The organism is Clostridium thermarum, from assembly GCF_006351925.1.
In the GTDB taxonomy this organism is placed as follows: Bacteria; Bacillota; Clostridia; order Clostridiales; family Clostridiaceae; genus Clostridium_AU; species Clostridium_AU thermarum.
In genome coordinates this window covers 1,200,001-1,430,686 of record NZ_CP040924.1, presented here as the reverse complement: position 1 = coordinate 1,430,686, position 230,686 = coordinate 1,200,001, and the positions used below count along the sequence as shown (strand labels likewise).

Annotated in this window: 220 protein-coding genes, 1 other RNA gene, 5 pseudogenes and 1 riboswitch (2 of these 227 running past the window's edge); of the genes and pseudogenes, 34 read left to right on the top strand and 192 right to left on the bottom strand. The window is 36.7% G+C overall.

Features of this window, described 5'->3' with window-relative positions; genetic code table 11:
- From FHY60_RS06315 to FHY60_RS06105, 43 genes are all read right to left on the bottom strand, one after another.
- A protein-coding gene (locus tag FHY60_RS06315; RefSeq protein ID WP_139904168.1) for a PI-PLC domain-containing protein crosses the window boundary here: on the bottom strand, positions 1-264 show its start. It extends 945 nt beyond the left edge of the window; the window shows 264 of its 1,209 coding nt (coding positions 1-264); it begins with the start codon at positions 262-264; the stop codon falls past the left edge of the window.
- Between the two features lie 55 nt (positions 265-319).
- On the bottom strand, positions 320-1,651 hold the full coding sequence (locus FHY60_RS06310; protein WP_139904167.1) for a Gfo/Idh/MocA family oxidoreductase: 1,332 nt from the start codon (positions 1,649-1,651) through the stop codon (positions 320-322).
- Positions 1,652-1,662: 11 nt separating this feature from the next.
- Positions 1,663-4,197 carry a hypothetical protein gene (locus FHY60_RS06305; protein ID WP_139904166.1) on the bottom strand — a complete coding sequence of 845 codons (2,535 nt, stop codon included), beginning with the start codon at positions 4,195-4,197 and terminating at the stop codon, positions 1,663-1,665.
- A gap of 76 nt (positions 4,198-4,273) precedes the next feature.
- Complete coding sequence (locus FHY60_RS06300) at positions 4,274-6,571, bottom strand: glycosyltransferase family 2 protein (protein ID WP_163215883.1); 2,298 nt, start codon at positions 6,569-6,571, stop codon at positions 4,274-4,276.
- Positions 6,572-6,738: 167 nt separating this feature from the next.
- Positions 6,739-7,665: a flagellin Hag gene (gene hag, locus FHY60_RS06295; RefSeq protein WP_139904164.1), complete on the bottom strand. Its 927-nt coding sequence runs from the start codon at positions 7,663-7,665 to the stop codon at positions 6,739-6,741.
- Positions 7,666-7,814: 149 nt separating this feature from the next.
- Positions 7,815-8,159, bottom strand: a complete 345-nt coding sequence (gene fliT / locus FHY60_RS06290) for a flagellar protein FliT (RefSeq protein WP_139904163.1) — start codon at positions 8,157-8,159, stop codon at positions 7,815-7,817.
- A gap of 49 nt (positions 8,160-8,208) precedes the next feature.
- Complete coding sequence (gene fliD, locus FHY60_RS06285) at positions 8,209-10,722, bottom strand: flagellar filament capping protein FliD (protein ID WP_139904162.1); 2,514 nt, start codon at positions 10,720-10,722, stop codon at positions 8,209-8,211.
- A 26-nt stretch (positions 10,723-10,748) separates the two neighbouring features.
- Positions 10,749-11,135, bottom strand: coding sequence for a flagellar export chaperone FliS (gene fliS / locus FHY60_RS06280; RefSeq protein ID WP_139904161.1), 387 nt, complete (start codon positions 11,133-11,135; stop codon positions 10,749-10,751).
- 5 nt (positions 11,136-11,140) lie between these two features.
- The gene (locus tag FHY60_RS06275; RefSeq protein ID WP_139904160.1) at positions 11,141-11,446 is read right to left on the bottom strand and encodes a hypothetical protein; all 306 of its coding nucleotides are present in this window, start codon (positions 11,444-11,446) and stop codon (positions 11,141-11,143) included.
- 37 nt (positions 11,447-11,483) lie between these two features.
- Entirely contained in the window at positions 11,484-11,837 is a 354-nt protein-coding gene (locus tag FHY60_RS06270; RefSeq protein WP_139904159.1) for a flagellar protein FlaG, read from the bottom strand.
- Positions 11,838-11,859: 22 nt separating this feature from the next.
- Positions 11,860-12,075: a carbon storage regulator CsrA gene (csrA, locus tag FHY60_RS06265; RefSeq protein ID WP_139904158.1), complete on the bottom strand. Its 216-nt coding sequence runs from the start codon at positions 12,073-12,075 to the stop codon at positions 11,860-11,862.
- A 4-nt stretch (positions 12,076-12,079) separates the two neighbouring features.
- Positions 12,080-12,505, bottom strand: coding sequence for a flagellar assembly protein FliW (fliW, locus tag FHY60_RS06260; protein WP_139904157.1), 426 nt, complete (start codon positions 12,503-12,505; stop codon positions 12,080-12,082).
- Positions 12,506-12,541: 36 nt separating this feature from the next.
- Positions 12,542-13,546, bottom strand: a complete 1,005-nt coding sequence (gene flgL, locus FHY60_RS06255) for a flagellar hook-associated protein FlgL (protein ID WP_139904156.1) — start codon at positions 13,544-13,546, stop codon at positions 12,542-12,544.
- A gap of 22 nt (positions 13,547-13,568) precedes the next feature.
- On the bottom strand, positions 13,569-15,365 hold the full coding sequence (flgK, locus tag FHY60_RS06250) for a flagellar hook-associated protein FlgK (RefSeq protein WP_139904155.1): 1,797 nt from the start codon (positions 15,363-15,365) through the stop codon (positions 13,569-13,571).
- Positions 15,366-15,376: 11 nt separating this feature from the next.
- Complete coding sequence (locus FHY60_RS06245) at positions 15,377-15,793, bottom strand: flagellar protein FlgN (RefSeq protein WP_243122242.1); 417 nt, start codon at positions 15,791-15,793, stop codon at positions 15,377-15,379.
- Positions 15,790-16,065 (bottom strand): flagellar biosynthesis anti-sigma factor FlgM, encoded by a 276-nt coding sequence (gene flgM / locus FHY60_RS06240; protein ID WP_163215882.1) that lies wholly within the window; start codon positions 16,063-16,065, stop codon positions 15,790-15,792. Before flgM ends, FHY60_RS06245 begins: the two co-directional genes overlap by 4 nt.
- A 189-nt stretch (positions 16,066-16,254) precedes the next feature.
- Complete coding sequence (gene fliY / locus FHY60_RS06235; protein WP_139904153.1) at positions 16,255-17,439, bottom strand: flagellar motor switch phosphatase FliY; 1,185 nt, start codon at positions 17,437-17,439, stop codon at positions 16,255-16,257.
- Entirely contained in the window at positions 17,432-18,427 is a 996-nt protein-coding gene (gene fliM / locus FHY60_RS06230; RefSeq protein WP_139904152.1) for a flagellar motor switch protein FliM, read from the bottom strand. Before fliM ends, fliY begins: the two co-directional genes overlap by 8 nt.
- A 20-nt stretch (positions 18,428-18,447) precedes the next feature.
- Positions 18,448-18,849, bottom strand: a complete 402-nt coding sequence (locus FHY60_RS06225; protein WP_139904151.1) for a chemotaxis protein CheW — start codon at positions 18,847-18,849, stop codon at positions 18,448-18,450.
- Positions 18,850-18,895: 46 nt separating this feature from the next.
- Positions 18,896-19,255, bottom strand: a complete 360-nt coding sequence (locus FHY60_RS06220) for a response regulator (RefSeq protein ID WP_139904150.1) — start codon at positions 19,253-19,255, stop codon at positions 18,896-18,898.
- Positions 19,256-19,297: 42 nt separating this feature from the next.
- The gene (locus FHY60_RS06215) at positions 19,298-19,900 is read right to left on the bottom strand and encodes a chemotaxis protein CheC (RefSeq protein WP_139904149.1); all 603 of its coding nucleotides are present in this window, start codon (positions 19,898-19,900) and stop codon (positions 19,298-19,300) included.
- A gap of 26 nt (positions 19,901-19,926) precedes the next feature.
- Positions 19,927-21,978, bottom strand: coding sequence for a chemotaxis protein CheA (locus FHY60_RS06210; RefSeq protein ID WP_139904148.1), 2,052 nt, complete (start codon positions 21,976-21,978; stop codon positions 19,927-19,929).
- Positions 21,979-21,995: 17 nt separating this feature from the next.
- Positions 21,996-22,763 carry a CheR family methyltransferase gene (locus tag FHY60_RS06205; RefSeq protein ID WP_139904147.1) on the bottom strand — a complete coding sequence of 256 codons (768 nt, stop codon included), beginning with the start codon at positions 22,761-22,763 and terminating at the stop codon, positions 21,996-21,998.
- A gap of 11 nt (positions 22,764-22,774) precedes the next feature.
- Positions 22,775-23,836, bottom strand: coding sequence for a protein-glutamate methylesterase/protein-glutamine glutaminase (locus FHY60_RS06200; RefSeq protein WP_139904146.1), 1,062 nt, complete (start codon positions 23,834-23,836; stop codon positions 22,775-22,777).
- 7 nt (positions 23,837-23,843) lie between these two features.
- Positions 23,844-24,332: a chemotaxis protein CheD gene (locus FHY60_RS06195; protein ID WP_139904145.1), complete on the bottom strand. Its 489-nt coding sequence runs from the start codon at positions 24,330-24,332 to the stop codon at positions 23,844-23,846.
- Between the two features lie 10 nt (positions 24,333-24,342).
- Positions 24,343-24,789 (bottom strand): chemotaxis protein CheW, encoded by a 447-nt coding sequence (locus tag FHY60_RS06190; RefSeq protein WP_139904144.1) that lies wholly within the window; start codon positions 24,787-24,789, stop codon positions 24,343-24,345.
- A gap of 11 nt (positions 24,790-24,800) precedes the next feature.
- The gene (locus FHY60_RS06185; RefSeq protein ID WP_139904143.1) at positions 24,801-26,726 is read right to left on the bottom strand and encodes a flagellar assembly protein A; all 1,926 of its coding nucleotides are present in this window, start codon (positions 26,724-26,726) and stop codon (positions 24,801-24,803) included.
- 188 nt (positions 26,727-26,914) lie between these two features.
- Entirely contained in the window at positions 26,915-27,742 is an 828-nt protein-coding gene (locus tag FHY60_RS06180) for an aminotransferase class IV (RefSeq protein WP_139904142.1), read from the bottom strand.
- 11 nt (positions 27,743-27,753) lie between these two features.
- The gene (locus FHY60_RS06175; protein ID WP_139904141.1) at positions 27,754-28,395 is read right to left on the bottom strand and encodes an HAD-IB family hydrolase; all 642 of its coding nucleotides are present in this window, start codon (positions 28,393-28,395) and stop codon (positions 27,754-27,756) included.
- A 43-nt stretch (positions 28,396-28,438) separates the two neighbouring features.
- Complete coding sequence (locus tag FHY60_RS06170; protein ID WP_139904140.1) at positions 28,439-28,786, bottom strand: DUF1292 domain-containing protein; 348 nt, start codon at positions 28,784-28,786, stop codon at positions 28,439-28,441.
- A gap of 216 nt (positions 28,787-29,002) precedes the next feature.
- Positions 29,003-32,518: a pyruvate:ferredoxin (flavodoxin) oxidoreductase gene (gene nifJ / locus FHY60_RS06165; RefSeq protein ID WP_139904139.1), complete on the bottom strand. Its 3,516-nt coding sequence runs from the start codon at positions 32,516-32,518 to the stop codon at positions 29,003-29,005.
- Between the two features lie 157 nt (positions 32,519-32,675).
- Positions 32,676-34,202 carry an MBL fold metallo-hydrolase RNA specificity domain-containing protein gene (locus tag FHY60_RS06160; RefSeq protein WP_139904138.1) on the bottom strand — a complete coding sequence of 509 codons (1,527 nt, stop codon included), beginning with the start codon at positions 34,200-34,202 and terminating at the stop codon, positions 32,676-32,678.
- Positions 34,203-34,217: 15 nt separating this feature from the next.
- Positions 34,218-35,300, bottom strand: a complete 1,083-nt coding sequence (locus FHY60_RS06155; RefSeq protein WP_139904137.1) for an undecaprenyldiphospho-muramoylpentapeptide beta-N-acetylglucosaminyltransferase — start codon at positions 35,298-35,300, stop codon at positions 34,218-34,220.
- Positions 35,301-35,367: 67 nt separating this feature from the next.
- On the bottom strand, positions 35,368-37,362 hold the full coding sequence (locus FHY60_RS06150) for an ATP-binding protein (protein ID WP_139904136.1): 1,995 nt from the start codon (positions 37,360-37,362) through the stop codon (positions 35,368-35,370).
- Between the two features lie 68 nt (positions 37,363-37,430).
- Positions 37,431-39,200 carry a single-stranded-DNA-specific exonuclease RecJ gene (gene recJ / locus FHY60_RS06145; protein ID WP_139904135.1) on the bottom strand — a complete coding sequence of 590 codons (1,770 nt, stop codon included), beginning with the start codon at positions 39,198-39,200 and terminating at the stop codon, positions 37,431-37,433.
- A gap of 14 nt (positions 39,201-39,214) precedes the next feature.
- On the bottom strand, positions 39,215-40,423 hold the full coding sequence (locus FHY60_RS06140) for a M16 family metallopeptidase (RefSeq protein WP_139904134.1): 1,209 nt from the start codon (positions 40,421-40,423) through the stop codon (positions 39,215-39,217).
- A 108-nt stretch (positions 40,424-40,531) separates the two neighbouring features.
- A complete protein-coding gene (locus FHY60_RS06135; RefSeq protein ID WP_139904133.1) occupies positions 40,532-41,098 on the bottom strand; it encodes a DJ-1 family glyoxalase III in 567 nt (188 codons plus the stop codon).
- Between the two features lie 152 nt (positions 41,099-41,250).
- Positions 41,251-44,163 carry a DNA topoisomerase IV subunit A gene (locus tag FHY60_RS06130; protein ID WP_139904132.1) on the bottom strand — a complete coding sequence of 971 codons (2,913 nt, stop codon included), beginning with the start codon at positions 44,161-44,163 and terminating at the stop codon, positions 41,251-41,253.
- 18 nt (positions 44,164-44,181) lie between these two features.
- Complete coding sequence (locus FHY60_RS06125) at positions 44,182-46,137, bottom strand: DNA gyrase/topoisomerase IV subunit B (protein WP_139904131.1); 1,956 nt, start codon at positions 46,135-46,137, stop codon at positions 44,182-44,184.
- A gap of 286 nt (positions 46,138-46,423) precedes the next feature.
- Positions 46,424-46,804 (bottom strand): hypothetical protein, encoded by a 381-nt coding sequence (locus FHY60_RS06120; protein ID WP_139904130.1) that lies wholly within the window; start codon positions 46,802-46,804, stop codon positions 46,424-46,426.
- A gap of 119 nt (positions 46,805-46,923) precedes the next feature.
- Complete coding sequence (locus FHY60_RS06115; RefSeq protein ID WP_139904129.1) at positions 46,924-47,262, bottom strand: arsenate reductase family protein; 339 nt, start codon at positions 47,260-47,262, stop codon at positions 46,924-46,926.
- Positions 47,263-47,280: 18 nt separating this feature from the next.
- Entirely contained in the window at positions 47,281-48,381 is a 1,101-nt protein-coding gene (locus FHY60_RS06110; RefSeq protein ID WP_243122241.1) for an FAD:protein FMN transferase, read from the bottom strand.
- A gap of 132 nt (positions 48,382-48,513) precedes the next feature.
- Complete coding sequence (locus FHY60_RS06105) at positions 48,514-49,635, bottom strand: hypothetical protein (protein WP_139904128.1); 1,122 nt, start codon at positions 49,633-49,635, stop codon at positions 48,514-48,516.
- An 857-nt stretch (positions 49,636-50,492) separates the two neighbouring features.
- Between FHY60_RS06105 and FHY60_RS06100 the strand changes: the two genes are divergently transcribed.
- Entirely contained in the window at positions 50,493-50,825 is a 333-nt protein-coding gene (locus FHY60_RS06100; protein ID WP_139904127.1) for a single-stranded DNA-binding protein, read from the top strand.
- A gap of 123 nt (positions 50,826-50,948) precedes the next feature.
- On the opposite strand, the gene FHY60_RS06095 is transcribed toward FHY60_RS06100, so the two are convergent.
- The 13 genes and pseudogenes from FHY60_RS06095 to FHY60_RS06035 form a co-directional block, all read right to left on the bottom strand.
- Entirely contained in the window at positions 50,949-52,217 is a 1,269-nt protein-coding gene (locus FHY60_RS06095) for an SLC13 family permease (RefSeq protein ID WP_139904126.1), read from the bottom strand.
- Positions 52,218-52,376: 159 nt separating this feature from the next.
- On the bottom strand, positions 52,377-52,646 hold the full coding sequence (locus FHY60_RS06090) for a hypothetical protein (protein WP_139904125.1): 270 nt from the start codon (positions 52,644-52,646) through the stop codon (positions 52,377-52,379).
- 322 nt (positions 52,647-52,968) lie between these two features.
- Positions 52,969-54,006: a LacI family DNA-binding transcriptional regulator gene (locus tag FHY60_RS06085; RefSeq protein ID WP_139904124.1), complete on the bottom strand. Its 1,038-nt coding sequence runs from the start codon at positions 54,004-54,006 to the stop codon at positions 52,969-52,971.
- A 197-nt stretch (positions 54,007-54,203) separates the two neighbouring features.
- The gene (locus tag FHY60_RS06080; protein ID WP_139904123.1) at positions 54,204-54,389 is read right to left on the bottom strand and encodes a hypothetical protein; all 186 of its coding nucleotides are present in this window, start codon (positions 54,387-54,389) and stop codon (positions 54,204-54,206) included.
- A gap of 209 nt (positions 54,390-54,598) precedes the next feature.
- Complete coding sequence (locus FHY60_RS06075; protein ID WP_139904122.1) at positions 54,599-55,432, bottom strand: carbohydrate ABC transporter permease; 834 nt, start codon at positions 55,430-55,432, stop codon at positions 54,599-54,601.
- Positions 55,432-56,274, bottom strand: a complete 843-nt coding sequence (locus tag FHY60_RS06070; protein ID WP_139904121.1) for a carbohydrate ABC transporter permease — start codon at positions 56,272-56,274, stop codon at positions 55,432-55,434. Before FHY60_RS06070 ends, FHY60_RS06075 begins: the two co-directional genes overlap by 1 nt.
- 93 nt (positions 56,275-56,367) lie before the next feature.
- Positions 56,368-57,765: an ABC transporter substrate-binding protein gene (locus FHY60_RS06065; protein WP_139904120.1), complete on the bottom strand. Its 1,398-nt coding sequence runs from the start codon at positions 57,763-57,765 to the stop codon at positions 56,368-56,370.
- 267 nt (positions 57,766-58,032) lie between these two features.
- The gene (locus tag FHY60_RS06060) at positions 58,033-58,248 is read right to left on the bottom strand and encodes a transposase (protein ID WP_243122271.1); all 216 of its coding nucleotides are present in this window, start codon (positions 58,246-58,248) and stop codon (positions 58,033-58,035) included.
- Positions 58,249-58,447: 199 nt separating this feature from the next.
- Positions 58,448-58,831 carry a Ger(x)C family spore germination C-terminal domain-containing protein gene (locus FHY60_RS06055; RefSeq protein WP_139904118.1) on the bottom strand — a complete coding sequence of 128 codons (384 nt, stop codon included), beginning with the start codon at positions 58,829-58,831 and terminating at the stop codon, positions 58,448-58,450.
- A gap of 35 nt (positions 58,832-58,866) precedes the next feature.
- Positions 58,867-60,011, bottom strand: a pseudogene (locus tag FHY60_RS06050) (IS3 family transposase).
- Positions 60,012-60,217: 206 nt separating this feature from the next.
- Positions 60,218-61,261: a GW dipeptide domain-containing protein gene (locus FHY60_RS06045; protein WP_139904117.1), complete on the bottom strand. Its 1,044-nt coding sequence runs from the start codon at positions 61,259-61,261 to the stop codon at positions 60,218-60,220.
- Between the two features lie 68 nt (positions 61,262-61,329).
- Positions 61,330-62,439, bottom strand: a complete 1,110-nt coding sequence (locus tag FHY60_RS06040; protein WP_139904116.1) for a M56 family metallopeptidase — start codon at positions 62,437-62,439, stop codon at positions 61,330-61,332.
- On the bottom strand, positions 62,436-62,795 hold the full coding sequence (locus FHY60_RS06035; protein WP_139904115.1) for a BlaI/MecI/CopY family transcriptional regulator: 360 nt from the start codon (positions 62,793-62,795) through the stop codon (positions 62,436-62,438). The genes FHY60_RS06040 and FHY60_RS06035 overlap by 4 nt, the downstream gene beginning before the upstream one ends.
- A 747-nt stretch (positions 62,796-63,542) precedes the next feature.
- On the opposite strand from FHY60_RS06035, the gene FHY60_RS06030 reads away from it, so the two are divergent.
- Together FHY60_RS06030 and FHY60_RS06025 are read left to right on the top strand one after the other, a co-directional pair.
- Positions 63,543-63,875 carry a PadR family transcriptional regulator gene (locus FHY60_RS06030; protein WP_139906303.1) on the top strand — a complete coding sequence of 111 codons (333 nt, stop codon included), beginning with the start codon at positions 63,543-63,545 and terminating at the stop codon, positions 63,873-63,875.
- Positions 63,868-64,434, top strand: coding sequence for a DUF2812 domain-containing protein (locus tag FHY60_RS06025; protein ID WP_139904114.1), 567 nt, complete (start codon positions 63,868-63,870; stop codon positions 64,432-64,434). Before FHY60_RS06030 ends, FHY60_RS06025 begins: the two co-directional genes overlap by 8 nt.
- A 267-nt stretch (positions 64,435-64,701) precedes the next feature.
- Here the strand turns inward: FHY60_RS06025 and FHY60_RS06020 are convergent, their stop codons facing one another.
- From FHY60_RS06020 to FHY60_RS06000, 6 genes are all read right to left on the bottom strand, one after another.
- Positions 64,702-65,895 carry an IS701 family transposase gene (locus FHY60_RS06020; RefSeq protein ID WP_139904113.1) on the bottom strand — a complete coding sequence of 398 codons (1,194 nt, stop codon included), beginning with the start codon at positions 65,893-65,895 and terminating at the stop codon, positions 64,702-64,704.
- Between the two features lie 363 nt (positions 65,896-66,258).
- Positions 66,259-66,513, bottom strand: coding sequence for a DUF4176 domain-containing protein (locus FHY60_RS06015; RefSeq protein ID WP_139904112.1), 255 nt, complete (start codon positions 66,511-66,513; stop codon positions 66,259-66,261).
- Between the two features lie 23 nt (positions 66,514-66,536).
- Complete coding sequence (locus FHY60_RS06010) at positions 66,537-67,118, bottom strand: hypothetical protein (protein WP_139904111.1); 582 nt, start codon at positions 67,116-67,118, stop codon at positions 66,537-66,539.
- Positions 67,119-67,132: 14 nt separating this feature from the next.
- Entirely contained in the window at positions 67,133-67,897 is a 765-nt protein-coding gene (locus FHY60_RS06005; RefSeq protein WP_139904110.1) for a hypothetical protein, read from the bottom strand.
- Positions 67,898-68,234: 337 nt separating this feature from the next.
- On the bottom strand, positions 68,235-68,357 hold the full coding sequence (locus tag FHY60_RS18465; protein WP_279230456.1) for a hypothetical protein: 123 nt from the start codon (positions 68,355-68,357) through the stop codon (positions 68,235-68,237).
- A 125-nt stretch (positions 68,358-68,482) separates the two neighbouring features.
- Positions 68,483-68,881, bottom strand: a complete 399-nt coding sequence (locus FHY60_RS06000) for a DNA recombinase (RefSeq protein WP_139904109.1) — start codon at positions 68,879-68,881, stop codon at positions 68,483-68,485.
- 125 nt (positions 68,882-69,006) lie between these two features.
- Between FHY60_RS06000 and FHY60_RS18265 the strand changes: the two genes are divergently transcribed.
- Both FHY60_RS18265 and FHY60_RS05990 read left to right on the top strand, forming a co-directional pair.
- Positions 69,007-69,696: a hypothetical protein gene (locus tag FHY60_RS18265; protein WP_243122240.1), complete on the top strand. Its 690-nt coding sequence runs from the start codon at positions 69,007-69,009 to the stop codon at positions 69,694-69,696.
- Positions 69,697-69,795: 99 nt separating this feature from the next.
- Complete coding sequence (locus tag FHY60_RS05990) at positions 69,796-70,917, top strand: transposase (RefSeq protein ID WP_139904108.1); 1,122 nt, start codon at positions 69,796-69,798, stop codon at positions 70,915-70,917.
- 155 nt (positions 70,918-71,072) lie between these two features.
- On the opposite strand, the pseudogene FHY60_RS18260 reads toward FHY60_RS05990, so the two are convergent.
- Together FHY60_RS18260 and rlmD are read right to left on the bottom strand one after the other, a co-directional pair.
- A pseudogene (locus tag FHY60_RS18260) lies at positions 71,073-71,237 on the bottom strand (recombinase family protein); the annotation flags it as partial.
- A gap of 230 nt (positions 71,238-71,467) precedes the next feature.
- Positions 71,468-72,823 carry a 23S rRNA (uracil(1939)-C(5))-methyltransferase RlmD gene (rlmD, locus tag FHY60_RS05980; protein WP_139904107.1) on the bottom strand — a complete coding sequence of 452 codons (1,356 nt, stop codon included), beginning with the start codon at positions 72,821-72,823 and terminating at the stop codon, positions 71,468-71,470.
- A gap of 138 nt (positions 72,824-72,961) precedes the next feature.
- On the opposite strand from rlmD, the gene FHY60_RS05975 reads away from it, so the two are divergent.
- Positions 72,962-73,726 (top strand): sulfite exporter TauE/SafE family protein, encoded by a 765-nt coding sequence (locus FHY60_RS05975; protein ID WP_180375481.1) that lies wholly within the window; start codon positions 72,962-72,964, stop codon positions 73,724-73,726.
- Between the two features lie 14 nt (positions 73,727-73,740).
- Here the strand turns inward: FHY60_RS05975 and FHY60_RS05970 are convergent, their stop codons facing one another.
- Both FHY60_RS05970 and FHY60_RS05965 read right to left on the bottom strand, forming a co-directional pair.
- Positions 73,741-74,433 (bottom strand): MgtC/SapB family protein, encoded by a 693-nt coding sequence (locus tag FHY60_RS05970; RefSeq protein WP_139904106.1) that lies wholly within the window; start codon positions 74,431-74,433, stop codon positions 73,741-73,743.
- 186 nt (positions 74,434-74,619) lie between these two features.
- Positions 74,620-74,865, bottom strand: a complete 246-nt coding sequence (locus FHY60_RS05965; protein WP_139904105.1) for a hypothetical protein — start codon at positions 74,863-74,865, stop codon at positions 74,620-74,622.
- Between the two features lie 339 nt (positions 74,866-75,204).
- Between FHY60_RS05965 and FHY60_RS05960 the strand changes: the two genes are divergently transcribed.
- Together FHY60_RS05960 and glgP are read left to right on the top strand one after the other, a co-directional pair.
- A complete protein-coding gene (locus FHY60_RS05960) occupies positions 75,205-77,499 on the top strand; it encodes a glycoside hydrolase family 65 protein (protein WP_139904104.1) in 2,295 nt (764 codons plus the stop codon).
- A gap of 35 nt (positions 77,500-77,534) precedes the next feature.
- The gene (glgP, locus tag FHY60_RS05955) at positions 77,535-79,181 is read left to right on the top strand and encodes an alpha-glucan family phosphorylase (protein WP_139904103.1); all 1,647 of its coding nucleotides are present in this window, start codon (positions 77,535-77,537) and stop codon (positions 79,179-79,181) included.
- A 61-nt stretch (positions 79,182-79,242) separates the two neighbouring features.
- Here glgP and FHY60_RS05950 read toward each other — a convergent pair whose 3' ends face one another.
- Complete coding sequence (locus FHY60_RS05950; RefSeq protein ID WP_139904102.1) at positions 79,243-80,259, bottom strand: LacI family DNA-binding transcriptional regulator; 1,017 nt, start codon at positions 80,257-80,259, stop codon at positions 79,243-79,245.
- A 188-nt stretch (positions 80,260-80,447) separates the two neighbouring features.
- Here FHY60_RS05950 and pgmB point away from each other — a divergent pair, with 188 nt between their 5' ends.
- Positions 80,448-81,092: a beta-phosphoglucomutase gene (pgmB, locus tag FHY60_RS05945; RefSeq protein WP_139904101.1), complete on the top strand. Its 645-nt coding sequence runs from the start codon at positions 80,448-80,450 to the stop codon at positions 81,090-81,092.
- 34 nt (positions 81,093-81,126) lie between these two features.
- Here the strand turns inward: pgmB and FHY60_RS05940 are convergent, their stop codons facing one another.
- The 3 genes from FHY60_RS05940 to buk all read right to left on the bottom strand — a co-directional run bounded on the left by FHY60_RS05940 (position 81,127) and on the right by buk (position 83,194).
- On the bottom strand, positions 81,127-81,474 hold the full coding sequence (locus FHY60_RS05940) for a DUF4870 domain-containing protein (protein WP_139904100.1): 348 nt from the start codon (positions 81,472-81,474) through the stop codon (positions 81,127-81,129).
- 73 nt (positions 81,475-81,547) lie between these two features.
- Positions 81,548-81,922 carry a RidA family protein gene (locus tag FHY60_RS05935; protein WP_180375480.1) on the bottom strand — a complete coding sequence of 125 codons (375 nt, stop codon included), beginning with the start codon at positions 81,920-81,922 and terminating at the stop codon, positions 81,548-81,550.
- 201 nt (positions 81,923-82,123) lie between these two features.
- Entirely contained in the window at positions 82,124-83,194 is a 1,071-nt protein-coding gene (buk, locus tag FHY60_RS05930; RefSeq protein WP_139904098.1) for a butyrate kinase, read from the bottom strand.
- Between the two features lie 539 nt (positions 83,195-83,733).
- Here buk and FHY60_RS05925 point away from each other — a divergent pair.
- From FHY60_RS05925 to FHY60_RS05915, 3 genes are all read left to right on the top strand, one after another.
- Positions 83,734-84,453, top strand: a complete 720-nt coding sequence (locus FHY60_RS05925; RefSeq protein ID WP_139904097.1) for a GntR family transcriptional regulator — start codon at positions 83,734-83,736, stop codon at positions 84,451-84,453.
- Positions 84,450-85,220, top strand: a complete 771-nt coding sequence (gene nagB / locus FHY60_RS05920) for a glucosamine-6-phosphate deaminase (protein ID WP_139904096.1) — start codon at positions 84,450-84,452, stop codon at positions 85,218-85,220. The genes FHY60_RS05925 and nagB overlap by 4 nt, the downstream gene beginning before the upstream one ends.
- 70 nt (positions 85,221-85,290) lie before the next feature.
- Positions 85,291-85,869, top strand: a complete 579-nt coding sequence (locus tag FHY60_RS05915; RefSeq protein WP_139904095.1) for a cupin domain-containing protein — start codon at positions 85,291-85,293, stop codon at positions 85,867-85,869.
- 243 nt (positions 85,870-86,112) lie between these two features.
- Here FHY60_RS05915 and FHY60_RS05910 read toward each other — a convergent pair whose 3' ends face one another.
- From FHY60_RS05910 to FHY60_RS05835, 16 genes are all read right to left on the bottom strand, one after another.
- Positions 86,113-86,760 carry a bifunctional 2-keto-4-hydroxyglutarate aldolase/2-keto-3-deoxy-6-phosphogluconate aldolase gene (locus FHY60_RS05910; protein ID WP_139904094.1) on the bottom strand — a complete coding sequence of 216 codons (648 nt, stop codon included), beginning with the start codon at positions 86,758-86,760 and terminating at the stop codon, positions 86,113-86,115.
- An 80-nt stretch (positions 86,761-86,840) separates the two neighbouring features.
- Positions 86,841-88,559 (bottom strand): dihydroxy-acid dehydratase, encoded by a 1,719-nt coding sequence (gene ilvD, locus FHY60_RS05905; RefSeq protein WP_139904093.1) that lies wholly within the window; start codon positions 88,557-88,559, stop codon positions 86,841-86,843.
- Between the two features lie 49 nt (positions 88,560-88,608).
- Positions 88,609-91,134 carry a beta-mannosidase gene (locus tag FHY60_RS05900; protein WP_139904092.1) on the bottom strand — a complete coding sequence of 842 codons (2,526 nt, stop codon included), beginning with the start codon at positions 91,132-91,134 and terminating at the stop codon, positions 88,609-88,611.
- Between the two features lie 36 nt (positions 91,135-91,170).
- Complete coding sequence (locus tag FHY60_RS05895) at positions 91,171-92,043, bottom strand: carbohydrate ABC transporter permease (protein ID WP_139904091.1); 873 nt, start codon at positions 92,041-92,043, stop codon at positions 91,171-91,173.
- A 16-nt stretch (positions 92,044-92,059) separates the two neighbouring features.
- Positions 92,060-92,941, bottom strand: a complete 882-nt coding sequence (locus FHY60_RS05890) for a carbohydrate ABC transporter permease (RefSeq protein ID WP_139904090.1) — start codon at positions 92,939-92,941, stop codon at positions 92,060-92,062.
- A gap of 69 nt (positions 92,942-93,010) precedes the next feature.
- Positions 93,011-94,327, bottom strand: coding sequence for an ABC transporter substrate-binding protein (locus tag FHY60_RS05885; RefSeq protein ID WP_139904089.1), 1,317 nt, complete (start codon positions 94,325-94,327; stop codon positions 93,011-93,013).
- A gap of 176 nt (positions 94,328-94,503) precedes the next feature.
- Positions 94,504-95,562: a response regulator transcription factor gene (locus FHY60_RS05880; protein ID WP_139904088.1), complete on the bottom strand. Its 1,059-nt coding sequence runs from the start codon at positions 95,560-95,562 to the stop codon at positions 94,504-94,506.
- Complete coding sequence (locus FHY60_RS05875; protein ID WP_139904087.1) at positions 95,540-97,315, bottom strand: sensor histidine kinase; 1,776 nt, start codon at positions 97,313-97,315, stop codon at positions 95,540-95,542. The genes FHY60_RS05880 and FHY60_RS05875 overlap by 23 nt, the downstream gene beginning before the upstream one ends.
- Positions 97,316-97,425: 110 nt before the next feature.
- Positions 97,426-99,801 (bottom strand): GH36-type glycosyl hydrolase domain-containing protein, encoded by a 2,376-nt coding sequence (locus tag FHY60_RS05870; protein WP_139904086.1) that lies wholly within the window; start codon positions 99,799-99,801, stop codon positions 97,426-97,428.
- A gap of 451 nt (positions 99,802-100,252) precedes the next feature.
- Positions 100,253-100,592, bottom strand: an RNA gene (gene rnpB, locus FHY60_RS05865) — RNase P RNA component class A.
- Between the two features lie 75 nt (positions 100,593-100,667).
- Positions 100,668-101,480, bottom strand: a complete 813-nt coding sequence (locus FHY60_RS05860; RefSeq protein ID WP_139904085.1) for a Nif3-like dinuclear metal center hexameric protein — start codon at positions 101,478-101,480, stop codon at positions 100,668-100,670.
- Entirely contained in the window at positions 101,471-102,160 is a 690-nt protein-coding gene (locus tag FHY60_RS05855) for a tRNA (adenine(22)-N(1))-methyltransferase (RefSeq protein ID WP_139904084.1), read from the bottom strand. The genes FHY60_RS05860 and FHY60_RS05855 overlap by 10 nt, the downstream gene beginning before the upstream one ends.
- A gap of 17 nt (positions 102,161-102,177) precedes the next feature.
- On the bottom strand, positions 102,178-103,065 hold the full coding sequence (locus FHY60_RS05850; RefSeq protein WP_139904083.1) for a PH domain-containing protein: 888 nt from the start codon (positions 103,063-103,065) through the stop codon (positions 102,178-102,180).
- A gap of 118 nt (positions 103,066-103,183) precedes the next feature.
- A complete protein-coding gene (rpoD, locus tag FHY60_RS05845) occupies positions 103,184-104,248 on the bottom strand; it encodes an RNA polymerase sigma factor RpoD (protein ID WP_139904082.1) in 1,065 nt (354 codons plus the stop codon).
- Between the two features lie 22 nt (positions 104,249-104,270).
- Positions 104,271-106,043 (bottom strand): DNA primase, encoded by a 1,773-nt coding sequence (gene dnaG / locus FHY60_RS05840; protein ID WP_139904081.1) that lies wholly within the window; start codon positions 106,041-106,043, stop codon positions 104,271-104,273.
- Positions 106,044-106,255: 212 nt separating this feature from the next.
- Positions 106,256-107,284 (bottom strand): deoxyguanosinetriphosphate triphosphohydrolase, encoded by a 1,029-nt coding sequence (locus FHY60_RS05835; RefSeq protein ID WP_139904080.1) that lies wholly within the window; start codon positions 107,282-107,284, stop codon positions 106,256-106,258.
- Positions 107,285-107,429: 145 nt separating this feature from the next.
- On the opposite strand from FHY60_RS05835, the gene FHY60_RS05830 reads away from it, so the two are divergent.
- Entirely contained in the window at positions 107,430-108,494 is a 1,065-nt protein-coding gene (locus tag FHY60_RS05830; protein WP_139904079.1) for a CotS family spore coat protein, read from the top strand.
- Between the two features lie 103 nt (positions 108,495-108,597).
- Here FHY60_RS05830 and ppdK read toward each other — a convergent pair whose 3' ends face one another.
- The 13 genes from ppdK to rpsU all read right to left on the bottom strand — a co-directional run bounded on the left by ppdK (position 108,598) and on the right by rpsU (position 120,495).
- The gene (ppdK, locus tag FHY60_RS05825) at positions 108,598-111,234 is read right to left on the bottom strand and encodes a pyruvate, phosphate dikinase (protein WP_139904078.1); all 2,637 of its coding nucleotides are present in this window, start codon (positions 111,232-111,234) and stop codon (positions 108,598-108,600) included.
- Positions 111,235-111,309: 75 nt separating this feature from the next.
- A complete protein-coding gene (ccpN, locus tag FHY60_RS05820; protein ID WP_423243587.1) occupies positions 111,310-111,942 on the bottom strand; it encodes a transcriptional regulator CcpN in 633 nt (210 codons plus the stop codon).
- A 234-nt stretch (positions 111,943-112,176) separates the two neighbouring features.
- Positions 112,177-112,827, bottom strand: coding sequence for a DUF4342 domain-containing protein (locus FHY60_RS05815; RefSeq protein WP_139904076.1), 651 nt, complete (start codon positions 112,825-112,827; stop codon positions 112,177-112,179).
- Position 112,828: 1 nt separating this feature from the next.
- The gene (gene recO, locus FHY60_RS05810; RefSeq protein WP_139904075.1) at positions 112,829-113,575 is read right to left on the bottom strand and encodes a DNA repair protein RecO; all 747 of its coding nucleotides are present in this window, start codon (positions 113,573-113,575) and stop codon (positions 112,829-112,831) included.
- Positions 113,576-113,611: 36 nt separating this feature from the next.
- Positions 113,612-114,502, bottom strand: coding sequence for a GTPase Era (gene era / locus FHY60_RS05805; RefSeq protein ID WP_139904074.1), 891 nt, complete (start codon positions 114,500-114,502; stop codon positions 113,612-113,614).
- An 8-nt stretch (positions 114,503-114,510) separates the two neighbouring features.
- Positions 114,511-114,915, bottom strand: a complete 405-nt coding sequence (locus tag FHY60_RS05800) for a cytidine deaminase (RefSeq protein WP_139904073.1) — start codon at positions 114,913-114,915, stop codon at positions 114,511-114,513.
- Positions 114,916-114,976: 61 nt separating this feature from the next.
- Entirely contained in the window at positions 114,977-115,675 is a 699-nt protein-coding gene (locus FHY60_RS05795; protein ID WP_139904072.1) for a diacylglycerol kinase, read from the bottom strand.
- Positions 115,676-115,693: 18 nt separating this feature from the next.
- Positions 115,694-116,197 (bottom strand): rRNA maturation RNase YbeY, encoded by a 504-nt coding sequence (ybeY, locus tag FHY60_RS05790; protein WP_139904071.1) that lies wholly within the window; start codon positions 116,195-116,197, stop codon positions 115,694-115,696.
- Positions 116,184-118,271: an HD family phosphohydrolase gene (locus tag FHY60_RS05785; RefSeq protein WP_139904070.1), complete on the bottom strand. Its 2,088-nt coding sequence runs from the start codon at positions 118,269-118,271 to the stop codon at positions 116,184-116,186. Before FHY60_RS05785 ends, ybeY begins: the two co-directional genes overlap by 14 nt.
- Positions 118,272-118,299: 28 nt before the next feature.
- On the bottom strand, positions 118,300-119,436 hold the full coding sequence (yqfD, locus tag FHY60_RS05780) for a sporulation protein YqfD (RefSeq protein ID WP_139904069.1): 1,137 nt from the start codon (positions 119,434-119,436) through the stop codon (positions 118,300-118,302).
- Positions 119,436-119,720 (bottom strand): sporulation protein YqfC, encoded by a 285-nt coding sequence (yqfC, locus tag FHY60_RS05775; RefSeq protein ID WP_139904068.1) that lies wholly within the window; start codon positions 119,718-119,720, stop codon positions 119,436-119,438. Before yqfC ends, yqfD begins: the two co-directional genes overlap by 1 nt.
- Before the next feature lie 124 nt (positions 119,721-119,844).
- The gene (locus FHY60_RS05770) at positions 119,845-120,294 is read right to left on the bottom strand and encodes a GatB/YqeY domain-containing protein (protein WP_139904067.1); all 450 of its coding nucleotides are present in this window, start codon (positions 120,292-120,294) and stop codon (positions 119,845-119,847) included.
- Between the two features lie 24 nt (positions 120,295-120,318).
- The gene (gene rpsU / locus FHY60_RS05765) at positions 120,319-120,495 is read right to left on the bottom strand and encodes a 30S ribosomal protein S21 (RefSeq protein WP_074364434.1); all 177 of its coding nucleotides are present in this window, start codon (positions 120,493-120,495) and stop codon (positions 120,319-120,321) included.
- 310 nt (positions 120,496-120,805) lie between these two features.
- On the opposite strand from rpsU, the gene FHY60_RS05760 reads away from it, so the two are divergent.
- Complete coding sequence (locus FHY60_RS05760; RefSeq protein ID WP_139904066.1) at positions 120,806-122,101, top strand: IS30 family transposase; 1,296 nt, start codon at positions 120,806-120,808, stop codon at positions 122,099-122,101.
- Positions 122,102-122,383: 282 nt separating this feature from the next.
- Here FHY60_RS05760 and FHY60_RS05755 read toward each other — a convergent pair whose 3' ends face one another.
- From FHY60_RS05755 to gpr, 13 genes are all read right to left on the bottom strand, one after another.
- The gene (locus FHY60_RS05755; protein ID WP_139904065.1) at positions 122,384-122,728 is read right to left on the bottom strand and encodes a histidine triad nucleotide-binding protein; all 345 of its coding nucleotides are present in this window, start codon (positions 122,726-122,728) and stop codon (positions 122,384-122,386) included.
- Between the two features lie 24 nt (positions 122,729-122,752).
- Positions 122,753-124,063, bottom strand: a complete 1,311-nt coding sequence (gene mtaB / locus FHY60_RS05750; protein ID WP_139904064.1) for a tRNA (N(6)-L-threonylcarbamoyladenosine(37)-C(2))-methylthiotransferase MtaB — start codon at positions 124,061-124,063, stop codon at positions 122,753-122,755.
- Positions 124,064-124,221: 158 nt separating this feature from the next.
- A complete protein-coding gene (locus tag FHY60_RS05745; RefSeq protein WP_139904063.1) occupies positions 124,222-124,971 on the bottom strand; it encodes a 16S rRNA (uracil(1498)-N(3))-methyltransferase in 750 nt (249 codons plus the stop codon).
- Positions 124,972-124,984: 13 nt separating this feature from the next.
- Positions 124,985-125,926 (bottom strand): 50S ribosomal protein L11 methyltransferase, encoded by a 942-nt coding sequence (gene prmA, locus FHY60_RS05740; RefSeq protein WP_139904062.1) that lies wholly within the window; start codon positions 125,924-125,926, stop codon positions 124,985-124,987.
- Positions 125,927-126,125: 199 nt separating this feature from the next.
- Positions 126,126-127,274 carry a molecular chaperone DnaJ gene (gene dnaJ / locus FHY60_RS05735; protein WP_139904061.1) on the bottom strand — a complete coding sequence of 383 codons (1,149 nt, stop codon included), beginning with the start codon at positions 127,272-127,274 and terminating at the stop codon, positions 126,126-126,128.
- Positions 127,275-127,376: 102 nt separating this feature from the next.
- The gene (gene dnaK, locus FHY60_RS05730; protein ID WP_139904060.1) at positions 127,377-129,227 is read right to left on the bottom strand and encodes a molecular chaperone DnaK; all 1,851 of its coding nucleotides are present in this window, start codon (positions 129,225-129,227) and stop codon (positions 127,377-127,379) included.
- 65 nt (positions 129,228-129,292) lie between these two features.
- Positions 129,293-129,952: a nucleotide exchange factor GrpE gene (grpE, locus tag FHY60_RS05725; RefSeq protein ID WP_139904059.1), complete on the bottom strand. Its 660-nt coding sequence runs from the start codon at positions 129,950-129,952 to the stop codon at positions 129,293-129,295.
- A gap of 42 nt (positions 129,953-129,994) precedes the next feature.
- The gene (gene hrcA, locus FHY60_RS05720) at positions 129,995-131,026 is read right to left on the bottom strand and encodes a heat-inducible transcriptional repressor HrcA (RefSeq protein ID WP_139904058.1); all 1,032 of its coding nucleotides are present in this window, start codon (positions 131,024-131,026) and stop codon (positions 129,995-129,997) included.
- A gap of 193 nt (positions 131,027-131,219) precedes the next feature.
- Complete coding sequence (gene hemW / locus FHY60_RS05715) at positions 131,220-132,350, bottom strand: radical SAM family heme chaperone HemW (protein WP_139904057.1); 1,131 nt, start codon at positions 132,348-132,350, stop codon at positions 131,220-131,222.
- An 11-nt stretch (positions 132,351-132,361) separates the two neighbouring features.
- Positions 132,362-134,167 carry a translation elongation factor 4 gene (gene lepA, locus FHY60_RS05710; protein WP_139904056.1) on the bottom strand — a complete coding sequence of 602 codons (1,806 nt, stop codon included), beginning with the start codon at positions 134,165-134,167 and terminating at the stop codon, positions 132,362-132,364.
- Between the two features lie 196 nt (positions 134,168-134,363).
- Positions 134,364-134,687 (bottom strand): hypothetical protein, encoded by a 324-nt coding sequence (locus FHY60_RS05705; protein WP_139904055.1) that lies wholly within the window; start codon positions 134,685-134,687, stop codon positions 134,364-134,366.
- A gap of 63 nt (positions 134,688-134,750) precedes the next feature.
- Entirely contained in the window at positions 134,751-135,866 is a 1,116-nt protein-coding gene (locus tag FHY60_RS05700) for a stage II sporulation protein P (RefSeq protein WP_139904054.1), read from the bottom strand.
- 78 nt (positions 135,867-135,944) lie between these two features.
- Positions 135,945-136,919 carry a GPR endopeptidase gene (gene gpr, locus FHY60_RS05695; RefSeq protein ID WP_139904053.1) on the bottom strand — a complete coding sequence of 325 codons (975 nt, stop codon included), beginning with the start codon at positions 136,917-136,919 and terminating at the stop codon, positions 135,945-135,947.
- Between the two features lie 323 nt (positions 136,920-137,242).
- Here gpr and rpsT point away from each other — a divergent pair, with 323 nt between their 5' ends.
- The gene (gene rpsT, locus FHY60_RS05690; protein WP_139904052.1) at positions 137,243-137,509 is read left to right on the top strand and encodes a 30S ribosomal protein S20; all 267 of its coding nucleotides are present in this window, start codon (positions 137,243-137,245) and stop codon (positions 137,507-137,509) included.
- 30 nt (positions 137,510-137,539) lie between these two features.
- On the opposite strand, the gene holA is transcribed toward rpsT, so the two are convergent.
- The 7 genes from holA to FHY60_RS05655 form a co-directional block, all read right to left on the bottom strand.
- Positions 137,540-138,559, bottom strand: coding sequence for a DNA polymerase III subunit delta (gene holA, locus FHY60_RS05685; protein WP_139904051.1), 1,020 nt, complete (start codon positions 138,557-138,559; stop codon positions 137,540-137,542).
- 12 nt (positions 138,560-138,571) lie between these two features.
- Positions 138,572-140,203, bottom strand: a complete 1,632-nt coding sequence (locus tag FHY60_RS05680) for a ComEC/Rec2 family competence protein (protein ID WP_180375479.1) — start codon at positions 140,201-140,203, stop codon at positions 138,572-138,574.
- 109 nt (positions 140,204-140,312) lie between these two features.
- On the bottom strand, positions 140,313-140,606 hold the full coding sequence (locus tag FHY60_RS05675; RefSeq protein WP_139904049.1) for a hypothetical protein: 294 nt from the start codon (positions 140,604-140,606) through the stop codon (positions 140,313-140,315).
- A 55-nt stretch (positions 140,607-140,661) separates the two neighbouring features.
- A complete protein-coding gene (locus FHY60_RS05670) occupies positions 140,662-143,118 on the bottom strand; it encodes a P-type ATPase actuator domain-containing protein (protein WP_163216052.1) in 2,457 nt (818 codons plus the stop codon).
- Between the two features lie 151 nt (positions 143,119-143,269).
- Entirely contained in the window at positions 143,270-143,824 is a 555-nt protein-coding gene (locus tag FHY60_RS05665; RefSeq protein WP_139904047.1) for a DUF3267 domain-containing protein, read from the bottom strand.
- Between the two features lie 64 nt (positions 143,825-143,888).
- Positions 143,889-144,191, bottom strand: coding sequence for a hypothetical protein (locus tag FHY60_RS05660; protein ID WP_139904046.1), 303 nt, complete (start codon positions 144,189-144,191; stop codon positions 143,889-143,891).
- Between the two features lie 205 nt (positions 144,192-144,396).
- Positions 144,397-144,999 carry a helix-hairpin-helix domain-containing protein gene (locus FHY60_RS05655; RefSeq protein WP_139904045.1) on the bottom strand — a complete coding sequence of 201 codons (603 nt, stop codon included), beginning with the start codon at positions 144,997-144,999 and terminating at the stop codon, positions 144,397-144,399.
- A 186-nt stretch (positions 145,000-145,185) separates the two neighbouring features.
- Here FHY60_RS05655 and FHY60_RS05650 point away from each other — a divergent pair, with 186 nt between their 5' ends.
- Positions 145,186-146,472, top strand: a complete 1,287-nt coding sequence (locus FHY60_RS05650; protein ID WP_139904044.1) for a D-alanyl-D-alanine carboxypeptidase family protein — start codon at positions 145,186-145,188, stop codon at positions 146,470-146,472.
- Here FHY60_RS05650 and FHY60_RS05645 read toward each other — a convergent pair.
- The 14 genes from FHY60_RS05645 to FHY60_RS05580 all read right to left on the bottom strand — a co-directional run bounded on the left by FHY60_RS05645 (position 146,469) and on the right by FHY60_RS05580 (position 158,795).
- Complete coding sequence (locus FHY60_RS05645; protein ID WP_139906300.1) at positions 146,469-147,380, bottom strand: RluA family pseudouridine synthase; 912 nt, start codon at positions 147,378-147,380, stop codon at positions 146,469-146,471. The two genes, FHY60_RS05650 and FHY60_RS05645, sit on opposite strands and share 4 nt — an antisense overlap.
- Before the next feature lie 134 nt (positions 147,381-147,514).
- Entirely contained in the window at positions 147,515-148,390 is an 876-nt protein-coding gene (locus FHY60_RS05640) for an LCP family protein (RefSeq protein WP_243122239.1), read from the bottom strand.
- A 28-nt stretch (positions 148,391-148,418) separates the two neighbouring features.
- Entirely contained in the window at positions 148,419-149,018 is a 600-nt protein-coding gene (yqeK, locus tag FHY60_RS05635; RefSeq protein WP_139904042.1) for a bis(5'-nucleosyl)-tetraphosphatase (symmetrical) YqeK, read from the bottom strand.
- Between the two features lie 36 nt (positions 149,019-149,054).
- Positions 149,055-149,663, bottom strand: coding sequence for a nicotinate-nucleotide adenylyltransferase (gene nadD, locus FHY60_RS05630; RefSeq protein WP_139904041.1), 609 nt, complete (start codon positions 149,661-149,663; stop codon positions 149,055-149,057).
- Between the two features lie 443 nt (positions 149,664-150,106).
- Entirely contained in the window at positions 150,107-150,400 is a 294-nt protein-coding gene (gene yhbY, locus FHY60_RS05625; protein WP_139904040.1) for a ribosome assembly RNA-binding protein YhbY, read from the bottom strand.
- A 21-nt stretch (positions 150,401-150,421) separates the two neighbouring features.
- Complete coding sequence (obgE, locus tag FHY60_RS05620; protein ID WP_139906298.1) at positions 150,422-151,693, bottom strand: GTPase ObgE; 1,272 nt, start codon at positions 151,691-151,693, stop codon at positions 150,422-150,424.
- Positions 151,694-151,774: 81 nt separating this feature from the next.
- Positions 151,775-152,077: a 50S ribosomal protein L27 gene (gene rpmA / locus FHY60_RS05615; protein WP_139904039.1), complete on the bottom strand. Its 303-nt coding sequence runs from the start codon at positions 152,075-152,077 to the stop codon at positions 151,775-151,777.
- Between the two features lies 1 nt (position 152,078).
- Complete coding sequence (locus tag FHY60_RS05610; RefSeq protein WP_139904038.1) at positions 152,079-152,420, bottom strand: ribosomal-processing cysteine protease Prp; 342 nt, start codon at positions 152,418-152,420, stop codon at positions 152,079-152,081.
- A 2-nt stretch (positions 152,421-152,422) separates the two neighbouring features.
- Positions 152,423-152,737: a 50S ribosomal protein L21 gene (gene rplU, locus FHY60_RS05605; protein WP_139904037.1), complete on the bottom strand. Its 315-nt coding sequence runs from the start codon at positions 152,735-152,737 to the stop codon at positions 152,423-152,425.
- Positions 152,738-152,871: 134 nt separating this feature from the next.
- Positions 152,872-154,308, bottom strand: a complete 1,437-nt coding sequence (locus FHY60_RS05600) for an Rne/Rng family ribonuclease (protein ID WP_139904036.1) — start codon at positions 154,306-154,308, stop codon at positions 152,872-152,874.
- 153 nt (positions 154,309-154,461) lie between these two features.
- A complete protein-coding gene (locus FHY60_RS05595; RefSeq protein ID WP_180375478.1) occupies positions 154,462-155,187 on the bottom strand; it encodes a TIGR03936 family radical SAM-associated protein in 726 nt (241 codons plus the stop codon).
- Complete coding sequence (locus tag FHY60_RS05590) at positions 155,156-157,018, bottom strand: TIGR03960 family B12-binding radical SAM protein (RefSeq protein WP_139904035.1); 1,863 nt, start codon at positions 157,016-157,018, stop codon at positions 155,156-155,158. Before FHY60_RS05590 ends, FHY60_RS05595 begins: the two co-directional genes overlap by 32 nt.
- Positions 157,019-157,128: 110 nt before the next feature.
- Positions 157,129-157,989, bottom strand: coding sequence for a M50 family metallopeptidase (locus FHY60_RS05585; RefSeq protein WP_139904034.1), 861 nt, complete (start codon positions 157,987-157,989; stop codon positions 157,129-157,131).
- Positions 157,990-158,006: 17 nt separating this feature from the next.
- Positions 158,007-158,795 (bottom strand): M23 family metallopeptidase, encoded by a 789-nt coding sequence (locus FHY60_RS05580; RefSeq protein WP_139904033.1) that lies wholly within the window; start codon positions 158,793-158,795, stop codon positions 158,007-158,009.
- Between the two features lie 776 nt (positions 158,796-159,571).
- Between FHY60_RS05580 and FHY60_RS18255 the strand changes: the two genes are divergently transcribed.
- A complete protein-coding gene (locus tag FHY60_RS18255; protein WP_243122238.1) occupies positions 159,572-160,270 on the top strand; it encodes a DUF6431 domain-containing protein in 699 nt (232 codons plus the stop codon).
- On the opposite strand, the gene FHY60_RS05570 is transcribed toward FHY60_RS18255, so the two are convergent.
- The 6 genes from FHY60_RS05570 to FHY60_RS05540 form a co-directional block, all read right to left on the bottom strand.
- Positions 160,267-162,042: a diguanylate cyclase gene (locus FHY60_RS05570; RefSeq protein ID WP_243122237.1), complete on the bottom strand. Its 1,776-nt coding sequence runs from the start codon at positions 162,040-162,042 to the stop codon at positions 160,267-160,269. The genes FHY60_RS18255 and FHY60_RS05570 overlap by 4 nt on opposite strands.
- Positions 162,043-162,106: 64 nt before the next feature.
- A complete protein-coding gene (locus tag FHY60_RS05565; RefSeq protein ID WP_243122236.1) occupies positions 162,107-162,343 on the bottom strand; it encodes a hypothetical protein in 237 nt (78 codons plus the stop codon).
- Positions 162,344-162,382: 39 nt separating this feature from the next.
- Entirely contained in the window at positions 162,383-162,697 is a 315-nt protein-coding gene (locus FHY60_RS05560; protein WP_139904032.1) for a type II toxin-antitoxin system RelE/ParE family toxin, read from the bottom strand.
- Between the two features lies 1 nt (position 162,698).
- Positions 162,699-162,956 carry a type II toxin-antitoxin system prevent-host-death family antitoxin gene (locus FHY60_RS05555; protein ID WP_139904031.1) on the bottom strand — a complete coding sequence of 86 codons (258 nt, stop codon included), beginning with the start codon at positions 162,954-162,956 and terminating at the stop codon, positions 162,699-162,701.
- A 457-nt stretch (positions 162,957-163,413) separates the two neighbouring features.
- On the bottom strand, positions 163,414-165,162 hold the full coding sequence (locus FHY60_RS05545) for an ABC transporter ATP-binding protein (RefSeq protein WP_139904030.1): 1,749 nt from the start codon (positions 165,160-165,162) through the stop codon (positions 163,414-163,416).
- The gene (locus FHY60_RS05540) at positions 165,149-166,894 is read right to left on the bottom strand and encodes an ABC transporter ATP-binding protein (protein ID WP_139904029.1); all 1,746 of its coding nucleotides are present in this window, start codon (positions 166,892-166,894) and stop codon (positions 165,149-165,151) included. The genes FHY60_RS05545 and FHY60_RS05540 overlap by 14 nt, the downstream gene beginning before the upstream one ends.
- 208 nt (positions 166,895-167,102) lie before the next feature.
- Between FHY60_RS05540 and FHY60_RS05535 the strand changes: the two genes are divergently transcribed.
- Positions 167,103-167,546, top strand: coding sequence for a helix-turn-helix domain-containing protein (locus FHY60_RS05535; protein ID WP_139904028.1), 444 nt, complete (start codon positions 167,103-167,105; stop codon positions 167,544-167,546).
- 333 nt (positions 167,547-167,879) lie between these two features.
- A pseudogene (locus FHY60_RS18785) lies at positions 167,880-168,490 on the top strand (hypothetical protein); the annotation flags it as partial.
- Positions 168,491-168,842: 352 nt separating this feature from the next.
- Here the strand turns inward: FHY60_RS18785 and FHY60_RS18685 are convergent.
- The 6 genes and pseudogenes from FHY60_RS18685 to FHY60_RS05505 all read right to left on the bottom strand — a co-directional run.
- Positions 168,843-169,022: a magnesium transporter gene (locus tag FHY60_RS18685; protein WP_207671445.1), complete on the bottom strand. Its 180-nt coding sequence runs from the start codon at positions 169,020-169,022 to the stop codon at positions 168,843-168,845.
- Positions 168,946-169,461 carry a magnesium transporter gene (locus tag FHY60_RS18125; protein WP_207671444.1) on the bottom strand — a complete coding sequence of 172 codons (516 nt, stop codon included), beginning with the start codon at positions 169,459-169,461 and terminating at the stop codon, positions 168,946-168,948. Before FHY60_RS18125 ends, FHY60_RS18685 begins: the two co-directional genes overlap by 77 nt.
- Positions 169,442-169,765: a magnesium transporter MgtE N-terminal domain-containing protein gene (locus FHY60_RS18120; RefSeq protein WP_207671443.1), complete on the bottom strand. Its 324-nt coding sequence runs from the start codon at positions 169,763-169,765 to the stop codon at positions 169,442-169,444. Before FHY60_RS18120 ends, FHY60_RS18125 begins: the two co-directional genes overlap by 20 nt.
- Positions 169,766-169,831: 66 nt before the next feature.
- Positions 169,832-172,018, bottom strand: a complete 2,187-nt coding sequence (gene mgtA / locus FHY60_RS05515; RefSeq protein ID WP_279230454.1) for a magnesium-translocating P-type ATPase — start codon at positions 172,016-172,018, stop codon at positions 169,832-169,834.
- Between the two features lie 404 nt (positions 172,019-172,422).
- Positions 172,423-172,584, bottom strand: a riboswitch (M-box (ykoK) riboswitch).
- A gap of 52 nt (positions 172,585-172,636) precedes the next feature.
- Positions 172,637-173,512 (bottom strand): cation diffusion facilitator family transporter, encoded by an 876-nt coding sequence (locus FHY60_RS05510; RefSeq protein ID WP_139904027.1) that lies wholly within the window; start codon positions 173,510-173,512, stop codon positions 172,637-172,639.
- A gap of 433 nt (positions 173,513-173,945) precedes the next feature.
- A pseudogene (locus FHY60_RS05505) lies at positions 173,946-174,170 on the bottom strand (transposase domain-containing protein); the annotation flags it as partial.
- A 76-nt stretch (positions 174,171-174,246) separates the two neighbouring features.
- Here FHY60_RS05505 and FHY60_RS18460 point away from each other — a divergent pair.
- Positions 174,247-174,420, top strand: coding sequence for a transposase domain-containing protein (locus FHY60_RS18460; protein ID WP_423243586.1), 174 nt, complete (start codon positions 174,247-174,249; stop codon positions 174,418-174,420).
- Positions 174,421-174,450: 30 nt separating this feature from the next.
- Here FHY60_RS18460 and FHY60_RS05495 read toward each other — a convergent pair whose 3' ends face one another.
- Positions 174,451-175,218, bottom strand: a complete 768-nt coding sequence (locus FHY60_RS05495; protein ID WP_423243585.1) for an IS91 family transposase — start codon at positions 175,216-175,218, stop codon at positions 174,451-174,453.
- A 54-nt stretch (positions 175,219-175,272) separates the two neighbouring features.
- On the opposite strand from FHY60_RS05495, the gene FHY60_RS05490 reads away from it, so the two are divergent.
- The 7 genes and pseudogenes from FHY60_RS05490 to FHY60_RS05460 form a co-directional block, all read left to right on the top strand.
- Positions 175,273-175,707 carry a transposase gene (locus tag FHY60_RS05490; protein WP_180375384.1) on the top strand — a complete coding sequence of 145 codons (435 nt, stop codon included), beginning with the start codon at positions 175,273-175,275 and terminating at the stop codon, positions 175,705-175,707.
- A gap of 33 nt (positions 175,708-175,740) precedes the next feature.
- A complete protein-coding gene (tnpA, locus tag FHY60_RS05485; protein ID WP_139902291.1) occupies positions 175,741-176,049 on the top strand; it encodes an IS66 family insertion sequence element accessory protein TnpA in 309 nt (102 codons plus the stop codon).
- Positions 176,043-176,399 (top strand): IS66 family insertion sequence element accessory protein TnpB, encoded by a 357-nt coding sequence (tnpB, locus tag FHY60_RS05480; protein ID WP_139902289.1) that lies wholly within the window; start codon positions 176,043-176,045, stop codon positions 176,397-176,399. Before tnpA (FHY60_RS05485) ends, tnpB (FHY60_RS05480) begins: the two co-directional genes overlap by 7 nt.
- Before the next feature lie 140 nt (positions 176,400-176,539).
- Entirely contained in the window at positions 176,540-178,174 is a 1,635-nt protein-coding gene (gene tnpC, locus FHY60_RS05475) for an IS66 family transposase (protein ID WP_139904024.1), read from the top strand.
- Positions 178,175-178,250: 76 nt separating this feature from the next.
- Positions 178,251-178,667, top strand: coding sequence for a hypothetical protein (locus FHY60_RS05470; protein ID WP_139904023.1), 417 nt, complete (start codon positions 178,251-178,253; stop codon positions 178,665-178,667).
- On the top strand, positions 178,657-179,397 hold the full coding sequence (locus FHY60_RS05465; RefSeq protein WP_139903940.1) for an ATP-binding protein: 741 nt from the start codon (positions 178,657-178,659) through the stop codon (positions 179,395-179,397). The genes FHY60_RS05470 and FHY60_RS05465 overlap by 11 nt, the downstream gene beginning before the upstream one ends.
- 118 nt (positions 179,398-179,515) lie before the next feature.
- Positions 179,516-180,112, top strand: a pseudogene (locus tag FHY60_RS05460) (transposase); the annotation flags it as partial.
- Between the two features lie 87 nt (positions 180,113-180,199).
- On the opposite strand, the gene tnpC (FHY60_RS05455) reads toward FHY60_RS05460, so the two are convergent.
- The 27 genes from tnpC (FHY60_RS05455) to FHY60_RS05330 form a co-directional block, all read right to left on the bottom strand.
- On the bottom strand, positions 180,200-181,813 hold the full coding sequence (tnpC, locus tag FHY60_RS05455; RefSeq protein ID WP_139903755.1) for an IS66 family transposase: 1,614 nt from the start codon (positions 181,811-181,813) through the stop codon (positions 180,200-180,202).
- 91 nt (positions 181,814-181,904) lie between these two features.
- Positions 181,905-182,255, bottom strand: coding sequence for an IS66 family insertion sequence element accessory protein TnpB (tnpB, locus tag FHY60_RS05450; protein ID WP_139903753.1), 351 nt, complete (start codon positions 182,253-182,255; stop codon positions 181,905-181,907).
- Complete coding sequence (tnpA, locus tag FHY60_RS05445; protein ID WP_139903751.1) at positions 182,249-182,584, bottom strand: IS66 family insertion sequence element accessory protein TnpA; 336 nt, start codon at positions 182,582-182,584, stop codon at positions 182,249-182,251. Before tnpA (FHY60_RS05445) ends, tnpB (FHY60_RS05450) begins: the two co-directional genes overlap by 7 nt.
- A gap of 559 nt (positions 182,585-183,143) precedes the next feature.
- On the bottom strand, positions 183,144-186,800 hold the full coding sequence (locus FHY60_RS05440; RefSeq protein WP_139904021.1) for an NACHT domain-containing protein: 3,657 nt from the start codon (positions 186,798-186,800) through the stop codon (positions 183,144-183,146).
- A gap of 22 nt (positions 186,801-186,822) precedes the next feature.
- The gene (locus FHY60_RS05435; RefSeq protein ID WP_139904020.1) at positions 186,823-187,056 is read right to left on the bottom strand and encodes a single-stranded DNA-binding protein; all 234 of its coding nucleotides are present in this window, start codon (positions 187,054-187,056) and stop codon (positions 186,823-186,825) included.
- Positions 187,057-187,199: 143 nt separating this feature from the next.
- Positions 187,200-188,768, bottom strand: coding sequence for a recombinase family protein (locus FHY60_RS05430; RefSeq protein WP_139904019.1), 1,569 nt, complete (start codon positions 188,766-188,768; stop codon positions 187,200-187,202).
- On the bottom strand, positions 188,755-189,186 hold the full coding sequence (locus FHY60_RS05425) for a recombinase family protein (protein WP_139904018.1): 432 nt from the start codon (positions 189,184-189,186) through the stop codon (positions 188,755-188,757). Before FHY60_RS05425 ends, FHY60_RS05430 begins: the two co-directional genes overlap by 14 nt.
- Before the next feature lie 4 nt (positions 189,187-189,190).
- Positions 189,191-190,747: a recombinase family protein gene (locus FHY60_RS05420; RefSeq protein ID WP_139904017.1), complete on the bottom strand. Its 1,557-nt coding sequence runs from the start codon at positions 190,745-190,747 to the stop codon at positions 189,191-189,193.
- A 61-nt stretch (positions 190,748-190,808) separates the two neighbouring features.
- Entirely contained in the window at positions 190,809-191,045 is a 237-nt protein-coding gene (locus FHY60_RS05415) for an SHOCT domain-containing protein (protein ID WP_139904016.1), read from the bottom strand.
- A gap of 123 nt (positions 191,046-191,168) precedes the next feature.
- Complete coding sequence (locus tag FHY60_RS05410; protein WP_139904015.1) at positions 191,169-191,873, bottom strand: N-acetylmuramoyl-L-alanine amidase; 705 nt, start codon at positions 191,871-191,873, stop codon at positions 191,169-191,171.
- Positions 191,870-192,274: a phage holin family protein gene (locus tag FHY60_RS05405; protein ID WP_139904014.1), complete on the bottom strand. Its 405-nt coding sequence runs from the start codon at positions 192,272-192,274 to the stop codon at positions 191,870-191,872. Before FHY60_RS05405 ends, FHY60_RS05410 begins: the two co-directional genes overlap by 4 nt.
- Positions 192,275-192,290: 16 nt before the next feature.
- Positions 192,291-193,970: a hypothetical protein gene (locus FHY60_RS05400; RefSeq protein WP_139904013.1), complete on the bottom strand. Its 1,680-nt coding sequence runs from the start codon at positions 193,968-193,970 to the stop codon at positions 192,291-192,293.
- 14 nt (positions 193,971-193,984) lie between these two features.
- Positions 193,985-195,154: a hypothetical protein gene (locus FHY60_RS05395; RefSeq protein ID WP_139904012.1), complete on the bottom strand. Its 1,170-nt coding sequence runs from the start codon at positions 195,152-195,154 to the stop codon at positions 193,985-193,987.
- An 11-nt stretch (positions 195,155-195,165) separates the two neighbouring features.
- A complete protein-coding gene (locus FHY60_RS05390; protein ID WP_139904011.1) occupies positions 195,166-197,070 on the bottom strand; it encodes a phage tail spike protein in 1,905 nt (634 codons plus the stop codon).
- Entirely contained in the window at positions 197,070-197,777 is a 708-nt protein-coding gene (locus FHY60_RS05385; RefSeq protein WP_139904010.1) for a distal tail protein Dit, read from the bottom strand. The genes FHY60_RS05390 and FHY60_RS05385 overlap by 1 nt, the downstream gene beginning before the upstream one ends.
- Positions 197,777-200,344 carry a phage tail tape measure protein gene (locus FHY60_RS05380; protein WP_243122268.1) on the bottom strand — a complete coding sequence of 856 codons (2,568 nt, stop codon included), beginning with the start codon at positions 200,342-200,344 and terminating at the stop codon, positions 197,777-197,779. The genes FHY60_RS05385 and FHY60_RS05380 overlap by 1 nt, the downstream gene beginning before the upstream one ends.
- Positions 200,345-200,359: 15 nt before the next feature.
- Positions 200,360-200,482 carry a hypothetical protein gene (locus tag FHY60_RS18455; protein WP_279230453.1) on the bottom strand — a complete coding sequence of 41 codons (123 nt, stop codon included), beginning with the start codon at positions 200,480-200,482 and terminating at the stop codon, positions 200,360-200,362.
- 68 nt (positions 200,483-200,550) lie between these two features.
- Positions 200,551-200,874 (bottom strand): tail assembly chaperone, encoded by a 324-nt coding sequence (locus FHY60_RS05375; RefSeq protein WP_139904008.1) that lies wholly within the window; start codon positions 200,872-200,874, stop codon positions 200,551-200,553.
- A gap of 17 nt (positions 200,875-200,891) precedes the next feature.
- Positions 200,892-201,464: a major tail protein gene (locus tag FHY60_RS05370; protein ID WP_139904007.1), complete on the bottom strand. Its 573-nt coding sequence runs from the start codon at positions 201,462-201,464 to the stop codon at positions 200,892-200,894.
- The gene (locus tag FHY60_RS05365; protein ID WP_139904006.1) at positions 201,465-201,800 is read right to left on the bottom strand and encodes a hypothetical protein; all 336 of its coding nucleotides are present in this window, start codon (positions 201,798-201,800) and stop codon (positions 201,465-201,467) included. It abuts the gene before it with no gap.
- The gene (locus tag FHY60_RS05360) at positions 201,793-202,191 is read right to left on the bottom strand and encodes an HK97-gp10 family putative phage morphogenesis protein (RefSeq protein ID WP_139904005.1); all 399 of its coding nucleotides are present in this window, start codon (positions 202,189-202,191) and stop codon (positions 201,793-201,795) included. The genes FHY60_RS05365 and FHY60_RS05360 overlap by 8 nt, the downstream gene beginning before the upstream one ends.
- Positions 202,184-202,510, bottom strand: coding sequence for a phage head closure protein (locus tag FHY60_RS05355; RefSeq protein ID WP_139904004.1), 327 nt, complete (start codon positions 202,508-202,510; stop codon positions 202,184-202,186). Before FHY60_RS05355 ends, FHY60_RS05360 begins: the two co-directional genes overlap by 8 nt.
- Positions 202,510-202,797 (bottom strand): head-tail connector protein, encoded by a 288-nt coding sequence (locus tag FHY60_RS05350; RefSeq protein WP_243122234.1) that lies wholly within the window; start codon positions 202,795-202,797, stop codon positions 202,510-202,512. Before FHY60_RS05350 ends, FHY60_RS05355 begins: the two co-directional genes overlap by 1 nt.
- A gap of 5 nt (positions 202,798-202,802) precedes the next feature.
- Positions 202,803-203,030 carry a head fiber protein gene (locus FHY60_RS05345; protein ID WP_341472548.1) on the bottom strand — a complete coding sequence of 76 codons (228 nt, stop codon included), beginning with the start codon at positions 203,028-203,030 and terminating at the stop codon, positions 202,803-202,805.
- Between the two features lie 10 nt (positions 203,031-203,040).
- Positions 203,041-204,231, bottom strand: a complete 1,191-nt coding sequence (locus FHY60_RS05340) for a phage major capsid protein (protein WP_139904002.1) — start codon at positions 204,229-204,231, stop codon at positions 203,041-203,043.
- A 13-nt stretch (positions 204,232-204,244) separates the two neighbouring features.
- The gene (locus tag FHY60_RS05335) at positions 204,245-204,931 is read right to left on the bottom strand and encodes a head maturation protease, ClpP-related (protein ID WP_139904001.1); all 687 of its coding nucleotides are present in this window, start codon (positions 204,929-204,931) and stop codon (positions 204,245-204,247) included.
- A gap of 2 nt (positions 204,932-204,933) precedes the next feature.
- The gene (locus tag FHY60_RS05330; protein ID WP_479723577.1) at positions 204,934-206,163 is read right to left on the bottom strand and encodes a phage portal protein; all 1,230 of its coding nucleotides are present in this window, start codon (positions 206,161-206,163) and stop codon (positions 204,934-204,936) included.
- Positions 206,164-206,285: 122 nt separating this feature from the next.
- On the opposite strand from FHY60_RS05330, the gene FHY60_RS05325 reads away from it, so the two are divergent.
- A complete protein-coding gene (locus tag FHY60_RS05325) occupies positions 206,286-207,227 on the top strand; it encodes a DUF4868 domain-containing protein (protein ID WP_139904000.1) in 942 nt (313 codons plus the stop codon).
- On the opposite strand, the gene FHY60_RS05320 is transcribed toward FHY60_RS05325, so the two are convergent.
- From FHY60_RS05320 to FHY60_RS05230, 19 genes are all read right to left on the bottom strand, one after another.
- The gene (locus tag FHY60_RS05320; protein WP_243122233.1) at positions 207,205-207,753 is read right to left on the bottom strand and encodes a hypothetical protein; all 549 of its coding nucleotides are present in this window, start codon (positions 207,751-207,753) and stop codon (positions 207,205-207,207) included. The genes FHY60_RS05325 and FHY60_RS05320 overlap by 23 nt on opposite strands.
- Before the next feature lie 60 nt (positions 207,754-207,813).
- Entirely contained in the window at positions 207,814-209,361 is a 1,548-nt protein-coding gene (locus FHY60_RS05315) for a terminase large subunit (protein ID WP_139903998.1), read from the bottom strand.
- Positions 209,362-209,832: a phage terminase small subunit P27 family gene (locus tag FHY60_RS05310; RefSeq protein ID WP_139903997.1), complete on the bottom strand. Its 471-nt coding sequence runs from the start codon at positions 209,830-209,832 to the stop codon at positions 209,362-209,364.
- Between the two features lie 63 nt (positions 209,833-209,895).
- Positions 209,896-210,102, bottom strand: a complete 207-nt coding sequence (locus tag FHY60_RS05305; protein WP_139903996.1) for a gamma-glutamylcyclotransferase — start codon at positions 210,100-210,102, stop codon at positions 209,896-209,898.
- The gene (locus FHY60_RS05300) at positions 210,103-210,975 is read right to left on the bottom strand and encodes a virulence-related protein (protein ID WP_139903995.1); all 873 of its coding nucleotides are present in this window, start codon (positions 210,973-210,975) and stop codon (positions 210,103-210,105) included. It abuts the gene before it with no gap.
- 107 nt (positions 210,976-211,082) lie between these two features.
- Complete coding sequence (locus tag FHY60_RS05295; RefSeq protein WP_139903994.1) at positions 211,083-212,330, bottom strand: site-specific DNA-methyltransferase; 1,248 nt, start codon at positions 212,328-212,330, stop codon at positions 211,083-211,085.
- Positions 212,331-212,564: 234 nt separating this feature from the next.
- Positions 212,565-212,918 carry an HNH endonuclease gene (locus FHY60_RS05290; RefSeq protein WP_139903993.1) on the bottom strand — a complete coding sequence of 118 codons (354 nt, stop codon included), beginning with the start codon at positions 212,916-212,918 and terminating at the stop codon, positions 212,565-212,567.
- 94 nt (positions 212,919-213,012) lie between these two features.
- Positions 213,013-213,450, bottom strand: coding sequence for a DUF1492 domain-containing protein (locus FHY60_RS05285; RefSeq protein WP_279230452.1), 438 nt, complete (start codon positions 213,448-213,450; stop codon positions 213,013-213,015).
- Between the two features lie 4 nt (positions 213,451-213,454).
- Complete coding sequence (locus FHY60_RS05280; RefSeq protein WP_139903992.1) at positions 213,455-214,804, bottom strand: DEAD/DEAH box helicase; 1,350 nt, start codon at positions 214,802-214,804, stop codon at positions 213,455-213,457.
- Positions 214,785-215,066 carry a VRR-NUC domain-containing protein gene (locus FHY60_RS05275; protein ID WP_139903991.1) on the bottom strand — a complete coding sequence of 94 codons (282 nt, stop codon included), beginning with the start codon at positions 215,064-215,066 and terminating at the stop codon, positions 214,785-214,787. Before FHY60_RS05275 ends, FHY60_RS05280 begins: the two co-directional genes overlap by 20 nt.
- A 218-nt stretch (positions 215,067-215,284) precedes the next feature.
- On the bottom strand, positions 215,285-217,651 hold the full coding sequence (locus tag FHY60_RS05270) for a virulence-associated E family protein (protein WP_139903990.1): 2,367 nt from the start codon (positions 217,649-217,651) through the stop codon (positions 215,285-215,287).
- Entirely contained in the window at positions 217,648-218,082 is a 435-nt protein-coding gene (locus FHY60_RS05265; protein WP_139903989.1) for a DUF7768 domain-containing protein, read from the bottom strand. Before FHY60_RS05265 ends, FHY60_RS05270 begins: the two co-directional genes overlap by 4 nt.
- Positions 218,082-218,834: a phage antirepressor KilAC domain-containing protein gene (locus tag FHY60_RS05260; RefSeq protein WP_139903988.1), complete on the bottom strand. Its 753-nt coding sequence runs from the start codon at positions 218,832-218,834 to the stop codon at positions 218,082-218,084. The genes FHY60_RS05265 and FHY60_RS05260 overlap by 1 nt, the downstream gene beginning before the upstream one ends.
- Before the next feature lie 94 nt (positions 218,835-218,928).
- On the bottom strand, positions 218,929-220,869 hold the full coding sequence (locus FHY60_RS05255) for a DNA polymerase (protein WP_139903987.1): 1,941 nt from the start codon (positions 220,867-220,869) through the stop codon (positions 218,929-218,931).
- An 80-nt stretch (positions 220,870-220,949) separates the two neighbouring features.
- Entirely contained in the window at positions 220,950-221,498 is a 549-nt protein-coding gene (locus tag FHY60_RS05250; RefSeq protein WP_139903986.1) for a DUF2815 family protein, read from the bottom strand.
- Positions 221,491-222,639, bottom strand: coding sequence for a DUF2800 domain-containing protein (locus tag FHY60_RS05245; protein ID WP_139903985.1), 1,149 nt, complete (start codon positions 222,637-222,639; stop codon positions 221,491-221,493). The genes FHY60_RS05250 and FHY60_RS05245 overlap by 8 nt, the downstream gene beginning before the upstream one ends.
- Positions 222,632-222,955, bottom strand: a complete 324-nt coding sequence (locus FHY60_RS05240; protein WP_139903984.1) for an rRNA biogenesis protein rrp5 — start codon at positions 222,953-222,955, stop codon at positions 222,632-222,634. The genes FHY60_RS05245 and FHY60_RS05240 overlap by 8 nt, the downstream gene beginning before the upstream one ends.
- Positions 222,930-223,148: a hypothetical protein gene (locus FHY60_RS05235; RefSeq protein ID WP_139903983.1), complete on the bottom strand. Its 219-nt coding sequence runs from the start codon at positions 223,146-223,148 to the stop codon at positions 222,930-222,932. Before FHY60_RS05235 ends, FHY60_RS05240 begins: the two co-directional genes overlap by 26 nt.
- A gap of 45 nt (positions 223,149-223,193) precedes the next feature.
- Positions 223,194-223,883: a sigma-70 RNA polymerase sigma factor region 4 domain-containing protein gene (locus FHY60_RS05230; protein WP_243122232.1), complete on the bottom strand. Its 690-nt coding sequence runs from the start codon at positions 223,881-223,883 to the stop codon at positions 223,194-223,196.
- 320 nt (positions 223,884-224,203) lie between these two features.
- Here FHY60_RS05230 and FHY60_RS05225 point away from each other — a divergent pair, with 320 nt between their 5' ends.
- The 6 genes in view from FHY60_RS05225 to FHY60_RS05200 are tightly spaced (at most 23 nt apart) and all read left to right on the top strand, a layout consistent with a single transcriptional unit that may run on beyond the window.
- Positions 224,204-224,422, top strand: a complete 219-nt coding sequence (locus FHY60_RS05225) for a helix-turn-helix domain-containing protein (protein ID WP_085333717.1) — start codon at positions 224,204-224,206, stop codon at positions 224,420-224,422.
- A gap of 23 nt (positions 224,423-224,445) precedes the next feature.
- Positions 224,446-225,684, top strand: a complete 1,239-nt coding sequence (locus FHY60_RS05220) for an ABC-three component system protein (RefSeq protein WP_139903982.1) — start codon at positions 224,446-224,448, stop codon at positions 225,682-225,684.
- Complete coding sequence (locus tag FHY60_RS05215) at positions 225,668-225,907, top strand: ABC-three component system middle component 7 (RefSeq protein WP_085333719.1); 240 nt, start codon at positions 225,668-225,670, stop codon at positions 225,905-225,907. The genes FHY60_RS05220 and FHY60_RS05215 overlap by 17 nt, the downstream gene beginning before the upstream one ends.
- Positions 225,885-227,525, top strand: coding sequence for a DUF2326 domain-containing protein (locus tag FHY60_RS05210; protein ID WP_139903981.1), 1,641 nt, complete (start codon positions 225,885-225,887; stop codon positions 227,523-227,525). Before FHY60_RS05215 ends, FHY60_RS05210 begins: the two co-directional genes overlap by 23 nt.
- 19 nt (positions 227,526-227,544) lie before the next feature.
- Positions 227,545-229,854: a site-specific DNA-methyltransferase gene (locus FHY60_RS05205; protein ID WP_180375476.1), complete on the top strand. Its 2,310-nt coding sequence runs from the start codon at positions 227,545-227,547 to the stop codon at positions 229,852-229,854.
- On the top strand, positions 229,855-230,686 hold the 5' portion of the coding sequence (locus FHY60_RS05200; protein WP_139903980.1) for a DEAD/DEAH box helicase. Its footprint extends 1,676 nt past the window's final position; the window shows 832 of its 2,508 coding nt (coding positions 1-832); its start codon is at positions 229,855-229,857; the stop codon falls past the right edge of the window. It abuts the gene before it with no gap.

Genomic DNA, 230,686 nt, shown 5'->3' with positions numbered 1-230,686 from the left:
TTTATCTTTATAATAGTCATTAATATCTAAAATCTGTTTTCTCATCAAAGGTGCATAATACACAGACCCCAATAAAATAGCATCATATGAATTGTTAAACTGTATATGTTTTGGTGAAAAAATGTCTTTACCATTCACTTTTTCACCCCAAAGGGCAGCATTATTATCAATGTAGCCAACAATTTCTAATTCATCCATATTTAAATATTTATCTATTTTATCTTGTATTCTTTCACTAGCACCAAAAACTAATATCTTTTTCATTTAAGCACTCCTTTATCCATAATGTTGAATAAAACAGTTCCAGATTTTTGCCATTTTACTTGCGTTGCCCTAAAAAACTTTCCATAACTTCCGCCATTGCAATTGAATCGTTTCGTGTCAGTTTGAAATCACTTTTCCTATTGCCGTTTATCATAGAAAGAAAATCGCTAATCTCATATCTCAAGCCGTCACCAAGAAATCTTTCTGAGTACTTTTCCACTTCCTTTGGATTTTCATGTCGAACCTCAAAATAAGTTGTTTTCCACCATGGTGCCTCAACTATGATATAACCTTTTGTTCCGGATATAATGAGTTGACCTTCCGATTTAACTCCAATGCCGCAGCTAGCAGTACCAAGCCCGTTTGGATATTTGAAATGTGCCTTTGTAAAAATATCAAGACCATTTTCTGCTTTTATTAAATCAAATCTTACATCTTCTGGTTCTGTGCCAAATATCTTGAAAATAGGAAGCATTACATAACTTCCAAGTTCAGTAAAGCTTCCCCCATATTTTAGGTCCGTAAGTTCACGGCTGCTAGGACTTTCAAGCTTGGTAAAGCAGGCTTCAACGTTGCGTATACTGCCTATCATACCACTGCATGCAATTCCCAGTAACTTATTAAAACCGGGACAATATGCTGTTTTTATTCCTTCAAAAAGTATCAAATTATGCTCTTCTGCATAGGCGAAAAGTTCTTCTGCCTGTGCCTTTTTCAAAACCATGGGCTTTTCACAAAGAACATGCTTCCCATGTTTAAGCGCCATTTTTATATAATCATAATGAGTTTCGTGGGGAGAAGCAATGTAAACAGAGTCAACTGCGTCAAAAAAATCTTCTAGTTTAGTATAGTAATTAATCTGCCACTTTTCAGCAAATCTTATAGCACTTTCTATATTAGGATTATATATGCCCTGTGCATTTATACCGCTTACAAGCTTTACTTCCGGTATAAACCTTTCTGCTATACGCCCAGTTCCGATAATCCCAATTCTCTGGATGTGCTTATTTTGAGTTCGAAGCATTGTACTCGAAATATCCTTAGTTCTTTCAAGATACACAACTTTACAATAATCCTTGAGATAATCAAACTGACCTATCCAGTCTGAACCCACAGTAAAAATATCAATATTATATTTTTTAATATCTCGAAATTTCTGTCCTGGTGAAGCTTCAATAATAATTTCATCTGCAAAACCAGATTTACGTACATTTTCAATTCTAGTCATCAATGAATCAACTACATTGAGCTTTCCTCTAGTCTGATCATATTCCTCGGTGGTAACTCCAACTATGAGATAATCACCAAGTTCTTTGGCTCTTTGAAGCAGTCTGTAATGACCTTCATGAAACAAATCGAATGTTCCATAAGTTATTACTTTTATCATACAGTTACCTCCTATTTTTCATCTAAATGTTCTTTTATGAATTCATGAACCTTTTCACCGCATGTTCCGTCATTATTAGCAGCAATTTCTCCATAAGCCCTGATCTGATTTTCTCTATTAAACTCATTGCCTGTTATATTTCCCTCAAGAAAATCAGATAGAGAATTAAAGGCACTTTCTTCGCAGCAATACTGCAACCATTCAGAGTTTCTTTCAAATCCAGGTTCATTCGCCTTTAACTCATCTATGTTAAATTCTATATTTATTTCTTTATAAGTGTTTTTTTCCAAATCAATATTATAAAGCTTTCTGTCATAAAATGAAAAAATGTTATAACATTTTTTTTCTTCATCTGTAGTATTTACAAACCAGCTTTTACACCAAGAAAAATAGTATCCATTCTTTATATACTCCGGAGTGTCAAAGGGAGGTCTCCATTCCATGGTCTCACCGGTTACTCTGTTAAGCTTTATATACATGTTTGACCAGTACGGAGCTAAATAGACATAATCTCCGTAAAAGGCAGGACGGCTGAATGGCCGTTCCATACATTCAAAGCCAAAATTATTATGTCTGCATTTCAAACTTTCAGGAAAATCCGAATATTCACGAACTTCACCAGTTTCAGGATTCCAACTGGTTACGACAGATCCTGAGAAAGGCATAAACCACAAATTAGTTCCATCAGAATTTAATGACATACAGCCACAGGTATTACTTGCACCTGTGGTCAGAATCTGTTCCTTTCCGCTTTTAGCTTCAATTGCTAGCACTCTATTATCTACAGGAGAGCCTATAAACAAATATCCCTTATGAACACAATATCCACCTATAACCCTTTCTCCGTTTCGCATTCCAATAAAAACGTCAAGATTAGTACTTAAATACCTAATTTCTCCATTTTCAGTATTATATCTTACTATAGCAGGATAAAAAAATGGTATTAAAAAAATGTATTTCTCACATCTTACAGCCCCTGCAAATGAACCAGGACCTTCAACATACTTTTTTAACCTTATACGTTTATTAATTTTGTTCCTATAAAGGACTATTATATCCTGTGCATTTCTTGGACAGATATATGTTTTACTCTCGAAATTCAATGCATATGAATAATAATCGCCGTAAGCATAATCAGACAAATCGCAGGAATACTGATATTTATAATTATTATCCGGTGAATAATAGAGCTTATTTCCCCGTGTAATCAACCATTGATCATTTTGGTATATACTAAATCCTCTGACAATTTCACCACGCCAGTCCTCTTCAGAAGGTTGAGTATTAATATTATTGTTTAAGACAAATATAGGCTTACCAACTATACCGAACAGTGATATAATAGATGTTCCAGAATCCCCTATGTAAGCATCAGAGAGAGCAATGGTATTAGTAACATCTGGTGTATCATCATAAATGCCGATATTATTTTCAATAAAATATCTTTTCAGTTTATCATAAATCGGTTTATATTGCGGTCTCATAGAATCCAGTGTTGATTCCAGTAAGGGGTGTGGCCTCCATAATAGACACACATTTTCATGTGCCGCAAACGTCTCAAACACATATTTCATTTTTTTCAAAAATACTTCCGTATTGCCTAACATACCACTAATACTTGTATTGTAAAAATAAACCTTTTTTCCTTCCAATTTAGGTTTCCACGTAACAGGAGGCTCAGGAGGATTATTACATATTCTTATAACCCTATCAAACTTGGGAGAACCCATAGGCAGCAATTTTTCCTTTGGCAGGGACTGATCAAAAAAACCCCTATATTTTTCTGCTTGCATTATAATATAATCAGCATAATAATAGGCCGAACAAAATCTTTGTCCCTCACTCATACCGCCGGAAGTAGAATAATAAGGAACATAAACCAACTTATCTGTATGCTTTTTCAGTTCATATGAATAGTAATTTGGATCAACGGATGTTACAAAGTTTTCTCCATCATATGGATTATGAATATATACAATATCTGGCTTGCGTACACTTAAATCGTAACTTTTATAATTTGTTACTGGGACATCTGCCGGAAAATCTCCACCCTCATAATGATACTTTGAAAAGCTTTGGTCAGGCCCTTTGTCATAATATGGTATCGGTACAACATAACAGTCACACCCAGGATCTTCTTTAGCAGCCCTCCAAATACTTTCTAAACTATCCCACATTGATGCTTTGTAGGGCATAAAAACAATTTCAATCCTTACTTCTTCCTCTTTTTTCAGCTCATTTCTCATTATAGTGAGTTGTTTTCTTATATTTTTTGAAATATTTGAAAGAGACTCATGTTTTTCTATGCTTACAGCAAAGCTTTCTAACATTTCTTTAAGGCTATCACATATTTCTTTGTATATAAGAAATCGATTTTGCGATAATTCTATCTCAAGTGTAGTATCTATTGAACAAATAGCGTCATAACAATCCTGTAAAATAGCAATTGCAGACTCAGGCTTATTTTTTTTTGTTTGGACATAGGATATTCCCTCAAATATACTAGAAATAAGCTCTAATAGTTGCTTCTGTAGAAATCTTCTCATGTTAAACACTCCAATATTTTGAATTATTTCTTCATGTAAATAAAAGATAAACCTATCTACAAACCACTATCTAATATCACATTTGAAGATTTTTATTCTCCTGTTCTCCTATAACTTTAAGTCGTTCTTTTATTATACTTACCATATCTTTCCTTCCAAAAGAAAGTGCTTTAGTATAATACTGAAAGGCCTTTTCCTGCCTACCTGTTATCTCATATAAATAAGCTAAATTATAATGCAAATCAAAATTATCATTCTGTATGGATATACCATTTAATAGAATCTTTTCAGCTTCCTCAAATTTACCTTCTATAATAGATATAACACCTTTAATAGAGAAAATATCTATGTCATTTCTGACAATATTTTCATATTGTGCAAGAAGTTCTCTAGCCTGCTGAAGCATATTTTGATTAATTAATACATCTATGTTTTTCTTAATTTTCACTTTATATTCTTCAAATTCATTTAATTTATTATTTTTATTACTATTACTTATTTCAACTTTAGCATCATTGAGAAGTAACTCCACCCCTTTTTTAATAGGGTGTTCGTTTAAAGCCTTTCTAAGATATTTTACATAAGCTTTTAAGTCTGTTTCTTTTATTCTATAAGCCTTTTCTAAATACAAAAAGAACCTATGCTCTCCTCTATTTACATCATATAGACCTTCTTCTTTTAACACTTCAGGGTTATAAATTTGTCGTGTATAAGTTATTCCTTTCTCTATATATTTTAAGAAAACATCTTTATATGTTTCATCATCAAGTTTTTCTGCTATTAGTACATTTCCTGCTAGTGCTATCCAAATTCTGAGTTTTTTGATTACCGCTGTACTTTCATATTTAAGTAAATATCTTATAATATGTTCATAAATATTTTTATAATTAGACATGATATACTTCATAAATCTATTTATGCTATCTCCTATAGGCACTAACATATCAATATCTAACTCATGAATAATAATATACGCAACTATATCCCCGTAATAAGCTGGAAGACTACTAAAGTCCATCATCATTATCCTGTTCAGTGTAACTTTATCAAATTTTTCGTTCTTTGCTACATGTAACCTTACTATATTAAGCAGATAATAATCATCCTCTAGCTTAATATTAGAAATATAGAATTGGATTACATCCTTAGCAAAAGCTACCTTTTTCTCAAAACTATACTTATTACTTTCTAATACCTCAAAAAATCCTTTCAGTAAGTTTTTACTGCCTTCTATTTCCATTAAGTATATTCCTAATAAATTCTGCCATTTTTCTTCTGCAACAACCCTTGCAACAATTTTTGATTTTAATTCTGAAGGTTTCATTTTATTCAGATAGCTTACTGCTGTATCAAAATCCCCTCTGTTTATATAAATTACACATACATTATATAATGCAGATTCTACACAATTATCTCCCAAAGTATAGAAGGTAAATGCAGGATCCCTTGATATCTGTGTATTTAGAAAATGTTCCTTACAATTTAAATACTCTATAAAGTAGATTAAAGCTTTTTCTTCCTCCCCTAAAGACACATTTGCTAATGCCAAATAATACCACAAATCTATATAATCTTTGTTTATCTCTAATCCTTCTTTACAAAATTTGATTATCTCAATGTACTTCTTATTTGCATATGCTATTTTTGCATAAATGCCGAAAATATATATATATTTAACTTTTTCTTTATAAGAAAGCTTTTTTACTAATTCATAGGCTTTTCGCATTTCTGTTAACCCAACTTCATAATTAACAATAGCACAAGATACTGCCAATTGAAACTGATAGTAGATATTATTAGGATTTTTCTCCAATTCCTTTTTTAGTATTGGTGTGGTTCTTTCAAATTTCCTTTGCCTAAATTCCATACTATCCCACAGGTAGCCGTAGTGTCCAAAAATGATACCACTTTTTAAATATGGAGGTCTGTTTACTGGCTGTTCATGAATTTTCCCCTCATATCTAAAACCACTACTATTTCGAAACCCTCTGTTTAATATACATATATTAAAATCATCTTCTTCAATTTCATTATTAGTAGCCATATAATTCTTCATGGTTATAGTAATAGTATTATATTTAGCTAAGTCGCTCTGAAATAACTTTATCATTTCCTCCGGATTCTCTATCTCTTCATCAGCATCCATTATCCAAATCCATTCTCCACTTGCATAGGAAATAGATATATTCCGCATTTCAGCAAAGTCGTTTGTCCATGGGTGTTCGTAAACTTTATCAGTATATTCTCTAGCTATATCAACTGAATTATCATCAGATCCAGTATCAACTATAATCAATTCAGCTAGTCCTGAATTAATAATTGGCTTTAAGCTTTTCAAGCAGCGATGTAGATTTTTTTCTTCATTTTTTACCATCATGCAAATACTTACTTTTTTATTGTAGCTCATCAATCTTTTCCTCCTATTATCTATGTAAATTTTATGCTATACAAATTCTGAACATTTATACACCATAAAAACTACATACAAAAATGACCAGAGGAGTATTCCCCCTGGTCCTCTTGAAATATTGCTAAATTTAATTATCTTAATAATTGAAGAACTCCCTGTGGTTGCTGATTTGCCTGAGCTAGCATAGCTTGAGCAGCCTGAGAAAGAATGTTATTCTTTGAGAAGTTCATCATTTCCTTAGCCATATCAACGTCTCTGATTCTTGATTCAGCAGCAGTCATGTTTTCAGAAGCTGTGCTTAAGTTGTTGATTGTGTGCTCAAGTCTGTTCTGGTAAGCACCAAGTTTTGAACGCTCAGCAGATACCTTATTAATAGCAGTCTGAATAACAGAAATTGCATTGCCAGCACTAGATGCAGAACTTACATCTAAAGCTTTTGCATTAACAGTATTGTTAGTACCATCAGTAACAGTGTTTGTGCTAGTGAATCCAGTTGTTCCGCTTGTACTTGCAATACCTAGAGCCTCAGAACTCATATCTACAAACTCAAGAGTCATAGTCTGATTTTCATTAGCTCCAACTTGCATAGTGAAAGAAGATTTTGCCGGATTTGTACCTGAAGCACTAGTTGTAGAACCAGCAGTAGCATTTAATAGCTTTTGATTGTTAAATTCAGTTGTATTTGCAATTCTGTTGATTTCAGATGTTAACTGATTGATTTCCTTTTGGATTTCCTCTCTATCTGTGGATTCATTTGTATCATTACCAGCTTGTACAGCTAACTCTCTCATTCTCTGAAGAATGGAGTGAGTTTCATTTAATGCACCTTCAGCAGTCTGGATCATGGATATGGCATCCTGTGAGTTTCTTGAAGCCTGATTAAGACCTCTGATTTGTCCTCTCATTTTTTCGGATATTGCTAAACCTGCAGCATCATCTCCAGCTCTGTTTATTCTAAGACCTGAAGAAAGCTTTTCCATAGCCTTTCCGGAACTAACGTTGTTTGCGCTCATATTTCTGTGAGCATTCATAGCATTTAAATTATGATTGATTATCATTTTTATTCCTCCTTGATTTTTGTGGACTTCCTTGTCCCATTCTTTTTATTGTAAATAAATTTGAACTGGCCAGTTCATTTTATTTTTTAATGGTTATACTATATTATTCGGATGCACATTAGCATACTTTATAGTTAAATTAAAAAATTTTATATTTTTTTATTGAAAAATATCGAATCATTGTTTAAGTTTTTATTATAGCTCTTTGAGGCAGTCTTCATTTCCTGGAATTTCTCCATATCTCTTTTGCTCAGATCCAGCTTTGCCTTGGTCATCATAGTAAGTTTTTGTTCAAGGGCCGGCAATTTATACTGGCTGCACATAAGGTTAAACTCTTTTTTATCATATTTAATTGTATTGATCTGCTCTATTAATTCCTGCCTTTTTCCAAGTAATCCTTCTAAACTGTCTATCTGATCCTTTTCTATGGCCTCTAGCAGTTCAATGGTATATTGTCTATAACTATTAAGGGCAGCTTTTAATTCCAGATTCATACTTTCTCCAACCCCTTTATAAATTTATTAGAACATTACTGATGTACTACTAACTCATACCTAACTGCTGCATAAGCCAATTTGATTGTGAATTCAAGGAATTCATGGCGGATTCAAGTTTAGAAAATTGAAGGTAATATCTATTCTCCATGTCTGCTAACTTTTCAGTTAAAGCAGATATTCTTTCATCATGTCTTTTTAACTCGCTATACAGGGTATTGTTAAACTCACTGAAATCTCCCACCAAACCTGCCTTTTCAAGTAAAGTACCCTTTCTTCCACTACTATCACGGACTGTTCTCACATTATCCTGTAAGATGTCGTTGATCCTTTGAAATATTCCTATTTCCTTATATCGCTTATCATAATTTGTGTGATCTGCAGTATAGCTAGTATCAGAGCTTTTAAACAACAGGTCCCTTACCTTGTCAGGATTATTAAGGAGGGCATTTCTTAGTTTGTCCTCGTCCTTGATAACAATTTTACCCCCTGAAGTGATATCTGGGGAAGTAGATAATCCAATTTCACTCAAGGAAATACCAGCCCCCTCCACCTTATCGAAGAAAGCTTTCCTTAGGTTTGAAAGCATATTTGACAGTGCGGAATCATTTCTTATAAGTCCGGTCTTCGCCTTTTCTTCCCAGAGCTTAATTGTATCTTCACTCATTTCTTTCTTCTGTTCTTCCGTAAGAGGCATATAATAACCGTCATATTTTCCTGACTTCGGTCTGGATTCGCTTATCTTTTTACTGATTGTCTCAATTAATTCATTATACTTATCTATGAAATCCTTAATTGTTTTAACTGCATCACCTGTATTCGCAGTTGTAGTAAAAGTAATAGGACTTGTGGTCTCCTTGTTTAAAACATAGCTAACGTTGTCAATGGTAAAGGAATTTGTAGAGTAGTACAGTGTGTTGGACTCTCCTCCAGGATTGGTTATAGTAACCTTTGCATCCTGACCTTTAACATTTGAAAGATCAGCAGTTCCAAACAGAGTTTTTAAAAATTCTCCACCCTTATTTCCTTCAGTGATTTCGTTATCTACTGCACTTATAACCTGATCTTCACCGGTATTTTTAGAAGAAATTGTGAATTTTCTTGTAAGCTCACTGTAGGTTATATCCACACCTGCTTTTGAAGATATGTCATTGATAATTTCTTTTATACTTTTACTCTTTGCACCTACGTAATCACCTTGTGTCTCATCAGTACTAAAATCATAATAAAAATCTTTGCCATTTACAGTGAACCTAACCTTGCCGCTTACTAGAGCAGACATTTTATCGCTTGTGGTCATATTCACAGTGAAATTTGTAGACATCCCCAAAGTTGCATTGGCATTTCCACTCAAACTAATTTGCAAGTCTGATTTAGAAACAAAGGTCAACTTTCCACTGCTATCTACTGTAGCTTTGAATAAGTAATTATTGTCATCAGTATACATCTTTGAATCATCTGTTTTTCCAGGCACACTGACATTTTTAAGTTTTTCATTTATATCAGCTGCAATCCCTTCATAGGGATTAGAATCATTTGAATAATCCTTTGCTGTGAGGGTTATAGTATATCGTGTCCCACTTATATTTAGGGTTAAAGTATCATTTACTCCTTGAATAATTCTTCTATCATAAGATAATGTATCTCCTGATACTGTAGGATTAGATACAGCTGTACTGCCTGCACCTACACCGGCACTACTTAAATCTACTTTACTGTCAATATGATAATTTCTATTGTCACTGCCTCCACCTGTGTATTCCACCCTTAAGCCATCTGATGATACTTGTGCCTTGAAGCCATCGGGAATGGAATTGCCATCACCATCTTTTGCACTGGCCAACTTGGCATTAATAGCAGAGGATAATTCATCTAAAGTATAATTTCCTTCATTCAGCGTAATATTAAACGATTTCCCTTCTGAAGTAGTAACTGTCAGCTCTTTATTATCACTCTTTATTTCCACCAACTGTTTCATAACAATACTCTTACCGTCTGATGACATTACAGCCTTAACACTTTTACCCATGTCTGCTGAAGCTAGTTTAGTGTTAATAGCACTTGTAAGTTCACCTAAGTTAGAGTAGGTTTTATTATCAAGGGTGATTTCTTTTCCATTTACAGTTAGCTTGTTATTTGAATCATTAATAACTACCGGGAAGTTTAAGCTTCCGCTGACTTGTTTTACATTTATACTATTACTTGATGTTACGCTGGCTTTCTTTGCTAATTTTTCCACTTCTATCTTGTAATCACCAATGGCAGCGTTAGCTCCCGGTATCATTGTTACAGAGTTAGTGGTATCTAGGGTACTGGCTTTGACAGTAGACAGGTTTCTATCTGAAAGCATATAAGTATCCTTTTTCAGCACATCAAAGTAAGTATTTTTAAAATTATTTATAGAACCTATCAACCCTCTGTATATTTCCTGCTTCCATTCAGTTATCTGTCTATTCTGCTTAGCTGTGTCCACTCTTGTCTGATAAGGCTGCAGCATTTGCTTAATTAAGGTATCTGTATCAAGTCCTGTAGCCAAGCCTGTGATTCTAAGGGAACTAGCCATAATGTTTCACCTCCACACTTCACATTTTACTTAAGGTTTTTCGAGGCTTTATAAGCCTCTTCCCAGGTATTCTTAACCTCTTCTATAAGAGGAAGAACTTCATCCATTATAGTTACGTCCTTCTTGATGTTTGCATCTGTAAGCCTTCTTACAATGAAATCATATATATTCATCATAGCCTTAGCCCATTCTCCGCCTTGTTCAACGTTTAAAGTCGCTATTAATTCATAAAATATATTCTGAGCCTTTACAAGATTTTCATGGGACTTTTTAATATCCTTGTCCAATATTGCTTGTCTACCTATTTTGGCAAACTTCACTGCGCCTTCTACCAGCATTAAAAGCAGCTGTTCCTTAGAAGCGTAAGTAACACTATTATTTTTATAAGTTGCATATGGATTATTTAAAGCCATAATTATTACCTCCTGCTATCTATAAATAGCCCTCTGTATTCTGCAGCATTTTTTAGATTCTCTTCTTTTTCCGCTACCACATCAATTTGTTCTATTTTCACCGCTTCTACACTAATCTTTTTCCCTTTGGTATATTTTTCTAAGTTAAACTTCTCCCGGGGCTTTCTTTTGTTATTCCTCTGCTCACGTCTCTCTTCATAAGATCTTTTATCTATACTGATACCCTTCTTTGTATGAACCTTGCCTTCCGCAGTTGCATCATTAATCTTCTTTCTTAGGTCGGTATCAATTTTATTGAGCCTGAACTCCATACATACCCCTCCTTATGATATAGCTTGTCTAATATTTTTAAGCTCGTTTATCAACAAGGATTCCTACCATTTCAATCATTTTTGCTACCATGTCCAAAATCTTCTTTGGAGGAATTTCTTTTACAATCTCCTTGGTCTCACAGTCTCTTATAGTGATCATTACATCTTTCAGTTTCTCATGCATCTCATATTCTGCATAGGTTCCGTTATCACTTAAAAAGGTATTGAGTTTTTCTACGGCCTTTTTAAGGTCATCTTCATTGAGTTCTGGCTTGCCGTTATAATTTGTCTCACTTACCCCTGTATTCTTGATACCTTCTCTATATTGTACTTCATAACCGAGGTTTCCAGCTTGTATTGGTCCTCCCTGACCTAGTCTGATAACTTCCATATTCTATACACCTCTTATAAAATTATTTTTTAATATTCTTAAGCATATCCAAATTAAACTTAACAGCATTCTTGTTTTCTTCCTGCACTTCCTTGTACAGTTCTTTTCTTAAAATAGTAACACTTTTAGGTGCATCAATGGCTAACTTTACTGAGCCATCATCCAGCTTAACTACTGTAATTTCTATATCACTGCCTATTAAAATCGATTCTCCTTTTTTTCTGGTTATAACTAACATACCATCACTCCTGAACTAAAGGATGTTTTATCATATACTTATCATTATCCAGTATTATTTGTTCCCCTAATCTTTCATTAATATTTACAATAATAGGAGCTTTTAAATTGACAGTGATATTTTCCAGCCTGGTGCTCAGGGTTACCGTGGATAGTACCAGCACATCCTGCTCGGACCTGATTTTTAACCCTTCCAATAGGTCGTCATTAAGCTTGAACTCATAGTCCTTCATCACTGAGAAAGGTGAAATTGTCACCAGCCCGATACCTTCATCTTCAATAGACTGCAGTATACTAAAAACATCATTTTCTTCTACGGGAAAGAGGATAAACTTTTTTAGATTTTCAAAACCTGGTAATCCATTTTTGAAGTTGATAACATCCTTTTCCGAATATTCTTTTACACCGTGATATTTAGTATTTAATTTCATGTTGATCCTCCTATATCTGCCATCCCCAATGAAAAATTATCGTATATAATCCATCAGAGTTGGCTGCAGTACCTTAGCACTTGTCTGCAAGGATGCAATGTATACCGTCTGCATGGTTGCATATTCCATGGTCTTTTCAGTTATATCTATGTCTTCCGTGTTTGATAGAATTTCCGTCAAGTTAAAATTTTCTTCTTCATTTCTTTCCTTTGCACTTTCCATTCTGTTTTGCTTTGCACCGACGGTAGATCGGATTTTTAGCAGATTGTTTACTGCATCTGTTATGGCCTTCAGGTCACTTCCGGTTATGGCCTCTGCAGCAGCCTGTTTATCACTTTCTGAAGGCTCACCGTCATCATCTAATTTTCCATCTAGGTGATTAACTATATTCCTCAATATTTCTTTTAAGTTATATTCTGTTCCATCTTCACTTTTAAAGGACATAATTTCTGCTGCTGTAACATTGTAATCAATGCTGACTCCTTGGGAAACCTCTACAGATAATTTAGCAGCAATCATATTCTTCTGATTTTCTTTATCGATACCATTATCCAACAAGTTGAAGTCCAAGGTAGTGTTGTCAGTATCACATGTCTTACTTGTGGTCATGGGTTTTGTTGTTCCCCTGGAACCTCCAAAGATGTATTTACCGTCAAAGCTGGTATTCATTATCTGAGCAAGCTCTTCTATTCTCTCGTTGATTTCGTCCTTTATGGCTTTTCTTTCTTCACTGCCATAGGCCGCATTTCCTGCAGATACCAATAGTTCTCTTACTCTTTGCAGCACATTTCCCGCCTGACCTAAAGCTGTGTCTGTAGTATCCAGCCAATTTATTGTATCACTTATATTTTCATTATACTGCTTATTTGCATTTATACCTGTGTGCAGCTGCATTGCTCTTGCCACCTTAAAGGGGTCATCGGAAGGCCTTCTGATTTCCTTTCCCGAGGTCATCTGCTGCTGCAAAGTCCTCAAATTTTCAAGATTATTACTCATATCATTTAGAAAGCTTGTTGCTAGCATCTTGTTAGTGACTCTCAAATCTTATCACCTCTTCTTAACATTATCTCTTTAAGCCATTTACCACTACATCTAACAGCTCATCTACTGTGGATATTATCTTTGCATTTGCCTGGTAAGCATGTTGAAATTGAATTAGATTGGCCATTTCTTCATCCAGCGACACACCCGAAATACTCAGCCTGCTCTCATTAAAGCTGTTGAGCAGTGCTGCCTGATTCTTTACAATTCTCTTTGCTTCCTGGGCTTGGATTCCCAGCTTATTTATTGTATCTTTAAAAAAGTTATCTATAGTCATTCCACTGGTATCGCTTGGTATAGACATGTTTGAACTATCACCGAATCCCCCATTTAGGTCAATCAGCTGTTGTCTGCTGGTAATAGTATCTCCCATATCCTGTATTCTTATAAGCACATCCCTTAGCCTAGCTATAGCCTGTGCTCTTGCACCATCAGTTTCACCATCTATGTCATTATCAGCAGGATTATTAAACTGATAATCATTGGTCCTTGTCTTAATAAGCATTACATCTTCAAGTATTCTCTTATTGACAGAAATATTTCCTGCGGTTATTTCCTTCTCTGCTTCAGCTATTTTACTTGCATCAGTAGTATTCCTTGCCACATCATTGTTCACAAAGAAAGGTATGCTGTCATCAGCTGCATTACTTTTTCCACTGTGTACGGCGTTTACGGCAAAAGCAAGGGCCTTAGCCATGGAATTCAACTGGTCAATATAGACATCTATGTCCTGAGTTATGGTCATGTAACCATTTAACTCTCCTGAAGAGGGCTTAAACAAATTTAATTGGCTTACATCAACTACAGAATTATCTGCAATTGGATTTCCATCTTTTCCTATGATATTTCCATTTTTAGCTGCCCACATTACCCTTGTTTGCTCAATTTCTTTTACATCTGCTTCTGATAATCCTTCGACGGTTATGGTTTTGTACTGATTGGTTATATCCCCCATAGGGAAATAGCTTATGGTGTACTGTCCAGGCACAGGCTTTCCATCAGCATCCACAACTTGCTTTATATCCCTTATACTGGATAATCTATTAACTTGATCGTTAGGCTTAGCTCTTACCAAGGCTGGCTGCTCAACACCATTGATATCTGCAGGATATACATTTATACCTTCAAAATCATCTTTTACAATTTTTATATCAATTTTCTGACTTAATTGATCTAAAAGTAAGTCTCTTTTATCCATTAAGTCATTAGGCATATTGCCAGCAACCTTAACACCTATTATCTGCTGATTTAACTCATTTATTTGGGAAACCAGACTGTTTATATCTAATACATTGCTATTGGTCAGTTCATTTGCATTACTCTTTAGCTTAACCAATTGATTATAAGTGTGATTTAATTCCTCTGCCAGGGCCGCTGATTGTTGGGCCACTACCGTTCTGGCATTGGAACTATGAGCTTGCTTTGACAGCTGCTGCCATGAATCAAAGAACTTACCTAAAAGGGTTGAAAGCCCGGTTTCCGAAGGTTCATTGAAAATACTCTCTACTTCATTAAGAAATTTCTGTCTTGCTTCATATTTTCCGTAGGTACTTGTCTCTACACGAACCTGATAATCCAAGAAAGTGTCTCTAACCCTCTGAATGGCTGATATTTGAGCTCCGGTTCCCAGCTGCCCCGGTTCTGCAACACTATTGAGACTTGACATGCCAAAGGGTCTGGTAGTTTCAACCAGTACTCTCTGTCTTGAATAACCTTCCGTATTTGCATTAGCTATATTATGAGATGTAACTTCAATGGCCTTTTGCTGCACATTCATTCCTCTCTTAGCTACATTAAATGTTGAAAATAATCCTGACATCTCTTACACCTCTATCTTTTCATTTTCCCATAGGCATTATAGGTTTTTGCTTTTCTATCCGGGGATAATATATTTAACATTCTTGTACTGAATCCTAGTCCCTGCTTTATCAACATATCGTTTGTTTCTTTCTGAACCTCAATATCAGCCAGCAGCCTTTTTATAGTCCTGTAGTTCTTATCTAAAGTCTCATCCTTCAAATTTAAAACAACTAAACTCATAGACTGACCGGCAGTCAGCTTTCTTCGTTCTACTTCCAGCTCAGCAACTTCCTTATTTATGTGTTGTATCTTTGAAACTATTGCTTCAAGGCCAAAAATATCATTTTTCAGCAGTAATTCATGTTGTTCTTCCAGCACCTTAAGGAGTTTATTGAGGGCTTCTGTTTCTTTTACAACCATACTGTTTAGTTTTTCAGCCATCATCATACATCTCTCCCCTGAATGAAATCGATTATCTTTTGAGCTACTACACGGGCATCCGGCTTATAAGTTCCTTTTGAGATTTCATTTCTTATCTCTTCAATACGTTTATCTGAGCACTGAAGGTTATTATCCAAAGAGAGGCTGCTTAGGCTTTTACCAACGTTGGATATCTCAATTCTATCTGAGTTTAGCTTTTTCGTTTCAACTACCTCTGATTTTTTATTTACACTGTATATACTTATAACCTTGATGGGTGCAACTCCATTAATCTTCATTATCATAACCTCCGTAACTGTTCCTTTATTCCTATTATCGACCATTATTAAAGAAAGTTTAGTGCTGAAGCAAATAAAAATTCCCGTGTATATACACTTCAGCAACTTCTTCTAACATACTGATAGATATTTCGAAATAAAAAATAAAAGGAAGCATTCACTGCATTTTAAAAGCAGTAAATGCTCCTATTACTTGCCAAGACTTTGTATTCTTTCACTATTACTTACAATGCTGGTAATTCTAACTCCAAAATTTTCATCAACCACTACTACTTCGCCATAAGCAACTCTCTTACCGTTGACTAGAATCTCCACAGGTTCTTCAGCCAATTTGTCAAGTTCTATCAAGGAACCGGTTCCTAAAGCTAGTATATCCCTGATACTTTTCTTGGTTCTACCCAATACCACAGATATCTCCAGTGGTACATCTAATATAAGGTCTATATTCTTAGGCTGACTTTGTATAGGCTGCTGCTGAAGAGGTTGAAACTGTGCCTTCTGTACTTCCACAGGCGGCGCTTTTTCAATCGGCTTTTCCTGAAAACCATAGCTGTTATAGTCCGGATTATTATACTCCTGATACATAAAGCTGTTATTTGGCTGCATGGGCATACTCTGCTGCATTGGTGCGGTATGCTGAACGGGCATGCTTTGATGTGCACTTTGGCTTGGTGCTGGTGCAGATGCAGCAGGCTGAGATGTTTCCTCTCCCATCATTATTGAAACTATCTTTTTAGCAGTCTCAACCGGTAATACCTGCATAATCCTGCTATCTACCAAATCTCCGATAGTCAGCCTAAATGAAACCTTTACTATATGTTCATTAGGGTCTATATCTTCTACCATCATATTGCCATCTTCGAACCATATATTAGCAACTGGAGGTGAGATATTTACTTCTCTTGCAAACATGGTTGCCATAGAAGTGGCAGCGGACCCAATCATCTGATTCATGGCCTCAGAAACTGCACTTTCTTCTATCTCCGATAATTGAGTTGTGGATACTTTCCCGTCACCGCCCATCATCAAATTAGCTATAACAGCAGCATCGGTTATTTTTAAAATCAGCACATTCTTGCCGGAAATGCCGCTGACATATTTGACTTCCAGTGCAATATTAGGAACCTCAAATTCAGTTTTCATCTTTTCCAAGGTTGTAACAGTAACCACTGGCGTGGTTATATTAACCTGTTGGTTGATAATCTGTGACAGTGCCGTAGAAGCTGATCCCATGGAAATGTTGCCCACTTCGCCTAATAAATCTTTCTCCAAATCTGTTAGAATTTCCTCTTTCTCTTCCTCTGCAGCAGAAAATGCTCCTCCACCATTCAATAGTGAATCTATTTCTTCTTGTGAAAGAAATCCATTACTCATAATTTTCCACATCCTTATCAATAATATCTAATATCTCTACTCCCAAAGACTTATTCACTATACCCGGTCGTGCGTAATATACTTCTTCGTCCTCAGCGAAAACCTTAATTGCATCGGTAATCTTAATTTCTAAAGGAATGACGTCTCCCACATTTAATCTTAAGAAATCATCAATGGTAATATGTGCTTTTCCAAGCACCGCCGTCAATTTTACATCCACGATATTCAGTCTCTGCTCAAGCTTTTGCTGAGATTCCTTACGGAGAGAATCATCTGCTTGTTGGAACCAATACTGCACTACCAGTTTATCAAGTACCTTTTCTATACAAAGGTAAGGAATACATATGTTGATAAAAGACGTATTCTTACCTATTTCCACAGAGAAACTGATCAAAGCAACCGGCTCATTAGGTGCCAAGGTCTGATTCAAAGCCGGATTTGTCTCTAAGCCTTCAATTTCGGGTTCTACTTTGATGATGTCCTCCCAGGCAAGCCTTAAGTTTGATATTAGACCTTTATTAACTTGTTTTATTATGTTTTTATCTATGTCTGTAAATTCTCTAAGCTTATACTTCCTATCCCCATTGCCTCCAAGCAGTATATCAATAACCTGGTATACAAATTGTGGATTTGTTTCAAACAATATAGATCCGCTTAAGGGTGGCATTTTAAATATTGTCAATACCGTAGGGTTTGGTATTGAGTGTATGAATTCCTCATAAGTTATCTGCTCTATGGTTTCAATTTTTATTTTAGCATTGGTTCTAATCTGAGCCGTTAGATAATTTGAAATTATTCTGGCAAAGTTATCGTGTATTAATTCCAAAGTTCTTAAATGCTCCTTAGAAAACTTTTGGGGACTTCTAAAGTCGTATAACTTCACCTTCTGCTTTTCTTCTTCTTTAGAAAGCTCATCCGGATGCAATTCTCCAGAGGATAAGGCAGATAAGAGAGCATCTATTTCACTTTGTGATAATACTTCTGCCATATATTTCCCTCATTTCCTTGCTAATTTAGCTTTAATTCATCAATATCTATTAATGTAACGATTCTATCGCCTAAATTTACAATACTCTTTACATATTCTTTATTCTTATTATCTTTAATCTTTTCTAATTTATTATCAGTAATATCCATTACTTCACTGACGGAGTCTACCGCAATTCCTACTAATTCATCCTTAAGACTTAGAATAATTATATTTTTTTTCTCAAATCCTTTTTTTTCTATATCCAATAGCAGTTCCAAATCCAATAGTGATATAACATTACCTCTTAAATTTATTAACCCCTTGATATACTTTGGAGCACCGGGTACCTTAGTAATTTGCATCATGTCATTTATACCTTGAACCTTAGAGGTTTCTACGGCGAATTGTTCATCATTAAGTCTAAAAACAATTATTTGCATATTTATCACCCCCGTACATAAATATTACCCTAATGCAGAGCCTTAATTATCCAATTACTTTTCTTATGGCTTCAAGAACTCTATCCTGCTGGAAAGGCTTAACGATAAAGTCTCTTGCCCCAGCTCGGATAGCATCCATAACCATTGTCTGCTGTCCCATGGCGCTGCACATTATAACTTTTGCGCCAGGATCAAATGCTTTTATTTGTCTTACAGCTTCTATTCCATCCATATCCGGCATGGTTATATCCATGGTAACCACATCAGGTCTTTCCTTTTTATACATTTCTACAGCCTTAACACCATTATTAGCTTCACCGATAACTTCGAAACCATTCTTTTCCAATATATCCTTTATCATCATTCTCATAAATGCAGCATCATCTACGATTAATACTCTAGCCATTTTTTATCCTCCTCTAAATTACGTTTAAAGTAATTTTTATAATTAATTTATACCTAATGAATTTAATATTTTTTCCAATGAGCCCGGCTTTGGAACATAGTAGAAGTGTCCACCAATCTTAGTTTCATCCTGATTTTGAAAAATAGTTTCAATATCCAGCACATGATCGTCAAACTGTTCGGACTCCATGAAAGTTGTTGACAAAATGGCTCCAGCCATGTCATATGCCACAGCCGGTACCGACGGCATAATTAACAAGCCAGTGAACTTAGCTATTGCGTTCATATAAGATCCTGAAATTATATTTCCAACTTCGCACAGAACTGAATAGCCTAGTTCGGTAAACTCTTCTTCCCTCTTTCCCGTCAATAATTCTATCATGTTATTTGCAGTGTCATAATCGAACACAAATAAAATATTTCCCGGGGTATCTCCTAATACCCTCACTATTACAGCTACAACAAGTTCTTCACCGTCGTTTCTGTTGAAGATATCATTAAATGGAACAATATTTACTGAAGGTACAGTCATATCAACTTTCTTGTTGATCAATTGTGATAATGCAGTAGCCGCATTCCCCGCTCCGATATTTCCTACCTCAGCTAAGGCATCTAGCTGCAAGGCATTAAATTCAATATTGCTCATGCTCTACCCTCCTTGGTTTAAGTAACCTATATTAAGGCTGCTGCATCAAGTATTAGTGTAACCAAACCATCACCCAGTATAGTGGCGCCGATGTATTCTTTTAAGCCCTGCAGGGTTTTACCCAGAGGCTTAATAACAATTTCCTGCTGGCCAAGCAATGAATCAACCAATAAACCTGCAGTCTTATCACCAATCTGTGCAATAACAATAAATTTATTTTTGCTTTCATCACTATGGATTCCAAGCTTTTGATTTACTCTTACAAAAGGAATTACATTTCCCCTGTATAGTATTACTTCTCTATTATTAGACTTCTTAACCATTGACTCATCAAAATCGATAACTCTATCTATATAACCTAAGGATATAGCCATAGTCTCGGAGCCAACCTTCACAAGAAGGGCCTGAATAATCTGTAAAGTTAGTGGCAGCTTTATCACAAAAGCTGATCCTTTACCCATTTCACTTATAACATCTACGGTACCACCAAGAGAGTTAATCTTTGTCTTAACAACATCCATCCCAACTCCTCTTCCTGAGATGTCTGTTACTGTCTCGCTTGTACTAAAACCCTGAGCAAAGATTAAATTTCTAATATCATTTTCTGACATCCCCTCAGTGTTTATACCTGACTTTTCTGCTTTTCTTCTGACTTTTTCTATGTCTATGCCGTTTCCGTCATCCTCCACTCTTATTACAGCCTTGGTGCCTTCCTGATAAGCCACTAATTTAATTGTTCCAACAGGATTTTTACCCCTTTTGATTCTCTCCTCTTTAGTCTCTATACCGTGGTCTGCGGCATTTCTTATAAGATGAATCAGCGGTTCTCCGATTTCGTCAATAACTGTTCTATCTAACTCTGTATCGGCACCCTTTATAATAAAATCAATTTCCTTACCTAATTCAACGGACAGGTCTCTGATAAGTCTTGGGAATCTGTTAAATACTATTTCCAGAGGAAGCATTCTGATCTTCATTACTAAGTCCTGTAAATCAGATGTAGTTCTGGCAACCTGTTCTAAGGTTTCATTCAATTCTGTGAGCTTGTGATTTTGACTGATCTGCTCAAGCCTCGTTCTGTGTATAACCAGCTCAGAAACCATATTCATAAACCTATCCAATCTCTCAAGGTCTACTCTTACAGATTGATGGGCTTTCTTATGGGTTACTGCGCCTTCTTTTTCAACACTTGCAGCCTTCTTTTCAGGTGTAGCTGCCTTAGGTTCAGCCTTTTGAACAGGCTCCTGTACCTTCATCTCTTGAGCTACTCTCGTCTCATTTTGTGGCTGTTGAGCAGCAGCCTTCACTTTAGAAGCTTCCAAAGGCATAACTATAACCTTATCCACCTCTGAAATTCCCATCAGGGATTCATATATACTGTTTTGATCCTTTGAAGTAACATATATTAACTTTATCTCAAAGTCAAAGTTCTCATTTTCTAGTTCTTCTGTCCCGGGTACAGACTTTATGATCTCACCGTGTTCTTCAAGGCTCTTAAACACTAAAAATGCTCTGGCAGACTTCAACAGAGTATTTTCACTGAGAATAACGTTTATTTCAAATACATTGTAGCCTCTGTAGTTGGCCTCTTTGACTATGTTAATATCATACTCGTTTAACTGCACTCTGCTAACTTCATGCTGTAGCTCATTAGTCTGTTCAAGCTCTGCCTCTTTGCTCGGCACCTCATCTTCTATTCTATTAGCGGCAATTGCCTGCAAGTCTCTTATTATCGAAGAAATATCTATATCATCGCTGTTTCCTTCTTGTATGTTGTTTACCATGTTCTCAAGAGTATCAAGACAGTCAAAAAGCACAGTTACTACCTTTTGATTTACGCTTAATTCCCCCTCCCTGAATTTTGACAAGACATCTTCCATTTTATGTGTCAACTCTGCCATATGGCTGAACCCCATGGTGGCAGCCATACCCTTTATTGTATGAGCCACTCTGAAAATTTCATTTACTTTATTGACATCATCAGGGTTCTGTTCAAGCTCAAGCAGCGACTCGTTCAATGTCTGTAGGTTATCCATAGATTCCTCCAAAAACATTGACATATACTGTTGTGTATCCATGTAACTTCCTCCTAACTTTATAGCTTTTTATAGATAAAGGTTGAAGCCTTTTCGAAACCAAACTCTCTGTAGTTGTATATACTCTCGGTGGCCCCTACAAAAAGCATGCCACCCTTCTTTAGAGACTTGTAAAACTTCTCATATATCATATTTTTTACATCCTGGTTAAAGTAAATTACTACATTTCTGCACACAATCAAATCAAAATTCTCTTCATACTTGTCAAGAATAAGATCGTGTTTTACAAAGTTTACAAGCCCTTTTATATTGCTGTTGATGAAGTATTTATCTCCTTCAACAGTAAAATACTTTTTTAAATATTCCGGTTTTACATTCTTTATATCACTTATTGTATACTGACCAATTTTGGCTCTCCCCAAAATTGTAGCATCTATATCTGTTGCTAATATGCTGTGTTTTCCCAAGGGCGCAACCTCATTCAATATGATACCCAGAGAGTATGGTTCAGCTCCAGTAGAGCACGCGGCACTCCATACTTTTAAATTTTTATTTATAGGTAATAAATCTGAGGAGATTTTCCTTTGGAGCTCTTCGAACATTTCCGGATTTCTAAAAAATTCAGTTACATTAATTGTGATAAAGTCTAAAAACCTCTGTCTTTGTGCTGGGTCCCTCTTAAGTAAAGCAACATATTCTTCCAGGTTTGCTACGCCAAGTCTTGACATTAGACTGGATATTCTCCTGTGTAATTGGTTAGACTTATATGCTGACAAATTTATCCCAAATTCTTTTAATGCCCATTGTTCAAATTTTACAAAGTCCATTATTACCTCCGCTATCCCATAACTAATGTCACAATTTCTGCCGGTATTTCTCCAAGGGGAAGAACTTCATCCACCATACCTGTCTCATAGGCTGCCTTAGGCATGCCATATATTGTACACGTACTTTCATCTTCCGATATAGTTATTCCACCTTTTTTCTTTATCTCTACAGTACCGGCAGCTCCATCTCTTCCCATACCTGTAAGAACTATGCTTACTAAGTTAGATCCATAAACTTCAGCTGCAGTCATAAATAATTTGTCCACTGCAGGCCTAACCCCCCATATTGCCGGTTCTTTGTTAAGCTCTATCCTCTTATCCCTTGTTAGCTCCATGTGAAATCCGCCAGGGGCCACATATACAGTATTCTTTTCTATATACTGACCATTTCCTGCTTCAACTACAGTAAGATCGCTATTGGCGTTTAATCTATCTGCAAAAGCCTTTGTAAACCCTGCCGGCATATGCTGTACCACGAATATTGGTACTCCTATATTTGCAGGTAAGGCAGTTATCACTGTATACAAAGCTTTGGGTCCGCCGGTAGAAGCTCCTATAACTACAGCTTCCGGCCTAATCCTTACTGTTTTTTTATCTATCCTTCTTTTATTTTTTTCAAGGCCATTAGGTGACCCAGCATATTTATTACCTTCAAAAGAAAGTCTCTTGCCCTTATCAAATGCAAGTTTAATTCTCTCTATAAGATTACCCTTTACCTTATCAATGTCTAAGCTTATTTGTCCTGAGGGCTTAGATATAAAATCAAAAGCCCCAGCTTCTAAACACTCCATGGTAGAAGATGTATCTCTAGAAGACACACTACTGAGTACAATTACCGGTATATCTATGTTTCTTCGCTTTAATTCCTGTAATGCCTGTATGCCTCCCATGATAGGCATTTCTACATCTAAAGTTATAACGTCGGGCTGAACTTTTTGAACCTTACTAAGTAAATCTTCACCGTTTCTTGCAGTGTCAACAACTTTCATATCTGCCTGCGAATTTATCATATCCGATATAATTTTTCTCATCAAAGCTGAGTCGTCTACTACTAATACCTTAATCAAATTCATCCCCCCATCATATCTCTGCTGCCGGTAGTCCCACCGTCCTAATTTGAACCAATCCGCTATGTGTATTCAATATCATAGTTCTACCTCTGTTACCGCCTACATCTTCCGCCAAAAGGGGAATATTTAATTTTTGTAAAGCTGTTTTCACAGCACTGCAATTTCTGGCGCCAATATCCATGATCATGCTCTTATCAGAAAAGCTAAACATTGAAGCGCCACCAGCAATTTTTGCCTTCAGATTTCTTGGATTTGCTCCCATTTTCTGCAGTCTTTCCAAAAGCAAAGGCACCGCAAGATCTGCAAATTTGAAAGGATTTGTCACATTATTAAATTGTGTGCTGTCCGGTAGCATAATATGGGCTAACCCACCTATACGAAGCTGTTGGTCATAAAGAGCAATTCCCACACAGGAACCTAATCCAACAGTAATTAACTTATCCGGAGAAGCTGCAACATTCAAATCTGCTATGCCTACTCTAATTTCTTTTATCTCCATATAATCCACCTTACAGTAAGTCTTCCTTCTCTTCCTCCGTTAAAATCGTTGATAAATTTAAAAATACAACGATTTTATCTTCCAACTTAATTAAACCCTTTATATACCTTTTAGAAATTCCAGCTACAACCTCCGGGGCCGGTTCTATATCACTTAATTTAACATCCCTAACTTCAGAAACCAAATCAACAATGATACCTATTCTGCCCTTATTTTCTTTAGCTACAATTATCTTGGACTCTTGTCCTATATATGAATTATTTAAATTAAATCGTTTATACAGATTCATGATGGGCAGTATATAGCCTTCATGATTGATTACGCCCTCTATAAAGGCCGGTGAATCAGGTAGCTTAGTGGGAGTTTGATAACTGCTTATTCGTTCAACCTCCATAATATCTGTAGCATAATATTCACCGTTTACCAAGAAAATCAAAATTTTAATTTCTTTATCCATATGTTACCCCCCTATAACTTTAACTTTTCGATATTCAGTTCACCATTGCTGCCTTGAAATGCATGTACATTTTTGTAAGGTATATCTAAGACCCATTCTTTTCCGCCTACTACTAATATAGTATTCTGATATGCAGTATTTATCCATATGTGCCCATCTTCCTCTACAGCCAGTCTTGTTGCTACTCCACCATTGCTTCCAACGGTCTTACAGCGGATTTCCTTACCAGCATAAATTTCACCGCCTCTTGCCACAGCATTGTCATGTGCAAAAGTAACTGAATTATTGGCAGTAATTTTAGAAACATATTCTCCCATCCCGGTGATGATAATGTCGCCGGAACTGCTTATACTGCTATCTTGACAATAGGGAATTACCAGATTTACAGGAACAGCCAATTTTTGTTTAAGTTCCTCAACCTTTTCTCTAGCCGCTGCCACCAAATCCTCAAGCTGTCCATAATTTATTATAGACAGTGGAGAAGTTCCTACCAGCATCCCTCTGATCAGCAAAATTACTTTATTCACCCCATCAGCTTCATCGTAGACTGAATCCTTTATTATACTGATACAGGTTTTGGTCATGAACTTAAATTTAGTTTCCAATAGGATTTTTATAATTTCTCCATCTGATCTGTTATAACCTAAGAGGTTAAACTTCTTTATCTCAGCCACAGTATCTTCAAGAGCTTTTATTTGTTTAATAAATTCCTCCAACTCATTAATCCTTCTCAGGTTGATTACGTCCTTACCTCCGGCCTCTATCTTAGATGTAATGATATTGCCCTTTATGACAATATCCCCACAGGCTATGACTCTTGCATTTTCTACACTGTTTTCTATTTCAACTGAACCACCGGCTTCCACCAGCATACCCTCTAGAACCTTACCATAAACTTTTACGTCACCGACAAATTTTACGTTACCGTTTTTTATGTTTACATCCCCATGCACTTCGTAATTTTCATTTACATGGAGCACACCGCTTTTTACGCAGGGCCTTCCGTCAATAAGAGCAACTACAGTGTTTTCATCCCTAAGTTCACAACCGTTTCCCACTCTTAAGAGTTTTTTCTTTGCTTCTCTTCTCTTCACTACGTTACCATAGATATCGGTTCCGTTCTTACCAGTGGTTCCGGGTACCCTTTCCGCAATTATATCGCCTTTTTTTACACAGGCGATAAGATTCAAATTCTTATAGTCAATTTTTTTGTAATTGTTATCATCTACATTTAATTGGTTCTTGCCGTTTTGAAATTTGTAACTTATTATATCCTCAACATCATGGATGGGCGGTATACCCTTTGCTATGATAAATTTTTCTTCTGTATTTGCCTTTAAATGCTGCCTTAACTCCTCCTCCTGAATACCAAACTTAATTCCAAGTTTTGAGATTTCAGTTCTGATTTCATCTGCAGTGAATTGCGGAGGCATTATGGTTTCATAGCTTTCCTTTTCCAATACAGCATTATCTGTTTCATCAATATTTTTTAACCGATACTTTACTAAAGGTATATATTTAATGGTGAGAAAAGCTTCTAACCTATCCTCGCTGACGCTTATATCCAAAAGTCTTTTGCTTTCATTTTCATCAAAAAGACAGGAAATCTCATCCTTCGCATAAACAGAAACGGTATTTTCTACCCTCTCCCCGTTAACTACTAAGCAGACACCTTGTCCAGCTCGTACCGTTGCAGGCCTTCCCCCTTCTAAGGGGTCTTTAATATAGACTTTGCCGTCTACAACAAAGACTTTGCCATTCTTATTTTCAACAGGCCGCACAATTTCTTCAACGGAAATAGTTACTGATTTCTTAAATATGCCCTTCTTTTCTTCGATGATTTTGTATTCCAGTTTCTCTTGAGATATATTCATTTCAGAGCAGGCTAATTTCAAACATTCTTCCAGAGAATTACCTCTATAAGTCCTAACTCCCATCAAATACCCCCTTAGTAAAAACAAAGTGTTATTAGAATTAGTATACCAAAAATTTCTCTAATAAACAAAAGAATATTACATTTTTTTGTATAATTACTGAACTATATTTAATTATCGTCAAATTCCTATTTATCTTTAATTTATTTTATAAGTTTTTGATATTTATTCAAGTTATTTTTAAAAAAGTATTAAAGTTTATTCTCTGAAATGTAATTTGCAATTTTTTCGTCAAAAAGTTTTTTAACTTTTTTTATCAGCTCATGGTCAGCTGAGTCGAAGTTATAATTATCTACCCTTTTTATAGGCAATACCTTTGGCGAAGTACCTGAAATAAATAGTCCTTCCAGGGCTCCGATTTTTTCAAAGTGATATCTTTCTTCTGAGAAAGGTATACCAGCGTTTTCAATAAGCTCAATTATAATGTTTCTTGTTATACCTGGCAAAACTGCTTCCACAGGTGAAGTAATTATTCTTCCACTGTGAACCATAAATATGTTTGATTTACTTCCTTCTGTTATATAACCATCTCTGTCTACCAAGATAGCTTCAAATACTTTACATCCCTCTATAGCTGCATCCACCTTTTTCCTAAAGTCTGCATTTATAACCTTTGCATTGGGATTTGCACGTTCTCCATGATAAAGTATTGTATCCACACCCTCTGCATACATCTCTGCTGTAGGATAAGTGTGTTTTAAAAAATATATATAATAATCTCTTTTGTTCTCCCTGTAGTTGAATACAAGCTTAATATTTCCGTTGAATCTTTTTTCCTCTTCTATCAGCTTTCTCATATTTACTTTTATCTCTTCATCACTGAGCAGCATATTCTCGCCTATTAAGCTTGCGGTGTTATGAAACCTGTCTAGATGCTGTTCTAAAAAAAGAGGTACACCGTCAATAACTCTTATGACTTCATATATGGATCTTCCTATCTTGATTTCTTCATCGGAGAATTCTTCCCCTTTTACAGCCTCTCCATTTTTTATCAAAAACTTGCTGTTACACTCATTCATTCTTAACACCTCTATTTCCAGTTTAATATTTTTATACTATCGTGACCTTTTTTAAAGTTTATTAAATATGGATTACCAACTAAGTTTAGCATTGGTAAATCCGATAAGGAGTCTGAAAACATATAGGAGTTTTTAAAGTCTATATCCAGTTTTTTTTCTTGTAAATCCTGCATTAACCTTTTTACCTTCTCCTCCCCTTTGCAATTTTCACCCTCCATTGTACACGTATGTAGCTTATCATTGACCTTGTATCTTGTTCCTATTACCATATCAACCTCCGGAATTCTGTAGAATTCCTTTAAGTAGAACTCGGCAGAGGCGGATATCAAATAGATCAGACACCCCTCAGCTTTGAGCTTTTTAATCATATCTATGGCATCACTATAGAATATTTTGCACAACCTCTTTTCATAAAATTCACTAACCAACTTATTCATTTCATCTTCATGAATACCGCTTACAAAGGATAAAAACGCTTGTTTAGCTTCCTTTAGTTCAATTCTCTTGGTTACATACAGGAGACCATGTCCTAAAGTAGAAGGTAAATGCTTTAACAGCCTTGGCTTTTTCTTTAACATGAACTTATAAAACTCTACAAGCGTTTCCTTGCTAGTTATGGTATAATCTATATCAAAAATTCCTAACCTTACCACAGGTAAATCCTCCTATAAAAAAAAGGCCCTGAGGCCCTTTTAATTATTCTCCTTGAGATAGACTTTGATAATAAGCTGTAACTTCTTCGAACTCAGAGTCCTCTGGAACTACTAATTCTCCTTCGTCACCCTCGCCTACTACCTTAAATAGATAAACTGAGCCGTCATCAGGATTCTGAACTAATACATATTCATTGTCTTTATATTCAAATCCATCAACCACTTCACAGGAAACAACATTTCCTTCTTCGTCCTCTAAATCAACTATCATAGGACCATGGTCATGTCCACAGCCACAACCTTCATGATCATGCTCATGATCATGGTCATGTCCGCATCCACAGCCTTCATCATCACAACATCCGTCGTGTAATCTTTCATCAAACAACATACCAGCTCCGCATCCTATAAATTAATAAGATACGAATTCACCTCCTTTAAGCTTCATGGTATAATTCTACCCCTAATAGACAAATATTAAAAGAGTTTTTTATTATTTTTTAAAAAATAATTTTTATTTATAATTATCAAATGTCAATTTTATCTTACTTAGTACGCACTATTTACTAAGCAAAAAGGCCTAGAGCATAGCTCTAAGCCTTTTATATTATTCTTGTCTAGCAAGTCTCTTGTAGTTTTCCAATCTTTCCTTAGCATCCTGTTCAGTCTTAGCAAATAACTCTTCTGCTTGTTCAGGATATGCTTTTGCCAAGGATGAGTATCTAACTTCACTCATTAAGAAGTCTCTAAAGGATTCCTTTGGTTCCTTAGAGTCTAGGGTGAATGGATTCTTGCCTGCTTCTTTTAGGGTTGGGTTGTATCTGTAAAGCGCCCAGTAACCGCAGTCAACTGCTCTCTTAGCTTCCAGCTGGCTGTTACCCATACCAAGCTTTAAGCCATGGTTTATACATGGAGCATAAGCAATTATTAAGGATGGTCCGTTATAAGCTTCTGCTTCATTTATAGCCTTTATAGTCTGGTTCTTGTCAGCACCCATGGATATTTGTGCTACATATACATAGCCGTAACTCATAGCCATCATGCCCAGGTCTTTCTTCTTTGTTCTCTTACCTGAAGCTGCGAACTTAGCTATAGCTGAAGTTGGTGTAGACTTAGATGATTGTCCACCAGTGTTGGAGTAAACTTCTGTATCAAATACAAGGATATTTACATCTTCACCGCTGGCAAGTACATGGTCTAAACCACCGTAGCCTATATCATAAGCCCAACCGTCTCCACCAAAGATCCAGTTGGATCTCTTAATTAAGAAATCTCTATTTTCATAGATATCTGCAGTTAAGGAATTCTTATCTTTTTCAGCTTCCAATAATGGCAATAGTCTTACTGTAGCCTTCTTAGATTCCTTACCATTATCTTTTACAGCATACCAAGCTTCAAGAGCTTCCTTAAGTTCAGCACTGATATCGCTGTGGATAGCCTTTTGAACTACTTCAGCCAATCTTTCTCTTACCTGCTTAACTCCAAGGTACATACCAAGACCAAACTCTGCATTATCTTCGAATAATGAATTAGCCCATGCTGGTCCCTTACCTTCATGATTTGTAGTGTAAGAGGATGCAGGTGCACTAGCGCCCCAGATTGATGAACAGCCAGTAGCATTAGCTATCATCATTCTATCTCCGAAGAGCTGTGTTACAAGTTTAGCATATGGAGTTTCTCCGCAGCCTGCACAAGCTCCGCTGAACTCTAGTAATGGCTTTTGGAACTGGCTTCCCTTCATAGTATCTTCACTCATTGGATTTTCCTTTGGTGAAAGCTTAGTTGCATAGTCCCAATTTTGAACCTGTTCGCTCTGTGTTTCTAAGGGCTTCATGATTAGGGCCTTCTTAGGTGCAGGACATACTTGAGCACAGTTTCCGCAGCCTGTACAATCCATTGTACTTACTTGGATTCTGTAGTTTAATCCTTCAAATGTCTTTCCTCCATTTGCCTTTTTGCTTGTGAAGGCTTCCGGAGCATTTTCCACTTCTTCTGCATTTAATAAGAATGGTCTTATAGCAGCATGTGGACATACAAATGAACATTGATTACATTGGATACAGTTGTCCATTTGCCATTCAGGTACATTTATAGCAATCCCTCTCTTTTCGTAGGCAGTTGTTCCTGCTGGGAAGGTTCCGTCTACGTGGTTCAAGAATGCGCTTACAGGTAGTTTGTCCCCTTCTTGTGCATTCATTGGCTCAAGAATATTCTTTATAAAGTCTGGAACATTCTTTTCTGCTGTTTCTTCATCAGCAGCATCCTTCCAGCTTTCAGGTACTTCAATCTTCACTAGGGCGTCAATACCCTTATCGATAGCGGCATGGTTCATAGCAACTATCTTTTCGCCCTTTCTGCCGTAGGATTGAACTACTGCGTCCTTTAAATACTTAACAGCATCTTCTACCGGTATAATATCAGCAAGCTTGAAGAAAGCAGATTGCATTATCATGTTAATTCTTCCGCCTAGTCCAACTTCTTGGGCAATTTGTACAGCATTTATTGTGTAGAAATTAATATTATGCTTTGCTATATATCTCTTCATCTTAGCAGGTATATGCTTTTCGATTTCATCTTTATCCCAAATGCAATTCAGCAAGAAAGTTCCATTGTCCTTTAGTCCATCTAAAACATCATACTTATTTACATAGGACTGATTATGGCAAGCCACAAAATCTGCTCTCTTTATTAGGTAAGGTGATTTTATTGGCTTCTTACCAAATCTCAGATGAGAAATTGTTATACCTCCGGACTTCTTGGAGTCGTAGGAGAAGTAAGCTTGAGCATACATGTCTGTATGATCACCTATGATTTTTATAGCGCTCTTATTTGCACCAACAGTACCATCTGAACCTAAGCCCCAGAACTTACAGGACTTTGTTGCAGCATCAGTAGTATCAATTTCTTCGGTAACTGGTAATGATGTAAATGTAACATCATCCTCTATTCCTATAGTAAATCCGTTCTTTGGATTATCTAATTTTAAGTTGTCAAATACGGATAGTATATTTCCAGGCGTAACTTCCTTTGAACCCAAACCGTATCTTCCACCTACAATAACAGGCTTGTGTGCCTTATCATAGAAGGCACTTCTAACATCTTGGAACAATGGCTCACCAGCAGAACCCGGTTCCTTTGTTCTATCAAGTACAGCAATTTTCTTAACAGTACTTGGCATATATTTAAAGAAATGTTCTAATGAGAAAGGTCTAAATAGATGAACAGCCATCATACCAACCTTTTCGCCTCTTGCATTCAAGTAATCTACAGTTTCTTGTATTGTGTCGCAGACAGAGCCCATAGCTATGATTATTCTTTCAGCATCCTCTGCTCCGTAGTAATTAAAGAGGTGATAATCTCTTCCGGTAAGCTTGTTAATTTCATTCATATAGCTTTCAACCAATTCTGGGATTGCCATATAATACTTGTTAGCAGCTTCTCTTCCTTGGAAGTAGATGTCAGGATTTTGTGCAGTTCCTCTTGTTACAGGGTGCTCAGGGTTTAGAGCTCTTCTTCTAAACTCATTTACAGCATCCTTGTCCAATAACTTTTCAAGTTCATCATATTCCAATACTTCAATCTTTTGAACTTCGTGGGAAGTTCTAAATCCGTCAAAGAAGTTTAGGAATGGCACTCTTCCTTTTATAGCAGTTAAGTGTGCCACTGGAGATAGGTCCATAACTTCTTGAACACTGCTGGAAGCAAGCAATGCAAAGCCTGTCTGTCTTGCAGCCATAACGTCTTGATGATCTCCAAAAATTGATAGAGCATGTGCAGCTAAAGCTCTTGCACTTACATGGAATACTGCTGGCAATAATTCACCGGCAATTTTATACATGTTAGGTATCATTAACAGCAGACCTTGGGAAGCTGTATATGTAGTAGTGAGAGCTCCAGCTTGAAGTGAACCATGAACGGCACCTGCAGCTCCAGCCTCTGATTGCATTTCCATAACCTTAACCTTTTGGCCAAAAACATTAAGTTTTCCTTGTGAACTCCATTCATCAACATGTTCAGCCATAGGAGATGACGGAGTAATTGGGTAAATGGCGGCTACGTCAGTAAAAGCATAGGATATGTACGCTGCGGCGGTGTTTCCGTCCATTGTTTTCATTTTTCTCATTGCACTTACCTTCTTTCTTATATATAGAATACTTTTACAAGCCTGAAACTTGACAACTATTATTATAAACTAATAAATTATTTTTGCAACTGATAACAAAATTAGTAAACGGTAATATATATTCCAATAGAATCATATAATTACCGTTTTTCACCAATTATTTCATCTTATTTAATATTTTATCGATATTTCTAAGTACCTCGTCCTTTGAAATATAATCGTCATCAATGGAATTAATATAACTTATGAGATCATTTTTCAGTTTATCTAAAGTGTAGCTTACCTTATTATCAATATTTATATACCTTTTTTCACCAAGTTTCACTACTGAGGCATTGTAACCCTGATCCCGCAAGTCCTGTTGAAAGTTCTTTAAAACTTCTTTGTCTCCATGCACCAGAATGATTTCTTTAGGCTTCTTTCTAAAAGCCCCAAGCCATTTTAGCAAGCCATTTTTATCTGCGTGTCCCGATAGTCCATGAAGGTAATAGACCTTGGCATTTACTGCAACTTCTTCACCAAAGAGGGTAACCTTCTTGGCTCCGTCCAGAATAGCCCTTCCTATGGTTCCTGGTGCCTGATAGCCTACAAATACTATAGAGCATTCCTTTCTCCACAGGTTATGCTTCAGATGGTGCTTAATCCTTCCTGCTTCACACATGCCGCTGGAGGCAATGATAACTGCTCCGTTTTTTACACTGTTTATCTTAGTAGACTCCTCTGAAGACCTTGTGAAGATAAGACCTTCAAAATGTAAGGGGTCATCTCCCTTTTTCACCAAGGTTTTAGCTTCCTCATCATAAATATCGGTGAACCTTTGGAAAATCCTTGTGGATTCCAGGGCCAGCGGACTATCCACATAGACTGTAACCCCCGTCAATATTTTGTTCTCTATAAAATTATTAAAGGCGTATAAGACCTCTTGGGTTCTTCCAACCGCAAAGGATGGAATTATTACGTTTCCCCCTCTTTTAAAGGTATCCTTCACGATACTGACCAGGTGATCCATTTCGTTTCTTACATCTTGGTGAATTCTGTTGCCATAAGTACTTTCCATGATTACATAGTCTGCATGTTCTATATATGTGGGATCTTTAATAATAGGAATATTCAAATTTCCTATGTCTCCGCTGTAAATCAGCTTAATCTCCGTTTTATCATCCTCTTTGATAAACAGTTCTACAATGGCAGCTCCCAGTATGTGTCCCGAATCTTTAAAAACTATCCTAAGGCCTTCAAATAATTGAATGTTCTCATCATAGTCAAAGCCTTCAAAGTTCACCATACACTCTTCTGCATCCTTAGCTGTATATAGGGGCTCTATGGGATCCTGCCCTACCCTCATTCTCTTTCTGTTTTTCCACTCAACTTCCATTTCAGCTATATTTCCGCTATCTCTTAGCATTATACCAGATAGCTCCTTAGTAGCTTTTGTACAATAGACCTTTCCTTTATAACCTCTTTTGTACAACAGAGGTATTCGTCCGCTGTGATCTATATGAGCGTGAGATAGAATCACGTAGTCTATTTCCTCAGCGTCAAAGCTAAAGATCTCATTTATACCTTCCTCTTCATCACTGCCAACGTAGAGTCCGCAATCCAGTAATATTTTTCTACCCAATACATTTATCAAATGGCAAGAACCGGTTACACATTCTGCCGCTCCCATAAATTCTATCTTCACGGTAAAGTTCCCCCCTTACATCTTTGTTTTTTTCTTAATCGACTCCATTATCACACCCACTATTTTTTCTACTGCGTTTTGTAATTCACTTTTTTCCATGGCATTAATAAACTTAGATCTATCCTTATATAATGTATCCAAATCGCTCAACAGTGATTCTTCTTTTAGGTCTTCTTCTTCTAATACCATACTGTAGCCCTTTTTCCTGAAGGATTCCGCATTCAAAATCTGATCCCCTCGACTGGACTTCTTTGACAGCGGGATTAAAAGATTTGGTTTTTTAAGTGCCAATAGTTCATATATAACATTTGCTCCTGCTCTCGATATGACCACATCTGCAGCTGCTAATAGGTCCGGCAGCCCGTCACTCACATACTCGAACTGCTTATAGCCTTCAACGTTCAATGAACTATCTACATTGCCCTTACCACATATGTGTATTATCTGATACTTATTGAGTAAATTCTTTAGACACTTCCTTATGGTATCATTTATCACTTTTGAACCCAGGCTTCCACCAATTATTAAAAGCACCGGTTTTCCATGAGAAAATCCACAGTACTTCATACCTCGTATTTTACTTCCTTTAAACAGGGCTTTTCTTATGGGTGTGCCGGTCAGCACCCCTTTACCGCCTTTTATATGCTGCAGGGTTTCCGGAAAGGTAACGCATATTTTTGTACTATAGGGAAGAGCCAATTTGTTAGCTAGTCCAGGAGTAATATCCGATTCATGAGAAACCACCGGTACCCTATTCAGAAAAGCACCTATAACTACTGGTACTGCCACAAAGCCGCCCTTGGAAAACACTACATCAGGCTTTTCCCTTTTTATTATGTTCACAGCTTCAAAGATCCCCTTTATCACACGGAAGGGGTCAGTAAAGTTCTTTATGTCAAAATATCTTCTCAGCTTTCCGCTGGAGATTACATGGTACTTGATCTTTTCTTCTGTGATTATCTTTCTTTCTATTCCCTCAGCGGTACCTATATACTGTACTTCAAACCCTTCTTTTATCAGATTAGGTATCAGAGCCAGATTGGGAGTCACGTGTCCCGCAGACCCTCCACCAGTCATGATTATTTTATATTTTGCCATTTTGGTCACCTCATTATTTTACTAGTTAAAATTGATAATTGCCATTTGACAATTGTCCATTAATATGTTAGTCGATATCTGAAAACTCAATATTGATTTTCTCCTCCATATTGACATCCATCAATGCAAAGCTTTCACTTTCAGCATAGTCAATACAAAGCTTTTTAAAGCTTAATATAAATTCTGTTCCCACATCAACAGTGCTCTTGACCTCTATAGTTCCTCCCATTAATTCCACAAACTTCTTAACCAAAGATAAGCCCAATCCGGTTCCCTCTGCCCTTCTGGAAAGTGAACTGTTTACCTGAGCGAACCTATCAAAAATTGATTCTATCTTGTCCTTTGGTATGCCGATGCCTTGGTCTGAGACAGATAGGGTAAAGCAATTATCTTTTTCCTCAATCTTAGTTATGATCTTCTTACCCGATGGAGTAAATTTCATAGCATTAGACAGAAGATTCAGCAGAATCTTCTCATACTTATCCTTATCCATATTCACATAAAGCTGATTACAATTTGAGATAAATACTAACTCTATTTCTTTTACCTTAGCATATGAATTGATTGAGTTAACCACGTACTCTGTATTAGAAACAATGTCAAAGTTCGAAATATTTAAGGTTAGGAAACCCGCTTCAGCCTTAGTTATATCCAAAATGTTATTAATAAGCTTAAGAAGTCTGCTGCAGTTTTGGCTTATCCTCACCATATTTTTATGAATATTCGGGGTTATTTCCTTTCCATATACATTATATGCCAATTGCAGTGAGGAATGTATTACCGTCAATGGTGTTCTCAATTCGTGAGAAATTAAGGAAAAAAATTCATCTTTTATATTGGATATATTTTCTAAATGCATACTTCTACAGGTTTCCTCTGTAATATCCATGGCACTTATCAAAATCAAATTGGTATTTTTATTTCTATCCTTAAGTGGTTTAAATTTTATTTTATAGTATCTTTTTTCTCCATCATTGTTAAGTTCAAAGGGAGAGTAACTGCATTCCACCCCATTATTACCACAATTTAAAATAGCCTCATTTATTTCTTTATACTCCTCACCTATGAGCAGTTCTTTTAGGGACAAAGACCTTTCCCCTCGGTTTTTACACTTGTCACCAAAGATTTTATTGGCAAATTCTCTAAGCTTGCCATTTGCCAAAGTTATCTCCAGCAGAGGATATGATACTACTGCCACGGGAATATCCATGGTGTTAATGACATCATTAATGAAAGCTGCCTGCTCTTGTACAAGTCTTTCATGGAGCTTAATATCTGTTACATCCTTCATAGTTACAATACTGTATACAAACTCATCATTTTCGTCTTTTATAGGTGAATTATTAAATTCTATAAACTTTCGTTCCCCTGTATCTTTATGAATGAGTAAAATCACCACATTTTTCATCAGAAGCTTATTATTAAAAATATTGTCAAGGCATCCTGTACTTTCCTCATCATTGATGTTTTCTATGATATAGTTAGAAAAAATGTTTGGATAGTCTTTCAGACTCTCCTCAGACACATCAATAATTGAGTATATGAATTTATTACAGAAATTGTACTTTCCCTTGCTGTCCAAAACAATAAGCCCCTCAGATATGTTATTCATTACATCTTTTAGATGCATCATATATTCTTTTTCTCTTTTTCTCAAGATCTCAATAATCTCACATTTACTTTTAAGCTCCGTAGATATTGTAATGAACTCCTGCCTTTCTTCCCTCAATTTGAGAAGCTTTGACATCATACGGCCTTCAAGGGAGGATGCTTCAGAATTTTTCTTTATTATATATGCTGTAATTTTATCCTTACTATTCTTTAGTATAATGTCCAGACAGGTCTCCTCATTATATTTAAAATCATTTAATCTATATTCTTCTTCGCCTTCCTCTATTATATCCATCAAAAAAAATAGAGGCTGACATTCTTCTATGGTGATACCTGCTTTATGATCAATTGAAAAGATTTTGCAGAAGTAATCATTTACCGTCTCAATAATCAGTGTGTTCTTATCTATAACTGCTACTCCAAAGGGTAAGTGTTCTATATTTACTTCCATATAAATTCCCCCAAATTATATACTTCATTATACTAATTCTATAAACTTACATAATTTCCCTCTTTTTTCTAAAATCTTATATCTTTTATTATAAGCTGTAAGCTTATAGATCCATTGTATTCATTTATGTCCGGATAGTAAATGATATCAGCCTTGACCTCCCCAATCACTCCTGCAAGAAATCTATCATAACTTACTTCATCATAGGCTTTCACAAAAGCATCTTTAAAGTATCCTGGGGAATCAAAGAAAATCCCATAGATCTTATTAAATCCCTCTCCTGTGCGCATCATCAGTTTTACTACATTCTTTTCCCTGCCAATAAGGTAAACCCTCTCTATAACCACTTCTTTTTCAGCGAAGACCGGTGGAGGATTACCTTTGCCAAAGGGCTCTAATTTTTGAATTTCATCCACCAGCTTAAGGGAAACATACTTTAGAGGAAGCTTTTGATCTATTCTCACCTTAGGCTGCAGTTCTTCCTCTGTAAGGGTACAATTTTCATTTAATCGCTGACGCAATTTATGGATATTTTCTTCTTTAAGAGATAGGCCAGCTGCCATTGGATGACCTCCGAACTTCTCAAGCATGTCCTTGCACTTAACAAGTTCCTCGAACATATTGTAAGCCTCTATAGATCTGGCAGACCCTTTGGGCATATCCTTACCCTTTGTCAGCACAATAGTGGGAAGGTTGTATTGCTCTTTAATTCTTCCCGCTACTATACCCGCAATACTTTCGTGGGTTTGCTCATCATATACTATCAGGACCTTATCCCTATCCATTTTTTCTGTTTCTATTAACTTTGATATCCTCTCTACACTGCTGAGGGTGATGTTTTGCCTTTCTTCATTTAAATCTCTTAACCTCTTGGCAAGATAAACAGCCTCATCTTCATCCTCACAGAGCAGTAATTCAACAGATAATCTGGCACTTTCAAGTCTTCCTGTGGCATTAATACAAGGTCCTATAACAAATCCTAAATGATAGGCGGTTATGGTTTTATTGTCCAAACCACACTCTGCCATCAAAGCCCTTAGGCCAAGATTGTCAGTATTATTTAGCATTTCCAGTCCCTTTTTGGCAATAATTCTGTTTTCATCAACCAAATCCACCACATCACAGATTGTGGCAATAGCTGCATATTGCAACAGTTCATGTGCTTCTCCTCTGTCTATGCCCATGGCTTCATACAAGACCTCCGTAAACTTATAGGCAATCTCCCCACCACATAATTGTTTAAAGGGGTATGGGCAATCCTCCTGTTTTGGATTTATTACAGCATCCGCTTCCGGCACCAAATACCTTTTGATCCCATCTTCATCTGCAAAAGGCACGTCGTGGTGGTCTGTAACAACCACTTGCATTCCCAGTTCCTTTGCATGCTTTATCTGCTCATAGGCAGCAATACCGTTGTCACAAGTAAGTATCACTTCACAGCCCTCTTCACTCAGCAGTCTTATTCTGTCCTCATTCATACCGTAGCCTTCACTCTCTCTATCCGGTATATGATATGAAACATTTGCTCCGCATCTTGCTAAGGCTTTGTACAATATATAGGTACTGATAACCCCATCCACGTCATAATCGCCATAGATATAGATCTTCTTCCCCATTTTTATGGAGTCTCTTATAATGGCTACTCCCTTATTCATATCCTTCATTAATTTCCCATCATATAAATCCTCTAAAGATGCTCTCAAGAACCTTTTTATCTCTTCAGGTCGTTTTATATCTCTATGAACCAAAAGCGAGGCAATGATTGGGTTAACCTCAGCCTCCCTGGCCACTGCCATAATATCGGTACTTGTTTGCTTTAACATCCAACGTCTTTCCATGCACCAAACTCCTCTCAGGATGATAATATTTGAATTGACGGATTTTTCAAAACCCTATCTATAACGGTTCTTATATCCTTGGAATTAATATTGTAGTTAATTTCATGACTAAAAGCATACCTGTAATCTCCATACATCAGTTGACAGGTTGTAACTTTTTTGCACCATTCTATAGACCTTTCAAGAGCCAGACTATTTTTTAACGCTAGTCTTTTCTGTATTTTATATATGCAGCCTTCTTCTTCCCAATTATAATTTCTGGCTCTTATAATGCAGTCCTCTACTGATTTAATTGCCGCATTAATATTCTCTCTGGAAGTACTTATATTTATAGAAAAGAGCTTAATGCCTCTTTCATTTTTTATTGCACTCCCTACCTCATAGGCTAAGGCCTTCTCAGTCCTCACTACATCGTACAGTATGGAACTTGTACCCTCACCAAATATTATATTTAAGTAATGCAAAGCCATAATTTCCTTCCAGGTCAAATCCTCTATTCCATAGCAAAATTGAAGCTTCGCCCCTTGTACATTGCCTTCATTAAAAAAAATACCAGGTTTGTTCTTATCATAGACCAGGTCTTGTTGAAAGCTCATTTCTCTTTTCCACTTACCAAAGTTTTCATTAACTGTTTCATAGATAAAATCAAAATCCAGTGAAGTAGCAACGCTTATCACACAGTTATTTGAACAATAAAACCTGTTATAAAATTCTTTCAGTTCTTTTAAGGTAATCCTGCCTATGCTTTCTTCACTTCCTATTATCAATTCCTTAATCCGTCTTTGTGAATAGGCATTCTTAAGAAGCATATCTTCACAGGTCTGGGTTGGGTCTTCTCTCCAATCTCTCAATTCTTCACTGATAACTTTCATCTCTTCATAAAAGCCATCTTCAGGGAAGGTTGGATTTAAAAGAATATCACTGTAAATATTAAAGCCCCTTATAAAATCTTCACTCATCAATGTGCCATAATATATTACATAGGGATAATTTGTCATAGCATTATTAAATCCAAAAACCTCGTCCATGGCTATATTAATCTCTTTTTCAGTCTTACTGGATGTAGCTTTAAATACCATATGTTCGACGGCATGGGCTACACCTGCATTAAACCCAGTCTCCTCCAAAGCTCCTGCATTAAATCCTATACAAAAGGAGGTCAGTGCACTATTTCTTTTTTCACAGATCAGTTTAATACAATTATCTAAAATATACTCTTTCATTTAATACCTCCAAAAGAAAATAAGGACATGAGTCTCTAAGTCCCAATGTCCTTATTATATCAAAGTTAAGCTTCCATATAATGACTATTAAGTATTTTTGTAAAAATATTATTCACGGTTACAGGAATTTGCAAAGTTGTACAACATACCTTCCTTAAGTTCCTCTGCTTCCTTTTCCAGTCCCAGGGCCTCCAACAGTGCATAGGCAAAAGGAAAGGCTGTAGCAGGTCCTCTGCTGGTCAGTATGTTATTATGTAAAACCACCAGGTCTTCCTTGTACACACTATTATCTAAAACATTTTTCACACTAGGATAAGAAGTTACGTTATGACCGTTAACTATACCGGCCTCAGCTAAAACTATAGGTGCCGCACATATGGCTGCCGTTATTCTGCCGCTCATATAAAAATCCTTCACAAGTTGTACAACCCTTACGTTGTTCTTTAGAACATCAGCACCGGGTCCTCCAGGCAATACCACTGCATCATATCCCCTCTGGTCTATATCGTCCAAACATATATCGCTCTTTACTTCAATGCCGTGAGAACCGGTAACATAGGTCCCTTTCAAAGAGCACATATCACATTGGACTCCGGCTCTTCTCAAAATGTCTACTACAGTAAGCGCCTCAATCTCCTCAAAGCCCTCTGCCAGAAAAAGTAATACTGTCTTCATTTGATACCCCTCCAATTGTAAACGTTTTATAATAATTGAAAATTGACAATGGACAATTGTCAATTTAAATGCTTTGTATTATTAACAGCATTTTCTATTAACTTTTATTATATTCGCAAACAGTTCGTCTTTCAACCTACCTGCTGTATTCTTCATACTATTTTAACATCTTTTACATAGTCATCTAATACAATAAGCATCAAGCTGTTTCCTCTGCCTGCCCTGTTTTGAAGCTTAATGTCAACGATTTTTACTCTTTTTTCTTCTTTCCTGTTGGAGGTCAGCAATAGCTCTCTTCCTCCTTCGGCGTCAACTGCTATCTCTTCAGAGCCATCTCCGACATAGATAATGTCTCCGAATACAACCTCATCATCTTCCTTTAGACTTATTCCTGTGACTCCGGAAGTTATTTTTCCCATTGCATTAATCGATGCCACTTCGAACTTGATGGCCATTGCCTTTTTAGTAACAATGACAGCACTGCTATACTCACCATAGGCAACCTTCACACTGACCAAGGCATCTGCTTCGCTCTTTAACTTATAAACCTGGATACTTAGATGAGAGCTGTTCAACTCCTCCAATGTTGTTTTCTTTATTAAACCCTTTTTACTGAAGAAGTAAATATAACCTTCCCTGTTATAATCCCCTACGGTTACTACCTCCAGTATGCTATCCTTTATAGGATCATAATCGAAAGTGAGGTCCTCAAGCTTTATGCCATCTTTTGCATTCTGGAACATATAGGCCGGCAGCTTGTATGCCCTGCAATTATCTGCAAATATCAAAATGTCGTCCTCATTGGAAGCCGTCAACTTATAATCACTTTTGCCCCTATAGTTGTCAACCTGCTTTATTGTACCCTTAGAATTTACTGTCAAATTAAATGGCAGGAATTCATAGCTTTCTCTGAAGGTAACACTTACCAATTCATCTTTGGCACTCAGCGGTGTCAATTGTGTTCCCAGAAGGTTTCTGTCTGCATTCTCCAGCTGGGGCTCTCTTATAGTAAAGTTTAAGCCAAGCTTTGTGGTTACTTCTATAAATGCCCCCTGCCTATCACTTGAAATCAACTCCACACAGATGAGTTTCTCATCATCCTTCAGCTTTAAGGCTAGAAGCTTAGTATAGCTTGTAACAAATTTATCTAGTGAGGTTTTCTTCATATAACCCTTACTTGTTGAGAATAGGAAACTCTTCTCCACACTAAAGTCTTGCAGTGAGAAAACCCCAACAACTTTTTCTTGTCCTAGGTCCAATCCTCTTATTAAGGCATCCAGCTTCTCGCCTTTTTCCTTCCATTTGTATTCCGGTATATCAGTCCCCTTCAGCTGATACATATTTCCCTTGTCAGTAAAGAACACTACCGTATCACGAGTATTGGACTGAAGAAGATATTTGTTATAATCCCCTTCTCTATATTCTATGTCCGAAACATCGGTATTAGATCTGTTATAGGACTTAAGAGGTATTCTCTTGATATAGCCTTCGTTGGACATAGTGATCATTGTATCTTCAACGATTATCAATTCTTCTGCATCAATCTTTGCCTCAGTTTCATCTTCAATAATTTCTGTTCTTCTGTCATCACCAAACTTTTCTACTATTTCAAGAAGCTCATCCTTAATAACCTTTAATAGTTCCTTTTCGCTGCCCAAGATTTTTCTCAATTTGGCAATGAGCTTTTCCAAATCCTTATATTCTTTTTCAAATACTTTTATCTCCAAGCCAGTAAGCCTATACAGCATTAACTCAAGGATTGCTTCTGCCTGTAGTTCACTAAAACCAAACTTTTGAACCAGCTTTTCCTGAGCATCTTTTTTGGATATGGAGGCCCTTATGGTTTCTATTATTTCATCCATAATATCAATAGCCTTAATAAAGCCCTCTACGATATGGAACCTTTTTTCTGCCATATCCAGTTCCCTTTGAGTCCTTCGGGTAATTACCTCTTTCTGGTGATCCAAATAGTGCATCAATATGCTCTTCAGCCCTAAGGTCTCAGGCTTGCCTTTAGTTAAGGCAACCATGTTAAAGCTTAAATTACTCTGCAGGTCTGTTTTCTTATATAGGTATTTCAAAACCTTATCTGCTGTTTCATAGTCCGTAGACTTTCTGAATTCTATAACTGCTCTTATACCGTTTCTATCAGATTCATCTCTTATGTCTGTGATTGCCTCCAGCGCCTTGGAATGCTTTTTATCACCAGTCATCTCAGAAATGGTCTGCAAGATCTTGGCCTTATTTTTTCTATAGGGAAATTCAGTTATCACAATACCAAGCCTTCCGGTTTCCAATTTTTCTATACTGGCCTTAACCCTTAGGGTAACCCTACCTTCCCCGGTTTCGTAGGCGGACAGGAGAGAGTTCTTTCCTATAAGTATGCCACCGGTAGGTAGATCCGGACCTTTAATATACTCCATCAGTTCTTTGGTAGTAATCTCTCTGTTATCAATACAGGCTATCAAGCCCTGTACAACTTCCCTCAAATTATGTGGTGGAATATTGGTTGCAAGGCCTACAGCTATACCAAAGGCTCCATTTACAAGTAGATTTGGATATCGGCTTGGAAGTACCTCCGGCTCCAATTCCGAGTCGGAGTAATTGGCTACCATATTCACTACATCCTTATCTATATCCCTGATCATCTCCATGGCTATGGGAGTCAATCTTGCCTCAGTGTAACGCATGGCTGCAGCACTGTCACCGTCTATAGACCCCCAGTTACCATGGCCATCAATCAAAGGCTTTCTGGTGGTGAAGTCTTGCGCCAGAATAACCATGGCATCATATACGGAGGAATCTCCATGAGGATGAAACTTACCCAAAATGTCTCCCACAATTCTTGCAGACTTATAATAGGGCTTATCCGGCGTAGCTCTCAGCAAATGTGCTCCATATAAGATCCTTCTATGAACCGGCTTTAGTCCATCCCTGACGTCTGGAAGGGCTCTATCCTTTGCAACCTCCACAGCATAAGGCAGATAGTTGTCCGGCATAGCCTCTTCCAAGGGCACCCTGATAATATTATTGTCCCTTGGAATTCCGTTGCTCTTCTTTACCATTCTATCTTCTCCAATCCGTTAAAATTCAGCGTACTTATACATATAATTTTTTCTTGGTTCTACCACATCACCCATGAGAAGGGATATCATCTTCTCAGCCTTAGAGGCATCTTCAATGGTTACCTGCTGCAGGGTTCTTGTCTCCGGATTTAGTGTGGTTTCCCAAAGCTGGTCAGGATTCATTTCTCCCAGTCCCTTATATCTTTGAATTAATGCCCCCTTGCCCACTGCCTTTTTAACCTTCTCCAATTCTTCGTCACTATAGGCATACTGAACAATGTCACCCTTCTTAGTTTGCTTATAGACCTTGTACAAGGGTGGTAGGGCCATATAAAGATGTCCATTGGTTATTAAAGGCCTCATATATCTATAGATATAGGTCATCCATAGGGTTCTAATGTGATAGCCATCCACGTCCGCATCGCTCATGATTATGATCTTGTTGTATCTCAAGTCCTTCTCATTGTAGTTATCCAAAACACCGGTTCCTATAGCTGCGTTGAAGATCTTTAGCTCCTCGCTGGCAAGTACATTCTCCAGCTTCTGCTTTTCCGTATTCATAATCTTACCCTTAGAAGGCATTATGGTTTGGAACCTCCTGTCCCTGGCCTGTTTAGCACTTCCTCCGGCGGAATCTCCCTCAACAATTATGAACTCACAGTACTCAGGGTCTTTCATAGTACATACGGCAATCTTTCCTGCCAGTGGGGCAGCACCCTTTCCTATCTTTTTCTTTTCTGCTTCGTTAATCTTCCTAATTTTCTCTCTTCTAGCCGCCGCCTCCACTGCATTGGTTATAATACCGGAAGCTACTTCTTTATTGTCCTCAATCCACTCTGAGAATTTAGTGTAGCTTAAATCGTTCATCATAGTGTAGGCTTCATTGTTGCCGAGCTTAGTCTTAGTTTGGCCTTCAAAAATCGGATTTGACAGCTTAATTCTCACAATGGCCGTCATACCTTCTCTTAGGTCGTCCCCTTCAAATTCCTTATCCTTTTCTTTTATAATATTCAATTTTTTAGCCCATTCCTTGAAGGCTCTGGTCATACCTGTCTTAAAACCTGACTCATGGGTACCAGCTTCAGTGGTAGGGATGTTATTTACATAGCTTGCTATGTATTCTGTAGAGGAATCTGTGAACTGAACACAAACTTCAGCATATAAAAACAAGCCGTTTACTTCTCTTTCACCCTCGAATAGGATGGGCTGCTGATGGAGTACAGTTTTACTTTCATTCAGATAGTCTATGAAGTCTAGGAGTCCTCTCTCAGAGTGATAGGTTTTCTCAACGGGTTCATCCTTTCTGTTGTCTATAAGTATAAGAGTTATACCCTTATTCTGAAAGGACAGTTCTTGAAGTCTTTCGTCAATTACTTCCCATTTAAATTCCGTAGTGGTAAAAACCTTTTTATCAGGCAGAAAGGTCACCTTTGTACCGGTTTCATTGCTTTTTCCCACAATTTCAAGTTCTGTCACCGGGGTGCCGGGCATCATCTTTTTCAAGGACTTATCATAAGCGTACTCAAAACGCTGTCTATATACATGTCCGTTTTGATAAACCTCTACCTCCAGCCACTCAGACAGCGCGTTCACCACCGCTGCACCTACACCGTGCAGTCCACCGGAGGTCTTGTAGTTCTTATTATCAAACTTTCCGCCGGTATGGAGCTCAGTATAAACCATCTCAACACCAGACTTTTTCTTAACAGGATGTATGCCGGTAGGGATTCCTCTCCCATTGTCAATAATGGTTACACTCTTATCCTTGTTTAGGATAACAGTTGCCTTATCCCCATAGCCATTGGATATTTCATCAATGGCATTGTCCAGCACTTCCCATATGCAGTGATGAAGTCCTTTACTGCCTGTTGAACCGATATACATTCCCGGCCTCACTCTTACCGGCTCTAGCTTTTCTAAGGATGTCAAATCCGTGACATCATAACTGCTTTTCATATTTTCATCCTTATTCATTTTGTTGTCCCCCCTGTGGAAATACTTATGCAGTTTCCATACTTTCATTAGCTATGTGCATCTTTATTTATAACCTCATATTCTCCATCGTATGCAAATATATGTTTGGAATCACTTAATTTATCATTGCAGATTATCAGTATATTGTCAATATAATTTCAAAAAGAGATAATCCACCAATTATTTTATCACGGACAGTGATATATTACAAATACTGAAAAATGTATATAAAAATCACCTTATAATAAACCTATCCAGATTTATTATAAGGTGATATATAAATATGCTATTCATCTTTTGTCTTCATCTCTAGTGCACAGGCTAATCTTACTAAGTACCTTAAAGCATTGTCCCCTAGGTCACTTCCTATGTCTACTTCTCTGATGGCTTCCCTTGCCATAGCAATGGCCCTATCCTCTTTCAGCTTGTCACTGTCACCGCCGTAGGTTTCCTCCACAAACTTTACAACAGCAGCAACCTGCCTAAGGATCTTTTTAACATTTTCCTTTGTAGCTTCATGGTTCTCCAATTGGGCAAGAATTGTATAGGTTATTCCATAGTAGTCGTCATCCCTGATTACCCCTTTTTCCCTCAGGAAATATATAAAGTATGCAATGCCCAACACCATTAGTACGATTAAGACGTATTGAATTATTAATTCGGTCATATGCTACCTCTTATATAATGCTATAGTACATTATATGCAGGCAGGCTATTTTGCGACGCAAAAAAAGAAAATTGCGTATTAACGCAATTTATTTTTAATCCGAATTTCCTAATCTTATACTACTGCCAGCCCTTCCAAACCTCCGGCTTATAGCCCACAGTGGCCTGTTTCCCATTACGGACTATAGGCGTTTTGTAGAGCTTAGGGTTGTTTAGAAGTATTTCTTCCTTTATGCTTGCGCTTTTGATGTTTGCAAGATTTAAGGTCTCATATTCTTTAGCTGATGTGTTTATCAGTTCATCGAGGCCAACGGCTATTCTAACGCTTTCCAGTTCTCTTTTGCTTAAGCTCTTTTCATTCAAGTTGATAAACTGAAATTTAATTCTTCTCTCTTTGAAGTACCGTTCTGCTTTCTTAGTGTCAAAACATTTCTTTGTGCCGAAAATTTGTATATTCATAGTTTTCTCTCCTATGTGTTAGTTTGCTCTTGCTCCAGTTGCACCATAACTTTTCATAATTTTTTTCATGCCCTCCGTAACTTCAATTTTCCCGTCCTTCATCACCCACATGGCCTCCACATTGTCTAAGCACTCCACCAGGGCACGGCTTTTTTCGTAAGGCAGTAAAAACACAGTAGTGGATAAAAAATCTGCCAACCCTGAATCATTAACCACAACGGTAACCGCACTGTAGTAATCTCCGGGCATTAATGTATCTGGATCAATTAAATGATGGTATACCTCTCCGTCTACAATATAATATCTTTGATAGTCTCCGCTGCTTACAACAGAAGCATTGCTTACAAAAACAGTATCAAGGGTATTCTCCTCATCAGAAAATATGACTTTATTAGGATCCTGAAGTGCTATTCCCCACCTCTCTCTTATTCCGTCAAGGGGTTTTCCCATGGTCCTCACATTGCCGCCGGCATTGATAATACCTGACTGCATACCTTGAGCCATAATTTCCTTTGCCACAATTTCTGTAGCATAGCCTTTTGCTATAGCTCCCACATCCAAGCTCATTTCCTTTTCCGCCAGATACACTGTGCTGTTTTTCTCATCCACAATGACCTTTTCTATGTCAGTATGCTTTACAGCTTCCTGAAGTTTTTCCATTGGAGGTAGTTTTGCATTTTCAGGATCGTCTTTACCTGCGGTACGGTAATCATGCCAGATTCTTAAAACAGAGCCCATTGCAATATTGGTACGTCCACCGGTCCGTTTGTACCAGTCCTTTGCAAAGAGTATTAAATCTATTATCTCTTTATCTACCTTAACAGGCTTTATGCCGGCGTTGTCGTTAATTGTCTTTATATTATTAATTCCTTCATAGTTATTGTATATATCATATAATTTATGAAGTTCTTTGAACCTGGCCTGTATCTTTTCCATATAGCCATTAAACTCTTCTTCTGTCTTTGTATAGGCTACCACATTTATTATTGTATCAAAGGTATCATAAAAGCTTTGACTAAATTTTACATATTCGCTTTTCTGCTCTCTTTTACAGCCGCTAAAAATTATAAGAACAAGGGATAATATCATGAATCCGACAGCAATTCTTTTCATTCGCATTATGGTTTCCTCCCATTGCAGTATAATATACAGTTAACATCTATTTAATGATAGCAAAAGCCTCATATCTTAACAAGCGGTAAATTTTAAAAACTCCCCCACAGTACTGTGAGAGAGTTTTATATTTACTTATTATTTAGCGTTTTTGCTTGACTCTTCAAGAGCTGCTAAGTAATCTTGAACGCTTATTGATACTGAAGACTTTAAGTCAGCTTCATCTGGAACTGCTGGATGAGAATCATCCTTCTTTACAGTTTTCATTCCAGTTATTTCAGAAACAGTCTTACCAACCATCCAATCTTGAAGTGCTGCTGCTTGTTCATACCATTCCTTACCGATAGCTGAGGCCTTCTTCATGCCATATTCTTCTTTAAGTTCAACCTTAGTCTTAAGCTCAGCAGCTTTGTCGCTAGTTACTTTACCAGTATTATCGAAGTTTACTTTAGTTTGAGCATTATCTATTAAAGCCGCAGCAACTTTACCATCTTTATCAAACGCGCTTGCTACCATTACTGTATCAACCTGTGCTAATGGAAGAACTTCTTTTCCATCTTTTGTTGCAAGGCCCTTTGATTTAGCTATTGATACATTGTGGCCAAGACCAACCTTAACAGCTCCGCCCTTAACCTCAACTGCATTCTTATATGCTTCTTCTACAACAGCAATATATCCTTCAACAGATATTGAAACTGAGGACTTTAAGTCAGCTTCATCTGGAACTGCGGGATGAGAATCATCCTTCTTTACAGTTTTCATAGCCTTTATTTCTTCAACAGTCTTGCCAACCATCCACTTTTCAAGTTCAGCAATCTGCTCGTACCATTCTTTACCGATAGCTGATGCCTTCTTCATTCCATATCCATCTTTTAGCTCAACCTTTGTCTTTAACTCAGCATTAACATCTGACTTTAATGTAAGGTCCTTGTTGAATTCAACTTTAGTCTGTGCATTGTCAATTGTTACACTTACAACCTTACCGTCCTTGTCAAAACCTACAGCTGCCATTATTGTATCAACTTGTCCAAGAGCAGTAACATCTGCACCGTCTGCATCCTTAGATTTAGCAATTGATGTGCTTTGTCCCAGACCTAGCTTAACTATTGCTCCTTCTTCAGTCTTTGTTCCTTCTTCTACTTTTGTGCCTCCATCAGTCTTATTTCCTTCTTCAGTCTTTTTAGCTGAGGAACATCCTGCAATTAATGCAACTGTCAAAATTGATGTTACAATCATTGATAATACTTTTTTCTTTTTCATGTTTCACCCTCCATCCGTTTTTAACAACGTTTTTCATTCCCAAATAAATACTATCATATTGTTAATTAATAGACAATATTTTTTTGAAAAATTTTTAGAAATATATTATTATTTACATTACATGTACATATATACAAATATTTTATGTTATTCTCCGGATTTTCCAATGGCAACTTTTTCTTGGATGGTCTTATCGCCAGTACTTATATTGTCAAATGGCACTTTTCCTTCAAAAAACTCTACTGTTGTTAAAATATTATTTTAACAAAACTGTTTTCTTGTTTTTGTCGAATAACTAAATATTTCTTTAGTCATAAGGAATAGGTTTCACCCCTTTAGCCACTGTAGCAATTCACTCCTTTTCCCTTAATTGCCCTGGAAATGAACCGCCAAATCAATTTCACTGCAACTACAAGCAATTCTATTGCTTGTACTTGCAAATAAATATAGTGCTTTTATCCCTAAATACTTGGGATCAAGGCTGTAGTATTGCATATGTCACCATACCCAATGTCTATAAATAATTTTATATCTCCACTGTTTCCACTCTTACAGATCCAACAATTATAAATTGATGCTTTAGTAGAATTGAATTCAACATTCCTGCTACTCTTCCAGCACTTATAAGGTCATCCAGTACTACCGAAAGGTTTTGATGAATTTCCGGCGGCAGCTTCCTTAACCCCGTTAAGTAACAAATGGGGAATCAGTTTGCGGTATATATGCAAAACCATACTGTAATCCGTATGCAGGAAGAATGTTAATAGCAAATTTATTAAAAGGATGTAAAAAATATTAGAACTTATGTTTGAATCTCTGCAGGATGGATATACTTACAGGAAAAGGAGTGATTTATAGTGAACAATGTATTATTAATTGGCCGATTAACTCGAGACGCCGAACTATTGGAATTCAATAACGTAGAAAGAAGTGCCTTAAAATTCACCTTGGCAGTAGAAAGAAACTATAAAAAAGATGGAGAGAGCAAAGCAGATTTTATTCCTGTGGTTTATTTTACAGATGCCGCTTTCAAGCTCATTGACTATTTGACAAAGGGAAGACTCATATCCGTATCCGGCAGAATAACCGTCAGATCTGTTGAAAGAGAAGGGGAACCCAAAAAATACTATATAAATATTGAAGCAAATAGTATTAACTTTCTAGACAGTAAGAAGTCAAAGGCCATATAAAGATACTTGCGGTTTTATTTGCAGCTTATAATTCTGATTTTAAAAAATTGAGAGTTAATAATTTTTCATTATTAACTCTCAATTTTTTAAACTTTCAATTATCCCACATCAATTTGAAGTTTTCTAAATCCACAATAACCAAATTATCACGTAACCCGTTATTACCGCAGCCAGTGTAAAGGGAACACCAATTTTCATAAATTGTCCCGCACTTACTTCGTGGCCATCTTTTCGCAATATTCCTAGTGCAGTAATATTTGCTGAAGCTCCTATAGGAGTCAAGTTACCTCCTAAGGTTGCACCGATAAGCAATCCAAAATATAGAATATATGGCTCGATATTTAATACCTTTGAAATTCCTGCGGCTACAGGCAGCATAGTTGCAACATACGGTATATTATCAATAAAGGCTGAGAAAACTACAGAGGCCCATACGACAAGGGTATAGATCACAAAAATATTATCCTTGCTGACTTTAACGAAAATATTACTGATATCTTCTATAATTCCAGCTTCTGTTATTCCGCCAACCACAACAAACAGTCCAGCTAACAACAATATTGTAAAATAATCTATCTCTCTCATTGCCTTTTTGAAAACCTGGAAGTTTCCAGTAACTATCAAATTTCTCACTAGGCCAATCACAAATAGACTTACACAGATAATTCCGTTAATTGTACGTGGCATATTGGGCAGGAAGGAGGCAATAATTAGGAGAACTACCATTCCGACCAAAAGCACTGTTGGAAAATAATCTTCAACTCTGGTTCTCTCAATTGCATTAATCTTTTGCTTATCCTTTCTGAATATATACATCAGAACAAAGGTTGATGCTAATGCACCAGCCTGTACAACCCAAAATAATCCTAACTTATTCTGAAAAAAGAAAAAATCTAGAAAGTTTAGATTAGCATAACCGCCCAAAAGGATGGAGGTTGTGTCCCCAACTAAGGTTGCAGCTCCTTGTAGATTTGACGCTACTGCAATGGCAATAATACTGTTAACCGGAGAAATGTTTAATTTCTTTGCTATGGTTAAAGCTACAGGCGCCACCATTAATACCGTTGCCACATTATCTACAAAGGCAGAAATGAGGCTGGCAAATAATGATAAAGAAATAACGGCCCATTTTATATTAGGAGTTCTTTCAATTATCAGATCTGCAAGTAACGCAGGCATTTTTGATTCAATAAACAAGGATACAATTCCCATTGTTCCTGCTATCATCAGGATGACATTCCAGTCCACAGTGGTAAGCACCTTATCCACTGGCATAATACCAAGAATCACAAAGGCTGAAGCTGAAGCTAAAGCAATATATGCTCTGACCCTTGGAAATATAAGTAACAGTGCATAGGTTAAAATAAATAGTACTATAGCGGTTGTCTTCATTTGCATTCTCCTTCTAATAAGTAATATGTATGTATTTTATGTATGTATTTAGCCCCTCTTAAAGGCATACATTGATTTTTATTATATCAAATCTGGCTATTACTAACAATATAAATGCCCATAAATTATGACAAAAGACTGTAAGAAGATATATTCCTCTTACAGTCTCCAATCAGGTCCGAACAGGTCTCCGAACTTCACCCATCCTTCTTTTATTTCACTGCCAATTTTATACTTTATTCTGTAAACGATTTTTCCTCTAGCAATAATGGTATAAGGGCCTGTAGAATACTTTTCTCTTTTTATCTCTATAACCTGACCGCCTAACTCCTTAATCTTGTCCTCTATCTTCCGCTCATGATTTTTATCTTGGGTAACGGATATCAACACTGCAACAGTAGCAAATAGTAATATTATTACAGCCTCCATTTTATCCCTCCAGCAAAACTCCTTACAACCTTTGTATAAGGTCTTTTATATATTATATTAACACCTACTTAATATGTTACAATTATATCTTGATTTAGATAACAAGCTGTTGTTGTGGCTTCAAAATTTATAACATGGATCCACTGAGAACCCTGAGGACACATATATACCTCAACGTTTTCTAGCTTCATCTTACTATACTGATGACTAAGATATAAGGTTCTAATTTTTCAGGTTAGTAACATGATACTTTTTATATAATTATGTAAAGAAGCCGGTTAAAGTGCTGTAATCACCCTAATCGGCTTGTTCATGCGGTCTTCTATCTCTTATCAATATTCTTTGTGGATTGCCCTATCACTAGCTCACCTTTAAAGATCTTATGCTGAGTGGGAGCTTTTTTTCTAATAATGTCAAATAAAATTTTAATAGTTTCCTCAGCCATTTCTTCAACAGGCTGTCTGATTGTTGTTATTGAGGGATTGTAGTACTTTGCTATATCCAATCCATCAAAGCCAGCCACAGAGTAGTCCTCAGGCACCTTCTTACCGGCATCAAAAATAGCTTTACATGCACCGATTGCTATGCTGTCGGATATTGCATAGATAGCTGTAAAATCTTCTCCGGATTCAAGAAGTTCCTTTGTAACAACATACCCATTCTCCATAGAGTAACTGTCTATGTCATCTTTCATAAATCTAACTAAACTTTCCTTAACTTCAATGCCATTATCCTTTAAAGCACTTTCATAGCCATTAAATCTTAGGTTACCTATACTCTCATCATCTATGGGAGCAGTGATAATAGCTATTTTAGTGTGACCGAGCTTACACAAATAATCAACTATTTTGTAGCTTTCCTTAAAGTCATCAACGGAGACAGATGAACAAAGAGTCTTATCGATTCTCTGGGAAATTTCAATGGTACTTAGCACAAAGGGCACAGTCAACTGCCTTAGCTTTTCGTCAGAATGAGAAAAATGTCCCCCTAAAAATACAATTCCCTTTAGCTTTTTTTCTTTAACTAATTGAATTGCTACATCTATTTCGTCTTCCTTCTCTTCTACACGATGTAAGATAAAGGAATACTTTTTTTCCTTTATTATCCTCTCAAAAGTCTTGATCATACCGCTGAAAAAAGGGTTTGTAATGCCTTTAATTAATACAGCAATGGTTCTTGAATCTGATCTTTTTAGATTACGGGCACTATTATTAGGAATATAATTATTTTCCTTTATAACCTTCATAATCATTGCTTTAGTCTCTTCATTGATATCAGGATGATTGTTTATCGCTCTAGATACTGTACTTACACCTACCCCGCATAATCTAGCAATGTCCTTGATTGTAATTGCCTCCATAATGATTCATCCTCTTCACATTATAAATTCCATAGGTTTCTTAACAATTCTTAATTATATCTAATAATGTCGATAAGTGCAATATACATGGAAATTTTCTACATATGTAACATATAACTGATTAAATTTTTAAATTTCTTACTATACCTGCTATTCTCTCAGCTAAATCCGTGGTTCCTTGGGCCTGTTGTGTTACTTCATTGACTGCTGCTGATATTCTTTGAGGCCACTGCTAATTCCTTAGACATAACCTTTAGAAGGGCAGAATCTTCCTCATATCTTATTCCCATTTCCTTCATTACATGGTAATCCGGCTTTACTTGATCCTCTATAAAGGATAAAACTTGTCTTGTGTTATCAACATGATTTCTGAGATAAATCACAGGAACTTAAGGCCGTTGAAAAATTTAATATTCTCCTCAGTTAAATGTGGCTTATTATTTTCAAAAAGCTAATATTAAGACAAACTAGGCAGTCCTTGAGGAGCATGCCTAGTCTCGTCATACAACCATAGTAGAAAGTAAACATTATAAATTTAAAGCTATACAGACACTGCCTCATTCTCATACTCAAAATCTTATTTAATCTTAGCTTATCCCTTAACCGCTCCGGCCACAACCCCTTCAATAATATACTTCTGACATACAAGGTAAAAGATTATTATAGGAATGATAGCTAAAACCAGCACAGCCATCATGGCCCCCATATCTATTGAACCATACCCCCCCTGTAAATACTGAACAGCAATTGGTATGGTCTTATAGTCACTTCCTATAAGCAGGTAAGGTAATAGATAGTCGTTCCATATCCACATGGTATTTAAGATCCCTACGGTTACAGCAGTAGGCTTTAATATGGGAGCTACCACCCTAAAAAATGTCTGTAGCGGATTGCAGCCATCTATCACTGCAGCCTCCTCGATTTCAAAAGGAATGGCCTTGACAAATCCTGAAAACATAAATACTGACAAGCCTGCTCCAAAACCTAAATAAATAACAATAATTCCAAAAGGATTATCCAAATGCAAAACATTTGCTACCTTTACCATTGTGAACATAACCATCTGAAAGGGTACAATCATTGAAAAGGCAAATAAATAGTACAGTCCACTGGTGAATTTTGACTTACGCCTTGTTATATACCAGGCTGTCATGGAAGTAAATAATATGATAACCAAAACAGAACTAACTGTTATAAACAATGACCACCCAAAAGCATTTAGAAAACCTGTCTTGCTTATACCGCTGATATAGTTGCTGATTCCAACAAAAGTTTTACTGTCAGGCAGCATAAAAGGAGTGTCACTGATAAAAAATTTACCTTTAAAGGAGTTCATAAAGACTATAAAAATCGGTGTTAAAAACAAGATAGACAATATGGATAACAGTAAAAATATTAAACCATCTTTTAGTTTTGAGCTCTTCATTAGTTCTCAACCTCCTTTCTTCTGGTAAGTACAAGTTGTAAAAAGGCTATGGCTGCCACCAAAATAAAGAATACAACAGCTTTCGCTTGTCCAACACCTTCCCAGCCCATCTTGCCATAGAAGGTATTATATATGTCTAAGGCCAACATTGCTGTCTTTCTTGAAGGTGCACCCGCTGTCAAGGCCAAGTTTTGGTCAAATAGTTTAAAAGAATTTGATAAGGAAAGAAATAAACATATTGTGATAGCCGGCATTACCATTGGAATTGTTACGCTTCTCAATATCCTCCAGGAACCTGCTCCATCTATTTTTGCAGCTTCATAGAGTTCTCCCGGTACATTTTGAAGACCGGCAATATATATAATCATCATGTATCCTATCAGCTGCCAGTTCATTAATACCGTCAATCCCCAAAAACCATATTTAGGATTAACAGTCAGTGTAACTCCCAATTTGTAGAGGACTCCATTGATGATTAGCTGCCAAATGTAACCTAATACGATTCCTCCAATTAGGTTAGGCATAAAAAATATAGTTCTAAATATATTTGTACCCTTTTTGCCCTTTGTCAATAAATATGCCAGTGCAAAAGCGAATACATTGATTGTTATCACTGATATTGCCGCAAATCTTACCGTAAACCAGAGTGCATTTATAAACTCTTTATTTTGAAAAGCTTTAATATAATTGTCAAAACCTACCCATTTAGCATCTACAACAGTAGTAAACTTTGTAAAAGAAAGGTATACCCCCAAGACAAAGGGGATTAAGAAGGCTATGGTAAATGCTACAAGTGTTGGTAGGATAAAAACAGGAAAATACATCTTTAACTTTTTTTCCATAACATCTTCTCCTATTTAATATTAATTTAAATGGTGAGTCAGAGTTTATCCTCCAAACCCACCATTTTTTCATTCGATCTTATAAAATCTTAACTATTTTGACTTCTCAGATGCCCATGAATCCTTTACTATTGTTACAACTTCATCCCAAGTCATATTGCCCTGTGCATATTGCAACAATGCATCGCCAAAGTAATTTTTAAAATCTTCACTTGGGAAGGCTGCAAAGGTCCATGGAACGGAAGTAACACCTTTATCCATCCAAGCCAGTACTTCTTTTGCCAGTGGATCTGTTGGCTTTTCATTTTCGCCGAAACTATTGAATGGTGCAATGAAACCTAATTTATTTTTTACATAATCCTTCCCTTTCTGGCTGGTGAATAACCACTCTAAAAATGCTACAGAAGCTTCTTGCTCTTCTTTTGAAACCTTGCTGTTAATTGCAAAATAGTTTTCAGTACCTACTGCTAAACCTTGATTTTCTTCACCTGCAACACCGGTGTAGATTGGTAGGAACTTAATATCTTCTGCCTTTACAGTGTTACCATCAACTCCACTGATTTGTCCCCAAGCCCAGTTACCATTCTGAACCATTGCCACATTGCCAAGTGCAAATTCTGCCATTGAGTCATCTACGGATTTACTTCCCAAAAGTTTGGATTCAGTAATTGAATTATTGATGTATAAATCAAATATGTTCTTAAAGTTATTTGCATACTTAAATTCTACTTCCTTTGCATCAAGACCTGCTAATACTGAGCTGTCGTATCCGGACTTTTCATTAAATTCATAATGTAATGGCATATTAGCTAAATGAGTCTGCCATCTCCACTGTTCTCCGGCTTTTAGGGATGTGGATGCAAAAACTCCTTTAATTCCCAACTCATCTTTATGTGCAGTCATATCTTCAACTACTTGCTTTAATAAATCAAAATTATTGATTTCAGCAGCAGAGCTAATTGAAACTTTTTTGCTTCCTAGAGCAAAGTATTTTTTCATGATAGCGTCATTATATATTATGCCGTAACCTTCTACTACATATGGTATACCATATACACCGTCACCGCTTTTTACAGCTAAGCTCTTATCAGATAATATATCATAGAGCTTTGTTCCACTTAAATCTGCACAATAATCCTTCCAATTTTGATAACCAACTGGTCCATTAATTTGAAATATGGTTGGTGCCTGAGACTTAGATACTTCTGATTTTAGTGTAGTTTCATAAGTACCTGCAGCTGCAGTAACAACCTTTACTTTAACACCAGTCTCTGCTTCATAATCTTTTGCTATTGAATCATAAATTTCTGCAATTTCAGGCTTAAAGTTTAAGAAATATATTTCTTTAGCGGTATTAGTTGTTTCTTTTCCACCCTCATTTGTATTGGCATTCCCTCCGCTTTTTCCTTCGCTGCCCTTACTGCTGCATCCAGCCAATAAGGTTCCAGCTACAGTTACGCTTAATAATGCACTGAGTAATTTCCCTTTCATAAAAAAATCCCCTCTCTTTGTAGATATTTAATAAGTATGGCTTGTCCACTATACAGTGATAATAAAATTTTGGATTCGGAACCGTTATCGGAACCGTTTCCAATGACCATGTAATAATATTAACATATAGTCCAAATATTAGCAATATGTTTTTAGATTTTTTTGTAAACATTTTTATTCCAATAAATGTTATAACTTTTCTTCGTTATTACTTTAACCTCTTGTGCTAAAAGATAAATTTTCACAAAAACAAGTTTCTATTCTTCTTCAAGCTTTGAAAAACATTTGCCTGAAGTCTTTCGGCATCTTATTTTTACAACTGCTTCTTTTCATAGAAATCAAAGCGATGTGTCTTTCAGACTCCAGTTCTGAAGCAAGATCCTTACCCACATAGCCTTTATCTCCAAGCAGTGTCATTCCATTGTTCCCACTTGTTAATTCCCATACTGCTGCTCTGTCATAAGTTTTTGGATAGGTTAATATAACATACTGGGGTTTTTCTATTTGTAAATGTTGCTAGTGAATTTAACTGGCACAACAGGTTAATTTAGGAAATTTGTATAACTACCTAACCCTATAAATTTCTTAAACTATCAGTGTGAGGGAACATAAAACATACTCTAATTTTCATGAATAGAAATTTTGTTGATATTAGAATTGTTAAAGTGTTGACACTTTCTACTTAATAATCCCCTCTTCCAATTTCAGTAACCTTAACTTTGACATTAACTCTTATTTCAGAGTTCGAAACTACCTCATTCCAGTCTACGCCTGTTCGGCGACCATACTTTGCAGCAGCATTTCGTCCAAGACTTAAGCAGTCAATCTTGTATTCGCTTTTCATTTTTTTAATGAATTCGGTACACTTTTTTTCAGCCTCTTCAGCAAACTGAGCTTCAGCAATTTTTATTGCTTCAGGTTCTTCTGCCAGGTTAGGATAAAGACTATTTGAAATGACCTCTCCCTTTAAGGATAAGTCTATGTCAAAAATATACCTTCCTGCTTCTCTTGTACATTTAACCCTTCTCTTGGATGTACCATAAAAACTGGCATACTCCTTTTGGATTTATGTCAATATAGTAGACACAAAAACTCAAATTTTTATGCAGTTTTTCTTAAGGCTTCTTCAAACTGTTGAGGAGTCATATAACCGATACTGCTATGAAGCCTTTTTCTGTTGTACCAGGATTCTATATATTCAAATATAGCTAGCCTTGCAGCATCAAAGTCATAGTATGCAGCTAAGTTTACTTCTTCCTTTTTTAGTGTAGCATGAAAGGATTCTATACAAGCATTGTCATAGGGACATCCCTTGCCGCTGAAGGAATGAACTATATTATGCTCTTTAAGATAACCATCAAATTTAGAGCTTGTATATTGGGAGCCCAAATCACTGTGGAGTATAACAGTATTCTTTGGTTTTTGAGTTATGTAGGCATTTTCTACAGCCTTTATAGCTAGTTCTGTATCCATAGTCTTTTAAAAAGCATAGCCAATAATTTTATTTGTATGAAGATCCAAAACTGAAGCAAGATAGCACCATCCGTCCTTGAGTGTATAAATATAAGTTATATCAGTAACCCATTTTTCATTTATTGTAGTTGTTGAAAAGTCTCTTTTCAAAACGTTTTCTTTAGCCTCTATTTTGCTTTTGGAAGGGTGAGGTCTGAATTTTTTGATAATTATGGACTTTATATTTAGTTTTTTCATAATCCTTTGGACTCTCTTAAGGCTTATAGCATGTCCTCTTTCTTCTCGAAGCACTTTATGTATTTTGGGAGCACCATAACGACCTTTACTATCTTTATAGTTCTTCAGTATTTCTTCCTCATACATCTTGTTTTCTATGCTTCTTTTGCTTTCGTTTTTGCTTAGATACTTATAAAAAGAGCTTCTTGAAACCTTTAAGACTTCATACATTAGCTTGATATCATGCTCTTCCTTATGATCATTGATAAACTCAAAAATAGAGGTTACTTCTTTACGAATATGGCCATGGCTTTTTTTAGTATTTTATTTTCCTCCTCAAGCCTTGCCATCTTCTTTAACATTGCCTGATACTCTACTGACGTTATAGTTGTATCTTTATCCACAGTTATTGGTTTAGCTTTCTTAATCCATCCATTGATTGTTGATTTTGATATGCCATATTCGCTGCTAAGCTCTGCCAAACTCTTACCAGAGTTATAGGGCTCTACAATTGTCTTTCTAAATTCTTCTGTATAATACTTTTGCCCTTTTGCCATTGTAGACACTTCCTTCCCTTCTTATATTTTAAGGTGTTCGGCTTTTTGTGTCTACACTAATATACTAACACCAGTTTTGCTTTAGCCCATTTCATACCCCATACGTCGCCATCATGAACAAGATTATGGTTATGGTTTTCTGTCGCAAGAGTGCGCATTTTATCATAATAAGCTTCCCCAAAAGCGCTGAAATACTCTTTTACTACTTAAAGAGCCTTTTGCTCTTCATCCGTCATTGCGTCAGGCATAGGAATAAAGATGTCTTCCTTTCTCACCCAGCCGTTTACCGGGCCATAGGCAGAAATCAAGACCCATCCGTTTTGTTCTTTTTCAATATTGACAAACAGCTCTGTGTTTTTTATTCCGTAATCATCCAGTTGCCGAGCTTTGGAAGAAGGTTCTTCATAGATCGCCGTTCCCTTTCTCAAATAAGCCTGGTTAAAATAAACTCCATCTTTCGCCGGAACATAATCGCTGTTTTTAATCCACCCTGTCTTGCCTCCATTTATGTCAATAACTCTGATAGTCACGCACGTCTTATCTTTATCTCTTTTCAATATCTGCACCAAATTGCCTTTGTACAGCGTTACCGTTCCGACTTTTATCTCATCTGCCGTAATGATTCCTAAATTGTATTCCGTGTGTCTTTGCTCATCAATTAAATTGCCTGCTTCAATCCAGAATTCCCCCTGTACATTGTCAGCAAAACAAAGAAACCAATTCCCATATCTGCCTCTTGCCACAACAATATCGCCGTACTTCAAAATCCCTACGCTTTTGTAATTTTCCCCGGGACCTTCTCTGTTCAAGCAATCATTAATTACAACGGTTTCAAGCCAATATTCCTGCACTTTGCTTTTGTCAAACAGGGTGTTTGAATCCTTTTCCTCTTCTTGCCGGGATACATTTTCATTTTCCACTTGTATAAAATCATATCCTGAACAAGCACTTTCATTTATAAGATCGCTTTGCAACTCTCCCTTGTTGTTAAATACTTCTATATTTCGAATATTTGAAAGAGTATCAACTACAACAATATATCCTTTATCCATAGAAATCTGTTCCCTGACATAAGTTCCGTCCTCAAACATAATCTTAATGAAGTCAATTTGCACATCTGTTACGAGGTCTGTTTGAGGATTCCATTTCTTGTTTTTAAAATTCCCGTAAACTATACTTTTCCCCTGATACTTTACAACATTTGCTGAGAAACAAGGACTTATGGGTATATCTCCTTGAGCTTTAGCCACTATATTAAAATCATGATTTACTAAAAATAAAACAGAAAAGCTCTCGCCTTCTCCTCTATATTTTTGAGTTAATACCAGGTAACTACTGCCAATTTTTTTATATTATAAATCTTAAGAGTTCCCTTGTTGGCAGGATCAGCCTTCATGTAGTGTTCACTGACAACATCTGCAAGTTTTCTTTTGTCTTCCGCTGAAATTGTTACTTCTTTAAAAGGATTTGCCGTAAAAGCAACCATCGCTGAGCAAACAGCCACAACCGCAATCATTATGACCCAAAATGCAGGTTTCTTAAAATTGAGTACATTTTTTATCCTAGTCTTAACATGGCTCTCGCCGAATGCTAAAGGATTCGCCGCCAAAAGTGCTTTTCTTTTCACCGACAGCGACAGCATCGATCCTGAATAGCCGCCCTTTGCGCCCTCGCCCAGCCTATGCAGCACGCTCTCATCGCAGGACATCTCCATGTCCCGGCTCATGAGCGCAAAACACAGCCACATGAGCGGATTGAACCAGTGAAAGATGAGCGCAAGAAAAGCAATCGGCTTTATGAGATAATCCTTCCTGCGGATATGGGTGCGCTCGTGTTCCATTATGTAGGACAGGTTTGCATCCCCAATATTTGCGGGCACATAGATTTTTGGACGGATAAAACCGCATACGAAGGCTGTGCCGATGGCATCGGTTTCAAATACATTGCCATCTACGCGGGTCGCGGTCTGAAGCTTTCCTTTGATTTTTACATAAAAAACAATACTATAAATCAGCAGCGCAATAACGCCAAAAATCCAAATAAGGCTAAAAACAGCCATCCATATTTGCATGGGATTTACGCTTGCCACTGGAATGGCCTGAGGCAGAGAAGCATTCGCCGCACTGTCAATGCTGCCAATGGCGGATCGGACCGTAGGCGTCTGAATCATTCCAATATTCTGCGGTACAAACTCATATGCCCCGCTTCCTTGCTTCGCATTCAGGTTTATCAGATTGAAAAAGCTGAATTCAGAATTAAAAGAAAATGGGCATACAAGACGGAAAAGCACCGGTATCCAAAGAATATAGGAAAAGATCTTTGGTGCTTTTTTTAACAACAGGCGGACAAGAATAACACCAATAGCTACATATGAAGCGGTGATGCTCATGTTTAAAATATTTATAAACAAATCTTGCAGCAAGCTCATTTCACCGCCTCCTCTATAATCCGCTTCAGTTCCTCGGCCTCCTGTTCGGAAAGCTTGCGGCCGCTCAGAAATGCAGTCAGAAATTTCGGCAGGGACCCGTCAAATGTTTTTTCCAACACGGCTCTGCTTTCATATCTCTGCACATCTTCACGCTTAACCAATGCAGTAACAGTCGCATCCACGTTTTGCAGGATACCGCGTTCACAAAGCTTTTTTAATACCGTGTAGGTGGTTGACTTTTTCCAGCCGAGTTTATCCGTGCATAGCTTTACAAGATCTGTGGAATTGATTGGCTCGTTGTCCCAGATAATGCTGACAAATTTGTATTCCGCATCAAACAGCTTATATTTTTCCATGCAATTTCCTCCTTGGGTTTATTTTAATAGACCTAATTAAAGTCTATCGTGTTAGACCCAATATGTCAATAGCAAAATATGAATTAAATTGCATTTTTGCAGATCATATTGTTCTTGTTAAAGTACAAAAAGATTCAAGTTATAGACATGTTCCCGCGAACTCATCAAATCATTTCAATTTCCGTCTTTTCCGTCTACACAACCCCGCCTGGTGCGAGTCGCCCCGAAAGGCTGTGGATGTGTTTCCGCAAACAATCGCGCACATAAAAATACAGGGCTTTCCGGCATCTTCACCGCCAAAAAGCACATTTTCAGCAGGCGTCAAATTGCCGGGAAACCCTGTATTCAAGCCGTTTTTCAGTCCATTATCCGTTTTTTACATTTGTCATCAATACTACACACTCCACGTGTGTTGTGATAGAAAGATGATACTTATACGCATTAATATTGATTTTGCGTAAAGGTGAACCCCCTAAAGTAAGGGGGGCATCTAAAATTGATGTCTATACATTTATGCAAATAACAAATTATAATAAGCTTTTTCATTTCGAATAAAGTATGAAAAAATATGTTTCACTTATATTTTAAATGCTTTTTCAAATTCACCACAAAATTATTTAAAATACTAAAAAAATCTAAATTTATATTTGTACCATATTGACAAAAATATCGTCATGCGTTATATTTGTATTACGATATACCGCATGACGATATATGCCTTTTTAATATTTTTAGGAGGTGATTGAAATATTACCAAATATTAAATACCCTGCTTTAACAGAATCCACGTATTATATATTACTCTCACTATTTCAACCTCTGCATGGTTACGGAATTATGCAATTTGTAAGTAATATAAGCAATAGTCGTTTAGTCCTTGCACCTGGTACGCTTTATGGTGCGATTAGCAGCTTACTTGATAAGAATTGGATTAAAGTTTATGACTCTAACACAGACTCTAGGAAGAAAGAATATATTATAACTGATCTCGGTCGTGAAGTAATTGAATCTGAAATTAGCAGGTTAAAGGAGCTTTACAATAACGGTATTAACATTGTTGGAGGTCATGTAAATGATTAAAAAGATACGAAGAAACATAATTAAAAATATATTTGTTGATTTAGAAAAAAAAGAAAAATGGCTAAATAAGATGTGTAGTGATGGATATGCACTAAAAGATATTTCAAACGGCTATTATATTTTTGAAGAATGTAATCCTAATGAATATATATATAGGGTAGAATTTATAAAAAGCGAGAATACTTATGAAAATAAAGAGTCTTACAAAAATTTTATGCAAGAAATGAATGTTGATCTTGTTTCATCTGTAGGGAGATGGCACTATTTTAGAAAAAAATCGTGTCTAGGTAAATTTGATATCTATTCTGATATTGATTCAAAAATTGAGCACTATAAGAGAATAAATATTATATGGTATATCATTGCTTTTATATTTATTTTCTCCGGGCTATCCCAGCTGTTTACACTTATACAAAGTATTTTTTGGGGAACTTTAAATGTCTCTGATATAATCGTAAATCTTATACTTATAATAATTGGAGCGTATTTTCTTACTTTAGCCATACCACTTCAAAGAAAGATTTCAAGACTGCTAAAAGAAAAAAGACTACATGAATAATAACAATACTAAAATTTCTTATTTAAAATCATTCTTCTCTCTGAATAGAATACAAACATTTGTGAAAAATTGCATCGCGATATATAAATTAATACCTTAAAAACACCCTATCACTAGTCGGCCGCCACCAATTAATGATAGGGTATTTTTATAACTCTCCTCTTTATAATATATGAAAATGTTATTACTTGCCTTTCTTTTTAAATATTTTACTATAGTTGAGAATTTTTAAATGCAAATTTTTACAGTATATAGTTATACTGCACTTTAAGCGATTTTTAAAGTTTTAAAGATAGTATCAATAGGAATATTATTTTTAGCACAATCATAAATCCATTGAATATTGTCTTTTTTGGAATAGTTTCTGCAAATTACTAAGCCCTTGCTAAAAGAATTATTAGCATTTTCTTGCATTAAGCAGAAAATATAAGTCAGTGAAATAAGCATCAATATTCTGTCTATGGATTTAGCAGATCTTACTTGGTACGTGTTTAATCCAAGATTATTTTTAGTTTGCCTAAAGAAAATTTCTATTGGCCAACGCTTACTATAATATTCAAGGATTATCTGTGTGCTTAGTTCTGTGTCCGTACAAAGAAAAGCATGCAGTGATCCTGCTTTTTTGAATGAATTTTCTGGCCAGCAAAACAAAACTACAGCATTATCTATTCCATTAAGGTTTCCTTCATAACGATATACCCAATATTTCGAATTGTTCACTGTAACGAGGCAAACATCATTCTTTTCAATATATTGAGTAAAAGCATTAACTTGAATACCTATTCCTTTAGGATATATAACTCTGTTAGTTTTTAGAGCACCAATAAGATGGTATCCACGTTTGAGATGTGCATTTATAACATCCTTGTTAGTGAACCATGAATCACAAAGTCCATAAGCTGGACCCTTAGGTGAAGGCAGTGTTGATGCTATTTCGCATACCATCTCTATTTTGCTTTTTTCACCTTTCTGGTAGCGTTGAATAGAATATGGCAAAACTTTTTTACCATTGGAAAGCATAGTTGTAAGTAATTGATGTCCCCATACTTGTTTATGCTTTAAGTGAGAATGATGAAAACTTGTTTCCTGAATAGTATTTTTAGCCTTTGACGAGGGCATAGTTTTTTCAGCAATAGTATCATCGTAAATAACAAATATAGGGGTTTCAGATGATGATTTTTCAACAATTTCGCTTATAACAAATTTTTTTATACCTTTCCATGCGTAGTTAATATTCCAAGAACCTTCGCTTAAAAATTTTCCAAAGGTGGTTCTGTGGCAATCTGCCAGACTTAAAGCCACAATATCAGTAACAGTTCCTTTATAACCTTTTTGAGTGGAACCTTTTATAAATTGTTCAAAATGCTTTAACACAGGCTTTGAGAAGTATAAGAAAAATCCAAGACTAAATAGGAATTGCTTTATTGGTGACTTTTCTGTTAAAATACTTCTATGAGACATATACTTCACTCCTGTTGTTAAAGTTTTTTCCCAAATAATTTATACAACAAAATGTGAAGTTTGTCTCTATTTTTTATAGATTTTTCTAGCTGTAAATATATGTTATGAAATTTTCTCAACTATAGTATAGTAAAATAGATTTATCCCATAGCGAAAATTTAGAGAATCTTATGCCTTGGTCCGATAAGATCCCTGAAAATATGAAAATTAAAGATAGGAAATAAGTTAATCCCAGTAAAGTTTAGTAAATTGCCTTACTGGGATATTTTAATGCTATTTTTGAAGTTATTAAAGGTACTAAAACCTTGACGCTTACCTGAAAAGCACCTGATTTCATAGAATCAAGTGCTTAGTCCAATAATTTTATAGATTTTTTAATAATTCCTTTGTGTAGATTTCTTCATCATCCTCATATCCCTTAAAGTAAATTTCCTCAATTTCATTATGGTTAAAAAAGACATTATACTTTTCACTTAGATTACCTTCCGGATATAGACAACCAACATAATCCCACTTTTTGTTCGCTCCTGACTGTATTTGTTTCCTTCCATAAATCATAAGTTTTTTAGTACCTCCAAACAAACGCACCACGGAACCTATCGGCAAATATTCTGACATAGATCCACACCTTCTTTACTTCTTTATATAACTTTTAACTCCATTCTATATTTTTCGACAACACTTCGTATCCGTTCTATAAGTTCAGACTCTGAGATTTGTTCAGAATCAATGGTTATTTCAATACCTGTGTTATCACCGAGCGGCTTAATATTTACTGCAAATCCTTTTAATTGATCATAATTCTCTAATTGATCAACATCAAACGGGGCAACTTTTTCTGAATATGCTGTAAAATTAACAAGATAGCCGTATTGCCAAAAGTTATCATAAGCTTCAATCAGTTCTGTTACTATTCTATAATCTATTCTATTGCATAAAAGATAATTAATCCCATCCTTGCTGTTTTTGCAAGGGTATAAGTTGCCAAAATCGTCCTTAAGTTCCGTATTATTCTCATCTACTGTATAGATATATACAAAAAAATCAGAAAGAATTGAAGTAACAACATCTCTTTGAATATAATTCCATAGGTAGTGGTTACCATACCTTATTTTAAAGTCTTCTAAAGACAAGAAATAAGTCGTTTTATTATCTTTTTTTTTCAGTACGATACACTCTATAAATGCTATATTTTGTGGTGTTGTCTTCTTTTTAAAGAACATTTATATCACCTCTTCTATTTGTATGCGGCCTTTGCAATTTCCTGCCCTGCTACTCTACCCCCCAGTGAACCAGCTATACCTCCAATTAAACCTCCTACAACTCCCCCAATAGCAGTTCCAATGCCAGGGCATATCATTGTTCCAATTGAAACTCCTCCCATTGCTCCCACTTTAGCTCCACCAACGCCACCAGCCCAGCTTCCCGCTACACCTGCTGTTGTTGTAACTGTATTTTTACCAACCTTGTTGCCATCTGCTTTATAGGAATCATAAATATCTTTTCCGTCCATTACAACTGCTGCAACTGCAACTGCACGTCCTCCTACTTTAGCAACTTTTGCTATATCATCCATGTTCTTTGCTGCATTATATACAGTATTGGAAACTGGTTTATGATTTAATGACTGATATATTTTATTATCAGGGTAAAGTTTTGAATTAGTATTAACATGATTGTAATTAGTGTTTCCATGCGGGCTATCTACTATAAATACCCAATCACCTTTTGGTACGCCATTTGAATTTGAAGTCTTTCCAAGTGATTTATCTACAATATTTAAAACTGTAGTTGTTGACTTTCCCGATGATGACTTCGGAGTAGTAATCACTTGATAGTTGGTACCCTTTAGTGGATTTTGTTGTATTGCTACAGAACCACCTTTTGCTACATCTTTTGCGGTATTGCTTTTTGAAGTGCTTTGGTTTTGAGTAGTAGAATTTTTGTAGGATTGCTGAACATAACTCGGTGCATTTTTTAATGAATTTGATACAGATGCCATTTTAATATCCCTCCTTGAAACAATAATCCATAATTTCCATATCATCGCTTTTATTAGCACTCATCTTTTGCATAAGCCTTAAAAATCCTGTTTAGCTTTAATATTACTAATGTCCATATTATCATGCGACGTGTGGGGGGGTGTGAACACCAAATTTGGAAATTTTTATCGACGCATTTCGACAATATAAACCGCAGGCAACGATGTTCTTCACACCCTTGCCTTCGGCTCTAATCCTAAATATTTACTTACTTGCTTTTGCCTTAACCCTTTGACCACTTTCAAATATAAACTCAAACTCAGTTGTGGATTTTATAATAACCCTTGCAACCATGGCTTAAAACAAAGTGTCATCAGCTCTGTCACTGACTGCCATCTCCGATAATGTTCTGATCATCTGCATTTCGTTTATATTCTTTGTATAATGCAAACTCTTGGTAATCAACTCGCACTTTTCCATCTGTAGATCAGTAATTTTCTTATTAATCCTCTGATATTCCAGTCCATATTCCTTCTAGTTAATTTCTTTATAAAACTTCAATACTCTAAATCAGGGTTCGCCATATACCAGTAGCTATAATCTATCTATACTATAATATCTATTTCAACACATGATTTGAATTCCACCACAAATCCAGCATCGTGTACCGTAATCTTCTCAATAAGCCGCCTCACCATTTGCTCATCATATTCCTCCAACTCGCAGGATTGATCATTTAAGAATTGTTCCATCTCTTCTAGTCTTTGCTTGGAACCTTTTTTGCTTGCTTCTTCTGCTAAAGCCTGATGCCTTTCCTCTCTGAGCCTATAAATCTCATCGGCTATATCGTTATAATCTTTTTTGGAATTAGCCAGTCTCAAAAGGTCTTTTTGTAATTCCTCTGGCTTTTTGTCTATCTCGGCAACAATATTATTGTCCGTTTCACTAATCACTGTTTCTATATTTTCCTTTAAGGTAAGCAGAAAACCCTGACCTACGGACACCTATTATCCATATAAATGGAAAATAAAATTTGTATAAAAAATTATTCTGAAAATAATAAAAAACCACCAATTCATAGTATAAAATTAATTTGCAAAAAAAATTCACTAGAAAAGGTGGCTTATTTATGATTAATGATCAAGAATATATTACTACAGAATTGAAAAAAACACTAGAGAAAATGATAATTTTATCATCAACTCGTTTAAATAATTTAATTGCCATGATTATAGGGATAATAACTTCTCAGTCAGTTATATTATCTAAGATATCTCAAGAGCTAAAAGATTGTTATTCTTCAGGTATAGAAGAAAGTAAAATTAAAAGATTACAAAGATTTTTAAGTAACAGAGCTATAAATGCTGAAAAAACATATGAATTTTTTGCATATAGGTTATTACAGAATTATAAGAATCATTCAAAGAAAATATATATAATTTTTGATCATACAACTATTATGGATAAATTTGTTATATTGCAATTTTCTTTGAAAATTGGTAAAAGATCAGTGCCTCTTTGGTATAAGATGTTCCTATATAAAGAGGAAGGAAATAAGGACTTTAAACATGTTAAACAAGGTCTTAATTTTATACATAAGATAGTAACACCATATAATTTTGATGTTACAATTCTTGCAGATAGAGGATTTAAAAGTGTTGATTTATTTGAATTTATAGATAAAACTTTGAAATTTAAATATTGTATTAGATGTACAAAGGATTTAGGAATAACAATAGCTGATAAACCTAATATTAAAAAAATTGGAGGATATAACCCTGACCTACGGACACCTATTATCTATATAAATGGAAAATAAAATTTGTATAAAAAATTATTCTGAAAATAATAAAAAACCACCAATTCATAGTATAAAATTAATTTGCAAAAAAAATTCACTAGAAAAGGTGGCTTATTTATGATTAATGATCAAGAATATATTACTACAGAATTGAAAAAAACACTAGAGAAAATGATAATTTTATCGTCGACTCGTTTAAATAATTTAGTTGCCATGATTATAGGGATAATAACTTCTCAGTCAGTTATATTATCTAAGATATCTCAAGAGCTAAAAGATTGTTATTCTTCAGGTATAGAAGAAAGTAAAATTAAAAGATTACAAAGATTTTTAAGTAACAGAGCTATAAATGCTGAAAAAACATATGAATTTTTTGCATATAGGTTATTACAGAATTATAAGAATCATTCAAAGAAAATATATATAATTTTTGATCATACAACTATTATGGATAAATTTGTTATATTGCAATTTTCTTTGAAAATTGGTAAAAGATCAGTGCCTCTTTGGTATAAGATGTTCCTATATAAAGAGGAAGGAAATAAGGACTTTAAACATGTTAAACAAGGTCTTAATTTTATACATAAGATAGTAACGCCATATAATTTTGATGTTACAATTCTTGCAGATAGAGGATTTAAAAGTGTTGATTTATTCGAATTTATAGATAAAACTTTGAAATTTAAATATTGTATTAGATGTACAAAGGATTTAGGAATAACAATAGCTGATAAACCTAATATTAAAAAAATGGAGGATATAACCACCTTAAAAGGAAGGACAAAACATTTTTTTAATGCAAAATTAACAGCTCAAAATTATGTATGTAACATGGCAGTTTGTAAAGCAAAGGATGCTGATGACATTTGGTTTATAGCTAATAATTTAGAACAATCACTTGCAATTAGAGAGTATAAAAAGAGATTTGATATAGAAGAAATATTTAAAGACTTTAAAGCTGGTGGATTTAATTTAGAAGCTACTTGGACTGATGATATTTATTATGCAAGAACTTTATATTTGTGTATTTGCATAGCCTATTGTTGGATGATAACTCTTGGAACATCTTGTACTAAAGATAAGAAGAATAAACTTATTGGAGCTACAAAAACATTAAAAGGTAATCAAGTAAGAATTTATAGCTTATTTAGATCTGGTGTTAAATGGTTTAAAAGATGTTACAATTCTTTAAAAAGCAAATACTATTTAAAAATTGCTTTTACAGTATATGAATCTTAATTACTTTTATTTACATTGACACAAAACACTACCATAAGTTTAAACATTTACTTACATTTTAATGAATTTATTCAATAATAATCAATTTAAAGTGGTACTAAATTATAGCTTGCAAGATTATATACCAGTAATTGTATTTAACGGTATTTTGTGAAAAATAACTGTCCGTAGGTCAGAGTAGGGTGGCTTTCTTCTACATAATACATTGGAACTTCTCCGTTGTTTACTGCTCTCTTTTTGGTTAAAAAATCAACGGTATAAGTCTTCTGAAGTAGTGCATCTCCTTTATATTTTTCATTACTGAGAATCTTTCTAATATTGTAATAATTGACCTGTGCTTCATAGCTTGATAACTGTTCTAATTGGTCTGTTGAGACTCTGCAGTAGGATGCTGTTCTTACTATAAAAAAGAGAGGACGGTTAGCATAAGCTCTCCATCCCCTAATAAAGTTTTGATATTTTTTAATATTATTTCAACACCAATGTTTTTTCTTTCGCTCTTAAGCATACTTACTACCCTTTAGAAGTTATAAAAGTTTACAATGTCATTCTATTTCTTCTCTATCTTCACGACACACTCCACGTGCACCGTGTGAGGGAACATATCCTTAATCTTTACCTTCTTAATTTCATATCCTCTATCCCTTAGTACCTTTAAATCTGTCATCAGTGTTTTTGGATTACAGGATACATATATAATAGTAGGAGCATTAAACTTAATAACATAATCCAAAGCTATAGGATGCACTCCGCTTCTTGGAGGATCCAAAATAATTATTTCCGGCTTATCTGTGACAGTTTGAATAACCTTAGCCACGTCACCGGCTATGAACTCACAATTGTTTAAGCCATTTAGTGCTGCATTTTCCCGCGCACTTTCCACTGCCTCTTCAATCAGTTCAATACCAACAACCTTTTTGGCCTTCCCTGCAGCAATCTGTCCTATGGTTCCGGTACCGCAGTATAAGTCAAAGACAACCTTGTCAGAGGCCTCGCCCATAAATTCTCTTACAATGGAGTATAATCTTTCTGCTCCCAGGGAGTTTGTCTGGAAGAAAGAGAAAGGTGTTATTTTAAATTTCAGTCCTAGCAGTTCTTCCGTAATATAATCCTCTCCATAAAGTATTTCTATTCTGTCTGCAGCTACTACTTCTGAAAGGGAATCATTAATTGTGTGAATTATCCCCTTCAATTTGCCCGCGTACTCTAAGTTTATAAGCTGGTCTTTTAGACTGTCTAAATTAACATTAAACTGCGATGTTGTAACTATATTAACCAATATTTCACCGGTTTTTTTAGCTTTTCTCACTACTAAATTTCTTAAATAACCGGTATGTTGTAAAATTCTATAGTGGGGCAAGGCAGCTTCTCTGAAGTACCTAACAACTGTATTATGTACTCTTCTTACATCCTCATCCACCAGTATACAGTGCTCAGTGTTGGTTATGCCAAAGTTTCTGCCAGGCATATGCATGCCTAAAGTGAGTTCTCCCCCCTTTTCAAAATCTCCAAAGGTGAACTCCATCTTATTTCTATACTCATAATCCTCAGGACTGCCTTCTATGCCCAAGTATTCAAAGCCTTCCAGTCCGTGTTTTCTAAAAAGGTCCAATACCTGTTTTTCCTTAAAAGCCAGCTGTTTCCCATAAGGTACAAACTGCTGAGTGCAGCCTCCGCAGTAATCAAAGTGAACACAAGGTGGTTGTATTTCATATTGAGCCCTTTCAACTACCTCAACAACTCTTGCCTCCGCATGGTCCTTACGGTTCTTATGTACCCGTGCTAAAACTTTCTGTCCGGGATAGGCATTTTTTACATAGACCTTTTTTCCCTCTGCATATGCAATTCCCTCACCGGGAAATTCAGTAGCTTCTATAATAAATTCATAGCTCATTCCTTTTTTCATACTCATCAATTCCTTTACATTTTAGTCATTTAAACAATATACTACATTTCTTTACATTAGTAAATATGTTACAATAGGACTTGCTTTGATTATATGCTGTACCAATAAAAACTTTATAATACCAATGGAGATGATAAAATGACAGAAATTATTGTAAGGATGACCTTTTTATGTGTGGCTTCCTTTTGTGCTTCCTTTGTGGATTCCATAGCCGGCGGCGGTGGTATAATAAGCGTACCGGCTTTTCTGATGACGGGTCTAAGCCCTCATTACGCCCTAGGTACCAATAAATTTGCGGCTTCCACCGGCTCCTTTACAAGTACCATAAATTTTTTTGTGAACGGTAAAATAAATAAAAAACTGATGCTTATACTGGCTCCCTTTACATTGATAGGAGCAGTATTAGGCGTAAATACAGTATTGCAATTAAACCAAGAGTTGCTATATACCCTTGTTATCATATTAATTCTTTCCGTAGGCGCCTATTCTCTCTTCTCAAAATCTATGGGCTCAACTTATGATTTTAAAGGATTAACTTGTTTAAATATATTATCAGGTATAGTTTTAGCCTTTTCTCTTGGTTTTTATGATGGTTTTTTCGGACCGGGAACAGGATCCTTCCTTATATTTGGTCTAATTCATATTTATAAGTTTGACTTTTTACATGCCAGCGGCAGCGCAAAGTTTTTAAACTTTATAAGTAACATCACTTCCTTAGTTATGTTTGCACTTAACGGAAGAATACTGCTGCTCTATGGTATACCTGCAGGAATCTTCATGATAGCCGGAGCAAGATTAGGATCCAAACTTGCATTAAAAAAGGGCTCAAAACTAATCAAGCCCCTCTTCGTGTCTATGTCCATGGCTGCTGCGGTAAAGCTGCTTATTGATATGCTGTCTTAGCAGCATATCATTTTTTATACTATTATTTTTGCCCATATGATATACTCTAACTCTGTAAAGTCTTTATTCATTTTCTTCATGTCATAGCTTCTAGGTACTATCATTGTATAAATACACTGATTCTCATTGTAATCTTCCACAGCATACTCTATATTCTTAATTTTTATCCCTTTTTCCTTTAGAAATCTGTTAAACTCAAGCTGCGAGGACATCTTTTCATCAAAGCTTATTTCTACCTTTACTTTACGGGTCTTATCAATAAACCTATGTTCAACTTCCTTTAAAAGCACTAAAACTAAGAACACGCAGATAAAACTTGCAATGCTCAGTGTATAATAACCAAAGCCTACCGCTAAACCTATGCTTGCAACCACCCAAAGGCTGGCAGCTGTAGTTAACCCTTTTACTGAGCCTTTTTCGTGTATTATGGTTCCTACTCCGAGAAAACCAACCCCGGAGATTACCTGAGCACCAAGTCTAAGTAAGTCAGAGCTGATTGTCCCCCTCATTTCCGGTTGTTTTAATATAATCGCACTCACTTGATCTATGGAATACAGCTGTATCATTGAAGTCACAGCAGCTCCAACACAAACTAAAATATGAGTTCTAAAACCAGCTGCTCTGTTGTTTAACTCTCTCTCATAACCTATTAATCCACCAATAGCTACTGCTAATAGTAGCCTTAACAATATTTCAATGTTGTTCATATACCCTCCAAACACCTTACTATTATACTATATATACTATATCTCTTTATTATAATCGGTTTTTAATGAAATGACAGCAGTAAAGTTTTCAATTACAGAGCACCTTAAATTCTAATCTAAAGAATTTAAAAATATAAAAAAATTACTCTGCCGTATAAACAACAGAGTTAAAATATAATCAAATTTCTATAATATTTTTCTTAATTTATTTGCCTCGTATTCCTTGATATACTTCTGCCTACTTTCATCAACAATCAATAGTCTTGCTTTACCGTTTTCAATTTTTAAGATTCTTCCTTTCACCTTACTACCTAAAACGTTTACAGGTGAATTTTTGCTTAACTCCTTGATAAATTCACTCTTACAATAGGGACAGCTAGTTTCACCGTCAAAAACGCGCCTACATTCAAGACAATAATTTAACTTATTCATAAAAAACCTCCTAAGAATTGGTTATATCTTTATATATTCTATATTTGCTTCATTTTTCCTTTTCCTTGTTTAATATTTTTATAACTTTTTATTTTTTCTTTCCTCTATTAAATATATATTCAACATCTCTATTGTTAAGAATTTAACCAATGCAAATATATAAATTAATGTTGCATTGCCATTAAATAGATGGTATATTATATTTGATGCAAGTGTTTCATATGTTCAAAATATGAAATATATTTTTTACGCAAGAGTGCAACCGATTGCACTGGTTATACTATTATTAAGTATTGAACTACTTGTTTGTATAATAAAAAATTGTAGGAAGGTGAGTTTGTGGCTAAATACGTCAATGTTGATGAGTGGAGCATTATTGAAGAGAATCTTCACCTCAATGAAAACAAAATCTATGAAAGTTTAATGAGTATAGGTAACGGACACATGGGTATGAGAGGAAACTTTGAAGAGGATTTCTCCGGCAGCACCCTGCAGGGAACTTATATTGCTGGTGTTTACTATCCAGATAAGACAAGAGTTGGTTGGTGGAAAAACGGTTACCCTGAGTACTTTGCAAAGGTTCTAAATTCTACGAACTTTATTGGTATTTCTGTTAAATTAAACGGTGAAGTCGTTGATTTGGCTAAGGCTAAAATTAATAACTTTAAGAGAATACTAAATATGCGTGAAGGTTATCTTCTAAGAACCTTTACCCTAACAGACTGTGAAGGAAGAGAAACAAACTTTGAAGTAAAGCGATTCTTCAGCATGGCTGAAAAAGAGCTTGCTGCAATATCCTACAGTATAGAACCTGTAAATCATACTGCAGAAGTAGAGTTTACTCCTTATCTGGATGGAGATGTTATGAACGAAGACTCTAACTACGATGAAAAGTTCTGGTCAGAAGTGGATAAGTTTGCTGAGAATGGACTCTTCCATTTAACACAGAAGACAAAGAAGACCGAATTTGTAGTAACTTGTGCTTCAAAATATGCCCTCTTTAACGATGGTAATAAGGTTGAAGTTAATCCAGAAGTAATAGTAAAGCCTCAGTATACAGCTAACAAAATTACTTTTAAATGTGAAAAAGGTAGTAAAGCTACTTTATATAAATATATCGCTGTTACTAGTAATAGATATTTTGAAGAAAATCAATTGGTTTCTAAGGCTGTAGAATTAGTTGAAAAAGCATACTTAGACGGCTATGACAAACTTTTCAGGGCTCATAGTGAAAAGTGGGCTCATATTTGGAAGGAAAGTGACATTGTAATATCCGGTGATCCTTCTGCCCAGCAGGGAATCAGATTTAATATTTTCCATATGAATTGTACCTATACTGGAGATGACCCAAGACTTAACATAGGTCCTAAGGGCTTTACCGGGGAAAAGTACGGTGGAAGTACTTATTGGGACACTGAGGCTTACTGCATCCCCTTCTACTTAAGTACCAGTGATCAATCTATAGCAAGGAATCTTCTTATATATAGATACAATCACCTGGAAAAGGCAAAGGAAAATGCAAGAAAACTTGGTTTAAAAGGCGCTCTTTACCCCATGGTTACGATGAACGGAGAAGAATGTCATAATGAATGGGAAATAACCTTCGAAGAAATTCATAGAAATGCTGCTATCAGCTATGCTATTTATAACTATGTAAACTATACAGGCGATGAAAGCTATCTACAAGAATATGGCTTTGATGTACTGGTTGAAACCAGCCGCTTCTGGGTATCAAGATGTAACTACAATCCTAAAAAGGATGTATACATGATCCTAGGAGTAACCGGTCCAAACGAGTATGAGAATAACGTTAATAACAACTGGTATACTAACACTATGGCAGCTTGGAATATTGAATATACTCTTCAGGTTGCTGAGCTTTTGAAGGATAAGTATGCCAATAGATATAATGAATTAGTTAAAAAGTTACAGATAACTGAAGAAGAAATGGCTCAATGGGCTGATGTAGTTAAAAAGATGTATAAGCCTGAAGATAAAGAGTTAGGTATATTCCTGCAGCAGGATGGTTACATGGATAAGGAACAGATGTTGGTTAAGGATCTTCCTAAAGAAGACCTACCATTGAATCAAAAATGGTCTTGGGACAGAATACTTCGTTCCTGCTTTATAAAACAAGCAGACGTACTTCAGGGACTCTACTTCTTAAATGATAGATTTGATCTAGAAACTAAGAAGAAAAACTTTGATTTTTACGAGCCAAGAACTGTTCATGAATCCTCTTTATCCCCCTGCATTTATTCTATAATTGCAGCAGAAATTGGTTATGAGGAAAAGGCTTATGAACTATATCTAAGAACAGCACGATTAGATTTGGATAACTATAATAACGATAGCGATGACGGCCTTCACATTACCAGTATGGCCGGAACTTGGATGTCTATCGTCCATGGTTTTGGCGGACTGAGAGTTGTAAATGGCACGCTTTCATTAAAACCATTTATACCAAAGGCTTGGGAACAATACTCCTTCAAGATTGTATTCAGAGATCATTTGTTAAAAGTTACTGTTAAACAAAATGAAACGATTATTGAACATCAAGAGGGTAGTGACTTTGAGCTAAAGATAAACGACAAGGTTTATGCACTAGCAAAGGGAAGTACAATAAATATATAATTTTTTATTAATATGAAAGGTGGGAGCTTCACATTATGACAGAGGCTAAAAATTTACCAAAGGTAGCGTATTTCTGTATGGAATATGCTCTAGATACTAAGTTAAAAATTTATTCTGGTGGTCTTGGTGTATTGGCAGGAGATTATCTGAAGGGAGCAAAGGACTATGGATTCCCAATGGTAGGAATCGGAATCAAGTGGAAGCAAGGTTATACTGATCAGAAAATTGATGAAGATGGCCGTCCATATGATACTTATAAGAATTATCAATATGATTTCTTAAAGGACACAGGAGTGAAAGTAACAGTAAAGATCCGTCAGAGAGACATAGTATGTAAGGTTTGGCTGGTGGACGAATTTGGTAACGCTCCAATATACCTATTAGATACTGATCTTCCTGAAAACAGTGATCCTTGGATTACAGGACAGCTTTACGGCTGGTTTGGCGAAGAAAGAATAGCTCAGGAAATGGTGCTTGGTATAGGCGGCGTAAAGGCTCTTAGAGCACTTGGAATAGAAGTTGATGTATATCATTTTAATGAAGGTCATGCTTTATTTGCAGGTTTTGAACTTCTAAGAGAGAAGATGGAAAAGGGAATGACCTACGAAGAAGCCCTGGCTGCTACCAGAGATGAAGTAGTATTTACTACCCATACTCCAATAGTAGAAGGAAACGAATCCCATACAATTGACAGGCTTCTATACATGGGTGCTAACTGCGGCTTAACCATAGAACAGCTTGTTGAGCTTGGCGGATCACCTTTTAACATGACTGTAGGAGCATTAAGATTATCAAGAATAACTAACGCTGTTGCTCAGCTTCATGGAGAAACTGCAAACAAGATGTGGGCAGGAGTTGACAACAGATCTGATATCATTGCAATTACAAACGCTATTCATAGACCAACTTGGGTTGACAGCACAATGTTGGAATTAGGAGAAAAATATGATGGCAGCGAAGAGAGCAAAAAAGCTCTTTGGGATGCACATATGAAGAATAAGAAAGCCCTTATCGACTTTGTATATGAGAGAAACGGCGTTAAGCTTGATGCTGATAAGCTTCTTATCGGTTTCTCAAGAAGAGCTGCTCCTTACAAGAGAAGTAACTTGATTTTCACTAAGCCTGAAGTTATTGCTCCACTGCTTAAGGAAGGAAAACTTCAGATAGTGTTCTCCGGTAAGGCACATCCACTGGATGATACCGGAAAGAAAATCGTGGAAAATATAGTTAAGATCTCAAAAGAATATCCAAATGCAGTTGTATTCCTTGAAAACTACGATATGACTATAGGAAAAATGTTAACTAACGGTGCTGACGTATGGCTAAACAACCCAAGAAGACCAAAGGAAGCCAGCGGTACTTCCGGTATGAAGGCGGCTATGAATGGAGCTCCTAACTTAAGTATCCTTGACGGATGGTGGCCGGAAGCATGTAATCACGGGGTAAACGGATGGCAATTTGGTGATGGAAAGTCAGTAGATGACTTTGCTACAGAAGCTGAATTAGATGCTCATGATTTAGAGGGTCTTTACAAAGTTCTTCTGAATGAAGTTATTCCAACCTACTATAATGACAGAGATAAGTGGATAGAAATAATGGCAAACAGCATCAACAGCATAAAGGAGTACTTTGGCGTTAAGAGAATGCTTGATGAGTACTATGAAAAGATGTATATAAAATAACAGAAAAGAAGCTCGAAAGAGCTTCTTTTCTGTTGCAAAAAAATAAACCTTGATAAATATTTCAAGGTTTAAACATAGTTGATTCTCTTTCTATAAAATCAGTTTTAACTATATAGTGAGTGCTTACACCCTTATCTCGGTTGCTCAACCTTCTAATAAGTAATTTGGCCGCATAAAAGCCCAATTCATAGGAGTTGATTTCCACAGAGGATAGAGGCGGGTCTTGAAAACCGGCTAAGGCTGTATTATTAAACCCTACCACCGCAATCTTCTTATCACCGGTCTCTTCTTTTATGGCATTCATAGCTCCAAAAGCCAGTAAATCATCCGTTGTAACCACTGCAGTGGGCCTTCCTGCCTGCAATATCTTTTTCATGGCCTCATAGCCGTATCTTTCACTAAAGTCCGGTTGCTGAACTATCCATTCCTTCCTTATCTTAAGGCAATGTACGTTCAGGGCTCTTTTATATCCATCCAAACGGTCGGCAGAAACATTCCAGTCCTCAGGCCCGCTTATAAAAGCAATATCTCTATGCCCCTTAAAAGCCAGTTTATTGACAACACTGTACATGGCCTCGAAGTTATCATTATCTACCCACATAATATTCTCTGCCGCCTCCGGCCTGCCAACTACTACAAAGGGATAGTTTCTCTCCTTGAGATAGCTTATACACTTATCGTTATTTCTTGAAGTAAGCAATATAATACCATCTACCAGTCTGCTGTTGATGAACCTTTTTATGCAACTGAGTTCTTCCTTTTCATTTTTTCCAAAGGAGTACATTATGTTATAGCCCTTTTCTTGAGTATATACTCCTATTCCAGTCATCAACTGTATAAAAAAAGGATTTTTGTAGAAGTCCTGTGCTTCACTGGGCAATATTAGTCCAAGAATATGAGTAGAGCTATGGGCCAGACTTCTGGCAATGGCATTAGGATGATAATTAAGTTTTTTTACCGCTTCCATAACCTTAGCTTTCGTTTCATCTGAAATTTTTGCATTGCCAGATAAAACTCTTGACACCGTTGAAGGTGAAACATTTGCTTCTTTGGCAACATCCTTTATTGTTGTATTCATTTTTTTCCCACCTTTTATAATAGATAGACCCAGTTAACAGTAATCTATCTTCATATATATAACATATAACAAACTAAAGAGCTTGTAAAGTTTTTTATGCAAGCCTTTGCATTCTTTATTGTTTTGTTATACTATATAATAGGAAAAATAAATATAATTACATAATCTAGAAAGGTGTTGTTATTAAGATGAACTGTAAAGGATGTATCTTTGATCTTGATGGTGTAATAGTTGATACTGCAAAATATCACTATTTGGCCTGGAAGAGATTAGCTTCCGAAATGGGATTTGATTTTACAGAAAAGGATAACGAAAGACTAAAAGGAGTAAGCAGAATGCGTTCCTTGGATATACTCTTAGAGGTTGGAGGAAAAACTGTACCTGAAGATAAGAAGGAAGCTTTGGCTGCCAAGAAAAATAACTGGTATGTTGAATACATATCTAAGATGGACAAATCCGAAATTCTTCCAGGGGTAGAAAATTTCTTTAAAACTTTAAAAGCAAATAATATTAAAATTGCTCTTGGCTCCGCAAGTAAGAATTCTATGTTGATATTGAATAACTTAGGCCTTACAGACTATTTTGACGCTATAATTGACGGTAATAAGGTATCAAAGGCAAAGCCGGATCCAGAAGTGTTTACCCTAGCAGCAAAAGAGATGAACCTATCTCCTTCCGAATGCGTAGTATTTGAAGACGCCCAAGCCGGAATTGAGGCTGCAAAGGCAGGTAATATGAAGGTAATTGCAGTGGGCTCAGAAGAAAACCTAAAAGACTTTGATAAAATAATACCAGGCTTTGAAGGCGTTGGTTTAGATCTTATTTCATTCTAAAATAAAACGGTGCTTTATTTGCACCGTTATTATTTTATTTATTGATTTGCTCTTCTGCAATGTCACCGACTATGGGCAGCTTAAACCACTCTCTATTGTATGCCTTAATCATGCAAATAACCATTATGACAAACTGAGCAAGACCAATTAAGCTTGTAAGTCTCCATATAATTGGTAATAAACCTAGTACAATACCTGCTACCGTTAAAATTACTGAGGCAATGATTGACTGCATAGCATGGAATTTCACAAACCTGCTTTCCTTCTCTAAAAAGAAAAATATGAGGCCAGTAACCCAAGCACCTAGGTAACATAGCAGTCCTGCTATATTCTCGTCTAAACCCGTGGATGATTTTGGTCCATTGAAATTATTATGGTTCATAAAACTTGCCTCCTACACGTTATAATATATGTGTATTAATTATTCCATTACATGTATATGCAATATGTCTAAATTATATTACAGCTATAGCCTCTATTTCTACCACCGCATCCTTAGGAAGCTTTGCCACCTGAACACAGCTTCTTGCTGGAGGATTTTCTTTAAAGTAACTTCCATAAACTTCATTCATTGCAGCAAAGTCATTCATATCTTTTAAGAATACTGCAGTTTTTATAACCTTATCCATAGAAGTTCCCGCTGCTTCTAAGATAGCCTTAACATTCTCAAGAGATCTCTCTGTAGCCTTCTTTATATCGCTGATTAGTTCTCCTGTTTGGGGATCAAATGGAATTTGTCCTGAGGTATATACAAGATTTCCTACCTTTATGCCTTGAGAATATGGTCCAATTGCCGCCGGTGCTCCATTTGTACTTATTACTTCTTTCATTATTTACTCCCTCCAATTATATCTCTTTTCTGCAAGCCGCCAATTTCATTAAAATTACATAGAACTAGTCCTCTAATAGCAGTCAAAGCTGCAGCCTGCTATATTCTCAATGATAATCCATCGAAAGCACTTCTTCAAGTTCTTTATAAAAAAATAGATTCTTATAACTCTTCTAAGAATCTATTTTTTAATCAGTCAGAACTACTTATATTCCTTTGGAAGTTCTTCTCCCCTAAGACATCTAAGTGCACCTTTCAATAGGGCCTTTAACTCGTCCTCGCCAGGATAAACAACAACATCAGCAATGAAAGAAATCCTCTCTTTTATTGCATTAGTAATTACTTCATTATAGGCTATACCTCCAGTAAGGATAATGGCATCTACCTTCCCGAACAGCACTGCGGCACATTTCCCGATTTCCTTTGACACTTGGTATATCATGGCATCAAGAACCAGCTTTGCCTTTTCGTTGCCTTCATTGGCAAGCTTTATCACTTCTCTGGCATCATTTGTATTCAAATGGGCTGTAAACCCCCCCTTGCCATTTATCAGCTTCTTTATTTCTTCATATGTATATTTGCCGCTGAAGCACATTTCTACTAAGTCTCCCATTGGAATGAAACCTGCCCTCTCTGGTGAAAAAGGCCCTTCTCCATCGACAGCATTATTGACATCAACAACTCGGCCTTGCTGGTGTGCTCCCACGGATACTCCTCCACCCATGTGGGCAACTATCACATTGATTTTCTCGTAGCTTTTCCCATTTTCAGCGGCATATCTTTTTGCCACTGCCTTTTGGTTTAAAGCATGGAATATACTCTTTCTATAAATACCCGGCAAACCGGTTATTCTTGCTACATCATCCATTTCATCCACAACAACCGGATCAACTATATATGCAGGAATCTTTAACTCCTTTGCTATATCATTGGCTATTATTCCACCAAGATTTGAAGCATGTTGTCCTTGAACCCCTATTTTTAAATCCTCCAGCATTGTTTCATTAATTTCATAGGTTCCACCGGCTATGGGTTTTAACATCCCACCTCTGGCTACTACAGCAGAAAGTGTGGAAATTTCAAAATTCTTCTCTTTAAGCGCTTTAGTAATTACATCTCTTCTAAACTGAAACTGCTCATAAATACTTTTATATTTACCTATCTCTTCTGAAGAATGTCTAAGTGTTTCTTCCATTATCAGGGTTTCATCCTCAAACACTGCAATTTTAGTAGAAGTAGAACCCGGATTGATAACTAAAACTTTATACGCCATTTAAAATCCTCCACATTAAAATAATAATCAACAAATGTTCTTTCTTTGGTTTTTATTCAATACCATTATAGCACTATGGATAAAATAACGGAAGTCTTTGGACCAAAACAGTATATAATTTTTCTGAAACACAAGTGATTTATACACTTGAAACCCTTATATTTACAGGTGCATACAGTTATCTGTTTTATTTAGTAAGAAATTCTGTCATAGTAAGATAACATTCCTGGCAGCAGTAATTACTTAAGTTGGCCTTTATCTTGGTACATCTAAAAGGTTGTAGCAATTTTCTACTGGTGAAAGGCTATTTATATCTTCCATCTTTCCAGTGTCAAAGAAAAGGTGGTGAAAGTTATTATCAAGGTGGACTTCAGGCTAAGCTGCAGTCCGTAATTTTTATCTGGTATCCACTGTGATCCTGAAAAAACATTTATTACAAATAATATCCAGTGGTATAGACAACTATACACATTCAACATATAATATAAGTAAGAAGGATAATAATGTTAAATAATCTTAGCAATTCGGTGGTGAATTTTATGGATAAAAACAGCCCTATCCCAATGTATTATCAGCTGGCAGAGGAGCTTCGAAAAAAAATACAGGACAACATTTGGCCTCCAGGGCACTGCATAGATAGTGAGCGGGTGCTTTCTCAGGAATATAACTTAAGCAGGATGACGGTGCGGCAGGCTATAGGTGAATTGGTTCAGGCCGGTCTGCTTACAAGAGAAAAGGGGAGAGGAACCTTCGTGTGCGAACCCAAAATCAAGCAAAGAGATATAATGAGCTTTACGGAAATCATGGAAAGTTCAGGAATTGAATTTAGAACAGATGTTGTAGCCTTTGAAAAAATAGAAGCTGACGAGGATATGTACAGTGTATTAAAATCAGATGAATTATTCAGAATACAGAGACTTAGATTAGTAAAAGAGCTGATTATTGCAGAAGAGATAATTTATATTCCCTGCAGTACATTACCAGACCTGGAGAAAAAGGACCTTTTCGGTTCCTTCTATAAATACTTAGAAAATCATGGACATATAGTAAACAATACAGAAGCATCTATTCAGGCTGTATTAGTGGATGACTATTATAGAGGCTTATTTAGATTAAAGGATGCTGTGCCATTATTAAAGGTATCCAGCAAGAATTATACTACAGAGGATAAACTTCTCTTTATAGAAGAATCGGTTTATAGGTCGGATAAATACACCTTAGATGTAAATATTTCCAGAAGGAAGGGGAGCGTTATATGAAGGTTATAATAGCCAAAAACTATGCTGAAATGAGCAAGGCCGCAGCTGACATAATAAGAGATTTAGTAAATAGTAAGCCAAGCTCTGTACTTGGCCTGGCAACTGGCAGTACCCCTATTGGCGTGTATAAGCAGCTGATAGAATATTACCGGGAAAAAGCCGTGGACTTTTCACAGGTTACAACCTTTAACTTAGATGAATACCTGGGTTTACCGGGAACTCATCCCCAGAGCTATCGTTATTTTATGGATAATAATTTCTTTAACCACATCAATATCAATAAGCATAATACTCATGTGCCAAGTGGTATTGCCCAAGATATCGACGCTGAATGTCTCTCCTATGACAAAGCAATAGCAGAAGCCGGCGGCATAGACCTTCAGGTACTGGGCATAGGTAATAACGGCCACATTGGATTTAACGAACCTTCATATACCCTGCACGTAAACACACATGTTACAAAACTTAAACAGGATACAATAATGGCAAACTCAAGATTCTTTAATTCTATAGAAGAGGTTCCTACATCAGCTGTCACCATGGGTATTGGCGGCATAATGAAGGCAAGACAGATACTTCTCTTGGCCAGCGGTCCGGCCAAGGCTGAAATAATAAGTAAATTGGTCAATGGCAAGATAAACACTCACATACCAGCTTCACTTATTCAAGTTCATCCAAATGTTACAGTTATAGTAGATGAGGAAGCAGCTTCCTTACTATTAAAAAAAACTAACCAAATAGATTGTCCTCTCTCTTGGGCTGAATAATATATTTACTACACACTTTCCAACTAGAATGCATATGATATATTGTAACTTTATGAAAGGAATGATTAGTTTGTATAATTCTTATCAGCAACCTTCATATCCCTGCTATGGAAATATACCAGGGTACAACACATATAATATGTGCAACAGTTGTTATGTGTACCAATGCCCTTACTATTGTAGAGGAGTAAGCTATCGATATGAGAATATGAATATGAATATGAATATGGATCTGAAGGATTACGGCCCAGAGCCCTTTGTAATCAATATTGAGGAAGCAACCAGGCAAAATGATAATTTCAGAACTGCCTTATGGACAGGAAATCATCTGCAGCTTACTTTGATGAGCATACCCGTTGGAGGAGAAATTGGTTTAGAAATTCACCCAAATTTGGATCAATTTATCCGCATAGAAGAAGGTCAAGGAATTGTTCAAATGGGCGATAGAAAGGAAAATTTGAACTTTAGGGAAAGAGTCTATGATGATTATATCTTCATAATACCGGCTGGGAAATGGCACAATTTAATAAATACAGGTAATAAGCCTATTAAATTGTATTCTATTTATGCTCCTCCTCAGCATCCTTATGGTACTGTGCATGTAACTAAGGCAGATGCAGATGCCGCTGAGCATAACAATGACTACTAGCCTTCGCTGCAGCTTGTCATTACAATAAAGATCGAGTAGTAGGGAAAGTTAATTAATTTTCCCTACCTCTCACACCACCGTACATACCGTTCAGTCTATGGTGTTCATTAACAATTTTGTACTTTGATATATTGAGCAGAAAGGCTCTTCAATTTTAAGCCTTTAAAGATTTGCTTATCTAGTGTTGTACTGAGAATCGAGCTTACTGATAGGTACCAATAACTTAAGCTCCATTCCCTTCACCTATTTTCCCTCCCTTGCTGCCTTTACCTTATCAACAAAGCTCCTTGCATTTTCTACAACTTTCTCAATTCCAAACTCCCTATACCCTGTTGTCAAATCTCCCCCTATACCTACAGCAACAGCACCTGCTTTAATCCACTCATGAACATTTTGAAGGGTTACTCCTCCGGTAGGCATTATATTGGCCTGTGGCAGAGGTCCTTTAACAGCTCTTATGAAAGAAGGTCCAAAAGCACTTCCTGGAAAAAGCTTTATAATATCAACTCCTGCTTCCATAGCTTTTATCATTTCTGTTATTGTCAGGCATCCGGAAAGATATGGCACCTGATATCTATTGCATAGCTTAGCTGAGGCTTCATCAAAACCTGGACTCACAATATAAGCGGCACCTGAAAGTATTGCCCCTCTGGCAGTTTCCGAATCCAATACAGTACCCGCGCCAATAAATAATTTATCTTTAAAGCTTTCACTTAATGCTTGTATTACCTCTGAGGCTACCGGCACCGTATAAGTTACCTCAATAGCCTTAATCCCGCCTTCAATGCAGGCTTCTGAAATTGCAAAAGCTTCCTCTTTAGAATTTGCTCTTATAACAGCAACTACGCCGCTTTCACATATTGCATCTAAAATTTCTAGCTTACGTAACATAGTGACCTCCATATACTCTTACTTGAGACAAAGGGACGGAGTTTATGTCCCATCGGGACGTAAACTCCGTCCCTTTGTCCCTATTCCATGTATCCGCCCTTCATTGGAGATACTGCAAGCCTTGTATATATGCCCAGTGCTCCCTTTGTATATTTGGGTGTTGGCTTTATCCAGTTCTTTCTTCTCTCCTGAAGAATTGATATAATCTCTTCCGCTGATTTTTCTTCTTCCTTGACACCAATTATGTCTAAGGTTCTTGCAGGAATGTCAATTTTGATAAGGTCTCCCTCTTCCACAAGGGCGATATTTCCACCCTCACTTGCTTCAGGGGATACATGTCCGATAGCAGGTCCTCTTGTAGCTCCGGAAAATCTTCCGTCAGTAATTAATGCAACTGATTCTGATAATAACGGATCCGATGCTATTGCTTCGGTTGTATAGAACATTTCCGGCATTCCACTTCCCTTCGGACCTTCGTATCTAATAAACACAGCTTCTCCGGGTTTGATTGCTCCTGATAAAACAGCATTCAATGCTTCTTCCTCACTGTCAAAGGGTCTTGCTTTAAGTATAACCTGATGCATTTTCTTTGATACTGCCGAGTGTTTAACAACCGCTCCTTCAGGTGCAAGGTTGCCCTTTAATATAGCAATAGCACCTTGTTTTTGAATTGGAGCTTCAACGGATTTAATTATATCTTCCTTCTTTACACCTGTTTTCTCAAGATATCTATTACATTTTTCGTAGTAGCCGTTATTCTTCAATTCCTCAAGATTTTCACCAAGAGTCTTTCCTGTTACAGTAAGAACGTCAAGATGCAAGTATTCCTTAATAGCCTCCATAACAGCAGGCGTACCCCCAGCATACCAGAAATATTCTCCAGGATAGAAACCACTTGGTCTTATGTTTAATATAAAAGGGATTCTTCTATGAATCTCATCAAACACGTCCGGTGTTATTTCCAGCCCTAACTCATGGGCTATGGCAGGAATATGAAGCAGTGTATTAGATGACCCTGCGATAGCAGCGTGTACCATTATTGCATTTTCAAAGGCCTTCATGGTCATAATCTGAGAAGGCTTCAGATCCATCTCTACAAGCTTTAAAGCATGTTCTCCTGCTTTTTTCGCTGCTTCAACAAGGTCTTCAGCTGTTGCAGCCATCAGTGCCGTTCCAGGCATCGCAATACCAAGGGCTTCAGCCATGACCTGCATGGTAGCAGCTGTTCCCATAAAGGAGCAGGCTCCACAGCTTGGACATGCGTTGTGCTTAAGTTCTGTAAACTGTTCTTTGCTTATTTCTTTTTTTTCATACCTTGCACTATACATTCCTATTTGCTCTAAAGTCAGCATATTAGGACCTGCCTTCATTATTCCTCCGGTAACTACCACTGCTGGCATGTCCAGTCTGGCAATAGCTTTTAAATGTGCTGGTAACCCTTTATCACAGCTTGCAATAAATACTCCTGCATCAAAGGGGGTTGCTCCAATTTGTATTTCTATCATATTTGCAATATACTCTCTGGACGGTAAAGAGTAATTCATGCCATCATGGCCTTGAGCCTGTCCATCACACATATCTGTAACAAAATATTTTGCTGGCTTTCCGCCTTTGTTTATAACGCCCTCATATGTAGCATCTACCAAAACATCCAGATGGGCACTGCCGGGATGACTGTGTCCAAAAGTGCTTTCAATGACAATCTGTGGCTTGGAGAGTTCATCTATTTTCCATCCCGCTCCCAATCTCAATGAATCCATCTCAGGAGCCTTACTTCTAATTTCTTGGCTTTTTAACATTTAATCACCTCATTGTCAATTTTATAGGGTTCCACTACGAAAACTTAACTTACGGATGTCTGTCTTGATTTATTGCAGATATAGCAATGTTCAGTTCCTCTAACTTTATTTTCTTATCCAGGACTTCCAGTATAACGTTCCTTTCCTCTCCTGGCATAATATCAAAATAGTTGTCACTAAGCTTTACATTGTCTAAAGAACCTGTTAATTTAACAAACTTTGCAAAATTATCGGTTTTAATTTTTATATTAATCTTGTTTTCACTGAGTACTTCCTTCTCAAGGCTTAACTTACATGGGGGTAAATTTAGATCCTTATAATCCTCAAAGAAGAAAATATTTGAATCAACTGTTCTATCCTCTGGTTTTACATAAAGGAATTCAAAATTCGAGTAGGTTACGTTAATTCTGTTCTTTGAAAGTTCCTTTACTTTTCTGCTGGTATTGGCAGGAATCCTAATACTGATTTTTTCAATATATTCCTTATTGCCGAAAAAATCCTTGAGACCAATTTCTAAAGTATCCTTGTATTCTGATAGAGTATCATTAATTGCCCAAAGGGATATTATATCATTGCTTTCCTGCTTAAAGGGCAACAAAATAGGCTTATATACGCGTTTAGTATAATAGTAACCTGCCTTGGGACGAAGATAATGATCAGTAATACTCCAGCTCATTGTTGGCCAGCAGTCATTTAGCTGCCATATTATAGCTCCGCTGCATTCCGGTTTTCTTCTTCTATAATGCTCTATTCCAAACTTCAGTCCCTCCGCCTGTGCCATCATTGAAAAATCAATGTATTCCTCAAGGCTAACTGGAAGTCCTGTATATCCCTCCATAAGGAGTTTTCCTCTGTTTGGTCTTTTATCTTTATTCCTGAATTTCATCTCAAAGCTTTCAAAGTACAATTCCTCTTCCGGTATGCAAGCCTCTAGGGTTTCTTTAACAGGAAGTGCATGCATTCCGAATTCGGACACAAATTTCCCCAAATCCTCAGTGAAGCGTTTAAAGGAAACGCCATAGGCTGTATTGTCCTGAATCACAGCCTCCCCGTATTTGCGTGGATAAACCTGACCTGCCCAAACCTGCCAGTTATGCTTATCTCCTTCTTCATCGCTGTTTGGATCATTTCCGCCAAAAGGAGAACTTGGCCAGAACAATCTGGAAGGATCATAAGCTGCTAATAATTCCGGCATTAAGTCATGATAAATCTTTTCTCCATACAATCTCAGGTCCTTTAAATCCGACAGCTTTTGGCCATGAAGCCACTGGATTTCATTGTTACCACACCAAATTGCTATACAGGTATAGTTTCTGTAATATTTTACAACATGAATTATCTCTTCTCTGACATTTTTCATGAAGTCCGCATCGAAGTCCGGGTAGGAAGAACAGGTAAACATAAAATCCTGCCATACCAATAACCCTTGCTTGTCACATTCCTGGTAGAATATATCTTTTTCATATACTCCACCTCCCCACACTCTAAGCATGTTCATATTACAATCCTTAGCATTTGTAACCCATTTTACATAGGTTTCGTCCTTTATTGCTCCAATAAAATTATGTGCAGGAACCCAGTTTGCACCTTTGGAGAAAGTCTCAACTCCATTTAGCACAAAGATGAATCTCTTGTTCCCCAGAGCATCTTCCCGCCTTACTTCAACGGTTCGGATACCAACTTTACTGTTGTAACTGTCTAAATTTTTATCTTCCGTTAATAAATCCACATTAAAGTTATATAGATAAGGAGTTCCCAAATCATGAGTCCACCAAAGCTTGGGATCTGTTACTGTTAGCTTTACTTCTCCTCTTCCATTTTTCAAAGCTATAGTTTCTGATATGTTACAGCCTTCTCCGTTGAGTTTTACTACTGCTGTCAGTTCAATGTTGTCCTTGAAGATTTCAGCTTCTATGCTAACCATCAAATCTGCTTCATTATCCCTCATCTCAATGGTTCTTACATAAACATTATCAATCTTAGCAGTATTGTGAAGGTTTAGTTCAACCTCCTTCCATATGCCTACAGTGATGAGCCTCGGGCCCCAGTCCCATCGAAAATTCATCTGAGCTTTTCTGGCCCATACTCTGTTAGGATTATAGGAATACCACATCTTATCGTAGCTTTTTCTATTGGTTACTGAAATTGTGGAATCAAATTTTACTGCCACATGATTAGTTCCCTGAAGCAGTTTTTCTGTTACGTCAAAAGTTGCAGGAGTGAACATATTTTCATGCCGTCCAAGGACTTCCCCATTAAGATACACAGTAGCGAAAGTGTCTAATCCATTGAATTTCAGTTCAACCTTATCATTTTCCTGAAGCTCTCTTTCAAAATTGAAGCTCTTTTTATACCACCATGTCTTGTCTTCAATCCATCTACACTTTTCAGCGTTAGTTGAATAAAAGGGATCCTCAATCTTCTTATATTTAAGAAGTGTTGAATGAACATCTCCAGGCACCTCTACATCCAGCCATTCACTGAGATCTACATCTGCTGAAGCTAATATAGTATCGCAAACTGAGTCTTCCTCAAAGCACTGAAGCTTCCAATTGTCCTTTAATAGGATCTTCATCACAATTTCCCCCAATTCATAGTTACTTATCTGTTCTTAACCTTTCACCGCACCTGCGGTCATACCATTTATCACCTGTTTCTGAAGTACAAGATATAATATGATTATTGGTATGGAAGATATCATTAAAGCTGCCATAAGTGAGGAATAATCGCTTGTATTGGCCCCAAGGAAGTTATATAACCCTAAAGGCAAAGTCTTTTTCGATTCATCGGTTATGAATATCAAAGCAAAGGAAAACTCTTTCCAGTTGTTTAAAAAGTTTAAAATTGCAACAGTAGCAATTGCCGGTGTTGACATAGGTAAAATAATTCTGAAAAATACTCTCGCAACTGAGCTTCCATCTATTATTGCCGCCTCTATAATCTCATCCGGAAAGGCTCTTATAAAGCTCTCAAGTATAAAAATCGTTGTTGGCAGTGCAAAGGCGGTATAGGACAAAATCAAGGACCAGGAAGTATTAAGAAGGTTAAAACTTCTCATCTGAATAAACAATGGTACTAATACCGATTGTAGTGGAATAAGCATTCCTATTATAAATATTGTATAAACAAATTTCTGAAATCTGAACTTAAATTTTGATAGTATAAAAGCTGCAGAAGCTCCAATCAAAATTGTAAGTATAATTGATACTGTAGATATATAGAAACTGTTAAAGAAATAGGTTCCTATTTTTGCAGTTTTCCATGCATTTACGTAGTTTTCAAAATGTAAGGTTTTAGGTAGTGCAAAGGTACTCATAGATATATCCGCATTGCTTTTAAATGAGGTATAAAACATCCAAATCAGAGGATAGAGGGTTGTCAAAGCAAATAGAAATAATATAAGGTACAACGCCACTCTAATAATTCTTTTTCTCAATAATAACAATAAACTGTTGTCTTTGGTTTTTGTAACTCTCGCTTCCATGTTTTCGTCCTCCTTTCTAAGCAACATTCTTTTTTTGGCTCATCAACAATCTGCTGACAAGTATAAAACTGAAGCTTATCACAAATATTACAAGGGATACTGCGCTTCCGTATCCGTATTTATAGACTGTGAAAGTTTTATTATACATATATGTGGCCATTAGCTCCGTTGAATGCGCCGGTCCTCCTCCGGTTAAAACAAATACCAGGTCAAAGGAACGCATGCTTCCTGCAATACAAAGTACCACTGCTGCAATTATTGTATCCCACATCATAGGAAGAGTAATTGAAAATAATTTTCTTAATTCACTGGCTCCATCGATATCTGCCGCTTCCATAATTTCCTCCGGTACATTTTGGAGCGCTGCCAAGAAAATAATCATATATAAGCCTATAAATTGCCAAATAACAACTCCGCTTACCGTATACATGGCATACTTAGGATCTCCCAGCCAATCCTTGGCTAGTTTTTCAAGTCCGATACTCTGCAGTACATGATTAAGTATACCAATCTGAGAGTTAAGAATTGTAGTCCATAGTAGTCCAACTACTACCGTTGATAAAATCATAGGCATAAAAAAGGCTGATCTGAAAAAACCAACACCTTTTAATTTTCTACTTAATACGATAGCAATAATAAGCCCAATTGGAATTTGTCCAAATATTGATGCTACTACAAGAAAAATATTATTTCTTAAAGATAACCAGAATACTTGATCTGTGAGTATTTCTTTAAAATTTTTCAGCCCTATATAAATTGGCTGGCCTAATCCATTCCAATTATAAAACCCGTAGAAGAAGGATCTGACAATAGGGTACATAACAAATACTGTGTAGAATAATAGTGCTGGAAGCAAACCTATAATAATAAACTTTTTATTTCTACGGATAATTTCCATATCTTCACTCCTTTAAATTTTATAAATAAAAGGGTTATTAAAAACCCTTTTATTTTAATTGCTATTTTTTTATTTTACTGCTGCCTGAAGCTTTTTAGCTAAGTCTTCAGGTGTCTGCTGGCCTATCATTACTGCCTGTAATCCATTGTTGATTATGTCTGCTTGTTCAGAGTTTAGTGCTGAGTCATAAACAGTTACAAGAGGATGTTTTGAAATCAGGTCAATCATCTTTGCATATATTGGATCAGCTGTTGCTTCATCTAAAGTAACAGTCTTAGAGGATACTGGGATATTATACTTTGTTAACGCCACTTGAGAGTCGCTGTTAGTAAGGAACTTAATTAAGTTACCTATAGCTTCCTTCTGTTCAGGAGTTGCCTTGGCATTTATTACAATACCTGTGCTGCTTACTCCGGTCATTACATTTGGATCACCCTTACCTCCAGGAATAGCAGGTAAAATACCTATTTCTATATTTTTCTTAACCTCTTCCGATGCTTTTTCAATCATATCCGGTACAATCCATGATCCACTGATTACCATAGCAGCCTGGCCTTTATAGAAATAGTCTCTCATCTGAACATCATCAATACTGTTATAGTCTTTATTAAATGCTCCCAAATCAGTTAATTCCTTAAGCTTGTTAAGAGAATCTATGAATTGAGGATCAGTGAACTGAGCACCATTCTTAGCCAATACATTATCCAGCCATTCGCTTCCGGTATTTCTGTTTGCAAGTAAGCTGAAAATAGTTGATTGAACCGGCCATAATGCCTTATTTCCAAGAGCTATTGGAATAATTCCGTTTTTACTGAAGGTCTTAATAGCTTCCTTAAGTTCATCGTAGCTCTGTGGAAAAGAAACTCCATACTTATCAAATATAGCTTTATTGTAAAATATCATAGAAGTAGGAGTTATTCCAAGTCCTGCTGAATAGGTCTTTCCATTTACAGTGAACTCATCTAAAGCTCTTGGGTTAAGGCTGTTCTTCCATTCAGGATCATTATCCAAAATATCATTTATATCTGCCAATAGATTTGCTTCTGCAAATTCCTTAGTCATTGCATTTGGCCATAGTAAAAATGCATCCGGTAATTGTCCTGCTGCTGCTTGAGTCTTTAGCTTTGTCTGGTATTGATCTCTTGGCATCTTCTGTTCATCGATTTCATAGTTGGGATATTTAGCTCTGAACTCGTTCATTCTATCTTCCATAAACTTTGCACGTTGATCTGCACCTACGAATGAGTGCCATAGTGTAATTTTAACTTTCTTGTCTGCTGTTCCTCCTGTATTAGTTCCTTCATCTGTCTTATTATTTTTAGCACATCCTACAGCACCGATTGCCATACTAACTGCTAGTACTAAAGTTACTAAACGTTTTCTCATTGTTTATTCCCCCTGTAATTTTAGTTCGGTATAACACATAATAATTGAAACGTTTGCTTTTTTTATATTGTAGCGCGCTCCTTACAGATTTTATTATAGTGCTTCAGCCTATATTAATGAATCCAGAAAACTTTGATTGTATCTAAAATTCTTCGAACATAGGGTTCTCATTAACTTTACAGTTCACTGTATTGAGTAGGTGAAACACCTACAAGCTTTTTGAAAACGCTGCTGAAATACTTGTAATCACTGTATCCAACCATATCCGAAACCTCATATACCTTATATAAGTGTTTAGATAACAACTCCTTAGCTTTCTCTATACGGATTCTGTTTAGGTAGTCCGTGAAACTCTCCTTCTTCATTTTCTTAAAAATATGGCTGAAGTAGTTTGGGCTGAGATAAACTACTTCAGCCACTTTTTGAACAGATAATTTCTCATTGAAGTGTTCCTCCATATACTCCACTGCTTTCTTTATTACAAGTCTGTAACTATCTCCTTTTTTATCTTCTGCAAATCCCACAAGGTTTTCAGTAAAGTCATTAATCCAGTTTTTCAGTTCCTGTTGTTTTGTAAAGTTTAACAGTTCAATAAAGGAGTTTAAATATTCTTCCCTAAGCTCATCGTTTATTTTAAGTCCACTCTTTTCCATGGCATGCATTACCGACTCCACTATCTCAAAATACAGTCTGTGAATTTGCTCCGTAGATACCTTCTGCAGTGTGAGATTTTCAGTAATAGCATCCAAAATAGAAATTGCAGTAGCTTTGTCCCTTCCCTGTACTGCAGCTACATACTTCTCAATTTCCACTTCTATATCTTTTCTTAATTGAATGTGACTAAGATCCTCATTAATTTCCCCCTTCAATTCATTTTCCAGCCTTTTTATAACCTTCTGTAGCTCCTCTGCATTTACAGGCTTAAGAATATAGTCTTCTGCGCCATGTCTTATAGCCTGCTGTGCATAGGCAAACTCATCATATCCACTTAAAATCACTACTTTAATCTTGTAGCCTTCCTTCCTAATGCTTTGCAGAAGCTCTATGCCATTCATCTTTGGCATCCTGATATCCGTTAAAACTATATGTGGCTTCTTCTCCCTCACAATTTCCAAAGCCGTCAAACCATTTCCGGCTGATCCAACAACTTCAATGCCCATCTCCTTCCATGGCATTGTATTAACAAGCCCCTCCCTGATCATCTTTTCATCATCAACTATTAATAGTTTTATCATCTGGTTCTGTACCTCCTATACCTGATACTTTCGGAAATCTTATTTCAACTACTGTTCCTACATCCTTTTGACTGAATACTTTAATTCCATATTGTTCACCGAAATATAACTTTATTCTCTCATTTACATTCTTTAACCCATAGCCCTTTTTTTCTTCGAATTCACCTTGGAGAATTTCAGCTGCCCTCTCTTCATCCATTCCCGCACCATTATCCGCAACTTCGATTACAACCTCAGCTCCTTCCAGCCTTCCACTAACGAGAATTCTACCCCTCTCCTCAAGATCAGCAATACCATGAATCAGTGCATTTTCCACCAGGGGCTGCAGCAATAATTTTATTGTTTTGAATTTATAAAGTTCCGAAGGAATATTTATTTCAATTTTAGGTTCCTCATCATACCTTACCTTCTGAATTATAAGGTAATTCTGCAGATGTTCTATTTCTTTCCCTATGGTTGTTATCTCACTCCCACGGTTTAGCCCGAGTCTAAAAAGCTTTGCAAGAGCATTCACAATCTCCCCGGTTTTAGGTGCATTCTCCATACGTGATGTCCAATAAATAACATCCAGCGTATTATATAAAAAGTGAGGATTTATTTGAGCCTGCAGGGCTCTTAACTGCGCTTCCTTTCTGATAATCTGATTCTTATAAACTTCTTCAATCAGAGTTTTCAGTTCACTTATCATCCTATTGAAGCTCTGCCCAAGAATACCTATCTCATCTTTTCTGTCCACATTTATAACTACATCCAAATCCCCTTCTTCCACCTTCTTCATCAATCTGGTAAGTTTTTTAATGGGATATGTAATCTTCTTTGCAACAAAATAAGAGATAATCAACGCCAGAAAAGATCCGGTCATTATAAGTACATTCTTTAACCTGCGAGCCAATTGAACTTCTTTCAATAATTCATTGAAGGGTACCATTCCAATAAATATGATTTCTCCATCCTTGGAAGTATAGTAAGTAATAAGCGTGTCGACACCATCGATATTTTCATGATAATAGCCTTCATCTTCCTTGAATAGATAGCTGAAGTATGATTCATCCTTTATATTCTTTCTAAGCTCAGATTTATCTGAATGCAATACTACATAACCCTCCTTATTTATCATAAAAATATAGCCGGTATCGCCAAGTTTAATTTGCTTATAAATGTTATTGACCTCTTCTTCATTAACATCAATTCTTAAATATCCAAGCTTTCTGGAAAAATTATTAATATCATTAATTTGACGGTAAAAGGAGATAATATACCTCTCACCCATAGATTGATAATTTCTTTTGTAAACTGGTGTTATGAGAAAGTTTCCATCTTTAGGAATCCTTTTCTCTATGTCTTTCAGCATAGTATCTTCCTGTACTTGGGAAGGCCCTGCAGTCTCAAAGTTCAATCCATTTTCTCCATAGATATTTATAGAGAAAATATATCTTTTAGAATTGGTCAAGTTTGCAAATTCCTCATTAAGAGTCAGTAAGGTATCTGCTATTTTGTCTAAGTCGTTTATGTCCATTCTGCAGTAATTTCTTATATTCTTATTAGCCACTACGAAAAGAGATATATCTTGTATATCTCCCCAAATATAATCTAAATTCTTATTGATCTGTTTCAAAGTCTCTACCGTTGACTCACTGACACGAAGTTCAACGGTTTTTTTCGTTTGATAGCTTGAGATCTCACCAATCACTACTAAAATTACTGTTACCACTATAGTAAAATACAGCATCAGTTCCGTTCTCAGATTCTTCATATACTCACCCCTTAGTTTAAGTAACTTACATTACATCGTACTGAGCAAACTTTTAGAAAAAACTATGAAGAGGGATACATTATCGTTCCCCTCTTCATAGTCTCTTATGCTTATGGCATTTTTACCAACACCTTATATTCTTCCCCAGCTTTCAAATCTCTTATGATACCATCTTCGATAAAAATACCATTTACATATACTTCTTTTTTACTAACCATAGCATCTCTCTTAATGTCCACATTAAAGTTTGCCCCTCTGAAAACACGGCTTACGGAAGCTTCCTGCCAGTGAGATGGAAGCTGAGGATTTATTCGAAGTCCGGATATATCTCCCTGTAATCCAAATAAACCATCTATAAGACAGCGATAGTACCAAGAAACTGTACCTGTATTAAATAAATGGCTTGATCGCCCGGCTGTACGAGGAAACTGTCTGTATGCACCACGATAATAATTTGGTATGAAAACAGGAAGTTGTCCCCTTCTGATAATATCATCAAGATCGGGTCCGGGAAGCATTTTTCTAAGGAGTCGGTAGGCATTATCTTTTTCTCCTACTGAATAAAGAGCAAAGATATAAAATGCCACAGCATGATTGTATACAGCTCCATTTTCCGCTGTCCCGGGATGTTTCTGAGTTACTCTTCCCACATCCTCACGCATTGCTGTATAGGAAGGGGCCAGTTTTTCAATTCCAAAGGGGGTTTCAAGTTGTTCGGTAACAGCCTTCATCAGTTTCTCTTTTTTTACTTCATCAGCTGCACCACAGAGTAGTGCCCACCCTTGGGGATTAATGAAGATTCTGCCTTCCTTATCTTTGCTGATACCGAATACCACATTATCGTCTGTTATTCCACGAGCGTACCACTCTCCGTCCCATAAATATTTATTAATAGCCTCATTGGATTTACGAGCCTCCATACGAAATTCTTCGCTTTTCTCTTTTTCCTTGATCTTCTCACAAATATCAGCCCAGATTAAAAATGCATAGGCTGAAGCCATAGTCAACCATCCGGAAACTCCCTTTCCCTTGTAACCAACCATATTCATAGGATCGCACCAGTCACCCTCTTTGATGTAATTGAGTCCCCGTTCATCCCTATCCTTGAGAAGCCAGTACATTGCCCTGTTTATATGTTCAAAAACCGTTGCACTTTTTTTCCCTTCTGTAAAAGGAACTATTTCCTTCAATATTTCATAATCATTGGTTTCATCCAAGTAAGCACTGAGGCAGATCGGCAGCCATACACAATGATCGGAATGGGGTACCTGGTTTATATACTTTAACTCAGCGCCTTCCGTCAGAAGTATTCCGTCCGGCATTGATCCGTTTTCACTCTGCTGGCTTAAGGCAAACAGAAAGGCGGCTCTTGCAATCTGTGGTTTAATATAGCTCATTCCCATATTGTCCTGAAGATAATTTCTGGTCTGAGGATCTGTAGTAAGACGATTAGTTATACCATGGTAATACATTTGCCTAGGCAGCCAATGATTAACAAAGTTGTCCAAATCAGCATCCGGTGTTTTTATGTTGATGCAACCTTTGCCTCCTGCTATATATCGATCATATTCGATTTTAGCTAATTTAAAGCCATCCTCACCCTTTTCGTTGACATTCAGAAAGTACTTCTGACGTAGGCTTAAAATTTCTTCTTCATTTTTGGCAGCCCCAAATATGAATCTGTATTCCCGCTCTTCACCGGGATCCATATCAACTCTATATTGAAATACCGCTACTGGCATTTCATATCTGGAATCTCCTTTTGATAGCTCTTCCCGTTGTATTCCCGTTGGCAGTGTAATTCCGCCCTCCCCCTCAAAGGCTTCAGAACTTACTTCCCAGGACAGAGGTTTCCTGTCTGCCAGTAGAAATGTTTTATCACTGAAATTTTTAATCTTATAATAATCCTTATATTTTTGGTATGGAGAAATAGAAGTACATACAATGGCCTGCAAATATTCCTTGTATTCACCGGATTGATTCATCCATGACATATACCCCACTGTAAAGTATGGGTAAATGCTTAATCTTCTTTTGTTGTGTGATAGGTTTTTCACTTTGACATTCCAAAGTTCCATGGAATCATTTTTAGGCAGACTCAAGCACATTTCTATAAGAACATTGTTGCTTTCAACTTGCCAAATAATATTGCTTTTTCCCACTGCAAATTTGAAATTATCTGGCATAACCCTTACCGGTTCATAAGGAGCCGAGAATATATGTCCGCTTTTCTCATCTTTGACATATACAAAACGGCCGGGATGATGTGCATAGTAAGGCTGTTCCGGCTGCATAAAAGTTACAGCTTCCAAATTTGGAGCATGTGAGTACTTTGATGGTTCCGGCTGCATAAACTGAGCCACTGCATAACCACGGCAGTTTACATGTATCATCATCTTTTCATTCCACAAGAATCCTGAAGCCTTAGGAATACTGGTAGGACTGGTCAGTTCGTAGTATTCATTGTTTTCAGTTGGTCTAATCATTTTTCTCCTCCTCTTGGTAAACCTTAATGAATCCCTATTTTATCTTAATTAATATAAACTTATTAGCAATATTCATACTAATTCTATATTAAAACGTTTATATGCTTAAATCTATCCAATTTTCTACGGAATAATCTAATATTCTAACAGGATTTAGGCAAGACTCAGAGTTGAAAATACATTAGTCATTTTAGCACAAAAGTCCTTCTTTTTCTTTTTAATTTCATTATATTAACTTATTTTTATGTAAATGAAAGGCATGTATACATCCATTTTAGCATATTATATCTGGCACTAACTAGGTATAACCTTTGGCACTATGGTTAAGATCATAAGAATTGAATATTTATGTATTGAAACACTTTCAAATTGTTCTTCTGTTTGTGAACATTACAAAAACACTTCTATATGAAGAAAACTTAGTGCTGTTATGCACTAAGTTTCCACATCATATGCGACTAAGTCTATAAGCCGAGTTCTGTATTTGACAGTCATCTATCTAGGCCTGCTGTTACCAGACAGGCTCCAGCGACGCACCCGGAGACGGGACGGGCCACCCCATGTGTCTCCCTATTCGGTCTTGCTTCAGGTGGGGTTTACATAGCCGCAAAGTCGCCAATGCGCTGGTGAGCTCTTACCTCGCCTTTCCACCCTTACCGTATAAACGGCGGTATATCTCTGTTGCACTTTCCTTAGAGTCGCCTCCACTGGGAGTTACCCAGCACCCTGCCCTGTGAAGCTCGGACTTTCCTCTCCCCGGTTTACCGGGCAGCGACTGTCTGACTTACTCGCAAGAAATATATTATCATAGAAATTTAATTAAAGCAAATAGTAATTTTAGACAAGCTATATTTTATTTTAAATTTTTAATAAGCCTTATAAGGGTCAAAGTTTTTTTCTGATATCACTATGGGTAAATCAATTGAATTTGCCTTCAAAAGCACCTTCAGATTTTCTGCAAAGAGCATCATAGCCGGCCATTCTGTGCCGTAGTGCCCCGCATCTATTACAGCAATGCCCTCTTCGTATAAATCGCTGACATAGTGATAGGTTGTATCTCCACTAATAATGCAATCTGCTCCAAGCCTTGTAGCCAGATTAAAATAATCCTGGCCGCTGCCATTGATAACTGCAACCTTATTGACCTGCCAGTTTTTTTCTCCGGTGTATCTTATAAAAGAAAGCTTTAGCGCTTCTTTTACTTTGCCGCAGAGTGCCTCCAAAGTCATAGGTTCCTGAAGCTCTACAAGCCTTCCTAGGCCGTCCTCACTGCCAGCCTTAGGATTATTGCTCTTCTCCATTACTGCCCCTCTGTCAAAGCCTAAAAGCTTAATTAGAAGGTCATTCATACCGTTGGCTTTCACATCCAAGTTCGTGTGGCTGGCATAGATATTTATATTGTTTTTTATGGCCATTCTAATCTTTCTACCCAATAGGGTGTCTTCTGTCACAGTGGCAGCCTTTCTGAAAAGCAGTGGATGGTGGCTGATTATCAGTTCACACTTATTCTGAGCTGCTTCCTTTATAACTTCCAAAGTGGTATCTAAGGATACAAGTATAGATGATATTTCCGCCTCCCTATCGCCCACCATAAGACCTACATTGTCATAGTCCTCTTTAAATTCCTTTGGGGCAAAATTTTCGATTACATTTATTATTTCTGATAATTTTACAGACATGCCATTATCTCCTTCAATTTTATATTATGTCTGATTAAATCCTCTTTTCTTCTACTCGCAGCCTCAGTATCTTCATTAATATTTTCTACAATTATATTATTCTTATTTATTTTATGTAAAATGTATTCCTGAAGCAGAGGATGTCTTTTTTTCAACAAAAAAGGACTTATTTCATAATAAATATCTTCAAGGGTCCTCTTTTTTCCATCATAGCGAGCCTTGATTATCTCATAGTACTTTCCTTCATCAAAGCAAAGGTCCTCACTTAGGATTTCATATCCATTTTCATATAAGTACTTTCTAAGGATCTCCACATGCTGCACCGGCTGAAGAATAAGGGCCTGCATTTTCTGTGCCACCTCAGCACTTTCCTCCAGTATGGAAATTATTAAATGTCCTCCCATACCCGCTATAACTGCAGTATCCACTTCACCGGGCACAATAGTTTTAAGTCCTCCCCCTAATCTGCATTGAATCTTATCCTCTAAGCCATATAATTTCACATTCTTTTCCGCCTTTTGCACCGGTCCCTTATTGATGTCCGATGCTATTGCAGTATCACATATTCCCTTTTTCACAAGAAAAATAGGTATATACCCATGATCGGTACCTATATCCGCCATGGAGTTACACCTATGTACCATATTAGCTATCTTCATTAATCTATCACTTATATTCATTATATCACCATTCGTTTCTAAAACCCAAAAGTAAATAGTATTTTCAGTTGTAGGAAAAAGAATACTAAAGTTACAGCCAAGCTTATATATAAATACCTATAAGCCGTCTTCCTATCATATTTTGCACAGAAATAAGCGGCATAATACATACAAAACAGTATTATCATGTTTAGTACCCCATAGGCCATTTGTTTAAAGGCAAATTGTTTACCGGTACCCTGCTGAAGACTCCTAAAAGATTCATCGAAGTTTAAGGGCATAGTTTCCGGCAAGTAGCCTTTGAGATACAATATAAAAGGAATCAAAATCATAAGTACTATAAGAATTGAAATAATAGAAAAAGGGATTAGAAACTTCTTATCTTTATGCAATTCCACTTTAGACTTTTCAACGTATTCTTCAATAGTGTCAGGTATTTCGCACTCCATTAGTATTCTCTTTACTTCACTATCATCCTCTGGAGAAATAGCATAACATATTTCTTCAGTTTTTAAATATAAAATATTGTTATTTGATGTTACAAACATATAGGTTGTACCAATTTTGTCTATAATATTTCTGCCGAAGGAGAACTTATCATTGCCTACACCGGACAGCTTTATGCCGTGTATATTACCGGAAGCCTTCATATATCCTTTGATCTTACTTAAATCCAAACTCACCTTTCGGAGATTACAGAAATAGCTTATTATCAGTTTATTATCTTTTAGTTTGTAGCTTAATGTTAAACTCATAATAAAATAGTATAAATAATAAATGTTAACCATACTTATCATAACAATTAAAATTACATACAAGAGATATGTATTAACCAGTTTAAATATTACTCCCATAAAGGCATTGGTAAGCAGTGTAATTAGTAACATATATATGGAGGCCATCCCCCTAAGTGGCTTTAATATCATACTAACATCCCCTCCGATACATAATTATACCACAAGTGGGCTTTATGTAACAATATAAAATGCTAACCCCTAGGGGTTAGCATTTTATCAAAGATATCTTCTTTATTAACAGTGAAACTTAATCAAGATAATCCTTCAGCTTCTTACTCCTGCTTGGATGTCTAAGTTTTCTTAAAGCCTTAGCTTCTATCTGTCTGATTCTTTCTCTTGTAACATTAAACTCCTTACCTACCTCTTCCAGAGTTCTGGCTCTTCCATCATCAAGTCCGAATCTCAGTCTCAATACTTTTTCTTCTCTGGGTGTTAAGGTATCCAATACATTGATAAGCTGTTCTTTCAGCATTGTAAAGGCAGCAGCCTCGGCAGGAGCTGGTGCATCATCGTCAGGAATAAAATCGCCTAAATGGCTGTCTTCTTCTTCACCTATTGGGGTTTCCAAAGATACAGGTTCCTGAGCAATCTTCATAATTTCACGTACCTTATCCACAGGCATTTCCATGATCTTTGCAACTTCTTCCGGTGATGGCTCTCTGCCCAATTCTTGAAGGAGCTGTCTTGATACCCTTATAAGCTTATTTATTGTTTCAACCATATGAACAGGTATTCTGATGGTTCTTGCCTGATCTGCTATGGCTCTGGTAATGGCCTGCCTTATCCACCAAGTAGCATAAGTACTGAACTTAAAGCCCTTTCTGAAATCGAATTTCTCTACAGCCTTTATAAGTCCAAGGTTACCTTCCTGTATTAAATCCAGGAATAACATTCCTCTTCCAACATATCTTTTAGCTATACTTACAACCAATCTAAGGTTTGCTTCAGCTAATTTCTTTTTTGCAACAGGATCACCATCTTCGATTCTGTGTGCCAAAGCTATCTCTTCATCGGGAGATAGCAACGGAACCTTTCCTATCTCCTTTAGATACATTCTTACCGGATCATCGATTGCTATCCCTTCCGGAATCGATAAATCGAGGTCCTCCTCGGTCACCTCAATATCACTCATATCACCAATAATATCTATGCCCATGGATTCAAGAACTTCATATATCTTCTCGATTTGCTCAGGATTTAAATCTATTTCATCCAGTTCATCCATGATTTCTTTGTAAGTTAGCGTTCCACTCTTTTTCCCCTTATCGATGAGTCTTTTCACAACAGCCATTTTAGCATCTTTATCTTTCATAATGTAACCTCCTTCCGCAGAACTACGACCTTTCCACTTCTCTTTTGATTTCCATTAGTCTTTGTGCAAGCTTAAGAGACTCTTCTATCAAGCCTTTGGCTTCACATTCGCTAATCTTTGCCTTAATTTGCTTCTTTAAGTTTTCCAATTGATATCTTTTGATTTCATTTATATAATCTATTATAAGTTGCTTATTTTCATAATCATCCTTCAATAACTCCAAGTTATTAATTTCAACCCATTCCTTTGAACTTTCTACATCGTCACATCTATCTTCTACATATCTCGCTTTATCTATATTCTCCAGATATTTTGATTCTAACAGCAGCTTATATATTTTCTTATGGCCATTTAATATAAACATTTCTTCACTTAGATTTTGTTTAATGAATTCAAAGCACTCTTCGTCAACATGCATCAGCTTTAGCAGAATCCTTTCCGCCTTAATATGAGCCGGTTCTACATATAATTTTTGTCCAAAAGCAGGCATACTATTCATTGTATATGCTGCTTCATTGCTTTTACTAAGTTCTCCTTTAAGTAAATCATAAATAGCCTGTTCTTTAATCCCAGTTTGCTGAGATATTTTACTTATATAGACATCCTTTTCTACTGGATTTAGATCTGCCAGTGATTCCGTTACCTTTTTCACATATTTAATCACTTCTTCACTGTCATTGAAATTTAGGCCTTCCGCAGCCTTTTTTATTTTGTAGTCCATTAAGGGCAGTGCATTTTCCACTAACCTCAAAAAGGCTTCCTTTCCATTTGCTCTTATGAACTCATCCGGATCCTTTCCGGAAGGTACAGTTAACACTTTTACGTCAAACCCTTCTTTTCTTAAAATCTCCAAACCTCTTATGGTTGCTGCTTGACCTGCTGCATCCGCATCATATGAGATTACTATTTTGTCCCCATACCTTTTTAATAACTTCGCCTGTTGAACAGTAAGAGCTGTTCCCAATGACGCAACAGCGTTAGTAATGCCATGCTGATGCAGAGAAATGCAATCCATGTAGCCTTCAACAATTATAAACGTTCTGTTATTATTGTGTTTCAGTGCAAAATTGAGTCCGTATAAGTTCGTACCTTTTTGAAATATTAAACTTTCAGGAGAGTTGAGGTACTTTGGTTTTGAATCGTCAAGAACTCTTCCCCCAAAGCCTATGACCTTCCCTCTGTAGTCGAATACCGGAAACATAACTCTGTTTCTGAACCTGTCGTATATATTTCCCTTCTCGCTCTTAATTACCAGGCCTACATTCAGCATATCCAGCTCTGAAAAACCTTTTCTTTTTAAAGCATTCATCAAGTCATGCCATGAGTCCGGTGCAAACCCCAACCCAAATCTTTTAACTGTGCTTACAGATATTCCTCTGGCAGAGAAGTATTCCTGTGATTTTTTACTCCTTAATAAATTACTGTAAAAAAATCTTGCTGCCTCAACATTTACACTATAGAGCCTCTCTTTTTGATCTTCTAAAACTCTGGTTTTATAATCATCATACTCAATAGTTATATTTGCTCTATTGGCTAAATATTTGACAGCTTCAACAAAATCAATGTTTCGGTTTTTCATAACAAAGGTAAAAACATTACCGCTTTCACCACAACCAAAGCATTTATATATTTGCTTATCAACAGAAACACTAAAAGACGGAGACTTTTCTCGATGAAAAGGACATAATCCCATATAGTTTCTTCCTGCTCGCTTTAGCTTTACAACCTCAGAAATCACGTCCACTACGTCATTTTCCTCTTTTACCCTTTGGATTATTTCATCTGATATTCTCAATGAAACATTCCCACCTATCTTTTTGAAATTAGGAATTTTTCCACAAGTTCTTATATATTCGACACAATAAATCAAAATCCTTCTTAAAAATATTAATAATTTATTTTTAATTTAATTTTTTATCTGGTTATTTATCCAAATTTTTTAAAAAATATCAGAATACCGCACAAACAATATTTTACCCACTAAATACTATAAAATATTCCTAATTTTTAGTATATAACTAACTTTGGTACATATATATCATTAAATACGTATAGGCAATAGTCATCGCTCATGCCGGAAATATAATCTGCTACCCCTTGATGAAGGCCTTCAGCTTCAGCTATAGACCTATAAAACCCAGGTAGCTTATCCGGATTTTTATAAAAATACTCATATACCTGAGACAAAACAAACTTTGCCTTATCCCTTTCCACTTTTAAAATGGCGCCTTTATATATATATTCAAACATGAAGTGTCTTAATTCCGTTAATTCTTTTTCTATACAACTGCTTAAAGATACCTCTGGCTTATCTGCGTCTATATTCTTCAAGGTGGTAAAAATACAATCCTTTACCAAGGTATCAATTCTTTCACCATGGCTCTTGCCAAGGTTCTTAATAACTGAGGTTGGAATATCTTCTAATTTTAACAGTCCAGCACGTATAGAATCGTCGATATCATGGTTAACATAAGCTATTTTGTCACTGTACTTGACAACCTGCCCTTCCAAAGTATAGGCCTTAGGTGCATTTAGCGAAAAACCACTGTGGCGTAAAATGCCGTCTAAAACCTCAGGAGTTAAGTTTAGCCCCTTTCCCCCTTTTTCCAGCCGTCTAAGCACTCTAACGCTGTTTTCACTGTGCCTAAATCCATTGGGAAGTAGACTGTTTAGAACTTCTTCTCCGTTATGCGCAAAGGCCACATGACCAATATCATGCCCAAGGGCAATAGCTTCTATAAGGTCCTCGTTGAGCCCAATACCTCGCCCAATGGTCTTTGCTATCTGTGCCACTTCTAAGGTATGGGTTAGTCTGGTTCTGTAATGGTCTCCCCAAGTTTTTATATATACTTGAGTTTTATGCTTCAATCTCCTGAAAGCTTTACTGTGAATTATCCTGTCCCTATCAACCATGTAAGCAGTTCTAACACTATCCTTTTCTTCAAAGGTTTCTCTATTTCCACATTTAGAAGACAGCCAAGCAAACTTGTTGTATGCAAGTTCTTCTGACCTCTCTATCCTTTCCCTTATATCCATTAAACCACCTCAATTGAATATTCTATAAAAAGCCTAAAACTCCTCTTTTTTAGTAAAATATATAAACATTTTTATGTAGTATATGTATATTAGAAGATTTTAAATAATATCTTAGTAATATAATTGTTTACTAGGGGGTAATTCCATGCCTTACGAAGCTAAATTGTATAAGGTGAACGATTTATCTGAAGGCACATTAAAGAAAACTGTACTTCCCCACTATGCTATGGAGAATGCTAAAATTGAACAGATAAAGTTTAAGGATACAGACAAGCAAAGAGCAGTCTATAGAGTTGAATATAATAATGAAGTGTTTTGCCTAAAAAAGGTTTACTTTGGTGTACAAGACTTGCTTTTTGTATATTCAGCTATAGAATGGCTTTACAGAAATAAAATCAATGTCCCGCGGCTGCTTCCCACTAGAGAAAAAGGGAGATTTGTTCAATATAACAATATGTTGTTTATTCTTACACCATGGATTGATGGCATCAAATGCAGCTATGACAATATAGATCACATAATGGCTTCAATTTCATACTTAGCGGATATGCACAACTGTTCCGAGGACTTCACACCTGTGTTTGGCAGTAGTAACAGAGGCGGCTTTGAAAATCTGGCTAATTCACTTCAAAAGCACTTTAATCAACTTTTGAATTGCTCTAATCTAGCTTTTAAGTATAAGGATGGCTTTTCAAAAACCTATCTAAATAATTTTGAAGAAAATATTGAGCTTGCTGAGTTGTCAGCTAGGGTTTCAGCTTCCATAGATAAAAAAAATTTAAAAACTTCACTATGTCATTTAGATTATGTCAACAAAAATATAATATTCGACAACGATACCAGGATTTGGATTATAGATTTTGATAAATGCAAGATGGATTATTGTGTGCATGATATATCCTACTTTTTAAGAAGACTACTTAAACGGGATAATACAAAGTGGAATATACAAACTGCAATTAATGCCTTAAAAGTCTATGAAGAAAAACGGCCACTGAACCTAGATGAATACAGGTATATTTTGGCCTATCTGTCTTTTCCCCAGAAGTATTGGAAAATATCCAGAGATTATTATAATAATATCTCTAAGTGCAACAAGAGCTCTTTTCAGACCTTAATTAGCAAAGCAGTAGAAAAGACTGAATTCCACGCTCAATTTATCGGTGAATTTAAGCAGTACATAGAAGATAAATTCAAAACCAAACTTTAGTTTAATTAATAATCGTTCATTATTCATAAAAAGAGTACTATCTCTTAAATTAATAAGAGATAGTACCCATACTTTTATCACACTGAATAAGCTGATTTAATCTTTACTTTCTTGGGTTCTTAACCTGTGCCTGAGCAGCAGCAAGTCTTGCAACTGGAACTCTGAATGGTGAGCAGGATACATAGTTTAATCCTACATTATGGCAGAATTCAACAGATGAAGGATCTCCACCGTGCTCTCCGCAGATACCAAGCTTGATGTCTGGCCTTGTTTGTCTTCCAAGGTCAGCAGCCATCTTAACTAGCTTACCAACACCATTTTGGTCAAGTTTAGCAAATGGATCTTGCTCGTATATCTTTGACTCATAGTAGTGCTTTAAGAAGTTACCAGCATCGTCTCTTGAGAATCCAAATGTCATCTGAGTTAAGTCGTTAGTACCGAAGGAGAAGAATTCTGCTTCCTTAGCTATTTCATCAGCTGTAACAGCTGCTCTTGGTATTTCTATCATTGTACCAACTTTGTATTCAATTTTTCTGCCAGCTTCAGCCATAACAGCTTCTGCAGTCTTAACAACTACGTCCTTAACAAACTTAAGCTCTTTTACTTCTCCTACAAGAGGAATCATTATTTCAGGAACTATGTTCCATTCTGGATGTCTTCCTGAAACATCAAGTGCAGCTTCTATTACTGCTCTTGTCTGCATTTCAGCTATTTCTGGGTAAGAAACAGCAAGACGGCATCCTCTGTGACCCATCATTGGGTTGAATTCATGTAATGATTCTACAGTAGCCTTAAGCTCTTCGAATGTTAATCCCATTTCTTTAGCTAAAGCTGCTATATCTTCATCAGCATGAGGTAAGAACTCATGTAGTGGTGGATCCAAGAATCTGATAGTAACTGGTCTGAATTCCATAGCCTCGTAAAGACCTATAAAGTCTTGTCTCTGCATTGGAAGTAATTTTGCAAGAGCTTTTCTTCTTTGTTCTTCGTTCTTAGCAACTATCATTTCTCTCACTGCTGGTATTCTGTCTTCAGCAAAGAACATGTGCTCAGTTCTGCAAAGACCGATACCTTCAGCTCCGAACTTAACAGCAGTTTGAGCGTCATGTGGTGTATCAGCATTAGTTCTAACCTTTAATGCTCTTATTTCATCAGCCCAAGCCATGAATGTTCCGAAGTATCCAGTTATTTCTGGTTCAACAGTTGGAATAGCTTCACCATAAACATTACCAGTAGTTCCATCTATTGATATATAGTCATTTTCAGTATATCTCTTTCCGCCAACTTCGAGGTATCTTTCTTCTTCGTTAACCTTTATTTCTCCACAACCTGCTACGCAGCAAGCACCCATACCTCTAGCAACAACAGCAGCGTGAGAAGTCATACCACCTCTTACAGTTAGTATACCTTCAGCAGCTATCATACCTTCGATATCTTCTGGTGAAGTTTCAAGTCTAACAAGAACAACCTTTTCTCCTGCTTCATGTCTTTCCTTAGCTTCTTGAGCTGTGAAAGCAACCTTACCGCAAGCAGCTCCTGGTGAAGCTGGAAGTCCCTTAGCTATAACAGCAGCCTTCTTTAATGCAGATGCATCAAATGCTGGGTGAAGTAATGAGTCAAGCTGTTTTGGATCAACTTTTAATATAGCTTCTTGCTTAGTTATAAGACCTTCTTCAACTAAGTCAACAGCTATCTTTAACGCAGCAGCAGCTGTTCTCTTACCATTTCTTGTCTGTAGGAAGTAAAGCTTACCGTCTTCTATAGTAAACTCCATATCCTGCATGTCTCTGTAATGATTTTCAAGCTTATTAACTATAGCCATGAATTCATCATATACAGCTTTGTTTCTCTGTTCAAGAGTTGATATGTCTTCTGGAGTTCTGATACCAGCAACAACGTCTTCTCCTTGAGCATTCATTAAGTACTCAGCATATATTTTCTTTTCTCCAGTAGATGGGTTTCTTGAGAAGGCAACACCTGTACCAGAATTTTCTCCCTTGTTACCGAATACCATTTCCTGAACGTTAACAGCAGTTCCCCAGTTTGAAGGAATGTCATTAAGTCTTCTGTATACATTAGCTCTTGGGTTATCCCAGGATCTGAATACAGCTGTAACAGCTTCGATTAATTGAGCCTTAGGATCTGTTGGGAAGTCTTCTCCCTTTTCCTTTTTGTATAATTCTTTAAACTGTCCTACTAATACTTTTAAGTCATCAGCAGTTAAGTCTGTATCATATTTATAACCTTTTGATTCCTTCATTTCATCAAGAAGGTTTTCGAATAATCTCTTTTCTACTCCCATAACAACATCAGCAAACATTTGGATGAATCTTCTGTAGGAGTCATATGCAAATCTTGGATTATTAGTTAAGTTAGCCATAACTTCAACTGTTTCATCATTTAATCCAAGGTTTAATATTGTATCCATCATACCAGGCATTGAAACTCTAGCACCGGATCTTACTGATACAAGTAGTGGATTATTCTTTCCACCGAATTCTTTACCAGTAATCTTTTCTAACTCAGCCATTTTTGCATAAATTTGCTCAATAACTTCATCAGATATCTGTTTTCCGTCCTCATAGTATTTGTTACAAGCTTCTGTTGTAACGATAAATCCTTGTGGAACTGGTATTCCTAGTCTTGTCATACCTGCAAGATTAGCACCTTTTCCACCAAGAAGTTCTTTTTGACTTTCTTCGCCTTCGCTAAAAAGGTACACATACTTCTTGTTATCCATTCTAACACTCCTCCGATATGTATTAAATCTATATACTAACGGGACAAATTAAGTCCCGGTTAGCCCGAATTTGTCCTATTTGTTTTGCCCTAGGGCAACAAATAGTTTAGTGATATTAGTTTTAGATACTTTCCCTATGATTTTAGGGGCTTCTTTAGTACCATCGAAAACTCTTTCAATGACCGGGATACTATCTACCTCGTGTTCAATAATTCGTTGAGCCACAAGATATGCAGTATCTTCCGCTTCTACACAGACTATATTAGGCATTCGGGTCATTACTATACCTACAGGAACTTTATGAATATCGGTACTCCCAATTGCAATTTTCAAGAGATCTTTTCTTGAAGCTGCCCCTACCAATACGCCTTTGTTTTCTATAAAAAGTGTGCCAACATCATTTAAAAAAAGATGAATTATTGCATCGTAAACCGTTGTTTCCTCATTTACAGTTACCGGTTTAGACATGATGTCCTTGACCTTTATATTTGTTATGTAGTCATATAACAAATTTTTTGCTTTTTCTCTTGAATATATGTATCCTACCCTAGGTCTGGCCTCTAACGCACCACTCATAGTCAATATAGCTAGATCCGGTCTTAAAGCTGCTCTGGTTAATCCCAGCTTTGATGCAATTTTTTCACTAGTAATTGGCCCGACTTCCTTTACTATTGAAATTATTTGTTCCTGTCTAGGTGTATACCTAATAGTCTTCACCTTCTTTCAGTAAAAGCTAATTATCTATATAATACGCTATACAAATATTAATGAATTCATAGCTTTAAGAGAAAATATTTTTCAATACCTTCTCTTAAAGCTCTTATAACATATAAATATTATCTTATCACCAATCATTATATCATGTAATTATGATAAATGTATAGTAATTAATGAATTTTACGGTCTTAAAGAGATTTCATATCTATTATATACAAAATTAGTTTATTTGTCACTTTCTTCTTTGTTATTATCGTCAACTTCTTCAAAATTCACAGTGTATTTATATACATTCTCTTCTGCATTATTGGTATCTTGATTTTTACCTTCATGGTTTACTCTGTTTTTCATTTTATCTTTAAGGTCTTCTGCTACTTCACTGATTACTTCCTTAACTTCTTCCGCAACTCCACCAAGTTTTTCGGTAAAGCTGTCTATTTTTCCTTTCATATCTCCCATGGTATCTTTGATATACTTGTTTACAACTTCAACTGTACCATCTTCCTTTGTAATTTCCACTGTAACCTTAGTTACAACAGCACTTACCACTCCGATGGCCAAGAGCGGAACAGATAAAATCGCGGTCAAACCTGTTACTGCGAGCCCTGCTGTAATAGGCAAGTCAACTAGAACCTTATCATCTTTTTTAATTCTGATTCTTGTTACATTTCCCTTGTTGACTATATCTTTTACCCAATTGATGAATTCTTCTTTTGTCTGATAGAAGCTACCTTTGTTTTTACTGTTGTTTTCAATGAAAACAATTGCTTCTAGCACATCACCATTGCATACTTCCAGGGCTTCCTTAGCCACTGTGTATGAAACTCCCGTTCTGTCTCTTATCATGTCTACTTTCTCAAGAGTAATTTCACTCATTTTATTCACTCTCCTTTATAAAATCAAGCATTTGTAAGCTTTTTGGTATCCTTGAATAATTATTTGAAATAAATAGTTGAAGGGTCTTTTTTATTTCTCTCTTTATGTTTTGCGGTACAGTTAATCTATATACCTTTTCTAAGGGTATATTATTAAGAAACTTTAAAACCTTAAATGCAGGTTTGCTTATACTTATTCCATCAGTTTTTGGACATTGGTCACACACTCCTCCAAATTGCTGTAAGCTTATATAACTGCACTGTTCTATTTTTTTTCTGCATACTCCACAAGTTTCAAAATTGATGCCATAGCCCGTATTGTTTAAAACATTAAGTTCATATGCCCTCAGTAATATTTCGTCATCTACCGCCCTGCTTTTCAGCAGATAAAGAGAGGATACTAAGGTTTTAAATATATCTCTGTTACTTTCTTCATCTACCATGGATATATCAACCAACTCACATATATAGGAGCCATAGGTTAAGGTATCTAAGTCATTTAACAGAGCTTGAAAGGATTCTATAGTTTTCCCCTCACTCAAAACATACATACTCTTACCCCTAAATACAGTATACTCACCAAAGCAAAATGGGAGAGTAATTGAGAAAAGCTTACTTTTACTTTTTTTGGCTCCCTTTGCAATAGCAGATAGCTTACCGAGCTTATCGGTAAAAAGCCATACTATCTTATCATTTTCTCCAAAATCTGATACTTTTAATACAACTGCTTTACAATTAATTACTGACAGAAAATCATCCCCTAGTTCTGTAAAAGAAAATCGTCTCTACTTCTTAAAGTCATAACCCAAATCTTTTAATAAAGCAGGATTATCTCTCCATTCTTTTCTTACTTTTACCCATATATTCAAGTTCACTTTTTTCCCTAAAAATCTTTCTATATCTGCTTTTGACTGTTTTTTTATCTTTAAAAGCATTGCTCCGTTTTTTCCAATGATAATACCTTTATGAGATTCCTTTTCACAAAGCATATTTACTTCGATATTAATTCTATTATCTTCCTGCTCTTTAAAGGTCACTATTTCCACAGCAATTCCGTGTGGAACTTCCTCAGATAAATTCCTAAGAGCCTTCTCTCTTATCATCTCGGTAATGATAAATCTTTCCTGTACATCCGCTACCATTTCTTCCGGATAGTACATTGGACCCTCAGGAAGGTTATCGGTTATAAGCTTTAACAAGGTGTCTACATTCTTACCTTTCAGTGCAGAGATTGGTACAATCTCATCAAAATCGAAAAAGCTACTATAATTAGCTAGAGTCTGCGCAACTCTTTCCTGCGTATTCTCATCTATTTTATTCAGAACCAAGAAGACTTTCTTATCTATCCCCTTTAGCTCCTCAAGGATCATTGCATCTCCTTTGCCAATCTCATCATCGGGATTTGTCAAAAACAAAATGAGATCAACATTCTTCAGGGTATCTTTTGCGCTTTTTACCATTATTTCACCAAGCTTGTGTTTGGGCTTATGCAAGCCGGGAGTATCAACAAATATTATCTGATAATTCTTACTGGTCAAAATTGTATGTATATTGTTTCTTGTGGTCTGAGGCTTATTTGATACTATTACCAACTTTTCGCCCATCAATTTATTCAGTAATGTAGACTTACCTACATTGGGTCTTCCTATTATTGTTACGTATCCTGATTTAAACATTAGTTTATCTACTCCTTATTCAGATCCTTTTTTGTAAATGCCCCCGGGATTATATCTTTAAGTCTTTCTACTACATAATCTTTCTCATTCTTTGCTAAAATAATTTCTATATTTTCATCTTTAGCAAACTCCAAAAATACCTGCCTGCATATTCCGCAAGGATAAGTATATGAATTAAGATCACCTACAATCGCAATAGCGGTTATAGTCCTAGATCCCTCCGATACAGCCTTAAAAATGGCAGTTCTCTCCGCACAGTTTGTTGCGCCGAAGGATGCATTTTCAATATTACAGCCCGTATATACTTTGCCATCTTCAGTAAGCACCGCTGCACCTACATTAAAGTTAGAATAGGGTGTGTATGCCATTTGTCTGGCTTTTAAAGCCTCTTTTATCAATGTCTCATGATTCATATTGAACACCTCGTTGTATAAATTATAACATTAAATGAAATCTTTGCAATGGTAAGAAGGTTCAGCTAAAAACTCTGAATATAAAAAGCGTTAGTAATGTGCCAAAGACCGCTCCCATCAATACTTCTAATATGGAGTGGGTTTCTGTATCCACCCTGCTTTGTGCTACAATAAAAGCCAGCAGAAAACTGAGCATTATAGAAAGTGGCTCCTCAGTTATCAAAGCTATTGTAGTAGCTATAGAGAAAGCTAATGCACTATGACCACTGGGCATGCCACCTCTTAAAGGTGTGCCTTCTCCGTAGATAGCCTTTACTACTATAGTAGCAATAGACACTATTACCAAAACCAGAAACATCATATATGGATTCGATTGCTTTACCTTAGTTATTACGCTGAAGGTGATATCTGTTAACTTATCCCAGAAAATTATATAGCCGACGATAACTGCATTTATTGCAGTTACAAGTACAGCCCCGGCTGCAGTGTTCTTCGCAATTTTTGCCAAAGGATGATAATAATTTGTGGTAGCATCAATTGCACTTTCTACCGCTGTATTTACAAGTTCAGCAGCTATCACTATGGTAATAGTGATTGTCAAAATAAGCAGTTCTACCTTGCTTAGATCATAAAAGAAACAAGCTGTTAATACCAACAGGGCTACTGCCATATGAATTCGCATATTTCTTTGAGTTCTTACTGCATATATTATCCCCTCTATTGCATAATTAAAACTATCCACAAGCTTCCTTATTTTCATAATCTCTCCTCAATGCCTTTAATCTCTATTGATATTGAATCTAGAAAGTATATATTCTTCTCTTTCCCTCATTCTTAACTTATCTTCTTCTTGCATATGGTCATAACCCAAGAGATGAAGTACGGAGTGTATTATCAAGTAAGTAAGCTCTCTTTTAAAGGAATGGCCGTAATCTATACTCTGCTCCATGGCCCTTTCAAGTGAAATAACGATGTCACCGAGAACCAGTTCTACTCCATCAAGCATACTGCTATCAAAATTATTATCGGTATAAACTTCTTTATATACCTTTCCACTGGGATAATCCAGCATTGGAAATGACAAGACATCCGTTACTTTATCAATTCTTCTATGCTCCCAATTAATGCTTCGTATCTCCTCATTCTCTACCAAAAGTACGCTTATCTGATAGCCGCAAGTGACTCCTTCCTCCTTTACAGCAAAGTCAATTACAGCCTTTAGCAATTCTTCTGTTTCACTGTCCCACTTAATTTTTCCCTGTCCATTCTCAATGTAAATCATTTTTTATCTCCTCGGCTTTAATAATTTTGTTTTCTTCAGGATATTCTATTCTTTGATGATAGAGACCTGTCAGCGCCTTAAGAAAAGCCTTTTTTACTTTTTTCAACTCGTATAAGGTCAAATCGCAGCCACTTAACTGTCCATCATTTAGTTTATCCTTAAAAATATTATTTACCATGGTTTCTATCTTTTCTATAGAAGGCTCTTTTATAGATCTAACGGCCGCTTCAACGCTATCAGCCAGCATGACTAGAGCTGTCTCCTTCGCCTTAGGAATAGGTCCAGCATACCGGAAATCTTCTTCCTTAACATCCTCTATATTTTGTGCATTATTTCTCATTGTTATATAAAAATATTTAACTAAGGAATTGCCATGATGCTGGGCAATTATATCCTGTATAACCACCGGTACCTTGTATTCCTTTGCCAACTCCAGTCCGTCTTTTACATGGGATGTGATGATCATGGCACTCAAATTTGGAGCTATCTTGTCATGTGGATTATCCATGCCCATCTGGTTTTCTTTAAAGAAGTAGGGTCTTTTTATTTTTCCCACATCATGATAATAAGCTCCAACTCTTGCAAGAATTGAGTTAGCACCGATATCTTCCGCAGCCACCTCTGCAAGATTGGCTACCATTACACTGTGATGGTAAGTCCCCGGCGCCTCAATAAGCAGTCTCTTTAACAAGGGCTGATTAGGATTTGCAAGTTCAAGCAATTTCATGGCAGTAACAATATCAAAGGTAAATTCAAAAAATGGCAGCAAGCCAATTGTAAGTACTGCAGCAGTGATACTACCTACTGAAGCAAGCCCCGCTCTTTTCAATACTTCGAGATAGTTATTGCTTAGTAGAGTGCCTATGCAGAAAGTACACACCACATTTACTATGACGATTACTGCCGTAGAGTAGAATATGTCGTTTCTTGCCTGCATCTTTCTAAGCACCACAGCTCCTATCACTGTATTGACTACTGCAAGGATAACGGCTTCAATATTAAAACCTACACTACCGCTTATCAGTATCACATTCAGAATATTTATGACCAGAGATATCTTATAATTTACCAGCAAGGTCATCAGCAGTGGTATGCATGCAAAGGGAATAAGATAAGGTGAAATTATCCCCATAGTCCTTGAGATTATCACGGATACGCAGCTTAATAAGTTTATAAGCAATATAATTTTGTTATTATCAAACACTGATCTATAAAACTTATAAATATAGTGCCACTGAAAAATCATGATGCCCAAGAGGAGTACCGTCAAGCTGATATAAAGTCTCAACTGTATGGCTGGGTTATCATTGAGCAAGCCTAGATCAGTTAATATCTGAATTTGTCTCACCGTAATTGGCTCTCCATATTTAACTATAATCTGATCTTTTTTTATCATTACAGGCTCGACATCTTTGATAGCTTCTTTTTTTAGCTCTTCTGTCTTTTGTTCATCAAAAAAGTAATTCGGCTTTATTAATTTATATCCAATACTTATACCTAAGACTTTTTGATTACTTGATAAATTTGAACTGTTAAATCTGTTTTTTAACTCCTCTTGGGTTCTGGTTGTATGTTCAGTCTTGCTTTCGATTCTACTGTTATCATAAATATCTTCAAAAACATCAACAAGATATTGTTGTAGTGTACCAACCTCATTATCCTGCAGGGCCACTAGCCCAACATACTCTTCTTCAGATAGGAGTATAGGAGATTTTTCCTTCAATTTCTCCACTTTGGCTTCATCTTCCACAAGCAGTGACTTTACACCTCTAAGTGCAATAAATAGGGAATCTATAGTATTGATGATATTTTCTTTTACCTCATTGTCCTTAGTATATTGAGGTTCCACTTGCTCTTCCACTTGCCTATACTTTTCTTCAGTAGCTACCCTATCCTTCACTTCCCTGGGTGCTTTTATGTCATTCTTAGCTATCTCTCCTACCTTAACGGAATACTTGGGAGACACTACTGCTGTCATCAGGGTAAAAAATAATATTACAAAAGTTAACAGGAAAATTAAAACTTTATATATTCTATTGAGTTTATCACTTTTTCCTGAATTGTATTTCTTCATTTATGCACCTTCTCCTATACCAGAATCTTCATCTGGCTTTTTGTTCTTGCGCTATATCTATTTCCACCACAAACACAACCCTGATCTTTAAATTGTTGCCGTTCTGCTCACTTTCCACAATAGTATCCTTTAGCTTGGCAGATTTATCAAAGGATTCCATGGTTTTCTTGTGCAGTTCTTCTACTGTACTATCCACCACTTGTTTTTTATCCAGTTCAAATTCAACTGCTTTTGTTTCTTTAAAAATCTCTCGTTTTATGTAACCTTTATTATCTATTATTTTATCATAATTGGTAAATTTATTTAAACCTTTTTTTAGATATATTTTTTTTCCCAATACTTCAATATAGCTATTTTCAACCGTTCTTCCTGTGGCCTCATACCTGATACCCTTTATTTGCATTTCCCTTTCGTATTCGTAGAAGGTATTGGCCATGACTTGTCCTTTAGCATGTACCGGGTATACAGCTCCTTCCTTGCCTTGTTCACCCTTTATAAGTATTTGTCCCTTCTTAACCTTGTCTCCCGCCTGTACCACCGGTGTACCAGCTGTTGAAAATATTCTTAAAATTTCTCCGTCTTCCTTTGCAATTACATCACAGGGCTCATTGTCTTCTACTATCTCAGGTGGTGCAACCCTTTCCCCTACAATTATTTTTAGAGTGGACCCTTCAATTCTTGCTCTAAAGTACATTATGTCATCTGCATCCTTCATAACCCTATCCTCTAATTGCTTCACATTGATCTTACTTTTAGCTATGCCCGGCTTTATGCCATAGCTGTACAACCTCTGCCTTATTTCATAGGGGCTTATGTACTTATCTGCCGTAATGTCTATAGACCACATAAAGGTAGAAAGATACAAAATTGCTAAAGCGAAAAATGCAACACCGCCTACCAGGGAAAAATGTCTCTTAATCTGAAACAAGTAAAAGAACAGTCCTTGCCTGCCTATAATCCTTACCTTTGTTTCCGTCCTCTTGCATATATCTTTTATCTTATCATAATCTCTGATATTGATTTCCATGGTCATTGTCGTAATGTCGACGCGGGCAATATTTTTTACCATTATCTCATTCTTCCAAAGTAAGTTAATAAACCTTTCAGGAATTCTAGATTGTATTTCAATTTCTATAACGCCATTATAATACTTGGATAACCTCATTATAATGTCCCCTCATAGAGTATAGCTCTAAATTTTCCACTGATTGTGATAGTGCTTCCTCCCAAAAATAAAATCTCAAACTTTTCTCCTGAAATTGATATTAGACCTACATTAGAATTTACCTTTATCTCTTTTTCATCAAACAAAACAATGCCCTTATGATTTTCTATTGTGATTTCATTATTTCCTGTTACGCTTATCTTTGGAATGTTTAAGACTACATCCCTAGGCAAATCTAATTGATGAGCCAAACTTTCCCTTGCCTTATTTATCTTGTCTTCCACAATTTCACCTCAAAAAATTTCTTTCATACTAATTTATGAGAAGTCAATAGAATAAATGACAAGGCAGTCTTCAAAAAAAGTAATAAAGGAATATCCCTACGGATATTCCTTTTCACACTTTAAATTATTTACTCAAATGCTCTTTAACTATGGTACTAACTACTTTACCGTCTGCTCTGCCCTTGGTTCGTTCAATAACCGCTGCCATCAGTCTTCCCATATCTTTCATGCTATTTGCACCAACTTCAACGGCTGCCACTCGTACTATTTCATATATTTCATCTTCACTTAACTGCTGAGGAAGGTAACTTAACAAAATCTCAATTTCGGCTTTCGCCTTATCAACAAGGTCCTGTCTGTTTCCTTTTTCAAATTCAGCAATAGCTTCTCGCCTTTGCTTTACTTCCCTAGCTAAAATTTCAATGATAGTTTCGTCATCAACACTGGCAGCTCCTTCATTCTTTTCAACTTGAAGAATGGCTGCTCTAGCAGTACTGATGGTATCTGCTCTGAATTTATCCTTAGCCTTTAAAGCTTGCTTCCAATCATCCTGGAGTCTTTCTTTAAGTGGCATCTCGATACCTTCTTTCAAAGAGTTCTATTTGAATTTTCTTTTTCTTGCTGCTTCAGACTTCTTCTTTCTTCTTACGCTTGGCTTTTCATAATGCTCTCTTTTTCTAACTTCAGAAAGAACACCAGCCCTTGCGCATTTTCTCTTAAATCTTCTTAAAGCACTTTCAAGAGTTTCATTTTCTCCAACTTTTATTTCTGACATCTATTATCCCTCCCTCCGCTAGCTCTATCTTATCAAATAATAAAATCAGCCTTTGGGTACAAATAACACAGTGAATATTATACATTATATGATGACAGACTGTCAAGAATTTCATTAATAATGACTTTTCTTTTATTATTGCCACTTTAATTGCAAAAGTAAATTCCACCTCTCTAGGTGGTAAGAGTGGATTTTAATTCTACAAATATGAAAGAGTATAGAGAGTGGAATTTAGTAATACAAAATATTATTATATTGATATATGCGTCATTACAGTAATCCTTGCTTGGTAAGGAAGGAGTTTTTCATTATGGCTAAATTCAAACACTTTACGTTAGAGGAAAGAGTCTCTATTGAAATAATGCTTAAAGCCTCCCTTTCTTTCAAAGCAATAGCCCGAGAGCTTGATCGAGATTGTACAACCATTTCCAAAGAGGTTAAAAATCATATCATGTACAAGCGAACAGGTTCTTACGGTAGACCTTTTAACAACTGTATTCATCGTTTAACTTGCAACCATACATATCTATGTGAGAAATCACATTGTAGAATTCGACGCTGTCGCTTTTGTTCAGATTGTTCAAAATTCTGTTCTGATTACAAAGCATATACTTGTCACTTACTCTCTAAGCCACCTTATGTGTGCAATGGATGTGCTAGCCTTACAAAATGTACTCTGGAGAAAGCAATCTATAATGCTTCCTATGCCCATGATGAATATGTACTTCGTCGTTCTGAGTCACGAAGCGGCATAACTATTTCTGAGGACGAGATTAAACGTCTTGATAAAATCATAACCCCACTCATTCAAAGAGGTCAATCTATACACCATATCTGCGTTAATAACAGAGACCTTATCATGCATAGTGAAAAATCAATCTACAACTATATTGATTACAATCTTTTCTCCACAAAAAATATTGACCTTCCAAGAAAAGTTGTTTATCGTCCAAGAAAAAAGCTTAAAAATCATTTTAAAGTGGATAAGTCCTACAGAATTGGACGCACATATCAGGATTTTCTTGAATTCATGAAGGAAAATCCTGATACTCCAGTAGTTGAAATGGATTCTGTTGAAGGTACTAAAGGTGGTAAGGTGTTGCTCACTATCCATTTCGTTGATTCTCAGTTTATGCTTGCTTTTATTAGGGATGCAAACACTTCACGTTCCGTCATAGATATTTTCGAAAATCTTTATTTGGAACTGGGGCCTGACACTTTTCTAAAACTATTTCCTGTCATTCTAACTGACAACGGCAGTGAGTTTACAAATCCAAAGGCTATCGAGTTTGATAGGCAGGGAAACCGCATAACACGCATCTTCTACTGCGACCCTTCAGCGCCATATCAGAAAGGTGCTGCAGAAAACAACCATGAATTGATCCGGAGAATTGTTCCTAAAGGCCAGAGCTTCAACTCATTTCAACAGAAGGATATCTCATTGATGATGAGTCACATTAATTCTTATTCAAGAAAAAAGCTGAATGACCAGTCTCCATACTCGGTATTCAGCTTCCTTTACGGCGCTAAAACGCTCGCAAAGTTGGATTCAGAACTCATCAAACCAAATGAGATTATCATGAATCCGAGTTTATTAAAATATTAACCTACTCAAGCAGGGATTACCGCTGGCGCTTAAGTTAAAACTTTTTCAATGGGTGGAATTTACCTTTGCAAAAAAAACGGAAAATATTCACCCTTTGTTTGCTATACCCAAAATCAGCTGAAATCTGCTTGAGCTACTTAAATTATACCTCATTTTTGTCTAAAATAAGCAAAAAATTACTCTTATAACCAAAAATCTTATCTAGTATCGATTTTACGGTGGAAGTTAATTCTACAAAGTGGAAGTTAACTTTTCAATTCACCTTTATTATTGCCATAAGTCTTAGCCTGGAGGCCATTTTAATGATCGTCCTCCTAATAGATGGTAATGAAGATGCCGGACTGTCTGTCCCGCATTTTCCCCACAGTTGGTAACAACTCTATAGCCATCTTCTGCAACACCAAGACTGCTTGCAATTTTCTTTGCAGCAATGAATATTTCACCTATTATGTTTACATCCTGGTCCTCTATATCATTTACACTGGCTATATGCTTTTTCGGTATAATTAATATATGTACAGGTGCACCAGGATTGATATCTTTAAATGCCAATACATTAGCACTTTCAAAGACCTTCTCAGCAGGAATTTCACCTGAGGCTATCTTGCAAAAAATACAACCTTCCAAATCTGTCACCTCCTTTATTCCATATTATACCTCTAAGGATGCTCCATATGCAAATTCTTCTTTTGCTCCTATAATTTTTGTAGGAATTATTTTCCCGATAACATCCATATATTCAAAAGGAGTAACCACCTTTATATAGTTTGGAGTATAGCCTTCATAATATTCCCCTTCAATTGAAGATTTTTGCTCATACAGAACATCCATTTCTCTTTGTATTAAATTTTCTATGAAGTGCTTTTCATTAATTCTGTTAAGTTCTATAAGCAGTGAGCTTCTTCTTTCTTTTTCCTGAGGGGTTACATCATCCTTAAGTTTAGCCGCAGCGGTTCCTTTTCTTGGACTATACTTAAATACATGAGTTTTGGTCAGCTTCAAATCCTTTAAAAACTCATAGGTGGTATTGAATTCCTTTTCGGTTTCTCCCGGGAAGCCAACTATTATGTCCGTAGTTATAGATACATCCTTTATCCTCTTTCTGAGCTCTTGAACAATATTTCTGTATTGGTGGGAGTTATATCTTCTGTTCATGCGTTTTAGAGTTTCATCACAGCCACTTTGCAGGGATAGATGGAAGTGAGGACACAATTTGTCTAACTTTGATATTCTATCCATAACTCCTTCGGTAAAAAAGGTTGGGTCTATGGATCCAATTCTTATTCTCTCGATGCCGGGCACCTCATTGATTTGTTCCAAAATATCTACCAGAGTCACATTACTGTCTAAGTCCATGCCATAGGACGCAATGTGGATGCCCGATAAAATTATCTCTTTAAAACCATTTGAAGCAAGTTCCTTTACCTCTGTAATAATCTTTTCAGGGTCCTTACTGCATACCCCTCCACGAGCATAGGGGATTAGACAGTAGGAGCAAAATCTATTACACCCATCCTGTATCTTAAGAAAGGCTCTGGTCCTATCCTGATAGGTTTCAATTGTTAACTCTTCATACTTGTTATTTCTTAAGACGTCTTTAACTTCTACTATCTTGTTTTTCTCATCCATAGCCCTGTTTACCCAGTAGACTATGTCTCCCTTGTTTCTGCTGCCTAGTACTACATCTACACCCTCTATTGAAGCTACTTCCTCCGGTGCCACCTGGGAATAACAACCCACTACTGCAATTATTGCATTTCCGTTGGTCCTTCTGGCACGGCTGATCATCTGTCTGGATTTTTTATCTCCCATATTTGTAACCGTGCAGGTATTTATAACATATACATCCGAATAGTCATCAAATTTTACTACTTCATATCCATCTCTGATAAATTTCTCTGTCATTGCCTCAGACTCATATTGATTGACTCTACAGCCCAAGGTGGCAAACGCTACCTTCATTAGTATTCCCCCTTTTGTTCAATTAAAAATTAATAATGAGTAATGAGTAATTGTGGTGAATTTTTCTCCGCTTCGCTGCGAAAAATCTTCTTTTTATAATTTTGTAGTAATTCAGGTCAGCTGAATTTCATCCATCATTACTTATTACTAATTACTCATTAGATAAGGCCGCCCAAGTCCCCCAGTTCGTATTGTAAAAGCGCAGCAGTCACTATTCCTGCGGTTTCCGTTCTCAATATTCTCGGTCCCAAAGTTACTATGTATCCGCCTATGTCCTCAAGGCACTTAATTTCGTCTTCTTCAAAGCCGCCCTCCGGGCCTATGACCACTGCTGCTGACTTCACTTCCTTCTGAAGGCTTTTACACATTTTTTTGATACCAAAGCCTTCTTGATTCTCATAGGGTACTACAACTATATCATAGTTTTTTAAGATAGTCAGCAAGGATTTGAATTCTATAGGCTCGTTTATTTCCGGAATCAATGTCCTTTTGCTCTGTTTGCAGGCTTCTAAGGCTATTCTTCTCCACCTGTCCGTCTTTTTAAACTCCCCAAGTTCACTTTTTACAATTACTCTTTCCGTTATGATGGGAGTGATCTTATTTATTCCTATTTCTGTACCCTTTTGTACAATATAATCCATCTTAGCTGATTTAGGTAAACCCTGGTATAAGTCCACTTTCAGATTGCTCTCATTGTTTATATCCATAGCTTCTATGATATCAATAACCACAGTGCTTTTATTTACATCATGGATACGGCCTAAATATTCTTTACCTTGTGAATTGTTTATGATGACTTCATCGCCGGCTTTAAGTCTTAATACCTTGTAAATGTGTTTTACGTCATCGCCATCAATGACCGCTTTTTCGTTACTTATAGCGTCTGGACTGACAAAAAACTTATGCATATTACTTCCCCTTCTATAAGTATTCTGCAGTTATGCAAACCCATTCTCCGTCATACATGGTTTCTTTGATTGTAAAGCCGGAGCTTATAAGTTTTTCTACTACCATGCTTTCTCTTTCTTTGATTATACCAGAGGAAATAAACAATCCACCGCTTTTTAAGAATTCCTTAACCTGATCTATCAAGATTACAATTACCTCAGCAATAATATTGGCCACAATAAGGTCAGCCTTGCCTTTTACAACATCCATTAAGTTTCCATGAAGAATTTCTATATTATCAAGCTTATTGTACTCTACATTCTCCAGGGCGGAGTCTACCGCCACAGGGTCCAGGTCTACTCCTACAACGTGTTTAGCTCCCAGCTTGGCTGCCGCAATAGCCAATATTCCGGAGCCCGTTCCTATATCGAAAACCTCACTATCCGGCTTTACATGCTTTTGTAGTGCCAATATACACATCCTTGTAGTCTCATGAGTACCTGTACCAAAGGCCATACCTGGGTCAAGCTCTATTACCATCTCTCCGCCTTCCGGAGTATACTCTTCCCAAATAGGTTTAATTACAATATTTCCCCCTATTTTTGTGGGCTTGTAGTATTTCTTCCAATTGTTAGCCCAATCTTCTTCTCTGACTAACTCACATAAAACAGTACCTTCACCGATATCAAAGCCCATTTCAACTAATTCTTGAAGTTTTTCCTTCACATAGGCTGTCAATTGCTCTTCATCTTCAGTTTCATTGAAGTATCCCTTTACCACGGCAGCCTTTCCACCATATTCTAATATATTTATGTCAGCAAAATCCCATGTAAGCGGTCCTTGTTCCCTGTTTAATATATCATTAGGGTCTTCAATGGCTACCCCCTTTACGTCCATACCGTAAAAAATCCCTGATATAGGCTCAACTGCTTCACTTTTTGTTATCACCTTAACTTCATACCATTTACCGTTCATCCACTTATCCTCCAACTTTTTAATTAGTAATTAGTGATGAGTAATGAGTAATTAAGGAGGCTTTTTCTTAGCCAGCTAAAAAAAAAGAACCATAATTACTAATTATTAATTATATTATAGCCATTTTGTTATATAAAACTACACATAAAGTTCAGAGAAAAACTCCCTGAACCTTATGTGCTTACTATTTCAACTGTTATTATTTTTCTTTTCCGAAGATTTTCCCCATAAAGGAGCCGTTCTTTTTCCCGTCTTTTCCTTCTTCATATTCTTCTCCGCTTGCTTCCATAAAGAGTTTCAGTGCTTCTTTCTGCTTTTCGTTTAATGTCTTTGGTACATCCACTATCACCGTGACAAACTGGTCTCCTCTTCCTGCAGAATTAACTCTTGGGACACCTTTACCTTTAAGTCTGAATATGGTTCCCGGCTGAGTTCCTTGGGGTACTGAATACTTTACGTCACCATCTACCGTAGGAACTTTTAATTCGGTTCCCAGGGCAGCTTGGGCAAAGCTTATATGGGCATCGATGTAAATATCTACACCTTTTCGCTTAAATACAGGATGGGAACCTACCTTAAGTCCGATGTATAAATCTCCTGGAGGTCCTCCGTTAGAGCCGTGCTCACCTTGTCCTCTCAATGGAATTACGTTATCATTATCAACACCGGCAGGTATATTAACTTTAATCTTTCTATTCTTTCTCTCCTTGCCCTTACCCTTACATGTCGGACATGGATCTGTTATTAATTTTCCTTTTCCACCGCACTTATCGCAAGTAGACATACTAACAAAACTGCCTAGGGGAGTGCTTCTTTGTGATCTGATTTGACCGGTACCTGAACACTTATCACAGGTCTTTGGAGATGTTCCCGGCTTAGCCCCATTTCCGTGACAAGTTTCACAGGTTTCATGTCTATGAATACTTATTTCCTTTTCTACACCAAATACTGCTTCTTCAAAAGTAAGCTTGAGAGTTACTTCTATATCAGAACCTCTTTCAGGCGCATTGTGTCTTCTTCTATTACCGCTGGAAAACCCTCCGCCAAAGAAGGTATCAAAAATATCTCCAAAACCACCCATGCTTGAAAAGTCAAAGCCACCATCGAAACCACCGAAACCACCTTGGAAATCTGTTGTACCATACTGGTCATACTGTGCTTTCTTTTCAGGGTCAGACAGAACCTGATAAGCTTCATTTATTTCCTTGAACCTTTCCTCAGCTTCTTTATTCCCCTGGTTCTTATCGGGATGGTATTGGATTGCTAGCTTTCTGAAGGCTCTTTTTATCTCTTCGTCACTGGCACCCTTCTGTATGCCCAGTACCTCGTAGTAATCTTTCTTCGCCATCCGTTTTTCACCACCTACAACAATCTCAACCTTTATATTATATACTTAAATCTAAAATAGGGAAAGGGTAATTTCTCCCTTCCCCTTATTACATATTTCAAATTATTTGTCATCTACTTTAAAGTCAGCATCTACTACATTGTCATCCTGACCACCGGCATTTCCACCAGCATTGTTTGCCCCCATATTGTTTGGATCAAAACCTTGTCCTTGTGGATTTGCATTAGCATATAGTTTGGAAGATATTGCGTAGAATTCTTGAGTAAGCTCTTCTGTCGCTTTCTTGATTGCTTCAACATCATTGCCGTCTTTAACTGCCTTTAATGCATCAAGCTTACTTTCAATCTTAGCCTTATCTTCAGCGGATACCTTGTCACCTAGTTCCTTTAAGGTCTTTTCTGTCTGGTAAGCTATCTGGTCAGCATTGTTCTTAGCTTCAATAACTTCCTTTCTCTTTCTGTCTTCTTCAGCATATCTTTCTGCTTCTTTGACAGCCTTATCGATTTCTTCATCACTCAAATTAGTTGAAGCTGTAATTGTAATATTAGCTTCCTTACCTGTTCCCTTATCCTTGGCAGTAACATTTACAATACCGTTGGCATCTATGTCAAAGGTAACTTCAATCTGTGGAATTCCTCTTGGAGCAGGAGCTATACCTGATAGTGTGAATCTGCCAAGAGTCTTGTTGTCTGCTGCCATCTGTCTTTCACCTTGAACTACGTGAATTTCAACGGAAGTCTGGCCATCAGCAGCAGTTGAGAATATCTGGCTCTTTCTTGTTGGAATAGTAGTGTTTCTTGGAATTAATGGAGTTGCAATTCCTCCCATAGTTTCTATACCAAGTGTCAATGGAGTAACGTCTAAGAGAAGTATGTCTTTAACATCTCCAGTTAATACTCCGGCCTGAATAGCTGCTCCAACAGCAACACATTCATCTGGGTTTACACCCTTTGAAGGTTCTTTTCCGGTGAACTTCTTAACAGCTTCTTGTACTGCAGGAATTCTTGTAGATCCACCAACTAATATAACCTTATCTATATCGCTTAAGCTTAGCTTAGCATCATCTAAAGCCTTTCTCATTGGTTCTATAGTTGCTTCTACTAAGTCATGAGTGATTTCATTGAACTTAGCTCTTGTTAGGTTCATATCAATGTGCTTTGGACCAGTAGCATCTGCAGTTATGAATGGAAGGTTTATGTTAGTCTGCATTGAAGAAGATAACTCTATCTTTGCCTTCTCTGCTGCTTCCTTCAGTCTCTGAAGAGCCATCTTATCTTTTCTTAAATCTATGCCATGATCAGCCATGAAAGTGTCTGCGATGTAGTCCATAATTCTCTGGTCGAAGTCGTCTCCACCAAGCTTTGTATTACCGTTTGTAGCCTTAACCTCGAATACTCCGTCACCTAATTCAAGAATAGATACGTCGAAGGTACCGCCACCAAGGTCATATACAAAAATCTTCTGATTTGTTTCAGTCTTATCAAGACCATATGCAAGTGAAGCAGCAGTTGGCTCGTTTATTATTCTCAACACTTCTAAGCCTGCTATCTTTCCTGCATCCTTAGTTGCTTGTCTTTGGCTGTCATTGAAATATGCAGGTACAGTGATAACAGCCTGAGTTACAGGTTCACCTAAGTAAGCCTCTGCATCAGCCTTGATCTTCTGAAGGATCATAGCAGAAACTTCTTGAGGAGTATATTCTTTTCCATCAATATTTACTTTATAGTTAGTTCCCATATGTCTCTTTATGGATATTATAGTTTTATCAGGATTAGTTATTGCTTGTCTTTTTGCTACCTGTCCAACCAGTCTTTCTCCATTAGCTTGGAAGGATACTACTGAAGGTGTAGTTCTTGAACCTTCTGCATTAGCTATTACTACCGGCTCTCCTCCTTCCATTACAGCTACACAAGAGTTAGTGGTTCCAAGGTCAATTCCTATTACTTTTCCCATTTACGTTTTCCTCCTTAAAATTCAAATTTAAAAATATCTATCATCGATAATCTGATATATAATTTCTAATTAGCTACCTTAACCATGCTGTATCTTATTACCCTGTCGCCTCTTTTATATCCCTTTTGAAATACCTCAGCCACCACATTTTTGCCCAGACTTTCATCCTCCACATGCATTACTGCATTATGTAGGTTAGGATCAAATTCTCCGTCTGTAGATATTTCTTCAACGTTAAGTCTGCTAAGAGAATCATTGATCTGCCTTAGGGTCATCTCGATACCTTTCTTTAAATCATCAATACTGCCTTCTGCCTTTGCAGCCCTTTCAAGATTATCAAAAATAGGTAATATTGTCTTTAAGACATCTATGCATGCGTCAGTGTAAATTCCTTCTTTTTCTTTAGCTGTTCTTTTTCTATAGTTATCATACTCTGCAGAAGTTCTCATTAAGCGGTCTTTCAAAGCTTCCAGTTCATTATTCAGTTTAGTAATTTCATCCTTAAGTTTAAGGTTTTCTGCCTTTAGATCTTCACAGCATTTTTCCTTTTGAGCCTCTTCCTGGGCCTCATCTTCGCCTTCTATTCCTTCAAACTCCTGATCTTCTTTTACCTCAGCCTCTGCAAGGTTTTCTTCTGTATTAACATCCTCTTCAGTGTTAACCTTCTCTTCATTCTCGCAGCAGTTGCAAATTTCTTCATTGTCTATGTTTTTCTTCTTTGCCATACCACATACCTCCATTCTAATCACTCCACACAAAGGCGAACTTTACCAATCATCAAAGCTAGTTAAATTCTTATTCAAAAGTTCGGTGACCTTATTTAAAAGGGAGATTACCTTTGAATAATCCATTCTTGTAGGTCCTATTATTCCAATAGTCCCCAAGGGTTTATCACCAACACAATAAGCCCGGGCAACTACGCTGTAGTCCTTTGCCTCAGGGATATAATTTTCTTCGCCTATGCTAACGGTGGTATTCTTAGTGGCAGGAAGAATTTTCTTAACACTTTCCTTGTTATCTACAAAAGTAATAAATTCTTTAGCCTTATCTATATCACTGTATTCTGCATAACGAAGAATGTTGGTCTCTCCCTCAGTAATGACATCAGAATTTTCCACTTCATTCAAGCAATCATATAAAGCCGGAATCATTTCATTAAAGATGTCATCATAGCCATGAAGGTCTTTCTTAATGTTGTTAATGACCTCCAGATTAATTCCTTCCATGGTTAAATTCTTTAATCTTGCATTTAGCATATTATTAAGTTTAAGAAGCATATCTGAATCTATAGGTCTGTTGATCCTTATTATATTGTTTTTGATAATTCCGCTGTCAGTAACAATTACCATCAGTATGCTTCCAACATCAATATTGATTAATTGAATTGTCTTTAAGCAGCTCTTCTTAACAGAAGGAGTCTTTACTACACAAGTCAGGTGAGTTAGTTTAGACAATACCACACTAACCTGTCTCATTATTTTATCTACTTCAAACAAAGCAGCATTTAGAAGCATGCTTCTGATGAAGAGTTCCTCTTCAGCAGTTATCTGGTGAGCTTTCATCAACTTATCAACATACAACCTATAACCTTTGTCCGATGGTTTTCGTCCCGAGGAAGTATGGAGCTGCTCAATGTAGCCCATTTCCTCTAAATCTGCCATCTCATTTCTTATAGTGGCAGAACTAACTCCAAGATCGTACTTCCGTGCTATAGTTCTTGAACCAACAGGTTCGCCAGTGCTTATATAGTCATTGATAATGGCATGAAGTATTTTTAGTTTTCTATCATCAAATTCCATACACTCACCTCTTTGTTAGCACTCACCGTCAATGAGTGCTAATGACTACGATTTAAAAATAACATTATCAATTTCCTTTGTCAACCATACTTATAAATTAATATAATGTCATTATTCATAATTAACATATTTTATAAAATGATTTCTACTTAAATCTCAATTTTACGCCGTATTATTATGACTTGTATATTTCTCACTGCTTATCCAGTATAAAGTCACTCATTACCGTATTTGATAGCTGAATGCCACTGTGGTTCAAGACTATAAAGCCATTTTTTCTTTCCAGCAGCTTTAGTTTTATATATTTTTCTATTACTTCTCCATATACTGAACCTATATCAACTCCAAAACGTCTGCGGAATTCTGCTTCCTCAACACCGGATAACATTCTTAATCCCATAAACATATATTCTTCCATTTCATCCACAAGAGAATTTTTATTACTCTCTATTGCAGATAGCATGCTCACAGAAACCGCTTTTATATATTTTTTGATATTCTCTTCGTTTCTATACCTTATGTCCCTTACATAGCCGTGAGCTCCTGCTCCACACCCGATATAATCTCCCAGTGTCCAATACACTATATTGTGTCTGCATTCATAACCTCCCTTTGCAAAATTAGATATTTCGTATTGGGCATACCCTTTTTTCTCTAAGAGTTCTACGGCCTTCTCATACATTGCTCTTTCCTCATCTTCTTCCGGAAGTTGAAGTTTTCCCTTCTTATAAAGTTCACCAAAGGGAGTATCCTCCTCTACAATTAAGCTATAACAGGAGATGTGCTCAGGTTGAAGACAGGTAACAGCCTCTATGGTATCCTCTAAATCCTGTTGTTTCTGTGTTGGCAGTCCAAACATTATGTCTACATTCACATTGTCAAAGTCCATTTCTCTAATTAGGTTGTAACTTTTTACAAAATCTTCAACGGTATGGATTCTGCCAATTTTTTTTAATAGATTATTTTGCCAAGCTTGAAGCCCAATACTTATCCTATTGACACCCATGCTCTTAAGGACTTTTAATTTATCAACATCAATAGTACCGGGATTACATTCTACGGTGAACTCTGCACCCGGTTCCAATCTCAGCCTTTCTATGGTGTTTTTCAATAATTCCCATGCCTCTAAAGACAAATAGGTGGGAGTTCCCCCACCTATAAATATTGTACTTATACTCTTATTTATACATTTTAAAAGTATTTCGTCACAGAGAGCACGGGTATATTCCATCATCATACTTTCAGAACCGCTGTAAGAGCAAAAATCACAGTACATACATTTACTCTTACAGAAAGGAATGTGTATATATAATGCTATGCCCATTAAACAACCTCCTATTCAACCTTTAACACAGTCATAAAGGCTTCCTGCGGTACTTCTACAGAGCCAACCTGGCGCATTCTCTTTTTACCCTCTTTCTGTTTTTCAAGCAGCTTTTTCTTTCTTGATATGTCACCGCCATAGCATTTTGCCAATACGTCTTTTCTTAAAGCCTTAACGGTTTCTCTTGCAATTATCTTTGAACCTATGGCTGCTTGAATAGGAATTTCAAACATCTGCCTCGGAATTATTTCCTTTAATTTTTCAGTCATGTTTCTTCCCTTATTATATGCACGTTCCTCAGGAACTATCATCGATAAGGCATCCACTATATCTCCGTTGAGAAGTATATCCAGCTTAACAAGCCTTGTTTGCTTATAGCCTTCAAACTCATAATCCAAGGACGCATAGCCTCTTGTCCTTGACTTCAGGGCGTCAAAGAAATCATAAATTATTTCGTTTAATGGCATGATGTAATTTAAAACCGCTCTGGTAGCTTCAATATAATTCATGTCAATAAAGGTTCCTCTTCTGTTCTGACAGAGATCCATAACAGCACCTACATAATCTGATGGTGTAATTATTGATACCTTAACCACCGGCTCCTCCATAAACTGTATTTCTGTAGGGGCAGGTAAATTTGTAGGATTTGTTATTTCTATTACTTCACCATCGGTCTTTGTAACCCTATATATAACGGAAGGGGCAGTAGTTATTATGTCTATGTTGTATTCTCGTTCTATTCTCTCCTGGATAATTTCCATATGAAGAAGTCCCAGGAAACCACAACGGAATCCAAAGCCCAAAGCCAGTGAGGTTTCAGGTTCAAAATGGAGGGCCGCATCGTTAAGCTGCAGCTTTTCCAAAGCTTCCTTTAATTCCTCATAATCTGCTCCATCTACCGGATATATTCCGCTGAACACCATCGGTACTGCAGGTCTATAGCCCGGCAGAGGTTCACTGGCCGGATTGGCAGCATCGGTAATTGTATCTCCTACTCTGGCGTCTCTTACATTTTTTATAGAAGCTGTAAGGTAACCCACATCTCCGGCTCTTAACTCTTCTATTGGCATAAAGCTCGGTGTAAACACACCAACCTCAGTAACTTCATAGAGCTTTTCTGAAGCCATAAGCTTAATCTTTGTGCCAACCTTAACGCTGCCTTGTTTTACTCTTATATAGCAGACAACACCCTTGTAGCTGTCGTAATAAGAGTCAAAAATCAGGGCCCTGAGCTGTCCGTTCTCATCTCCCTCAGGAGCAGGTAATTTTTCAACTATAGCCTCTAAAACCTGCTCTATGTTAAGTCCGGACTTTGCAGATACCATAGGTGCATCCTGCGCATCCAATCCTATGATGTCTTCAATTTCATGCTTAACTTCTTCCGGTCTGGCACTAGACAAGTCAATTTTATTAATTACCGGAAGTATCTCAAGATTATGATCTAAGGCCAAATAACAATTTGCCAGTGTTTGAGCCTGTATTCCCTGTGTAGCGTCAACCACCAGTATGGCTCCTTCACAAGCAGCTAAGCTCCTTGAAACCTCATAATTAAAGTCTACGTGCCCTGGAGTATCTATTAAATTCAATATGTATTCCTGTCCGTCTTTAGCCTTATGTATCAATCTAACAGCCTGTGCTTTGATTGTAATTCCTCTTTCTTTTTCCAGCTCCATATTATCAAGGATTTGCTCTTCCATTTCTCTCTGAGTTAGAGTACCGGTCATCTCCAATAATCTATCTGCTAAGGTGGATTTTCCATGATCTATGTGTGCAACAATACAAAAGTTTCTGATATGTTTCTGCCTTTCGCTCTGCATAATATACTTCCCAAACCCATGGGGCACAGGAAGATCTTCACCCCCATAACTAAAATATACAAAATACTAACATGATAATTGCTGAATTTAAATAAAAAATAACTAGTCTTAATCTATTGTCTCCAGAATCAAATTAAATTATATCACAGGCCCCTCTGATTCTGTCAACAACAAGCGTATTTCAATTTATTAATTTCTAATTTCTGATGCTGGCAGTGCTCTCCTGCTGGCCCTTAAATATACTGCTGTTTACATATATGACCTTGTTTCCTATAGAAAATCTAAGGTCAAAGGGTGACTTAGTAAAGTACATTCTCACTCTTATCCCATTTTTTCTGCTTAAAACAAACTCGCCGAAGGCATCTGATTTACTTCTGTCATCTGGATATATATTTTGATAAATTGCTTCATCATAGGCTTTTCCATTGAGTCTGTTATATTCAATATTAACCTTTATTATACCTGCAAAAATACAAACAAAGGATAATAATATTACGATAGTATACTTTTTACCAAACAAAAAAAACACCCCCTAGGTTTTTACATACCTATAAGGATGCTCTTTTTTATAACTTTTATTCATTTATTTTTTATCTTTTAAGTACTCAGCTATCATACGGCCCATATACTTGGAGGAATTTATTGCTTCTTCATGGGTATTGGTATGTGCTCCAACCTCTATGAGAATAGCGTTATTGCTTAAATCCTGGTTAAAATATAGGGTTCCGAAGTTATAATAACAAACCGCTCTCGTAAATCCTGGAAATAAATTATCACATATGCTCATAAGCTTGTCTGTCACTTCAGCATTTTTGCTGTAATGTGGATTCTTTTTTGTGAGAACAAACATTATTTTTGACACATCTTCTCCATTAATCCTTGTTGTTACATTGGCTTTACTATATACTGAATCTCTATGCATATCTATAATTAAATCAAAATCTCCATATTGCTTAAGGTAATTTTCAACGGTTTTCCTTGAATTCTGATAGGAGCCATTATATGGATAACAGTGTACAGTGGTATCATGAATTACACTTATTCCATAGGTATTTTCCAATTCATTTTTCAGAGCTTCACCTACCGCTACAACATTCTTTTGGGGATCTTTGTTATTTGCTCCGTTTATACCAAAAGCCTCCTCTGTATGTGAATGATATATCAGTACTTGTGGCTTTTCGGGCTTAAGTTCCTGTTTTAATGTTGGATCTTGTACAGATACCACATTACCAGAACTATCCCCCGTCAAACCGGTATTATCACTTTGTGTGGTGTCTGCAGTTATTTGGCTGTCAGTGAGATTAAATGGGGTTATGTTGGTATCAAGTACATAATCACTTTTTACCTCACCGGTTCCAGTAAATTCATAGGTCAAGTTACTAAAAAAAGAGATTTCCTTTCCAATAATAGATAGAGGATTGTACATATTAATTCCTAAGAGTTTTAAAACCTCCCCTTTTATTGTTACTGCCGCCTCAGCCATACTCTCCTCTTCAAAAGTGGTGACCTCAACAATGGGCATTGCCTTATTAAGAACCTGAACATATAGAAGACTATTATATACGCCACTGCTGTTATTATTAAAAAATATAATTTTAAAGCTATAGACAGTAATTGAAATCAACAAGAGTAATGACACTGAACAAGCAAATAACATTTTTAAATTGTTATTGGATTTATTTAATCCTGCGTATTGCATAAACCTTCTCACCCTTTCCTTATATAAATAATATATTAGTGAGAAGGTTTATATATACCTATTTATAGAATATGAATTCTAGTTAAGGAATTTGTTTATATCATCCAGATCCAGAGCGGGCTGAAGGGCAATGTTTATGCCGTTGGCAATTATCACTGCCAGGGAATCTATTACCATATCTACTTCCTTAGGTGTTACCATAAGATTTCCAACATAGGGATCCAACACTTCACGAATCATTCTGCTCTTTTCATTTTTATCTATGGCTTTAAGCATCTCATAGAATTTACTACCCTCCGTAGCTTCTTTTATCATAGCATCCAAAACTAAATCGATGGTATCGTTGGCCATTGTAGCAGCTTCTACAACTGTTGGCACACCAATGGCAATTGTTGGAATCCCCAAGGTTCTTTCGCTGATTTCCATTCTCTTATTGCCAACTCCTGAGCCAGGAGATATGCCTGTATTTCCAATTTGGATGGTCTTATTGACCCTTTCCATCTTTCTGGAAGCTAGGGCATCGATACAAATTATAAGATTTGGCTTAACCTTTTCCACAATACCCTTAATTATTTCATAGGTTTCTATTCCTGTTATCCCCAAAACTCCCGGTGCAATTGCGCACACAGGTCTTACACCTTCATCGATACTGTCAGGTACAAGCTGCTTTAAATGTCTGGTAACCATAAGCTTTGATACTACCTTTGGTCCCAAGGCATCCGGGGTTACATTCCAGTTTCCAAGTCCCACTACTAAAGCCGTCATGCTTTCATCAAGCTTTATAAGTCCCTCCAAGGCTTGAGCCATAGCTTTACTTACCTCATCCCTGATTTCACCGTCATAGTGGGCAAATTCAGGTAAATCCAAGGTTATGTAGGTTCCCTTAGGTTTTCCCATATTCCTTTCTCCAATTTCATTGGTTATAGTTACATCAGTAATATTTACATCCCCTATTTTGTATTCTTTGTACTCAACCCCCTGAGGATTGCCATTGCTCTCCTTAGCATATATCTCTCTGGCTTCTACCGCTAAGTCTGTACGTATGTTTCTCACTATACCACCCCTTTTTATAATTAATAAATTAATAGAAATTCAGCTCAGCTGAATTTGCACCTTAATTACTAATTACTAATTACTCATTACTAATTGCTCATTATTATTTATTGTTTGATTTACGAGACATTTTATTCTATTTGTGGCGGAATTTCAGTTTATTATTGATGTGAAAACTAAATTCATAAAAAAAAGCGTAGATGGATAAATTATGCTTGAAGTAGAAAAAAATTAATGCTATAATATCATTTGTTGAATAACGACTCGTGCAGAGTTTCCCCAAAACTGCTGAGACCCTATTATACCAAAGGGGGTGAAGATAAATGGCAAATATTAAATCAGCTCAAAAAAGAATTAGAGTAACTGAGGCTAAGACTCTAAGAAATAAGATGATCAAATCAGCATTAAAGACAAAGATAAAGAAGTTCGAAGTTGCTGTTGATGCAAAAAATGCTGAAGACGCTAAGGCAGCTTACATAGAAGCTTCCAAGGCTTTAGATATGGCTGCTTCCAAGGGAGTAATCCATAAGAATAAGGCAGCTAACAAGAAATCAAAACTTGCTGTAAAATTAAATGCTTTAAACGCATAATAAATAAACCGGTATTTTACCGGTTTTTTATTATCCTCTTATTGTATTTATTATTAGCATTTCCATTTCTAATTTCTTATCTCCTGTGCTGCTTTTAAGTGACTTCTCTGTCTCCAGGCAGAGCTTCAAACAGTGTTTAATCTGATTGAGACTGAATTTCCTGCTTTGAGCAATGAGCTTTTCACAGACATAAGGATGTAGTTTTAACTCCTTAGCCAGAGCATCCTTATTCTTACCTTCGTCTACGCCAAGCTTTATGGAATACAGAAGCTTGAATTGACGGACTATCATAAACAAGATTCCACCTATAGCCTCTCCCCTGAAAAGAAGCTCATTCAGGATATCTATGGCCTTTTCCGGTCTTTTTTGAGAAAGATAATCCACTAAGTCAAAGATGTCGTCATCGTTAACATCAGGTAAAAGTTCTATGATATCTTTCTTTGTAATGTCCCTGCCTTCTGTATACGAAATTAGTTTATCAACTTCATTTTTTATTATATCCATGTTATTTTCCACATTGTCACAGAAAAACTTCAGTAAAACCTTATCTATGCTTTTACCTCTTTGCTCAAAGATAGCAGCTACTCTTTTATAAAGCTTATCCCCTTTAAGCTTATCCGCCTTAATTACCGAGCATATTTTTTCAAGCTTTTTAACATTGGTACTTGCCTTTTCCCTATCATCTCCAAAGACATAATACATAACCAAGATACAATAGGGAGGGAGATTGCTTATGTACTTATAAATTTCTTCAAACTTTTTCTTATTTTCCCTATCTTCCACTTCTCCGAGAAAAGCGGTTCTATATATAACTACTACTTTTTTATCACTCATGAAGGGCATGGTCTCGCAGGCATTCATCACCTCATCAAACTGCACCTTCATTCCGTCAAACTTTACTAAATTCAAATATGCAAAATTTTTATCTACTGCCGCATCTATTATACTGTTTACATACTCTTTAATTAAATTTTCATCCGGTCCGTATATAACATAACAGCCCTTCAAGTTCCCCCTCTGTATCTGTTGCTCTAAAACTTCCAAATCCATTTAACTCATCCTTTACCTTGTTTTCACCTTACCGCCAATTATTTTAAAGCCGGAAAGTTCATCATAATAACTATAGGAATTGTCCTTAGTATTCAAAAATATTATATCATAAATGTAGTCTTTTGCTACAGGTATATAGTCCTTGACAAAAGCGGTTTTGATACCGGTTTCTCCATTTACATAGTCTATCAGTACCATGTCCTTATTGAATTTGATATTTATCCTCTTCTTGTGATGATTATAAACTACTTCGGTGGTCTTTCCTATATCCTCAAAGGTCAGTACCCTTAACTTTTTACAGATCATTAACGGTTCTTCTTTTACCGCTGACTTGTCTAGAAAGAGTACAGATTTAAAACCGCTGCGGTAGACAACTCCCCTGCTGCTTCCGATCTTGACATATTGAAATTCAGTTACAGGTGTAAAGCTGCAGCCAAGGTAAAATACCACTGAAAACAGAGGAAGCCACATGAACTTTTTAAGTACCTTTCTATACAACATGTAACTGGCGTAAAATATTAAAAGTATAATAGCATCTACATAAGACATATACCTAAGCCCTGTAGAAGCAAATAAAAGGATTTCCTTTCCACCTTGGATTGCAGTATAAACAAGGCTTATAAGCTTACATACAAACTTAAAGGCAAAATCAACTTTTGATAGGATCATTGAAATATTGCCTAGGAGCAAAAGCAAGGAATAAAGGGGCACTAAGAATATGTTGCCTTGCAGGGAAGCTGTACTCACAGAATTAAAAATCATTATGCATACCGGCAGTGAAAAAACTTGGGCACTAAGGGTTAAGCTTATAGCTGCATTTAACTTATCAGGAAGCCTATACAGCAGCCTTTGTATCTTGCTATAAAATAAGAATATGCCTAAAACAGATAAAAAGGACAAGATAGCTCCCAGGTCAAGAGCATATGAGGGATTCATAAAGAGTAGGATGATACCTGCCAAGCTTAGGGATGATAGGGGATCATAGTTTTTATACACCTTTTTTGAAAGCTTAAAAATTATTATCATTATCAAAGATCTTACAGTGGAAGCCTCACCTCCGGTAAAAATACAATATAATACTGAAAGTATCATGCCACCAGTAAAACCCAAAGTGCCTTCACACAATTTATAGATAACTGCCATATGAAGGCCTGAAACACTTATTACATGGATTATGCCCAATTCGCTCATTTCACTCATGAAGGAGCTTTCTATTTTACTGTCATCTCCAAAAGAGGCCGCCATTAATTCCCCTGCAGCTGCAGTACCAATTTCCTCTTTGTACTTATTATACAGCCTTTCCTTAAAAGCATATATCTTGGCCAAAATGTCAGACCGTGTACCTACTATACCTGAAACATGGAACTCTCCTATTATGCCTTTGTCATATTGGGGGGCTTTTGTAAATTCACCGGTTATGTACAATATTTCTCCTTCTTTATAGCCATCCAGCTTGCCATTCATTAAAATCTTTCGTCCTTTATAATTCGCCAGATAATTGAAACTTTGATGCTTTATAAGCCGCACCGAGCAGTTTTCTCCAGCTGCTAAATTATAATAGAGATAATAATTTATAAAGCCTAGAATAAAAAAAGCTGCTACAACGAAAACTAACTTACTGTTTTCTGAAAAAAAGATACACACAAAAAAAGATGCAGCCAAAACTGCACCTAAGAGAATATTATTTAACAGAAATAAGGCAGAAAAGCAACCAAATAACAGCGCTATAAAATAATAAAGCAGTGGTCTTTTATCAATCATATCTGTTTATGTTAAGTATATCCGGGGTGCTGGCCGGCTCCAATTTGAAGTCTCTATCATAATCCATATCAACGGTTATTTGAATTCTTCGGGTTGCAGCATTATAATCTATATCCGCTACCACTGGTATACCATCTCTTCCTTTGAATCTAAAATAATTCTCTACCAAGTCCTTAACATTTTCTTTATTCAAGTCATCGTAGCTTAGAAAATAATCGTCTTCGTGAATTATAAGATTTACTGTATTGCTGTCATTGCTTACTACTTCGTATATATCATTGTACATTGCATCCACCTCCATATTATTATTCTACCCAGTGCAATGTACTTTAAACGATGTTTTACTTATTCAAAATAAAAATTAATACCAAATTAAAAACAACAATAAATCCATACATTAAATTAGACAGCGAAAGTATCTTTCTATCCTTTATTCTATAGAGCCTTAGCAAGGCCAGCATTATTAAATTCAATATCAGGTAAATATTAACATCAACCAAAACTATTTCCTTTAATATCCAATGAAGAATTGTGGTTAATGCATCTATTATCAAAGCTATTTTATAGGCTTTTAAGCTATTAGGTTTTATTTCCTCGGCAATATAAGTTTCTAATTCTTCCTCTTCTTCAACTTTCTTTGTACGATCAATCAACATAACCGAAATCATAAAGGGTAAGTTAAAGAAGGCCAACCATATGATGTTTTCATAGCTATATACAGCTTCTGTACCTGTAAAGCTTATAAACAAAGTGAGCAGAAATTGTGAAAATAAATAGGTCAATATGAACTCATTGGTCTTATTTATTTTCTCTATGTAAGTCTTAACTTCTCCGATAACTGAGAGTAAATTCACTAATAGTCTATTTTTTATAGAAATATCACATATATTTTTTAGGTTTCTTATATTTTCGCCCTTTATAATCCTTATATCAGAATTTACCGTAGGAGCTAAATCTTCCGCCCCCTTACAAATATAAGCCGTTTTCACACCTTTTTCAGAGTAGGTTTTTATCACCTTAGCCTTATTTCCCGGTGTGAGCTTAGAGTATATACCAATCTTATGACAGTAGTTCTCATATTCTTCCTGCGACATGTTATCCATTTCTACTCCGCTTAGCACCTCATTTATATTCTCTACGATTCCCAGACTTTTTCCCCAGGTGAAGGCGGATAGCTTTGTATCTTCAGTAAATAATACTGGTTTTATATTATTTTTTCTTAACTCTCTGATGCATTCAAAAACTTTTTCCTTTAGAGGATTATTTATAGCTATTAAACCGGTAAAGACCATGTTACTTTCCACATTTTCTGTGGGCGTAGGCTCGTAAGTAAAATTCCTATATGCCACTGCCAGTATATTCATCCCCTTACTTTCCAGCATGACAGCCTTTTGCTTGATATCCTCCATGTCTTCATCCGTAAATTCAACTTCAATCCCATTTTTCATTATATATCTGCAGCTATCAGCAACGGCGTCCAGCATTCCCTTAGTATAGGCTCTGTAATTTCCTTCTACTTTGTATACATAGGTCATAAGCCTGCGCTCATGGTCGTAAGGATTTATAAATAATCTCTTATATTTACCCGCTTCTATTTCGTATCTTAGTTTTTCTTCAATGAAAAGTTTTATTTTTTTGTCAATTATATAGTTATAATTTTCTTCTGACTCCTTGGCAAATTCGCTATAGCTGTTACATAATATTAAGCCTTGGAGCATCCTTTCCACATTAATACTCAATTCTTCGCCTGCAAGACTAGGAAAATAACTGTTTCCATCTGTATATATCTCCCTTAGAGAAATTGTGTTTTCACTTATTATTCCAAATTTATCCATAGCCAAGACCCCAACCTTAGGAAGCTTGAATACTGAAGAAGGTTTCAATAATTGAACCCCTTCATTTTGTATATGTATTCTGATAAGATTGAGTATCAGCACTCCACAGATCACTGAATTAAAAAAAGTTCCGGAAAAAAAGACTTCCTTCACCAGCTTCACATCTGTCTTATCAGTTATCACTGTGCTCAGAGCCCAGAGCAAGGTTATGGCTGCAACAACCAGTGTATGTATGTTGATTGCCCTGTTCATTTTCTTCAGGACGTGGTTTTCTTCATTCCTGGTACTGCTCAAAGATTTAATTATAATGGTATCAACAGTATTCATACCTGTTGCCACCACAATTCCCAAGGCAGAGCCTTGAGTTATAACAGATGACCTAAAGAGCATATTTTTTATATTAGCTATATTGCTGATTTCTTCATCAAGCTTTGTTGAATACTTTTCAACTGCACTGGTTTCACCGGTTATGCTGCCCTCCATCACAAAGAGCTTTTCACACTCTATTATTCTTATATCCGCAGGAACCATAGAGCCTTTCTTTAGTATTACAATGTCACCGGGTACTATCTCCTCGGCCTGGATTATGCAGTTTACTCCATCCCTTATAGCCCTTACCTGAGCTTTATTTCTAAGTTTGACCTTTGTGAGATTTTTGTATTTTGCTATCTCTGTTATTATTTGAATGGATAACCCCGTAAGTGTTACTATAAACACCATGATTGCTGTAGCCTTTTGCCCTTCCGTATATAATATCCATGCATTTATAAGGGCTGTTATAAACCAAAGCTGCAATAATAGTTTTCCTATTACCTTATAAATATTATAAGTTTCAAAATCTATTTTATTATTTCCATAATTTTTTCTTCTTAATTGAACTTCTTGCTCATCCAAGCCTTTATATATATCGCTGTCAAGTTCTTTAACTACCTTGTTCCAAGAACTTCTATACCACTGCTCCATAAGTTCACCTCTTATATGAGTATTATACATACTTATTCGAATAATTATTAAATTCCTTTAACCATATTTTGCAGTATAAGTTCTATGAAAAAAACATTAAGGCATGCTTTCGCATGCCTATACTAAGTTTTTAGTTATGGAGGACAACATATTAATTATCCAAATTATCAAAGGTAAGCTGCACAGCTGATACCTCACCAACAGTTTCAAAGCCATTCTTTTTACAAACTATATAGGTATTGCTGTCTCCTTTTAATATATAGACTATCTTTAGTATGTCACCGGTACTCTTAAAAATATTCAGTAGTAGTATCATGCCTCCAACCCAACCTGGTATGAGCATTGATAGAAGTGAAATTACTGTCAATGGCGCTATTAAGACCAGCAGAAATTTACTTCTGTGAATACTTATGCCGGATATTTCCCGGGCATTAATGTATATGCCCTTGAATTCATACTTGACCTTACCGCCAAATAATCTATAGCCTATTCCATGTATCCATTCGTGAAGCAAATTAATGGGAATCATCAGTCCCATAAAGAATATTATTACATCTACAACAAGATTATTAGTTAAGTTCCAGATAATATCATTAAACAAAAGTTTGAACAGTATCTGATTCACATAGTCTCTCATAAAATAATAGACAACATAACTCAATGCAAAGCATATTCCTCGTGTTTTCCATGTATTTTGAAAACGCATGTCCTCACCTCCTGTTTACATTATTGACACATATTTGCAATAATAAACATGGAGGTGTTCTATTTTATGTAAATACACTCAATCCTCTCAACATCAATAAAAGAAATGTTACTGATACAATTAAAATTATATCGATAATAATAAGTACTAAGTCCCTTGTCTTTTGCTCCTCCTTTTTGGCTATATTTACAATAGAGATAACTAAAGAGATCAGTGCCAGTATTAGGGGTATTACCAGCAATATTATTGTTACATCTATCCTTTTTATAACTGCCCCGATAATCAGTATACCTATAAAGGTCAATATTGATATTATACAAAATATTATAGAAGCATTACCTTTGCGTTTGTTGCCCTTGCCTTCCATGAAATTCTCTCCTTATAATAATAATAAGTATAGGCGTTTGCGAAACGCCACAAACCGCATAAAAACGGTATGATTAAATCTTAAAAGTCAGCAGTTAATCTTTAGGGAACCTTTTTGAAACTTCTTTCCATCCTTCATTGATTTTTTCAGTTAGTTTCGCAATTACATAATTATCTATTATAAATCTAGCCATAGGCAAACTCAACTAGTCCACCGTTATTTTTTCCCGCATCTTATCTAAGGTTTTATCACCGATACCATCTATATTTTTCATTTCTTCTACACTGTTAAAATATCCATGTTTCTCTCTGTAGTCCAGGATTTTTTGTGCTGTCACAGGTCCTACGCCCGGTATTTTTTGAAGGTCATCCTTATCAGCTGTATTGATATTTATAATATCCTCATCACTGTCTGCGATGTTGTTAACTATCAAACTCTCCTTTGGAGCATCTATATTAGGAATGACTATACATTCTTCATCCTTAAGCTTTTTTGCAAGGCTTGGTATTCTATCCTTGTTTGCTTTTTCCGTAAAACCGCCGGCCTTATAAATCAAATCCTCCAATCTGCTGCCCAAGCTCATGGAGTAAACTCCGGGTCTTTTTATTTCACCTTTTATCTCAACCTTTATGTATTTCACAGCAGTTTCTGAGACAGTGCTGTTCAAATTACTTGTAGCAGGCTTACTCTCTACAAATATATCCCCGTAATCTTCCTCCTTACCATCTTTTATTACGCCAACAATAGTAAAAATTGAAAAAATGATTATAATAATTACAGACCCAATAATTTTATTTTTCTTATTCATCCCAGGCTTTCCTCCTGCATATAAGTTCTTCAATTATTTAATAATTATTGCCAAAGGTTGAAAAAACTATCGCTAATTATGCTATTTTTTGCTATACTTTATATATGCAACTTCAGAAAATTGTGAAGTTGTCAATCAATATACAGATGTAAAGGTTTTAGTTTCGTCTGATTCACGGAGGTTAAAATGATTAAGAAGTTATCGCTTGTTTGTATTTGTATGTTACTAGCTTTAAATATATTTAGTAATCCTGTCAAGGCCTCATCAGGTCCACCGGTTCCATCAGCAGACAGTGCTGTTTTAATGAACGCTGTAACCGGTGAAATACTATATGCCAAGAATCCCAATGATGCCTATCCGCCTGCATCCACCACGAAAATTCTGACTACACTGCTAACTCTTGAAAACTGTGAACTGGATGAGATCCTGACAGTTGGTGAAGGGCCGTCACAAGCGGAAGGAAGTTCAATTTACCTTTTGCCCGGTGAACAGCTTACGGTGAGGGATGTGCTTTATGGTCTAAATCTCCAATCCGGAAATGATTGTGCTGAAGCTTTAGCGGAACATATTGCCGGTTCTGTAGAGAACTTTGCAGAAATGATGAATAAAAGAGCAAGGGAACTGGGTTGTGAAAACTCTAACTTTAGAAACCCAAGCGGTTTGTATGATAAAGACCACAGGACCTCCGCTAAAGACCTGGCTCTGATTTTGAAGGAGCTTATCAAATATCCAGAATACCTTGAAATTGCATCTACTATGACCCATATCATAGAGCCTAATAACAAGTCTACTGAAACAAGATACGTATGGAATAAGAACAAACTCCTGCAGCCTAGCAGCAAGTATTACTACAAGGGAGCTTTGGCTGGAAAAACAGGCTATACTACCCAGTCCCAGCATTCCTACGTAGCTGTGGCTGAAAGGGATGGGCAAATATTGATTGTAACCTTGGTACACGACAGCTCTGCTGACTATTATCAAGATACCATCAACCTCTTTAATTATGGCTTTAGTAATTTTAAGACCAATAATTTTATTAATAAAAATGAAATTCTTACTAATTACACTTTGAATGATAATACTACCATACCGGTGATTGCCGGAGATAACTTCTTTTATACCACCTACGTAAACAGTGACTCAAAAGCCTCATTTAAGTTAAATCTACTGGAAGAGACCCTAAACAGCAGTTCAATAAAAGCGGGCGATAAGATTGGTACCGCTGATATCTTCTTAGATGGCAAAACCATTGGTTCTATGGAAGTCTTCAGCGGAGCAGATCACGTGGTAGAGCAGAAAATGCTCTTTCATACAGCTTCAGTGGTAAAAGCAGAGGATAAATCAATTAACTTGAATTTATTTTATATCATTGGTTCGATTCCGGTTTTTCTGCTGATTCTTATAGCAACAAAAAATAAACATATCCTAAGTGAATTCTTCTATAAATTTAAAAGAAAGAGAGCAGACAATTAATCCTGCTCCCTTTCTTTTAGTTTTCTTATTAAACTTCTTATATCTTCCGGCAATTCGCAGCTTAACATAAGGAATTCCTTAGTTCTTGGATGTACAAACCCCAAGTGGCTGGCATGGAGGGCCTGCCTTTTTATAAGTTCTTCTTCCCCACCACGGCCGTAAAGGGTATCTCCTATAATTGGGTGGCCAAGGTGACTGAGGTGTACTCTTATCTGATGGGTTCTGCCAGTTTCAAGTCGCAGCTTTACTATATCAGCATTCCTTAATCTCTCTGTTACCTCATAATGGGTTATACTTTCCTGACCTCTTTCATCTACAACTCTCTTTATTGAATCATCCTGTGGCCTGTATATTGGTTTATTAATGGTGCCTTGAGTCTGGGATATATTGCCCCAAGCTATGGCAGTATAACCCTTTAGAAAGTTATTCTTCTCCATTTCCATGGCCAAAAACATATGTGAGTATTGATTTTTTGCTATGACAATCAAACCTGATGTGTCCATGTCAAGCCTACTGACAAGTCTCACAATACAGTTTTCTCCTTTGCTTCTGAAGTGGTACAGCACTCCATTGGCTAAGGTCCCGCTTTGATGACTCCTGGTAGGATGGACTACTGTAAAAGGCGGTTTATTAATTACTATAAGATCTTCGTCCTCATGGACAATATCCAAGTCCATGGGCTCCGGTACTATGTTCTGATCTTCGTCCTTGGCTACATCGATCTGAAGAATATCTCCGGTTTTAATTATGTGATTTAACTTTACCACGTGGCCATTGATCTTTATTCTTCCGTCTATTGCCGCCCCTCTTATCAGTCTTGTAGATAAGGTAAGCTTGCTCTTCAAGTAATCTCTCAACTTTTTATTGTTGTCTTCCTCTTGTATTTTATATTCAAGTATACTAGCCATATATCTAAGGGTCGGATGCCACATCTGCAGCTACACTTAACATCCTCCCCATCTCCCTTCTGTATAGATTTCCAGCAGGAAAATATAGTTTACAATAACAAAAATTCAGCTAAGCTGAATTTCCTCCACCATTTTTAATTGATAAGTGCTGCAATATCATTATTTTTGCCCTCGTCATAAATGAAATATGATACCCCGTTTACCGTTTGCAGATCGCCCTTAATTGTTCTGATCTGCATATTCTCCGGTGCCACATTTATTAAGGCCGGACCATATTTTAATATATCGCTTCCATCCATATTTGTTTCTATGTACTCCGGTAATATTTCAAGTATCTTTGGTATTTTAAGAATTATAGAAGCACTGCTTACTTTTTCAAATACACTCTTTATTAGTATATGCTGATTTTCGATTCTGTCCAAATCCCCCAAGGCAAAGCCTGTGCCGTCATTGTTTTTTCTCCATCGGAAGAATTCCTCTGCCTTTTTTCCGTCTAAGTGGACATTTTGTCCTTTATTAAAGTGAATGTGCAGGTTTTGTGCTTCATCATCATAGTCCATATCCCTATCGATATCCACTTCTACTCCGCCAATAGCATCGATAAAGCTTCTGAAACCTGCATAGTTAACTTTACCATAGTAGTTTATCTTTACATCCAAAAGCTTTTCTACAGAATCTATAACCCAGGGAACCCCACCTAAAACGTGAGCTGCATTAATTTTTTCATTTTTCCCATTTACCTGAATCAAGGTATCCCTTGGCACAGAAATAATGTTGACTTTATTCTCACTGTACTTATAGTTTACCAGCATGATGGTATCGGTTCTCTTATGCTTGTCGCTGCTGCTTCCGTCACCAATATCCACTCCCATAAGCAGAATGTTTACCGGCTGACCGTCATCTTCAACTTTAACTGGTTCAACTGCACTGCTGCCGCGGCTAAATTTATTAAGATATTGATATAATTTACTTGTTCCAAATCCAAAAGCGGTTATAAAAATTATCAACAAACAAAGACATGCAAAAAGCAGATTACTTTTAATTTTCCTTCTCATTATGAGCACTGCCTTTCCCTATGCTTAACAGTAAGGAGTTTCTTGCATCTATTGTATTAGTATGAAGAAGCTGCCCTTTATTAATAACATATTTTATGGTATTTTCCAGTGACATAAGCATGGCCCTGTCTAGATCCACCAAGGCTTCTCTTCTAAGGTCCTCCACCGTAGGAAAATCCCTGGAGGGTTCTATGTAATCTGCAATATATATAATTTTGTCCAATAGGGTCATACATCTTCTCCCTGTAGTATGATAGGTTATTGCATCCAGGATTAGGCTGTCTTCTATGCCCATTTCCCGCTTGGCAATAATTGCTCCTGCCATACCATGCAGCAGCTGAGGAGCTACCTCTTCAATCCAATCCGGTATATAACCAGTTGACTTAACTAAGGTCAAAATATCTTCATCACTCATATTTTTTGCACAATCATGTATTAGAGCCGCCAGTTTTGCTTTCTCTTTGTCCTCGCCATAGGTTTCTGCCAATTTGACAGCAGCATCCCTTACACCGAGCACATGTTGGTATCTTTTAGGAGACAATCTTTCCCTTATATAGTCTAGTATTTGAATTTCGTTCCACATAAATAAAGCCTCTCTTCTGAAACTGGAGTAATATACCTACTTAAGGTATAATCTTTTCTCCTTGATTAGGACTTCTACCCCCATAGGTAAAAAAAAGGATACATCCTTTCCTTCTTTTATGCATTGTCTTATGTAAGTGGAGGAAATATCCAAGAGAAGTAGGTCCAAAAAAGTTATATTACAATTGAACTTCTCCTCAACGCTTTTCTTTTGTCTTTGAATATCTTCCTTGCTATATCCAGGTCTATTAAAAACAACAAACTTTGCAGCCTTCATTATTCTGTCTACATTTCTCCACTTATCCAAGTCAAATAAGCAATCGCAGCCTGTTATGAAATATAATTCTGTATTATTTCCTTCCAAGCCCTTTAAATATTCAAGAGTTTCATATGTATAACTATACCCATTTTTCCTTATTTCATAATCACTTATCTCAAAGTTTTTATAATTTTTTATTGCCCTGCTGACCATATCAAAGCGCAGCTCAGAGGGTGTTATACCTTTAAGACTTTTATGGGGGGGAATACCGCTGGGCATAAAAATCACCTTATCCAATCCCAGACTCCACAAGGCTTCGTTAGCAATATACATATGGCCTATATGTATTGGATCAAAGGTCCCCCCAAATATCCCCTTCCTAATCATATAAATCACTCCCAGCCTATATTGTCATAAATTACTTATTTGAAATAAAGTGCAAAGCACTTTTCAATTAGGAATGAGTGATGAGTAATGAGTAATTATGGATGAAATTCAGCGGAGCTGAATTTCTGCTAAATTATTTTTTAAGTATTTATCCAATGAAAGTGTACAAAATAAACCGTTATTATTTACTGTTCACGATTAATTCTTAATTTTATAATTTTTCCATCCTGTGTCTCATAAAACATTGGGCATGCTATGGCATGCCTATATAAATAATAAAATTAGAGATTTTTCGTAGAGAAGCGGAGAAAAATCTTCCTCAATTACTCATTACTAAGTGCTCATTACTCATTTAGAAAATTGCGTTGTGACGCAATTTTCTATTTAAGCGTAAGCGCAACAACCTTTGCTACATTGTCAATTGTCCATTCTCAATTTTCCGTTTATTCCGGTAGTTCAATTTTAGGCTTCTTGGATGACTTCTTGTATAGAACCACCTTGTTCCCTATGGCCTGAACTCCTTCACAGCCTATGGCTTCACAGATGGCATCGCTGGCTTCTCTTGCACCTAAGCCGCTGTTATTGAGTACAGTAATTTTTATTAGTTCTCTTGCCTCCAAAGCATCTTCTATCTGCTTCAAGAAGCTTTCTTCTATTCCATTCTTTCCTAATTGAAAAATTGGATCTATTGTATTAGCCAAGGATCTCAAATAACTTCTTTGTTTTGATGTAATCATACTTTCCTCCGTCCCAATCAATTATAGTAAGAATTCGAATTCAAAATCGTTCAGTCTTACAGTATCTCCATCCTGTATCCCCATCTCCAGCAGTTCATCAATGATGCCCTTGTTTTTAAGCACCTTATGGAAGTATTTCAATGAGTCAGGATCATTTACATTTACTGCTAAGAGCAGTCTGTCTACGAAGCTTCCTTCAATAACATAAACTCCGTCTTCTTCTCTAATTGTATAAGTAAATCTCTTCTCTTCAGGAACAAACCTATCTTCTTCCTTTATTTCCAGATCAACAACCGGTATGGTGCTAAGCAGTTCTGCCGCAGCTTTTATTAACTCGTCAACGCCCTGGCGGCTGGCTGCAGAGATTTTAAATACTTGCTTATATCCCATTTCGTTAAGTTTCTTTCTGAAATTTTCGAAAACCTCGTCGTCGTAGAGCATATCACTCTTATTTGCAGCAATAATTTGAGGCCTATCCCACAGTTTTACACTGTATTTTCTTAGTTCCTCATTGATCTTTATGAAGTCTTCTACAGGGTCTCTTCCTTCTATGCCGGATATGTCTACCACATGTATCAGTATTCTGGTTCTTTCAATATGGCGTAAGAAATCCAGACCTAGGCCTACACCCTCAGCAGCTCCTTCAATGATTCCCGGAATGTCTGCCATAACAAAGCTGGTATCTGCAACTTTTACAACTCCCAGGTTAGGTTTTAGGGTTGTAAAATGATAGTTGGCAATTTTAGGCTGAGCCTTGGAAACCACTGATAGCAATGTGGACTTTCCTACATTAGGGAAGCCAAGTAAGCCAACGTCTGCCAAAAGCTTCAGTTCAAGAGTAATCCATCTTTCTTCTCCAGGCATACCCGGTTCAGCAAAGTTTGGAGCCTGTCTTGTAGGAGTTGCGAACTTTGCATTACCCTTTCCCCCTTTACCTCCTCTGGCTACTACAAAGGAATCTCCGGCATGGGACAAGTCAGCCATTATCTTATTTGTTTCTGTATCTCTTACAATAGTACCCATAGGCACTTTTATGTATAGGGTTTCTCCATCCTTACCATAGCATTTGGAACCGGCGCCGTTAACACCATTTTCTGCTATGTATTTTCTTTTGTATGTAAAGTCTAGTAGTGTGGTCATGTTTGGATCAGCAACCATGACTACATCGCCGCCTCTGCCGCCGTCACCACCATCAGGACCTCCTAAGGGTACATATTTTTCCCTTCTGAAAGACACTGCTCCATGGCCACCGTCTCCAGACTTAACGAAAATTTTCGCCGTATCGATAAACATACTCATGTCATCACCCTCGTTCTTTTTTATTTTTAGAAGCTTGTCACCCGTTTAAAAAAAGCACCCTCTCGGGTGCCTTTATTATTCTGCGATTACTTCTTCTACGTCTACAGGATATACACTTGCCTTTTTCTTGTCTCTACCTAGTCTTTCATATCTAACTACGCCGTCTACTTTAGCATAAAGTGTATCGTCCTTACCTATTCCAACATTAGTACCAGGATGTATCTTTGTACCTCTCTGTCTAACTAATATGTTACCAGCTAAAACAAACTGTCCATCAGCGGACTTAACGCCCAATCTTTTGGCTTCACTGTCTCTACCGTTTCTTGAGCTACCTACTCCTTTTTTATGAGCACATAACTGAAGGTTGATTATTAGCATATCACTGCACCTCCTCTACCGATACTTTTATATATTCACTATAACTCATTTCTAAATTCTCTAGTCCAAGAAGCATGGTTCTAAAAAGAATTTGACATTCCTTTATCTCTTCCGGACTTAACCTGGAAATATCTAAGCGGATATCTCCTTCTTCTGCAACATATGGCGCCCCTAATTTCAACACCTCGGTAACACCTAAAATGGTAACCTGAGACAGATTAGAAACTACGCCGCATATTACATCATCATAGACCGTAACTTCCCCTTCCATGTATTCGGCATGACCGCTTACAGTGAAAGAAACTAAGTCATCCTTGTGCTTATGAAAGACTATATCAATCATAATTATGCTTCTATCTTTTCAACTAGAATCTTAGTGAATGGTTGTCTGTGTCCTTGCTTTCTTCTGTAGTCTTTCTTTCTCTTATACTTGAAAACAATAATCTTCTTAGCCTTGCCTTGAGCAACAACCTTAGCAACAACCTTTGCACCTTCAACAACAGGCTTTCCAACTACTAATTCTCCATCAGCCTTTGAAACTGCAAGAACTTCGTTTAGTTCAACTGTTGAATCAACTTCAGCGTTTAATTTTTCAACGAAAAGAACGTCTCCTTCTTGAACTCTGTACTGCTTTCCACCAGTAAGTACTACTGCGTACATAAATACACCTCCTCTATCCAGTCTCGCCATCTGGGGTACATAGAGTTAACTATGTTTCGACAAAACCCTTCGTGTGCGGTCTACAAAAGCCATTTTAACACATATGATGATGCTTGTAAAGGAATTTTTTAAAACTATAATCTATATCTTTCCACAGCTTCCCTTTGGCTTGCGAAAATTACAGGTTCCATTTTGAAGCTTTCCAGGTCTTCACTGTATTTCAAGTATATATTTTTTCCCTCTGCTCCTATAAACTTCAAAAATTGCTGCAGGTCTTTCTCTACAGCGTTTCTGTAATAATTGCTCAGCTGTATGTAAATATCTTTGATGCTGCTGTCATCTTCCAGTTTTAACATCTCATTTCTTATGAGGTTACATATGTAAGAGAACCGAAGCTTCTTTCCATATCCGCTGCACTCTGCGCAGGTCTCATCTATAAAATCCGCAGCAGGCTTTCCTCTTCTTCTTCGTGCAATCTGTATGAGGCCTAACTCTGTAAAGGGATATACTATGGTCTTATTCTTATCCTCTTCAAATCCCCTCTTTAAAATATTAAATACCTCTTCTTTATGGCTTTTCTCTTCCATGTCAATGAAGTCAATAATAATGATACCACTTAGGTTTCTAAGCTTAATCTGCTTTGCGCAGACCTCTGCAGCTTCACAATTTGTTGAAAAGACAGTGTCTTCCCGGCGGTTTGATGCTACATTTCTGCCGCTGTTAACATCTATCACATGCATTGCCTCAGTTTTTTCTATTATTATGTACCCACCGCAGGTCAAATTTACTCTCTTTTTTCTCAGGGATAAGACTTCTTTTTCTATATTATAGAATTCAAAAAGTGATCTATGCTCCCTGTAAAGTTCCACCTTTGCGGATATATCTTGCTTATCTTTGATGAAATCTTTTATGATTTCATAATCACCGGAATTGTCTGTAACAATTTTAGATATTGATTCATCCACATTGTCTCTTAAAACCCTTGCAATAACCCCTCCGTCACTATGAAGTAACCCAGGTTTGATTTTGTAACTATGTTCTTTAACAATTTTTGAATAAACATTATAGAGCTGCTTTATTTCCTCATTGATTTCATGAGCAGTAACAGATGCAGCGGCTGTCCTGATTTTAATGCCAACCTCCTGAGGCTTTTCCAAGGCTGCAAGCAGGTCTTTCTTGTACTCTGCTGAGGTTATTTTTGAAGAAAAGCTTATATCATTGCTGTCAGTTACCAATACACAGTACCTGCCCGGAAGTGAAAAGGCTGTTGTCACCTTGGCTCCTTTATCTCCCAGCTCTTCTTTTACCACTTCCACCATAAGCTCGTCACCTTTTTTAATCTTCTTTTTTTCATACTTCCCCTCTAAGTATAGGTAAGCGTTTTTCTCTAACCCAATGTCTAAAAAGGCACTTTTTATAGCAGGAATAATATTTTTTACCACTGCCTTATATATCTGGCCCGGGTATGGTCCCTTTGTTTCTTCTTCCATAAAGCAGTCAATTAACTTATTTCCCTTTTTTATAGCTATTCTTAGTATGTCCTCCCGGCGTTCAATAAATATCTCCTTCAAGTCCAACACCTCTATAATTTAAGTTCAGGTAATACAGATATCCAACCATAAGCAGAAATTTAAACTTGCCTGAAAACCTGTTGAAACTTCAGGTTTTCAAACAAGTTTAAATCATGTTTCCCTATTGTCTATCTTGCCCTGAACTTTACTGATTTATCTTTTCAGATTATTAAAGTAAGAATCAATAGCTACATATTGGCCTTCTCTTAGGGTATACATCTCTACTCTCATTATATCCACAAAGGAGTTTTCTATTGCTCCATTTGTATTTGCCTTTATATAGTTACTTAAAAGTTCCGGAGAAAGGCTTTCCCTGCTGCCGCAAGGAAGCAGCGTATCTATTTCTAAAGTATTGCCCGTTATGTTGTAATTAAACTCCTTTATCATTGCCTTTATGTCCACTTCTTTTTCCCCGCTCTTACTTTTCTTTACCGTAGTCCATTGCTCTTTTCCCTCAAGAAGCTTTAACTCTTCGTTGAGTTTTGTTGTATCGCTATACTTTATTTTAACTTTATAGCTGGCCCCATCCAGCAGGGCCATTACTTGAGGAATCTTCCTTTCATTTGGAAGAGCATCCCCAACTTTTATTGCCTCAAGAAATCTGATGCCCCTTGGACTGCTCTCATTTAGTTTTTCTAAGATCACTTTCTCTTCCACTTCCTCAGTGAATACCACATCCAGATATTCTCCGGATGAATATACTCCTACTGAAAGGGGCTGGGCAAGAGATAGATTCATGTGTGGATTAAAGCCCTTGGAATACTCCACAGGAAGTTTTCCTCGTCTTATAATTCTCTGTATGGTTCTCATTAAGTCTAAATGGGATATAAACCTAATCTCACTTTCTTTAGTGAACTTTATTACATACCGCACCTGCAAAGCACTTCCCTTCTTTAAAGTTTACATTGATACCGCAGAGCTTGCAGCCAAGTCGGCAATCAGGAGTTAGTTCACCGTTTTTGGCCCTCTCATTCTCTGCAATTAAAAATTCTCTGTCAACTCCTATATCAATAAAGTCCCAGGGAAGTATTTCACTGTATTCTCTTTCTCTATATGCATAAAAGTCCCCGTCTACGCCGCACTCTTTAAAGGCTTCCATCCATAGGTCAAAATTGAAGTACTCTGACCACCCATCAAACTTTGCACCCTTTTCAAAAGCCTTTACAAGTACATCACAAAGTCTTCGGTCTCCTCTGGCAAATATGGCTTCCAAATAACTTACCAGAGATTCGTGCCAGTTATAGGTTATTGCCTTGCTCTTCAAGCTGGATCTTATGGCCTTAATCTTTTCTCTGGAAGTTTCCATGGTATCCTGTGGAGCCCATTGGAAGGGTGTAAAAGGCTTAGGCACAAATATAGATGTACTGATGGTTACTTTCAATCCCTTATTTCTCTTTTCCTTAGGCACCTTGAAATATTCATTTACAACCTTCTCTCCCAGGTCAGCAATACCCACTACATCTTCTATAGTTTCATAGGGAAGACCAATCATAAAATACAGTTTTATAGTGGACCAACCGGACTCAAAGGCATGCCTTGCAGAGATAAGTAAGTTTTCCTCTGAAACTCCTTTATTTATAACGTCTCTCATCCTTTGACTTCCCGCTTCCGGTGCAAAGGTCAAACCCGTTTTTCTAACTTTTTGAATTTCCTTTATCAAGTCAACTGAAAAAGAGTCTATTCTGATAGATGGTAAGGACACTGCAACCTTATCTTCTTTGTGCTTTTCCATCAAGGAAAAAACAAGATTTTGAATATCTGAATAGTCGCAGATACTTAATGAAGTTAGTGATAATTCGTCATAACCGGTATTCTTTAGCAGGGTTTCTGCCTGCTCCATCAACTTTGGAACCTTTTTCTCTCTTACCGGTCTGTATATCATGCCGGCCTGGCAGAATCTGCAGCCCCTTGTACAACCTCTAAAGGTCTCCAGCATTACTCTGTCATGAACAATTTCTGTATATGGTACTATCATATCTTCTGGATAAGGATTTTCGTTTATATCAGGAATAAACCTCTTGGTAACCACTGCAGGCACATCATCATATATAGGAGTGAAGCTTGCAATGGTTCCATCTTCTTTATACTCTGTCTTATATAAGGAAGGAATATAAATACCCTTAATCTTTGCCATTTCTCTGAGTATTTCCACCTTAGTCTTTACACCCTTTAATTCCCTGTAAAGGTCTAAGATTTCACCAACTACTTCCTCTCCTTCCCCAATCTGAAATATATCTGCTATATCATATAGGGGTTCCGGATTATAGGCGCAGGGACCACCAAATATTACAAGGGGATCCTCTTCTCTCCTTTGTGAAGCCCTTACAGGTATACCTGCCATATCAAGCATATTTAGTATATTGCTATAACTCATTTCATATTGAAGGGTAAAACCTACGAAATCAAACTCCCTTAAGGAATCCTTGCTCTCCAGGGCATAAAGGGGAATGTCATTTTCTCTCATTAACTTTTCCATGTCAGGCCAAGGAGCAAAGGCTCTTTCGCAGTATGTATCTTCTCTTTTATTTATCACATGGTATAGTATCTTCGTACCTAAATGGGACATTCCCACTTCATATACATCGGGAAAACACATAGCAAATCTTATGGCTACACTTTTGGTATCCTTAACAACGCTGTTTAACTCACCTCCAATGTATCTTGCAGGCTTTTCAACTCTATACAGTATATCATCATTAACTCTATTCATTGCTTCCTCCTCTGAAGTTTTTCTCTTTGGAGCAGTGGAAAACACACCTAGTTTTTCACCTCGCCTCAAAAACTACATCTATTCTAACACAAAGCCTATTGTGAAGCAATTTATAAAATATTATGTTCATCCCTGATTTTAACAAACTCTTCTATAGTAATATTGCCGTATTCCTTTAATCCCTGAACTATTTCTTCCTCGTAAAGCACATCCATTACCGCCATGTCATCGTCTAATACTGTAAATATATTATATTTATTCTTATCCATTATACTTAACACACTTATTAAATCTCCTTTATAGTAGATGGATATATGTTTATTTTCAATGTACTTCCGGGCTATAAACTTACTGCGCTTTCTTACTATGTCACCCATGATAATATAAACTATCCTTTCTCTTTCCTTATAGGAGGAGACTATTACAAATATTCCAATTATGGCAGAATTATAGTGGTGGATACCCAAAACAAGCAAAAAAATAAAGCTGCCTAATATAAAGTATCCCAGAACTATGCTTATTTTAACAGTGATCTCGTTAGCCCTTCTATATATTATTTTCATGCTTAATGCATCTCTTAAAATTCTACCCCCATCTAAGGGAAATGCAGGAATCAAGTTAAATAAACCCAAAGCAAGATTGCTTTTTATTAAAAAGTTTATGGTTGCTCCCGGGTGAACTGTACTGATTATATAGCAAGCTAAAGCTAGGAGTAAGTTAAAGCATGGTCCGGCAGCAGTAATAATCAAATCCTCCATTGGTGTTGCCTCATCTAAATCTTTTAGCCTAAGCACTGCACCAATAGGGAGTATTTTTATATCAAAGCCGGAGAAACCAAAAGCCACTGCCGTTCCATAATGTACTAGTTCATGAAGTAGAACCAGCAAAAAGGAAATTAATAATTCCCCTCTGAAGCCTATAATTATTAAAAGAATTATATATGGAATAAAGAACTTATTTAATTTTATCATCTACTTCTCCCAAGGAATTACTCTGAGATGTAAGTAAGTCTTATATATTCTTCAGGATCCTTATTTTCTCCCATATATAGCAACTCAAAATGGAGCTGCGGTATATTCGTCCGAGGATCGGTTCCGCTGAATCCTATAACCTCTCCAGAGTTAACAGCCGCACTATTTTCAACGGTTACTTCCTCCAGATTAGCATACTTTGTTTCAACACCTATTCCATGGTCAATAACTATGTACTTTCCCAAGATTTCATCTTGGCCAATAGATTTGACTACTCCATCACTACAGCTTTTTACCTCTGTACCAACAGCTGCATCAAAGTCAACGCCATAATGAAAGGTACTATTATTAGTTACAGGATCGATTCTTGTACCGTAGCCTGATACAACTTTCCCCTGAAGCGGTGATGAGAACTCTCTGTTGATTTTTTCTTTGATGGTCTCTTCACCGGTAATACTAGACTTTACATCTTCCATGTAATTTTGAATTTCTACGCTTAATTCTTGAAGATCCATATCCTTTAAGCTTTCAATGGCTGCCTTATAATCAAAATTATAGTTTACAATTTCCTTACAATAGTTATACACATTAGTTGTCTCCGGTGTTTTAATTATCTTGCAGGCCAACACAAGCACAAATAAGCAAAACACCAAGGTTAACTCTCTTAAAATTCTTTTGGCAAGCTTAGTTCTATCGAAGGGATTAAAACCTTTCGATGTGGAGGTTCCCCTGTAATACGAATTATTTCTTCTATTTTTCATTAACGATGCATAGTAAGATTGATAATGCGAGTTATAACTTCCCATGGTATCCCCCCATAATAGTTTTACATTTATATATATTATTGCAGGAGACCAAATATGCTTTCTTCGTTATGGAAATAAGTTGCGAAGCAACTTCAATGGACAATGGACATTTGACAATTGACAATGAAGGTTGAATTTCAGCATAGCTGAATTTCTATGTTTAGTGTAAAATGAAAATAAAGAAAAATGCAAAATAAACCTCTAGCAGTTTGCTGGAAAAAGAAAAAACATTGTCAAGCACCCTCAAATAATATATCCTCTAAGTTGTCCAAACTATAGGGGAGGTTATGGAAGGATGTTAACAATGTCTAGAGTTCATTATATCAAAGAACTAAGTCAATTTGAAGGAAAAAGTTTAAGGGAGATTAGCAGAATAACAGGACTTTAATTGCAAAAGTAAATTCCACCTTCATTTGGGAGCATTCATAGATTTGTGTAAATCAAATCTATAGATGCTTCTTTTTGCATGTATAGCTGGTAAATGTGGAAATAATAACTATAAATTAATTTAAAAGGAGTAGTGTAGATGAGAGAGATTAATATACCTAAGATTGATTTAAACGAGGAATTAAAAAGCTGCAAGAGTATGGTGTTAAAGCCACTTTATAATGTCGAAAAGTTGATGTAAATGCCTGTCCAATAATTGACGATATATTGACCATAGAGGTAAAATTTTTAGAAAGGAAAACGCTCCCCTTTGAAGTACTAATGTTACCAGCATTAGTACAGGGAGCGTCCTAAAACAACTATGGTTAGTATATCAAAATTTTAGTTAATTGAAAAGAGGGAACCCGGAGTTTTTTGTTAAGAGTGTAGAGCAAAGTTTTTGCCCATGTTGTGGAGGATGTTTAAAGGTCATAGGTAGCAGGAAAAGAGAGTTTATAAATAGTGAAGGAGCAGTGGTTGTACTCATAATTAGAAGGCTCAGATGCTGCGAATGTGAAAAAATACATCATGAGCTACCAGATATACTTGTTCCCTATAAACGTTATGGAAGCGAGAGCGTTGAAGTTGTGGTATCCGGGGACAATAAGCACTCGGTTGCTGCTGATGAATCAACCATATATCGCTTAAGAAGTTGGTTTGATTCATTAGAAAAGCCTAAAAGCCTGGACGCATTGAACGAGTTCTTCAGAGTTTGGCTTGAGGAATGTTATCAAAATAAAACCCATTCAGCCCTTGAAAATAATGCAAAGACGCCTTCATCGGCATACTCAAGCGATAGCAAACCACTGAAGTTTATTGACATAGATATTCTGGCAAATGCTTTTCTGCATTTTGAGGAACGAAAGGTTGACAAATCAGGCTGCATAAGTTTTCAAGGTAAAAAATATGAGGTTGGATTATCTTTCATTGGCTGCACCGTTAACGTTGTGTATGATCCTGCGGACATCTCCGTTCTTATTTATATTATAAAAAATAACCATCTTAGATTAGTAAAATGGTTATTTAAAACTATCATTCATTTTTATTAAATTTTATTTATCAATTTATCCACAAATAAATCAACTAAATCCGGGTCAAATTGTATACCCTTATATTTTATTAATTCATTTATAGCTTCCTCTTTTGATTTTGATTTTCTATATGGTCTATAGCTTATCATAGCATCATATGCATCCGCAATTGCTAAGATTCTCGCTATTTTGGGAATTTGTTCACCCTTAAGTCCCTTTGGATATCCGCTACCATTATACCATTCATGGTGTGCAAGAATAGCCTCTGCTAAAAAAGAAATTTCATTAGTTGATGAAACTATATGATAACCTATTTCTGAATGCTTTTTAACTTCAATCCAGTCAGCTTCAGTTAATTCACATGTTTTATTTAAAACATTTTCACTTACCCCTATTTTACCAATATCATGAATATTACCTAAAACTTCAAGTTCAGAAACTTCTTTTAAGGATAATTCCAAAGCTTCTCCAATCAGTTTACATAGTCTGCCTACATTTTTTGAATGTTCCACATCCTGCTTGCTTCTTTCATATAAAGTTTCAATAATAATTTTTAATGTTTTACTTTTTTGGCTTTTGCTTTCTAACATTTTAATACTATACATCATATCTTCAGAATCTGTTATTACTTTTATTATATCCTGTTGAATATTACATTTTGTAGAATATCCTAAAGAAATAGATAAATTAATAGACTCAATAAATTCTTTTTCACATTCTTCTTTAATTCTTTCACATACTTTTTCAGCATATTTTTCTTTAGTTTTAGGAAGTATAATAATAAATTCATCTCCTCCCCATCTAACTATAATGTCATTTTCTCTACATACTTTCTTCATTGTATTTGCTGCTGTTATCAAAAGTTTATCACCAACTAAATGTCCAAAAGCATCATTCGTTAATTTTAATCCATTTACATCACCCATAATAACAGATATAGGCAAATTCTCTTCTTTATCTATATTTTTTAGTTCATTATTAAAAAAATTTCTGTTAAAAATTCCTGTCAAAGTATCATGATATGTTATATAATCTATTTCTTTATCTTTATTAACTTTATCTGTTATATCTATAAAATTAATTACTGTACCATCTACTTGTTTCCTATTAAAAATAGGATAAATAGTATAAAATAATATTTTTTCTTTATTGTCTTTTTTTAAAATTATATTTCTATCACTTTTTGTTATTTCACCTGTTTTAATAACTTTTAATAAATCATTCATTATTTTCTCATTATCATCATTTTTAAAAAATGTTATTTTTTCATTAAAAATATTTCTATCTTTACAGCATATAAAATCTTTGGCAGTTTTATTTATTGAAATTATTTTTCCATCTATATCAGTACTTATTATTCCTTCTTGAATTGAAGATAAAATACTTTTATATAAATTTTTTTCTTTTACTTTATTTGATATATCAATAAAAAATGTTATAAAATAACCTTTCTTAGGTGAAAAAACTTTTATTTTATAATATCTTTTTAATTCATCTGAATACTGTTCTATTTCTTTTTCTCCACCATTTAATGCAACATCACCGTAAAATCTTATCCAATCAAATGTATTATTTTTTATATTAGGAATTATTTCAGTTACTCTTTTTCCAATGATTCGTTCTATTTTTAGTCCAGTAAATTTTTCAAAAGCATTATTAGCTTCTACATATTCATAATCTTCTGGTATATTTTTTTCATTAAATATTATCTTATGCAATGCATAAGCAAAAGGTAACTCGTGTAAAATTTTTTTATAAATTAATTCCTCCAATTTATTTCCTTCTTTCAACTAAAAATCTCTTGTTTAGATATTATATTATACCATATATTTTATATCCCTTTCAAATTATACTCTAACTTTCATCTTCAGCTTTAATTGCTGAGTAAATCAGTACTCTTATTGCTTTAATCTTTTTATTCTGTAAGTCCTCAAAGGCTTGATTAATATCACCATAAACATCTTCTAGCTCACAGAAGGTGTTCATATCAAATTTAAGTTTATATTCTTTATTTCCAATATTGATTTTAATGCCTTTGTTTTTAAGTTCTGATGCTTTCAAATTTATCAGCTCCTTTCTGTTTTTAGACAACAAAAAAACAGGGTTTAATTGCCCTGTTAATGACTTAATCTATACTAAATTTATCCAATCTCTTCTACTATATAATATTCTAATAATTGTAATTGTTTTACTCTCCTCAGTCACAATGTAAAATACAATGTAGTTATCCACCATAATTTTTCGTATACCTTTATAAGCTAGTCTATCATCAGCTACTAATGAATTTCTTAATGGCATATTTTCTAAAGAATTAATCCCTTTAGCTATTTTTGAAATTACTTTCTTTGCTGTTTCAGGTTCTAAAAGTTCTTTAGATATATACACTCCAATTTCATATAAATCCCTTTCAGCTGGTTCAGTAATTTGAATAACATAGGTACTCATTTTATAAATCCTTCTCAATATCAGCCAACGCTTCTTTAAAAGGTCTAACTTTTTTCTTTTTCATTGCATCAACACCTTCGTCAAGCAATTTATACAATTCAAATTTACCTACAAGTTTTTCATAAGTTTCAATACTCATAACTGCTAAATCTCCCTGACCGTTCTTTGTTATATAAACCGGCTCATTATATTTATGGCAGAAATCTGATATCTCAATATATTTATTTCTTAAATCTGAACTTGGTCTTATTACTGGCATGAAACCCCCTCCTGTATTCCTAATACTGTACACAAAGATTATTAATCTTTGTGTCTCCTGATTAATATATCAATATTATATCACTTTATTGATATATTAATCAATCTTTTGTCGTAAATTAACTTTTTTATTTATGGTGTTTCCACCGGCTCACTAGGCACTGCCGTAAAACATGAACTAATTATTGTTGCATCGACTCCTTCATCATCCTCATCACAGATAAATCTATAATTTCCATCAAACTTATCTACTCCTATCTTAAATTATGGATACAAGAAAAGAACCTTGATTACTCAAGGTTTTAACTGTGTTTCCTTTCTAGCCTTACTACCGTCTCAACGTGTGTTTTGATAGAAAAATGATACTAATACACATTAATATTGATTTTGCATAAAGGTGTACCCCCCAAAATAAGGGGACGTGGAGTATATTCCATTTATACTTTTACACAATATAATTAACCCCAAGTCAATTTCTCAAGTGCAATATGACTGCGATACCACTCATCATTTTCTAAAAGCATTTCCGGAGAACCTGCATTTTTAACCCTTCCATTTTCCAATATAACCACTGTGTCACTGGCAATCATGGAGGATAAACGGTGAGTTATGGACAATATTATATGAGCATCACTTGCCTTTTGAAGTACAGAAACTATCTTGTCTTCTGTAATAGAGTCCAAGTTTGCTGTAATTTCATCCAATAGAAGTATAGGAGGATTTGTTACAATAGCTCTTGCTATGGCCAAAAGTTGTTTTTGCCCTTGTGAAAAAAGAGTATCACTGATTATTTTAGTATCCAGTCCATTTTCCAAGGCTTCTACATATTCTGTAAGTCCCACAAAATCCAAGGCCTTCTCTATTTGCTCTCTATTAATACCGTCATCCTTCAAACTTATTTGGTCAGCCACTGTACCCTTTATAATATGAAAGTTTTGATCAACATACCCGAATATTCTACGTTTCTCTGAATTCGGTATATCATAAACATCAATACCATTTATTGTGATACTGCTCTTGGTTGGTTTAAGCAGTCCCATGATCAGTTTAAATAACGTAGTTTTTCCAACTCCTGTTCTTCCAACAAATGTAACTTTTTCATTTGATTTTAGATTAAAATTAATGTTTTGCAGGACATCAGCACCTTCTTCATATTGAAAGGAAATATCGTTAAAGGATAATCTCACATCAGCTGAGTCTGGAATGATGTCTTCTAATTTAAGTTCATTCATCTTAAGTTCATCTTCAGGTTCATTGTAAAATTCATTTACTCTTTTGATTCCGGATATGGCCTGCTGAATATTTTGTAGCTCCATTCCCAGGTTTTCAATTGGCGCAAACAAGTTAGATATTAATTCGATTGATGCTGCCACCATTCCTAAGGATATGTCCAAATAGTTCAGCTGTCTGGTAGATAGTACCACAATGAAAGCAATAACAACTGCTCGTGTAAGCTGAATAAATGGGGAATATACAGAATCATAAAAATTTACCTTCTCTACTGTATTGTAGTTATCAAGTAAATACCTCTTATAGTTATCCTCCATATAGCTTTCCTTGCTGTATGCTTTGATTATCTGTATATTTTTTACGCTTTCTGAAATATGATTGTTTACCCTGCCGATGAGTATTCTGTTTTCAATCTGTGCCTTGAGCATTCTCTTTTGAAAAACCCGTGTAATACCATAGATAGTTGGTAATAGTACTAAAGTTACTATTCCAAGCTTGCTGCTAAACATCCAAATTGAAATTACAATACCAATAAGCTTAAAGCAGTCAACCATCATTCCAATGATACCACTTGTAAACAATGAATTGATTGCATCAACATCATTTATAAACATTGAAACTACTGTTCCCGAACTATTGGAGGAAAAGAACATTGCATTTATCCTTTCAAGTTTTTCCATCATTTCAATTCTTATTTCCTTTGTAATCTTTTGTCCTAAAACTGTAAGAACAGCTTCTTTGACAAAATCAAATATCCCAATAAACAATAGCACACCAATATAAGCAATTGCTAGAACAAGTAATTTGTCAGAGGTCCTTGGTACAAGGTTATGGTCAACTATATATTTTAAAATCTGAGGAGGAATTAAGCTTGTACCAATAACACCGCAAATAGTAAATGCTAATAATACACTTATGCCAATATTGTTTTTAATAACTTTAACTATGGATCTTTTTATTAAACTATTTCCCATCATTTTCTCCCCCCTCTGCACATTGCAAATTAAATATTGTGGCATAAAGTTCTGATTTTTTCATAAGTTCATTATGTGTTCCATAATCTGCAGTTTTATCACTCTTTAAAAGTATAATCTTATTTATCCTATTAAAAATGGCTAAGCGATGAGAAATTAGAATAATGAGACTGTCTTTATAATTACTTTTTAAATTTTCGATAATTTTTTCTTCCGTTTTCATGTCAACCGCTGAAAATGGGTCATCTAATATTATAATTTTATTTTTATTAAGAAGTGCTCTTGCAAGTGCTATTCTAGCCTGCTGACCGCCGCTTAATTTTATCCCGCTATTTCCAACTAAAGTCTCTTGTCCATTGGGCATTGCTGCAAGGTCTGTATCAAAGCAAACATCCTTTAAAACAGAAGTAATGTCTTTTTTACTGCCCAAGGTTATATTATTATATATAGTATCAGAAAGCAGCTGCGGCTTATGACCTAAGTAAGAAATCATTTGGCTTCTCTCATATTCTGAGTAATCTTTAAGCTCCTTGCCATCAATTTTAATGCTTCCAATATAAGGGTATAATCCTAATAGAGATAATCCAAGTGTAGATTTACCAGAAGCAATAGGACCTGTTACACCTATAATTTCTCCAGTCTTGCCTTCAAAACTAATATTTTCGATAATATTTTCCTTGCCATCTTCATAGGAGAAACTAAGATTTTCTACTGAAAGTTTAGTCCCTCCTTTACTTATATTAGAAGAATTATCTTTTATCTTGAGTTCAGTAAGATATGACTTTATACGCTTCCAAGAAACCTGTGATTTTTGTACAGAATTAAAGAGCTTTGCTGATTTACTTGCTTTAACTGCCATAGCAGTAAATATTGCAACATAAGTAGAAAAATTTCCTACTGTCCAACCGCCATTAATTACTTTTGTTCCTCCCAGATAAATTACCATAATTATTCCAAGCATTGCGATGACATTATATATAGGTTGCATGGAATTTTCTAATATGTTAGCTTTAATAGCCTTGTTTTGCAAATCTAAAAGTTCATCTTCATAACTTGCTCTATTTTTGGCTTCCATGCCGGTTACACGATAAAGTATTGAATTTTCGATTGCATCATAGGTACTGCTAGCTATCTCACTGCTTTTCTTTCGATAGTCCTTTGAGTACTTATATATGACGCTTTTTAATTTTTCAGCAAGTGCCATAGCAATTGGTACAAAAGTAATAGAAAATACAGTTATTTTAACATCATAAGCAAGCATTGTTACCAGATAGGATATCATAAGCACACCAGTATCAAATACTTCAGTCGTAAACTTTCGCATTCCTTCAACACATAAATCCACATCAGAAATGACTCTTGTCATCAGGTTTCCCGTATTCTCATTATCCAGCTCTGATATGCTTTTGTGCATTATATTATTGTATATCATAAGCCTCATAGTTGACCTTGTTTTATTCGCAAAACGTCTTATATAAAAGCGCTTAACAAACCGTAGAAACTGTGTAGTTCCAATAATTGCAGCATAAGTAACTGCAAGTAATACTACAGAAAATAGACTAGCGCCCTGAGCGATGGTGTCAATGAGTTTTCCTTGATATATAGGACCTAGGATTATAGTAATATTACTTGCTATTCCAAATATTATAATACAGGCTGCAACAAACTTTTCTTTTTTCCAATAGTTTATAATTTTGTCTGGTTGTTTCATAGGTTCAATCTTTAATTGTGACATAACAACCCCCCCACAAAACAATAATACTACCAATTGCATTAAAATACAATCATATATATGTTATTTACATCTAAAATCATATCATTTTGTATTTTAACACTAGAATAATTGACCATAAATATCAATTAAGATATAATTTAAGATAAATAACGAACAATACTTTATTATAACTGATAGAAATCTTTCATAATGTTGAGGAGGAATCAATATGGATAATGCTATTTTAAATTTAGAGCAAGCGTGTGATTTTTTGGGTGTTGGCGAAAGAACATTAATAAAATTATTAAGAGAAGAGCACATACCAGCCAGAAAGATAGGCAGAGAATGGAGATTTAGCAAATCTGCCCTAATGGATTGGGTTGCATCAGGGGACTCTTATGAATACGCAAATAAAGAAGAAATATTTGAAGCTATTAAAGATAAGAACGGAAATTATAACATCATACTAGACACTATTTTTGATGAAGTATCAAAGATTAAAGAAAATAGAAATATCAATACATTATTAAAGGATGCCCCAGAAGGAATAGATATTCCAGATAACATTACACTTAGAGTTAGTTATAAGCAGAAGAGAGAAATAGAAAAATTAGAATTTAAATTATTCTGGCCATTAAGGGAAGAACATAAGCTCATTTCAAAGGAAAAGTAATCGTAGGTTGAGGAGTCTCAATTCCTTTAGTGGGGAAATTTCATTATCCACAAAAATCATGTACCTAATATTTTATAGCAACATTTGTATATCAACTAAAGCCGGTTAAAGGACAATTAAGCTCTTTGACCGGCATGTTAGTTGCTATTCAAATTCACATTCAATTTCTGTGCCATCAAGCAAGGTTACAATAATTCTTTCTCCTTCAAATACAGTTATTTTTTCTATTATCCGAGGGCTGTCGCACTAACTAAAAAAAGAGCGGCAGCTCTTTTTTATAAAACTATAAATCCCCCACTTCGAAAAGTGAGGGATTTACGGTAAAATATTAGTATGCAAAAACATAACATTTTACAAAAAAATTATACACTTAATCAAAGATATTTTCAATTAAAACTTCCATTCGATATGGATTGTATAATCCCAGTAAATGATTCAGTACGTTTGCTAAGTCAGTTTGTGGAGGAGATGGATTTAGAAGTGAAATATCTGGTGAGTCCATATTTATTGATGGCACTAAAATTGAAGCTTGCGCTAATAAATATACCTTTGTGTGGAAAAAAGCTGTAACTAAGAACCTGGAAAAATTACTAACTAAGATGGCAGACTTAGTAGCAGAATGCGAAGAACTATACGGAATAAAGATTGCATATCAGAATGAGGTAAAGATGAAGCATATAAAAAAGCTTCGAAAAAAAACTGTATGCAATGAAGCATGAGGAAAACATAGAGTTTGTGCATGGGCCAGGAAGAAAAAAACTCCGTTGCAGCGTTCTATTGAGAAGCTCGAAGAATATCTCAATAAATTAAAAGAATACACTGAAAAAATACATATTTGCGGTGAACGTAACAGCTATTCAAAAACTGATAAGGATGCAACTTTCATGAGGTTGAAAGAGGATGCCATGAAAAATGGCCAGTTAAAGCCGGCTTATAATTTGCAGCACGGAGTGGATTCTGAGTTTATCTGAAAGAAAGTGAGCAACTGTCCTTTATCAAACCAGCTAATTATCAAATATCTAAAACTCGAAAATATAAGAACGATATTGGACGGATAGAAAATATGGAATACAATGAAGCTGGTGACTATTTTGTTTGCAAAAATAATAAAAAGCTAACTGCAACTAAAACAACGAAAAGAAATAGAAAGATGATACTAAAACGCTTTAATATTTATTTTGTGTAAAGATGTACCCCCCTGGGTCTAAGGGGGTCTAATGATTCTTTTGGCTTATACACATCACCTATCTATTGCAAAGCCGGTAAACCCTTCATAATGCATTCCCCAACTTTGTATCAAATTAAAAATCCAATAAAAACTTTAGCTAAACCAAGGAAAAGAAAAAACCCGAATACATCCGTTGCTGTGGTTAGAAATATTGCTGATGCTAGTGCAGGGTCAATCCCCATAACCTTTAATAATAATAGTGGAATTAAAAAAACAAAGAATCCTGCTATAATTAGATTTCCTATCATTGCAGCAAAAAATAATTAATCCAAGATAAGGGTTCCCATACTTCATATATAATATTATTCCCGTAACAATTCCAGTTGCTGCACCATTTACTACACCAAGGGCAACCTCTTCCTGGTCTTCCTCAGGTTGTACAGATATGATGTTTTCATCCATTATTTCATAGAGCTTCTGCTCTTCCGGTGCAACAAGGATATCTCTGAGGTCTGCAGTTCCGACCAATTGACTTTTTTCATTGAGCACAAATATGGTTTCAATAACCTCAGTTTTGGGGCCAATTTGCTTAACCTTCATCAGAGATTCTAAAATTGTTAAATCACCACGAAGTGCAATATACTCAGTAATCATGATACCTCCGGCACTTTCTTCGTCATATCCCAAAATCTCCTCCAGTTTTAGAGTATCACTATGTTTCATCATCTTAAGCAAATCTTTTCTCATCACTAATGGGGAGGTTACCTAAAATGTCAGCTTTATCATCATTTGACATATATGAAAACAATTTTATTATTTCCTTTAAGTCCAGGAGTTTCAGGAACCTTATCTGAAACTCTTCATTGGCCTGTTCAAGGAATTCTGCTATGTGCTCATCTTCAGCTAATTTATAAAATTTCAACAAATTTTCATCATCTAAAGTGTCCAAAAGTATAGCAACATCTATTGGATACATATCATTGATAAAATTTTCAAATTCGTTCTTGTCATTATTTATTATAACAGAAAGTAACTCCTCAATATTTTCCATTTAATATTCACCACCTTACTGTATAATTTTTACTGTTGATGAATTCCAGGAGCTTACCTTAATTCTCTATTCTACATTATATTTTTTTATATACCATACCTTTATAGCTTGTGTCAGTACCACATAGCAGAAAAGAGTAAGAGCTAAAAGAATGTAATATAAAACTGGCAATTTTGTAAATCCGAAAGCGCTCGCAATAGGTGAATTAACAAGCAGCGCTCCAAAAGCCACTATAAGCAGTGAAGTTATCATCAGCGGTTTGCTTGCACGACTTTGTATAAAAGGTATTTTATTGGTTCTGATTACATGAATTATCAGTGTCTGAGTAAATAATGATTCAAGGAACCAGCCTGTCTGGAACAATGCAGGATTATTCCAAGCATGAAAAACGAATAACATCATTATATAAGTTGTATAATCAAAAATGGAGCTGATTGGTCCTATATGAATGATAAATCTCTTGATTTCATCCACTGACCACTTCCTTGGCTTTGATATCCAGCTTTCATCCACTGTGTCCGTTGGGATTGTAGTTTGAGATATATCATATAGTAAGTTATTAGTTAAAACCTGTATAGGCATCATGGGCAGAAATGGAATAAATATACTAGCTCCCAAAACACTAAACATATTTCCGAAGTTTGAGCTGGCAGTCATCTTTATATACTTAACTATATTCCCAAATACTCTTCTTCCTTCAAGAACTCCCTCTTCAAGAACAAGTAAGTTGTTTTCCAAAAGTATTATATCTGAAGATTCTTTTGCTATATCAACAGCAGTATCAACTGATATGCCTACATCAGCTGCTCTTAGTGCAGGAGCGTCATTTATTCCGTCACCCATAAAACCTACAACATGCTCTTTACTCTTTAATGCTCTTATTATTCTTTCCTTATGCATAGGGGAAAGTTTTGCAAAAACTGAAGTTACTTCAGCCGCATCAGCAAGTTCTTCATCTGACATCTTATCTATATCGCTGCCTAAAAGAATCTTATCAACGGGCAAATTTACTTCCTGACAGATTTTCTTTGTTACAATTTCATTGTCGCCAGTAAGAACTTTAACATCAACATTATATTTATGAAACTTTGCTATGGCCTCCTCTGAAGTCTCCTTTGGAGGATCAAGGAAAGCCAGGAATCCAAGCAAGGTTAACTTGCTTTCATCAGCGATTGTATAAGTGCTGTTACCTTCCTTGAAAATCCTGTAGGCTACAGCAATGACTCTATATCCTTCGGCATTTAGTCCCTTTATCATCTTTTCTGTCTTATCTGTCATCTTTCCCATAAAAGGTTCAGTACCTTCTTTTGTTTCGTACTTATTGCAGAGACTCAAGACCTCCTCTACAGCTCCTTTGCAGACCAGCACCTGTTCCATTCTCTTATTTTGAACAACAACAGACATCCTTTTTCTTATAAAATCGAAGGGAATTTCATCAATTTTTAGATACTTTTTTTCAATATCAAAATAGTCCTCGCCATCATTCCTATGTGACATGATGGCCATATCCATAACATTTCTAAGTCCGGTTTGATAGAAGCTGTTAATAAACGCATATTTCAATACTCTTTCAGAGTCGTCCCCATACATATTCAGATGTCTCTCAAGAACAACCTTTCCCTCCGTAATAGTACCTGTCTTATCAGTACACAGAATATCCATAGCGCCAAAGTTTTGTATGGCATTTAATTTCTTTACAATAACTTTCTTTTTTGCCATGGATAAAGCACCTTTAGTAAGGTTAACAGTTACAATCATGGGAAGCATTTCAGGTGTAAGACCTACAGCTACTGCGATTCCAAACAAAAATGCCTCAAACCAATCTCCTTTAGTGAAGCCGTTAATGATAAAGACTAAGGGAGCCATTACAAATATAAATCTTATCATCAACCAGGTATATTGATTTACACCTTTGTCAAAGCTGGTCATTTCTCTTTCACCGGTGAGCTTGCCGCTTAATTGACCAAAATAAGTTTTCATCCCTGTCTTTACTACAACTGCAATAGCTGTTCCACTCTCCACATTAGTCCCCATAAAACACAGATTTGGATTTTCCAGCTCGCTTTTCCAGGTTCCCTCTGTAACATTCTTTTCTACCGGTAAGGATTCACCGGTTAATGTTGACTGGTTAACAAACAGGTCCTTTGAGGCAATAAGCTGCACATCAGCTGGTATCATATCCCCTGAGGCCAGGTGAATAATATCTCCAGGTACAAGTAACTTGAAAGCAATATATGAGACCAGAGCTAACACAGACAAATTTAAATAGATTAAATAACAACTAACTTTAAAAAAGGCAATAAAAAGCTAGAGGTTAATTGTTAATTTTTTAACCCAACATTATTTCTATTCAATTTCAAAATATGCGGAAATAAATTTCTTTTTAGATTTGAGATAAGCGAACAGTAAAGGCAGATCTATGATTAGACATCACAGAAAAGTAGATACCCAAAGGATAAAATATATGTTATTAAAGGCCTAAATATACAATAAATTATTGAAGAAGAATGGCCTTATACTAAATATAAATTTAAATCTGTTTTGGTAAATACTTTTACCTTTACTGGTAAGCTTACTACCGTCTCCATCCATTCTTCTCACCTCCGAAACTCAAAATAAAAAACCTCCGTCAGACTTGAACATGACGAAGGTATTTAAACAACACTTTCTCGTTCAAGTTTTGGCTCTGCAAGGCAGTGTAGTTGCATTAGATTAAGCCTTCTTTGTTCGGCAGAACCTGCTAACCAACTCAGAATGTTTCCATTCACTTGCGGTAGCAACCCGTATCCTTGCAGTAACCTCACCTACCGAGGTTTATTTAATTATCACTATAATATAGTATTCCTGTACTACTATATTGTCAATATAATTTTATATACTAGAACCTATAAATGGTTCAATATGGACCATACAATGCTTTACAGCATTTATTTCATTTTGTACTGAACTATGAACTATTTCTGCAATATCATGACCTTCCCTAACAGAAAGTCCTTCATCCACAAATACTTCAATATCAACATAAATTCTATTTCCAAATATCCTGGTTTTAAGGTTTTTTATATCCCTGACTCCATCAATAGAAAGCACACTATTACTTATCTTATCTAGTGTTTCTTTATCTGCAGATGAATCAATAAGTTCCTTTACCGCTCTAATATAAAGGTCAACTCCAACCTTAATAATTAAAATGCTTACAATCATGCCTGCAACAGGATCGAGGAAAGTATAACCGTATCTGGCCCCTAGAATGCCCAGAAAGGTTCCAACTGATGAGAAAGCATCGGACCTGTGATGCCAGGCATCTCCTTCCATTGCAATGCTTCTTATTTTCCTTGCAGTTATAATTGTGTACCAGTACATTCCTTCCTTAACTATAATTGATACCACAGCTGCCCATAGTGCAATACTTCTCGGGGTAGTAACATTACCCTCATAGAGGTTTACTGCACTTTTATACCCAATTGTAAATCCAACCAAAAGCAGTGCTGCACTTATTATCTTAGCACATACAGCTTCCAACCTTTCATGTCCATATGGATGCTCCTTATCCTCTCCTTTTGACGACATCTTTAATCCTATTATCACTACTACAGTTGTAAATACATCGGATACCGAATGAACCGCATCCGCAGTCATTGCTGCGCTTTTTCCGAAGATACCTGCAATCAATTTAAATATAGATAGTATAATGTTTGCTATCATCGTAACTACAGATACCTTTGTGCCTAGTTTATAACTTTCCACTTTATTCACTCCCAATTGATAATACTTTATGCTTTCATAATATTACCAAAAGCTTTGATTGTACACTGTTTTTGAGAAATAGAACTTATTATCAATTGATAACAATAGCCTTTGTTATCTGCAAATGTATAATATTTGTATCAAATATTAATTCTCATACAAACCACTATTATTAATAAATTCAAAACTCTTAGTTGTTAAAGCCACTTTATAATGTCGAAAAGTTGATGTAAATGCCTGTCCAATAATTGACGATATATTGACCATAGAGGTAAAATTTTTAGAAAGGAAAACGCTCCCCTTTGAAGTACTAATGTTACCAGCATTAGTACAGGGAGCGTCCTAAAACAACTATGGTTAGTATATCAAAATTTGAGTTAATTGAAAAGTAAGCGTAAAATAGTCCCCACCTATTATTCAGATGGGTACTCTGCTATACTTGTTTTGATTTACAGTATTTAGGTAAGGTAGATGACCAAGGCAATAAAGAATCTAAAACTTCAGAATCATTTATATCAACATTTGGAAACTGCTCAAATAAGTATTTTAAGTATTCAAAAGGATTAAGATCATTTTCCTTTGCAGTTTCAATAATACTATAAGTAACTGCACTTGCCTTTGCTCCCTGCGGAGTATTGGCGAACAGCCAATTTTTTCTCTTATGTTCTTAAGCACATAAGAGAAAGAACTTCCTTTTTGCTAATACTGCTAAAGGTGCCACACATAGTGCTAATATTTACAGCATTATTGAAACTGCCAAGGCTAATAAATTAGTTGTAGAAAGGTATTTAGTTTATCTATTTGATAATCTATTGAAGATAGCTATAGAAGGTAGCGAAAGCTTAGAGAATCTTATGCCTTGGTCAGATAAGATTCCTGAAAATATGAAAATTAAAGATAGGAAATAAGTTAATCCCAGTAAAGTATAGTAAATTGCCTTACTGGGATATTTTAATGCTATTTTTCAAGTTATTAAAGGTACTAAAACTTTGACGCTTACAAATCTTTAACTGTTTAACAAACTTATACAAGTGTATTATTTCTTTAGCCAAAGCATTTTTCTTCCTTGAATATAGACCATACCTTCTAACGCACTTAAAGCCTTTTTTATGAATTTGTTGTACCAGCTTTCCAATGAACGTTAATACATCCAATGTAACTTTTATATGTTCACCGGTATCATGGTCTTCGTACCAAAAGGTTACATTCTCACCATCATAGCTTTCAATTCTATACTCTGCTATCGCAGCTCTTGCAAGATATCTCCCTATGTATTTAGTGGCTTTTTTCATATCTGTAAGGGCTCTGTCTGCATTAACATAAAAACCATCTTTATATACCCTGTACAAGGTACTAATTAATTTTCTAGTTTTATAATCCTTAAAATATTTCTTTATGATATCTAAAACAATTTTTTGCCAAGACTTCCTTAGGTATTCATATGGTATATATTCTACCGGCTTCCACCAGCTATATTTATTGTTAATAGCCCCTTCCGTAACAAGTGCATGCACATGAGGATTCCATTTTAAGTCTCGTCCAAAAGTATGAATTACCGCTATTACACCCACCTCATAACTCTTGCCCTTGTGTTTTTTGTACCAATAGTCAATTACTTGATAGACTCCGTCCATCAGGTCTTTAAGCATCTCTCTTCTTTTATAAAAATAATTTCTAAGTTCCTCAGGTACCCCCTGTGTTAAGATAGTTGTCGTAAGAAGTTATGTGTGATATTCTCGTACAGAGGAGAGATGATTATTATGGCAAGAGAAATTAGAAGATATAGTAAGGAAGAAATAGCCGGGCATGTGGCTAGATTATTCCCACCAGAGAATAAATCTTTAGGAGAGCTATCAATTGAAACAGGGATAAGTAAGTCAACCTTAGCAACATGGAAGAAGAAAGCTGAAAAGGAAAAGGGCCATACTAAACCTAGAAGAAACCTAACCCCTAATGAAAGATTTTTAGTAGTTATGGAGGCTTATAGCCTATCAGAAATTGAGTTATCAAGATACTGCAGGGAAAAAGGTTTATACTACGAAGAAGTTAAATCGTGGATTAGCGCTTGCGCTACTGCCACTGACAAAACAGAAGAGAGAGAGGATATAAAGGAACTAAGAGTGAGCAAAGCAGCAGATGCTAAGGTAAGCGTCAAACTGTCCACACATTTTATGAATATAAATCTTGTGAGATAATACCTCTAGAATAAAATTCCGGAGGTGTTTTTATTGACAAAATTAAATATGGAAGATTGGCAGCAGCTCATTGCTGATTATAGATCTAGCGGCCTTACCGGGCCGGTATGGTGTCAGCAAAAACAATTGAGTATACACAAATTACGCTATTGGATTAACAAATTCAACAAAGCAGAGTTTAAAGAAGAACCAAGACAGCAGTGGGTTTCAGTAAAAACAAATTTATCTATAACAACAACATCTATTACTGTAAAAGTCGGTAAGGCTGAAATTTCAGTTTCGCAAGACTTCGATAAAGAACTCTTTGCAGATGTTGTCCAATCCCTATTAACTTTATGTTAAACCTAAAGCAGACTTCTAATGTATTTTTGGCTGCTGGAAGTACTGATATGAGAAAATCTATTGACGGTCTCGCCATCATCGTTCAGATGAATTTTAAGTTAGATCCATTCTCTGATGCACTTTTTGTATTCTGCAACGCTAAACGCGACAAACTCAAGTTGCTCTATTGGGAGCGGAATGGATTCTGGCTTTACTATCGCCGTTTGGAAAAAGGTCGCTTTAAGTGGCCTAATAATTCTAAAGACAAAGTTATACATGTAACGGAGCGGGAGCTCCGCTGGCTTTTAGATGGACTGGATATTAACCAAAAGGGAGTACATCGTGATATTATGCAGAGAAAAATCATTTGATTTTTTGTGGATAACCCTAAAAAATTCAATCAAAAAGTGGATAATTTCCAACTCTTTAAAACTTCTAAAACCGTTGAAAACACTAGCTTTTTACGACTTTTTTTCTTGATAATTTTGTATGAAAAGTGTATAATATAAGTATGAGTAAAACAGAAGTAAAATCATTTAACTTAGAGAATTACAGTCGTAAAGAGCTAGAGGATGCCTTCATAAAACTCAGCATTGAAAAGGAGCAGGCTGAGCTTAGACTAAAATGGTATGAAGAGCAATACAAGCTCAACAAGCAGAGACTATTTGGTAAATCCAGTGAAAAGAATATAGATGGTCAGATTAACATGCCAATATTTAACGAGGCTGAAAGTGAGCGACAGCCTTTTACTGCTGAGCCTAATTTAGATGATTGTGCAAAGCAACAACAATCTTCATCCAAGGCTAAAAAGCTTAAAGGAAAACGTGAAAAAGATCTTTCAGATCTTCCTAAGCAAATAGTTGAATATAAGCTCTCAGCTGAAGAACAGGTTTGTTCTCAATGTGGCGGTCAACTCCATGAGGTGCGTTCCGAAATCCGCAGAGAGCTGGAGGTCATCCCGGCACAAATTATCGTAAAAGAAATCCACAGCATGATTTATTCCTGTCGGAAATGTGAAAAGGAAGATATAACTGTCCCAATGATTTCGGCGCCAACCCCTAAGCCTGTCATTAAGGGAAGTATAGCATCCTCTTCTATAATAGCATATATCATGACTAGGAAATATGTAGATGCTACTCCTCTTTATAGGCAGGAACAAGAATACAAGCGGCGTGGTTTACCAGTTAACCGTCAAAACATGGCTAACTGGATTATTCGGGCTGCACAAGATTGGCTGAATCCTTTGTACCTGCGTCTACGTAAATACCTTACGGACTATGATGTAGCTCATGCGGACGAAACAGAACTAGAAGTTCTCAATGAGCCGGGCCGTGAGGCCACAACAAGGTCTTATATGTGGATGTACCGTACAGGCAATGGGCATGATCCTATTGTTCTATACGATTATCAGCCATCAAGGGCAGGAGATAATGCCAAAACCTTCTTAAATGGATTTAAGGGTTATCTTCATGTTGATGCCTATGACGGTTATGACAAACTTTTGAAAGATTCCAAAGCCGGCGGTGCCATGGAAGTTACTCTCGTAGCGTGCTTCGCACATGCAAGGAGGTATTTCACTGATACCTTAAAGGCAGTGACTGATAAAGAAAGCTACATGTATACCTCTGCTTATCAAGGAGTCAAATATATTGATGAAATGTTTAAGCTTGAGGAAGAACTATCAAGTTTGTCATCTGAAGACCGGTATGATGAACGCCTTAGCAAACTTAAACCAATGCTAGAGGCTTATTTCTCATGGATTGAAAAGGAACACGCTCTTGCACTACCCAAATCAAGTTACGGGAAAGCTGTCAATTACTCATTCAATCAGAAGGATAAACTGATGAGTATACTCAAAGATGGCAGGCTGGAACTTAGCAATAACCGCGCCGAAAGGGCAATAAAGCCATTTGTCATTGGGAGAAAAAATTGGCTGTTCGCCAATACTCCGCAGGGAGCAAAGGCAAGTGCAGTTACTTATAGTATTATTGAAACTGCAAAGGAAAATGATCTTAATCCTTTTGAATACTTAAAATACTTATTTGAGCAGTTTCCAAATGTTGATATAAATGATTCTGAAGTTTTAGATTCTTTATTGCCTTGGTCATCTACCTTACCTAAATACTGTAAATCAAAACAAGTATAGCAGAGTCCCCATCTGAATAATAGGTGGGGACTATTTTACGCTTACCATTTCTACACATCCCAGGTTTCCGCTATATGTGAGTAACAAATATTCTACCCACAAAGAAGATATGCCTGATGCCTTTAATCAACCAGAAATGAATGATATCCGGTTGAAACAATGGGCAGCAAGTATAGGTACTCACACAAGCGAAGTTATTGAGCGTATATTTAAGAGTGTAACCATAAAAGAACAAGGATATAACTCTGCATTATCAGTTTTAAAATTAAGTAAGAGTTATTCAGAAGAGCGCCTTGAAGTTGCATGTGAAGTAGCCTTGCCTATGACACGTGTACCTCGTTATAAGCAGCTTAAGTCCATTCTTGCCAGTAATCAAGATATTATCTATCTTGAGAAGAAAAATGCCCATCTTAAAGCCCTAGAGTCAAAGTCCAATGCTCATGGCTATGTAAGAGGTGCAGAATACTACGGAGGTGGCAGGTATGATAGGTGATGAAACAAAACGCAAGCTTCGAGAGTTAAACCTTGATGAACTGGTTGATATATTTAAAATACAGGATGACGATCAACCGCTCTACTCAGCCATGACCTTTGACGAAAGAATTACTTTAGCTATTGATAGTCTCTATCAGGATAAAAACAATAAGCGCTCAATACGTCTAATAAAGCAAGCCAAATTCAGATTTACTGATGCAGATGTAAACTCAATTTACTATGCGGATAGGGGGCTTGATAAAAATCAAATTATTGAGCTTTCAACCTGCCAATACATGCGTAACAACTTTAGCCTTGTGCTTAATGGCTTCACAGGCTCTGGTAAGACTTTTCTAGCTTGCGCATTGGGCAAAGCTGCATGCAGACAGTTATATCGAGTACGCTATATAAGATTGCCAGAGCTTCTGGAGCTTCGTGCTGAGGCAACTTTACAAGGCAAAGGGATCAGTAAGCTAGTAAGCAAATTTTCTAACTACAACCTCTTGATTCTGGATGAATGGCTCCTTCAAGAATTATCCGATGATGATGTCAGATTCATTTTTGAACTTACTGAGAAGCGCTATGATTGTCACTCCACCTTGTTTTGCACTCAGTACAAAGTGTCAGATTGGCATACTCGCTTAGGGGGCGGGACCATGGCTGATGCTATTCTAGACCGGATCGTACATAAATCTATTCGTATTGATACTGGGAACATGAACATGAGGGAACATTTCTCCACCAAATAAATTAAGTTATACAGGCACCGCCTTCAGGCGGTGCTTATAAGTGAATAGATGGTTTCTTTACTGTGAATCGATAGTTTTGAAAATATGAACCTACGGTTCTAATGGAGCGTAATAATCACCTTCTCAGATAGTGCCAGCGCTAGCGGATAAAGGCGTATACATAGCATCAGAATCAACAATGTACAGGATTTTAAGAAATGAAAAGATGCAACGTCACAGAGGCCGCTCAAAGCCACCAGAAAAAAGAAAATATCCACAGACTCATATAGCTAAAGGACCAAATCAAGTCTGGACATGGGATATAACGTGGTTACCAACAATAATAGCAGGAATGTATTATAAACTATATATGATTGTGGATATCTTCAGCAGAAAAATAGTAGGCTGGGAAGTGTGGACAGAAGAAACTGGAGAATTAGCATCAATACTTGTGGAGAAATCTATAGTAAATGAAAAAATCATAGGAAGACCTCTAGTCTTGCACTCTGATAACGGTGGCCCCATGAGGTCATACACATTAAAAGCAAAGCTTGAATCTCTGGGTGTCATGTCGTCATTCTCAAGGCCTAGAGTTAGTAATGACAATCCTTATTCAGAGGCTTTATTTAGAACATGTAAATACAGGCCAGGTTATCCACAGAAAGGCTTTGTAGACATTGAAAAGGCTAGAGAATGGGTGCTACAATTTGTGGATTGGTACAATAATAAGCGTAAGCGTCAAAGTTTTAGTACCTTTAATAACTTGAAAAATAGCATTAAAATATCCCAGTAAGGCAATTTACTAAACTTTACTGGGATTAACTTATTTCCTATCTTTAATTTTCATATTTTCAGGAATCTTATCTGACCAAGGCATAAGATTCTCTAAGCTTTCGCTACCTTCTATATCTATCTTCAATAGATTATCAAATAGATAAACTAAATACCTTTCTACAACTAATTTATTAGCCTTGGCAGTTTCAATAATGCTGTAAATATTAGCACTATGTGTGGCACCTTTAGCAGTATTAGCAAAAAGGAAGTTCTTACGGCCGATAACGAAAGGTTTAATAGCTCTTTCCGCTGCATTATTGTCTACCTCTAAAGAACCATCTAGCAGTACATTCTTTAATCCTGGTAAATGCTTTTTAGCATAATCAAGTGCTTTACCCAACGGACTTCTTGGAAGAGCAGCTTTTATTTCTCTTTCAACATATTCAATAAAGTTATCTATAATTGGAGCTAATTTTTCAGCTCTTATTTTAAATCTAATATCATAATAATCATCCTTACTTGAAAAGGATTCTCTAAGCTCTTTTTCAAGTTTATAAATTTGCTCACAATAATTAAACCCTATTATTGCTCTAGAATTTTTTAGGGCTTCTTCATCTAAGTCTACAATTATATTATGGAAGTATCTTCTTATGTGAGCTAAGCAATATACCCTTGTAGCGTTTGTAACGGAATTATAACCGCTATAACCATCCGTTTGGAGAAATCCTTTGAAATCTCCTAAGAAATTTTTAGGGCAAGAGCTGGATCTGGTACTCTGATAATCATACAAAATTACTGGCTTTGAATTGGTATCACTCATATATAACCACATATATTTTTGAGATTTAGAATCCTTGCCATTGTCATTAATTACTTTTAAAGTAGTCTCATCTGCATGAATATAATTTCTGCTTAGTAATTCTTTTTGCATGTGGTTATATATTGGCTCTAAAGCCTCAGCTGCTGACATAGTCCAGTTACATAGAGTTTGTCTTGAAAGAGTAGCACCCATCATATCAAAATAGCTTTCTTGCCTATAAAGTGGCATAGCATGTTGATATTTAAGTATAAGAGTATGAGCAATTAACTCATTAGAAGCCATACTATTATAAAAAATAGTTTGTGGTGCTTCTGCTGAAATTATATTACTTTCACCAGTTTCCTTTTCGCATGATTTACAAGCGTAGCTGTAAATCACGTGTTCTTCAACTACAAGCTTAGCCGGAATATATTTAATTATCTCTTTTCTTGATTTTACACCTATTTCAACTAATTGCTCTCCGCATTCTTTACAGTTAAGGTCATCACCTTGTAATTTATGTTCAATAACAACTCTTTCTAAGTCTGCTAGATTATCTTTTTTACCTATGTAATTATTTCTCTTAGCTCTTTTATATGTAATTTCCTCTAAAGTAGGTTCTTCTACCTTTGAATCACTATATTTTTCGGCCTCGTTGAAAAAAGATAATTGATTAGCATCTGCCTTTTCACTAGATACTCCAAATATCTTCCTATTTTTATTTGATATAACACCTTTTAAGAATTCTAACTCATTTTTAAGTTTTCTTATTTCTTCATCTTTTGAGCTTAATTCTTTTTCCATTTTTTCAATTAATAATTTTGTATTTTCATCAAGTTCATTAGTTAAAATTTCGTGATTCATGATTACCTCTTTAGCTTTATTCTATATATTTATTATACCACAAAAACCGTTGAAAATAAAGGTTTTTCAACGGTTTTGGAGTGATACACTTTTAAAAATAATTACTTTGTTTTATAGGTTTAAACTTGGATTTTGTTCTTACTTCGTAGCCCTTTAGAAGCCACCGTAATTCTTCTATATTTACTTTCAATGCTTCTTCTGTCGTAGCAGGCCATTTGAAGCGATTCGCTTCTAAACGGTGATAATATAGCCAAAAACCTTCATCAAAGTGAAGAATTTTTAATTTGTCCATTTGTCTATTACAAAAAACAAATAAGGCTTTATCAAAAGGATTCAGTTTAAATTGATTCTGAACTATCATAACTAAACCATCAATACTTTTCCTTAAATCCGTGTAGCCGCAGGCAAGATAAACTGTTTCTACTTTATCTATGTTTAACATTTTGCAGCTAATTCCTTTATTATTGATGATATTAGAGCAGTTTCATTAACAGGAATGGCTATGATGGTATTACCTATTGTAATCTTTACCTCATTCAAAGTATAGATATTTTCTTTAATATTATTCTCTTTATTATCTAAAGAAATAGCATGAAAAACTGTTTCTTTGTTTTCAAATTTTGCCCTTTCTACTCTTCTTTTATGATAGTAAAATTGACTTTTAGTAAGTTTATTTTCTAAACAAAAATCTTTAACAGTTATTGTTCCATTACATGCATCAAATTTATTAATATATTCTTCCCAGGTTGCATTATCTAATCTTCTAGACATAGTTACCCTCCCAATAATAATCTTATGAAATAAGTTTATCAATGAGAAGACATGCTATCTAGATACTTAATTTTTGACGCTTACGGCTAATAAACATTATAAGGCATTTTCAAAATGATGAATAGCCTATTTTCGTATTTTTTATACCAAAATCTAACCCGACTACACAACCCCATTCAAATCCACAAAACATCTAAATCGACCACACGCGAACCGCTGATATCTATCCTGACCACACGCCAAACTATGACATCTAAATCGCTCTGTCACGCCTAAAAACAGCCTCTTTGACTTATTCCAACGAACCAATATTTTTACGGTTTTAGTGCATCGGATTTTTACTTTCAAATCTCGAAAAGCCCTTATTTCAAGCCTTTTTCACGTACTTACTTCTCAACCCTTGACATCAATACCACGCACTCCACGTGGCACGATTCGTTGAGATTGATGCATTTTACATTGTCGGTAAGCGGAAACATATCAACGGCTCTTTAAGGGACTATCGGTATGCGGGAACATATCGACCAGTTCTTATACAATTATCATTCTTAGTTGACAATTATTCAAACACTATTAGTTCACATAATTTTATAAACTGTTCGAAATATTTCTTTCCCATTTCATCATATCCTATAACTGAACACATTTTAATTACATTATATAATCCTGCTCTCCCACCTTGTTCCATCATAAAATCTTTGATTTTACAAGCCCAATCAGGATTATCCCATAAAATAGCAGTAGGAATATGATGGTACTCGCAATTACCAAATCCCCAGATAAATGGATAATGATTCTCGCTTAAACACTCAAATAAAATATCTAGTTTTCCTGTTTCTTTAAGCTCATATGAAATCAATAGTTCCCACAATGCTTTAGAAGAATAATCTGCATTTATTTTACCTATATAATAATCCTTTATATTTTTCATACTTAATGATTGACTAACTTCCTCTATCGAACACGTAACTTCTTCCATTTTTTCAGAATAAGAAGTCTCACCACCATTTATTAAATACTCCTCATATAAATTAGGAATATATTCCTTTAATATGTAATTAAAATAATTACTTCTACCGCCTCCATCTGTACTATCTTGTAATAAAATAATCATATTTCTTAATTTGGAAGCAATAACTTTAAGCTCCTCTTCACTATACCAAAAATTTTCTATTGCTATTTTAAAGCAATCACATAAGACATAATCTACAATATCTTCTTTCCTAAAACATGGCCTTAGTATCCCAGCATTTATACATTCTCTTATTATTAAGTAACTTTGTTCAAAATCAAAGTTATTCATCATTTTAGCAAAGCGTAATAAATTTTCTGTATAGTCACCATAATAAGAGATTATCCCTTCGTCTAATACTTTATTATACAGACGCATTATCATTCCAGGATTACTTATTTGTATGAATAAGCCAGGATTATTTTCCTGTATATAGTATATAATAGTTGCAATATTTACTTTTTCAGCATAGCGACTTAACACGACCAAATACTTTTTTATTTTATTTAAAGGTAATGATACATAGGACAAAAGAATGCCCACCAATTTTGAAACTTCAAAACTATTCATTTTATTCGTTTCAGCAATTAATGTTACTATTTCGTCCATCATAGTTATTTCGTTTTTCCCATAGTTATCAATCACTATTTTTAGAATTTTTGTTTGAATCTTACCACTTGAATATAAAATTAAATTTTGCTTTCCGTAAACAGCGGACAATAGAATATTCACATTCTGTCTTCTATCCCATGTAGGTATGTTACCTGTATTTATACTTTTAAAATAATTTTCAATAAGTTGATCGGATGCTTCCGTATTATTTAGTAATTTTCTTATAACATGCACAGAAATATCAAAACTCTCATCAGCTTGCGATACTAAATGTCGCATAGCCTCCTTTAATTCATCATCGCTAATAAGTATGAGCAAATTCTTAAATTTGCACATTTCGTCAAATAAAATATTTAAGTGTGAAATTGGAATTTCATTGAGACTTTTAATCAAAAAGTTTGGTGAAAATTCGAAAATAACTTTATAAAAGGCTCTAATCATACCTTTTAAAGGAGACTCTATGTTTTCATAACCATCAACGGAATTATCATTCGAAATATCAGGTAAGTCTTTCATAATATCTGTTAATGAGATTCCCAAAATTTTATAACGATAATATATAAATGAATAGCTGTTTCCAAAGATTAGTTCTCTTTGGTCTTCTTTTGATTGCTTTGATAATAAATTTAAATAATATTCAACTTGTTTCTCATGGCCATTACCATGAAACAATTCCAAGGCTCTCAACCATCTTTTTTTGTCATTTAGATAATCAGAAATGGGTAGATTTTCATCCTTCAATAACAAATCCAATGTAGTCGGTTTCTGTGAAGCAATTGTTGAAAGTAATAACTCTGAAAGTTTATACTCTGGCTCAGAGCTACCCCAATCGTTCCTTAATGGCAATTGGGGATTATCCCATTTATACCAGTAACTATAACCAAGGTAATCCCAAAGAAAACTTATTGAAAGTATCCCTAGCATGTCTCCATTACTTTTACAATCACATATCATTTGTGGGAGAAAAATATCCAACATAAAGCCTTTATTTGATAAAAGTTTTAACTCTCTAATAATTCTAGGATTTTTATTGAATTCGGCTTTTACCTTTTCATATAAAAAATATTCTTGATATCGTCTATGTTTGAAATTAAAGACTGTACTTGATGAAGATTTTTCGGTGGTAGAAAAAAATATATTCCGTAAATATGTTACAATGCAATTCAAATCATAGTTATTAATATTGGGAATATTCTTAACAATAATTTCTTGTAAAGCTGGTAAATCAATTGACAATCTTTGATTTCTTTGCATTTCAGCAGCAATTTCTCTGCATATAGCGATTAATTTATCAGCTTTGTTATCTAAAATATTAAGTTTTTCTATCTGTGGTCCGTTCAAGAGCAATTTTACTGATTCTGAAATCAGCTCAATTTTTGTAGTCTTAATATTGATTTTTTCAATATTATCATATAGCAACTTAATAGAAAATATATCATCTAGTTCTTTTAGGAGTCTTATGTTCATTTCCTTTATAGATTTATAACATAGTTCTTTATCCTTATTTTTTTGCACCTTAAAATAAATATCTATATAACTTTGGTTTAACTTTTCAATATAAAACTCTTCGGTATTCACTATAACGCTCTTTAAAATAGTAATATTGGGACTATTTGATCTTGAAGATAATAGGACTGAATAAGTGGTACTCTCGTTATATAACTTCTTAATAAATAAAGAAACATTATGCGCTTGAGTAAAAGATACCTCATCTATTCCATCAATTATGTATAAATATGTAAAGCTTTTGTCATATATTTTTAACCCAAAATCAGCCATCCTAGACCTAATAAAATTTTCAAGATTATCATAAACCATTTCTCTAAGTTGGATAAAGATAGGTAATATTTTATTTTCTAAAATTTTCATGATTATTTCCCTATCAGAAGCATGTGCATTACTATATTTTAAATAGATCTTCTTAAGAATCTCACTTTTCCCAGTACCCGGATCTCCCACTAAAAGAGAGATTTCTTTTTTATGTATTATATTATCTATTGTAGTGGTTTCGTATCGCTTATTTCTAATAACTAAATCCAAATATTTTTCAGAGTTTAAAAAGTCAACATCTTCTTTACTTATACAATTATTGATAAAACCAATTTCTTTACCAATACCAAAATAAAAGGCGGCAATATCCATATTACCATCTTCATTTAGTATTGAGTTGAAATTGTCACGTGTGATCCAAATTAATTTAATATTTTCTTTTTTTGCCCTCTTTATTATCCTTGTTCTAGCTGTATCCTTTTCTAAATCTTTTTTTGTGCAGTTTGGCTTGATGTTTGCATTTGTATAAATATATACACAATCCAATCTCCCTTTATATATGTCAAATGCTTTGTTTACTTTGCAAAGGGAATCTTCAATTTGTTGATATGGGTTATTTATTACATACTTACTCTGGAATCCATGCCACTTTCCATTCACTTTAATTGGTTCCATCTCTAGACCAGTCTGATTATAATTACTCTGAAAATCATAACCAGTAATACCAAATTTTCTACAGAATAAATGTCTACACATCTCTTCAAAACTATTTTCTTTGTTTGGATTTTTAATATTGAAATAATCCCAATTGATATTAAACATCTTTTCTACCCCCACTGAAGGTCTATATCTTCTCGTACCTCTGCTGATTAGATGAAGTCTTTTCAATAGCCTTTATATTACCTTCCATTTTATTTACATAGTTTAAAAATAAAGTCCCAAGCAGAAGCCGATCCTTTCTAGGTATTCTGTTCCATACATAACCCTTGAACAGATCTTTAACAAGAAAGACTTCACCTTTATTCAAGTTTTCAGTTTCCTTAATAGCTTGTTCTAGTAACTCGTTAACATCACTCATGTTGTCATCTCCTTGTCAATAACAATATAAACAACATTGTTAATAAGATTATATGAACTTTACCAATTATAGTCAATATAAAAAGAAAACCGCCAATTAAGAGAAAATATCTCCCGAATGGCGGTCATTTATGAAGTCAATGTTTATACATCTACTTCTACACCAGATCTAAATTCAATAGTGAGTTTATCATCAAAAACAGTTATTTTCTCTATAAGCCGCCTTACTAACTGCTCATCATATTCCTCCATCTCGCAGGATTGATCATTTAAGAATTGTTCCATCTCTTCGAGCCTTTGCTTGGAGCCTTTTTTCCCGGCCTCTTCCGCCAAAATCTTATGTCTTTCTTCTCTAAGTCTATAGATTTCATCAGCTATATCATTATAATCTTCTTTAGAATTGGCTAGCCTCAAAAGGTCTTTTTGCAATTCCTCCAGCTTTTTATCTATCTCCTCAATTGCACTATTATTCGTTTCAATTATTACCGTTTTTATATTCTCCTTTAGAGTAAGCAAAAGCTCATCCTTTTGTCCAAGCAACCTATTAATTGCATCCACCGTAGCCAGGCATATTATCTCTTCTGATACGGTTCGCGAACGGCAAGATAAACCTGTATTCTCAAGCCTGCTGACACATCTCCAAACAATAGACTTCTTTCCACGATTGTTCCAGTGAACCCTGCGATAGATTTCTCCGCAATCTCCACAAAAAACAATCTGTGAAAATGCATGACTTGAACTGAAAACCCTTCTCTTACCGCTTGTAGCGATATGACCTCTACTTCGGCGAACCAGTTCTTCTTGTACCTGCATAAATATTTCACGTGGAATAATGGCTTCATGGCTATTCTCTACATAGTACTGAGGTACAATCCCGTTATTAACAACCCTCTTTTTTGAAAGAAAATCTACCGTATATGTTTTCTGGAGTAATGCATCTCCTATATATTTTTCATTGCTTAATATCTTCCTAATTGTACTGGTATGCCACTTAGCCTTTCCTGCACCCGTAGGTATACCATCAGCTTCAAGGCCTTTCTTAATTTTGTCCATACTTGAGCCTTCAAGATACTCTCGGTAAATTCTCTTAACTATTTCTGCTTCTTCCGGAACAATCACCAAGCGCTTATTCTCATCCTTGGTATACCCCAAAAATCTGGAGCAATTAACCATTACTTCTCCCTGCTGATATCGATATTGATAACCGAGCTTCACATTCTGGCTTAACGACTGACTTTCTTGCTGTGCTAAGGATGCCATAATCGTCAGCATTATTTCTCCTTTAGCATCTAGCGTATTGATGTTTTCCTTTTCAAAATAAACTGCAATATTTTTGTCTTTAAGTTTCCGAATATATTGCAAGCAATCCAAGGTGTTTCTAGCAAACCGGCTAATTGACTTTGTAATAATCATGTCGATATTCCCGGCCATGCACTCATCAATCATGCGATTAAACTCATCACGCTTTTTTGTGTTTGTGCCGCTTATGCCATCATCAGCAAATATCCCGGCAAATTCCCACTCTGAGTTCTTCTTAATGAACTCAGTATAATGTTCTATCTGCACTTCATAACTGCTTGCCTGTTCATCACTATCTGTAGAAACTCGGCAATATGCAGCGACCCGAAGTTTTGGTTTTTCATCTTCTTTATTATTGTTGTTACCTATACGTTTAACTGCTGGTATTATCATGACATTTTTACTTACTGCCATCTTGATGCCCCTCACTTTTTATTAAACTATAAACATATTCCGCTTGTTTAAAAGGATTTGTGTGTTTATTGACTATAGGTTCCGTGATAAAAGATTTAGATATAGTAGGTTTATAATCTTCCTTGGGTTCAAATATTCTGCCAAGCTTTTTGGCTCTGTTTACCCTCTCAGCTTCTGCTTTTTCATATGTTTCTTTATCAATAATGGCGGGGTAATAGCCATCTCCAAGATAACATTCATTTTGAAGCATCCTTCCAACTGTTCCATGATAAGCTTCTATTCCAGCTTTTTTAGCTGCGGCTGATAAGAATAGACCTGATAAATAACTTTCATATAAGAGCCTAATCTTTTCAGCTTTTTCTTCATCGATAACCGCTATCCCATTCTCAATTCTGTATCCATAAGGCGTGTGTGCCATTCTCTCAAATCCTTTCCCTTAATGTGATTTCGCATTTAAGCATGAAACCTATCTCTGTCCTTGAGAAAACAACAATTCTTTCAACATACTCATTAAAAAGTTGATCATCAAAGGAATCAATCATTTCAGCCTTATTTGTAAACTTCATCAAGTTACTCACTTCCTGCACCTTTGATAATTCTCCATTCACGGCCTGAATTAAGGCTTCTTTCTGCTCTATATAGTTTTCTAGTTCCATTCGCAGTTCATTGCTTTCTCTATTAAAAAGAGCAGGCTCCAGATAACCCTTTGCCATAAGTTTTACAAGCAGTTCTTTTTGTTCAGCTTTCTTTTCTATTTGCTTATCTAATTCCTGAATTCTCGAGAGGTTGTCAGACCTGCTCATCTCACGCAAAGTATCCAATAAAGGTTTTAGAATTATTTTCCTTCCGTAAATCAGTTTATTTATCATCGTAACAAATGCAGTCTTTACATCCTCATCTCGTATAAACTGCATGGAACAATCTGTTACCTGCTTTAAGTGCCTGCTGCAGCACCATGCTATATATTTTTTTGCACCTGTTGAATGAATCCGTCTTTTAAAGGTACTACCGCATTCTGAACATATTATCTTACCAGAGAAGGGATATCGCATTTGATATTTGTCACTACTCTTCTCGACTCCTTTTTCCTTTGCCCTTTGACTTAAAGCAGCTTCAGCTGCCTCAAACACCTCATAGCTTATAATTGCTTCATGGTGATTCTTAATTAAATATTTATTTTTCTCACCATTGTTGGTGCGCTTATTAAATTGGAAGTCTGTATAGGTTTTTTGCAGTATAATATCACCCGTATATTTCTCATTCTTAAGAATCCCTCGAATAGTTGTAGACGTCCAATGTCCTCCTCTTTTTGTTGGAATATTCCTTTGATTAAGATCATCTGCAATTTTCTGTGTACCTTTACCCGATAATACTTCTGCAAAAATATATCTTACAACTTCAGCCTGTTCAGGATTTACTATCATCTGACCATCAATGTTTTCATAACCGTATGGTGGATAGGAGATTTTAAAGGTTCCGTTTTGAAATCTTCTTTGAATTGCCCATTTTGCATTTTCCGAAATAGAAACAGACTCACTTTCTGCAAGCCCACTTAAAATGGAGAGCATTAACTCGCTTTCCATTGACCCCGTATTAATGTTTTCCTTCTCAAAATAGATATGAACCCCAAGGTCAAGCAGTTTACGAACCATCTCCAAGCAGTCTGTAGTGTTTCTAGCAAACCGGCTGACGGACTTTGTAATAATTAGGTCAATCATTCCAGATTCGCAATCTGACAACAATCTAAGCAGGTCAGAGCGATTTTCCTTTTTGGTACCGCTGATACCCTCGTCATAATATAAGCCTGCATAATCCCATTCTGAATTTGCCTTTATGTAGGTTTCATAATGGGATTTTTGTGCATGCAAACTGACTAATTGATCATCACTGTCCGTTGAAACACGACAGTAGGCAACTACTCGTGTTTTCGGCTTAAAAATATAATCTTGATTTCCTTCTATTTTCGTTATCTTTTTCATCAACTCACCTCCTTCTTGGTAGGTCACATATTACCTCTGAAACCTTTATATATCAACGGATTCAAGGCATTATCTCTGCTAAAAAAGGGGAGAAAGTTTGGCGATTAAGTGCGTCTATCTTGTTGAATTCTACTTCAGTTATTAAACCTTTTTGGAGCATCTTTCTAAGTAATTTCTCTGCCTGAATATAATCAAACTCACACTTCAACTGTTCCTGCGATACTCTCTTTGCTTCGATTCTGTTTTCTGTTGTTTCATCCGAAACCTTTGTAACTTTTTTATTATCGTTCTGATTCATAAAGCATTACCTCCTACCTAATAGCCGTGGGAACAGGTCGAAGTTGAGGGTTTATAAAAATAAATTTGAATCAGAACGAAAAAAGAGCCTGCAGGAACACACCCACAGGCAACTTTCTATTCATTATTCATATTTAATAAAAGCGTCTTTAAATCCAGCGGCTTTTGCCTTTGCAAGCTGAGCTTCGGCATTGGCTTTAACCGAGTAGGCACCGATTTGTACACGATATAGTTTAGTTTGTGATGTAACAGGATTTGAGGCTTTTTCTTCCTCCAATTGTTTCTTTACATCAGTTCTAAATGTATCCATGGACTTATCATGCTTTAGAAACCAGTGCATAACATCCGCATGGTTACTTGCAATACCTAGTTTATAAGCTTCGCTGTGGCAGATGATGTTTTTCTCACTAAGACCATAGATTTTGCAAAGATATACGCATAGCTCCACAGCTTCCTTATAAACCGCATTAAAATATGAGAAATCAGTGAGTCCATCCTCGCAGATTTCAAATCCTATATGTGTATCATTGGCACTTCCTCCGGCATGCCAACCCCGGTGATTCCAGGGTAATGTTTGATAAGTAGCAATGGAGCCATCGTTTAGCCTGCCAATAAAAGCGTGTGGGCAAACTTCTCTGCCATCTGGCTTATCCTTATTCCAGTGATTATTGTTTAGGTTTTTCCCCAATAGTCCATCATCTGGGCCAACATACCTTTTAAGATTCGGGTTATTGGCACCTGTGGAATGTACCATGATCCCTTGTGGTTTGATGCTTTTACCAGCCTTGTAACAGGCATTTTCAGTTAGATACAAAGTATGAAGATTCATTTTGATTCCTCCTCGTTTAACTGCTTAAGAATAGCTTTCAGCTTATCTGGCACAGGAAGCCCAATGCTTGCCGCATTTTCTAGAATACTGATGCCTTCATTGGAAATGTAGAAAAAAATAACGGCGGTGCGAATAGCACTACCGTTTTGAATAATATGGGCATCGATTGTATGTCCAATTGCAACCATCAGAAATATGAAGATTTTCTTAAAAATGCCTCTGAAACCAATCTCACTGGACAGCTTCCTTTCAATAATCGCGAGCATCAACCCGGTTCCATAGTCAATCACAACAAAAGCCAAAAGCGCATATAAAAACCCGTCTAGACCTCCTAAAATCCATCCCAGGTACCCTCCCGCAGCAGTAAATGCAATCTGCATGGTGTTAATAAAGTTTTTCATCTTTGTTCCTCCATCCTTAAAAATAATCCTCGCCATAATCAACGAGGTCAATTTCAAACATATATTGAATTTTCATGGTATTTGCCTCTGTTTTTTCAACCGGCTGAGTGAGTTTTGTATGAGCACCTATAGGTCTGCTAAGAAGCATCCATTGAATTAATTGATAATTTCGATTGTTCCCATAATACCTGCTAATCCATCTATCCGTTCCTAAAATATTGTGATAGGAATAGTAGCTGGCATTATTAAGGCCAAAATATGCTTTATAAGGTTCAAGAAGATTGCCTGAAGGTGTTATCACTTGGTAGAAACCTGCACCACCTTGCACAGATGTATAGTAGAGATAAATCTTATTTGCACTGCGATACATTTGTGAAATTCTGCATCGCCTTTCTATATTGCCACTATCCATCCCTTTTAGGCCAAACCAAGTGGAGTTGCCGATTTTCGGCTTGATGTTCATATCCCCTATTTTGTTGCCAGCAGCATCAACGCGGATCCATCTGCTGGTATAAACTTGCTCGTTAAACTGCTGATCAAGTCGATTTGTATAACCTACAATATCAATGCAGCCATCAAGATAGACACCGCTAGCCAAAACCTGCGAATACGAAAAAGGAATGTTGTAATCTACATCTTTAAACTTTTGGCTCATATTCACATCCACAAAACTAAGCTGCACGCCAACTTTACTCCATTTATAAATGCGCATATAAGTATCTGATGAAATGGAATAAAGATAATAACCTATAAAAATGAAGTTCCCATCTGGTTGAGTATAAGGAAAAACATTTGTAAGACCGTCATATTTTCTGACAGCGTGATTACTGTCCTGAATAAGCGGGTTTCCTTCTGAGTTTAGCAGCTTAACTGCCTGATCTATCAGAGCAATGTCATTTGCATTAAGATCAAAAGGGATCATCAACCAATGCCCTTTTAAATTTTCAGGAAACTGTAAATAGGGGGTTTGTGTCACACTAGTACTTTTTCCATCCAGTAGACCCCACCCTTTTGTCGGACTTGTGAACTTAATGTCAACAGCGTATCCAAAGAAATAGTAAATGGCCCAATACCGCTTAGGATTTAATGTACTATCGATATAATAGTTGTTATCTCCGCTTTCTCTTCCAAAAATAGAAGCACCCATGTAAGCATAGTCTTTATTAGCAGGATCCGCCTCTGCCCAGTAAATGCTTTCAATCCGACCATTAGCAGCATGTGTAGGAAAATCAAAAACAAAATTGACCTTGAGCTTACTGTCCGTCACAACAAAGCTTGACTCAGCCAGGTTAATCGTTCCACGTTGAGGGTCATTGCCTGAATATGCGCTGTTCCTATGGGCATAGCCAATGACATTCCCCATAACCCTTTGTTCACTGGGATGTTCTGGCTTATCATGATCCGTAAGATACAAGTAATTGAACCAGTTATAATTGTAAGATTGTCTTGTATTTCCAACGGCCATAATGCCGCTTAAGAACTGATTTAAAAACGTATCCTTGAAATACAAATCTGGAATTAAATTTTCTGTATAGGCTTCGGTAGTTTTTTGACCGGTTTTGGCATCAAATAGCTCTAGTCTCACTTTTCCTTTTATGCCGTTTTTTCTTTTTATTTTGGTTTCAGAATATATTTCACCATTTAAAAGATCTTTATTGTATGAAACACTTTCATAGACCACGTTGTTTTTCTTCACAAGCGGGACACCTCCTATCTGTAAAAAATCTTTATTTTTCTAAGTTTGCATACATCCTCAAGGGTCGGTTTCTCAAGGAGATAGGCAAACCGAATTTTTCTTGTGTCTTGAAGCCTTGCATTTAGCTCATCATAGTCAATTCCTGTGAGCGCAGAAGCAGCAATTCCATTTGACTTAAAAGCCGCTAAGTCATTTATATTAATAGTTTCAAAGGATGATGTCGCTGCATTAAATGTTAAAAAACTACTTCCCATATCGACGCTAAGAGAAATATAAATTCTGCCATTTGTAGAAATCTCATTGCCATTTGCATCTCGCTTGGAAGTAGTCTTTTCAATTTCAAATCTATCAATCAGTTTTCCTTCATGGATTTCAAAATCAAAGTTTTGAAGCAAAACAAGAGGCCTGCTCGTAACAACCTCTGTCAGCTTTAGCTGATATGCATTTTTATTTGCCAGGATATTGGGATTATCAGTGTAATGAAACAGTAGTGGTGCATCATCGATAAGTCCTTCTAATGAATTAGGCAGCATCTCAATGCCATAAGTCTTAAATATATTTTCTGTCAAAGGAAGCTCTCCGATTTTGTACCACTGCATCACCCCTGCGCTATTCCCATAGGTTTTAACCCCTTCCGTATCCACCATTAAAAATTTGCTTTCAGCCGGGATATATGAGCCTTCTTGAATGGTGTAGTTTTTTCCGGTTGGATCTAATGGCGAAAAAATATACGATTTCCCCTCAGAAAGGCTGAGCGTTACTGTCCCTACATTTGGATTTGCAAAGTTGTTGGTTCCATTGTTAGGAAACTTCTCAAGAACCAGTCTTATCACTCCAGTTTCAAAAACCGAAAGTTCCCAAACAAGGTTGTTTGCACCCCAATTACTGTAATAATAATTTCCTTCAAATCGTATTCTAAAGAGCTTTATACCATGTTCAACTTCGTTTGCATAAAGAAGTCTATTATAACTGGCATCCCGGTTATTGATGTTAAGATGCTGTGAACCGCTGCCAAAACCTACCCATGAGTTGCCGCTGCTGTATAGCTGCCGAATGACTGAGCCATTATAATAGAAGTTAAATCCCATATCCGGAAGGGACACAGTTGAATCGTCGTTTGTTCCGCCTAGCTGTGTCATGCCACTGCTCCCCTTAGGAAGACTTATTTCAGCTATGATTGGCATATCATCACCCCTTAAATTTCATCAATCGTTGCTCTAATAGCTACTAGATCCTTGTATAGTGCTTTACTTGGAAGCGTCAAAGAATACAATGCCCCTGAACCTAAATTTTCAACAAATCCACCTGTACTTTCCAGGATGGGTTCCTTGATCGCCGCCCTACTGTAATAGTCATAACTGCCATCTGGTTTCTTATCAAAGTCGCTATTCCAATTTATAAAGAGATGGTCATATAAATAGTTCGACTGTGTTCTTTCGCTGAATGTCTCAATAATGCCCATATTTTCAAGTGTCAAGCTACCAATGCCGCTTGTCTGAATCCCTTTTAGAAACTGCTCTGAGAACTCTGAGTATGTCTGTCTTTCATAACCATCCATATCTATGTGACATATCTGCTCAAATAGCTGACTTGTCATTACGCCAAAAGCATCTATTTTTAGCCTGAATAGATTGAACAAGAATGTATAAACCACTTCGGCCCTTGGAATACTGGCACTTAATCCGCCTTCCAGATCTCTTCCCTCAATACTAATTTGCAGATTGTTTTTTTCTATAGTAAATTTTCCTGCAGTAACTTTCATCTCAACCATAAAGGTATGATTGCCAGCAGTAACCTGAGGCATTGGCAGCGGCAAGCCGATGACATTGTTTCCAGCGGCCAGCTTCTGAACCGGCTTAAAGTCGTAGTATTTTCCATCCAGCGAAAACAGAAGTTCAATGGAACAATCCTCGCTGGCCTTTCCAGTCATGCTGATATTGCAGTTTAGGTTGGTATCCGCTTTAGCAGAAATACCGACAATCATCGCTGGATAATTGGATGTCGCAATGTTAATAACATCGCTGTTTTTCTTGATGATGACGCTGCTGAGTGTTCCTACTATAGCACTATTTATTTCTTCTAAAAGTTTACTGGTATCCAATTTCTCAATAATGGTATTTAGCGGGTCACCTAATTCAATCTTTGTATTTATTGGATTGATCAAATCAATTTTCTTTTTTATAACTCTTAGATTTGTACAGGTTCCAAGCTTTTCGTGTTTAACAGTAACAATATCTCCTACTTCAACAACGGTTAATTCTAAAAACCCCTTATATTCTTCCGTCTTACTGAGCTCAAGGAAGTCTATCGTGATAAAGAGTTTTGGTTGCGCACTTGTCTTTGCATAATCCATTGCTTTGGCTCTTAAGCTTTCCACGTCCTTGCAGTCTTTAAATTCAACCTTCTTTGTTATAGGAAAAGCAAGGATATCGCCAGAAGTTCCTTCTACTTCAATATAACGTTCAGGCAGCAACAGACCGCTTGCACCAACAGGATAAATCCTGGTTGCTATTTCGCTGGTATCCTCAATGACTTTCATACCTTTAATGTTTTTGCCGTACTTGATAAGAACGCCGCGCTCAGCCCCAACTTTTTCAAGAATGTGCGCTTTGTAATTATCCCTTTTAATCTCGCCGCCATAGACGCCTATCAAGCGAAACATGGCATCCGCAACATTGATTTCCTTTGCTGCAAACGGTGCGATATTTTCTTCAGGTGCTGTAAAATCATACACTGCCTGCAATTCCGGAGGTATTGTGCCCTGCAGTGCTTCTTTCGTATTGGCATTTAGGATTCTTACAGACTCGATAAAATAATAAGCAAGATCATAGAATATATGTCTTGCCCACACTTTAAGCTTGCTCACCTTCTCCTGAATGCTTTCAACTTTATAGATTCTAAATAGCTGTCCATTGGCTTTGATAATATTGAATTCTTCTAGATATTGTGCTTTTCGTGAAACCACAGGGTATTCAAGTTCCAAGCTGTAATCCCCGTTAAGTTCTTCTGTAATTTCCGCAGCGATGCATTCATCCAGCACTGCAAGCCCATTGTGATCAAAATTGCCCTTTTTAGTCTTCTTGTCATACACGGTTATCATTAGAGCCACCGCCAATTCGGTAAAACTTCGATTTTCTGAACATTTCCTGTCCAGCTGATTTTATTGAGCCCTATTTCTAGGTGTGGAAATTCACCTTTCATTTTGAAATTGAGACTTAGTCCTTCCTCGTCATAAGCATCCTGAAGAACAGAGTTTAGAATAATTTTATCTGAAATCTCTTTTAGTAAGATTACCTCAGAACCAACTGTCAGCTCCATATCTCCACTTCCATAAACACTGATCACTGGCTCGCTCTTTATGGTTCCAGGGTTAGTGATAAAGCTGCCACTTTCTGTAATCGTTAGCAGATTGTTTTGCACGGCATATTTGAAAGGTCTGCAATTAAAGACAATTGGAAATCTTGAAGTATATCTGTATACCTGCCCAAATTCTATGGCATTAACTACCTGAGCCCGGTAACGCTTATCTGGCTGAAAACTGAAAATCAAATCACCCTCATTTGCGCCAAACAACCATGCTTTGATAGCATCAATCTTTCCTTGCAGAGAGCCCATGCTTTTAACCACGCATTCTACCAAAATGGTAATGTCGTCAAAGGCTTCTTCATCGTATCTAAGCTTTGAATGCCTTCCTGGAATATCTATATAACTGACCCTTCGTGCAGAAGAAGGGATGCTTGGACGCTTACTGATTAGAATGCCATAGTCCTCGTAACTGTCTTTTCCATCAAATATGAATTTAAGCACTATACACCACCCCTTCCCATAGCGACTCTCTGTCTATAAAATTCCAGCTCGTAAGCTAATTGCTCAATATCTTTATCCGTCTGATTAATGAAGTTCTCAATGTGAAGTGTTAGCCCAGCACTATTCCCTACACCCTTTGCTTTCTCCAGAGCCTTTGCCAAAATACCATCCAGCCTATCAATAGGAAGTACTGCCTCTGTGCCTGCTTCGCCTACACCAATGACACTTGGGCTATTGAATATGCCGCCCTTGGCATACCAATTAACACTAAGATGAGGTACGCTCGGTGGATCCAGACTGAACTTTCCTTGAATCGAAAAGTGTGGCAGTCTAATAGTTGGAATTTTGATTTCAGGCAGTCTCAGATTGGCGAAAAATCCATAAATCGCATCCGCTGCACTTTTTACAGTGTTCTTAGCTGCTTGTACAGGCATTTCTATAGCCAATTTGATGCCGTTCCACACATTGGCTGTGACCGCCTTTATCCCGTTCCAAATGCCCGATACAAGATTTTCTAAGAATTTCAGTTCGAGCGAAATGATATTCTTAATGAGTCCTAAAGCACTTGCGATAATGTTTTTCATACCCATCCATAAATCACTTGTTAGATTTTTAATGCCTTCCCATACACCTTGCCAATCTCCTTTGATAAGACTGGTTACAACCTTGATGACATCCTTAATGATGTTAAGAGTTGTCTTTATGACTCCCGTAATCAAACCAAACGCTGAAGATACTATGGTTACAATGTCATCTCCATATTTACGCCAAATTTCTATGGCAAAAGCAATAAAAGCTGAGAATAACACCTTTAATGCTTCAATAACTGCACCTATTACTGCTTTCACTTCATGCCACGTTTCGTTTACAACATTTCTAAAATCTTCATTTTGCGTATACAGTCCAACAAAGACAGCAGTAAGCCCCGCAATTGCAGCAATCACAATACCAACGGGTCCCGTCAAGGCTGTAAAAGCAGCCCCAAGGGCACCACTTGCACCGCCTGCTGCACCGATGGCTGTTGATATAGACCCAAATGTAGAAAATAGCGTTCCTCCTATTGATATAAGCTGCCCAACGCCTGTTAAAATAGGGCCAAGAGCAGCTGCCAAGAGCGCAAATTTTAAAACCAGATCCTGCTGTGCAGGGGATAGTGCATTGAATTTATCAATCAGTGAATTTATCATTCCAATTAATACTTCAATTGTTGGCATCACGTTGTTTACAGCTTCAAACAGCTTTTTTCCTAAAGGCTCTAACGCAAGGGCCAGTTTATTCTTAAGGATAACAAATTGTTCTGCGGCATCGGCTGTATCTTCATAAACTTTTCCGATAGCCTCCGGACTCATTTTTAGACTATTGATGAGTTCATCTAGGTTCAAACGACCTTCTCGTATTGCTGCAGCCATATCCGGTCCAGCTTTTGCACCGAACATCTCAAGGGCCAGTGCATTGGCTTCACCCGCTGTCCCCGCTTCTTTTATTCTTGTAATCATTTCTTGCAGTGCTTTATTGGGTTCAGCTATGCCTTCTTTTGCCATCTTACCGAGGGCAATGCGAAGAGAACCCACGACCAGTTCGGTATTAACACCTTCTTTTTCAAACTTGCCAAGCATTGCAGCAGAGGTTTGCCAGTCAAAACCCATTTGACGTAGTGGACCGCCAAATTGTGTCATTAATTCTTGAAGCCTGCTCACACCAATGCCTGTACTTTGACTTACCTTAAAAGTATAGTCAAGAGCACCGGCATACTCATTTGCAGAAAGGCCTGCATCTCCAAACATCCTCGTTGCAGCAGGGATGAGCGTATTAATATCTTCACCAGTAACTTTTGCAAGCTTAATCATCTGTGTGGACAAGGCTTGAAGAGATTCTCCAGAGAGGCCTGTTCTTGTATTAAGATCTGCAATGACTTTGCTGGCATCCCCTATATTCGTATCCACTGCACTATAGACCGCCTTGAAATCTGCTTCAAGCCCCTTCAAAGCTTCTCCGGTTGCACCAGTTCCAATTCTTATCGCATCACTGGCTTCATCAAAATCGCTTGCCAATTTAAAAAGTCCAGCGCCAGCCGCCATAATCGGTGCAGTAACCGTAGTCGAGAGATTCTTTCCAACGCTTGAAAAGCCATCCCCTATACCTTTCATTTTTCCGCCAATGCCTTCAAAACTTTTCCCAAGCTTCGTAAAACCATTGCTTTGAACCTCAAGCTGTTTGTTGATATCAGATAGCTCGCTTTCCATTTTATTCATCTCAGCAATTGCATAGTTTAGCTTGATTTTCAGGTTCTCAGTGGCTTTAGCGTCCTCTCCTTTTTTCTCTACGCTCTCCTGATAGCTTTTTGTAAGAGCTTCAACCTTGGATTTTTGCAGCTCCATCTGTTTACTTAAGCTATCTGCCTTTAGCTTTAACCCCTCTGTAGACTTCCCAAAATCACCAAGCTTTGAACTTGCAGCTGCAAAGTCGCTCTGAACTACCTTTAAACTACGCTGTATCTTTTGAATCCCTTCTTGAAAGCCTCTATCGTCAAGACCAACCCTTGCCACTACAGCAGTACCGCTGGACATACTCCCCACCTCCTCCTAAAACAAAATGTTGTCTATTGTCTCAAAAGCCTCTTCTTCAATGCCATTTACCTTCTTGTAGATTCTAAAGAGCCCCTGCAGTTTTTTCGGAGTACTGTTCCAAAACTCTTCCTTAGTCATTTTGAGAAGATTTGTCGCCAAATAGAAAAGCCACTCCCAGTCCCATGATACTTGACCGGTGTGGCTTTCTATTCCCCCACTTTACCTTCTGCCTCAGGCATGGAAGTCTCAAGGGCTTTGTTAATGCCTGTGCCTAATGCTTCTAAGTCCTTAAGTTCAAGTTTCTCCCCAATGCCTTTTAGTGTGACGGTATCATCTTCGGTTTTAACCGCTGCATAGATCAGCGCTCGGATCGCTTTCACCTTCATATTTTGAAGATCTTCAAATGCCTTGTTGAGATCACCATACACTTCTTCAAGCTCGCAGAACGTATTCATGTTGAATTTAAGCTCATACTCTTCATCGCCTATTTTAAATTTAATCCCTTTGTTTTTGAGTTCAGATGCTTTCAAAATCTATCCTCTCCCTTCTATGGGGTTTCAACTGGCTCATCTGGGACTGCTGTAAACCACCCTGAAATAATGGTAGGATCAATTCCTGCCGCATCTTCATCAGCAATAAATCGATAATTGCCATCAAAATCTCTCGCAAAGAAAGTCCCTTTTAGCTTTGCACTTTTAGGCTGAGGCTTTTCTCCTTCTGTGTCATATTCATCTGTAGCAAGCTCGAATTTTCCTTTGAGCAGCCACACATAGCGGTATTTGCCGTTGTTCTTCTTGGACTTAAACCCAAGGGCTATAGTAGGCACGATATCGTCTTTGCTTTCAATCAGAACCCCTTTTACAACCTTAGAGCCTTGGAGCTTTGCTCTGCTTTCAAGAGAAAGCTGATTGATTTCAATTTCAACATCTACGCCTTCAAATGCTGTAATGATATCTTCCACCGTATCATCTGAATAAATGTTTTCCGTATTGGATTTTGGAGTCAGCTTTGCACTTATTGCTCTTTCAAGCTTTGAAGGAGCAGCGTAGGTGGCGCCAGTAGCGTCGTCTTTCGTAAGCAAAGCAATATGAATATCCTTAAGACCAATTTGTCTAGCCATTTACTTAACCTCCTGTTCTTCTAAATAAAAAAATCTCATACCCTTATGGTAAAGACCCGTATCCGTTTCATAAAAATCCGCTTCATCGATTCGTTTAAATCCTGCTTCTAATAGCCTTACTTTGATGTTTTTTACTAGCATGCCATAGTCCTCTTTGGACCAAACATCTACTTGAATATAGTGGCCAGTGAAGGCTTCTTTATCTTCTTCATACTCCTCTCCACTTGCTAGATACTCATGGAAAGTAATATAGGTGTTTGCCTTGCCTGTGTATTTTTGAAAACCAACTGGCACTCCCAGCGGTTTCAACGTATCTATTACCAGTTTATTAATCAAGCTCCCTAAGCCCCCTTTCAAGCTCTTCTTTTATGATTTGATTGATTCCCCTCTGATTTTCTTTTACAGACTTTGATGCCCAGTGCTGTGCAGGTATTTTGGATGTTCCCCACTCTGTAAACTTTGAATAGTAAAACTCAGAAACGTCCCCTTTATCCGGGCCAATCTTTACAAAATCTATCCCGTTGCTTCTCTCAATATCTGAAACTTTAATATTATCCGCCATATGCTTCTTATTTTCTTTAGATCTTGGCGCTTTCTTCTCCATGGTTTCTTTCACAAGCTTTCCTGCTTTATCAAGGGCATTTTTCTTGATTTCATCACCCTTGGCCCCCAGTTTATTCACTTTATCAATCAATTCCTGCATGCCTTCTATTTCAATCTTAACCATCGTCATCCACCTCCAGTGCTTTGATTTCCATGTACTTATTTTCATACTTGATATTGTCAATGAAAGTAATGTTATAGAGCTTTCCATTAAACTCTATCTTCATATTTTCATCAATGCTCTTTATAGCTCTGACGATGAATTTGACTGTTTTTTCCTTTTGTATGGCTGCCGCTTCAAAGTACTCCTTGCCATGCAGATTTGCAACCTTTGCCCACAGCGTTTTATAAGTCTCATAGGCTTCCACCTCAAATCCATTCTCGCTCACTTCAACCACTGGCTTTCTGACGCTGATGCGGTGTCTAAACTCGCCTATTTTCATTACCAGTCCACCTTTCTGTATGAAAAAAGAAGGGCTTTCAAAACTGAATTGATTTCTTCCATATTCAGTTCGTTTCTTTCTTCATAAAACTTGGATACAGTAAAGAAAACAGCATATTTTATGGCTTCTGGAATACTGACCTCAAATTCGCTTAAAGGAAAGCGGAGGATGCCTTCCACAAGTTCCTCCGCTGCAGCTATAAAACTTTCAATGAGTGCATCTTCATCAGAATGCTCCACCCTAAGCCATAATTTAGTTTCCTCAAGGGTGACGATCAATGGGCCCACCCCCTTTATTCACTGGCCATAAGGCCTGCTGCTTTAAGCTTTGCAATTAAAGTATTTAAGTCTGCTACTGCGTCTGCCACGGTGGTTGCTGTGCTTGCTTCTTGAAAAGCAGCAGGTTTTAGCTGATGCTCATTAAAAAGGAGCTTTCCGCCTTCTGCGATTACAAGCTCACCCTGGATAATGATTCTATCCCCGCCTTGCTCCCTATGGTTTTTTGTATTATAACTCATCATCTATCACCGCCTATTTCTGTTTTAGCACTTTGATGGCTTCTGGAAGGATTAGCTTTCCATCCACACGCTGAGTTGCCTTGAAACCTACCTGACCGGTTGCTGCATAGAGCTCGTTAAGTCTTTGGAATGACCGCCCTTGTCTATCCGCTACCCAGTAATACCCAAAGTCACCAAAAGCGATGGTCTTAGCTCCTGCTTCTACTGTTGGTACAAAACTCGAAGTTTTAACTGGCCTATTGAGAATAGTATCCGGCTGTCCTGCCTGTACAGAAGGCTGCCATAAATACTGTCCATTACCGTCTTTTAATTTTCTGATCAGCTTAACTGTTGCGTCGTTCATTATAAAGGTTGCATTCTTTCTATATGGAGATTTTAGTGAATAAAAGAGATCCATAATCTCGTCAAAGGTAATGGCAGTAGCACTGGCAGCGGTAGCACCAAGCTCGGCTCCGCCAGTGCCATTGAAAATACCTGTCGGTTTTCCTACTCCATCTCCAATAAAGAAGGCCTCTTCTTCCTTGGCACCAATCCTTCTTGCAAACTCCCTTGCGATATAGCTTTCAAGATTGAAAACACTATCGTTTAGGAGTTCTTCTGATACCTTAATCATCGTAGCCAATTTATAGGCTCCGATGGATACTTGACCGAAAGCATCATCTGATTCAGGAATAAGTCCTTCTTCATCTACCCATGAGGCAGTTCCCTTTGATGCAACAACAGGAATTTTTCTATCCCCTGATGATGTGGTAATTACTTTTGCCAGAGTTCTAAAGATGTTCTCTTCTTCAAGGGCCTGTACAAGTGTCCTTTCGAATTCATCCGGCACCAAGTAGCCACCTTCTGAATCTGTTCCCAATTGAAGTGCATTTTGCACATCAAAGCTGTGTTTGTTTCTCATAGCTCTCCAAAAGGCATCCTTATATTCATCACTGGCCCTGCCTGTTTTGGATTTATCTGCACCATGTGGTCTTGTGGTAAGTGGAGAGTTTACAGCCTTGGAAAGCTCTAAATCAATAGCTGCTTGTCTTTCCAAACGGTCAATTTCCCTGCCAAGATTAACCACTTCATCCTCCATTTTTTCATAAACTGCTGCGTCTTCCGGAGAAATCAGGCCATCTTTTCCTCTTTTGGAATCAAGAAAGGCTTTTGCGTCCTCCCATACCTTTGCTCTTTTTTCACGAAGTTCTAAAATTCTATTCATTGTGTTTGCCTCCTTATTTTAAGAGATCAAGTCTCTTGTAAAATTGTGAAATGTCCAGCACCTGTTTTGTTTCCTTTTTTGGAAGTTTGTCTATAAGCGAGTTAATGACTGCAATGTTGCTGAAAGATACGCCCTCGCTGCTTAACATATCTGACCTGGAGCCCGAGAATAAAATCCCGTCCGCAAAGCCAAGCTCTACTGCCTTTTTAGCATTGAACCAAGTTTCTGCATCCATAAGATGTGAAAGTTTTGCTCTTGATAGGCCTGTTTTTAGCTCGTAGGCATTGATAATGCTCTCTTTCACTTCGCTAAGCATGGCTATTGCTTTTTCCATTTCTTCTGTATCGCCAAAAGCCATGGTCATTGGATTATGAATCATCATAAGTCCCGTTGGCGAAATCAGTACTTCTTCACCTGCCATTGCAATCACCGAAGCTGCACTGGCCGCAATGCCATCAATTTTTACTGTGACTTTCCCTTTATAGTCCATGAGCATGTTGTAGATTTGACTTGCTGCAAAAACGTCACCCCCTGGACTGTTGATCCAAATGATAACATCCCCATCCTCGCTTAAAAGCTCTGTCTTAAACTGCTTTGGGGTCACCTCGTCGCCAAACCAAGTTTCCTCGGCAATGGCTCCATCTAAATAAAGGGTCCTGCCTTCATCAGAGCTGGCCCAGTTCCAAAATTTTCTCTTCAAAGTTATGCCTCCTCTCCATTTGTTTTCTTAGCAAATGCCCCAGCATCTTCTAGCTTTGTCATATTGCCATTGATTAGATATAGATCTCCTCCCAGTTCCTCAGGGATACGATTTAAATCTTCCAGTTCCCTTATATCATTGGCTGAAAGCCAGCCATTTTGACGGCCTACTGCATAGCCGTTCATACGTGACTGATAATCTCCCCTTAAGAGCCCATCCACATTGAACTTTATAAAGTACTCCTGTTTTTCTGCTGGTGTAAGAAGTGACTTTTGTAGGGCCTTCTCCCAGCGAACCACCCAAGGGTCAAGGGTGTATTTCACAAACTCCAGCGACTGCTGCTCTATATTAGAAAAGCTCGACTTCTCAAGATCCCCAATCATATGGGGCGGTATCCTGAAAATTCGTGCTATCTCATTTAGTTGAAACTTTCTAGTGGCTATAAATTGCGCCTGTTCTGGAGGAATGCCAATAGGTGTAAACTTCATCCCTTCTTCAAGGACTGCTACCCTGTGGGCATTGGAACTTCCTTGATACACTGCATTCCAGCTATCCCTTATTCTTTTGGGGTCCTTCACTATTCCCGGGTGTTCAAGCACTCCCCCAGGATTGGCACCATTTGAGAAAAACTTAGCACCATATTCCTCAGTGGCAATGGCCATACCAATTGCGTTTTTAGCCATAGCTATTGGTGACTGGCCCTTTACTCCGTCAAAGCCTAGACCCGGAATATGAAGCACATCCTCTTTTCTTAAAACGACTTTTCCTTTATCGCTCTGATATTCATAGAAAAGCTCTCCTGCCGCTGTCCTATCCACTTCCATTCTGTCTGGAAGAAGGGGATATAGTGCTGCCACTCTGCCTCTACCATCTCTGATAATCTGAGCATAGGCATTTCCCCATAATAAAAGATGACCCATCAGTGTTTCTCTAAACACAAAGGAAGTCATCTCAGGGTTTGGCTCATCATGAAGAAGTCTGTATAAAGGGCTTGAAAATGCCTTCTCTTTGCCTGAATTAGTGTGCCTATATACATGAAGCGGCAAACTTGCTATCGTTTCTGAAAGAATTCTCACACAGGCATACACGGCAGTTGTTTGCATAGCTGTCTTTTCATTTACTGTTTTTCCACTTGTAGTTGATCCAAAGAAAAAACTGTAGGTTGTGTTCCAAAAGCCGTTTTTGGGATCTGCTTTAGAATTAAATAACTTTGATATAAAGGGTATTTTCAAATTTTATCACCTCCCAAAAATGAGCATGAAAAAAGCACCTCAACTTGAGATACTTAATACAAATCAACAGATAAATAATAATGTGGTATAATTATAAAAAATGGTATTATGGAGGTTTTTGAATGTCATACGAAAAAATAAAAGAAGGTTTAGAAAAAATAAATTCAATTACTTCTTGGTCATTGGCACTAATAAACTACAATCATAAATCCAGACCCGGTGAGTATACATGCTATTCACTAAAATTCCAAACTGATGAGCTGCTTAAAAAAACTATATCAGAGATGTGTACAAGCTTCATTTCAATAGTCAATAAAAATGGTAATAATATACAATATTATACTGGAACTAACCCTAAAGATATTGTAGATAAAATTCTTATCTCCGATACGCTAATTAGTCATCAATGGAATAATCTAATTGCAAGTCTTAATGTCTGTGATGACTCCGTTGATCTTAAAGATATTAAATCACAAGCTTATATATTTGCAGGTACTTATACCATTGAAGGAGAATATCATAATATTTATATACTTTCTCGTAAAAACCCAATTTACACCTATAAAAAAGGAAAAGGGAAAATCTTCGAGTCTAGACATAATATAATTCAAGAGATAACTGAACCCCTTGTACAATTTGGAAAAACTTTTGATGCCTTAATTTATGATAAAACAATGTATTCTATAAATAATAATTTTGAAAGCATTTTCAATATGGAATATTCGCATAAAATTGTATGCAAATCATCTCTTGAAGTTATAGAAAATGCATCAATTATTGACGATTTTGAGGCTTATAAAACTTTTGCCTTATCGGGACAACACCCAAGAAAATTTATAACATTTGACAAAAGAATCATTGAGAATATCAAAGAGGAATCAAACCTTAACATACTAACTCAAGAACTAAAAATACCTTATGATATCACTCGAGGAAAATTTAACTTGAGCGATGAAAAACATGCTGAGGTTTTCACTAAAGCCATATGTGGAAAAACAAAATATAATATGTTTACAGGTGGTGTATGTGAAGTCCCAAATTCTATTCCTCTAAATATTTCATGAGATAGAAAGGTTTGTTTAATGGTGCAATTTCAATAGTATTACCTTTTTGTGAACACAGGTTATTCTTACTAATAACCATAGCTTGTATTGGTTTACTATTTGGTTCTGGTACCCATAGCAGTTCACAATCATAGAACTTGTATTTTTTAAGTTCAAATATTAGGTTTGCATACACATTATTATTTCTATGACATAGAAAAGCCAAAACAATGAAATAAATTAAAAATTGCACAACCCCATCCCATCTCGTAAAATCAAAAGCAAATAGTGGCAAAACATACGACAACAAAAATTCAGAGGTTATGCCTTTTTCTTGTTTCGCATCAATAATTTTATATGCCTTGTATTCAGATTGCTGTATACTTCCCAACGATATAAATATAACGGATATAGAAAAAATGTTCATCAAAAAAATCGCTATAATTCCAATAATTTCTGTATATAGGTTATTGGAATTATTTATTATGCTCAAAATATTAATAAAAAGCACCGTTATCCAGAGTGGAATAAACGATGTTATAAACATCGCGATTTTAAATATATTCCCCAAATCATTACACCTCCTGTTATATCATTTTATCATATTTTAAATTAATAGTATCCCCCTTTCGTCATAAACGCTTCCGGTGCTTCCTTCATTTCTAATGGCTCTATCTAGTGCCATAATCATTGCCACCACACCATCTATCTTCTCAGTTGACCTTTCCTTGTCAGGTTTAATATTCCCTGCTGGGTCTGTTTTCACGTGAATATTGTCCATCATCCACGCTAAAACCGGATTTCCTCCATGAGCAATTTTCTTCTCCAGTGTAAGCTCCATCAGCCTTTTTGTAGGTGGGGCCATAAACTTAAACCCTTGTCCGAATGGTACAACAGTAAACCCTAAATCTTCAAGATTTTGAGCCATCTGCGTAGCATTCCATCTGTCAAAAGCAATCTCTTTTATATTGTACTTATCCCCTAAATCCTCTATGAATTTTTCAATGAAGCCGTAGTGGATGACATTCCCTTCTGTTGTTTTAATAAAGCCTTGCTTTTCCCATGCATCATATGGCACATGGTCTCTTCGTACTCTTAAGTGAAGGTTCTCTTCCGGTATCCAAAAGTATGGGAGTACAATATACTTCTCATCTTCAGTTCTTGGTGGAAATACCAAGACAAAAGCTGTAATATCAATGCTGCTGGAAAGGTCTAGTCCTGCGTAGCATTCTCTGCCGGTAAGACTTTCAGCATCCACTTCAAAATCACATTTATTCCACACATCCATTGGCATCCAACGTACTGACTGTTTAACCCATTGATTAAGCCTTAGCTGCCTAAATAAATTCTCTTCAGCTGGGTTTTCCTTGGCACTCATAAAGGATGCTCTAACTTTATCTATGTCAATGGTATGACCAAGGGATGGATTGGCTTTATACCAGTTGTTTTCATCGGACCAATCATCGCCTTCATCTATTCCATAGATTACTGGATAGAATGTTGGATCGTTCTTTTTGCCTTTTAAAATATCCTCTGCCTTTTGATGAACTTCATAGCAGATAGAATTTCTGTCATTTCCTGCTGTAGTGATTAAAAAGAAAAGAGGCTGCTTTCTCGCATCCCCCGAACCTTTGGTCATGACATCATAAAGTTGTCTATTAGGCTGGGCATGAAGCTCATCAAAGATTACGCCATGAACATTCAGTCCATGCTTTGTATAGGCTTCAGCCGAGAGCACTTGATAAAAGCTTGCTGTAGGAAGATACACCAGTCTTTTTCTGGACATCACCGGTTTTATTCTTTTCTTTAGAGCAGGACATTGTTCCACCATTTCAACAGCAACATCAAATACGATGGATGCTTGCTGTTTGTCAGCCGCGCAGCCATACACCTCAGCTCCCCACTCGCCGTCGCCGCAGGTAAGGTATAGAGCAATAGCAGCTGCAATCTCGCTCTTGCCATTTTTCTTGGGTATTTCTACGTATGCTGTATTATACTGCCTATATCCATCTTCTTTGACAGTACCGAAAATATCGCTGATTATCTTCTCCTGCCAAGGAAGTAAATCAAAAGGTACTCCATGCCATACCCCTTTTGTATGTTTAAGCTGATTTATAAACTGAATGGCTCTCTTGGCTTTCTTCTCATCAAACATCTATACCAGCCTCAGTAGTTCTTCCATTGGATCATCTGTATCGCCTTTGGCTGTCCCGGCATGGATTCTAGAACGGGCAGATGGTGTGAGTCCAAATTCACTACAAAAATCTTTCATGATTTTTAGATAGGTTTGAGCAATGGACACCTGGGGTACCTGCTGAATATATCCAGAAGGTGTCTTAAAGATTGTGCCATGCTTTGTTAGGAATTCTTCTGCTTCTTTCCATCTAGCATAGGCCTGGCAGTATCCAGCAAAAGCAGATGCATCTATTTCAGTTAGTATTCCAAGTTCTTGTAGAATCTTTGACATCCGTCTCCATTCTTTTTTAGCCTCAGGCTCCAGCCACGAAGGACATTTGGGAGCTTTCTTTTCAGGCTTTGGCTCGCTTTCATTAAGTGGTCTTTTCCCTGGGTTGCCTTCTAGAACCTTAAGAGCGGTAGGCTTTGGTTTTCTTCCTCTTGTCCCCATGCTATCACCTCCAATTCCAATGAGAAAAAGAGCCAATCGGCCCTTTCTCAATGTTTGCATGTTTTACCCACGTATGCCTTTAAAGTTGTAATTTCCTTTCTTGATTTCTTCTCTATCTGCATCTAAGGCCTTTTTATAGTCCTTATCCTCTTTCTCTTTATCACAGCATTCCAAGCAGATGCAGTCGGTGTTGAACATAGACATGATTCTACCACCTTTTAAATCTTTACCACACCTATCGCAGTGTTTTTGAGTGAAAAACTTATCCATTTATTTATCACCCCCAAAGGAAGTCCTCATCTCAAGTACATCTTCCAAAACCTCTTTTTCATTTTCATCTGCCTTGCCTTTCTCTTTAAAAGCACCATTTCCGGATAAGCTTCTTAAAAGCTCTTTTCTTGCCTTTTTGTACTCATCCCCAATCATGCCAAGTCTTAAGAGCCAAGTCCTAAAGGTGTATTTTTCATTGGTCGTATGCTTTACCTTAAAGGATGCATAATTCTGAGCCAGCGCGTTTTTATTGACTAAAGCCAGTAGGTTAATGGCGGCATCTACTTTGGCCGGTTCTAGCTCTAGTTTGAAAGCAAATGTCTTTTCGTCAAAATCAAACTGAATCCCCTGCCCGCTATAATTTTCAATTTGCTCTAAGGCATTTTGAAATTCTTCTACTGTTTCCATCGGTACTTGGTTAATATCATAAACAAACTCCTCTGTTAAAATCTCAGCATCAGCTCCAAGAGCCTTCTTAATCAGCGGCTGCTTAGCGTAGATCATGTTAATTAGATTTCTAAGGGTCTTTGCATTATGCCCTTCCATTGGAAGCTTCAGTTCATAGCTCATGGTTTCTGAAGATCGAACTTCTTCACTCGAATTAACCTCTGACTTATTTTCAGATGTGTTTTCTTCTAATGGTGTTGCATCAACTGCAGCTTCTATTTCTTCGCTGTCAGTTTCAAACGCTTCATTAAGAAGTTCTTCCGGCAGAAGATCCTCTCCGCTTGCTGTCAAGATTTTTCCCTCCTTGTCTATGGTGCAGATTTTTTCTTTAATGGCAACTTCGTAAGCAAAGCTTGGAGCACCTAGATATTTTGCCTTTACTCCATATTTTGCTTCTAATGCTTTTATAAGCTGTTTTCTATCCATTTCAATCCCTCCTGTGGTTTTGGTACTTACATATATCACTCTAACCACAGGAATTATCAAGTTAATAATGGTTTAAAACAACATTTTCCCCATATAAAAAGAGACCACTAAGTCCTTTCTACTTCTTTGTGTGGAATTTTATCGCCGTTTCTAATAAGGAAAACCTGGTCATCTGAACCCACATACTCAATGTACCTTTTCACAATAACATCCACATATTTCTCATCAAGCTCGATAGCATAGCAGATTCTGCCTGTTTGCTCGCTGGTAATTAAAGTAGAACCACTGCCGCCAAAAGGCTCAAGCACAATGCAGTTTGACATTGAGCTGTTTTGTATTGGATATGCTATGAGCGGAACCGGCTTCATGGTTGGATGGAGTTCAGACTTTTTAGGTCTGTCAAAATTCCAAACCGTGGTCTGTTTTCTATCACCATACCATCTGTGCTTGCCTGTGGGTTTCCAACCGTAAAGCACCGGCTCGTGCTGCCACTGGTAATCGGACCTGCCAAGCACCAGCGACTGCTTTACCCACTGGCATACGCCTGAGAGTTTAAATCCTGCATCTTTGAATGCTTTTCTAAAGTTAAGTCCTTCCGTATCGGCATGAAAGACGTAAATGGCTCCGCCATCATCAAGCTGCTGATAAATGTTCTTGAAAGCTGCTAAAAGGAATTCATAAAAATTCTGGTCATCCATGTTGTCGTTCTTAATAACCCGCTCGTTTTCTTTGCCTGCTGTGTAGTTTACGTTGTAAGGCGGATCAGTCACACAGAGATTTGCTTTCTTTCCATCCATGAGTTTTTCATAGGTTTCAGCTAAAGTACTGTCACCACAAATCAGCCTGTGTCTTCCGAGGAGCCATATATCGCCTGGCTTTGATATAGGTTCTTCTGCTAAAGCAGCATCTACATCAAAATCGTCATCAGCTACATCCTTATGGTGTATATTTGAAAAGAGCTCATCAATTTCAGCTGCTTCAAAACCTGTAAGGTTCAAATCAAAGTTTAAACCCTTTAAGGATTCAAATTCTATAGCCAGTAGCTCCTTGTCCCAGCCCGCATCCAAAGCGAGTCTATTATCAGCTAGAATATATGCCTTTTTCTGTGCTTCCGTTAGATGCTCCACCATAACGCAGGGTACTTCTGTTATTCCCTCTGCTTTTGCTGCAGCGACCCTGCCATGGCCGGCGATGATATTGAATTCCTTGTCTATCAGCACTGGATTGACAAACCCAAACTCCCTAAGGCTACTCCTTAATTTTAGAAGTTGCTCCTTGCTATGGGTTCTTGCATTATTTTGATAGGGGATGAGCTTGTCTATTTCGATAATTTTCATCTCTTCCGTTCTTTTCACGGTTTCACCTCCAAATTTAGATAATAAAAAAACACCTTAAAACCTTGTGTTTTCAACAAGTTTTTGTAGGTGTTTGATTTTACTTATTTTCGGCCATTTCAATACTTCAGGTTGCCTTAAGCCTCCATTAACCCCCGCCCTGTAATTCTGCGATTTTACGCGCGTTGGGGGGCGGCGGTCCAGGAAGTCAATGGGTGTAGAGATTTGATACCCCCTACCCCCTGATCTTACTTGCTAATATGTGTACTCTTGGTGTTGATCCCTAGTCCTTGTCTTCCTATCATGACACCTCTTACAAAGAGGCTGCCAGTTGTTTTCATCCCAAAAGAGAAGCTCATCACCTCTGTGGGGAACGATGTGGTCCACAACTGTTGCCTTAGCAATCTTGCCTTCAGCTTTACAACTAACACAAAACGGGTGAATCTTTAAGAACCTAGTTCTTGCTTTCCTCCACCTGCTGTCATAACCTCTCTCGGCAGCACTGCCTCTTTTATTTTCATAAATTTTGCTGTGTTCATCACAATATCTATTATCAGTAAGAGCAGGACACCCAGGATGGCCGCAGGGCTTCTTTGGTTTCCTTGGCACGTCAATCACTCTCCTTAAAAACAAAAGAGCATCTGCAAGGCCTTTAGTATAAGGCACTAATCAGATACTCTTCTCACTTTACATCATAGCACACTTAGTATGTGTCTTTTAATGGCTTGTTTGATATCCTTGCCTCGACTTCTTTAAGTGCCCTTCCATGCAAGCGATAAACCCATCTAAGATCATAGTCCATTGCATGTGCAATCTCCTCCCAGTTTTTCCCCTCTAAATATCTAAGCTCAAGAATAATTCTGTGAGTAGGAGTTTTCAGTGTTGAAATAACAGCACTGATTTCTCGTTTCATATCCACTAGCCTATCGATATCATTGTTGATTTCATGTTCCAAATCGATAATCTTTACAATCGCATTTTCCATGGGACTTCTTTGCTTTATTCCGCTGACTCTTTCTGGATGAATGGTAGCAGTTGTTCTAGCGGCAAGATCTCTTAGGTTCGTTACTTGTTTTAGCTTGCTATTTATTCGTTGGTCTAAGCGATAGGCTTGAGATAGATATTCTTTTGCATTCATCATCCTATCAATCCTCCTTAAGTGTTGCTTTGACCGCTTCTATCAATGCGGACTGGGTGTTATCTTTATCCTTCAACGCTTGCATCACACGCTCGTCAATAGTTCCTTTGGCAATCAGATGATGAATAACTACTGTATTCTTTTGCCCTTGTCTCCAAAGACGGGCATTGGTTTGCTGATACAGTTCCAGGCTCCATGTAAGTCCAAACCAGATAAGCGTTGAACCACCACTTTGTAAGTTCAGCCCATGTCCCGCTGATGCAGGATGGATAACCGCCACAGGAATATCCCCGTTGTTCCAATCCTTGATATCCTTGGAAGTTTTGATTTCTCGAACATTGAATTTTTCCTTGATACGCTCTAAATCATGATTATACCAGTAGGCAATAAGGACAGGCTTGCCGTTTGCACCTTCAATTAAGTCCTCAAGGGCATCCAACTTGCGGTCATGGATAAAATGGACATTTTTATCTTCATCGTAAATAGCGCCATTTGCCATCTGCAGGAGTTTGCCTGATAAGACTGCTGCGTTCATGGCATCAATCTCCCCATCACCAAGTTGGAGAACCATCTCTTTACGAAAACTGTCATATGCCAATTGCTCTTTTTCACTTAGACATACAGGTACTTCATTGATTACACATTCCGGCATTTTTAGAAAATCCACCGTCTTCATAGAAATCATAATATCAGAAATAAGCCGATATATGGCATCCTCTGCTCCGGGTAATGGCTTATATGAAAACACCATCTGCTGATTACGTTTATCCGGGGTAAAGAAGGAATTGCGGTAGTGAGTTATATACCTACCGAGTCTTTTACCCATGTCAAGGATGCGAAACTCCGCCCACAAATCCATTAAACCGTTACCGCTTGGAGTTCCAGTAAGTCCTACGATACGTTTTACTTTGGGTCTTACTTTTAACAAGCTTTTAAACCTCTTTGCACCATAAGACTTAAAGGATGAAAGCTCATCTATTACGACCATGTCAAAATCAAAAGGGATATTGCTTTTACTTACCAGCCATTCTACATTTTCTCTATTTATAAGATAGATGCTTGTAGGTTTCTTTAGTGCTGACAACCGCTCCTCCTCTGTACCAATTGCCACTGAAAACTCTAGCCCCTTTAGATGCTCCCACTTATTTATCTCAGCAGGCCAAGTATCCCTTGCCACCCTCAAGGGTGCAATGACCAACACCTTTCCAATTTCAAAACTGTCAAGACACAAATCGAATATAGCACTTAGTGTAATCACACTCTTGCCAAGACCCATCTCTAAAAATACTGCAGCTATGGGATGCTCTAAGATGAATTTGGTGGCATAGGTCTGATATTTATGAGGATTGTATTTCATCGAGTATCCCTCCGATCTGCTCAACACTGTCAATTACATAGCAGGCAAAGCCTAACATCTGCAATTGCTTTATTCTTCTAACCTGCAGCGGACGAGGTTTCTTGCCGGGAGCCTTTAATTCCACAAAGCCCATCTTCCCATGGGGCAAAAGCACCAGGCGGTCTGGCATCCCATCTAAACCAGGACTTGTAAGCTTTGCCGCAATGCCTCCCATCTTTTTTACTGACTCTACCAATTTCTTTTCGATATATTTTTCAAGCATAAATTCCTCCTATATAAAAGCTCGGAACAGGAAAACAACTATGACCTATTTTTCCTATACGCGCGTGTATACGCGTACACACAGGCTACAATTTCTTCTTTTTTACTATTTATAACTAAACAGCATACTTCTTGTTCCACCTGTTCCGAACCGTTGATTTTTCCTTTATTTACTGACTTGCATGTAAGAACCGATTTTGGAACAAAGTATAGTACAACTTATCCTTGTTCCTCAACTCGGCAATAAGCTCGCTGCTTTCCATAGATGGGAAAGTTGCTTGTTCCATTCTTGTTCCCGGTGTACTTGTTCCACTCACCGATCTTTCTCATAATAGCACCGATAGCATAGGAGTCAGATGCTTTCATGGATGATGGGTCTTTCCCAAAACACTCACACCAAATCTCCATGTTGCAGACAAGGGTTCTTTTTAAAGTTCCAACACGGGTGACACCTCCAAATTCGCTGCCGGTGAGGAAATTTCTACGCTCGTACAAAGACATGGTGTCCCAGTCTTCCGGCAAAAGGATGTCAAGATAGGTGCGAACCAGCCCTTCTCGTTCATCGGTTTCCATCGCATCAGCCTGTTCACTGGTTGCCAAGATTGCTTCGTCACCTTCAAGGTAGAGTTTTTCACCTTTCTCATATAGAACAAGCGTCTCTGCCCAAATCTGCTGCACTTCCTCTTTGGTCATCTGCCAGGCTTTCTTTTTGCTGTTTCCGCTGATACGAACCGGCCAGAATCTTCGGTTGCCTGTAATATCACGTAGAAAGCCGCTCTCTGCATTGGTAGAACCTACAATTACACATTGACGGGGATGGCTTTCTACATTGACACCATAGCTTGCGCGGTACTTGTCATCCGATCTTGAAATAAAGGACTTCACAACCTCCACATCGGTCTTGCGCATTCCTGCAAGCTCTCCAAGTTCCAGCATCCAATACCCTTGAAGTTTTTCAGCACCGGATTTATCCTTCATATCCGTAATGGTTAAGCTGTCTGAAAACCAATCTCCGGCAAGTTTGGCAAAGTAGGTTGACTTGCCGATGCCTTGGGGACCATTTAAAATAAGAACGCTGTCAAATTTTATACCGGGTTTAAATATACGGGCCACCGCCGCAACCATTGTTTTGCGAATGACTGCTTTTGTATAAGAATTATCCGTTGCACCAAAATAGTCAATGAGCAGGTTTTCTACACGGCTAATGCCATCCCATTCTGGCAGAGAGTTCAGATATTCTTTAATGGGGTGATAGGCTCGTTCTGTCGCTACCGCTAACACTGCATCTTTGGTCTTGGTGGGAGAATATACTCCGTATTTGCTGTTTAGGTACACCTTAAGCTGTGCGTTGTCTGAGTCATTCCAGCCTGCCTTAATCTGCTCCCAAGGCAAGCCCCCTTTGGCATCAATACCATCACGGTGACAGTTAAAAGCTATATGCTTTAGCTCCTTATCATGCCTAATAATAAGGACGATGTTCTCCAATGTGTCTTTTATTCGACCTTGCTTATCCAGTTCCAAAACTGTCTGCCAATCCTCATCGCTAAACTCCTCAAGAGCCTTTTCTTGTCTTTCCCTGGCAAACTCAGCTTTGACTCTTTCATCCTTTATGGCAAACTCGCACATTGCTATAAAAGACGGCATTTTACCGGGAGCCGTATCAGTGGAAACCTTATCATCTAAAGAACCGAATTTATGAATACGAACAAGGTCAAAGGCATTAAGGAGCAGACCGCTTGCTGGGTCTGTGGCATGGTGGCTGTATGCGAATTTATCGTCATAGATAATCACACCGGCACTACTGTCAGCCGGAATATAATCGTACCGTCCTTCCATAGCAGAAGGGGCATAAACTGCACCTAGGAATTTCTCAATTGCTTCACGTACGGGATAGGCACGACAAAATGTTCCTACCACACCTTCCTTTAAAAGCGGATCTGCTTGTTCTTTAAGATTGCGATTTATAACTTCGGACTGCCTGCTTGATACAGGCCAAGTTGATGTATCATGCCAGTCTTTATATTTAGAAAGATATACATCCGGATCAAGTAATGTACCCTCCTGCTCCTTATAGACAAATTCGCCGTTAGAGGAAGTGGATGGCCAGTACATAAGCCGATGTGCTTCATATGTTGTATCATCGAAAAGGTCAATACCGATTTCTTTTGCCACCATGCGTCCAACGGCTGCGTATTCTTCTTCGCTTATTTCACGAGCAAGAGGAATGATGAGCCTGAGTCTTGGATTTTCCGGGGTGTGCTTATGGGTGGAATAAACACAGCATTTGAAATCAAAAAGCATGCTGATTTGTTCCCAGATATCTGGTCTACCGTAATCCATATCAAGGGTAAGCATGGAGCGGCATAAAACATTGCCCTTCTTTCGTCTTCCTTCTTTTAAATGCCCTCCGACAAAGCCACCCACATCTTTGATATCATCTTGTTGACCTTTTTTAAGTTTCCGATATTCTTCTACCGTTTCGGTGGTGCGTTGTGTCGTCTTTATGCGGGCGGAAAAATCCTCCCATGAGATATCAATGTTCTTCCACTTTTTATCCATCCTGCTGTTGCCCACAGCGATTTTCATAGGCTTTCAACCTCCTCGTACGCAGGACTAAAATACCTTATCTTCTGTCTGCGTTTTTTGGCTACTTCAATCTCCCTTGCCATACCCCTTGAAATGGTATTCCCCAGCACCCACACTTCAGAGCATTTTCCCATGAGCACAATATCCATAAATATGGCAAGTTCCCGTTCCTTTGGATTTTTATCATCCATAAACTGTGGAAACATAAGATGGGGAGCAAGAGGAATACAGTTTTGCTCCAAGGCAAACCTGCAAAAGCTACGGGCTTTTTTAACGTTTCCTTCTACATCACCAGAATAGGGAGAGCAAATATACACAAGGGGTTTGAAGTCAGATTTTTTCTCTGCCTTCTCCTTTTTTATAATGTTGGTCAGTGCTTCATGGGGAGTTGGGTCGTGATATCCTTCAGGATTGAATTTGTTGATGCTCATTACACACCCTCCATTTCTATCTGTGGTAAAATGCCATCTGCCTTCATCAGTTCGTAAATGAAAAGTCTCCCCTTTTGTGTCCAGTAGGTATGAACCTTTGTATGTTGTTCCCCGTTACTACCAAGATAGCTATGGGTTTTGGTACTGGTATAGCCCTTTTCCGCATACTTCTGATATAAAAGCCATATGTCACCTTGCTTGAACTGGATGCCCTTTTTATGTAGGTAACGGTTCATCCAAATAGCAGACTTGCCATAGTCCTTGGCAATCGCCGATGTAGAAATGAGGTCTTTACAATTTAGAACCACATCATAATAGGACACTTTCGGTTTCATTTCAGCAATCTGCTGATTCTGAACAGCAATCGTTCCCTCAAGCAGTTTATTTTGATGTCTTATTTGGGCAAGCTGCTGATTGGCATACTGCAGTGCCCTGGCCATGATTGCCTCTGGTGAATTCCACTTCCTCTCAATTTCAAGGAAATACCCTCGGCACTGCTTTCCTTTTGGAGTGCGCTGTATCATGCATAACTCTTTTGCCATTTCAATGGTAAGCTGATGATCTACGCTTGGTCTGCCTCCCGTACTTTCGCTCAAAAATGAGCTAAAGTCGACCCCTTCCTCAAATCCGTACTCACACATTCTTGGAAACCAGTCCTTATATGCTGTCTTGACTTCCAAAGCTGCATGTAAATCACGACCAAGTACGGTTGGTCTATGATTCTGATAGTTGATTCTTACTAATTCGTCCATACGAATTACCTCCTGTAAATATAGTTAGAGGGAAAACTCCTCTACCTACTAGCCACAGGAGGTAATGGAAGTTGAGGATTTTGAAATTTTATTTTTAATCTTTTTTATAAAACTGACACTCATAGCCATCGGTGCTTAGGAGCAAGCCTTTTGCCCAGGTTGGTGTTTTGCTCATTTGTTCACAGACAGTAGAAAGTGGCATTCCCATATCCCCTTCGATGATAATTTCATCGTGGACATGAGCTACAATGGAACAATTCTTTAATGACTGCATGGCATGGCACAAAATATCACGGCTAATTGCCTGCACAATATTCTCTACAAATTTGGGCCCATAGCTTTCGATTCTTTCCCATTTTTTTGTTCCACCGACACCTTCATAAGTAACCGACTCACCACCGAACACATTCTGTCCAATGCGAGGCTTTACATAGGAAAGCCGCCTGCCGGAAGGAAGGATTATGAAGAGTATTCCACTTTCATACATGAATTTAATGCCGTGAGTTTCTGTGGTTGTTTTCTGTTTTACGCAGGTCTTTGCAGCGCGGTCAACATCCCACCATAGTTTTGTAATATTGGGATTAGCCTGTCTCCATGCATTTACTAAGGGTTGTAATTCTTCCTCAGTAAGCCCCATCTCTAAAGCACCCATAGCCTTTAATGCGCCAACAGATCCGCCGTAGCCAAGGGCGAGTTCTGAAATTTTCCCTTTTTGACGGAGATGCCCATTCACACCGTGTTTTTCAACAGGCACATTAAACATCTGAAATGCACTGGCACAGTAGATGTCACCGCCCTTTTGAAATACTTCCATTCTCCATTTTTCGCCTGCAAGCCATGCAATGACACGAGCCTCTATCGCTGAAAAGTCTGCAACGATAAACTTCATACCTTCACGAGGAATAAATGCAGTACGGATAAGTTCCGACAACACCTCTGGTATAGAATCATAGAGTAGGGTTAGGGCATCAAAATTTCCACTGCGAACTAAAGAGCGAGCCTGTTCCAAATCCGGCATATGGTTTTGAGGAAGATTTTGCAATTGTATCAGCCTTCCTGAAAATCTGCCGGTTCTGTTAGCTCCATAGAACTGAAACATCCCTCTGGCACGTCCGTCATGGCATACCGCATTCTCCATTGCCGTATATTTCTTCACCGATGATTTGGCAAGCTGCTGGCGGAGCTCCAAAGCAGCCCCTATTTGCTCAGGTGCTGTCTTTAACATCTGTGCAACCGCTTTTTTACCAAGGTTGTCTATTTTAAGCCCATTATCATCAAGCCAATATTTCATCTGCTTAACAGAGTTTGGATTCTCCAAATTGGTTATGTCCTGCATAAGAACTGTCAGCTTTTCACGGGAACTTTCATCCATTGCAACAGCCTGTTTTACAAAGGTCATATCAATTGCAATGCCTCTATCATTAATTTTCTGGTCAAGATGATATTCCACCCAGACATTCTCCGGCACGGGAAACTTGGATAATCTCTGCTGTATTAACATCTCTATTTCCACATCTCGGAGATTGTATGCTTTAAAATGCTCCCATTTATCCATATCATGTTCCGGCAGATTACGAACTCTACCTCCGTTTGATTTAGTAGGTGAGCAAGGGGTACAGAAATATTTGATGAGGTCTTTGCCCTCTGTTAGCTTTTGTTTCTCTAATCCTAAAACCGCACCGGCGCCCTCAAGGGATAAAGGCAGGCCCATATAGGCCGACCATATCATGGAGCATTTCCAGGATGCAGGGTCAAGATATTCTCCTGTAGGCAATCCAAGATACTTTGATAGGCACACCCTTTCGAACATAGCATTAAAGGCCCACTTGGTAACGGAATCATCCGTAAGGGCATTTATAATTTCATCAGGTATTTTCTCTCCGCAAGCAATATCAACAACCTGCACTTCACCGCCATCCACCGAATAGCCAAATAACAATATTTCAAAATCATCAGCCTCAATATAACGGTAAACACCAGACTTTTGAAGGTTGATACTGCTAAAAGTCTCTATATCTACCGAGATAGATTTCATAATATTACCACCCTTCCTAATACAAACAAGGTGGCAAAAGAATATGCTCCGCCACCTCATCTGCATTCATACTTTAGCTGTTATGCTAAGAATTCATCATCTTCAATTGTGGTGAAATCGTCAGCTGCAGTGGTTCTGCCGCCTAAAGGCTCTCCATCTCTAATCTTCTGGATATTTCCAAGTCCGCAGGCTACACCCTTATTACCGTTAGAGTTGAAAGCATAGAAATTTAGCGACACTCTCGCATAGCAACCGCTGTATACCTCATTGCGATCAAGGATTGGTTTTACTGCTTTGTCTACAATCTGAGGCGGAGTTGTACTATTGGCATTTATGAAATAATGTCCTTTGTATGCCTCATCGTCTCGTTCCACATCTCCATCTCTAAGAGGCAGCTTGATGGCAGCCTTATTCGGTTTCTTACCGCCAAACTTTGCAATGCCCTCTTCAATAGCTGCATCAATTGCTGCATTAATTGCATTGATGGTTTCCTTGTCTGTCTTAGGAATCAATACCGATACGCTGTACTTTTCCGCTCCGCCATTTATTGATACCGGCTCCCAACCGTGGAAGTAGCTGAGACGTGTGTTTACACCAGTAATAACCTTCGTTCTATTTTTATTATTCATATTCATATACCTCCGTTATTTCATTAAATTCGTTTTTTGCATTTGATACGTTCATAGCCGGACGCTTATCCGAAAGTGGAACCAGAGTCGGCTTGCCCGGTGGCTTATATATGAGGCTTCCTAGAATCTCCTCAAATTTTGTCTTGCCCATCAGTTTCTCCATTTCCGTAAGGGTAATAAGACTCTGACGGTAAATATCCTTATAGCCGTTTGCCTTGGCTACTTTAGCCACAGCATCTTCATCCTTGTATTTGCGGACAGATCTGCCCTCAACAACCTTAAAACCATGCCACTCTTTACCGTGATTAACAGCTGCATCGGTGGCATATGCAATGATTTCATTTGCCCACTTCGTAAGGTCAGATAATTTTGATAAAACCTCTTCTATTTCAGAGTCCGTAAGTAGGGGAGGCAGCTTAAACTCAGATTGTGCCAGTTTCAGCTTTTCTTCTGCTCTTGCACGGCATTTAACAGCCGCTTTGCAAAAAGTACACCACTCGCCCGGAATGTATTCACCTTCGCCGTTATATGCTTTTTTAGCCTTTGCCCTTAGATCATTTTCCGCCCAATCTTTTAATTCCTTTACTGAGATGGTCCAGGTACTGATATTCTCTCTGCGTGGCTGGAAGATGGTCATGGAAACCTCCTCGATATCATACAGACTATCGTAGATTTCCAAAGCACCCAGTGCATACAATTTCATTTGTGGATTCTCCACCGCATCTACCAACACACCCATACCATACTTAAAATCGATAATATGAAGCTTCTTATCGGCAATAATGATGCAATCTCCAGTCCCAAAGCCTTGTGGTACATAGCAGGAAAAATCAAGACGTTGCTCAATAAGTAACAGGGGATCCTTACAGCTCTGCTTTGCCAATTCAAGCTGCTCCATCACAAATTCCACATAAGCATCACTGTGTTCTTCCATCTCATCGGTGTGATAATCGGAGATAGGACGCTTACTTCTCAATCGAAGTGCTTTTTTAAGTTTATGCTCACATAGAGCATGGGCGGCTGTGCCTTCTGCTGCAGCACCGGATTCGTTATCTGCAAACTCCAGTTCCAATCTTGCAGACGGAAGGCAATTTAGCCACCTATGGGACCCAGATGCGGAGAGAACTGCATGATCACTCATTTCCAAGTACCTCCGCATCTTTTAAGATATCTGCATAATGTTTCGGGTCAACTTCGCTTAATTTAGAACCACCGTATTTTTTGATGATTTCTCTCACTTGGGCAGTAAGACCGGCTTGACTCTTTTCAGCAAGCTTCCCTCTGATTTCCTCTAATGTAATTTCTTTTTTCTTTTGCTCGGACTCTTTTACAGTTGTAGCCGGCTCTATCGTTTCGACTGGTTCATTGCCCATCAATACTTCTGCAACCGCCTGCAGGCTATCTGCCAAAGAACGCATGTCCGAAACCACATCAAGAAGTAACTTGATTTTGCTCATGGCTTAATCCTCCTTCCTGTACCTCACAGATGGCAAGTTCCTGTACGGTGTCACCCGGAACAAGGATGGTCAGTTTCTGCTTATCACCAAGTAAAAAACGAAGGAAACGCTCCCTTATGGTGACCTTTCGACAGGAAACAATCCCGCCAGACTGTGGATTTTTTGAAACACTGATTTTCAAATTATGCTTCATGTATTCACCTCTTTCCGAGAGCGTTGTTTTGCTGCCCTCTAACTATTAGCCATGGCAAGAGGGGAAAGTTGAGGATTTGGGATAGATTTTTTTGAAATTCCTCTTAGCTGTATCTAAACGGTGGGAAATGGCACTGACTGAAACACCCTCACGCTTTGCATACTCCGATACCGAAACCCCATCAAGGACTATAGCAATCAGTAGCTCTGCTTGTTTTTCCTTGAGAGCCTTCCGAATAATTTCACAGATATACTCATAATCTTCTTTTTTCTCTCGAGCCACTTCATCTAAGTAGTCAGGAATGTAGTCCATATGGTCGGTTTCATCAACCTCTTGGTCATCCTTGCGGAAGGGTTTCTTTGGCATACCCCTATGCCTGTCAAACTTGTGCCAGTTATTGTATTCCGGCTTGTTGAAACGTTCGTCCATTATCTCCTGTGGAGAACGCCGAGTCACAGTTTCTTTGTCCTCGGCAAATGATAGCCTGTCCTCGTAATCTGCATCAATCATTAAGGTGAAGTCCTCGTCTGGTACCTCCAGATAGATAGATTTGTTTTCGCGCTGAATTCTAATTTTCATTTTGCATCCTTTCAGCCGGATTGCATTAGCGGCAAAGGATACAAAAATAGGCCTGTACCAGAAGTACACAGACCTTTTATCCTGAAAATGAGTGCAATAAGGTAAGGTACTTCTATTGCAACGTACAACAATCCTTAACGGACTGAAACGTAACAATATGTATCCCTTGCCCTTATTGCAAATCAGGCATTCGATATTTTTTATTAGCTGGTAAGCGGTCAAGTTTTTCTATCTGCTAAAGTAAGCTTGTCTTACCATCTATTTAAATTTTAATAATTTGGGCGTCTGAAATCCTCAGCTGGCACTCTGCTGATACTCCGCTGGTACTCCGCAAAGTCTTTCATAATAAAAAACTAAGCATTCGTAAAGAAATACTTAGTAATATTAGACTATTGATTGAAATACGCTTAGTAAATTGCTATAATAGTAAATATATATCAATAAAACCATCCAATAGTGTTTGGAGGGCGTTAAAAATGGCATTTAGTTATAATAAACTTTGGAAACTTTTAATTGATAAAAAGATGTTGAAAAAAGATCTGATGGAAAAAACAAATTTAACTTCAACAACGTTGGCAAAAATGGGTAAAGATTTGCCGGTAAGCATGGATGTATTAGGAAGAATCTGTAAAGCTCTTGATGTTAACATTGGCGATATTGTTGACTACGTCGATGATGATACTCCAAAGAAATAAAATTATTTAAGGGGGCGCAATGTATGAAAAAGTTATGCTTTGGTACTTTTGCAACAATTTTAAAGAGATGCATGGCTAAAAGAGTTACACAAAAGCGATTGTGTGGTACCATGCTGCTTTCTATTGCGCCTACTTATGATATTAGTGGTGAAGATGGTACAGTTTCTGATTTAATACTTGGTAAAAAAAATCTATCCCCCATAGTAACTGATACAGCTCCCGGTGCCGATCCTCATGATATCTCAGATTACTTTAAACAAAGTATTCTCCAGATGTTGGATAGCAATAAGAGGAGTTTAATTGTTTTAGCTCTGAAAGACATTATTACATCCGATAACTCCATCGAGCCTGATACAATTGTTGAAATAGTAAACGGCATGACAAAGCAAGATATCATGAATCGTAATGCCTTTGTATTGGAGGAATTCCTCGCAGGAGTCTTTCTATATACAGTGCTTTACGTCGAAAATCGAAATTGTGAGAGTAGTGTTAGTGAAATAACAGATGAGTACATACAGTCCTTTGAAGATCAAAAATTAGATATAAGCTTTATTAAGACATATAGCAATTTGTCTCAGGATACTGCCTACGAAATTGCAATTGATGCCCACTCTCTCGTATTGCTTGCAGAAACGGGTGGCAAATGTCAAAAGTGTGGAAGAGTCTTAGGTATAAAAAAAGAAGGTAACGACATTAACTACGCTAAAGTCGTTCGCCTTTCAGAAACTGACGAAGTGGTTCTATGTGTTGAATGTGAGCGAGAAATTCAGAGTGCCTCCGAAGAAGAAAAATTGGCTTTGCTTTCGGACAAGCGTGACTTGGAAAATCTTATAATAGCAAGAGATGCAACTTCACGATATACAATAGAAAGACAAATTGAACAAGTACTTCGAGAAGTCAATTTAATGGATGTTACTGATGATACACAACTAAAAATCGAACCTGTTAAGGTTGAAAATAAAATCACCGAAAAGCGATTGAAGGATCGGGTGCTTTTTGATGTCCGGCAGTTATATGAGGGGGTAAACGATTCATTATATCGGTTAGCAGGTGAAAACAGATTAAACGTTGATAAGTTTGCTAAAAACGTTAGACGGATGTATGAAGATGCAAGTGAATCACATATATCCCAGAGCGAAATTTACTATCTGCTTGTTGAAACACTGTTTGAAAAGACAGGTCGCAAATATAGAGGAGCATGTGAGATTATAATCTCCTACTTTGTACAAAGGTGTGAGGTGTTCGATGAGATTACCAAATAAAGTAATTCCCTATACTAATAGTGTCATTGCACTCTTTCCGGATATCTTAGAGGCATTGACGCAGCAGGACATGTCCCCTAAAGAATTGTTTGAAATAACAGCTTTTCGTAAAAAGGACATCGCAGATTTTCTAAGCGCTTTAAACTGCTTATTTGCATTAGGTAAAATTGAATTAATTGAGGAAGGGAGGGTACTGCGCTATGTTAAAGGAAATTCAATGTGATAAATTTGCTCCAGATCATCGAGTTATTCGATTCAACCCAGGATTAAATACGGTTTTAGGTAGTGCAGGCGGTAGCAATGCAATCGGAAAATCAACATTTCTATGGATTATAGATTATGTATTCGGTGGTGAAAGCTACTACTCCCTAACTGATGATATAAAAAAGGAAATAGGCCCACATATCATCTATTTCACTTTCGAGTTTGATGAACAGCCATACTATTTCTATAGAAGTACTGATGATCCAAAAAATGTATATAGGAGCGATGAAGAACGCCGTTTCATTACAAAATTATCACTGGAAGATTATCGGAAATTTCTGTTTCAAGAATATAATATTGGGCTTCCTGCCCTTACATTTTCAGAAATAACCGAACGATTTTTCCGTATCTATGGCCGTGAAAACACACTAGAAAAATATCCGCTACTTGTCAAACCTCGTGAGCAGGATGAAAAGGCTGTAGATTTTCTATTAAAACTATTCGGACATTACAAAATTCTTGCTTCTATAAAAAGCATGGAAGAAGAACTCGGGATTAAATCTTCACAACTTAAATCTCGCCATCGCCAGAAGGTGGACATAGAGAAAATCGAAAGTAATCAAAAAACAATAGAGTCATTGAGGAAAAGGCTTCAAAAGCTGATGAAAAATAGCGAAGAAGCTCAATTAGCATTGTTTGGATTTGACACTCAGACGTTTGAACGGGTAACAGCAGTACAAAAAGAGTTGAATAGTTTTGTTCGCAAGCGTAATCGTCTGCAATCACAGCTTAATGCTATAAAGAGCAATATTGCCGATAGTAAAGCCGATACTGCAAGTGAGTTTGAATCCTTAATACGTTTTTTCCCAAATGCTAATATTAAAGCATTTGAAGAGATTGAACATTTCCACAGAAAAATTAGAGAAATCCTTGGTGAAGAAATGAATCAGGAAATCGAGCGCTTACAACCGCTAATCAATCAGTATGATAAAGAAATAATGCGACTTAATCGAAAAATTGAGGAGACTGGTATTGCAAAAGAGATGTCCGAGAGGGTCCTCTCTCAGTGTGTTAATGTGTCTAAAACTATCGACAAACTTGAGGAAGAAACAGCAGAGTTGATTCACCAAAAAGAGCTTCAAGAAGCACGAGCTGAAGCAGAACAAACCCTTGAAAAACTGTTTCAGCAACAAACTGAAAAACTCGATGAAATACAAGATGACATAAATTTACGCATGAATATAATTAACGGTGTAGTAACTGATCAACAGGAGACTGCTCCCCTTTTGTATATCTCTCCACAAAAAGAAATCTTTTTTGAAACGCCTGGAAACACAAGCGAGGGAACTGCATTCAAGAGTCTTATTGTGTACGACTTAAGTATATTAGAATTACGTCCTGTTCCTGCGCTAATACATGATTCCAATATTCTAAAACGTATTGAAGATATCCATCTAGAGCACATATTGGAACGTTACCAATCTAGTGGGCACCAGGTTTTTATCGCATTCGATAAGGCCGATTCTACAACTGAGAAGGCGCATAAAATTTTAGAAGAAACGGCTGTCTTGCGCTTATCTGACGGAAATGAATTATTTGGTCGTTCGTGGAGTAAATACGAATCTAATGATTATTAAACATAGGAGGAAAAAAACTATGGCTGCAATAAATGATTTACTGCGTCAAATTCCTGACACTTCTTTGCGTAGTCGCTTGGAACAAGAATTTGCTCGCATTTCAAAAAATAAAAAATTTGGACTTGTATTTGAGGAGCATATCCCAGAATGCACTCCTCTTTACAATGTTCCTATTAAACGCGGTTCAACAGTTGCGTTAAAAACTGGCCACATTAATGATGTATATACCGTATTGAATTTAGACGGTGATAATGCACTATGTTATAACAAATCAACTGGTGATACGACGAACATTGCACTTGCAGATCTAGTATCGGTTGCGCAGTTTGGCGAACCAATATTCCCCACGCTGCAGTCGATCGCTTCAGTGGAGAATGCACCTGATAGTAGCTTATGGCATACGCTCATAGAAGCAGACAACTACCACGCCCTCCAGTTACTGGAATATCTCTATCCTAAGAAGGTTGATTGTATTTATATTGACCCCCCATACAACACAGGTGCGCGTGATTGGAAATACAATAATGACTATGTTGATTCTAGTGATAACTGGCGACACAGTAAGTGGCTCTCAATGATGCAAAAACGATTGAAGATCGCAAAAAGAATACTTGCTGATGATGGTGTTTTGATTACTACCATTGATGATAATGAATATGCGCATCTATGGGTTCTACTTCATGAGCTTTTTCCAAACTTAACTCATACTTGCATAACCATTCAGCATAATCCCGGTGGAACTCAGGGCAAAAAATTCTCTGTGACTCACGAATATGCGATATTTTCATATTCAGCTGATAGTACTATTTACCGTAAACAGCATACTGGTGGTGATGTCTATAATCTAAGACGTTGGGGAAGTACTTCAGGCCGTTATGAAGGCGCAACATGTTTCTATCCCGTAATTTTAGACTCGAATTATAACATTATCGGTTTCGGTGATTTACTTGATAAGGATTTACATCCAACATCACAAGTAGAACACAACGAAGATGGTACCATTTATGTCTGGCCAATTGATAAAAACGGCATAGAAAAGAAATGGAGATATGGACGAGATACTGTAGAATCTGTTAGAGATAGGATGTATATTGAAAGGCGAGGAGACCGAATAGAAGTAATCCTTCGTAGAGAAAGTGAACCTCCTAAAACTGTCTGGACTGATCCGTTATGTAATGCAGAAGCCCACGGTACTGATATGATCAAGGCCATACTTGGTGGCGGCTTCTCATACCCTAAATCACTCTATGCGGTCCGCGAAGCACTGACATTCGCAGTTTCTGGTAAGAAAGATGCCTTGATTGTTGACTTCTTTGCAGGTAGCGGTACCACATTACACGCAGTAAATTTACTTAATGCTGAGGACAATGGAAACCGCCGCTGTATTTTAGTAACTAATAACGAGGTCTCAGATGATGAATCGAAAACTCTCAAAAAAAATGGCTTTAAGCCTGGTGATATTGAGTGGGAAAAACATGGAATTTGCCGGGCCATAACTTGGCCTAGAACAAAGTATAGTATCCTTGGAAGACGTGATGATGGCTCTATCTTAACGGGTGAGTACTTCACAACTCAGACTGTATCTGATGAAGTTGAGCGTTCATTCTATCAGTTAAGTTTTGTAGATAACCCTACAGAGTTAACAGTAACTGCCAAAAAGCAAGTTGTTTCTTTACTTCGAAATAAGGAAGGAAAGTCACAATTGCCACAATCACTAGTAACCAAAGATTGTAAATTCATTGTTTCGAATAAACATACTGCATCAATTCTTTTTGATGTAAGTGCAGTTGATGAGTGGTTATCTGCCATTGAAGAACAGGATCAAATTACAGACTTTTATATAGTCTCAAAATCGACAGCTGCATTTAAGTCAATTAAGACACGTGTTTCAGAATTGCTAGGCCCCATTATTGTAACATCACAAGTTAAGCGTCCAATGAGCGATGGTTTTCCTGCAAATGCTGAATACTTCAAGTTAGAATTCCTAGATAAAAATCTTGTTTCATTGGGCCAACAATTCCATGAAATACTACCATTACTTTGGCTCAAATCTGGAGCTGTTGGAAAGCGACCAGAAGTAAATTACAATGAAGAGCCAGAAATGTTGATCCTTCCACAAAATAGCTTTGCTATTTTAGTTGATGAAACACGGTTCTCAGAATTTGTCAAAAAACTTTCTGAAGAAAGCGGTATCGAAACGGTCTATTTTGTAACTAACTCCGAGGAAGCATTTCGAGAAATGACTGCCGGAGTAAAAGTTAATAACACATATCAATTATATCGAGATTATATTGATAACTTTGTGTTAGGAAGCAGGAGGGATTCATAAATGAGAGATATATTATTTCCTTTTCAGGAGACGGCACTTTCTGAGTTACATGATAAAATCAACAAGGCGCATTTAATGTGGAGTGAACGCGACCCGCAGATAATTTCCTTTTCTGCGCCTACGGGTTCAGGTAAAACGATAATTATGACAACTCTTTTTGAAGATATTTTATATGGAAATGCGGACAACATTGGAGAACCAGATTCTGTTTTCATTTGGCTTTCGGATTCACCTGAGCTTAACGAGCAAACAAGGTTGAAAATCGAAAGTAAATCCGATAAAATCCGTGTCCGTGATTTAGTGACAATAGACTCAACCTTCAATGCAGAATATTTTGAGGGTGGCTGCATTTACTTTTTGAACACTCAAAAACTTGGCTCAGATAAACTGCTGACAGGTACATCTGATAACCGGCAGTATTCCATATGGGAGACCCTTACTAATACTGCCAAACGAATTCCAAAAAAGTTTTATGTGGTAATAGATGAAGCACATAGGGGAACTTATACCTCTATGCAAGCAGAAAATAAGGCGCAATCTATCATGCAAAAATTCATTAAGGGTAGTGAGGATGATGGTCTTTGCGTTATGCCTTTAGTTATAGGGGTGACTGCAACTCCTCAAAGATTTGATAGCTTAATTGCTGGAACGACATCAACAGTTCAAAAAGTCATCGTTCCCCCAGAGCATGTCCGTGAGTCTGGGCTTTTGAAAGATAGAATCATAATTCACTACCCAGATATTCAATTAAATGCTGATATGACCATGTTCAAAGGAGCGGTTGATAATTGGCGCAAAAAATGCATTCACTGGAAGACTTACTGTGAACGCG

Coding starts and splice junctions, on each gene's coding strand:
- FHY60_RS05580 (WP_139904033.1), bottom strand. CDS start 158,795: ATGGGAAGTTATAACTCGCATTATCAATCTTACTATGCATCGTTAATG.
- FHY60_RS05795 (WP_139904072.1), bottom strand. CDS start 115,675: ATGAAAATAAGGAAGCTTGTGGATAGTTTTAATTATGCAATAGAGGGG.
- FHY60_RS05540 (WP_139904029.1), bottom strand. CDS start 166,894: ATGTCACAATTAAAGATTGAACCTATGAAACAACCAGACAAAATTATA.
- ybeY (WP_139904071.1), bottom strand. CDS start 116,197: ATGATTTACATTGAGAATGGACAGGGAAAAATTAAGTGGGACAGTGAA.
- FHY60_RS06300 (WP_163215883.1), bottom strand. CDS start 6,571: ATGGTAAAAAATGAAGAAAAAAATCTACATCGCTGCTTGAAAAGCTTA.
- dnaK (WP_139904060.1), bottom strand. CDS start 129,227: ATGGGAAAAGTAATAGGAATTGACCTTGGAACCACTAACTCTTGTGTA.
- FHY60_RS06270 (WP_139904159.1), bottom strand. CDS start 11,837: ATGGAAGTTATCAGACTAGGTCAGGGAGGACCAATACAAGCTGGAAAC.
- tnpC (WP_139904024.1), top strand. CDS start 176,540: ATGAGTAAAACAGAAGTAAAATCATTTAACTTAGAGAATTACAGTCGT.
- FHY60_RS05240 (WP_139903984.1), bottom strand. CDS start 222,955: ATGAGCAAAATCAAGTTACTTCTTGATGTGGTTTCGGACATGCGTTCT.
- FHY60_RS06015 (WP_139904112.1), bottom strand. CDS start 66,513: ATGTCAGAATATTTGCCGATAGGTTCCGTGGTGCGTTTGTTTGGAGGT.
- FHY60_RS05675 (WP_139904049.1), bottom strand. CDS start 140,606: ATGTACAATGATATATACGAAGTAGTAAGCAATGACAGCAATACAGTA.
- FHY60_RS06210 (WP_139904148.1), bottom strand. CDS start 21,978: ATGGATACACAACAGTATATGTCAATGTTTTTGGAGGAATCTATGGAT.
- FHY60_RS06245 (WP_243122242.1), bottom strand. CDS start 15,793: ATGATGATGGCTGAAAAACTAAACAGTATGGTTGTAAAAGAAACAGAA.
- FHY60_RS05415 (WP_139904016.1), bottom strand. CDS start 191,045: ATGAATCAGAACGATAATAAAAAAGTTACAAAGGTTTCGGATGAAACA.
- FHY60_RS05300 (WP_139903995.1), bottom strand. CDS start 210,975: ATGGATAGAAAACAGCTTATAAAAGCATTAGAAGCAAAATATGGAGTA.
- FHY60_RS05380 (WP_243122268.1), bottom strand. CDS start 200,344: ATGTCCAGCGGTACTGCTGTAGTGGCAAGGGTTGGTCTTGACGATAGA.
- FHY60_RS06040 (WP_139904116.1), bottom strand. CDS start 62,439: ATGAGCTTGCTGCAAGATTTGTTTATAAATATTTTAAACATGAGCATC.
- FHY60_RS06095 (WP_139904126.1), bottom strand. CDS start 52,217: ATGAAGACAACCGCTATAGTACTATTTATTTTAACCTATGCACTGTTA.
- FHY60_RS05785 (WP_139904070.1), bottom strand. CDS start 118,271: ATGAAGAAATACAATTCAGGAAAAAGTGATAAACTCAATAGAATATAT.
- FHY60_RS05250 (WP_139903986.1), bottom strand. CDS start 221,498: ATGAATAATAAAAATAGAACGAAGGTTATTACTGGTGTAAACACACGT.
- FHY60_RS05490 (WP_180375384.1), top strand. CDS start 175,273: ATGGCAAGAGAAATTAGAAGATATAGTAAGGAAGAAATAGCCGGGCAT.
- FHY60_RS06125 (WP_139904131.1), bottom strand. CDS start 46,137: ATGAATAAGGATGAAAATATGAAAAGCAGTTATGATGTCACGGATTTG.
- FHY60_RS06225 (WP_139904151.1), bottom strand. CDS start 18,849: ATGCAAATAATTGTTTTTAGACTTAATGATGAACAATTCGCCGTAGAA.
- tnpC (WP_139903755.1), bottom strand. CDS start 181,813: ATGAATCACGAAATTTTAACTAATGAACTTGATGAAAATACAAAATTA.
- FHY60_RS06010 (WP_139904111.1), bottom strand. CDS start 67,118: ATGTTCTTTAAAAAGAAGACAACACCACAAAATATAGCATTTATAGAG.
- FHY60_RS05590 (WP_139904035.1), bottom strand. CDS start 157,018: ATGAATAGAGTTAATGATGATATACTGTATAGAGTTGAAAAGCCTGCA.
- FHY60_RS05965 (WP_139904105.1), bottom strand. CDS start 74,865: ATGAATAAGTTAAATTATTGTCTTGAATGTAGGCGCGTTTTTGACGGT.
- FHY60_RS05850 (WP_139904083.1), bottom strand. CDS start 103,065: ATGATATTAAAGCCACTTAGGGGGATGGCCTCCATATATATGTTACTA.
- FHY60_RS05225 (WP_085333717.1), top strand. CDS start 224,204: ATGGCATTTAGTTATAATAAACTTTGGAAACTTTTAATTGATAAAAAG.
- nifJ (WP_139904139.1), bottom strand. CDS start 32,518: ATGAGAAAAATGAAAACAATGGACGGAAACACCGCCGCAGCGTACATA.
- era (WP_139904074.1), bottom strand. CDS start 114,502: ATGTTTAAATCAGGATACGTAACAATAATAGGAAGACCCAATGTAGGT.
- FHY60_RS05245 (WP_139903985.1), bottom strand. CDS start 222,639: ATGAGTGATCATGCAGTTCTCTCCGCATCTGGGTCCCATAGGTGGCTA.
- yqfD (WP_139904069.1), bottom strand. CDS start 119,436: ATGAGGTTATCCAAGTATTATAATGGCGTTATAGAAATTGAAATACAA.
- FHY60_RS05340 (WP_139904002.1), bottom strand. CDS start 204,231: ATGAATAGAATTTTAGAACTTCGTGAAAAAAGAGCAAAGGTATGGGAG.
- FHY60_RS05535 (WP_139904028.1), top strand. CDS start 167,103: ATGGATAATGCTATTTTAAATTTAGAGCAAGCGTGTGATTTTTTGGGT.
- ppdK (WP_139904078.1), bottom strand. CDS start 111,234: ATGGATAACAAGAAGTATGTGTACCTTTTTAGCGAAGGCGAAGAAAGT.
- FHY60_RS06195 (WP_139904145.1), bottom strand. CDS start 24,332: ATGGAGATAAAAGAAATTAGAGTAGGCATAGCAGATTTGAATGTTGCA.
- fliS (WP_139904161.1), bottom strand. CDS start 11,135: ATGGCTTTAAATAATCCATATGCAACTTATAAAAATAATAGTGTTACT.
- FHY60_RS05545 (WP_139904030.1), bottom strand. CDS start 165,162: ATGATGGGAAATAGTTTAATAAAAAGATCCATAGTTAAAGTTATTAAA.
- FHY60_RS05770 (WP_139904067.1), bottom strand. CDS start 120,294: ATGCCACTTAAAGAAAGACTCCAGGATGATTGGAAGCAAGCTTTAAAG.
- tnpA (WP_139903751.1), bottom strand. CDS start 182,584: ATGTCTAGAAGATTAGATAATGCAACCTGGGAAGAATATATTAATAAA.
- FHY60_RS05665 (WP_139904047.1), bottom strand. CDS start 143,824: ATGCGTTTTCAAAATACATGGAAAACACGAGGAATATGCTTTGCATTG.
- tnpB (WP_139903753.1), bottom strand. CDS start 182,255: ATGTTAAACATAGATAAAGTAGAAACAGTTTATCTTGCCTGCGGCTAC.
- FHY60_RS05310 (WP_139903997.1), bottom strand. CDS start 209,832: ATGGGGACAAGAGGAAGAAAACCAAAGCCTACCGCTCTTAAGGTTCTA.
- FHY60_RS05875 (WP_139904087.1), bottom strand. CDS start 97,315: ATGAAGAATCTGAGAACGGAACTGATGCTGTATTTTACTATAGTGGTA.
- FHY60_RS06115 (WP_139904129.1), bottom strand. CDS start 47,262: ATGAATATACAAATTTTCGGCACAAAGAAATGTTTTGACACTAAGAAA.
- FHY60_RS05860 (WP_139904085.1), bottom strand. CDS start 101,480: ATGTCTGTAAAATTATCAGAAATAATAAATGTAATCGAAAATTTTGCC.
- rpsU (WP_074364434.1), bottom strand. CDS start 120,495: ATGTCAGAAATAAAAGTTGGAGAAAATGAAACTCTTGAAAGTGCTTTA.
- FHY60_RS06085 (WP_139904124.1), bottom strand. CDS start 54,006: ATGGAGGCAATTACAATCAAGGACATTGCTAGATTATGCGGGGTAGGT.
- hemW (WP_139904057.1), bottom strand. CDS start 132,350: ATGGGCATAGCATTATATATACACATTCCTTTCTGTAAGAGTAAATGT.
- FHY60_RS05885 (WP_139904089.1), bottom strand. CDS start 94,327: ATGAGAAAACGTTTAGTAACTTTAGTACTAGCAGTTAGTATGGCAATC.
- FHY60_RS06135 (WP_139904133.1), bottom strand. CDS start 41,098: ATGAAGACAGTATTACTTTTTCTGGCAGAGGGCTTTGAGGAGATTGAG.
- FHY60_RS18120 (WP_207671443.1), bottom strand. CDS start 169,765: ATGGAAAATATTGAGGAGTTACTTTCTGTTATAATAAATAATGACAAG.
- FHY60_RS06180 (WP_139904142.1), bottom strand. CDS start 27,742: ATGAATGAGTGTAACAGCAAGTTTTTGATAAAAAATGGAGAGGCTGTA.
- FHY60_RS05325 (WP_139904000.1), top strand. CDS start 206,286: ATGTCATACGAAAAAATAAAAGAAGGTTTAGAAAAAATAAATTCAATT.
- obgE (WP_139906298.1), bottom strand. CDS start 151,693: ATGTTTATCGATACGGCGAAAATTTTCGTTAAGTCTGGAGACGGTGGC.
- FHY60_RS05990 (WP_139904108.1), top strand. CDS start 69,796: ATGATTAATGATCAAGAATATATTACTACAGAATTGAAAAAAACACTA.
- FHY60_RS05435 (WP_139904020.1), bottom strand. CDS start 187,056: ATGAGTGATGTTAACGAGTTACTAGAACAAGCTATTAAGGAAACTGAA.
- FHY60_RS05405 (WP_139904014.1), bottom strand. CDS start 192,274: ATGAAAAACTTTATTAACACCATGCAGATTGCATTTACTGCTGCGGGA.
- FHY60_RS06025 (WP_139904114.1), top strand. CDS start 63,868: ATGATTAAAAAGATACGAAGAAACATAATTAAAAATATATTTGTTGAT.
- FHY60_RS06170 (WP_139904140.1), bottom strand. CDS start 28,786: ATGTTGTTTGATGAAAGATTACACGACGGATGTTGTGATGATGAAGGC.
- FHY60_RS05670 (WP_163216052.1), bottom strand. CDS start 143,118: ATGGAGCAGTGGTATAGAAGTTCTTGGAACAAGGTAGTTAAAGAACTT.
- FHY60_RS05855 (WP_139904084.1), bottom strand. CDS start 102,160: ATGAATATAAGTGATAGATTAATGAAGATAGCTAATATGGTACATAGG.
- flgM (WP_163215882.1), bottom strand. CDS start 16,065: ATGAAGATTAATGGAGTTGCACCCATCAAGGTTATAAGTATATACAGT.
- FHY60_RS05275 (WP_139903991.1), bottom strand. CDS start 215,066: ATGCTTGAAAAATATATCGAAAAGAAATTGGTAGAGTCAGTAAAAAAG.
- FHY60_RS05465 (WP_139903940.1), top strand. CDS start 178,657: ATGATAGGTGATGAAACAAAACGCAAGCTTCGAGAGTTAAACCTTGAT.
- FHY60_RS18455 (WP_279230453.1), bottom strand. CDS start 200,482: ATGACTAAGGAAGAGTTTTGGAACAGTACTCCGAAAAAACTGCAGGGG.
- FHY60_RS05880 (WP_139904088.1), bottom strand. CDS start 95,562: ATGATAAAACTATTAATAGTTGATGATGAAAAGATGATCAGGGAGGGG.
- rplU (WP_139904037.1), bottom strand. CDS start 152,737: ATGTACGCAGTAGTACTTACTGGTGGAAAGCAGTACAGAGTTCAAGAA.
- FHY60_RS05355 (WP_139904004.1), bottom strand. CDS start 202,510: ATGAAAATAGGCGAGTTTAGACACCGCATCAGCGTCAGAAAGCCAGTG.
- FHY60_RS05270 (WP_139903990.1), bottom strand. CDS start 217,651: ATGAAAATCGCTGTGGGCAACAGCAGGATGGATAAAAAGTGGAAGAAC.
- FHY60_RS05255 (WP_139903987.1), bottom strand. CDS start 220,869: ATGAAATCTATCTCGGTAGATATAGAGACTTTTAGCAGTATCAACCTT.
- FHY60_RS06090 (WP_139904125.1), bottom strand. CDS start 52,646: ATGGAGGCTGTAATAATATTACTATTTGCTACTGTTGCAGTGTTGATA.
- fliT (WP_139904163.1), bottom strand. CDS start 8,159: ATGAATCTGGAATTAAAAGCTGCCCTTAATAGTTATAGACAATATACC.
- nadD (WP_139904041.1), bottom strand. CDS start 149,663: ATGATTAGGAAGGGGATATTTGGGGGGACCTTTGATCCAATACATATA.
- fliM (WP_139904152.1), bottom strand. CDS start 18,427: ATGGCAGAAGTATTATCACAAAGTGAAATAGATGCTCTCTTATCTGCC.
- fliY (WP_139904153.1), bottom strand. CDS start 17,439: ATGAGTAATGGATTTCTTTCACAAGAAGAAATAGATTCACTATTGAAT.
- FHY60_RS05815 (WP_139904076.1), bottom strand. CDS start 112,827: ATGAGTGAAATTACTCTTGAGAAAGTAGACATGATAAGAGACAGAACG.
- FHY60_RS06035 (WP_139904115.1), bottom strand. CDS start 62,795: ATGGAAAAATATAAGCTGTTTGATGCGGAATACAAATTTGTCAGCATT.
- FHY60_RS05975 (WP_180375481.1), top strand. CDS start 72,962: ATGACAGAAATTATTGTAAGGATGACCTTTTTATGTGTGGCTTCCTTT.
- FHY60_RS05265 (WP_139903989.1), bottom strand. CDS start 218,082: ATGAGCATCAACAAATTCAATCCTGAAGGATATCACGACCCAACTCCC.
- holA (WP_139904051.1), bottom strand. CDS start 138,559: ATGGATTTGGAAGTTTTAGAGCAACAGATACAGAGGGGGAACTTGAAG.
- FHY60_RS06310 (WP_139904167.1), bottom strand. CDS start 1,651: ATGATAAAAGTAATAACTTATGGAACATTCGATTTGTTTCATGAAGGT.
- grpE (WP_139904059.1), bottom strand. CDS start 129,952: ATGGCAAAGAAGAAAAACATAGACAATGAAGAAATTTGCAACTGCTGC.
- FHY60_RS06130 (WP_139904132.1), bottom strand. CDS start 44,163: ATGGTAAAGAAGAGCAACGGAATTCCAAGGGACAATAATATTATCAGG.
- FHY60_RS18125 (WP_207671444.1), bottom strand. CDS start 169,461: ATGAGAAAAGATTTGCTTAAGATGATGAAACATAGTGATACTCTAAAA.
- hrcA (WP_139904058.1), bottom strand. CDS start 131,026: ATGGAATTTGATGATAGAAAACTAAAAATACTTCATGCCATTATCAAT.
- FHY60_RS05800 (WP_139904073.1), bottom strand. CDS start 114,915: ATGAATCATGAGACATTGATAAAAGAGGCTTTAAAAGCCAGACAAATG.
- hag (WP_139904164.1), bottom strand. CDS start 7,665: ATGATAATCAATCATAATTTAAATGCTATGAATGCTCACAGAAATATG.
- FHY60_RS05650 (WP_139904044.1), top strand. CDS start 145,186: ATGATTAAGAAGTTATCGCTTGTTTGTATTTGTATGTTACTAGCTTTA.
- FHY60_RS05345 (WP_341472548.1), bottom strand. CDS start 203,030: ATGATGAGTTATAATACAAAAAACCATAGGGAGCAAGGCGGGGATAGA.
- FHY60_RS06185 (WP_139904143.1), bottom strand. CDS start 26,726: ATGGGAGTTAGGACTTATAGAGGTAATTCTCTGGAAGAATGTTTGAAA.
- FHY60_RS06110 (WP_243122241.1), bottom strand. CDS start 48,381: ATGCGAATGAAAAGAATTGCTGTCGGATTCATGATATTATCCCTTGTT.
- FHY60_RS05235 (WP_139903983.1), bottom strand. CDS start 223,148: ATGAAGCATAATTTGAAAATCAGTGTTTCAAAAAATCCACAGTCTGGC.
- FHY60_RS05560 (WP_139904032.1), bottom strand. CDS start 162,697: ATGAGTACCTATGTTATTCAAATTACTGAACCAGCTGAAAGGGATTTA.
- FHY60_RS06305 (WP_139904166.1), bottom strand. CDS start 4,197: ATGAGAAGATTTCTACAGAAGCAACTATTAGAGCTTATTTCTAGTATA.
- FHY60_RS05210 (WP_139903981.1), top strand. CDS start 225,885: ATGTTAAAGGAAATTCAATGTGATAAATTTGCTCCAGATCATCGAGTT.
- FHY60_RS05835 (WP_139904080.1), bottom strand. CDS start 107,284: ATGGATATAAGGGAAAGGATAGAGAGGTCAGAAGAACTTGCATACAAC.
- FHY60_RS18465 (WP_279230456.1), bottom strand. CDS start 68,357: ATGGAAAAGTGCGAGTTGATTACCAAGAGTTTGCATTATACAAAGAAT.
- FHY60_RS05360 (WP_139904005.1), bottom strand. CDS start 202,191: ATGGTTAAGATTGAAATAGAAGGCATGCAGGAATTGATTGATAAAGTG.
- fliD (WP_139904162.1), bottom strand. CDS start 10,722: ATGGCTAGTTCCCTTAGAATCACAGGCTTGGCTACAGGACTTGATACA.
- FHY60_RS05645 (WP_139906300.1), bottom strand. CDS start 147,380: ATGGCTAGTATACTTGAATATAAAATACAAGAGGAAGACAACAATAAA.
- flgK (WP_139904155.1), bottom strand. CDS start 15,365: ATGTCAGGATTATTTTCAACATTTAATGTAGCTAAGAGAGGAATGAAT.
- FHY60_RS06105 (WP_139904128.1), bottom strand. CDS start 49,635: ATGAAAAAGAAAAAAGTATTATCAATGATTGTAACATCAATTTTGACA.
- FHY60_RS05910 (WP_139904094.1), bottom strand. CDS start 86,760: ATGTTACGTAAGCTAGAAATTTTAGATGCAATATGTGAAAGCGGCGTA.
- FHY60_RS05220 (WP_139903982.1), top strand. CDS start 224,446: ATGAAAAAGTTATGCTTTGGTACTTTTGCAACAATTTTAAAGAGATGC.
- FHY60_RS06120 (WP_139904130.1), bottom strand. CDS start 46,804: ATGACCGAATTAATAATTCAATACGTCTTAATCGTACTAATGGTGTTG.
- FHY60_RS06155 (WP_139904137.1), bottom strand. CDS start 35,300: ATGGCAAAATATAAAATAATCATGACTGGTGGAGGGTCTGCGGGACAC.
- FHY60_RS05970 (WP_139904106.1), bottom strand. CDS start 74,433: ATGAACAACATTGAAATATTGTTAAGGCTACTATTAGCAGTAGCTATT.
- FHY60_RS18265 (WP_243122240.1), top strand. CDS start 69,007: ATGATTAATGATCAAGAATATATTACTACAGAATTGAAAAAAACACTA.
- FHY60_RS05285 (WP_279230452.1), bottom strand. CDS start 213,450: ATGATGAATGCAAAAGAATATCTATCTCAAGCCTATCGCTTAGACCAA.
- FHY60_RS05935 (WP_180375480.1), bottom strand. CDS start 81,922: ATGAAAGAAGTAATAAGTACAAATGGAGCACCGGCGGCAATTGGACCA.
- FHY60_RS05870 (WP_139904086.1), bottom strand. CDS start 99,801: ATGATTAGACCAACTGAAAACAATGAATACTACGAACTGACCAGTCCT.
- lepA (WP_139904056.1), bottom strand. CDS start 134,167: ATGCAGAGCGAAAGGCAGAAACATATCAGAAACTTTTGTATTGTTGCA.
- FHY60_RS05440 (WP_139904021.1), bottom strand. CDS start 186,800: ATGTTTAATATCAATTGGGATTATTTCAATATTAAAAATCCAAACAAA.
- FHY60_RS05410 (WP_139904015.1), bottom strand. CDS start 191,873: ATGAATCTTCATACTTTGTATCTAACTGAAAATGCCTGTTACAAGGCT.
- rpsT (WP_139904052.1), top strand. CDS start 137,243: ATGGCAAATATTAAATCAGCTCAAAAAAGAATTAGAGTAACTGAGGCT.
- glgP (WP_139904103.1), top strand. CDS start 77,535: ATGACAGAGGCTAAAAATTTACCAAAGGTAGCGTATTTCTGTATGGAA.
- FHY60_RS05890 (WP_139904090.1), bottom strand. CDS start 92,941: ATGGAAATTATCCGTAGAAATAAAAAGTTTATTATTATAGGTTTGCTT.
- FHY60_RS18685 (WP_207671445.1), bottom strand. CDS start 169,022: ATGATAGGAAATCTAATTATAGCAGGATTCTTTGTTTTTTTAATTCCA.
- FHY60_RS06220 (WP_139904150.1), bottom strand. CDS start 19,255: ATGGCTAGAGTATTAATCGTAGATGATGCTGCATTTATGAGAATGATG.
- buk (WP_139904098.1), bottom strand. CDS start 83,194: ATGGCGTATAAAGTTTTAGTTATCAATCCGGGTTCTACTTCTACTAAA.
- nagB (WP_139904096.1), top strand. CDS start 84,450: ATGAAGGTTATAATAGCCAAAAACTATGCTGAAATGAGCAAGGCCGCA.
- FHY60_RS06070 (WP_139904121.1), bottom strand. CDS start 56,274: ATGGAAAAAAAGTTAAAGATGTATTTTCCTGTTTTTATCCTACCAACA.
- pgmB (WP_139904101.1), top strand. CDS start 80,448: ATGAACTGTAAAGGATGTATCTTTGATCTTGATGGTGTAATAGTTGAT.
- FHY60_RS05830 (WP_139904079.1), top strand. CDS start 107,430: ATGCCTTACGAAGCTAAATTGTATAAGGTGAACGATTTATCTGAAGGC.
- FHY60_RS05215 (WP_085333719.1), top strand. CDS start 225,668: ATGAGATTACCAAATAAAGTAATTCCCTATACTAATAGTGTCATTGCA.
- FHY60_RS05925 (WP_139904097.1), top strand. CDS start 83,734: ATGGATAAAAACAGCCCTATCCCAATGTATTATCAGCTGGCAGAGGAG.
- FHY60_RS05205 (WP_180375476.1), top strand. CDS start 227,545: ATGGCTGCAATAAATGATTTACTGCGTCAAATTCCTGACACTTCTTTG.
- FHY60_RS05430 (WP_139904019.1), bottom strand. CDS start 188,768: ATGGCAGTAAGTAAAAATGTCATGATAATACCAGCAGTTAAACGTATA.
- FHY60_RS05655 (WP_139904045.1), bottom strand. CDS start 144,999: ATGAATAAGAAAAATAAAATTATTGGGTCTGTAATTATTATAATCATT.
- FHY60_RS05895 (WP_139904091.1), bottom strand. CDS start 92,043: ATGGAAGCGAGAGTTACAAAAACCAAAGACAACAGTTTATTGTTATTA.
- FHY60_RS05420 (WP_139904017.1), bottom strand. CDS start 190,747: ATGAAAAAGATAACGAAAATAGAAGGAAATCAAGATTATATTTTTAAG.
- FHY60_RS06190 (WP_139904144.1), bottom strand. CDS start 24,789: ATGGATAAAGAAATTAAAATTTTGATTTTCTTGGTAAACGGTGAATAT.
- FHY60_RS05610 (WP_139904038.1), bottom strand. CDS start 152,420: ATGATTGATATAGTCTTTCATAAGCACAAGGATGACTTAGTTTCTTTC.
- FHY60_RS05745 (WP_139904063.1), bottom strand. CDS start 124,971: ATGCATAAGTTTTTTGTCAGTCCAGACGCTATAAGTAACGAAAAAGCG.
- FHY60_RS05390 (WP_139904011.1), bottom strand. CDS start 197,070: ATGATAACCGTGTATGACAAGAAGACTAAAAAGGGCAATTTTGATCAC.
- FHY60_RS06075 (WP_139904122.1), bottom strand. CDS start 55,432: ATGAAGAGCTCAAAACTAAAAGATGGTTTAATATTTTTACTGTTATCC.
- FHY60_RS05555 (WP_139904031.1), bottom strand. CDS start 162,956: ATGCCAGTAATAAGACCAAGTTCAGATTTAAGAAATAAATATATTGAG.
- FHY60_RS05260 (WP_139903988.1), bottom strand. CDS start 218,834: ATGGACGAATTAGTAAGAATCAACTATCAGAATCATAGACCAACCGTA.
- FHY60_RS05760 (WP_139904066.1), top strand. CDS start 120,806: ATGGCTAAATTCAAACACTTTACGTTAGAGGAAAGAGTCTCTATTGAA.
- FHY60_RS06205 (WP_139904147.1), bottom strand. CDS start 22,763: ATGGACTTTGTAAAATTTGAACAATGGGCATTAAAAGAATTTGGGATA.
- FHY60_RS05950 (WP_139904102.1), bottom strand. CDS start 80,259: ATGAATACAACAATAAAGGATGTTGCCAAAGAAGCAAATGTTTCACCT.
- FHY60_RS05280 (WP_139903992.1), bottom strand. CDS start 214,804: ATGAAATACAATCCTCATAAATATCAGACCTATGCCACCAAATTCATC.
- mtaB (WP_139904064.1), bottom strand. CDS start 124,063: ATGAAGGTAGCGTTTGCCACCTTGGGCTGTAGAGTCAATCAATATGAG.
- FHY60_RS05320 (WP_243122233.1), bottom strand. CDS start 207,753: ATGTTTATAACATCGTTTATTCCACTCTGGATAACGGTGCTTTTTATT.
- rlmD (WP_139904107.1), bottom strand. CDS start 72,823: ATGAAAAAAGGAATGAGCTATGAATTTATTATAGAAGCTACTGAATTT.
- FHY60_RS06275 (WP_139904160.1), bottom strand. CDS start 11,446: ATGGAGTTCAGGCTCAATAAAATTGATACCGACCTAAGAAAGAAGATT.
- yqeK (WP_139904042.1), bottom strand. CDS start 149,018: ATGTGGAACGAAATTCAAATACTAGACTATATAAGGGAAAGATTGTCT.
- FHY60_RS06200 (WP_139904146.1), bottom strand. CDS start 23,836: ATGAATTTGATTAAGGTATTAGTAGTAGACGACTCAGCTTTGATGAGA.
- FHY60_RS05315 (WP_139903998.1), bottom strand. CDS start 209,361: ATGTTTGATGAGAAGAAAGCCAAGAGAGCCATTCAGTTTATAAATCAG.
- FHY60_RS05305 (WP_139903996.1), bottom strand. CDS start 210,102: ATGGATAAGTTTTTCACTCAAAAACACTGCGATAGGTGTGGTAAAGAT.
- FHY60_RS05425 (WP_139904018.1), bottom strand. CDS start 189,186: ATGGCACACACGCCTTATGGATACAGAATTGAGAATGGGATAGCGGTT.
- FHY60_RS06020 (WP_139904113.1), bottom strand. CDS start 65,895: ATGTCTCATAGAAGTATTTTAACAGAAAAGTCACCAATAAAGCAATTC.
- FHY60_RS06065 (WP_139904120.1), bottom strand. CDS start 57,765: ATGAAAGGGAAATTACTCAGTGCATTATTAAGCGTAACTGTAGCTGGA.
- FHY60_RS05395 (WP_139904012.1), bottom strand. CDS start 195,154: ATGCCAATCATAGCTGAAATAAGTCTTCCTAAGGGGAGCAGTGGCATG.
- rpmA (WP_139904039.1), bottom strand. CDS start 152,077: ATGCTAATAATCAACCTTCAGTTATGTGCTCATAAAAAAGGAGTAGGT.
- dnaJ (WP_139904061.1), bottom strand. CDS start 127,274: ATGGCGAAGAAAGATTACTACGAGGTACTGGGCATACAGAAGGGTGCC.
- recJ (WP_139904135.1), bottom strand. CDS start 39,200: ATGGAAAGACGTTGGATGTTAAAGCAAACAAGTACCGATATTATGGCA.
- FHY60_RS06005 (WP_139904110.1), bottom strand. CDS start 67,897: ATGGCATCTGTATCAAATTCATTAAAAAATGCACCGAGTTATGTTCAG.
- FHY60_RS05940 (WP_139904100.1), bottom strand. CDS start 81,474: ATGAACCATAATAATTTCAATGGACCAAAATCATCCACGGGTTTAGAC.
- csrA (WP_139904158.1), bottom strand. CDS start 12,075: ATGTTAGTTATAACCAGAAAAAAAGGAGAATCGATTTTAATAGGCAGT.
- FHY60_RS05585 (WP_139904034.1), bottom strand. CDS start 157,989: ATGATAAAATTAAATAAGTTCTTTATTCCATATATAATTCTTTTAATA.
- rpoD (WP_139904082.1), bottom strand. CDS start 104,248: ATGAAAGATAAAGATGCTAAAATGGCTGTTGTGAAAAGACTCATCGAT.
- FHY60_RS06215 (WP_139904149.1), bottom strand. CDS start 19,900: ATGAGCAATATTGAATTTAATGCCTTGCAGCTAGATGCCTTAGCTGAG.
- FHY60_RS05700 (WP_139904054.1), bottom strand. CDS start 135,866: ATGCAATACGCAGGATTAAATAAATCCAATAACAATTTAAAAATGTTA.
- ilvD (WP_139904093.1), bottom strand. CDS start 88,559: ATGTTAAAAAGCCAAGAAATTAGAAGTAAGGCTCCTGAGATGGATTCA.
- FHY60_RS06150 (WP_139904136.1), bottom strand. CDS start 37,362: ATGGAAGTAAATATAGAACACTTACCCTTTGGAGTAGCAGTTATAGAT.
- FHY60_RS05370 (WP_139904007.1), bottom strand. CDS start 201,464: ATGGCTAGACAAATTGGTCTTAAGGATATTCATATTGCTTTGCTTACG.
- FHY60_RS06140 (WP_139904134.1), bottom strand. CDS start 40,423: ATGAAAGAGTATATTTTAGATAATTGTATTAAACTGATCTGTGAAAAA.
- yhbY (WP_139904040.1), bottom strand. CDS start 150,400: ATGATTACATCAAAACAAAGAAGTTATTTGAGATCCTTGGCTAATACA.
- FHY60_RS05900 (WP_139904092.1), bottom strand. CDS start 91,134: ATGAAGATCCTATTAAAGGACAATTGGAAGCTTCAGTGCTTTGAGGAA.
- prmA (WP_139904062.1), bottom strand. CDS start 125,926: ATGAACGGTAAATGGTATGAAGTTAAGGTGATAACAAAAAGTGAAGCA.
- fliW (WP_139904157.1), bottom strand. CDS start 12,505: ATGAAATTAAATACTAAATATCACGGTGTAAAAGAATATTCGGAAAAG.
- FHY60_RS05660 (WP_139904046.1), bottom strand. CDS start 144,191: ATGGAAGGCAAGGGCAACAAACGCAAAGGTAATGCTTCTATAATATTT.
- tnpB (WP_139902289.1), top strand. CDS start 176,043: ATGTTAAACCTAAAGCAGACTTCTAATGTATTTTTGGCTGCTGGAAGT.